The sequence below is a fragment of the Halorussus salinus genome (assembly GCF_004765815.2).
Taxonomy (GTDB): Archaea; Halobacteriota; Halobacteria; order Halobacteriales; family Haladaptataceae; genus Halorussus; species Halorussus salinus.
In genome coordinates, this window is the sequence record NZ_SBIS02000007.1 from 386,955 (window position 1) to 607,496 (window position 220,542).

A 220,542-nucleotide genomic window follows, 5' to 3' on the forward strand; every position below is an offset into this window, starting at 1 on the left:
AATTTGGAGTACGACGACTACGAGACGCTGGCCGACGACCTCGAAAGCGGCGAACTCCACCCCGCCGACGCCAAGGGCGCGCTGGCGAAGTACTTGGACGAGTTGGTCGCGCCGGGCCGCGAGAAGTTGCGGGAGTTAGCGGAGTAAGCGTCGGTCGTCGTGAGAAACGTCGTCCGCACCCGGTCGGAACCGCCGCGTCGGACGTTGCGGTCGGTCGGCACCGGGCGGACTGGCCAGTCGAGGAGTCGGCCGGTCGAGGGAGCTGACCGGTCAGGGTGACACCGTATCGCGATGCCAACCGGGGTCGCGGCCGGTGCGCTCGATGATGTCGGCTCGACACGCCGGGCAGTAGTCTGGAACGTCGGAGTCGGTTTTGGGGACGTACACCGCGCCGTCGCACTTCACGCACGCATCCGCAACGATGGTCACACAGTCCGCACAGACGTTGAAGTCGTCTACTGTGAGGTCGCGCAGGGGTTCGAGTTGTTTGTCCAAGATGTACTCGTCGATGACCGCCTGACAGCGTTGGCACGGTTTCATAGCGATGCGTGTTGGTCCATGAGACCACCCCACAAATAGTTACCGCCGAGAGCGTGACGGACGGAGTACATTTCTGTCCGCTGTCGGTGATTTTCATCCGTCCAAAGAGCGTCGAAAGAACGGTCCAGTTCGATTCCGCTTCGAGTCTACTGGAAGCCGCCGCCACCGCCGCCGCCCATCATCCCGCCGAGACCGAAACTCGCCATGAGGCCGGAGACGAGACCCCACGCCGTCAGGACGAACCCGAGGACGACGAGACCGATTCCGGCCGCGATGACGAGATTCTGGAGGGCGATGACCGCGATACCCCCGAGGAGAAGCAACACCCCGACGATGCCTTTCGCTCCGAGTTTGTCGAGCATACGACGGGGTGAGTCCGGGCGGGACTTAAACACCCTTGCTCCGGCGACGGACGAGCGACGACGGCGGATTTAAACCTCCCCGCCTCCAAATCGAAAATATGAGCGATAACGACGGCGGACGGCGGAAGAACCTCCGCATGCCCGACGACGACGAGGTCTTCGCCACCGTCACGAACATGCTCGGAGCGAACCGCGTGAAAGTACGATGCGCCGACGGGACCGAGCGCACCGCTCGGATTCCGGGCAAGATGCAGAAACGCATCTGGATTCGAGAGGACGACGTGGTGCTGGTCGAGCCGTGGGACTGGCAGGACGAGAAGGCCGACATCAAGTGGCGCTACGACAAGCAGGAAGCCGACCAGCTCCGCGAAGAAGGCCACATCCAGTAGCGACGACCGTTTTCAGAGTCGTCGCGCGCGAGTTGAGGATTCGGGCGGCTCCTCGCTTGCAGACTCTCGGCTAAAACACTTCGTCACTCCCTCCCGTCGTTCACCCGCGGTAGATAGCTATCACGGGGTAGCTCCGACTGGCGTCTTCGACCGCGTCACTCTACGACAGAAAAAGTTGTATTTTTTGACCACCAAGTAACACGGACTTCGGGTGGTTACGTCTGCACAAGCACACCAGACCCCAATAGGCAAGAACGCGGGCTTGCGAGTGTGCAATAAATACGTATCCCGTATCGTTCGACGTGTCCTCTCAGCAAGCAACCGACGAACTAGAGGTAGCGCACGACGAGGAGCTTCCGGCCGCCATCGAGGCCATCCGGTCCCGGCGGTCGGGTCACAACTTCGACGCCGACGAGCAACTGGACGACGAGACGCTCGAAGCGGTGATTCGAGACGCCGCGCTCGCGCCCTCGTCGTACAACCTCCAGCCGTGGGAGTTCGTCGCCGTGCAGGACGACGAGACGCTGGACGAGATAGTCGAACTGGCCTACGGGCAGGAACACATCAAGGAGGCCGGGACCGCGATTCTGGTCCTCGGCCACACCGAACCCGAGACGGCCGACGAGGTGTTCCAGCAGTGGGCCGACGCCGGTCGGATGGACGAGGAGGCCGCCGACGAGACCAAGGCGACGGCCGTGGGCATGTACGACGACGAGCGCATGGGCCGGGACTACGGCATCCGGAACGCCAGTCTGGCCGCGGAGAACATTCTCCTCTCCGCGCACGCGCGGGGGCTGACCGCGACGCCGATGATCGGCTTCGACCACGCGGGAGTAAGCGACCTCCTCGACGCGCCCGAGGACAAGGTGCCCGTGATGCTGATCGCTATCGGACCGAGCGGCGGCGACGAACCCGAGCGACTCCCGCGACGAGACGTAGACGAGATTCTCCACCGCGAGAGCTACTGAAGCCGCCGACGAGGGGCGAACCCGGAGACTCCCCGAAAACCCACCCTTTTACCGCTGGACGCGCTAGGACGGTGTAGATGTCCGAGGAGTACAGCCTGCTCGAACCCGACAACGTGGAAGGCGTCGGCGACGAGTGGGAAGAGATAGACGTATCCGACACCGAAGCCGACGAAATCGCTCGCCGACGTGACCGGGAGTTCAACGAGTTCCGCGAGCGATTGAAGAACACCGAGCAGTTCAAAGTCGAGCAGTCGGTGTTCGACGATGCCACGCTGGCCGCCCTCTACAAGCTGGTCCAAGACGGCTACGTGCAGGCGTTCGGCGGTCCCATCTCGTCGGGAAAGGAGGCGAACGTCTACTCGGCGCTCGGCGGCGAGAAGGCCGACGGAAAGGAAGTCGCGGTGAAGGTTTACCGCATCAACGCCTCGGACTTCCGGGACATGCGCGACTACCTCGTGGGCGACCCGCGGTTCGAGGAGCTATCGGGTAACAAAAAGCGGGTCGTCCTCGCGTGGACGCGCAAGGAGTTCGCCAACCTCAAGCGCGCCCAGAAGGCGGGGGTTCGCGTCCCCGACCCCATCGCGGTCCAGCGCAACGTCCTCGTCATGGAGTTTCTGGGGAGCGACGGCGAGCGCGCGCCGACGCTCGACGACGCCCACCTCGAAAACCCCGAGACAGCCTTCGAGGTCGTCCGCGAGTACATGCGACGGCTCTACGACGTGGGACTCGTCCACGGCGATTTGAGCGAGTACAACATCATCGTCCACGACGGCGAACTCGTCATCATCGACCTCGGGCAAGCAGTCACGATTCACCACCCCAACAGCGGCGAGTTCCTGACGCGGGACTGCGCCAACGTCGCCTCGTTCTTCCAGCGACAGGGGATGGACGTTCGCGGCGACGAGTTGGAAGACTGGATTCACGAGAATTCGGACCCCGACAAGTGACGGCGAAACGCTAATACGACGGGCCTCGCTACGTGGACGTGATGAGGTCCGCTCTCTCGACTTGGCGCTGGCAGTCGCCCGGAGAGCGGACAGTGTCGTAACCGAGGACGCACCGGCCTTCACCGGGCGTCGGAGGTGGCGGCGCTCACTCGCTTTTTCGCGCATCGACTTCCGAGCGCCAGCCACCGATTCAGACACATGCCAACAGATTCGACAGATCAGCAGTCCGACTTCACCGTCACGCCCGATTCAGTCGAGGGCGACATCGACTACCGAGAACTCTGCGACCGCTTCGGCGCGGACGAACTGACCGACGAGCAAATCGACCGGTTCCCCGACCCGCACCCGATGGTCCGCCGGAAGGTGTTCTACGCGGGCCGGGACGTAGACCGGTTCCTCACGGCGGCCGAGTCGGGCGAGACCGTCTCGCTCGTGACCGGCGTCGGTCCCTCGGGACCGATGCACATCGGCCACGCGATGCACTTCTACCACGCCAAACACCTCCAAGAGCAGACGGGTGCGCACGTCTATATTCCGCTGTCGGACGACGAGAAGTACTTCGGGAAGGACCTCTCGCTGGCCGAAATCGGCGAGTACGCCCGCGAGAACCTGCGGGACCTACTGGCGGTCGGGTTCGACCCCGAGCGCACTCGCATCGTCGTGGACACCGCGGACGCGGACGTGGTCTATCCGCTCGCGGTTCAGTTCGGCAAGCACCTCACCCAGTCCACGATGGAGGCGACCTACGGCCGACCCGACAACGTGGGCCAGTCGTTCTACCCCACGGTCCAGATTGCGCACTTGCTCTTGCCCCAACTGGTCCACGGGCGACACGCCAGCCTCGTCCCCATCGCGGCCGACCAAGACCCGCACGTCCGCCTCGCGCGAGACGTTGCCGGGAAAGCGGAGTTCGACGTGGACAAGCCCGCGGCCCTCCTGAGCAAGTTCCTACCGACGCTCGACGGGCCGGGCAAGATGAGCAGTTCGGACGACGCCCCGGCCATCTACCTCACCGACGACCGCGAGACGGTCGCGGAGAAGGTCCGGACTCACGCCTACTCGGGCGGGCGGTCGAGCCTCGACGCCCACCGCGAACACGGCGGCGACCCCGACGAGGACGTTGCCTACCAACTACTAGCGTTCTTTTTCGAGGAGGACGACGCCACCCTCGACCGACTCGCTCGGGACTATCGGGCGGGCGACCTCCTCAGCGGCGACCTCAAGAGCTACGCCGCCGAGAAAATCGCGGCCCTCCTCGACGCACATCGAGAGCGCCGCGAGCGAATCGGGGACCTCGACGCCGAGTTGACGAAGTACCGACTGACCGACGACGAGCGCGAGCGCGCACTACCGGCGGGCGTCGGGCAGTTCGGCTGACCGCCGACTCGTCTCGCGGCGACCGAGGGCTTTCGGGGACGGCATCGGAATCGTCGCTACGGCGGTGCATCCATCCCGACCGGAATCGCGGAATCGCAGAATCGCGGAATCGCTGACACAGGGACGAAGACTTAAAACACCCGGAGCGAGTACGTATTCGCATGCAACACGTGAAGATTCCGCAGGACCGAATCGGTGTTCTCATCGGCGAAGGAGGTGAGACGATGCGCGAAATCGAGAGTCGCGCGGAGGTGCGACTCGACATCGACTCCGAGAACGGGAAGGTCGAAGTCGAGAAGACCGGCGACCCGATTCGCGGTCTCAAAGGCCCGGAAATCGTGAAGGCCATCGGTCGCGGCTTCGCGCCCGAGGAGGCGCTCACCCTGCTCGACGACGACATGATGATGTTCGACATCATCGACATCGACGCCGCCGCCCGGAACAAGAACGACCTCGAACGCCAGAAGGGTCGGCTCATCGGCGAGAACGGCCGGACTCGCGAACTCATGGAGGAGTTGACCGGCGCGAGCGTCGTCATCTACGGCACCACGATGGGCGTCATCGGCAGTCCCAAACAGGTCGACGTGGTTCGGAGCGCCGCCGAGATGATTCTCGACGGTGCGCCCCACGGGTCGGTTTACTCGTTCCTCGAACGCAAGCGCAACGAGATGAAGCGCGAGGGGATGGAGTTCCACCAGTTCCCCGGCTAATTAATCTCAACATCTTAAAAATCCGAATTCACGTTCGATGTTGGCTCTGGTGTCGGGCTAAAAACATAAAGGAAATCAAAAAGAAAATTATCGAAGTGTAGAATCCTATTTGGACTATCGATTTCAACGCTTTTGAAGTTGGATACCCTAAGAATGTGTGAGGGACTGAATCCCCCATCAAGACAGTAAACATTGCGGTAGTAAACATCCCGACCCCTAATTTCATCCAATTTCTCCAGTCTTTTATATAGTTAGATGTTAGGTCCATAGTAACAACTAAATGTATTCTTTATTAACACTTTCGATTCTAATTCTAATTAATTTTATATAAATAGAAAAATTTAATGCTTCTAAGAATATATCTATATGTGTAGATGACAGGAAATTCAGATAGCACCGAGAAACTCGCACAGTCATCACCAAAGCGTCGAAGTGTCCTACAAAGCGTAGGAGTTGGACTCAGCACTGCAGTTGGCTTCGGGGGCATAGCATCGGCAGAAGATGCTACAAAAAACGAACGGAGTACTACTACGGTCGAGACTATGGACGTTGACGTTGATGACGCTCTTCAAAAACTAGACGACGTAATTGGTTCCCCACTGTTTAAGAAGCTGGTTTCCAAAGGACATCTCAGTGAGCAATCAATCGATGAGTTTCCTGCTCAGCGGTTAGCGGACGATTCTAGTCGAGGTGGAGTCACCAAGCTACGAGTAAACGGAGAACTTGAACAGTTGAACTTTCACAAGGAAGTTAACGGCGATAGACTAGAAATCAACCTTCCCCTCTCCGATTACGAACCCAAAGCTACTCTTTACCAGCAGGATGGCAGTACTAAGACGTTCCATTACGGAAATCAATTCGAGGGCGAAGAGATCAAGAACGTCAGCACTAACAGTGCAGTAAATCCGACCGAAGAGTGTTCAGGATTCCGTTGGTGTACGACTTGCGTAGCCTGTTGTGGATACGACAATTGGTCCAGAGACGAAGAGAAAGTGGACTGTCCAAACTGTTGGGTGAGTGACTGTCAGTGGGTCAAACTCGGCTGTTGTTAATTTATTCTATTCTACGGTAGTTTATTATATTTTAGTAGTTTGCGAGCTAACGAATTATGGACCAATCCTAACGGGTTCTTCCTCAAGTGGTATAAAAATGCCCATGGCAAAGGCACACAATGTCATATCAAACGCCACAATACCCCCATCTCACACGCTTCAGGGAAAGCTTTATGTAGAATGGCAATCAATCATTGCAACGAACATGGCACAACGAATGGGTAACCAGCCGATGATCGTACTTTCCGAGGACAGCCAGCGCACCTCCGGAAAGGACGCGCAGTCGATGAACATCACCGCCGGGACCGCCGTCGCCGAGGCCGTACGTACGACACTCGGTCCCAAAGGGATGGACAAGATGCTCGTGGACTCCACGGGCGAGGTCGTCGTCACGAACGACGGCGTCACCATCCTCAAGGAGATGGACATCGAGCATCCCGCGGCCAACATGGTCGTGGAAGTCTCCGAGACTCAGGAGAACGAAGTCGGCGACGGGACGACGACCGCCGTCGTCGTCGCCGGTGAGCTTCTGGAGAAGGCCGAGGACCTCCTCGAACAGGACATCCACGCGACCACGCTCGCGCAGGGGTACCGACAGGCCGCCGAGAAAGCCAAGGACCTCCTCGAGGAGAAGGCCATCGACGTGGACGCCGACGACACCGAGTACCTCGAGAAGATCGCCTCGACGGCGATGACCGGCAAGGGCGCGGAGAACTCCAAGGAGTACCTCGCCGAACTCGTCGTCCGCGCGGTCCAGAACGTCGCCGACGACGAGGGTGTCGACACGGACAACGTCAAAGTCGAGACCGTCGTCGGCGGTTCCATCGACCAGTCCGAACTCGTCGAAGGCGTCATCGTGGACAAGGAGCGCGTCCACGAGAACATGCCCTACTTCGCAGAGGACGCCAACGTCGCCCTGCTCAACGACGCCCTCGAAATTCAGGAGACCGAAATCGACGCCGAAGTCAACGTCACCGACCCCGACCAGCTCCAGAACTTCCTCGACCAAGAGGAGGAACAACTGCGCGAGATGGTCGATACGCTCGAAGAAGTCGGCGCTGATGTCGTCTTCGTGGACGGCGGCATCGACGACATGGCCCAGCACTTCCTCGCGGAAGCGGGCATCATCGCGGTCCGCCGCGCCAAGTCCGACGACCTGAGCAAGCTCGCCCGCTCGACCGGCGCGAACATCGTCGGTAACGTCAAGGACATCGAGGAGGACGACCTCGGCTTCGCTGGCTCCGTTGCCCAGAAGGACGTTGGCGGCGACCAGCGCATCTTCGTCGAGGATGTCGAGGAGGCCAAGTCCGTCAGCCTCATCCTCCGCGGTGGCACCGAACACGTCGTGGACGAAGTCGAGCGCGCCATCGAGGACAGCCTCGGCGTCGTGCGCGTCACGCTGGAAGACGGCAAGGTCGTGCCCGGCGGCGGCGCGCCCGAGACGGAACTCGCGCTCGAACTGCGCGACTACGCCGACTCCGTGGGCGGCCGCGAACAGCTCGCGGTCGAGGCGTTCGCCGACACCCTCGAAGTCATCCCGCGAACCCTCGCAGAGAACGCCGGTCTCGACCCCATCGACTCGCTCGTGGACCTCCGCAGCAAGCACGACGGCGGCGCGTTCGAGTCGGGTCTCGACGCCTACACCGGTGAAGTCGTGAACATGGAGGAGGACGGCGTGGTCGAACCCCTCCGAGTCAAGACCCAAGCCATCGAGTCCGCCACCGAGGCGGCCGTCATGCTCCTGCGCATCGACGATGTCATCGCCGCGGGCGACCTGAAAGGCGGTCAGGTCGACGGCGACGACGGCGGCGACGGCGGCCCCGGCGGCCCCGGCGGCGCTGGCGGTATGGGCGGCGGCATGGGCGGCATGGGCGGCATGGGCGGTATGGGCGGCGCGATGTAAGACAACCTTTTGCCGCGCTCGGCTCGCGCGAACGCCGCTGGCGTTCGCACGGCCTCGCTGGCAAAAGGTTGATCAAAAACACGGCGTCACCCTCTCCGTCGGAGTCGAAGCGGCGGAACCGCTTCGTTCCTCCGTCGAGGGTTCCTTGGTCCGCTCGCTCACTCCGTTCGCTCGCGGTGAGCGTCCGAGTGGGCGACCGCACCGCCACCGCACCGGCCGACCGACCATCCGATTCGAGTTGCGCTGTCGTCTGACACCGCGTCTCGACTCCCGTTTTTTCTTTCGCGTCCGACCGCGTAGCCCGACGTTCGCGGCGGAGAGACATCTCTCCTGTGCGTAGACTATGCAGCGTGTTCGTTTCGAGGAGAATCCCTCTCAGAAGTCGCTGAGGAGCGTGTTCGAGACGAGTTTCGAGACGCCCCGGCGGATGCGCTCGGAGGCTGACTGGCCGCTGATTCCTAGCTCCTCGCCCAGTTCTTCGAGCGGGACCGCTCGCGGCACGTCGAAGTAGCCCACGCGCTCGGCGGTCGTCAGCGCGTCGCGCTGTTCGGCGCTCAGGCCGAACTCGTCTTCTAACTCCGAGTCGCCCGGCGTGTAGAGGCGTCGGAGTCGAAACGACACGTCCCGGTCGGCACAGCGCCGTCGCATCTCGACCACCGCGTCGCGGTCCGGGAAGCGGACGCGTCGTTCCCACCCGTCTGCCGAACCGGTGGCGGCCATCGGCGACGCGCCGAGTTGCTGGTAGAGCGGATAGATACCACAGACGTTCTCGGTCGCGAGACGCGTCCGGTAGAGTCTCCGCTCGCCCAGTTCCTCGATGACGGCGTGTTCGCGCACCGACTCGTCGGCGTCGAGTTCGGCTTCGAATCGGTCGAGGTCGCCGCCGAACGCCCAGAGGAGCATCACGGGTGCGCCGAACTCGGTGGCCATCTGTTGTTCGAGTTCGACTGTCACGTCGGGGACCTCGCGGAGGGCGGCCGAGAGCACGAGTTCCGACGAGCGAAGCGAGAACTCGGCGATAAGGCTCATTAGGGACCACTACTCTCGGTTGCTTGAAAGCCTGTCGGTACTAATTCAACTGCGAGGAGAACCGTGGCGAATCTACTCGTCGTCGATGTCGAGTTCGAACTGCTGGTGTTCGCTGGCCGCGTTCAGGACGACGCTGGTGTTGCTCTCCTTGATATCGGGGTCGTTGAGCAGCGTCTTGATGCCGCGGTTCATCCCGTCGGTGTCGGCGAACTTGCCGACAGCGATGATGTCGTAGTCGCCCGTGACCTCGTAGACGCTTATCATCTGGTCGTGGCTCCGGAGGTTGTCGGTCACGTCGGCCAAGGCGTTGCCCTCGACTTTGAGTTGGATGATGGCGGTCACGTCGTAGCCGAGCGCGTCGTAGTCCACCTTCGGCGTGTAGCCGTCGATGATACCCTGTTCCTCGAGGTCGTTGAGGTGGTTCGAGACGGTCGTGACCGACACGTCGAGGTCTTCGGCGAGGCTTCGGAGACTCGCTCGGCCGTCGCCCAATAGCGCATTCACCAACTTCGCGTCGAGGTTTTCGTACGTCATTACGTCCAACGACGGTAGCCACCCTTTAGAATTTTACGAATATCCAATTCTTCGGGGTGAAACTCAGACTTGCGCGGACCAATAACGTTTTAGTAATCCACGTAGTGGTAGATAACGACGACAAAGATGACGGATGGACAAATCGCCACCAGTAAGGAATCCGAGTTGACCGAGGCCGAGCAGGACGTACTCGACAAGATAGACGAGGAGAACGTCGATTTCGTTCGCCTCCAGTTTACCGACATCACCGGAACCGTCAAGAACGTCAGCGTGCCCGCCTCGCAGGTCGAGAAGGCCTTCGACGAGGGTATCTGGTTCGACGGTTCTTCTATCGAGGGCTTCGTACGCATCCAAGAGAGCGACATGCGTCTCGAACCCGACCCCGAGACGTTCGCCGTCCTCCCGTGGCGCTCGGACGGCGACACGGCGAGCGCGCGCCTCATCTGTGACGTGGTGAACACCGACGGCACGCCGTTCGAGGGCGGCCCCCGCCAAGTCCTCAAGAGTGTCCTCGCCGACGCCGAGGAGATGGGCTACACGGTCAGCATCGGACCCGAACCCGAGTTCTTCCTCTTCGAGAAAGACGAGAAGGGGAAGGCGACGACCATCCCCCACGACTCGGGCGGCTACTTCGACCTCGCGCCCAAGGACCTCGCCTCCGACGTGCGCCGTGAGATCATCTTCACGCTCGAACAGATGGGCTTCGAAATAGAGGCCAGCCACCACGAGGTCGCCGACGGCCAGCACGAGATCAACTTCAAGTACGACGACGCGCTCTCGGCCGCGGACAACATCTCCACCTTCCGCGCCGTGGTCCGGGCGGTCGCCGAGCAGAACGACATGCACGCGACGTTCATGCCCAAGCCCATCAGCGAAATCAACGGCTCGGGCATGCACAGCCACATCAGCCTCTTCGACGAGGACGGCAACGCCTTCGCCGACGAGGACGACGAGTTCAACCTGAGCGAGACCGCCTACAAGTTCATGGGCGGCGTTCTGAACCACGCACAGGCGTTCACCGCGGTCACGAACCCGACGGTCAACTCCTACAAGCGGCTGGTCCCCGGCTACGAGGCCCCCGTCTACGTCGCGTGGTCCGACGTGAACCGCTCGGCGCTCATCCGCGTGCCCGACGCCGCGGGCGCGAGTTCCCGGTTCGAGATTCGCAGTCCCGACCCGTCGTGTAACCCCTACCTCGCGCTCGCCTCCGTCATCGCGGCCGGTCTCGACGGCATCGAGAACGACGCCGACCCCGGCGACCCCGTCCGCGAGGACATCTACGAGTTCGACGACGAGAAGCGCGAGGAGTACGGCATCACCACGCTCCCGCCGAACCTCGGTGCGGCCGTCGATGCCCTCGAAGAGGACGAGGTGATTCAGGAGGCCCTCGGCGAACACGTCAGCGACAAGTTCGCCGAAGCCAAGCGCGCCGACTACGCCGACTACAAGACCCACGTCTCGTCGTGGGAAGAGGAGAAGTACCTCGAAAAGTTCTGAGGTCCGAGCGGGACACGCGGTTCGGGTCCGCGACGCGGCATTCCTTCTCAGGTCGGCGACGCCGACCGAGCTTCTTTCGCGCGCTCGACCGCCAGCGGGAGGAGCAAGATTCCCGCGGGGATTACCAGATTCAGCGCGAACACCATCGGGAGTGCCAGCGAGAGCCGGTGGCCCGCGTAGCCGACCGCGCCGAAGACCGCCAGTCCGACGAGGGCGGCGGGCAGGTGAACCGACCCGTTCGGCCGCGCGTCCAGCATCGACCACGTGACGCCAGCCCCGGTGACGCCCGCGACCGCGGCGACCGAATCGGGAGTGAGTCCGTTCGTGGCGACCGCCGCCAGCGCGAGTCCGGCGGCGGCGACGAACCCGCGGGTCGGACTCCACCGAGTCACGTACAACAGCACCGCGAGGTACGCCAGCCCAATACCGATACCGATTGCTACGTCGGCGACGTAGTGGACGCCGATGACGAGCCGTGAGGTCGCGACGACGGCGACGACTGCCCCGGCGCCGACGGCGCGCCAGCGGTGCGAGCCGCGTTCGAGGACGAGCGCCAGCAGTCCCCACAGGACCGTCGCGCCGATGGCGTGACCGCTCGGGAAGCCGTAGCCGCTGGCGTGGCCGACCTGTAACTCGACCGGCGGGCGCGGGAGCGCGAACAGTCCCTTGAGTGCGAGCGTCAGCGCCAGCGCGCCGAGAATCGCCGACAACGCGAACGCCCCGCGCCGCCGGTCGCCGAACCAGTAGACGAACGCGACGGCCGCGAAGAGGAACCACGCGTCTCCGAGTTGCGTAATCAGCGTGAACAGCTCGCGCATCCACGGCGTGAGCAGTCGTTCGAGTGCCTCCGTGACGCCGACTCCTCGTCCGGGCATGGCCCGGTGATAGACGCGGGAGAAAGATATACGCTACGCCCGATGAATCGGAACGACCGGACGACCGAGACGACCGAACGGCCGGGACGACCGGACCGCCGAGACGACCGAACCGACGACAGGGCGACCCCGCGCTACGACCGGAAGTTACCGATGCGGTCGCTGATGCGGCCGGGGAGACTCAGCACGCCGACGCCGAACCCGAGCATCACCATCAGGGCGTACAGGCCGAGCGTCGAGAGCCAGATGACGGTCATGGCGAAGATGGCCCATCCGCCGCGGAGCCAGAAGAACGCCGCGACGGTCATGGCGGTCCCGTACAGCAACACGAGGTACGGACCCCAACCGCGGGCGTGGCCGCGACGCATCCGCTTGCGGACGTACTGCTTGAGTTCCGACTCGACCTCGGGTTTCTCGACGGTCCGGGTCTCGATGTCCTCTTCGAACGATTCGACATCTGCTCGCAGCTCCCGCAACTCGTCGCGGAGTTCCACGATGTCGGGAGCGGATTCGTCGTCGGTCATGTATCGGGAGAGTAGTTGTCGTTTCCGTTCGATACGTTCGGTCTCGGACTCTTTTGTTCGTTCCGCATAACTTCCGCGATTGGCGAGGACGACGTTCACGACGCCGCCGAGCAGGACGAGGATGCTGGCGAAGTACAGCCACGTCACCAACAGAAGCGCAGTGCCGAGAAACTGCGTGGGACTGGTCGAGGAGACCCCCGCGTAGACGCGAAACAGCACTTGGAGGACCGTCCAGCCGACGGTCACGACCACGGCACCGGGAAGCGCCTCCCGGAGCGAGACGCCAGCGTCGGGGAAGACGACGTACAGCGGAAGGAAGACCGGGACGAGCGCGACCAACTGAACCAGCGTCGTGAGGAGGCCGACGAACGGGAACTGGGGGAAGAGCGCGGTCGCCGCACCGGTCAGCACGACGACGACGACGCCCGCGCCGATGGCGGCCAACACGAGCAGCGCGTCTTTCACTTGGTCGGCGAGTCCGGTCTTGGCGTCGGTCGCGTAGATGGCCGAGAAGGCCTCGTCGAACCCTCGGAACACCTTTATCGCGCTCCACGCCAACACGACCAGTCCGATGACCGTCGTTCCGCCGGTCCCCTGCGGGTTCGTGATGAACTCGAACAACTGCTCTTGGCCGGTCGCCGTCAACAGCCCCGAGGCCTGTTCGACCACGTCCCGCGCGAACTGTTCGCCAGCCACGAACGAGACGACGACGAAGGCCAGCAGGAGCAGCGGGATGAGCGAGACGAACGCGTAGTAGGCCGTACTCGCCGCGAGAAACGTAATCTCCTGTTCTCGGGCCTCGTCGGCGACCGAGCGGGCGACGTTCACGGCGGTTCCGAGACTGGGCACGCGACTTGTTTCGCCAACGAGATACAAATATTCACTGGCACGAGCCGGGGTATCCGGTTTTGAACGCCGGAGTTAGGAGTCTCGTGTCGCTTCGCGGATAGCTTCGACGGTCGCTCGCGTCTTGAAGGTCGTGCCGCCGTAGTGGGTACGAGACGCCTCGTAGCCAGCGTCTCGGAGGTTCTCGAGGAACTCGTCCATCCCCGAGGCCGCCCGGCCCCACTCCTTGCAGAGGCGGTGCTGGTCGTAGTGGGTCGGCAGGTGGAGTTCGCCTTCGAGGGTGTCGAGCAGTCGCTCGATTTTGCTCGCGGTGCCCATCTCGTCGTCTATCTCGTCGCGGACCGCCGCCACGAACTCGGCGTCGTGGGCCGGGCCGAGCCAGAGCGGTCCGGCGGTCAGCATCCGCTCGCTTTCGCACTCGGGGCAGGTGTCGAGAGGGTCGGCGATGAGGCCCTCGTCGTGTTCGCGATGGAGACAGTCCTCGCAGTGGTAGACGTGGCCCAACTGGTCGATGGCGGCGTTGGCGTCGCTCGCGCTATGGTCGAGTTCGAGGTAAGTCCGGACGTAGTGGTTCGTCGCGTGGGTCAGAATCGGCGTCACGCCAGCGTCGTAGCGCGCCGCCGTGCGGGCCATCGCCGACAGCAGGACGCGGACGCCCATCTCGGCGTGGTAGTCGGTGTTGCGCGGCACCGCGCCGTACTTCCGAACGCCGCTGTGGAAGTGCGCGCCACAGAGGGGTGCGGTGTCGGTCGCGGTGACACAGACCAAATCGCGGGTGTTGGCGAATGCGGCGTCCGCGAACGGAATCGGCGTCCCGAAGGGGTCGATGTCCACCACGTCGAAGACCTCCTCGTGCATGAGGGCGTTGGCGTCGCGCTGGACGACCTCGCCGTCGAGGTCGTTGTGAGCGAGGTTCTCCCGGCAGAGTTCGACGGCCTGCTCGTCGATGTCCGCGAGCGTCGCGTTCCAGCCCTCGGCCGCGGCGCGGACTCCTCGGACGCCGCTGGCGGCCATCGCGTCGAGGTAGTACTCCGCGCGCGGCTCTCGGTCCCGGTAGGCCCGGAGCGTCGCCACGGTCAGGTCGCGGTTCAACTCCTGTACCGGGTTGAAAAACACCTCGTCGCCGATGCCCTCCTCGGCCTGTTCGGGGACTTCGACCTCGACCCCGCCTTCGCTGACGCGCATACCCGTAGTCGTCGCTCACCGGCGAAAAGCGAACCGATGCGCGCCCGATTCGTAGCTCGGCCGTTTCCAGTTAGTGTGGTTCGACCGTTTCCGGTCGTGGGTGGCTCAGCCGTTTCCGGTTAGTCGGACTGGGAGTCACGAGGTGGGCAGTGCCACCGCGGCGGGGCGGCACCGCAGCGCGACAGTGCTGACCGACTCGCCAGCTATCTGCTCGCAACTCCGCGAAGCGTCCGGGCAGGACTGGTTCCGTCTTCCGATATAAACGTCAGGTCGGGGTTACAGGTCGTGCGAACGCCGGACACCGGAACCTGTTTAGGTCCACCGTCCGAACGCGTCTGTCGTGTTCCCGGCCGACGCTACAGTGCCCGACAGTCTCCAGCGCGCGCTCCGGAGGAGGTCCCCGTGAACGCTGTCGAGGAGTGGCAGGCCGACCTCGACGCGGCGGGCGAACTCACCCCGACGGTCACGAACGCCATCCTGTCGGTCCACGACGACCGCGGCGCGCAGGCAATCGAGGCCGTCTCGGAGGGGCGAGTCAAGGAGTATCGGGACTTCACGGTCGTCGTGGGCCACGACGACGAGTACGTCGTGGAGGGACGGGGCTGTGGCTGTCGGGACAGCGAGTACAACTTGGACCCCGAGGACCCGACCGACCTCTGTTGGCACGTCATCGCCGTCGCCATCGCGCGCCGGGTGGGCGCGGTGGACGACCACGACATGTGGTACTCGGACGTACGCGACTTTCTGTGAGAGGGATGCCATCGACCGAGCGGTCGTGCGTGAGAAGCGAGTCCGGAACGGGGCCGGACCTCGGATTTCGTTTCGAGAGTCGATTCAGGACCGAAGCGGAGTCCCTACCTCGCGTCGGCGCGGAGGTCGGACAGCCGGTTCAGCGACGGCTTGAACCGCCACTCACAGCAACAACAACCCGTAAACGCGGTCGTCTCCAGCGATTCGGTAGGCTTCGGTTCCGCGTCGGTTCGGAGACTCGACAGTCGGTCCAGCGACGGCTTGAACCGCCACTCACAACAGCAACATCCCGCGAGCGGGGCGGCTTCTAGCGAGTTCGTCGGCGTCGCGGTCGGTTCCGAGAGCGTGGTGGGGGCGTCGGTCGCCGAGACGGCGTCGCCGAGAACTGCGGTGTTCTGAGTCGAGTCCTGTGTAGCGGCCGCACCGCCAGTGAACGCGATTCCGAGTACGACGAGTCCGAGCAAGAGTCCAAGTGTGTTCGTGTTCATGATTGGTCTTGTGGAACGGTACCACATAACTCCCAACCGAATCCCCCTACTAAATATTTTTGATATTATATCTAAATTAGTTCTATAAATAATGAAATTTGTGTATGAGTCGGTAGACGCGAGCGTCGAGGCACGGTCGGTACTCGCAGTCCGAGCGGCGACTGGTCGCGCAACCTCTCGAAAAATCGACTTCGGCCGAAAGTTACCGCGTAATCGGGGCGCTCGCGGTGGTGGGCGACTCCGTAATCGGCCCGGTGATCGGCGACTGGGTTATCGGCTGAGTCGCCGTAATCGGGGCGTCGGCCGTGATGGGCGACTCTGTGATGGGACCCGTGATCGGCGACTGAGTTATCGGTACGTCCTGCGTAATCGGCGCGTCCGCTGTAATCGGCGATTGGGTAATCGGCGACTGAGTTATCGGCTGAGTCGCCGTAATCGGCCCATCGGCCGTAATCGGCGCGGCGGCCGCACTACCGGTGAGCGCGATTCCGAGCATGGTGAATCCGACGAGGATTCCGAGTGTGCGTGTATTCATAGTAATCTTGGCGCAGTGCCAACTTCTATTAAACTCTTCACGCCCTAAAACTTTTTCTCTATATTGCGTGGGGACATAAGAAATTCATTCTGTTCGGGCGATTTTACAAAATCTGGTAATTACTCTATATTGATACGGGGGAATACCGCTAGCAGGTGGTCGGCGAAATACCTCTCGTCGAATCGACGGAACAGTTCCGGAGAGTGGAAGTCCGACCGCTCGTCGGCGTCGAGTGAGCGAAGGCCGACGAAGACGAAACTCGAAAGACGGGACCCCGGTTTCCGAAATGCGGGTAGGGGTATCGAAAGCCAGAGTCGCGAACTCTCACGGGTATCTTCCGTGTATGCCAAGAGATACCACATCATAAAAGGGGCCCTTCTCGCTTAATATTTCCTTTTAAAGCTAGAAATCGCCGGGGTCGGTCACGCCGTGCAGATATCTACGAAGTTCCGGAGGAGTCGGAGGCCGGTCTCGCCGCTCTTCTCGGGGTGGAACTGCGTTCCGAAGACGGTTCCCTCGTCGTTGGCGACGACCGCCGGGAACGCCGTTCCGTAGTCGCTCGTGGCGACGACGGCCTCCGGGTCGTCGGGGACCGCGTAGTAGGAGTGGACGAAGTAGGCGTACTCGCCATCGACGCCGTCCACGAGAGGGTGGTCGCGCTTCACGTCGAGTTCGTTCCACCCCATGTGCGGGACTTTCTGGCCGTCCGCGAATCGGACGTTAGTTCCCGGAATCAGGTCGAGTCCGCGCACGTCGCCCGCGTGCCCACCGGCACGTTCGCCTGCGTGTCCGCCAGCACCGTCACTCGCGCTCTCGCTCGCGTCGGCGTCACTCGCGTGCCCGTCCGAGGAGTCCGCCGTGCGCTCGGCCTCCTCGCTGGTCGTCAGAAGCATCTGCATCCCGAGACAGATGCCGAAGACGGGCGTCCCACGGTCGGCGGCGTCGAGGAGCGCCGCCCGGTAGGGACCCGCGTTCTCGACGCCCTCGCGGAACGCGCCGACGCCCGGCAGGACGACCCCGTCGGCCGACGCGAACGTCTCGGGGTCGTCGCTGACCGTGACGGTCGCACCCGCCCGTTCCAACCCTCGCGTGACGCTCCGGAGGTTTCCCAGTCCGTAATCGACCACGACGACCGACGCTCCGGTCTCCTCGGGGTCGCGCGCTTCGGTGGCGTTCATGCCCGAGAGTACCTGTGGCACGGCAAAGTCCCTTTCCTTCCCGGCGTCGAGTCGCCGAAAGACCTGACTGATTTCGAAAGTATTCGTGGACGCATTTCGGGAAGAAGGGTCCAACGAGTAGTTCGTTTACACTCGCCGCGTCCGCCGGGGGAGGGCCGCAGTCGGAGGCACGGGCATCGAGTCTTCGACACCGCGCGTGTGGCAGTCGCGCCAGTGGGCGGAGTCCGTTCGGTCCGGCTTCAGTCAGTATTCTAATAATTTTTCTCCGGGGTCGCGCTCGACTGCGACCGGTGGTCGGCACCTTTTGCGTGTTAACTTTTCACGCGCTATTCGGCCGCGAAGACGAGTATTACGGTCTGAGTGCCGTGATATTATATAGGAAAAATAGGAAGACTTAACCGGCGCGTGTCTGACCGTTAAGATGATTCGGTCATGGCAAACCGGCGAAAATTCCTCAAAACGACTGGCGTAATCGGCACGGTCGGACTCGCAGGCTGCATGGGTGGCGGCAGTTCCGACGACGAGACGACCACGACCTCCTCGGACACCACGTCCGGGATGGACGACAGCGAAACGACTACCGAAGCGACGGAAGCGACCACGACGGAAGAGACGATGGACTTCCAGAACGGCGAGATCAACTTCAACGTCTCGCCGTCCGTCGCACAGGAGAAGCTTCAGGCGCAGTACCAGCCCATCAAGGAGTACTTGCAGAACGAATTCGACACGTCCGCCAGCCTCAAGCTGGCGAACAACTACAGCGCCGTCATTCAGGCGCTCGGCGCTGGTACGTCCGACATGGCGGAGACCGGTCCGTTCGCTGCTGCACTGGGTTCCGAAGCTGGGAAGTCCGAAATCGCCCTCCAGCGGAAGGGATACGGTAGCTGGGAGTACAAGAGCATCATCGTCGCGGCCGACGAGGTTGATGTCTCGAACTTCGACGAGATGAAGACGTACGTCCAGAACAACGACACCACCATCGCGTTCGCCGACCGACTCTCGGCGAGTGGATGTCTATTCCCACTGTACGACCTCAAGCAGGCCGGTATCGGGGTCGGCAGCCTTCCCGAGGGCGGCGGCGGCGACGCGTCGTTCACACCGAACTTCTCCAGTCACACGGGCGCGTACGAGACGCTCAAGAACGGACAGGCCGACTTCGCTGGCTTCGGCGGCTTCGTCCCCGGTCTACAGGACGACTTCGACAAGCACGCGACCATAATCAACGAACACACGGGCCTGCCCCGCGCACCAATCGTGGTCAGCCCGCAGCTCACGGAAGAGGAGAAAGAAGCACTCACGCAGGCGTTCATCGACGCCCCGAACAAGATCTACCTCGGCAAGAACGGCGAGGAGGGCGGCGGCGACGACCTCTGGTTCAACGACGTTCGCAAAGTCGATGTCGAGAAGTACCAGCCCGTCATCGACGCCGCAAAAGATCTTGGCGTCGGCACGGACTACTTCAAGTAACGCGGCAGAATAAGTAGATAAATAAACCGTTACAATTGTCTTTTTACCGATGCCAGCAGTCTCACTCGAAAACGTAACCAAGATCTACGGGGGAGACACGGTCGCCCTAGACGACGTGAGCTTCGAGATTCCCGAGGGCGAGTTCGTGGTTCTCCTCGGGCCGTCCGGCGCGGGAAAATCGACCATGCTCCGCGTCCTCAACGGGTTGACACAGCCCACCGAAGGCGAGGTTATCATCAACGAGAGGCCCGTGCGCGGCGAGCGCAGCGAGGTCGGGATGGTCTTCCAGATGCACTACCTCATCGAGAGCATGAGCGCGTTCAAGAACGCGCTCACCGGTGGCCTCTCTCGGTCGAACTTCGCCGAGAGCGCGCTCACCATGAACGACGAGGAGGACAAGCACGCGGCGCTGGACGCCCTCGATACGGTCGGTCTCTTGGACGAGGCGGGCCAGCGTGCCGGGTCGATGAGCGGCGGTCAGAAACAGCGCGTCGGCATCGCTCGCGCGCTCGTCCAGCAACCCGACCTGTTGCTGGCCGACGAACCGGTGTCGAGTCTCGACCCGAAGGCCGCCAAGGACGTGATGGGCTACATGAAGGACGCCGCAAAAGAGCGCAACCTAACGACGATTGCGAGCCTCCATCAGGTGAACATCGCCCGCGAGTTCGGCGACCGGTTCCTCGGTGTCAGGGACGGCGAACTCATCTTCGACGGCGACCGCGAGGACCTCACGATGGACGTAGTGGACCAAATATACTACGGCGAAGACGCGGAAGGCAGAGAACAGGCGGAGAATCTCGCGACCACGACGCCCGAGCGAGGTGACGACGATGAGTAACTCCCGAATCGACGAGACGCTGCGCGCGCTGGAGCGCCGTCGTCGGATTCGCCAACTGTTCGGCGTCGGACTCGTGGCGCTCGTCCTCGCGGCGACGTACTTCGGGCTGAACTTCATCGGCTTCGAGCCGAAGGAACTCTGGGCGCAGGTGCCCCAAGAGATAGAGTTCGTCAAGAGCTTCGTGCCGCCGAACTTCGTGGACTTCACCATCTACACCTCGCAAAACGAGATTACGGGTCTACAGGCGATTCCGGCGAGCTTCCGGAACTTCGGCCAGCCCATCATCGAGAGCCTGACCAGCGACAGCGCATCGCTGGTGCGACTCAGCATGGTGACCATCATCCTCGGGTTCACCGGCACAGTCCTCGGATTCCCGCTCGCGCTGTTCTTCGGCGTGATGGGCTCCGAGCAGGTCACGCCGTTCCCGTTCAACTTCATCTTCCGCGGCGCGATGAGCGCGATTCGGGCCATCCCGGCGCTGGTCTGGATTCTCATCTACGTGCCGCTGGCGGGCATCAACGAGGTCAGCGCGGTGCTGGCCATCGCCACCGACACCATCGGGAACCTCGGCCGCCTGTTCACCGACGAACTCGAGGAGATCGAAGACGGTCCCATCGAGGCCATCCGCTCGACCGGTGCCTCCCGGCCGCAGGTCATCGGCTTCGGGATGCTGAGTCAGGTCTCGACCTCCTACGTCGCGTGGACGCTCTACATCCTCGAAATCAACACCCGCATCGCTATCAGCCTCGGTGTCGTCGGCGCGGGCGGTATCGGTCGGTACATCCGCCTGCGACAGGACCTGTTCAAGTACCAGAAGGCCGCGGCGGGCATCATCATGGTGTTCGTCATCGTCATCTCGGTCGAACTGCTCTCGTCGCGCATCCGCGCGCGACTCCGCCCGGACGAACACGAGAGCAAGTCGCTCTTGGACGCCATCAAGGACCTCACCGACGGCAGTAAGTGGCTCGGTACCGGTAGCAACCGCTGACCGGTCCGACCGTTCCGGGGTTTCTCGTCGGTCGAATACGAGTCGGTCGCTCTTCAGACAAAGCTTTGGAATCTTTTGGTATATATCTGTGATTGTTAGAGACAACTATAGTCAGGTTACCGCCGCGAGTCGGCAAACACCGACTCGCGGCGGCATCGAGACCGCATCGAAGCGAACCCGAACGGGCCGTCTCGGCCTTCCGTCGCCGAACAGGTCAGCCCCCAAACCTTTACCCGAAAGCGTCGAAGCAGGGGTATGCGCCGCTCGATAGTCCTCGCGGTCGGTCTCCTTGTCCTCCTCTCGGGGTGTAACGCCGTCCCCGGCGGCGACGCGGGGCCGACGACGCAGGCCACGACGAACGACGGGACGACGGACGACCCGACGGAGGAAACCGCCGACGACCGGTCCGGTACCGGAACCGACACGACCGGAGACGATTCGACCGGGACCGGAGGGAACGCCGACGCCGCACTCCCGCCCGGCCTCTCGACTGACGGGGTGGCCGACGCCGCCGCGCTCGCGGCCGCCCACGAGCGACTGCTCGAAGGCCAGACCTACACCTACGACCGCGAGGTCAGCCTCGTCGCCGCGAACGGCACCGACCTCGGCCGCTGGAGCCAGCACACGCAGGTCGGGGCCGACCGACTGCGGTTCAACCACACCCAGACCGGCGAGGGCGTCAGCGTCGCGGGCATCACCATCGAGGACAGTCGCGTCTACACGAACGGGTCGGTCACGTACACGAACGCCAGCGCCTACCGCGACGGCTACAGCGTGGCGTCCGGTAGAGGGTTCGCCGCGACCACGTTCAGCAGCGAGCAGTTGCTCGCCGACGCGCTGAACGCCTCGAAAACGAGCGTCGCGGCGGTCGCTCCGCCCGACGACGCCGGGGGCGTCTCCGCCGACGGGCAGTGGTACCGCGTCCGGGCGGACGCCGAGAACCGGACGTTCACCTACCGGACGCTGAACGATACGAGCGTCGAGGTCCGCGCGAGCAACGTCACCGCCACCGCGCTTGTCGCACCCTCCGGGTTCGTCCGGAACCTGACCTACGAGTACGACTTCGAGCGCGGGACCGTCTCGGGTCGCCGGACGATGACGGTTGGGTACTCCGGGGTCGGCGAGACGACCGTCGAGGTCCCTGCGTGGGTCGCCGAGGCGAAGGCGGTCCACGCCAACCGGACGAGCGACACCACCGAGCAGGCGCTCGCGGACGAACTCGCGCCCGGTCTGAACGAGTCGGGCGTAACCGACGCGTGGACACTCGCCGAAGCCCACGCCGACGCGCTCCGGAACCGGTCGTACACCGTCGTCTCGAACTTGACCGCCAGCGGCCTCGGTGACGACCGCGAGGCGACCGCCGACGCGACGACGAAAGTCACTCGCGACCCCACGCGACTCGTCCGCCGGTCGAACGTCAGCGGCGACGCCCGGTCCATCGGGCTGTTCGGGCAAGACGTGGACATCTGGGCCACCGAGAACGGGACGTGGTACGCCGTCGAGCGCGCGAACGGGACCAACTACCGGAGGGTCGCCGAGGTGGTCCGGCCCGTCCACGGCTCGCGGACCGACCGCGACAGCCTGTTCGTCCTGTTCAGCGCACTGGACACCGAACTCGCTGGTACCGAGACGGCGAACGGCACGACGCTCTATCGCGTGAACGCGACGGGCGTTCGCAACTCCGAGACACTGGCGAGCCAACTCAACGCCGACTCGGTGCGGAACGTCTCGCTGACCGCGCTGGTGGACGAGCGCGGAGTGGTCCACGAGTACCGAGTCGCGTACACGGCCACGCACGGCAACCGGACGACGCGAATCGAACGGGCCGTCCGGTTCACCGCGCTCGGCGGGACCTCCGTCGAGCGCCCGGCGTGGGTCGCCGAGGAGACCAACGCGACGGCGGCGTAGGCTCATAGGGATTATCGTAGCAAGTCATAGATTCTCGTTACGGATTTCAGCGTAATCGAGAGACAACACCTGCATTCTGGCCGATAAACTCCGCAGTTCTACGATAATCCCTATCAGTTCGGCTCCTCGACGACGGTCGGCGCGGGCGCGACCCTCGCGCTCACCAGCGCGCGGTGGGTCGCCAACAGGACGCAGATGGCGACGCCGACGAGGAGGGCGTCGGCGAGCGACGACAGCAAGCCGAGCGAGACGATGAGCGTCGTCGCGCAGGCGGGGGCGTGGCGGAGGTCGGCCACGACCATCCCCGCGGTCGTCAGCACGACCGAGACGACGCCGCTGGCCGCGAGCGCGACGCTGGACGCGGTGAGCGCGGGCGGCGGCGCGACCAGCGTCGGTGCTGGCGCAGTGAGCGCCGGTGCTGACGCGGCGAGTAGCGGACCCGACGCGATACCGTGGTAGGCCGCCAACCCCGCCAGAATCCCGACCGCGTGGCCGCCAGCGACTCGTCGCGGACTGCTCGCGGGGGCTGCGGGCCGAGTCGCCAGCAGGAACGCCGAAGGCCCGAGGCTCGGAAACAGGAAACTCCGACCGGTCAGCACCGCGAGCGCCGCGACGACGACTAACAGCGCACCCGCCGTCGCGCTCTCGCGTATCGACTCGGCGACCTCCTCGCGCATATGCAGTTCGGTCGGTGAGCGAGTCGGAAAAGTCCTGCCGAACGGTCGCGTCGCGGGAGTCGGCAAATCAGTCGTCGGATGGAGAACCGAACCGGCGGCCCGGCGGCGCGAAGTCGCTGCTCTCGGTTGGTTTCCCTCCCCGAACCCTGATAAACACCATTACCTGTGAACCAGTAGAGCCACCCCGGTTCGGTGTCTATCATAGGAAAATGAGAGACGACCTAGCCGAGGGTAACGAAACTCCCGCGTCGCCGACACCCTCCCCGCGCGAGCCGAGCTTCGAGGCACCGCCGCTCTCGCAGGACAACATCTTCGACGCGTTGGCCTCCAAGCGGAGCCGGTACGTCCTCGTCGCGCTCCGGGAAGCCGACGACTCCCTCGACCTGCGCGAACTGGTCGATACGGTCGCCGCGTGGGAGACGAACAAGCCCATCGACCTCGTCTCCGAGGAGCACTGCAATCGGGTGTTCACCTCGCTTCGCCACTCCCAACTACCGAAGCTATCGATGATGGGACTGGTCGAGTACGACGAGGAGGACGGCGTGGTCGAGCGCGGCCCCTACGCCGAGCAGGCCGACGCCTACCTCGACATCGCGGCGAGTCGGGACGAGAACGTCGAACTCTGAGCCGAGAGTAGTCTGCGAGCCGACACGACTTCGCGGTCTCGGCCCCGCCTCGTTTTCGGCAACACTTGCGAGCGAGTAGGAGCGTTTTTCACGGTTCCCCACTCAGTAGTCGTCATGCTCGATTACGTCTCGCTAGAAGACGACCTCACCGAAGAAGAGCAGATGATTCGGGACACCGCCCGTCAGTTCGTCGAGGAGAACGTGAAACCCGACATCGGCGACCACTTCGAGGAGGGCACCTTCCCCACCGAACTCATCCCCGAGATGGGCGAACTCGGCTTCTACGCCCCGAACTTGGAGGGCTACGGCTCGCCGAACGTCAGCGAGACGGCCTACGGACTCCTCATGCAGGAACTGGAGGCCTGCGACTCGGGCCTGCGCTCGATGGCCAGCGTGCAGGGCGCGCTCGTGATGTACCCCATCCACGCCTTCGGGTCCGACGAGCAGAAAGACGAGTGGCTCCCCGACCTCGGCATGGGCGAGGCGGTCGGCTGTTTCGGCCTGACCGAACCCCAGCACGGCTCGAACCCCTCCGGAATGGAGACCCGCGCGGAAGCCGCCGACGGCGGCTACGTCCTCAACGGCTCGAAGACGTGGATTACGAACTCGCCCATCGCCGACGTGGCGGTCGTCTGGGCGCGGGACAAGACCAGCGACGGCAACCCCGTCCGCGGATTCCTCGTGGAGACCGAGCGCGACGGCGTGACGACCAACAAGATTACCGAGAAGCTCTCGCTGCGCGCGTCCATCACGGGCGAAATCGGGCTGAACGACGCGTTCGTCCCCGAGGAGAACGTCCTGCCCGGCGTCTCGGGCATGAAGGGACCGCTGTCGTGTCTCACGCAGGCGCGGTTCGGCATCGCGTGGGGCGCGGTCGGCGCGGCCCGCGACTGCTTCGAGACGGCCCGCGACTACGCCACCGAGCGCGACCAGTTCGGCGGCCCCATCGCGCGCTTCCAGATGCAACAGCAGAAGCTCGCGGAGATGGCGACCCAGATTACGACGAGTCAACTCCTCGCGCACCGCCTCGCGGAGTTGAAGGAGCGCGGCGACCTTCGCCCCCAGCACGTCTCGATGGCCAAGCGCAACAACGTCCGGATGGCCCGCGACCAGTCGCGGGTGGCTCGGGAGATACTGGGCGGCAACGGTATCACGACCGACTACTCGCCGATGCGCCACATGGCGAACATGGAGACGGTCTACACCTACGAGGGCACCCACGACATCCACACCCTGATTCTGGGAGAGGATTTGACGGGGATTGCCGCCTACGAGTGACTTGACGAAGCTGTCGGTTCGGCGTTTTCAGGTCTGTCACTGAAGGTACCGAAGTGAACGGTGTCGAGGAGCGGACTACTGCCGACGAAAAGGAGTCTTCCGCACAGCACCGCGACAGGACAGCATCTCGACCGCACAGCACCGCAACCGCACAGCAATCTATCGCCGATACAAAGGAGTCTCCCGCACAGCACCGCGACAGCGACCGCGGACCTCATACCTCCCCAACCGACTGCGGTCCTCGGCTTCGCCTGCGGTCCTCATCCGTCGCGCGGAGATGGCGCGGCGCACCTGCGCCGCGCCAGCGCGCGCCGGGTAGAACAGTCAACCGAGCGATGGCGGACTGACCGAACCACCGAGCGAACGCTGACCGACCAGACCACCGTCGGGTGGGGTAAAGGGGCCGGTCGCTCGCGTTTACGTGGTCGTCTCCGCGGGCAACTATTCGGCGCGCGGTTTGCGCCGAATATCCCGTGGAGCGACCGCGAGCGACCGGGGGCTTTCTGAGACATTTCGTCGATTGTCGCTGTTCCCTCTCGCCGCAGTCTCGACTCTCCGAGTGACTTTTCACTACCTCTTTCCTACCTCTATTCGGTGAACCTTCACGTCCGCTACGAGGGCGACGACGACCCGAAGAAGTGTACAGCGCGGAAGCTCGCGCGCTTCGACCTCGCCGAGCTTCACCGGAGCGCGTCGGCGACGCCCTACGGCATCGTGCTGAATCCCCACGCCGAGCAGGCACTGTCCCCGGCCGACCGCGCCGAGACCGACCGACTTGTCGCGCTCGACTGCTCGTGGGAGACCGCCGAGCAGGCGCTGTTCGAGATGCCCGGCGTCCACCGCGCGCTCCCGTTCCTCGTGGCGGCCAACCCCGTCAGTTACGGCAAGCCCTTCCGACTGAACACCGTCGAGGCGTTCGCCGCCGCGCTCACGATTCTGGGCGAGCGCGAGGAGGCCGAACGAATCCTGAGCAAGTTCACGTGGGGCGAGACGTTCCTCGAACTCAACGCCGAACCCCTCCGCCGGTACGCCGACTGCGAGGACTCGACCGAAGTGGTCGCGGTCCAACAGGAGTACCTCGACGCCGGAGAGGCGCGAGCGGACGCCGAATCGAACTGATTACCTCGCGACCCTCTACTTTTGACTACCCCGCGAGCGTCCGATTTCGGGCTTCTGCGGTCCGTTCTCCCCGTTCTGCCAGTCCCTCGCCGACGAGCGCGACGACCGTCCCGTTCCGGCTCGGGTTGCGGAACTCCGCCGACGCGACGTTTCGCGCTGGCGCGAGCGTCGTCTCGACCCTGCTCCACCCCTCGCCAGCGTCGAAGCGCCACAGCGACAGGAACTCCTCTGTGGTCCGGGCGCGCTCGACCGCGGCGTCGTCGTAGCCGACCGACAGCGAGAGCCGCGAGTCGGTGGCCTCCGCTCCGGTCGGGAGCGCGAACAGCGCCTCCCCGACGACCTGTCGGTCCGTTATCGGCAGGGGCGGCACGTCGGCGCTCGCGTCGAGCGCCACATCGCTGGCCGTCAAGGAGTCGAGGAGGGTCACCCCGAGGCGGACCTCCTCGCCGACCGCGGTCGAGTTCCGGGCGGCGTAGACCTCCCACCCGGACGAGTTCGCTACCGAGACCGAGACGAGTCGGGCGGCCGACGAGCGCGCGAGCGCGATTTCGGCGAAGCCGTCGTCCCGGAACGTCGAGTTCGCCACGATTGCGCCCGTCGACCGGACGAGCGCGACGCCGAACTGCGAGTGGTCCGCGACCGAGAGGTTCCGGAGCGTCGCCTCGTCCGAGCGCCGGACCGAGACGCCAGCGAGGTTGTTCGCGACGGCGAGGCCCGCGAGCGTGGCGTTTGGCGAGCGCCGGAGGAAGACACCCGTGTTGCTCCCGCGGATTTCCCCGCCGCGGACGCGCAGGTCGGGCGCGTTCTCCACGAAGAAGCCGTCGCCGAGGTTGTTCACCGCCGAGACGTTCCGTAGCGCCACCCCGGTCGCGCCCCGGACCGCCACGCCAGCGCCCCACCGCGTCGTCGTGAGGTCGCGGACCGTGACGTTCGAGCGCGGGTCGGCCCCGCCGACGAGTACGCCGGGGAACGAAGCTCCCCGAGCCCTCGTTCGGGGGCTCACGAGGACGCCGACGACGCCGGGACTTCCGCCGGGTCCGGCCGCGACGGTGTGGTTCCCACCCCTCAATGTCACGTCGTCGGTCCGAATCTCGATACAGGCTCCGAGCCCGGTCCGCGGCCGGGTCGGGGACGCGTTCTCCACGTCGGCGGCGAGGACGTACTCGCCGGGTTGGGTGATGGTAGTGCAACTCGAAATTCGGGTCGGGGCGGTCGCGCTTGGGGTGGTCTCGGCTCCGGTGGTCTCGACGGCCGAGGAGGTCGCCACCGCACCGGCTGGCGCGACCGCGAGGAGACCCGCCAGCGCGACGAGCGCCATCGTGCGTCGGTTTAGCACGACGAAGGAATCGGTGGACGGACAGTTAGTCGTTGTCGCCGTCCGCGAGGAGGGACCGGCGCGCTCGACTCTGTAACCTTTAAATGCCGTGACGGCCAACCGGTCGGTATGGCCAGCTTCGACAAAGCGGAAGCGCGAATCCTCGACAAGATGATTTGCATGCGGTGCAACGCTCGCAACCCCCACGAGGCCGACAACTGCCGCAAGTGCGGCTACGGCAAGCTCCGACCCAAGAGCAAGGAACCGCGCAACGCCTGACGCGGCCTCGCGGCTCCAATTCTGCTTCGGTCCTCGCCGCCGGACAGCGACTGCTCTCTCGTTCTCTTACTTTCTTCTCTCGTTCTCTCTGACGTGCTACTCGCCCGAGCCGGGATCGCCGGTCTCCTCGATTCGTGCTTCGTACTTGACCAGCGCCTCGTTCAGGGCCTCCTCGGCGTCCACGTCCAGCGACTCGGCGACCGAGAGGAGGGCGAACAGCGCGTCGCCGAGTTCGTCCGGGTTCACGTCCAGTCGCTCGGGATTGGCTCCGTAGTCGGTCGAGTCGTTGGCGTCCTTGGCCAGTTCGCCGACTTCCGAGGCGAGGTCTAAGATTCGGTAGGCCGGGTCGGCGTCCATGTCGTGTTCCGCGAGGAACTCCGCGACGTTCTGTTGGGCCTTCATGTTCGGAGTCGAGAGAGGAAGCGCGAGCGAGAAAAGCGTTGTCGATTACTCGTCGGGATACTTCGGCTCGCGGCGCTCGGCGCGTTCGAGCGCGCGCTCGACGACTTCGCGCACGTCGCCGTGGAACTCGTCGCCGTGTCCGGCGTACATCGACTCGACGCCCTCGGGCATCCGGTCTAAAATCTCGCGGATGCTCTCGATTTCTCGCTCGCGGGACTGGCCCGCCATGTCGGTCCGGCCGAAACTGCCGTCCTCGAACGCGCCGTCGTTGTACACCACCACGTCGCCGCTGAAGATGGTCGTCTCGGAGACGAACGCGAGGTGGTCGTCGGCGTGACCCGGCGAGTAAACCGCCTCGAACTCCTCGTCGCCGATTCGGAGGCTGTCGCCGTCGGAAATCCGGCGCGTCCGGCGGGGGTGGTCGTCGTAACAGAGGAGTTCCGGGTCGTAGGCGTCCAGCACGGTGTCGAGTTCCGCGACGTGGTCGCCGTGCTGGTGGGTCAGGACCACGGCGTCTACCTCCTCGGCGTGGTCGGCGATTGCGTCCACGACGCCGGGCATGCTCCCGGCGTCTACCAGCACCGTCCTGTCGCCCTCGGCGAGATAGGCGTTACAGGTGAACGTCTCCGCGTCGGCGGTGACGTTGTGTACTTGCATGCCGGGCTGTTCGACCGCACCCCTCAAAACCTTGACGGGCGGCAGGAGACTTTAGTGGTCCAAGCACCTACATTCATTTACACATGGGATTTGGGAGCTACGACGAGTCCGAACAGGAGAATCAGGACTACGATACCGACCTCGACGACGATAACGGCGTGAACACCGAGGAGAACTCCCACGAAGGCAGTGTCGACTTCGAAATCGGAGCCTCGAACGACGAACTCCTCGACCGGCTAGAGGACATCAAGGACGACGACCAGAGCGAGACGTAACCCCCGAGGAGAGGCCCGTGAGACTCGACGGCTCGCGACCCGAGGGCGTGCGACACGACGGGGCGGGATTCCACCCGTGAAGTCCGGCGTCCGCGCGCTGGGTATCGCCGAGTCCTACCGACAGCGTCGGAGTACGCTCGCGGGCGTCGTCACCCGAGCGAGTCGCGTCGCCGACGGATTCGCCTACCGGACCTGTACGGTCGGCGGCAGCGACGCGACGGACGCCATCATCGACGTATTTTCCGCACTGGACCGCGAGGACGTGAGATACGTCTTCGTCGCGGGCATCGCGCTGGCGTGGTACAACGTCGTGGACCTGCGCCGAGTCGGCGACGCCATCGACCGCCCCGTCATCTCGGTCACGTTCGAGGAGAGTCCCGGTCTCGTCGCGGCCCTCGAAGCCGAGTTCGACGGCGACGCGCTCGAAGAACGCAAGGAAGTCTTCGAGCGTCAGCCACCCAGAGAGCGACTGAGCGTCAACGACCAGACGGTCTTCGTGCGCTCGGTCGGTGTCGGGGCGAACGAGGCCCGCGACGCGGTGCGGGCGTTCACGCCGGAGGGCGGTCGGCCCGAACCGCTCCGCGTCGCCCGACTGGCCGCGCGCGCTGGCGACGACCTGCGCCGGAAGACCGAGCAAGAGTGACGACCGTACGAGAGCGGACCGAGCCTCGACGCGCTCGTTGACACGTTCAACACAGCGAGCGCTCGGTGAAACGGACTCTCGTTTGGGTGGACTGAAAGGGGTCGCCCGGTCGCGGGTCGGAGACCCGTGGTCGCCTGACCGTCCCCCATCCGGAGCGAGCGGTTGCGCGGCGCTTCGCGCCGCGAGCAAGCGAGCGGAGGATATGTCGGTCAGCGACCGCGACCGGACGAGGGCTTTCTGAACGTTCCTCGGGATGGCTTTCTCTGCGACTAGTCGTCCAAACCCCGAAACGGCGACTTCAGCAGTATCTCGAAAACAGGCTCCGATTCCGATGCCACCGACTCTTAGTACCCGACCCCCGAACGCATCGCTATGGGAGAAATGGACGGCCTCGACGTGACCGACTGCACGCGCTGTCCCGAACTCGTGGACTGCCGGAGTCGAATCGTCAACGGCACCGGACCCGCGGACGCGGACCTGCTGTTCGTCGGCGAGGGACCCGGCGAGCAGGAAGACCAGCAGGGCGAACCGTTCGTCGGGCGGAGCGGCACGATTCTTGACGACAAACTGCGCGACCGGGGACTCGCCCGCGAGGACGTGCGCATCACCAACTGCGTCCGGTGCCGACCGCCGGAGAACCGCGACCCGACCGCCGACGAGTTGGACAACTGCTGGCCCTACCTCGAAAGCGAAATCGAGCAGATAGACCCCGAGGTGATAATCACGCTCGGGAAGGTGCCGAGCGAACACCTGCTCGGTGACGACGTGGCGGTCACGAAGGAGGCCGGGTCGGTCCGGACCGCCGAACTCGGCGGTGCAGTCCGAGACGTGTTGATTTGCGTCCATCCCGCGGCGACGCTGTACGACCGGAGCCAAGACGAGACTTTGGACGCCGCACTCGACAAGGCGGCCGCGATGGCTGGCGAGGAGTCGGGCGGCCAGTCGCAACTCGGCGACTTCTGACCCGCGAGGAACGGCCGACGGCCGACCGCGGACGGCAGACTGAGGAGCGAAACCCGGACTGCGGACCGAAGGCCCAAACCGTGGACGAAGGCCCCGGACCGCGGACGCCGGTTTCGGCCGGAGTAACGAGTGAATAACAATGGGGTCGCCGTCGGAAGAAAGCGGTCCATGCCCCTACCCCATCCCTCGCTCTCGCTCGAAATCGAGACGCTCGCGTTCGCCGCCGCGGCCGTCCTCGTCCCGCTCGTCGTCGCGGCGCTGGTGTACGCCGACGCGCGACGCCGACGAGCGGACGCGCGACGGGCCGACGCGCGTTCGCGGGGCGCGTCGCTGGCACCCCTCGCGTGGGGCGCGGCGACGTTCTTCTCGGGCGTCGGTTGCGCCGTCGTCGCGGCGTGTTATCTCGTCGTGCGGAGCCGGTGAGGAGCCAGCACACGGTCGCGTAGCGACACCTCGCCCCGCCGCTACCTATCCAGCGCGGCCCACCGGAACGCGTCGTCGAACGCCAGCGCCGACTCGTAGCGGTCCGCGGGGTCGGCCGCGAGCGCCCGGTCGAGGACCGCACCGAGTCGCCCCGAGAGCGAGTCCGTCGCCGTCGAGCCGAGCGGCGGCTCTCCGGCGGTTCGAGTCGGGGGGCCGCCACCGAGGAGGTCGCTCGCCAGCGCGCCGACGCGGTACACGTCGGCGGCCACGTCACTCGAATTCTCTGGCGGCGCGTAGGGGTCCGGCTCTCGGACCGGATTAGAGGGGTCCGTGTCGTCGCGGACCGGGGCGAGCGCGTCGGCGAGGAACCACCCGCCGACCGCGACCTCCGGGGCGGAAGCGGGGTCGTCGGAGTCGGGGGCGACTCGCCCGCGGAGGACGTGCCGGGGCGCGAGGCGGCCGTGGACGACCTCCCGTCGGTGGGCGGCGTGGAGCGCGCGCGCCGCCCCAGAGACGACCTCGACGCGCTCGCGCCGGGCGAGGGGCCACGAGTCGGCCAGCGACCCGCCAGCGAGATACGGCGTCTCGAACCACGGCATCGCGTCGCCCTCGCGGGCGTCCCCCGCGCCGTACTCCCGAATCGGGAGGACGCCCTCGGCGTCCACGTCGCTCCAGCGTTCGACCGCTCGCGCGAACTCCTCGCGGTGGCGCGCGTCGGTCAGGCGCGTCTCGGCGACCAGCGTCGGGCCGTCGGGCGTCCGGACGCGCTTGAGGTGCGTCTCGGTGACGGGACCGCCGCCGAGTCGGGCGAGACGACCCAACTCCGCGTCGGCGTCGGGGTGCGGAGCGGTCGCCGTGGAGTCGCGGGTCGCTCGCCGGTAGCCCGCGGCCAGCAACCCCGCGCCGACGAGTCCGAGGAGGCCGACTCCGGGCGCGGAGGTGGCGAACTCCGCGGCGGTGGCGAGCGGGGCCGAGAGCGGTCTGGCGGGCGGGTCGATGGCGTAGAAGCGACCGCTCCGGGTGCCGACGACCACGAGGTCGCCAGCCGACCGAATCCAGAGCGTGCGCTCGGCGTCGGCGTCGAGCGACCACTCCTCGCGGCCGGTGTCGGCCGCGAGCGCCCGGACGGTCCGGTCGTCCGCGACGTAGACGTGGCCGTGGGCGACCCGGCCCCAGTAGCCGAAGTAGCGCGACCGCACCTCGTACTGCCAGCGTTCGCGGCCAGTGTCGGCGTCCAGCGCGACGACGGCGTCCTGCGTGGACGTGTACACCCGACCGCCCGAGACGACGGGCATGAACCCGCCGATGTCGGGGTTTTCGACGGTCTCAGCGTCGCTCTCGTCGGGGTCGTAGACCCAGCGTCGCTTTCCGGTCCGAAAGTCCACCGCGACGAGTCGGTCGGTCCAGACGTAGGCAGAATCGTCGTCTACCGCGCCGCCGATGGTGTGGGGACGGACCGGGCCGACGCGGGTCCGGAACCGACGCGCGCCGTCCGCGAGCGCGACCCCGTAGACCGCCGACTCCGACCACCCGACGAGGAGGTCCCCACGAATCGCGGCGGGCCACGCCGCGCCCTCTTCCACCGGTTCGTGCCAGCGTCGTCGCCCGTCCGAGCGCCGGAGGGCGGCGAAGCCGTCTCTGCCGCCGAAGATCACGCTGTCGTCGGTGAGGAGCAGACCGCGGACCAACTCGGCCGACGCGGCGGTTCGCCAGCGCAACCTCCCGTCGGCCGCGTCGAGCGCCAACAGGTCGCCGTCGGCGACCGCGAAGACGCTCCCGTCGTCTACCTTGAGTTGGCGCGTCCGGGTCGCCTCCTCGCGGTGGGTCCACGTGACGCTCCCGTCGGCCGCGTCGAGCGCGGCGACGCCACCGTCGTCGCCGACGTAGACGCGCTCGTTCGGCCCGGACGCGACCGCGGGGAGACTCTCGGCCTCGTGTGACCAGCGAACGTCGCCGGTCCGGCGGTCGAACGCGCGGACCTCGCTCAGCGGGTCGCCCTCCTCGCGCTCGGCGTAGACGAACGCGAACGCCGCGCCGTGACCAGCGCCGAGGGGGTAGCAGACCGTCTCGTCACCATCGGCCTCGTACTGCCAGCGGAGTTCATGGCTGGTCTGGACGCCCGGAATCCCGGCCGCCGACCCACCGGCGGCCGGGGCGACTCCGGCGGTGGACTGGGCGAATCCAGTGTGGGCCTCGGCGACGCTCGCGCCGACGCCGCCCGCGCCGACGAGGAGCGCGCGGCGACTCGTCTCTCTGGGGGCCATATCGGGTGGGGACGCGCGGCGCTCTTGAGCGTTGGGGTCGGGGCGATTCCGGGAGTCCGCCTCGTCGCCGTCCCGTGCGGTAGCGTTAAGTGCGCGCTGTCGGAGAGTCCGCGTATGCCTACGTGTCCCTCCTGCGGGCGCGACGCCGACGACCCGAGCTACAGCCAGAAGCGAATCGAGCCGAAGGCCGACCGCGACGGCGTGACCGTCACCGCGACGACGAGCCAACGCTACTGGATGGTGCTGTGTCCCCACTGCGACGCGGTGCTGGGGACCGTCGAGGACCGGCGGTAGGGAACGTCGGGGACCGTCGATGACCGGCGGTAGAAAAGCGTCGCGCGCGCCGGGACCCAAAGCGTTATTTCGTATCCGTCGCTTCCGTGGAGTATGGACGACGACACGAGACAGAAGATAATCTCGGTGTTCTTCGTGCTGCTGATGCTCAGTTCGGGCATCGCATACACGATTTCGCTTATCTGAGCCGAGCAGTGCAACTCGACCGGACGACGCTCAGTACGAGAGTAGCTGGTCGAGGACCATCGCTCGAATCGCGTACCGGGCGTCCTCGGTGCGGAAGTAGACCGTCGTGAGGTCCGCCTCCGAGCGGCGTTGCTGTCGGTCTCGGTGGTCTCCAATCCTCCCGAGGAGCGACTCGAAGCCCTCGGACTCGGGCGAACACTCGGCGTACGACCCCGAGTCGATGGCTTCGCGGGCGACCTCTCGCTCGGCGGACGGCAGGTCCGCGACCCGAATCGGCGCGAGCGCGTCGCGGGCCTCCTCGGGCGGGGTCTCGCGCTCGACCTCGATTCTGCTCTCGTGCATCGCGTCGCACCCGACCAACGGGAGCGACGAACAGCCCGCGAGGCCGCCGCCGACGAGCGCCGCCCCGCCAGCCAGCAGTTCGCGTCGCGTCGCGTTCACGTCGCGCAATCGACCGGACGCCGGAATGAGTTTTGTGGTCCGGCGACTGCGACGCCCCTCGGGTCGGTGGCGCGGTACGGTGGCGCAGTGCGGTGAGTCAACACGGCGGGAAGCCCCGAATCTGGACGAACAACTGCTTGCTCTCGGGCGCGAGGTCGTCCCACGACACCCGACGCTCGTCCACGATGGTCTCGGGGTCGAGCGCGGGGTCAGTGAGGACGGTGTAGGCCGTAACTCGCGGCGGGTCGAGTTCCGGTTCACCGCCCTCTTGGCCGCCTTCGGTACCGTCCCCGCCGCCGGTCTCGGTCGCCGTCGTCGTCTCTCCACCCATTCCCGTCGTCTCCGCTCCACCGGCACAGAGGTCCGGCAGTGGGTCGGCGGCCGGACCGCTCGGCGACCCGACGACGACGCGCATCGCGTGGCCGAATATCTCGTGGGGCGCGCAGTGGAGGTCGTAGACGCCCGACTGCTCGAACGTGTAGAGCCAGTAGCCGCCCTGCGGGAGCGCCGGGGCCGAGAACGGCGGCACCTCGTCGGGCACGCGCTGGAGGTAGCCGAACGCCGGGTGGTACGCCGTCACGGTGTGATGCGGAGACGCGTAGCTGAACCGCACCGTGTCGCCCGGTTCGACGTAGAGGCCGGTCGGTTCGAAGACGAACTCCGGAATCGGCGCGTCGCGGGGCCGAATCTGAACCTCAACCTCGTGGTCGGCGCTGGTCGGCGGGTCGGTCTCGTCGGACAGCGCCGGGAAGCCCCACACCGGGTCTATTTCGTCGTCCTGTCGCGCTCGCTCGCGGGCTTCCGCGGGACTGCGCGCGTCCGTCGCCTCCTCGGCGGACGCGACGGACGCCGCGCGCTCGCTGGCCGCGCTCGTTCCTGCGAACGCCGTCAGCGCGCCAGCACCGCCGAGCGCGCGCAGGACGCTCCGGCGGTTCGCGCTCGGGTCCGAAGTCGTTCGGTCGGTCGATTCGTCGGTCGTCGGTGTCTCGCGTCCGGAATCCCCCATGATTCGACTGGGGTTCACCACGAGTTTGGATAAAGTTACCCTACGATAGTCAACAGTTTCGGAGCGTCGGCCGTTCGGTCGAGTCTCCGTCGGGAGTCCGAGTCGCCGACCGGGGCTACACGCTGTCGTCCCACACGTCCGCCATCGGACTCTTGCGGCCGGTCGAGGAGTCCGACTTCCTCCCCGACGAGTCCCCGCTCGCGGACCGGCCGGGAGACGACGAGTCGCCCGACGAGCGCCCGCCCGACGCCGACCCGCCGCCGGACCCCGAGCGACCGCGGGAGCGCGAGCGGTCCCGAGTTCTGCTGGCCGCGCCCGCCCCGGCCGCCGACTGGCTGGCGCTCCGGGGGTCGAACTCCGGCAGGTCCGGCGTCGTCATGCGCTCGACCTGTTCGCGGAACCAGTCGGGCGTGTCGGTCTCCGCGCGGTCGAAGACTTGCAGGAGGCTCTGGTCGGCGAGGTAGGTCGCGCCGTAGTCGTCGGGTGCCCGGACCACCCGGCCGCAGGCCTGAATCACGGTCCGGAGCGCGGCCCGGTAGTACCACGCCCACTGGCCCTCTTGGAGGCGGTGGGCGACTCTGGAGTCGTTGGTGTTGAGGAACGGCGCTTTGCAGACGACCTGCCAGCGCGCGAGGTCGCCTTTGAGGTCGAGGGCCTCCTCCATCTTCACCGAGAGGAAGACCTCCTCGCCGTCGGTGGCCTTCCACGATTCGAGTTGGGCGTCCCGACTCTCCTTGTCGTGGGTCCGGACGCGGTCGCCGACGCCGAAGTCGTCGAGGAGGTCCGCGAGGCGCTCCTGAATCGCGTAGGAGTGGGCGTGAATGATGCCCTTCTCTCCTCGGTGTTCCTGCATGACCCGGACCACCGTACGGGCGATTTTCGGGAGAGTCTCGTCGCGGTGTTCGTAGGTCATCTTCCCTCGGGTCACGTCGTAGAGCGGCCGGTTCTCGACGGGGAAGGTGTGGCCCACGTCCACCAGCGCGACGTTCGCGGGGTCGAGACCGACCTGCCGACAGAACGCCTGCTTGTTCAGGATGGTCGCCGAGAGGAGCGCGAACTTGTTGCCCCGCTCCCAGACCGTGTGGCTCAGGTACCGCTCGGGGTTCATCGGCTTTATCGTAATCCCGCTTCCCCCGCCGTCCGGTTGGTCCACGACCCACGTCGTTGCGCTCTCCGAATCGCGGTAGTCCTCCACGAACCAGTCCAGTTCGCCGATGAGTTCCTGTAGTCGGTCGCGCTCGGCGGCCTCGTGGGGGTCGAGTTCCTGCCGCGCGAGCAGTTCGTCTTTCTCCCTGCGACACCGATTCCCGAGTCGGTCGGCGTACTCGACGGCGCGGTCCACGCCGGCGCTCTCTAGGTCGGGCACGTTCAGGTCGTCCCAGATGGGCACCGTCCGGGGGTTCAGGTCGATGGCGGCGTACATCTCGGCCCACTCCGCGAGGCCGTGGGCCTCGTCTATCACCACGCAGTCGCGCTTGCGGAACACCTCCGACCCGGCGGTCCGCATGAAGTACGCCAGCGTCATCGCCGCTATCTCTCGGTTGCTGGCGATAGCTCGATCCGAGAAGTATGGACAGCGGTGCTTGACCGAGCAGTCGTACCCCTTCTCGCGGGCGCAGGGTGCCCTATCGACAGGCGTGTCGGTCTCGCCCGGCAGGATACAGGAGTAGTTGCGCTTGCCCCGAATTATCTTGAGGTCGTCCAGCAAGTCGTCCTCGGCCACGTCGTCCAGTTGGGAGACCTGCGGCGTGGTGTAGTAGGCCCCGGTCGCGTCGCTCGGCGCGGCGTCGTCGGGCGTCCGGGCGCATCCAGCGATGGCCCGCGCCAGCAGGGACTTGCCGCTCCCGGTCGGCGCGCGCACCAGCACCACGTCGTTGCCGTCGGCGAAGGCGTCCCGGATGTCGGTCAGGGCCTCGCGCTGAGTGCCCCGATAGGAGGGCGCGGGGAACGCGTCGAAAATCCGGTCGGGGTTCACTGTTCGAAGTCACGGCGGTATCGGAAATAAAGGCTGTCGGTCGCGCCGGTTCGATTGTCGCTCGGAAGACGAACAACTAAAGTTGACGTGTCGGCTCAGTGTGTGGTATCCGGAATGTCATCTCCGCTTCGTCCGGTTTGCGTTACGAACGCAGACCATCACGTCCGGGCAAAGCATCTCGTGGGCGTAGACGAGTCCGGGAACGAAGTTTCGGCCGACGGTCGCTGCGTCACCGTGGCAGTTAGAACGCGCCGAGCTAACGACGCAGAATTGGTTCGTGCGATGGTAGATAGCGGTCTCGAACCGTTCAGACACAAATCCTCGACCGTGGTCCGGCACGGTTCGTTGAATCAGACCGAACGACAGCAGAGAGTGGAAGAGTTCATCGAATCCCTTTCTTCGACGCCCATCACGTGGACCGCAATCGTCTGTGAGGACGGGTTCGACCAACGTGACCGTGCAGCGGCGGTGAGCGTCGCAACCAAGAAAGCCATCACGGGCGCTCTCGACCAAGAAATATTCGACGGTGAAGACGACCCGGCAGTGCTGCTTCACGACGGCAAGCGAGACGGATACAGCGACTACAGCGAGTACCTGCGGAAACAGCTCGCAATGAAGTTCGACACGAGTTTCCAGCGGAATATCTGCCCGGTCCATCTCACGTTCCTTCAGGACGCCGACCGGACGTATCCACAGTCGAACGCGGCAGATTACATCGCGGGCTATCTCCGAAACGCGATGGCCGATCGAACGACGGTCGAAGATTTCGAGACGCTTCACGTTCTAGATTCGTCTTGGCTCCAGAGCGGCGGGACACCTGCACCGGTTTACGAACTCGAAGCACTCCGCCCGGTCGAGGAGAAAGAGATGCGGTCCAGAATCCTCTGTTGGTTGATGGGGCGAGGTATTCCCCCGGAGCCGAATCCGAGCGGTTACGATCCGTTTCGAGAACAAGTCGAACAGCTCTCGAACCCTGTCGTACGTGAGTATCTCCTCGGCGAGTTCTGAAAACCGGATGTCATCGGGCCGTGAGCTACTACCTCACTGCCCTCACCGACGCGGCGGCGCGTTACGCTAACCGCCAACGTCGCATCCTCAGTGTAGAGTAAGTGTTCAGGTAACAAAAATGTTTTCAAACTTTTAGTTTTCCATACAATTGCTGGCGCTACACTATCGTCTACTAGAGCGCCGCCACGTCCTCGGCGCGAGGGTCGTCGGGGAGTCGGTCGATGCAGTCGAAACAGAGGAAGTGTTCGGTCCCGTCGGAGTCGAACTCCAAGGTCATCCCGCCGGTCGCGTCGTGTTCCAGCGTCCAGAGGTTGGCGATGCCGCCCGCGATTTTGACCTGCTCGCCGCATCCGTCGCAGGTTTGCTTGGCCATGTCGGAGACAGCGGCCCCACCGACAAAGCCCTGCCGACGGAATCGAATCGTATATAACCGAGTTCGTCGTGAGAGTGAGTATCAAAGTCGGCTTCGGCCGACGTGGGTGGACACATGCACGAACCAGATTCCTTCACAGCGACTGCCGTAGACCCCGGCGATCACTCCCAGACCGTTCACAGCGCGTTCAACGACCCGGAGGACGACGAACCGTTTGTTCAGACGGTTCTCGACGCACTGGCCGAAGCGTCGGACCGTCCGGTGGACGAACTGAGCGTTCGCCTCTACGACGTGGTGGACCCGGACGCGCTGAACGACCTCTTCCGACCGACTCGGCGGGGTTCGGTCCGCGACGGCGGCCGGGTCGCGTTCGCCCTCGGCGAGTTCGCCGTGGAACTTCACGCCAGCGGCCACGTCTTCGTTCGGAAGACCCACTGACTTCCCCCGGCGGACGCTACACCTCGTCGTCGGGGTCGCGCCTGTCGGCCATCCGGGCGGCCTCGTCGGCGTATCGCTTCCGGCGCTCGGTCTTCTCGACCGCTTCGAGGCGGTCGGGAGCCACGTCGAGCGCGGCGGTCACCGGGTCGAGGAGAACCCGTTTGTTCCGGTGTTCGCGGACGAACCGCTCGCCGTCGGGCGTGGCGTACGTGACGACGATGGTGTGTTCGTCCTGCGCGTAGGTTCGTTCGACCATCCAGACGCGAACCGGCTCGTCTTCGAGCGTCTCGGTCGGCATGTTCCGTGTCGGTGGTTCTCGGTCGGCGAGGTTAGGTTCGGTCCCGAACCTGTGCGGGCGGGCGATTCGGGTCCGCTCTCGCGACGCCCGACGAAACTGCCCGACGCCTTATGCTACTGCGTCACGTAGTCCGCCGAGACCGATGGACGTGAACTGCGAGGAGTGCGCCGGGTGTTGCATCGACTGGCGAGCAATCGCGCCCGTCGCGAGCGACCACGAGCGACGCGGCCCGCGCGAACCGCTGGACGACGCTTACAACCTCGTCCCGCTGACCCGCGACGATACGCGGGCACTCCTCGACGCCGGACTCGCCGACGCGCTGACGCCGCGGCTCTGGCGCGACGAGTCGGGCGTCGAAATCGACGGCGTGTCCGTCTCGGCCATCGACGGCAGGCCCGCCTTCTTCCTCGGGTTGCGCAAGCCGCCGAAACCGGTCGGGCCGTTCGGAACCGACCCGACGTGGCTCCCGACCTGCGTCTTCCTCGACCCGACGACGCTCCAGTGTCGGATTCACGGCGACGAGACCTACCCCGAGGAGTGCGCCGACTACCCCGGCCACAACCTGCAACTGGACCGCGAGACCGAGTGCGAGCGCGTCGAGGAGGCCTTCGGCGGCGACCGACTGGTGGACGACGACCCGCCCGAGGACTTACCGGGGTTCCTGTTGGGACCCCAAGCCGTCGGCCAGAAGGTGTTCGTCTTCCCCGACCCGGAGCGGCTCTCGGGCGTCGTTGGGCGAATCACCGACGACGAGTTGACCGACGACGACCGCGCGCTGTTCGTCGCGGCCGCAGTCGCGTCCGCGCCCGGCACGACCGCGGTCAACCGCGAGCGATTCGAGAGCGCGCTCGCGACGGCCCGCGAAGCCGACTCGTGGGCGGGACGGGCTATCGCCGACTGGGAACGCCGCGCCGGAGGCGACGAGTCGGCGGCCGAAGACCGGGCGACGGGAGACAGCACTCCGGCCGCCGACCCGCGAGTCGCCGAGGAGGTCGAACTCGCGCGCGGCGCTCCCGAGACGCCGGGTTGGAACGAGTGAGACGAAGCGTTAGGAAGATAGGCCGACCGTGACGGCCACGGTCGGTGCTACGCGACGCGAATACCGCGATACAGGAATACTCACGAACCGCTACGTACCGGACTTTATCTCCTCGAACTTGTCGAGGAGGGCCTCCGCGGAGTCACCCGAATCGTATTCTACCGAACCGTGATAGGTCGTTCTGTCGTCGTCTTCGCTCACATCGACGGTGTTGTTCTTGCGTTCACGGCGCTCGTGTTCGTCTTCGTCATAGGCACCCATTGACATGACAACCACACTCATGGGTAAGCCTCGGCCGGTAATGAATGTAACGGATAATCACATTCTTTTCGCTCCTTGGAAGCAGGTCGAAATATATCGAGCGAGGGACGCGGAACGCCAGTCGTGACACAAAACGTAAATCCCTCGCCGGGCTAGGACCGCTCGTGGCAAGTCCGCTCCGCTTTCGCCGCTCTACGGAGCGGTGGACCGACGAGAAGGTCGAACGCGACCTGTACGCTCCCCTAGACGAGAAGTTCGGTGCCGAGATGCCGACACCCCATTACCGTGGACCGTCGGGCTACGAGACCCGGCGCATCGAGATGGACAACGGCGACCTCGCGCTGTTCTGCTGGAACGACGACGAGGCGTTCTGGCTCGGCAACACCGAGACGCCCTCCGCCCTCTGGCGCACCGAGAAGTACACCTTCGAGGAGATACCCTATTCGGTCGCGCGGTGGGCCCAGCGCGAACTGCTGGGCGACCTCCGAACCGAGGCCCCGTGGCTGGCCGACTACGACCACCTCGCGTGGTTCTTCCTCCCGGTGCTGTTCTCGAAGGACGGCCGCGAGTCGTCCCGGACCTTCTTCCGGGACCACGCCGCAGGGTTCCCCGACGCGACCCGCGACGACGCGCTGGCGTTCTACGACGAGTTTCTGACCACCGGCGCGTTGGACGACCACCGCTACGAGATGGCGTCGAAACTCGGCACGAGTCCGCAGGTAGACCCCGTGCGGATGGCCTCGGCGATGAGCGAGTTCACCGCCGCGAAGCTGTTGACCGATGCCGGGTACGACGTGACGCCCGAGATAGAGGTCACGACCGGCCACTCGCTGGACTTCCGGGCCGAATCGCCCGGAAACGGCCACGAGTCGCCGCTGGTCGAGGTCACGCGTCCCCGACCGCCGACGCGCCGCCACGCCGACACGCCCGTCGCCGCGGTGCGCGAGACGGCCGAGACCAAGACCTCCGGGCAACTCCAGAAGCACGGCGGCGGCGCGGTGCTGTTCGTGGACTGCTCGGGGTTCCGCGACGACGAGTGGAACGCCGTCCGCGGCGAGCGACCCGCAGTGCGCCACCGCCCCGCGGTGGTCTTCCGGGCGCGACCCTCCGGTGAGGTCGAAGCCTATCGGAAGGGGTCGGTGCCGCTGGACCTCGGCGATGCCGTCGAGTGGGTGTAGCGAATCCCCAAAAACCTCGAAGCGGTTGCGGTCGCCGACGCGCCGCGGTTGCGGTCGCCGTGCCGTTACGGTGCGTCACGGTGCTGTGCGGTTGCGGTGCGGAAGTCCGCCAGCAATTCTACCGCGAGCGAGGGAACGACGTGACCGAGCGAGCGGACCAAGGAATCCCTCGAAGCCTCGCCGAGCGAAGCGAGGCGTGGCTGAGGGGGTGACGCCGTGTTTTTCATGAAAGTTTTGCAAGGGAGAAATCGCGGCGAAGCCGCGATTTCGACCGCAGGAAAAGTTTCAGAAGGAGACCTGCTCGGGACCGGTCGTGCCGAGCGTGGTCGGGTCGCGGTCGCTGTACCCCTTCCGGCCGATAGCCTTCGCGCTGACCGCCGAGTAGAGAAGCTCCTCGGCCTCGCTGGACGTGCCGAACGTCTCGGACTCGACGCGGCCGAACACGTCTGCCAGCGTCTCGGAGCCGTTCGGGAAGTCGAGTTCGTAGTCGCCGTAGGAGTCGGCGAGTTGGTCGGTCGTCGCGGGGTAGTCGTGGTCGCGGAGCAGTTCGGTCGCCTGTTGCAGTGGCATCGGCACATTCTACATCAAAGTTAATGATAAAGCTTCCTGCGGAATGGCATTGAGGAATTTAAGGTGTCTAAGGACGTTGGGAGAGCGCGGGGCTCCTCGGCGGGGCGTAGCGAAGCGCTTTCGGGCACCCCGCTCGTTCTGCGGGGTATGAGCGTCTTCGCGGACCTACACGTCCACACGACCAACTCCGACGGCGAGATGCGCCTGTCGGAGGTGCCCGAGGCCGCCCGCGACGCGGGCGTCTCGGTCGTGGCGATTACCGACCACGACCGCCTCCACCCCGAACTGCCGACGCCGGTCACGGCCTTCGAGGGCGTCACCGTCGTCCACGGCATCGAGTTGCGCGTCGAACCCCGAGGAGACGAGTACGGCGGCGTCGGCGAGCGCGTGGACTTGCTGGGCTACGGCGTCACGCAGACCGACGCCCTCACCGACGAACTCGACCGCATTCAGGCCGACCGGAAGGAACGCGGCCGGAAACTCATCGAGAACGTCGAGGAGTCCCTCGACATCGACCTCGACCTCGAACCCCGTGAGGGACTGGGGCGGCCCCACGTCGCCCGCGCCGTCGTGGACCACCCCGACAGCGGCTACGACGAGCCGAGCGCGGTGTTCGACGACCTCATCGGCAACGACGGCCCCTGCTTCGTCGCGCGCGATGTGACCTCGTTCGAGCGCGGCGTCGAACTGCTGGACGACGCCTGCGGACTCGTCGGCCTCGCACACCCGTATCGCTACGACGACCCCGAGGCGGCGCTCGAACTGACCCGCGAGTTGGACGCCGTGGAACGGTACTACCCCTACGACGAGGAGGTAGACCCGCGACCGGTCGAGCGCGCCATCGCCGAACACGACCTGATTCCGACCGGCGGGACCGACGCCCACGGCCGCGAACTCGGAACGGCCGGGTTGTCGAAACCCGAGTACCGTCACTTTCGCTCCTCGGTCAACCTGTAGACGGGGCTCGAAACGGGAGAAGCACTTCTAAGCCGTGTTTTTGTTGCTTTGAGTTATTTACGTCCGTGTCTGTGCCCGCGTCCGTGTCTTCGCCGAACGAGCGTCGTCCCGGACGAGAGGGCGGACTTCGGGCTGGAGCGGCGGAGTTACCGCGACCGGACGGCACTGCGACGACGACCGCACCGCGACGGCGATCGCACCGCGACAAACTGCACCGCGACGGCGACCGCACCGCGCCCCGAACCTCCCCGCTTGCGCGCTCGGCCGCGCAGAACCGCGAGCGCGGCCGAGCGCACGGCGCATCCTATCGTCGGTCGAGAGGCGCGAACTCCGGTGGCTGGTGCGGTTCTCGAACACGGGACGGGACCGCTGGCGCGGCGCGAAGAACCGCGGACGCTCTCGCCGATTCGACAGGTTCGATGGCCCGAACGCAGACGTTAAATTCCGTCAGCGACTACACCGTGATATGCGGTGTCACTACTGCGACCGGGACGCGGCGTTCGCGCCCGAGTTGAACGGCGTCCAAGTCGGCCTCTGCGACGCGCACTTCCGCGAGCAGTTCGAGTACCTCGCGGAGACCGACGCGCTGGCCTACCTGCGACAGGAGTTAGACGTAGACCGGCCGGAGTAGCGACTCGCGGTCGTCGGGCGTCGGAAAGATTTTGAATTAGGCGCGACCGGCGTCCACGTCGATGGCGTCCACGGGACACACGTCCACACAGAGCATGCAGTCGATGCACTGGGCCTCGTTGGCGGGGTCGGCTTTCTTCTCGCTCTCGGGGTGGTCGGGGGTGTCTACCCACTCGAACACGTCTACCGGGCAGTCCTCCAGACACGCGCCGTCGGCGATGCAGAGGTCGAAGTCCACGGCGACGTGCGTGCCGTGGATGCCCAATTTCTCCGGTTCGTCGACGGGACCCCACACGTCGTGGCCCTCGTGGTCGTCTACTTTCTCGCGGTTTTCGTGGAATTGCGGGTCGATAGCCATTCGAAGTTCACCTATCGAGAGACACGGCCCACGGGTACTTAAAATGACCCCCTGAACGGCCGTCTCAGGCTTTTAGGCCGGGCTAAAACCGAGGTACGAGGAGGGGATGGTCTGATACGAAAAGTTTGCCGACACGATACTTTAAATACTACCGGCCAGCGATAGCCAGCCATGGAGAAGGTTCGAGTCGAAGATGTCGAGTCGCGCATCGGTCCCGCCGACGTGAAACGACCGCTGACGCGCGCGCTCGGCGCGACCGGCCTCGCGGTGAACTACTACGAACTCGCGCCGGGCGACAGTTTCGCGTTCGGCTACCACGCCCACGGCGGCCAAGAGGAGGTCTTCTACGTCGAGTCGGGCACCGTCACCTTCGAGACCGAGGAGGGACCGGTCGCGGTCGGTCCCGGCGAACTCGTCCGGTTCGCGCCCGGCGAGTTCCAGCGCGGCGTCAACGAGGGCGACGAGCGGGTCGTCGCGCTCGCGCTGGGCGCGCCCAAGGAGAGCGGCGACCTCGACCTGCGCCGGGAGTGTCCCGACTGCGGCGAACGGACGCCCAACCGTATCGAGCGCGCCGACGACGAGGAGGGCGCGCTCGTCACGGTCTGCGAGGAGTGTGGCGCGGAGACCGGACGGTTCTCGTAGGTGTCGCTCTCGCCGAAAACAGCTACTCGCGCTCGCACTTCGGGTCGGGACCGAACTGCGTCCACGCCAGTCCCAGCAGTCCGACCGTCAGCACCGTCACTAGCACCTGCGCGACGTTCGCCCCGAGTCCGCCCGCGACCGCACCGGTCGCCAGCGCGGCCCCGCCGACAGCCGACGTGCCGACACAGCAGAGGCTCGCCAGTCCGCCGATTCCGAGGAGTCGCCACGGAACGTCGCCGTCGGTCATGCCCGAGCCTTCGCGGGCGACCCCTTTCGCTCTTTTGCCGACGCGCGTAGCTTTTTCCGCCCGGCCGGACACGGAACGACCGTGACGACTATCCCCAGTCCCGGTCTCGGAACCTCGGGCAACGACGACCCCGAACAGTGCGCCGAGACGGTCCGGCAGGCCCTCGACGTGGGCTACCGGCACGTCGATACGGCCCAGATGTACGACAACGAGGAGGCCGTCGGCGACGGCATCGCCGACAGCGACCTCCCGCGCGAGGAGGTCTTCCTCGCCACGAAGGTCCTGCCCGCGAACCTCGCGCCCGAAGACGTCCGCGAGACGACCGACGCGAGCCTCGACAGGCTCGGCACCGACTACGTGGACCTGCTGTACGTCCACTGGCCGATGAAGGCGTACGACGCCGACGAGACCCTGCCGGTGTTCGACGAGTTGTACGACGAGGGCAAAGCCGAGAACGTCGCGGTCAGCAACTTCACGCCCGACCTGCTGGACGAGGCCCGCGAGATTCTGGACGCTCCCGTCGTGGCGAATCAGGTCGAGATGCACCCCCTGCTCCCCCAAGACGACCTGCTGGCGCACTGCCGGGAACGAGATGTCACCGTCGTCGCGTACTGCCCGCTGATGCAGGGCGAGGCGGGCGACGTGGACGTGTTGGCCGACATCGCGGACGAGCGCGACACGACGCCCGAGGCCGTCAGCCTCGCGTGGCTGAACCAGCGCGACGGCGTGGTCCCGATTCCGAAGGCGACCGGCGTCGAACACCTCCGGGCGAACTTCGACCCGCCCGAACTCTCCGAGGACGAGGTGGCGCGTATCGACGCGATAGAGGAGCGCGAGCGACTCGTGGACCCCGACGACGCGGCGTGGAACTGACCCCGCGAGCAGAGCCAGCCGACGACGTTCTCCAGCCGTTCTGCCGTCCGACTTAATCGGTTCCGTCCCCATCACTGTCCTATGACCGGTGGGGAGCCAGAGTCACAGGACGAGGTGGCCGAGACGTTACCGATGATAACCGAAGGGGCGGAGGTGGTGCTGGCCGAACCGATGGACGAGGACCGGAGCGACGAGATAGCGACGGAGGTTCGACAAACGCTCCGGAACCTCGGCGAGGAGGAACTGCTCGCCGAGGCGGGCGGGGACGGGAGTATCCAGTGGGACCGACTCCGGGAGGCGTGGGACGGCCACGACCCCTCCGACGCGCTGACGAACAAGCTCTCGACGCTCCGCCAGCGCGGCCAGCGCACCCACCCGTCGCTGATGCAGGTCCGGTTTCGGGAGGACGAGACCGACATCGACTTCGCGCCCGGCCAGTACGTCACGTTGCGCTACGACGACACGCCCCGGCCCTACTCGGTCGCCTGCTCGCCCAACGAGAGCTACCTCGAAATGGCCATCCGGCGGGTCCCCGGCGGGACGCTGACCGGCGACCTCTGCGACGACGTGGATGCCGGGAAGGACGTGACTTTGCGCGGACCGAACGGCGACTTCACGCTACAGGAACCCTCCGAGCGCGACATGGTGTTTCTCTGCACGGGCACGGGGGTCGCGCCGTTCCGGAGCATGATAGACTACACCTTCGAGGAGGGCCGCGACGAACACGCGGGCACCGAGCGGGACCTCTGGCTCTTCCTCGGCACGGGGTGGAGAGACGACGTGGCCTACCGCGACCACCTCCAGCGACTGGACGACGAGCGCGACAACTTCCACTTCGTGCCGACCCTCTCGCGCGAGGAGTACCTCAGCGACTGGGACGGCGAGACTGCCTACGTCCAACAGACGCTCCTGAAGTACGTCGAGAGCGAGGCCGTCGAGGACGCCGACCTCCCGCCCGCGATGGCCCGAGTCGCCGACGAATCGCCCAACTACGACATCGACGCGCGCATCGACCCCGAGAACGCCGAGGTGTACGCCTGCGGGACCAACGTCATGGTCGAGGGACTGCTCGACGCGGTCCGGAGCATCGGCGTGCCCGAAGAGTGGGTCGAGAGCGAAGGCTACGGATAGGGAAATCGGAGAGGGACGGGACCACCGGTTCAGAGCGGTTCTACCTCGTCGCCGACCGAAATCTCGCCAGACTCGATTACGTCGGCTTCGAGACCGCCGCGGTGTAGTAGCGCGGAGACCGCGCCCTCCTCGGTCAGCGATTCGAGGTGGCCGCAGGGTTCACAGAGGTCGGTCCCCTCGCACACCACCTCGCCGACGCGGAATCGCTCGCCGACGAGGTGGTTCAGCGCGGCGTCGCTCGTGGTGACGTTGCGCCGATGCTCGCCGTCGTCCAAGTCGATGCCCTCCTCGGCGGCGGCGGCGAGTGCTTCGCGCTCGATGAGCGTGATGTCGGCCTTGTCTTTCCCGAAGTGGCGGTCCCCGCGCACGCCCTCGCCCGCGACGGCCTCGACCTCGTCGGTCGGTTCGGTCTCCTCGCCCGACTCGGGCGCGAGGTGGATGGCCTCGACGCGTCCAGTTCCGTCCATACTCGGGACTCTGGCCGGAGCCACTTAACTCTCGCTCGTCGCTCGCAACTCCTCGACGGTCTCGCGGACCGACTCGCAAACGCGCACCGCGAACCGCGCTTTCGCCTGCCCGGTTCGCTGGCGCTGGAGGTGGAGCGACTTCAGGTACGAGACCGCGTTTACGAGTCGGAAGCACTCGCTCCGACGGTCGGAGCCGGTGGGGAGCGGTCGGACCGACTCGTAGCCTGCGTTGAAGGCGGCGAATTCGTCGCCCTCTCGGGTGACACCGGACCTGCCGAGGAGTGGCATCGCGGTCCGCCAGTAGTCGTACTCGGCGGGCGCGACCAATGCGTGTTCCCAGTCTACGACGCAGGTTGGGTCGCTGTCGGCGACCGCGACGTGCGCCGGGAGGTAGTTGCCGTGGGCCAGCACGGGGTCGTCGGACCCCGCCAGCAGGTCGGGGCGTGCTTCGAGGAAGGTTCGGGCCTCCTCGGCCACCTCGGCGTACCCGAAGTCGGCGAGGTAGTCGCGCAGGTCCGCGAGGAAGTCGAGCGTCGTCTCGGTCCACGAGTCTCGGGTCTCGACTGCGAGCGGTCCGGTCTCACCGCCCGTGGCGCGCGGGAAGCCGGTCTCCTCGAACGCGCCAGCGGTCTGGTCGTGGAGCGTCGCCAGTCCCGCCCCGAGCGTCCGCGCCCGAGAGGCGTCGAGCGTCGGCTCCTCGTCGGGCAGTCCGTCGCACCACTCGGCGACGAACCAGTCGTCGCCCGCGCCGAGTATCTCGGGGACGGGGACCCCGGTCTCCCGGCCGACGAACTCCATCACGCGAGCCTCGGTCGCGGGGTCGGCGCGCGCTCCTCGGGCCACTTTGCAGACCGCGCGGGTGCCTTCGACCGAGACCTCGTAGACCGCGTGGGGCGGTACGGCGTGGAGTTCGCCCCGAATCCGGTAGTCGTTCGACAGCGTTGCGAGTGCGTCGCGTACGTCAGTTGGGTCGTCTGTCATAGTTCACGTCGCGTGACGTGCGACGGCCGGTCGCATCGCAGGGCCAGTCCTGCGGCTACGACCGAGGAGAAGACATTCTCGAATTGTCCGTGGTGTGACTTGAACGTTCGGATACTCCACGTACGAACTCACGTTCCCGTCGGCGGTGTCCGACGCTTCGCAAAGACTCCTCGAAAGCGAATCAGACCAATTTTGTACTCGGAAAGTCACACTCCGAGTCGTGCCGCGGTTCGACTACCCCTGTCCCGACTGCCGGACGACGAGCAACCTCCACGGCCCCGACTGCGAGTTCGAGGGCGCGTCGTGGGCCGACATCGAGAAGGCCTACACCGACCTCGTGGCGGTCCTCTCGGCCAACTCGCTCCCCGAGGAGGCGGTCCGGAACGCGGTCCACGGTCGGTGGAGCAACCTCCACAACTCCGCGCTGGACCGGCTGGTCCACGAACAGCGCGTGATGGAGGACGAGCAGGGACACCTCGAACTGCTGACCGCCGAGGAGTACAAGGAACACGTCACGGACCCCAACGTCGAACCCATCAAGACCGTCGCTCGGAAGGGGTCGGTGCCCGGTGCCCACGACAACGCCGTCTTCGCCATGATAGCGTGGTACGAGATGGTCGGCCTCTCGTGGACCGAGACCCGCGAGCGCGTCGTGGACTGGCTCCGAGACACCGGGACGTGGACCCGCGGCGGGTTCGAGGAGGCCTCGCCCCAAGAACTCGTCAACAAGAAGCGCCACGTCTACGAGGCGGGCTACGGCTGGAAGGAGAAGGCCGAGGCCGCGAAGGCGGTCATCGACCGAAGTCTGTAGCGCCACGCGTCGTCGGTCTACCCCACCGTTCTACGCTTTTCCGACTGGTCGCTAGTCGCTTCGAGAACTGTAGGAGAAATCGAGGTGGCGGACGCCGAATCAGTCGCTCTGGATGCGCGGCGCGAGCATGAAGGTGACGTTGCCCTGCCCCTCCGCGATGTCGAAGTGAAGCTTGACGGGGAACTCCTCGCCGAGTTCGATGGTGACCTCGGCGTCCTTCGGGATGGCCTTGTTCATGTCCTTGAGGTAGTCGAGGCTAAAGAGCGAGCGGGCCGGACCGGCCTGCAGGTCCACGAGGTCCTCGCGGTCCAGTTCGAGGCGCACGTCGTCGGTGTCGCCCTCCGCCTCCACGACGAAGGTCTCCTCGTCGGCGTCCACCGCGAGCGCGATGTGGTCGCTGACCATGTCGGCGGCCGTGACCGAGCGGTCGATGTCCTTGCCCTCCACGACGATCTCCGCGGAGAGGTCGAGGTCCGGAATGTCGGGTTCCTGTCGGATGGAGTCGGGGTCGATGAGCGCGAGGGTGTACTCCAGCCCGTCGATCTGGATGTGGAGCTTGCGGGTCTCCTCGTCGAGTTCGAGGTGGACCGGCTGGTCGCCGCTGGCCATGCCAGCGATGTCTTCGAGTCGGTCGAGATTCACGCCGATGATGCCGCCGTCCGCCTCGTAGGATTCGAAAGCCGCCGCGTCGAGTTCGAGGTCCACCATCCCCACGTTGGCGGGGTCTACGGCACGAATAGCGAGACCGTCCTCTTCGAGGTGGATCTTACACTCGTCCACCAGCACGCCCACGGAGTCGATAGTATCCTTGAGCGTGTCGGCGCTCACGATAGCCTTAAACATCTTGGCAAGTGGTACGAACCCCCGGCATAAAAAGTCACCCGTTCGGGCGCGTGCGCGTGAGAGCCTGACGAATTCGAGAAGTGACGTTTCCCGGCAAACGAAGCGCGTAAACCCGTCGCGCGACTATCCACTTCCAATCGAATGAGCCACAAAGACCACTACTACAACAAATCCAAGCAGGAGGGCTACCGGTCTCGGGCCGCCTACAAACTCAAGCAACTCGACCGCGAGGAGGACCTCCTCCACGAAGGAAAGAGCGTCGTGGACCTCGGCGCGGCCCCCGGCGGGTGGCTACAGGTCGCCAGCGAGGAGGTCGGCGAGACCGGCACCGTCGTCGGCGTGGACCTCCAGCGAATCAAGGACGTAGACGGCGTGGAGACGGTTCGGGGCGACATGACCGACGAGGCCACCAAGGAGAAGGTCCGGGCGATTGCGGGCGACGCGGTAGACGTGGTGGTCTCGGACATGGCACCCAACATGACCGGCGAGTACAGCGTGGACCACGCCCGGTCGGTCCACCTCGCCCGGCAGGCGTTCGAGACCGCACTCGACGTGCTGGACACCGGCGGCGACTTCGCGGTGAAGGTCTTCGAGGGGCAGGACTTGGACGACTTCCGCGAGGAGGTCGGAGACGAGTTCCAGTACGTCCGGACGCTCCGACCCGACGCCTCGCGGGACTCCTCGTCGGAAATCTACCTCGTCGGCAAGGGCCGGATGACCGCCCCGGTCGCGGAGGGCGACGTAATCGAGGTCGAAATCGTGGACGAAGGTTCGGAGGGCGACGGCGTGGCCAAAGTCGAGACCTACACGCTGTTCGTCCCCGGCACCAGCGAAGGCGAGACGGTCGAAGTCGAGGTCACGGAGGTCAAGCCGCGGTTCGGCTTCGCGGAGCGAACCGACGAGTAGCGAACGACCGCCAAGCAGTCAGAAGTCGGGGTCGTACCCTTCGACTCGCGCTTTTTCGACGACCGACTCGATGAAGTCCGATTTCTCGCGGGTGTACTTCGGCACGTCCTCGGGATGCTTCTCGGCGGCGGCGCGCTTGATTCGGGCGTACTCGTCGCGGGCCGCGGGATGGTCGCGCAGGTACTCCCGAAGTAGAAGATACCGCGACACGGCGTCGGAGTTCCGCGGCCGGACGTGGACGTTGAACTCTTGGCCGTCGTCGGCGGTTCGACCGAGTTCGATCCAGTCGTCGCCCCGGTCTTTCTCGCTCCGATAGTAGCCGTTCTGCTGGAGGAGGTCGGCACACCGCTCGCCGTCGTCCATGTCGGTGACGACCGGACAGATGTCCACGATTGGCTTGGCCGCGAGGCCCGGCACGGCGGTGCTACCAACGTGTTCGACGCTGACGACGGTCTCACCGAGAACGTTCCGCATCCGAGTCGCTTCGCGCTCGAACCGGACCGGCCACTCGGGGTCGTACTCGGCGATTTCGATTCGGTACGCTCCCATACTCGTCGATTCTCTCGCTAGTCGCCCTTAGTTCTACGCGCTGTCAGATTCGCGCGCCGACGCCCGCCCACCTGACCACGCCGCGGAAGAAGATGACGACGCCGACCAGAAACGCAGTCAGCGCCGCGAGCATCGCCGTTGCGTCGAGCGTGGGACCGCCGAGGAAGGGGCCGCGAACGAGCATCCAGCCACCGAGGAGCGCGACGCCGAGACCGAACAGCGCCGTCGTGGCACCGAGTAGTTTTCGCATGTCCGTCTTGCTCACTCTATCCCAGCGAAGAAACGTTTATGGCCAAAACACCGGAAAAAGTGTCGTATCGTCGCGGTCGTCAGTCGCAGACTACGAGTCCGTCGAGTTGCGGGCCTCGTCGAGCCACGCCGGTTCCGCGACGGTCGTCTCGCCCACGTCCGAGACGTTCATCGAGAACTCGGTCCGGGCCTGCTGGCCCTGTCGGGCGGCCGAGACCTCGACCGACACCGAGTGGACGACGCCCTGCTGGTCCACCAGCATCGTCGCGTTGTAGTCGGTGACGTTCATCTGCTGGCTCTGAGTCGCGTTGCTCCCGTCGGCTTCGAGGACGACGAGCGTCGTGCCCTCGACGGTGCGGACGCCGGTCGGCGTGAAGTTACCCGACCCGGCGAACCGGTCGAGGTAGCTCCGGCCGGTGTACGACGACGGGACGATTTGGCTCGACTCGGGCGTGCGGTCGGCGACCTGATACCGCGCCTCGCCGTCGGCGACGTTCAAGCGCGTGAATCGCTTCTCCTCGGTCACGTAGACCGACACGTCCTGCCCGAGCGCGGAACCGTTCACGCGAATCTCCTCGCGGTCGGCCCCGACGGCGGCGTCGAGCGCGACCGACTGGTTGCCCATCGAGGAGTTGACGGTGGACGCGACTTCGAGGGTGAAGCTCTGGTTCTGGAGGGTGTTCTCGTGGGCGTCGGCGAGGGCCGTCAGATTGGTCCCGTTCTCCGAGACGCCCGCGGGGTACGTTACGTCGTCTAGCGTCTGTGCGCCGTCGCCGCCCGAGAGCGCGCCGGAGCAACCGGCGAGGGCCACGAGGGAGGCGACGACGAGCAACTGGAGGGCTTTGCGTCGCATGTGACTCGTCGGTGGCAGGGCGACCGCAAAGAACTGTCGGTGTCGGGTTTCGGTGTCCGGAATCCGACTCGTTTAGTCGGCGGTCCGCGGCGCGGGCGCGGCCGACCCGCGCGACCGGAGGTAGCCGACGACCGCGTAGACGAACGGCGTGTCCGCGACCGCGATGCCGAGTTTGAGGACGTACTGGCCGACGACGAGACCGAGGAGGGCGTTCGTCCCCATCGGGTCGCCGCCCCGGAGCGCGGGCATCGCGGCGAAGCCGACGAACACGAAGATGAGCGTGTCGAGCAGTTGGCTACTCGCCGTCGAGCCGACGTTCCGAATCCACAGCGAGTCGCCGTCGGTCGCCTCCCGAATCGCGTGGAAGACCCGCACGTCCCAGTGCTGGCTGACGACGTACGCCAGCAGGCTGGCGACCACGATGTTCAGGCTCGCACCGAGGACCGCCTCGAACGTCGCGGGGTCCACCGCGCTGAACGGCGCGGCGGGCGCGGCGATGGTCGAGTACACCAGCGCCAGCAGGACGAAGTTCATGGCGAAGCCGACGTTGACCATCTTGTGGGCCTCGTCGGGACCGTAGAGTTCCGAGTAGCAGTCCGACGCGAAGAACGTCACGGCGTAGGCCAGCGCCGCGCCGGGCATGACCAGCAGGTTCCCCGAGAAGGGGAGCGAGAACGGAATCGAGAACCCGAGGAGTTTCGAGGCCGTCAACTGCGCGGTCACCAGCGCGGTGACGAACAGCGCGACGAGCGCGATGCGACCGGTCGGGAGCGGCGTCGTGTCGCGGTAGTGGTCGGTCATCGTCGAGTCCTCGCTCAGTCGTCTTCGAGTCGGCCGTGGCGCTCGTCTATCTCGTCCAGTACGTCCAGCATCTTCCGGACCGACGCGCGGATGGCCTCGCTCCGGTTGACGAACTTGCCCTCCTCGCCGACGTGGCCGTCGAGGTCTTCGAGGAGTTCGTCGGGCACTTCGACGCTTATCTTGCTCATACTGGGATATTATCCTTCGGTGGTTTAAACTGTTCGAGATTTCGAGACGCGCGTGAATTGAGGTTGGAGTGGAATGGTCTCGTGTTGCATCACGACTGCACAGCGGACTATCGCCGACTCCTATCGTACCGCCAGCCGCACAGCACCGCTACCACGGGCCTCACACCTCCCCAACCTCCTCGCTCACTGCGTTCGCTCGTCCCTCGCGCGGACGGGTGCGCCACGGAGGGCGCACTCCCACGCGCCGGGAGTCAGTCCAGACGCTCGAAGCAATCTGGTCAAGTCGGTCGAACTCCAGTCACTCGAACGGGCGAATCGAGAAACGTGTCTGGCAAACGAGGAGACCGGGAAAACGGCCGAGAAATCGAGCGTCGTCGCTACCGTCGTCCGCCAGCCGTCACGACGAACAGGCCGCCCAGTCCGATGAGGTAGGCGACCGAGAGCGGGATGGCGACGAGGAACATCGTGTAGATGCTGTCGGGCGTCGCCAGCCCCGCGACCGCGAAGATGGCGATGACGACCTCGCGCCAGCGGTCTTTCATCGCGTCGAACGAGACGATGCCGCCGCGCTCGAACAGCCACATCGTCAGGGGCACGTCCGCAAGCAGGCCGATGCCCGCGGTGGTGAAGAACACGAGCCAGAAGAAGTTGCTGACCCGGTAGGAGATTATCATCTCGGCGCGGAGCGCGTCGGCGACCAGCCACGAGATGACGCTCGGCGCGACGATGGTGTACCCCAGCGCGCTCCCGGCGACGAGTCCGGCCGCGATGGTCACCGACCAGAGACCGAACACGCGCCGGTCACCGGCGGCGAGACCGCGTTCTTTCATCGCAGGCCACGAGTAGTACAGGACCAGCGGGACGACGGCCACCGCGCCAAGTAGCGTCGCTATCTTGACCTCGAAGACGAGCGCCTCGACGGGGTGGAGCGTCACGATGTTCAGCACCGTCTCGCCGGACCCCATCTCGGGGCGGACCTCTCGGGGCAGTCGCTCCAAGAAGTCCCGGCGAATGACGCCGATGCCGCCCCGGTAGAGGAACGTGAACACGCCCGCGAGGACTATCATGAACAGGCCGACGATGCGGAACATCTTCGACGTGAGACTCTCGAAGATGAACCGCAGGTCGTAGAACCACCCGCCGATGTCGTCCTCGGTGGTCTCGTCCTCGGTGAAGGCGTCGGCCATGCCCGCGGCCGTACTCTCGAAGACGTTGCCCGAGTCGTCGGGTTCGTCGGACTCGCGGGGGAACGTCGCCTCCTCGACCTCCTCGTCGGCGGCTTCGGCGTCGGTCGCCTCCGCGCCCGCCGCGGCCCCTGCGGCCGCCTCGGCGGCTTCGTCCTCCTCGTCGTCCTCGGGGTTGAGTTCGTCGTAGCGGTCGAGGATGGCTTGGGCCTTCTCGGCGTTGTCGGCGTCCATCGCCTCGCGGGCGTGGCCGACTGCGTCCTCCTCGGACATGTCGGCGAAGACCTCCGGCGGGGCCGCGCGGACCGCGCCCGCGTCGAGATTTTCGAGGTCGATGTCGCCCGGCGCTCCGGCGGCCGGTGCCGAGACGTTCGCGGCGACCTCGTTGAGTTCTTGGGTCAGGAAGTAGAGGAACGTGACGACGAACGCGACCAGCGCGACCGCGCCGGACGCGACGAGGACGGACTCCTGTCGGGGAAGCCCTACGACCGACTCGACGGCCGGGAGCGCGTACTTCGCGGGGAGTTCGGCGTTGATGGTCTCGACGCCCGCGCGAGTGAAGAAGAATCTGACCAGCAGGAACGCCAGCGCGGGGACTCCGAGCATCCGAATCGCGTTGTTCCGGACGACGCCGAAGAAACTCAGTCGCTCGCTTCCGCGCTTGAGCGTCACGACGATCTTCGTGAGATAGAGGCTGAACCCGTACAGCAGGATGAGCGGCGTCGCCCACATGATCTGGGTGAACGGGTCCGGCGGCGACGCGACGGCACCGAACAGGAAGATGCCCATGACGGCGTAGCGCCACTTGTCGCGGAACGTCTCGTACTTGACGATGCCGGTGTAGGCCAGTCCGCTCATCGCCAGCGGGAGTTCCGCGGCGAGACCGAACGACAGCGAGAGGAACGCGATGAACTCGGTCCACTTCACGATGGAGTAGCGCGTCTCGAAGCCAGCGTTCGTGGCGTTGTCCGCGAGGAACTGGAACATCAGCGGGAAGAAGACGCCGTAGCCGTACAGCATGCCGCCGGTGAACAGCGCCAGCGCGAGCAAGACGAGTATCGCTATCTTCCAGCGAGCGATGGGTGCGCCGGGGTACCACGAGCGTTGGCGGAGCGAGTCGCGCGAGTAGTACAGCAAGACCGGGAGCGCGACGACGCCGCCCGCGATAGCTCCTATCTTCGCCTGTAGGAGAATCACGTCGAACGGCGTCACCGCGATGACGGTGACTTGCTCGGCCAGCGAGGGCGGCATCTGGGATTTGGTAACTTCTTTGAGGAATGGCCACCCGGCGGAACGAAGCGCGTAGAAAGACGCGACGAAGCCGACGAGGAAGACGATGAATACCTTCTGTAGATGCTCCTGCGCCGTCGAGAGCATCGCTCCGATGGTCTCTCGGCCGCTGTTGACGGCGCGGGCGGTGTCCTCGTCGACGACGCTACTTCCAGTCCCGGACATTCTTTGGAAAGGGTAGCCGTGTCGTAGTTATCAATCTTCTCGTACAGACGGTCACAGAAGACCTATAAGAACGGCAGGACGTAGAGCCACTGAATGGCTGACGAATCGGAGGCGACGGCCAGCAATCTCACGCCCGCGGACGACACGGCCGCTCCGCCGCGGGAGACGGAGACGCTGAACGACCCGGCCGCAAGACCGGAGGAGCCGCTGGAAGACGAGGAGATGCCGCTGGCCGACCACATCGAGGAGATGGTGAAGCGGCTCGCGGTCGTCATCGTCGTCGCAGGGACGATTACTGCAATCGCGCTTCCGTTCTCCGAGCAGGTTATCAACTTCCTGTGGTACAACATCATCCCGTTCGACCAGCTCGGCGAGCAGGCGCGGCCGCGGCTCTACCACCCGCTCGCGTTGGTGCTGACCAAACTGAAGGTCGGTAGCCTCGCGGGCATCGTCGTCGCGCTCCCAGTGTTCGTCTATCAGACGTACCTCTTCATGCGGCCCGGCCTGTATCCCCACGAACGTCGCTACTACCTCGCGGCGGTGCCGACGAGTCTGATACTGGCGGTCGTCGGCGTCAGTTTCGCCTTCTTCCTCGTGTTGCCCGCGGTGTTCACGTACTTCATCTCCTACACCGAAGGGGCCGCGCAGTTGGCGTTCGGCCTGACGAAGACGTTCAACCTCATTCTAATGTTGATGGGGTATCTGGCGGTCGTGTTCCAGATTCCGCTGTTCATCATGCTCGCCATCATGATGGGGCTGACGACCCGCCAGTGGCTCGCGGACCGTCGCCTGCTGTTCTGGGGCGCGTTCCTCGGCATCTCGTTCCTGTTCACGCCCGACCCGACCGGGATGGCTCCCATCCTCGTCACGCTGACGATGATCACCCTGTTCGAGGGAACGCTCGCGCTCCTCAAGTGGACCGGGAACTGACCGCCGTACGACGGTTTCGCCTCTTTCACGATTCGTCTTCCCGCCGCCAACGACGCGTTTCCGCTCGCGTAATCGGCCTATAACTAAGGGGTAGCAGTACCTACAGTTTCGTAGCGTTCGCGCCTGCCACATAGCTCGCGTGCCAGCAGCTACGTACCGCAGTTCGCGTGCCAGCAAACTGCCACCCTAGGTGCGAACGCCCATGCCACTTTCTCGAACCCGACTGACGAGTGACGACCACTCGGTATCGTTGCCGTCGCGAGTCGCTACTCCGCGGTGGGATACTCCGAGGAGAACACATCTTCGACCAGCGGTTCGTCGCCGTCGTCTCCGCCCTCGGCCGTCGCCTCGCCGGTGTCGGCCTCGCTCTCGTCGCCCTCGGGGCTGACGCTCCCGGTCCGGTAGCCGTGGAGGTCCAGCGTCACGTGGTCGAACCCGATATCGGTCAATCGCTCGCGGGCGGCCGCCACGAAGTCCTCGTTCAGCGCCGCGTCGAGTTCGTCGCGGCCGACCTCGATGCGGGCGAGACCGTCGTGGTCCCGCACCCGGAACTGCGAGAACCCCCACTGGCGGACCAACTCCTCGGCCTGCTCGACGCGAGAGAGTTTCTCCTCGGTGACTTCGAGTCCGGTCGGAATCCGCGACGAGAGACACGCCATCGAGGGCTTGTCGGCGACCGAGAGGTCGTAGTCGTCGGCCAGTTCCCGGACCTCGTCCTTGTCGATGTCGTGGGCCAGCAGCGGCGAGTAGGCGTCGAGTTCTTCGACCGCCTGTAGTCCGGGACGGTGGCCGCCGTCGGCGTCGCTGGCGTTCGTGCCGTCACAGACCACCGGAATCCCCAACTCGTCGGCCGTCTCGAACATCTTGCCGAGACGCATCGTCCGGCAGTGATAACATCGGTCGTCGCCGTTGACCACGAAGTCGGGGTCGTCCAACTCCGAGAACGACACTATCTCGTGGCGAACGCCGATTTCGTCCGCGACGCGCTTGGCGTCGGCGAGTTCCGCCTCGGGCAGGGTCTCGCTCTTGGCGGTACACGCCACCGCGTCGTCGCCGAGCGCGTCGTGTGCCAGCGCCGCGACGACCGACGAATCCACCCCACCGGAGAACGCGACGAGTACGCCCTCGCGGTCCGCGAGGTCCTCCCGGACCGCACGGGCCTTCTCCTCGATAGTAGCCATGTCCCGGCAGTTGGAGTCTGTGAGCAAAAAGGGCATTGAACGCGGCGACCGCGAGTCAGTCAGCCGACTGTTCGCTAAACCTCTTAAATTCTAGTTGTTTAGGTATAGAATTTAATCCGGTGGCGAATGAGTGTGTTATTGTATGCCACGAAACGACGCGAACCGAGGTAGCACCGGACCCGACCGACGCTCGGTCCTGAAAGCCGTCGGCGCGAGTGCGGTCGCTGGCGTCGCGGCCGCCGGAAACGCGAGCGCAGAGGGTGCGGTCGCCGACCTCGACCGCTTCGAGCGGTCGTTCGCCAGTCCGACCCGCGCGAGGAGGGCCGTCGCGGAACACGCCGACGCCGTGCTGGCGGAACTCACCGACCGCGGCTACCTCGACGCCGCCGACGCGTCGGCGTTCGACCTGTCGCCGGTCGGCACCGACCTCGAGGGCGCGTCGGTGATGGGCGTCTGGCTCGACGGCGATGCGACCGCTCAAATCGAGGTCGCCCGCGAGACGGCGACCCACGAGGTGCGCCTCGTCGTCCGACCCCACCGCGACGAGAGCTACGCCACTGCGAGACCGCTCGACGGCGGCGACCCCATCACCGTCCGGGACCGAGACGGAGACGTATCCACGTCGGGCTGTTGGACCGAATCGCGATGCACGTGCGACCCCTGCGACCTCAACTCGTGCGTCTACGAGGAGCGCACCTGCTGTGACGGTCTCAGCGACGGGGTGGACTGCGGGTCGTGGTCCGACGAGGGCTGTTGTGGCGCGTGCTGTAGCTGAACGCGGCGAGTTTCGAGAAACGGCTCGGGAAAGCGAGCGGACCCGCCTACTCCTCGGGGATGCAGTCCAAGAGGTCCCACTCCAACTGTGCGAGGTCCTCGGCGGCGGGGTTATCGCGGTTTATTTGGTACATCTGGCTGTTACCGACGGTCCGGGTCTCCTCGACGATATCGTAGGCAACGAGGTCGTCGATATGTTCGTAGAACGTGCTTCGGTCGATACCGGCTAGTCGGGCGATGTCGGTCGGGTTGAGGTCGCGGTCGTTCTCGCCGAGCAGAGCGACGAGAATCTTTACCTTCGCGTGCGGGCCGAGAATGTCCGTAAGAACGGTGTTCTCGGCGTCAGCTTCGACTGCGGACTCGGCCGAGCTTTCGTCGGTCCGCGGTGTACTCATGTTGGTCGGAGTTATACTCCAAGGCGTATTAAAAGCATTGGTTACGGACCCGAAAGAAGACGATAGCTACCAATACTATTGCTGGATAAAAAGAACAGGTATAAATATAAAAGTCGAATACCCGACGTTTGAATGGCAGGCGATGAACAGTTGTGCGTGAAGATAATAAAAAAGATGACCCGAAAACGAGTCGTCGGCGGACATAAAAAGCAGGTCGGAACTGTCAAGAACTGGGTAGCAACGAGCGACCAAGGCCGTGCCGAAGACCTGATTCGTGAAATGATTCGAGACCCAGAGGCACCGCTCGAAGGATACGGCGGCAGTCGGGACAACGTTCGACTGACGAGCATCGAAGACGCGAAGAGGTACATCCGGGACCACGGTGGCGACCTCCCGTGGGGACTCCGCGAGTAGCGGACGGGTCGAAATCGACGCTCTCGAACGATGGAGACACACATTTATTTTATAATTCTTATATTTATATGCCGTAATTTGTGCAGTTTTATTTCTTTGCAGTTAGAACGGGAATTTTGCATGTCGCGAGATGATTCACGAGAGAGCGAAATCAGTCGGCGCTCGGTGCTGAAAGCGGTCGGCGCGGGAGCAGGGGCGGCCGTCATCCCGTCGCTCGGGGTCGAAACCGCGAGCGCGAGCGACGTGACGCAGGCCGAGATGGAGCGGGCCGCCGCGGCCCACGACGACGCCGTGCGGGCGCGCTGGACCGTCGCCGAGGAGGCCCGCTCGGTGCTGGACGAACTCGCCGCCGAGGAGGTCCTCTCCTCGGACGACCTCGGTGCGCTCGACTTCGAGGGTACAGAAACCCTCGGGATGCAGAAAGACGGCGTGGCCGCGGGCCAGATTACGGTGCCCGTCGAGACCGACGACTACACCGGCGAGGTCGTCGTCAGGCCGGAACTGGACGAGGCGCTCGCGTCGGTGACGCCGCGCGACGGCGGCGACCCCCTCACGGTGGACGCCCGCGGCGACGCGGTGGAGACGAAGGACGTGCGGACCGAACTCGACTGCTCGACCACGAAGTGTTTCGCCGGTTGCTACCAGTTCAGCCAGTCGTGCAGCGACGGCACCTGTGAGACGGTCACCGACGGGTGCTGTGCGTGTCCGGGCGACCCCATCTGACGACGAGCGTCCGGCCGTTCCGCGAACGTTTTTTATCCTCGACGCGAGAAGTCGCGCCCGATGGAGTTGGAGGCGATACCGGGCGTCGGGTCGAAGACGGCGGCGGCGCTCTCTGAGTTGGACGACCCCGAGCGCGCGCTGGAGACCGGCGACGTGGCCGAACTCGCCAGCGCGCCCGGCATCACCGAGGGCCGAGCGGCGGCCATCGCTCGGGGTGCCGTCCGGCGGCGTCACGACGACCCCGGCGGCTTTCTGGCGACCGACCGCGCGAAGGAGATACACCGGGACGCGCTCGGCCTGCTCAAAGACCGGACGGTCACGAGCTACGGCGAGAAGCGCCTCGAAACGCTCTACCCGAGCGGGGTCTCCTCGCGCGTCGAGGAGGCCCGCGAGTTCGCTGAGTCGGCGCTCGAACGAACGCCCGACCCCGAGGTGCTGGAGGCGCTGACCGACGTGGAACCGCTCGCCGACCCCCGGAGCGTCACGGTCCGCGACCGGTGTCTGGCGACGACCGACGCCGAGCGATACAGCGAGGCCCAGCACGAGATGCCGGAGTTGAGCGTCGAAGTGGTCGAAGACGCTCGGGACCTCGCGGACCTCGCGCGGGGCTACTCGACGGTCATCGCGCTGGACGAGGAGTTCGCGGGCGTGGCCGTCGAGGGCGACGTGCGCGTCGAACCCGACGCCTTGGACCGGCCCGCCGAGGTGGTGCCCGAGCGCGTGCTGGCGTTCTACGCCGCGAACCGCGACTGCTTGCGGGCGGCCGCGCGGGTCCACCGCGCGGCGGGCATCGACCCGCCGCTGGACGTGGACGCGCTCGAAGACGCGCTCTCCCGCGTCGATTCGGACGGCACCGTCGTCGGCGACGACGAGTTGGACCGCCTCGCGCGGGCCGTGGATGACCTCGACGCGGCGGTCTCGACCGCCGAGAGCGTCGCCAACGACGCGCTCCGGGACGCTATCGAGGAGCAGGACGTGACCGTCGAAGGCTCGGACCTGCTGTCGCTGGTCGAACAGGGCGCGGGCGTCGATTCGTTGCTCTCGCGGGAGTTGAGCGACGAGTACGCCGCCGCGGTCGAGCAGGCCCGCGAGGAGCTAATCGACTCGCTGGACTTGGACACCGGCGAGGCGGAGGTCGCGCGCCGAGCGTTTCCCGAAGAACCCAGCTTCCCGGTCGAGCGCGACGACGAGGTCGTCTCGCGCCTTCGCGACGACTTGCAGGCCGCGAAGGACCGCCGGGCCGCCAGTCGGAAGCGCGAACTCGCCGCCGACCTCGCGGACCGGCGCGGGGACGCCGAGGAGTTGGTCCGGACCGCGCTGGAACTCGACGTGGAGTTGGCCGTCGCGCGCTTCGCCGAGGACTTCGACTGCGTGATGCCCGAGTTCGTCGGGGACGGCGCGGCGGAATCGGGGGACGAGGCGACCAACTCGGGCTTCGAAATCGTCGGCGGGCGCTCGCCCCTGCTGGACGTGGAGTTCGCGGCGGTCGAACCGGTGGACTACGACGTGTCGGGCGTGGCGCTCCTCTCGGGCGTCAACAGCGGCGGGAAGACCTCGACGCTCGATTTGGTCGCGCTCGTGGCGATTCTGGCTCACATGGGCCTGCCGGTGCCCGCCGAGGAGGTTCGCATCGAACGCTTCCGCGAACTCCACTACCACGCCAAGACGCAGGGGACGCTTGACGCCGGGGCCTTCGAATCGACGCTCCGGGAGTTCGCCGGACTGGCGACGGGCGGCGAACCGTCCGCCGGGCGCTCCTCGGGCGGGCGAGCATCCGGCGGGCGGTCGGCGAGTCGCGCGGACGGGTCGGGCGGTGCGGGCGGCGAGGACGAAGCGGGCGGCGGGGACGTATCGGGCGGCGCGGACCGACTCGTCCTCGTGGACGAACTGGAGAGCATCACCGAACCCGGCGCGAGCGCCAAGATAATCGCCGGAATCCTCGAAGAACTGCGCGACGGCGACGTGACCGGCGTGTTCGTCTCGCACCTCGCCGCCGAGATTCGGGAGATGGCCGACTACGACGTGCCCGTAGACGGCATCGAGGCGAAGGGACTGGAGGACGGCGAGTTGGTCGTGAACCGCTCGCCGGTGAAAGACCACCTCGCGCGCTCGACGCCCGAGCTAATCGTCGAGAAACTGGCCGGGGACTCCGACGGCGAGTTCTACGATAGACTGCTAGAGAAGTTCTAAGAATAGGCAGAGGATTGTTTTGCGATTATTTGTGTTGCTTTTCCGTGGGGCCGTGAGTGACTGTCGTTTTCTGAGGGTCGCACTACTCGTCCAGAACGAGCGTCGAGGACGGGCAGAGCGAAGCGAGCCATCACCGACGCCGAGTCGTGACCGCACAGCGGACCGCGACCACACAGCGGACCACGACCGCACGGCAATCTAACGCCGACTCCTATCGTACCGCTAGCCACACAGCACCGCCGCCGCTCCTCGTCCTCCCCAACCGCGGCGGCCGCGTCTGCGGCCGCCGCCCTCGCGCGATGGGGCGACCCACGATGGGTCGCCCCGCACGCGCCGGAAGTGCGTCACGTTTTCCACCGGAAACGAAGGGCCGGGTTCGGGACGCCGAATGCGAGGAGCTAGCCCCGAGGAGCCAGCGGCGAACCACCTCACGGCCGGAGAGGTCCGAGGAGTGACACCGACTCGGCCCAAGCACTCGCCGCCCGGCCGAGACGCGCTGAACCGCCGCGTTGGACACCTCTTAGCTCCAATATTTTTACCTGCCGAAAGGTTAAGTAGCTGGGACATCGAGGTGAAAGTGATGGCAGACGACCCCGAGGAGGGGATGCTCTCGTGGGACGAATCCGTGTTCCGGGACGAACACGTCTTCGAGATAGATTACGTCCCCGAGACGTTCGCCCACCGCGAGAGCGAGATGCGGAGCCTGAAATACGCGCTCCGGCCCGCCGCTCGCGGCTCGCGTCCCCTCAACGTCATCGCTCGCGGCCCGCCGGGAACTGGCAAGACCACGGCGGTCCAGAAGGTGTTCGGCGAACTCGGGGCCCAGACCGACGTGCGGACCGTCCGCGTGAACTGTCAGGTCGATTCGACGCGCTACTCGGTGTTCTCGCGTATCTTCGAGGGCATCTTCGAGTACGAACCGCCCTCGTCGGGCATCTCGTTCAAGAAGCTGTTCCGCCAGATTACCGAGAAACTGGTCGAGGAGGACGAGGTACTCGTCGTCGCGCTGGACGACGTGAACTACCTCTTCTACGAGGGCGAGGCATCCGACACGCTCTACTCCTTGCTCCGGGCGCACGAGGCCCACAGCGGGGCCAAAATCGGCGTCATCGTCGTCTCCTCGGACCTGAACTTGGACGTAATCGAGGACTTGGACGGTCGCGTCCAGAGCGTCTTCCGCCCCGAGGAGGTCTACTTCCCGGTGTACGACAACGAGGAGATAGTGGACATCCTGCGCCACCGCGTCGAGCGGGGCTTCCACGAGGGGGTCGTCTCGGCCGACGTGTTGGACGAGGTGGCCGAACTCACCGCCGAGAGCGGCGACCTGCGGGTCGGCATCGACTTACTGCGGCGCGCGGGCCTGAACGCCGAGATGCGCGCGAGTCGGAGCGTCAACCTCCAAGACGTGGAAGAGGCCTACGAGAAGTCCAAGTACGTCCACCTGAGCCACAGCCTACAGGCCCTCTCGGAGAGCGAAATCGAACTGCTGGAAGTCATCGCCCAGCACGACGGCGAGCGCGCCGGCGACGTGTACGACGCGTTCCACGACCAGACCGGACTGGGCTACACCCGCTACTCCGAGATTATCAACAAACTCGACCAACTCGACATCATCGACGCGACCTACACCAACGTCGAGGGTCGCGGGCGCTCGCGGCAACTCTCCCTGCGCTACGAACCCGAGGCCGTGCTGAATCGGCTCGAAGGGAACTGAGAGAGGAATCGGGAAACAGAACCCCGAACTTTTAGGTGAGTTAGACTATATCGTACACAGAGACGATGCCAAACGTGAGATCCGCGCAGGAACTCGCCGAGATGGCCGAAGTGGATATCGAAGTTATCGAATCCGGCGACGAAGCCGCGGCGTACTTCACCGATATCGAATCGAGCCATAATTGACTATTTCGTCTCTATTTCAGTAATTTTACGTTGGTGGACTCGATAATCGATTCCGTCGTGAACGAAGTCGAAGCGCTGCTCGGGGCGGAAACCGGCGGGCCGACCGAGAACACCCCTGTCACGAGAGACGAGTTCGCTCGCGTCGAGATATCGCGTACCATCGTCTTGGGGAACTTCGCCGACCTCAAATCGTTCGTCGACGGCCGGATAGCGGACGATGCATGGATAGTCATCCACGATTCACAGGAGCCGCGAGCAGTCGCCCGCACGCTCTTTCAGCACCTTCACAACTACCTCGCGTCGCTGTACTCGTTCAACGAGCAGATTCGAGAGATAGTGAACGCCAAGACGGCAGGAATGGCAATCGAGAAGCGAGATTTCTCGCCGCGAAAAGGGGAATCGCCGACGTGTGAGTACGTCGAGAAACTTACGTTCCTCCGCGGACTCCGCCACAGCATGCAACACGGTGACTATCGGGCGCTCGACTTTCGGCCGGTGGAAGCGACGAACGGGTTCGAGTTCTGGGAAGTCACGTTCGACCGACAGAAGTTCGAGAGCGGAGCGGTGAACTACCCGAGGAGTTTCGTCCAGTACGGCGACGCCGTTCGGATGGCGAGACCGCTCCAGTACGTCGCCGACTTCCACCAAAATCACTTCGTCGGATTCACCGAAGACTGTATCGACTGGTTGAACGGAGACCCGTAGTACGAGTATCGAAAACGAAAACCGCGAGTGCGAGCGGCCGACCTATCGCTCGGAAATCTCTATCTGCACAGCGTCGGGCACGTCCACCTCGACGAGGTCCCCGGAGAAGGCGAACCGGTCGTCGCCCGTGCCGACGGTCCCCTCGACGCGGACCCGACCGTCGGTCTCAGAGATGAGATCGACCGCCGCGCCGCCGTCCTCGTCCGGTTCGAGGTTTTCGAGGTCGCCCGTCACCTCGAAGACGTAGTTCATCTGTTCGTCGGTGCCCGGACTGGAGACGACGGCCACCTTCGGCAACGGCCCGTCTTGGGCTTGGTCGTCCTCCTCGTCGTCCTGCTGGTCGTCGGCCTGCTTCTCCATCCCGGCCTCCTTGCGCACCGCCTGCATCAGTTCGGCGACCGTGCCGCTGGTCTGGAAGTCCGAGACGACCGCTTTCCCGTTCTCCGTGACCTTGCCGAACGACAGCTCGAACATCGCGCTCTTGAGCGCCTTCAGCGTGTTCGCGACCGTGACCCCGGAGTCGGCCGCGGCCGACTTGATGGCCGAGAGGGTGAGATGGCCCTCCGCACCCAACTGCCGCACCTTCGAGGCGAACTGAACGTGCGGCGCGGGAATCGTCGCGGGCGGCATGATGTCCAACGCCATGTCGCTGAACTCGAACGTCCGACCCGAGACCTCCGCGGTCCCGCCGGGCGACGCGATGGCGAACCTCGTGCCGTCGAGTTGCATCGTCACGTCGTTCGCGAGGAAGGTGGCGTCTCGGCGCGTGATCCGGAGCGAACTCCATTCGGCGGCACCGAGCGACGCGAGCGCGGACAGCGACCCGCCGCCCGAGAGGAGGTCCCGCGTCCCGTCGGGGACGACACTTCCGACCGTGCCCTCGGCGACTATCTCGTCGGCGAGGAGCGTCCCCTGACTCTCGACCGGCCCGAGCGACACGGTGAGACCGCTCTCGGGGTTCGCATCGGCGTCCGCGAGCGCGGAGAGCAACGGCGACAGCGACTGCCCGTCGTACGCCTCGACCATGCCCGCCCGGACCGTCGCGTACGTCTCGGGGGTCACGTCGCTCACGTCGATGCGCGTGCGGCCGACCGACACGGGCTTGCCCGCCGCCTGCATCGCCCAGTCGTCCAACTGCAACCGCATCGTGCCGCCCTCGTACTGGAACGTGGCGCGACCGACCATCGCGGTCGCGTCGCCGAGTTCCACCGATACGTCTTCTATCTCCAACGGTTCCGTCTCCTGTGCCGATGCGTCGGCCGCCGCGCTCGATACCCCACCGAGCGAGAACGTTGCGGTTGCGAGCATCGCGCCGAACTGACGCCGTTTCATGCTTCTCACGCCGCAGTTCTAATCCGGTCACTGGAATAAATCGGAGATACCGTTCGGACCGTTCACGCAGATAAGCCGGGTTTTCCGCCGTCGCAATGGGAAACACCCGGTATCGGGAGCGTTCGAAACTGTCCGGGTCGGGACGGTTGTATTCGGTCGATAACAGCTTGTTACAGTAAGCGGTCTGTCGTTAGGGGAACCGTTAGATTGCCCGCGAGGCGACCCAATTCGGGGTTCTCTCGGGTTTTCGGACAGTTCAATCGTCGGTCACGGACCGACCGGCGGTCGGGTCGTCGCGGCGCTCGCCGGTCTGGAGGACGAACGTCCGTTCGGGTGGCGGTGCAGCCCGCAACTCGACGGTCTTCGCGAGGTAGTAGTATTTCCGGTTACCCCGCTCGTAGTAGGCGACGAGTCCGGCCTCCTCCAGTTTCGAGAGGTGGTGGACCGCGGTCTTGCCGTCCATCCCGACCGTCTCGGCGAGTTGGGAGACGTACTGCGGTTCCCGCGAGAGTTCCCGGATGATTTCGATTCGGGCCTTGCTCCCGATGAGGTCGATGAGAGACACGCCACTCCATTCGGCGTCGGTCGGCAAAAGTGACCGGGCAGGAGACCCCCGAGCGGCCGGACAGCATTAGGCGCGCCGGAGCGAAGCCGACGGCATGGGAGACCGGGTAGACCTGCCCGACGACAGGGACCGACAGCGAACCACCGTGACCGACGGCTTCTTCGAGCGGGAGATTCACCTCTCGCGGGCCGCGACCGCCGAGTTTCTGCGGGACTTGGCCGACCAGATAGAGGCCGACACCAGTCTGACGCTCTCGTCGCAGGAGTGGGAGATACCCTTCGAGTACCGCGAACCGGTCGAGGTCGAAGTCGAGTTCTCCGGCGGGCGCGAATCCGAGTTGGAAGTCGAGTTGGAGTTCACCGAACCCCGCGGCGGCGAGGAGTTGAGCGTGGAGTGAGACGGTATGAGAAATACTTATCAAAATCGGTGCCGTAGGTAAATCCGTCTGCGGGGAGGCCCCGGTGGCGTCGGTAGACGACGAGTGTCATCGGCCCCTCCCCGTGTTCTACAGTCTCAAGTCGTTGAGGTCTCGGCTCGCTCGTCCGGGAGCCCCGGCCGTGAGTTGCTGACGGCGGACGAAAGCCGCGATATCGGCCAACTGTATTCCGGGTGTGCTGTGGCTCTTTGCGGTTGCGAACTGTACGTGGGGCATCCAGTCGATGTTCTCGACCATCCGGCTGACGGTGAGCCGCGGGCGTTCCCACGTCGTGTCATCTAAGACGACGTGATACGACCGAATCGGCGCGTTCACTCGCTCTCCGAGTCGAAAGAGTGGAGCGATTACCGAAGCCAAGGCTATCACCTGCGGTGTCGTTCCAGTTCCGGACTCGCCGAGGTGTCGTTCGGCAATCGACCGTCCGAGGTCGCTCTCGGAATCGTAGAGCGTGTACGCGACCGGTGAGCGAACGTCCCACGGGTGGTCGTACTGGTCGATACTCTCGTCGTCGGTAATCGCCTTTCGGAGCGTCGAGAAGACGTGTGCGAGCGTCTCGTCGTCGAATCGTTCGCCCTTCAACTCGCCGTCGCCGTCGCTCGACAACCAACTGGCTAACTTTCGTTTCGTCGGCTTGAGAACTGCCGACGATTTCGTCACGTCCGTCAGGCACCAACACCCGGCGACGACGTAGCAATCGCGTCGAGAATGATTGCCGCTCTCGTCTACGAACACGTATAGCCGTCTTCCCATTCGTCCGTCGAAACTTGAGAGGAACGCCGTATGAAAGTTACCACATCTCCCACGAGACGTGGGCCGGTCTTCTTACTCGTACCGGAGCGCGTCGATGGGGTCGGTCTTCGCGGCGCTCCACGCCGGGTAGAGACCCGCGACGACGCCCACGCCGACGCCGACCGCGACTGCGATGGCGAACCACTCGTAGGGCAGGACGAGGCTCAGGCCGATGTACTCGGCGGCGGCGTACGCCCCGCCGACACCGGTCGGAATGCCCAGAAGCGCGCCGAAGAGTCCGAGCATCACGGCCTCCAGCAGGAACAGTTGGAGGATGTCGCGGTTCTGCGCGCCGACCGACTTCATGATGCCGATCTCCTTGGTGCGCTCGGTGACCGAGACGAGCATGATGTTGGCGATGCCGATGGAGCCGACCACGAGCGAGATGACCGCGATGCCCGTGATGAAGTTCGTGAGCGTGGTCAGTAGCTCCTCTATCTGGTCCACGAGGTCTTGGTCGGTCTCGACGGAGAAGGCGTAGTTGCCGGGGACGAGCCGGGCCGCGGCCGAGTCGTTGTCGAGGTACGACTGCACGCCGGTCTTCACCTCGGGGACTCGCCCGAAGTCCTCGGCGACGACCGTGAGCGTGGGGTAGACGCGCTCGCTCTCGCCGGTCGTGGGACTCTCGATGGTCGTCCGGTAGAACGGGTCGGTCGGCACGAACACGAGCGGTTGCGAGCCGCCCAGTCCCTCGAAGGCCCCGCCGCCCGACGAGCCGTTGAGGAGACCGACGACCTCTGCCTCGACGGAGTTCCCGGAGGCCAGTCGCAACGTGACGTTCTGACCGACGCCGACCGAGGGGTCGAACAGGTCGGCGGCCTGCTCGTTCAACACGACTTCGCGCGACCCCTCGCGGAAGCTCCGGCCCTCGGCGAACGCGCCCCCGTCGAAGTAGCTCGGCGAGGTGGCGATCACCTGCCGCTGGGCGACCGTCTCGCCGCCCGCCGAGAGCGCCGCGGTGGGTACCACGCCCCTCGGAATCACGGATTCGACGCCCGAGACGTTCCGGAGCGCGTCCACGTCGCCGCTCGTGAACACCGGTTGCGCGCCAGCGCCCGGCTCGCCCTCTTGGCCCTCGGGTCCGGCCCAGACGTAGACGTTGGGCGTGCGGTCCGCGCCGACCTGCCCGAGAACGTCGGCCCGGAGGCTGGTGCCGAGCGTGACGAAGGTGATGACCGCCGCGACGCCGATGACGACCCCGAGCGTCGTCAGCGTCGAGCGGAGCTTGTGGCTCTTGATGGACCGCCAACTTAGTCGGAGGCTCTGTGTGAACTCCATCAGGGCGGGTCCGTCTCGACGCGTCGGGGCGACTCTATCTCCTCGATTCGTTCGACGGTCCCGTCCAAGACGTGAATCACGCGCTCGGAGTGTTCGGCGATGGGGCGCTCGTGAGTCACCATCAGGATGGTGTTGCCCTCGTCGTGAAGCCGCTGGAACAGGCCCATGATCTGTCGGCCCGTCTCTTGGTCGAGGTTGCCGGTCGGCTCGTCGGCGAGGATGATGGCCGGGTCGGCCGCCAGCGCGCGGGCGATGGCGACCCGCTGGCGCTGGCCGCCCGACAGTTCGTTGGGCCGGTGGTCGCCCCGGTCGCCGAGACCCACGTCGTCGAGTAACTCCTCGGCGCGGTCGATGCGCTCGCTCTTCGAGACGCCCTGAAACACCAGCGGGAGCGCGACGTTCTCCGCGGCGGTGAGCTTCGGCATCAGGTTGAACGTCTGGAAGACGAAGCCTATCTCCTCGCCCCGGACCGTGGTGCGCTCGCGCTGGGTGAGTTCGGAGGTCTCCCGGCCGTTGACCCACACTTCGCCCTCGGTGGGCGTGTCGAGACAGCCGATGAGGTTGAGGAGCGTACTCTTGCCCGACCCGCTCGGTCCCATGACCGAGGTGTACGACCCGCGGGGAATCGAGAGGTCTACCCCGTCAAGCGCGTGGACCGGTTCGCCGAGGAAGTACGTCTTGCGCACGTCCCGGAGTTCCACCGCCGCCTCGGGCCGCTCGCGACGTTCGGCGCTCGGTGTCTCCCCCTCGCCCGGCTCTAGCTCCTCGTCTGCGTCGGACTCGGCGTCCGAGTCGCTGGCAGCCATTGTCGAATCTAGTACGGTCGGGCGTGTCAAAACATTAGCGCCCGTTGGGACGGGAAACGTTCCGTTGCCGAGTCCGGGTGGGTCGCCGGTCGGAACGGAGTCGCCTTCGACCAGACTTTTCACTCGCGGCGACCGAGGAGCGAGCATGAAATCGACGGGCGGAAGCGACGCACAGAAGCGCGCCGCGGGCGAGAGCGCGGCCGAGGCGGTCGAAGACGGCGCGGTCGTCGGACTCGGCACGGGTTCGACCGCGGCCCACGCGATTCGAGCCATCGGTCGGAAGGTCGATAGCGGCCTCGACGCGCGTGGAATCCCGACCTCGTTCCAGTCGCGAGAGTTGGCCAAGCGGGCCGGGGTGCCGCTCACGACGCTGGACGAGGAGTCCGCCGTGGACCTCGCCATCGACGGTGCCGACCAGTTCTCCGGCCCGCACCTCGTGAAGGGCGGCGGCGCGGCCCACGCCCGCGAGAAGATCGTGGACGCGGCCGCCGACCGCCTGCTGGTGGTCGCGGACCCGAGTAAGGCCGCCGACCGACTCGACCACTCGGTCCCCGTCGAGGTCCTGCCGGACGCGAGGACGACCGTCGCGGCGGAACTCCGCTCGCTCGGCGGGTCGCCGACGCTCCGGAGCGCCGAGCGCAAGGACGGCCCGGTCGTGACCGACAACGGGAACCTCGTGCTGGACTGCGATTTCGGCGAAATTCCGGCTCCGGCGGAACTCGCGGCCGACCTCGCACGACTCCCCGGCGCGGTCGAACACGGCCTGTTCGTCGGGATGGCCGACGAGATTCACGTCGGCCGCGAGGACGGCGTGGACGTAGAGGAGTTCTGAGCGTATCCGCCCGACCCCGCGGACGCGCTCGGCGAACCAACCGCCGCGGCCGTACTCGGCGAATCGGCCGCCGTGGGTGGATGAAGGGGCCGTCCGGTCGCGTGCAGTTTAGTCGCTGGCCAGCCCCTATCCGACGCAACTACGTCCGTCGGATATGCTGGTCAGCGACCGCGAGCGGGCGGGGGCTTCGGAAGGCGACAACACGTCAATTTCGTAGTTAATACTCGGAGTTACATCGAGTACGAATCGAAGCGAGTCAGAAGCCACGACCGACGTATCGGAAGCTACGAGCTACGGAGTATCTGGCGCAATAAAAGAAACGTAGCGGGTCCCCGGTTTACAGGTCGCGGGGCTGGACGGTCTTTCGGTCGTTGGCCTCGGCGCGGCGGGCAGCCTCGTCGAGGAGTTCGTCGACGCGGTCGTCGAGGGCGTCGTAGAAGTCCGACGCCACGTTCTTGTCGTCCAGTGCGTCCTTGACAGCTGCTTTGACGATGAGGTCTGCCATACGGACGTTCCTTTCCTGCCACTCCTAATAAAGCTTCTCAAATCTGCGGGCGAACGGGCCGCTGTCGTTCAATTCCCGGTCATCTATCACAAAGGCCAAAAGCTATAAATACTATCGGGTTGTGTGCCACCGATTCCGCGGGTCGGAGGATAGGAGTACGTAGAGTGCCCAGAGTTGGACATGCGCGAATTACTCGACGCAGTTGCGGCGGGCGAGGTGAGTCCGGCCGACGCCGAGGCGCGACTCTCCGGTTACGCGACCGACGAGGCGGGGCGGTTCGACGCCGCCCGAGAGACCCGACGAGGAGTCCCCGAAGCGATTCTGGGCGACGGCAAGACGCCCGACGAAACCGCGTCGCTGGCCGAGACCGCGGTCGAGACGACGGGACGGGCAATCGTGACGCGAACCGACGCCGACCAACAGCGGGCGGTCCGACGGCGGCTCGCCGACGACTACCCCGCGGCCGAGGTGACGGTCCACGAGCGGTCGGGCGTCGTGGTCGCCCACGCCGCGGACTTCGAGCCGCCGGACGTGGCCGCGACCGTCGGCGTCGTCACCGCGGGCACGAGCGACGCGATTCCCGCGGGCGAGGCCGCCCTCCTCGCCGAGGAGATGGGCGCGACCGTCGAGCGCGTCGAGGACGTGGGCGTCGCGGCGCTGACTCGTATCGTGGACCAACTCGACCGCCTGCGCCGGGCCGACGTGTTGGTCGTCGCGGCGGGCCGGGAGGGCGCGCTCCCGACCGTCGTCGCGGGACTGGTCGATACGCCCGTCATCGGCCTACCGGTCTCGACGGGCTACGGCTTCGGCGGCGAGGGCGAGGCCGCGCTGTCCGGGATGCTCCAGTCGTGTTCGGTCCTCTCGGTCGTCAACGTGGACGCCGGGTTCGTCGCGGGCGCGCAGGCCGGACTAATCGCCAGAGCGGTCGGCAGTGGCGGAGACGAATCGACCGGCGACTCGCGCGACGAGACCGCGAACGAATAATCTCGCTCGACACGTCGTCTTACCTCGATACAACGCGTTATTACAATCCGGATATTTGAATTGTGGCCTCGAAATTGAAGCACAATTATCGAAAACGTTCTTTGCGTTTCCCAAAAAGAGATTTGGACTTGGGAAGGATTTTTAGTAGTGGGGCGCGAAGGGTGAAGTACTGGCAGCGACCCTGCCAGATGAAACCCAATGCCAAAGTGTGACCACTGTGGCGCGCACATCTCCGAGCGATTCGTCCGCGTGTTTGCCGACGAGGACGGCCACGTGCGAGCGTGCGTCTCGTGTTCGGCGAACGCTGGAATCGCAGAAGTCGCGCGCCAACGCGCCAGAGAGGCGAGAGCATAGCCCGTCAACCGGGCGGGAATCGAAACAATAAGAACCACCACGCGAAGCCTGTAAGGCGTGCCGGTCCACTACTGGGTCTACGTGATCGAGTGTGCCGACGACAGTTTTTACACGGGGTATACCACCGACGTAGAGCGACGCGTCCGCGAACACGACCGCGGCGAGGGCGCGAAGTACACGCGCGGACGAACTCCAGTCGAGTTGGTCCACACCGAGGAGTTCGACTCGAAATCGGCGGCGATGTCCCGCGAGTACGAAATCAAACAGCTCTCGCGTCGCCGGAAAGAGGAGCTAATCGAGGCGGACGCCGACGCCGAGTAGCTCTCAGTCGTCCAGCGGGTCGCCCTCGGGCACCGACTCGGGAAGTCCGACCAGTTCGGCGCTTCGCTCCCACAGTCGCCGTCGGAGGTCGGCGTCGTCGGCCGCGCTGGCCGCCGCCGACCGCTCTTTCCGGTCGAAGTACGCGCCCGACACGTCGGCCACTTCGTCACTCGTGACGAGGTAGACCAGTGCCTCGGCCGCACCCTCGACGCTCTCGAAGGGGCCGACCGGCGCGACGCTGGCGACGAGGGCGGCCGCGCTCGTGAACAGCTTCGAGAACCCGGTCGCGTTCCGCACGAGGTCGGTGTTCGGAATCCACCCCGGATGGACGCAGTTGGCGGTGACGCCGGTCCCGTCGAGTCGGGCGGCCAACTCGCGGGTGAACAGCACGTTCGCCAGCTTCGAGTCGGCGTAGGCGTCGAGACCGTCGAACTCGTCGCCGCGGACGACCGCTTCGAGGTCCGCGAGCGAGCCGTCCTCGTGGAGCGCGCTACTGGTGGTAACGACTCGTGCGGGCGCGCTCTCGCGCAGGCGCGAGGAGAGCAGGTTCGTCAGCAGGAACGGCGCGAGGTGGTTGACCGCGAACGTGAACTCGACGCCCTCCGCGGTCCGGCGCTCGCTCTGGGAGGTCCCGGCGTTGTTCACCAGCGCGTCGAGGCGGTCGTAGTCTGCTCGGACCTCGCGGGCCAGTCGGCGGACCTCCTCGAAGTCCGCGAAGTCCGCGCGGTAGAACTCGCCGTCGCCGTCGGGGTGGGCGTCCCGAACCGCCGAGCGGACTTCCGCTCCGGCCTCGCGGTCCCGGCCGGTGAACAGGACGGTACAGCCACGGTCGGCGAGGCGGAGGGCGGCCTCGCGGCCGATGCCGCTCGTTCCACCGGTCAGGAGGACGACGTGAGTCACGGCGAATCAGTCGTCGGCGTCGGCCTCGGTCTGTCCGGCGTCCGCGTCGGTCTGTCCGCCGTCGGCCTCCGCGCTCGCGGTCTCGTCGATTCCGGCGTCCGGCGCGGTCACGTCCGGGTGGATGAAGGCGTACTCGACGGCCTGCTGGCCGAGCTTTCGGACGCGCTCTTCGATGTCCTCGTCGGTTATCTCGCCGTCTTCTATCTTGTTCCGGGCGCTCCGGATGCCGACCTGATGGGGCAGGACCCACGCGTGGACCCCGCGGGCGGTCACGCGCATGTGGTCGAGCGTGCTGGCGAACGACCCGCCTCCGGCCGACGCCAGCAGGCCGACCGTGGTGTCCTCGTACTCGTCGAAGCTACAGTAGTCGTGGACGTTCCGGAACGCCGAGGAGTACGACCCGTGGTAGACGGGGCTCCCCCACAGAACCGTGTCGGCCTCTCGAATCTTGCGCTTGAGTTCGGTCGCGGCCTCGGGTTCCTCCTCGTCGGGGTCGAAGACGGGTAGGTCGTACTCGCGCACGTCCAGCAGTTCGGTGTCGGCACCGCGCTCGGCCGCCGCGTCAAGGGCGTGTTGCAGGGCGACGCGGGTGTAGCTTCCGTCGCGCATGCTCCCGGCGAGCGCCACGACGACAGGGGTTCCGTTCATCTTGACCGATTCTAGGGGGCTGAGTAGGAAAACAGTTTCCGGAACGGCATTTTTGTAACTAAAACTACACGGTGATGAGGTCACCGACGCCGGGTCGTCACCGGCACGTCGCCCTTCGGTTGGAGCGTGACCGCCGCCGAGAGTTCGAGGTCGCCGTAGTCCCTGTCGAGCGTCCACTCGGACGCCATCGTCGCCAGCACGAGTTGGGCCTCGGTCATGGCGAACTGCTGGCCGATGCACCGGCGCGGTCCGCCGCCGAAGGGGAAGAAGGCGTACTCGGGGCGGTCCGCGCTCGCTTCGCCGTCGAGGAACCGCTCCGGGCGGAACTCCTCGGGGTCGTCCCAGAACCGGTCGTCGCGGTGGAGGACCCACGTGGGCAGGACGACCAGCGACCCCTCCGGGACCTCGTAGTCGCCGAAGGTCACGTCTTCGGTCGGTTCGCGGCGAATCTCGTGGGCGGGCGGGTAGAGGCGCATCGCCTCCTCGACCACCGCCTCGGCGTACTCGAACTCGAACACGTCCTCGATGGTCGGGCGCTCGTCCACGACTTCGGCGAGTTCCTCGTGGAGTCGCGCCTCGGCCTCGGGGTTGCGCGACAGCAGGTCCCAGACGTACGTCAGGGTGAGCGCGGTCGTCTCGTGGCCCGCGAACAGGAACGTCAGCATCTCGTCGCGTATCTGCTCGTCGGCCATCTCGGCGTCGGAGTCCAGCAACATCGCCAGCAGGTCCTCGCGGTCGGTGTCGGCGCGTCGGCGCTCTTCGAGGAGGTCGTACACCTGCGCGTCGAGGTGGTCGAGCGCCCGGTCGGCCCGCCGGAGGAACGGCACGGGTGCCCAGTCTGGTGCGAGGAAGGTGACGGGCTGGTTCTGCGGTTTCAGCGGTTCCTGCATCGCTTCCACGGCGTCGTAGATACCGCGGGCCGCCAAGTCGATGTCCTCGCCGAACATCGCCTCAACCAGAATTTCGAGCGTCGTGCGCATCATCTCCTCGCGGAGGTCCACGGTCGCGCCGTCGCGCCAGCCCTCGATGGTGTCTTCGGTCCGCGAGACCATGATTTCGGCGTAGTTCTTGATGTGGCTCATGAAGAACGCCGGTTGGATTGCCTCGCGCTGGCGCTCCCAGCGGTCGCCGCCGCTGGTGAGCAGGCCGTCACCGACTATCTCCCGAAGTTTGTCCGTACTGCTATCGTGTTTCGGAAACGTGTCGGTGTCCTCCAGCACGCGCTTCACGTCGGCGGGGTCGGTCAGCATGTAGGCGTCCCAGCCGATTATCTCGAAGTTGACGACCCGGCCGTACTCGTCGGCGCACTCCTCGCGGAACTCGCAGGGGTCGCGCGCCCACTGGTGAGTGTTTCCGAGTACTGGAAGGCCGCGCGGTCCCGGTGGTGATTGCGTCGTCATGTTCGAAGAGAGGAGCCAGTCGGCCCTGACTCTACTGCCGTGAATCCACGGTCTCTTTATCAGGGTCGGCGTAGACGGACACGGTAATGCGGTACGCGCGAGTCCGAGTCACGCCGACCGAGGGAGCGGGCGACCACCCGCTGGGTGCGCGCCTCGCGGAGGTCGAGGGCGTCGAACGAAAGCGAGTCCACCGCATCGAACTGCTGGACGACGGCACCGGCCTGTTGCTCGCGGAGGCCAGCGGCGACCGGGAGCGATACGAGGAGCTTCTCGCCGACAGCGAGTTCGTCCACGACTACGCCGTCACCGGGGCCGAGGGCGACTGGTACGCCTACGTCCACTTCGAGCCGAACGAGCGCGTCGAGGGGACCCTCGCCGAGTTCCGCGACTCGGAGCTGATGATAGAGATGCCCATCGAGGCGTTGCCCGACGGCGTGCGCGAGATTACGTTCGTCGGCGACGAGGCGGCCTTCGCCGACGCGGTGCCGACCGACACGGACTACTACGAGGTCGAACTGCTGGAGACCGGCGAGCGCCCGCCGCGGGCCGACGACCTGTTCGCCTGCCTCACCGAGCGCCAGCGGGAGGTGCTTTCCGCCGCGCTCGAACTGGGTTACTACGAGGACCCACGACAGGCGACCCACGGCGAGGTGGCCGCCGAACTCGGCGTCTCGCCGAGTACCGCGGGCGAACACCTCCGGAAGATAGAGTCGCGGGTGTTCGCGCAGTTCGCCCGCGAGCGGTGAGGAGGGCGACGAGGGCGGTGTGGCCGACGAGGGCGATGTGGCCGACGAGGGCAATGTGGCCGACGAGTCAGTCCGCTGGCTCCTCGCTCCTCGCGGGTCGGTCGGCGAACGGCGACGCGCCCGCGAGGAGGGCCGCCGACCCGACCACCAGAATCGCCCCGAAGAGACCGATGGTCGGGACGATGCCGAGCGCGTCGGCGAGTCGGCCCGCGCCGAGTTCGAAGGGGATGGTGACGACGTTGTAGACCATCCCCGCCGCGCTCAGGACAGTCGCGCGTCCGACCGACTCCACGTGGTCGTTGATGTACTGGTTAGCCAGCGGCATCGTCACGCCGCGGGCGGCCCGCATGACGAGGAAGACCGGAATCGCCGTCGCCGGAACGAGGGCGACGCCGACGAACAGCGCGCCGAGGAGGACCGGCGCGAGCGCGAACCACCGGCGGATGCCGACGACCGACCGAATCAGGTCGGTCCGGTAGCTGACCGCCGCGGCGACCGCGGTGAATCCGCCGTAGAGCCACCCGAGCGCGCCGACCGACAGGCCGAGCGTCTCGACGCCGAACGGTTGGACGAAGAAGTTGACGCCCCAGTAGACGCCGACGAACAGGCCGAGGTAGGGCACGAACGACCGGAGCGGCGGCTTCGAGAACTCCTCGCGGACGATAGGGAGCGCATCTACCACGGTGAACTGGTCGTCACCGTCGTCGATGTCTCCGTCGTCAGTGTCCGCCGAAGTATTTCGTCCGGGCGTCGATTCGGGAAACGACAGCAGGACGGGGACGCTCAGGGCAGTCACGCACGCCGAGGAGAGGTAGGCCGCGGGCATCCACGCGTCGGCGATGTAGCCGCCGAGGATGCCGGTCGCGCCGGTCACGACGTACATCACGGCGTTGCCCCGGCCCCTGACCGCCGCGAAGTCGTCTTCGTCCATCCGTGCTTTCAGCGTGTCGTAGAGCCACGCGTCGGCGGTGCCCGACCGGAACGTCGAGGCGAACGCCCAGAACCCCATCACGACCGCGAAGTGGACGAACTCGCTGGAGGCGGCCATCGCCACCTGCGCGACGGTGATGAGTACGCTGGCGAGGAGCAGGCTGTTCCGACGACCGATGCGGTCGCCGACGATGCCGGTCGGAATCTCGAACAGGAGGAGTCCGGCCCACCAAATCGCGTCCACGGCACCCACGAGCGCGTAGGACTCGACGTTGACCTCGATGTAGTAGTACCAGATGGGCGTCGTGAATCCGGCGGCCATCGCCGCCCGATAGAGGTAGTACTTCGCGACGTGGCCGGTCGGGAGTCTCCTCGCGGGCCTCACGCTCGGCCCTACAGAGTCAGCGTACAAAACTGTCAGCGGAAGCTCGTTTTTGTAGAAAAATCTACTATTTCGTGAGAGGGCACCACGCGGTGGTTTTTTCGGCGGGCGTAGCGACCCTTGGAGTATGGAGACGCCGATTTCGTTCGGAACCGACGGCTGGCGAGCGACGCTCGACGAGTTCACCGCACCGCGCGTCCGGATGGTCGGGCAGGCGGTCGCCGACTACCTGCGGGAGGTCGAGGAGCGCGACGGCGGCACGGTCGCGGTCGGCTACGACGCCCGCGAGACCTCGCGCGGGTTCGCCGAGGAGCTATGCCGCGTGCTGGCGGCCAACGGGTTCGACGCGCTGATTCCACCGCGGGACTGCCCGACGCCGCTGGCGGTGTGGACCATCGCCGACCGCGAGTTGGCTGGCGCGCTGGTCGTCTCGGCGAGTCACAACCCGCCGAACTACAACGGTGTGAAGTTCTTCCCCCACGACGCCGCGCCCGCCCTGCCCGAGGTGACCGACGAAATCATGGCCCGTATCGCCGAACCGCGCGCGCTCCCCGAGGAGGAACAGGGAAGCGTCCGCGAGGAGGACCTGCTGGAACCCTACGCGGACCACGCCTTCGACGTGGTGGGCGTCGGTCCCGACGAGGAGTCGGACCTCGACGGCCTGACCGTGGTCTACGACGCGATGCACGGGTCGGGCCGCGGGTTCACCGACGAACTGCTCGAACGTGCCGGGGCGACCGTCCACCGGCGGCGATGCGAGCAGGACGCCGAGTTCGGCGGCACGAACCCCGAACCGAGCGCCGAGAACCTACAGGGCCTCGTGGAGGCGGTTCGCGAGAAGGACGCGGACCTCGGCATCGCCAACGACGGCGACTCCGACCGCATCGCTGTCGTGACGCCCGACCGCGGCTTCTTGGACGAGAACCTCTTTTTCGCCGCGACGTACGACTACCTCCTCGAAGACGACTCCGGCCCCGCGGTCCGGACCGTCTCGACCACCTTCCTCGTGGACCGCGTGGCCGAAGCCCACGGCGAGGAGATAGTCGAGACCGCGGTCGGCTACAAGTGGGTCGCCGAAGCGATGGGCGAACACGACGCGCTCATCGGGGGCGAGGAGTCCGGCGGCTTCTCGATTCGGGGCCACGTCCGCGAGAAGGACGGCGTGCTGATGGCGCTGCTAGCCGGAGCGGTCGAGAGCGAACGCTCCTACGACGACCGGGTGGACGAACTCCTCTCGGAGTTCGGCAAGATTCACCAATCGAAGGTCAGCGTGGACTGCCCGGACGACCGCAAGCAGGACGTGCTGTCGGCGCTGGAATCCGAACTGCCCGACGAGGTGGCGGGCGAGCGCGTCGAGGAGGTCAACGACACCGACGGGTTCAAGATTCTGTTGGAGGACGGGTCGTGGTTGCTGGTCCGTCCGAGCGGGACCGAACCGAAGATGCGCGTCTACGCCGAGGCCGCGAGCGAGGAGCGCGTGGAGGCGCTACTGGACGCGGGGCGTGAACTGGTCGAGCCGCTGGTATAGCACCTCGGCAACGGTTACTCGTCGTCACCTACCGCGACGGTCGTTCGAGCGTGAGCGAATCGCCGCACTCGATTTCTTCGCCGTAAATGTCGCCGTCGAACTCCGGCACGTCGCCGGTCCAGTCGATACAGTTCAACACGACCGGCAAGTGATTCAATCGCGTTTCGAGGACGTTGAGCGGATGCGAGTCCACGAATCCGGCGGCCTGTACGTCGGCCACGTCACCACCGGAGTCGAGTTGGAGGTGACACTCACCGAGTTGGTTTCGATGGTCGTCGCGATGCCAGCCGACGGAGGCGTCACGGTCGGGTTCGACCCACTGAATCCGATAGTACTCGTGGGACTCGTTCTGTGGAAACTCGAACTGCACTTCGAGCCGCACGGTCGAAGCGTCGTAGTCGGTTTGCAGCATTACGCCGGGGTCTACGTCGGCGTGAACCGCCTCTCGGCGAATACTAGACGGTTCGTAGCGGACAGTTTCGAATCCGGCGTGTCCCGAGAGCCAGTCGTGAACCGCTTCGTGGACGGTGGTCTGAGTGAGTCGCGCTCGATTAGCGAGCAAGAGCGGAAACGGCGACATGGCTCAGGCGGGCGAAGTCGTCCGGGAACTATTTTCGAGGTCGGCGAGGTCGTCGTACAGTTCGAGACCGTGGCGGAGTATCGTCTTGGTCTCCTCGTTGCGCTTCCACCGCCGAAGAACGCGATTTCGGCGGCGAACCTCGTCGCCCGAGAGGTCCTGCTCGGTCAGCGAGGCTTCGAGTTCGGCACGGCTCTCGACGCCGAACTCGTCTCGCCAGCCGTGAATCTCGTCCTGAATCGCGGCGACCTCCTCGCGTAACTCCTCGCGGGTGTGTTCGTCGGTCAGGTCCCGGATGTGGGAGAGATACTGCGTTTTGTAGTCGGGGCGGTAGCGTGGGTTCTCACCGTTCTCCCGACTGTCGTCGGCGAAGACGCGCTTGAGTTGATTGTGAGCGACGAGTCGGTCGAGTTCGTCTTTCGCCGTCTGCCACGACACGTCGGCCTCGTCTCGAATCCAGTTCACTGACCGCGGACGTGAGAGAGTAGTTGCGACCTCTCGAACCCGCTCACGAGCGCTGAGTTCGTCTTTCCACGAATTCACTGTGAATCTCTCCGGACGAAGATACGTCCGTGGTTCTCAAATAAGTTAGGCCGTTCTGGATTTATTGAGAGAAAGGAGCTACTCGCCTTCACCGAAGTCCAGCATTCCGTTCGGATTCACGTAGTAGACGTAGGCCAGTCCGAGACCCATCAGCACCGCGACCAGTCCGAGGAGGTCGCCCGCGTCGGTCGTGAACCCGTCGGCGAACGTGACGTAGGCCATCACGAACGCGAAGACGGTCCAGATGACGGAGACTCGTCGGCGTCGTTGCTCGTCCATACCGGGTCAGGGGCGTCGGGGAAGTTGGGTCTTTGGAGTTCGTCCGGCGGGATTCGCGTCTCTCGAATCGTTTTCGATTCTCTTTAGCAATCTCTTTCGTTGTCTTGTAATGGTAGAGGTTGTTCCCGTCCCGTGAGCGGACAGCGGCGTAGGACGTGTTGCTGGCGACGCTATAGCGTCACTGCACAGCGCCGTATCCGGATGGCGGGCCGCCACCGCACGGCAGACCGCGACTGCCACCGTACGGCGGACTTTCGCCGACAACGAGGAGTCACCGCACGGCACCGCAACCGCCCCGCGCCTCCCCAACCGCTTGCGTTGTCTGCGAACCGCGTTCGCAGACTACTCGCCCCTCGCGCGGATGGGGCGTCGCCCACGGCGACGCACCCGCACGCGCCGAGGAGGTCCATTCGAACCGTCGTGTCACCCCTCGCCGCCGTAGCGCCCGCGAAGCCGGTCCGAATCGCCCTCGACCGGCGCAATCGAAAAGTCGAGGGCGTCGTAGAACGGCCGGACGCCGGGGTCGAACTCCGCGGTCAGGCGGGCGTGGCGCTCGGCCGCGGCGCGGACCAGCGCGGACCCGATGCCCTGCCCGCGGCGCGCGCGTCGAACCGCCACGGCGTCGATGTGCGCGTCGTGGACGTGCGCGGTGTCGTCGTGCGTGGCGTCGGCGTGTATGGCGTCGTCGCCGTGTGTGGCGTCGTCACCGGCGGCGTCCTCCTCGGCGTCGTTCCGCCGGACGAGTACCAGCGCGCCGAGAATCGGCGTCTCCCGGTCGGCGGTCTCCACGCAGTCGGCGGTCTCCTCGCGGGTCGGTTCGCGAGCCACCAACACGTCCCCGACCGCGATGCGCTCGCGGAGGTCCGCGCGCACGTCGAGCATCGCGGCGTCGAGGACGCGCCGGACCCCCATCCGGTCGTCGTCGGTGGCCTCGCGAACCACGACGCCCGCCCCGTGGTTCAGAGCGTCGGGACTCGTAGCGTCGTTACTCACCGGTCTCGCTCCCGGTCGTCGCCGAGGAGCCTCTCGACCATCGCCAGCACGTCGTCCACCGGCGGCCGGTCGTCGGTGCCCTCGCCGCGGTGGACCGCGAACAGTTCCACGTCCCCGCCGCGGCCGTCCAGAATCGCGGTCTGAGGCAGTCGCCCGAGGAGGTCGTGAAGCCCGCCCAACTTCCCCAGTCGCGTCGGCTGACCGTACTGCTCGGCGACGGTCGTCTCGGCGTCGGCGACGACCGGGAACGGCAGATGAGTCTTCTGCTGCCACTTCGTGGCCTTCGCCTTCGATTCGGGCAGGACCGCGACGACCGCCGCGTCGCGGTCGCGGAACTCGCCGTAGCGGTCGGCCACCGCCCGGACCTGCTCGCGGCACGACCGACTGTAGTAGTCGCGCAGAAAGAGGAGGACGAGCGCGTCGTTGTCCTCGGGCGGCGTCCGCGTGCGGTTCGGTCGCCGCGCCGCGAGGTCGGGGTCGGCCGCGAGGGCCGAGAGGAGTACCGGGTCGGGTCCCGCGCCCGCGTTGGGCAACTCGAAGTCGAGTTCCGAGACGCCGAGGGCGTCGGTTCGGGGGCCAGCGACGGCGGTCGGGACCGGGGAGTCGGCCGTCGCCGAACCGCCGCTCCCGCCCTTGATGAGCCGCAGTACCTTCACGTGGTCGGTCTCGACGGGTTGGTCCTCGGGGACCGGGCGACCGTCCACCATCACCGAGACCTCGTGTGGACTCAAATCCACCTTCGCCAGCAGGTCGGCGTAGGTCGCGTCCTCGATTTCGAAGTCGCGGGTCTCCTCGCCGACGACTTCGACGGTCACGTTCATAGCGTTGGATTTCGCGGCGCGCGTGGTAAGCGTGTCGGGCTACGAGAGTGCGTCGAGTTTCGGGAGGGGTTCGGAGGTCTCTCGGACCGAGAAACGCCAGTCGAACGCGAAGAGAAGCTAGCTACTGCCGACAACGAGGAGTTACCGCTCCGCACAGCACCGCGACGGCCACGTCCTCCCCAACCGCTTGCGTTGCTCGGTCTCCGACCTGCGCTACTCAGCCCTCGCGCGAACGGGCGCGGCCACGAGAGGCCGCGCCCGCACGCGCCGGTGGTCTGACGTGAAACTCGTCGGCGAGGAGAATCCGAAATCGTCGCCCTCTCCGTCTACAGCGTCGAGTCGGTCGTCGTCGCCGTCTCGTCGCCGCGGCCGCCGTATCGCGCTCGGCCGCCGAGCGCGAGCGCGCCGAGACCGAGGAGCAACACGACGAACTGAATCAAGCCCCCGAGAATCGGGACGAAGCCGACCAGCGAGACCAGTACGAGGCCGACCGCGAGCGCGACCCACTTGCTGTCGCTGTCGGCGAATCCGGCCAGCCACGCGCCGAGCGCGAACGCGCCGTAGACGTACCCGAGCCACAACACGAAGGCGTAGAGAATCGACCCGAGGATGCCGAGCGGAATCCCGACGAGCGAGACGAAGAGTAAGACGAGCAGTATCGGAATCCCGACGAACAACAGGAGACCGACCCCGGCCGACCGGAGCGGGTCGGCGATAGCCCTGTCGGCGACGCCGCCGGAGAACCGCGAGAAGACCAGCAGGACGACCGCTCCGAGCAGGAAGTTCACGACGAAGCCGTACACCGCGCCGACCCAACTCGGGAACAGGGGACCGCCGACGCCCACGCCGAGGTCCACGTTCGGCTCCTCGCGGACCTCGCCGTCGATTCGGGCACCCTGCGCCCTGTCGAGGTCGCCGTCGTACACGAAGTCGCCGCCGACGACCGCACTCGGTCCGAGCGTGATGGTGCCCGCGCCAACTCGCGCGTCCCGCCCGACCTCGCCCTCGACCACGACGTTGCCCGCCGCGGCCTCCAACTCCCCGCCGATTCGACCGCCGTCGGCGAGGAGGAAGTTCCCGCCCGCGGCGCTGGCGTCGCCGGTCACGGTGCCGTTGACCCGGACGTTGCCCGCGAACGCTTCGAGGTCGCCGTTCACTCGCCCGTCCACGAACACGTTGCCCGCGAACGCGGTCAGGTCGCCCTCGACGGTCCCGCGGACGATGACCGTCCCCCCGAACGCGGTCAGGTCGTCGGTTATCGTCTCGCCCTCCTCGACCACGACGGTCCCGCCGCTCCGGGTCTCGTCGGCCGCGACCGGCGCGGGCACCGCGGCGAGGAGGACCAGCGCCGCGAGCAGGACCGCGAATCGCTTCTTCATAGCGAACCCGTCGATAGCCTCCGAATTAGTAGTTTCCCGGTTATCGTCAAAACCAGAGGTTAAGCACGTCTTACGACCGGACGAGTGAATCGGAGCGTCCCCCGGAGTCGCCGAGTCACTGGCAGGCGTAGACCGGGTCGCGGGTAGGCGTGGACCGGGTCGCGGGCGAGCGAAGGCCGAGTCGGCGACCGGACTCTCGGCCGTGTGACCTACCTCGGGGAGTTTAAGACCGGGAAGCCCCTCGTGTCCCTCATGACCGAGGTCGAGAGCGAGGCCGACAGCGAGGCCGACGAGGCGGCCGAATCGGACGAGGGAGTCGCGCCGGACGACGAGGCCGCGCCCGAGACGACCGCCGACTCCTCCGAGGCGGCCCGCGGGGAGATTTGGATAGAGAAGTACCGCCCTCAGCGGTTGGACGAGGTGGCGGGCCACGAGGACATCACCGAGCGCCTGAGTCGCTACGTCGAGCGCGACGACCTGCCGAACCTTCTATTTTCAGGCCCTGCAGGCGTGGGCAAAACCACTTCTGCGGTCGCCATCGCCAAGGAACTCTACGGCGACGACTGGGAGAGCAACTTCCTCGAACTCAACGCCTCCGACCAGCGCGGCATCGACGTGGTCCGGGACCGCATCAAGAACTTCGCCCGGTCGTCGTTCGGCGGGGCCAACTACCGCATCATCTTCTTGGACGAGGCCGACAGTCTCACGTCCGACGCCCAGTCAGCCCTGCGCCGGACGATGGAGCAGTTCTCGAACAACACGCGGTTCATCCTCTCGTGTAACTACTCCAGCAAGATTATCGACCCCATCCAGTCGCGGTGCGCGACGTTCCGGTTCGGTCCCATCTCCGAGGAGGGCGTCACCGAGCAGATTCTGAAAGTCGCCGAGCAGGAGGGTATCGAGACGACCGAAGACGGCATCGAGGCGCTGGTCTACGCCGCCGACGGCGACATGCGCAAGGCCATCAACGCGCTCCAAGCCGCGGCCGTGATGGGCGAGGTCGTGGACGAGGAGGCCGTGTTCACCATCACCAGCACGGCCCGCCCGGAGGAAATCGAGGAGATGGTCACCTACGCCATCGAGGGCGATTTCAGCAAGGCGCGCTCGATTCTGGACGACCTGCTGACGAACAAGGGGATGGCGGGGGGCGACATCATCGACCAACTCCACCGGTCGGTCTGGGAGTTCGAGTTGAGCGACGAGGCCACCGTGCGGCTGATGGACCGCGTGGGCGAGGTCGATTACCGCATCACCGAGGGCGCGAACGAGCGCGTCCAGCTAGAGGCACTACTGGCGTCGCTGTCGCTCGAAGACCAGTAGCGTCGGCGTAGCCTCGACGCGGCGTCGGAGGAGCGTTAGCGCGAGGCTGACCGCGACGCAATCGGCCGTTTCGACGCTCGCCGCCGTCGGCGCGCTCGCTCGCCGCGAGAAAGCCCGCGTTGCGTCGGAAAACGGTCCGAAACGGCCACCCCTCTTATGCATCGGACCGCCGTACCGATGTGGGAGTACACATGGGACGCTATCCGAGAACAGCACGGGACGCGCGCTTGAAGTGCATCGAGTGCAACGCACCCGTCGTCGAGACGGTCGAAGGAAACTACGCCTGCGTGGACTGCGGCACCGCGCCGATTGCCACTCGGTCGGACGCGACGGCGTCCACCGCCGACGACGCGCGGTCCCCGGCGGACGACTGACGCCGTTCGGGGGCGACGACACGAACCACACTTTTGTCACTGGTCGGCGAAGACGAGACCATGAGCCACGCACGTCTCGAACCGACGGACGCCCTCCGCACCGTCCGAACCGCGAACGCCCACCGAACCGCGGACGCCCACCGAACCGTCCGACGGTCCCGCGCATGACCGCGAACGCTCCCATCCGCACCGAGTCGCTGACCAAGCGGTACGGCGACGCGACCGCGGTCCGGGACCTCACCTTCGAGGTCGAGCGCGGCGAGGTGTTCGGCTTCCTCGGTCCCAACGGCGCGGGCAAGACCACGACGATGCAGATGCTGACGACGCTGACCCGGCCCAGTTCCGGCGAGGCGTGGGTCGCCGGAGCGCCCGTCACCGACCGCGACGCGGTGGTCGAAGAACTGGGCTACATGCCCGAGGAGCCACCCATCTACGACGAACTCACCGGGCGCGAACAGTTGGGGTACGTCGCGGGCCTCCGGGACCTGCCCGAGAGCGAGGCCGACCGCAAAATCGGCGACCTCCTCGAGCGGTTCGACCTCGCGGGGGACGCCGACGACCGTATCTCGACGTACTCGAAGGGGATGAAACAGAAGACCGCGCTGATTCAGGCGCTCGTCCACGACCCGCAAGTCGTGTTTCTGGACGAACCGACCTCGGGGCTGGACCCGCGGGCGGCGCGAACCGTCAGGAATCTGGTCTCGGAACTCCGCGACGAGGGGATGACCGTCTTCCTCTCGACGCACATCCTCCCGGTCGTCGAGGAGTTGGCCGACCGGGTGGGCGTCCTCCACGACGGTCGCCTCGTCGCCGAGGGGTCGCCGGAGTCGCTGACTCACCGGGCCGAGTCGGGCGAGGAGTCCACGCTCGAAGAGGTGTTCCTCGAAGTGACGAGCGAACACCCCGAGGGCGAGGTCGGCCGGGACGCCGAGCAGTCGGAGTTCGCGCGATGAAGGTGCCCGACCTCTCGCACGCGACTCGCATCGCCCGCGTGGAAGTCCGGCGGAGCGTCCGGGCGATGCGGTCGAGCGGCACCCGGACCATCGCGTTCGGCTTCGCGCTCCTGTTCTGGGTCGCCGCGCCGACGCTGGTCGGCGGGTTTCTGGCCTACCGACTCGGGCAGGCGCTCCCGACCGTCCCCTTCGAGTTCCCGGTGCTGGACCTCGCTCGCGGCGGGACCGCGGTCGGGTGGGTCGGTCTCGCGGCGCTCGCGGCGGCCCGGTCGGCGGGCGGCAAGAGCGAGGTCGATTCGCCGGAGGGAATCCTGACGACCGTGCCAGCGCGGGACGCCGCGCTCGGCCTCCTGCTCGCCGAGTACGTCCGGATGGCGCTGGTCGCGGCGATTCCGGTCCTCACCATCGCCGGGGCGCTCGCGGTCGGCGCGGGCGTCGGCGTCCCGCTACTCGCGGTGCCAGCGACCGCCGCCCTCGTCCTCGCCGTCGGACTGACGGTCGGCTTCCCGGTCGGTATCGCCGTCAACTGGCTCACGATGCGAGTGCCGTGGGTCGCCCGCCACAAGACGGCGCTCCTCGTCGTCGCGGGCGGCCTCTACTTCTTCGCGTTCGTCTCGGACACGTTCAACGAGGTAGTCACGTTCCTCCAGCGCGCGCTCCGGGACACGCCGCTGGCGTGGTTCGGCGACGCCGCCCTGCTTGGCCTGCCGGGCATCGACGCCGTGGCGGTCCACGCGCTCGGCGCGGCGGCGGTCGCGGCGGTCCTCCTCCCGACGCTCGCGGGCGTCGGGATTCGCGCCGCCACGACGGTCTGGTACACCGACCGAGCGCAGACGACCGAGGAGACCGACGAAACGCGAGCCGACGCGGGCGTTCGCGGCCGGGACGGCACGCCCGCGGGCGGAACCGCACGCGAGAGCGGACCCGCGAGCGAGGGCGCAGGAGCGACGAGCCTCGGCGAGCGCGCGCTCGCGCCCCTCTCGGGACTCCTCGCCCGACCGACGCGGACCCTGACGCTTGCGGTCTGGCGGCGGACCAAGCGCGCGCCGATTCGCGTCCTCTACGTCGCCTACCCCCTCTTTTTCCTCTACGCGCCGCTCCGGACAGCCGTCGAAAGTGGCGTCTCGACGCTCCTGCCGGTGATGGTCGCGCTCTACGGGACGTGGGCGACGGGCGCGCTGGTGTTGAACCCGCTCGGCGACGAGGGATCGGTCCTGCCCGCGACCCTCCTGTCGGGCATCGGCGGCCGCCAGTTCGTCGTCGCCCACGTCCTCTCGGCGGCGCTCGTCGGGGTGCCGGTCGTGGCGCTGGCGACCGCGGTGACTGGCGCGCTGAGTCCGCTCGCTCCCGCGCAGTGGGTGGCGCTGACCGCCGCGAGCGCCCTCCTCGTCGTCGCCGGGACGGTGCTGGCCGTCGCTACCGGGACGCTCCTCCCGCGGTTCGGCACGGTCGAGGTGTTCCGGAGCCGCGAGGTCACGATGCCGAGCAAGGGCGCGTTCGCAGCCTACTCGCTGGCACTCCTCGGTGGTGCTGTCGGGGCCGTCGTCGCGCTCCTCCCGGCGCTCGCGGGGTTCGTCGGCGGGGTGGTCGGCGTGCCGGGCGTCGGGGTTCGCGTCGTCGGCGGACTGGTGGCAGTGCTGGTCGCCGTCGTCGGTCCGGTCGCGGGGTTCCGGTGGGCCGCCCGAACGTTCGAGGAGTTCGTCGTGGACTGAGGTCGGCGGTCAGTGTGGGACCAGTTGCACACGTTGCGGAACTGTTTTACGCGCTCGTTGGCGAAATACGGATAATATGAGCGAACTCGAAGAGGAGTACCGCCTCGATTATTTCGAGGAAGAGGGCTTCGTCAGGAAGGAGTGTACCGACTGCGGTGACTTCTTCTGGACCCGCGACCCCGACCGAGAGACCTGCGGCGAACCGCCGTGCGAGAACTACCAGTTCATCGACGACCCCGGATTCCCGGAGGCCCACACGCTCGAAGAGATGCGGGAGGCGTTCCTCTCGTTCTTCGAGGAGAACGACCACGAGCGAATCGAGCCGTACCCGGTGGCCGCGAACCGCTGGCGCGACGACGTGTTGCTGACCCAAGCGTCTATCTACGACTTCCAGCCGCTCGTCACTTCGGGCGAGACTCCTCCGCCAGCCAACCCCCTCACGATTAGCCAGCCCTGCATCCGGATGCAGGACATCGACAACGTGGGCAAGACGGGGCGACACACGATGGCCTTCGAGATGATGGCCCACCACGCGTTCAACGCCCGCAAGGAGGTCGGCGACGAGTACGCCTACTCCGGAGAGGTCTACTGGAAGGACGAGACCGTCGAGTACTGCGACCGCTTCTTCGAGTCGATGGGGGCCGACTTGGACGAGATTACCTACATCGAGGACCCGTGGGTCGGCGGGGGCAACGCCGGGCCAGCCATCGAAGTCATCTACAAGGGCGCGGAACTGGCGACGCTGGTCTTCATGTCGATGGAGCAGGACCCCGACGGCGACTACGAGATGAAAGACGGCAACCGGTACTCCAAGATGGACACCTACATCGTGGACACCGGCTACGGCCTCGAACGCTGGACGTGGGTCTCGCAGGGCACCCCGACCGTCTACGAGGCGGTCTACCCCGAGATGATTTCGTTCCTGAAGGACAACGCTGGCATCGACCACTCCGACGAGGAGGAGAAACTCGTCCATCGCTCCTCGAAACTGGCGGGGCACATGGACATCGACGAGGCCGAGGACATGGAGGCCGCCCGCGACAACATCGCCCGCGAGTTGGACGTGTCCAAGACGCGCCTCGAAGACCTGCTGGAACCCCTCGAAGACATCTACGCCATCGCGGACCACTGCCGGACGCTCGCCTACATGCTCGGCGACGGCATCGTCCCGAGCAACGTCGGCACGGGGTATCTCACCCGGATGGTCCTGCGGCGGACCAAACGGCTCTGTGACAACGTAGGCGTGGACGCGCCACTGGACGAACTCGTGGACATGCAGGCCGAACGCCTCGAATACGAGAACCGCGACACGATTCGGGACATCGTGCGCACCGAGGTCGAAAAGTACCGCGAGACGCTCGAACAGGGCGGCCGCCGGGTCGAACGACTCGCCAAGGAGTACGCCGAGAAGGGCCAACCCATCCCGACCGACGAACTGGTCGAGTTGTACGACTCCCACGGCATCCAGCCCGACATGGTGGAAGAAATCGCCGCGGACTTCGGGACCGAGGTCGAGGTCCCCGACGACTTCTACAGCGTCGTCGCCTCCCGCCACGACTCCGGGCAGGCCTTCGAGGAGGAAGCGGACGAAGACGACCGGCTGGCCGACCTGCCGAAGACCGACCGGCAGTTCTACGAGGACCAGTACGGCACCGACTTCGAGGCCGTGGTCCTCGACGTGTTCGAGCGCGAGGGCGAGGGAACGGACGGCGAGACCGCCTACGACGTGGTGCTGGACCAGACGATGTTCTACCCGGAGGGCGGTGGCCAACCCGCCGACCACGGGACGCTGACCACCGACGAGACGAGCGTACGGGTCGGCGACGTGCAGGTCCGGGACGGCGTCATCCTCCACCGGACCGACGACGAGGTCGGCAAGGGCGACATCGTGCGCGGGAAGATAGACCGCGACCGCCGCCGTCGGCTGATGCGCCACCACACCGCGACCCACCTCGTCGTCCACGCGGCCCGCGAGGTGCTGGGCGACCACGTCCGGCAGGCCGGTGCCCAGAAGGGCACCGATAGCTCGCGCATCGACGTGCGCCACTACGAGCGCATCGACCGCGAGACCAAAGACGAGATCGAGATGGTCGCCAACGAACTCGTGATGGAGAACACGTCGGTCCAGCAGGAGTGGCCCAACCGCCACGAGGCCGAAGAGGAGTACGGCTTCGACCTGTATCAGGGCGGCATCCCGGCCGGACAGAACATCCGGCTCATCCACGTCTCCGAGGACGTGCAGGCCTGCGGTGGCACCCACGTCCGGCGTACAGGCGACGTGGGCACCATCAAGATTCTGAACACCGAGCGCGTGCAGGACGGCGTGGAACGGCTCACCTTCGCCGCGGGCGAGGCCGCCGTCGAGGCGACCCAGCGAACCGAGACCGCGCTCGCCGACGCCGCCGACATCTTGGACGTGGCTCCCGACGAGGTCCCCGAGACCGCCCAGCGGTTCTTCGACGAGTGGAAGGACCGGGGCAAGCAGATAGAGGACCTGAAAGAACAGCTCGCCGAGGCCCGCGCGTCGGGCGGTGGCGGCGGCGAGGAGGTCGAGGTCGGCGACACCACGGCCGTCGTCCAGCGCCTCGACGCCGACATGGACGAACTCCGGGCGACCGCGAACGCCCTCGTGGAGGAGGGCAAAATCGCGGTCATCGGAAGCGGTGCCGACGGCGCGACGTTCGTCGTCGCGGTGCCCGACGGCGTCGGCGTCAACGCTGGCGAAGTCGTCGGGCAACTCGCCCAGAAGGTCGGCGGGGGCGGCGGCGGTCCGCCGGACTTCGCGCAGGGCGGCGGCCCCGACGCCGAGAAGTTGGACGACGCGCTGGACGAGGCTCCAGACGTGCTGAAGCAGGTCCAGAACGCCTGAGCGACGACCGTCGGAACGGCCGACCGACCTCCGATAGCTCTTTTCCCGCGGCGACCGATTTCGACCGAACGATGACTGACCCGACAGAGGCGACCGACTCGCCTCCCTCTCGTCCCGTCACCGTGACCGTCGCCGAGTGGGAGTTCACCCTCCGCGTGAACGACTGACCCGAGCGGTGTCGTTGCGAGTGGCGTCGGCGCGAACGGTCGGTGATTGTTACTCGGCGGCGTGTCACTAATTCCACGACACGCTGAAGTGAGACGAGTCGAAAGAACGCTACCGGAGTCAAACAGTGACGAGCGACGAGCCTCCGCTACGCGAGCCTAACGACTCGGTGGCCGACGCCACCGACGAATCCCGCCCGTCCCAGAGCGACGACTCCGACGCGGCGAACGCGACGAACGCGACGAGCGCGGCGGACGACGCTTCCCTCACGTCGGACGCCGACGGCCTGCTGGCGAGGGCCGACGACGCCGACGCGACCGCCGCCGACCTCGACGCGACCGACCCCGACGCGACCGACGACGAGCGCTCTCCCGAGGACGCCGACCTCGAACGCGCGCTGGACGACTTCTACGCGGACTGACTGGGCCGGACGCGTCGACCGGGACCCGAACCGACGCCAAGCCGCGGCGTCCCGGCTCGGGTCGCACACTCGGCGGGCTACCGGTCGAACAGCCACTGCTTCGCTCGCCGGACGACCGACCGGCGGCGGGCGAGTCGCCGGTTCAACGCGTCGTTCACCCGGCGGAGTCGCGCGTTGTCGGCTTCGAGTCGGCGTAGCTCCTCGCGGAGTCGGTCGGCGTCGGCTTCCGGTCGCCCGTCGGCCCGGCGTCGGTCGGCGTCGGAGCGAGGTCGTTCCATCGTCCGCACGCGGTCGGCGGGTGACGGGCGCTCCGGGGCCGGAGTGCGGTCGCCAGTCGAGACGGACTCGCTCGGCGGGCGACGACCGGACGCGCCGCCGTTGACCTGCGCCGCCCCGCGGTCGGTTCGACCGTCGCCGACGCTGCCTCGCTCGGTCGCGTCCCCGGCGCTCGACCCGAGCGCCGCCAGCGCGCGCTCGTCGCGGATGCGACCCGCGAGGACCGCGTTGACGACCGCGCCGACCAGCAGGACGAGACTGCTGAAGTAGAGCCAGATGAGCAGGATGAACGCGCTCCCGAGGGTGCCGTACACCGCCTCGTAGCGCCCCGCGAGGAGGACGTAGGCCTGAAACGCCGCCTCCATCGCGGTCCACCCGACCGCGGCGAAGACGACGCCGGGCAGGACCTCGCGGGGCGTCACGTCCGCATCGGGGAAGACGTAGTAGATGGGGAAGAACGCGACCGCGAGACCGACAGCGAGGAGAAGTGGGTTGGACAGCGCCGGATACGGTAGGTCGGGGACTCGGGCGGCCACCGCGCCCGCGACGAGGAACGCGACGACGGCCAATCCGAGCGCGACGACCACGACGAGGGCGTTCTCGATTTGAGCGCGAACGGACTTGTTCGAGGCCGTACCGTAAATTTGGGAGAACGCCACGTCGAGACCGCGGAATATCTTCGAGACGCCCCACAGGAGCGTCACCGCACCGACGACCGACACGCCGGTCCGGGCGGTGGCCACGTCGAGCGACTCGACCAGCAGGTCGCGGGCGTAGGCGGTCAGGAACGGTTCCGTGACCGCCGCGACCGACGCCGTGAACTCCTCGTTGCCGACCGTCGTGAGGACGACGAGGACGAACAGCAACAGCGGGAGCATCGAGACGAACGCGTGGTACGCGATGCTCCCGGCCATGAACGTGATATTCTGGTCGTGTACCTCGCGCCACGACGCCCGGACGACACGCTCGGTCGCCCGCCAGAGTTCCCTTCCCCGGCCCCCCATGCAAAGCTATCACGGGTGCTGTCGGTAAAACGTCGTTGCCCGTTCGGGGGTAGTTATTCCCGTGTCTTAGATGGCTATAATTGTGTGAACTACCCCACCCTACCGCGCTCGGGGCTACTCGCCCCTCGCTTGTTGAGGGTGGGGCTTCCTGTTTCTGCGTCGGCACTTGTATCCGACGTGGACACAGCGGTTCCAGACTCCGCAGGCGACTTCCCTTTACAGGCGGTTTGGAGTGTCCCACTCCTACCAGATGGACACTCGGCCACAATCGACGGTGCGCGCTTGTTGTCGCGCTTGAACACCGTCGGAGACGTGGCGAGCATCGTACTACCTCGTTTGACCGCAGGGGTAGTAAGCGTGGCGGAGAACGTGTATGCGAACCATGTGGGCGCTGTATCCCCTCCCTGCTCGCTTTGCTCGCTGAGGAACGGGGCTTAGCGCCCTCGATTAAAGCTAACGACCGTCCGTATATATCCGAGAGGTGGTCGAAGCGATGCTATCACGGCCCGAGGAGACCGCGGCTTTCGCGTCGGGACTCCTCGGCATCGGACTCGCGGTCGGAGGGTGGGCGGTCGGTCCCGGCGATCGCACTCGGCCGCTGTCGGAATCGCTGACAGACGCCAGAATACTCTTGCCGACCGCCGTCGTCCCGTTACCGGGGGAGAGCGAATGGCACAACGACAGTCACGACGACAGTTTCGACGGAACGAACGGCGGACGAGTCAGCAATCACAGACCGGTCAGCAGTCTCAGACCGACCAGCCGTTCCAGACCGGCCAACAGTCCCGGAGCGACCAGCAGTCTCGGAGCGGCCAGCGGCCTGCCCGGACGTACCGGAGTGCGGTGGGGCTTCCCGACGAGACGCGACGGTCGATGGTCGGGTTGCTCAACCAGAGTCTCGCGGACACGACCGACCTGATGACCCAGTGTAAGTTCGCTCACTGGAACGTCAAGGGGATGAACTTCTATCAGTTACACCTCCTGTTCGACGAGATAGCCGAGGAGTTCGAGGAACACGCCGACATCATCGCCGAGCGCGCGACCGCGCTCGGCGGCGAGGCGACCGGAACCGTCCGAATCGCGGCGCAGAACAGCCGGATTCCCGAGATGCCGCCGGAGGCGACGACCGGGCCAGAGTACGTGCAGGCGCTGGTCGAGCGCGTGGGCATCCACGCCAACCACCTCCGACGGGAGATAGAAATCGCGGTCGAACACGACGACGAGGACACCGCCGACATGTTCACCGAACTCTCTCGGGAGGTGGACAAGCAACTGTACTTCCTCGAAGCCCACCTGCAAGCGGTCAATCCCGAAGCGATTCCCGAGAGTCCCGGCGGGATGGTTCGGGGCGACCAATCGTCGCAGTACCGCGAGCAGTCCGGGACGGGTCAACAGACGCAGGCGAGCCAAGGGATTCCAATCACGGGGCAATCGCAGTCCGGCCAGCAACCGCAGTCGAGTCAGCAACCGCAGTCCGGCCAGCAACCGCAGTCCGGCCAACAACCACAGTCCGGCCAACAACCACAGTCCGGCCAGCAACCGCAGGCCGGTCAGCCACCGCACCAGCGCCGGTACGGCGGGAGCGGACGGTAGCGACGTAGACAGTCCGAGCGAGCGCCGACTACCCGCTTTTCTCACGTCGCCAGTCCTAACACGCGCTCGGCCGCCGCTTCGACCTCGGGGAGCGACTCCTCGGGGGCGTAGACGCCGAGTCGCCACTGGGCGCGGCCCGCCGCTCGTAGACCCTCGACCAGCGGCGACTCGTCGGCGAGTCGCCGAACCTCGCCGTCCACGACCACGCGCGTCGAGGTTTCGGGCATGCTCGGTTCGCCGGGGGTGTCGAGGAGAACCGCCTCGGGGGCCACGTCGGCGACCGACGCGATGTCGCGCTCGAACGCCCGGACCGCCTCGCGGTCGGCGGTCACGACCTCCGGGGGCACGGCGTCGAGTTTGGCCCAGACCGCCCGCTTGTAGAGGTCCCGGTGTTCGAGTCGCCGGGCGGCGTCGGCGGTCTCCTCGCAGTCGCGCAGCGCCCCGAGGAGTCGGCCGTCGGTCATCCGGGCGAACTCCTCGACGCCGAGGTCGGTCGAGTCGAGGAGGCGCTCGCCCGCGCGTTCGAGCATCGCGCCCGCGATGCGCGAGACGTGGTGGCGGTAGACCGTGGCGTTCATCAGCGCCCGCGCGACGAGCGTCCCCTCGGCGGTCTGGACGTTGCCCTCCGAGAGGACCAACTCGTCGTCGCGGAACTGGAGCGCCGCGAGCAACCGCGAGTGGTCGATGGTGCCGTACGGAACCCCGGTGTGGTGGGCGTCGCGGACGAGGTAGTCCATCCGGTCCACGTCGAGTTCTCCGGCGACCAGTTGGCCGAGTCGGCCCGTGCCCTCGACCAGCGCGGCGACCTCGGCGGGGTCGAGACCGTGGCGTTCCAACACCGCCGCGAGTCGCCCCGCCCCGAGGAGGTCGGCCACCTCGTCGTGGTGTCGCCCGAGTCGGCGCTCGATGATGCCCTCGGTCTGGTGGCCGTAGGGACCGTGACCAACGTCGTGGAGGAGGGCGGCCGCCCGGACCGCGAGCGCCCGGTCCTCCTCGACCCCGAGGAGCGAGCAGGCCTTCCGCGCGAGGTGGTAGACCCCGAGGCTATGTTCGAATCGGGTGTGGTTCGCGGAGGGGTAGACGAGTCGGACCGTGCTGAGTTGCTTGATGTGGCGCAACCGCTGGAGTTCGGGCGTGTCGAGCAGGTCGGCCGCGAGGTCACAGATAGGAACGTGGTCGTGGACACTGTCCTTGATGGCTTTCATGGAGTTGGGATTGACAGACCGGTGGCAAAAGTGGCCCGTCTCCGGGTCGCTCCTCGGAACCCGGTTTGCGAGGGGAGACCGGGAAACCCCGACCGAGAAGTTTTTGCTTTGATAGGTCGTACCCCGGACAACTCCGTGTCCTCGCGCGACTCCTCCACGTCCGAACTCGCCGCCGGTCTCCTGCTGTTGGGGGCCGCCGCGGTCGTCGCCGTCGTCTCGGTGACCGATATCTATCCACTTCCCGAGTGGTGGCTTACGATCGCCTACGTGTGGGCCGGGCTGGGACTCTTCCGGACGCTGAAGGCCGGGTCGGCGCGATTCCGGCGGGTCTGGTTCGACCCGCGCGTCCGGAGCCTCCTCGCGCTCGTCGCGTTCGCGGCCGCCGGAGGTCTCTACGCGACTGCAACCGAGGAGACCGCCGCCTTCGCGGCGTTCCTCGGCGTCCTCCTCGGTGTTAGCTCGGCCGTCGAGTCGCACAAGCGCGGGTCGCTCCTGACGAATCCCGCCTTTCTCCTCGTCGTGGCGCTGGCCGGTCTCGGCTTCGTCGCGCTCGGATGGTATCTCCGGACGACCTACCCGTACTTCGGCGTCACCGTCATGGCGGCGACCAGCGCCGTCACCGGCCTCGCGTGTCTCGCGTGGACGGTTCGGATGGCGAGACGACCCCGAGTCCGGGAGTGACGGGACGCCACCGAGCCGGGAGCGAACCACTGAAACGCCCCGGCTTCCAACCTCCGGCCATGCCTTACGCGGACAACGACGGCGTTTCTATCCACTACACGGTCGGCGGCAACGGCGCGGTCGAACCGGACGCACCGGTCGTCTTGCTGGCCGACGCGGGGTACGGCCCGTGGCAGTGGGGCTGGCAGTTCTCGGCGCTCGCGGGCCCCTTCGAGGTCGTGGTCCCCGCCACGCGCGGGACCGGCGACTCCGACGCTCCGGCCCCGGACGAGTCCCGTCCCGGACACGACTCGTACAGCATCGAGGAGATGGCCGCGGACCTCGAAGCGGTCCTCGCCGACCACGGCGCGCGCACGGCCCACCTCGTCGGCGCGGGGCTGGGCGCGATGGTCGCGTTGCAGTACGCGCTCGACTTCTCGCGCGCTCGGTCGCTGAGTCTCCTCGGTTCGTCGCCCGGCGGCCCGCGCACGACTCCCGTCGCCGACGGCGTGCGCGAGCGATTGGAAGCGAGTCCCGACGACTCCTCGTCGCTCCGGAACTCGCTCGAACCGGTCGCCAGCGAGGAGCTACTGGAGACCGACGACCTCGTGGAGCGCATCGTCGCGTGGCGGCGCGACGAGGACGCCAACCCCGCGGTCCAGCGCGCGCACTTCGACGCGATGGCCGAGTTCGACGCCAGCGACCGACTCTACGAGATTACGATTCCGGCGCTGGTCTGTCACGGCGCGGACGACCGCGTGATTCCGGCCGACGACGGCGAACTCCTCGCCGACGGTCTCCCGAAAGGCGAGTTCGAGGAGTTCCCCGGCGAACACCTGTTCTACGTCGAACGCTCGCGGGAGGTCAACGACGCGCTCGTCGGATTCCTGACCGAGCGCGCCGAGGAGTGAGCGACGGACCGACCCCACTCGGTAGCCGTGGGTAATAGTGGGTAATATTTATTCGACGGCGGGGCATCTATACGCGTGATATGAAAGTAGACGCCAACGACTTCCAGACTAGTGAGACTGACGATAGAGGACGAATCTATCTCGGAACCGAATACGCCAACAAGCGTGTAACCGTCGCCGTAGTCGAAGTCGAGTCGAATCGCCCCGACGAAGACGAGTTGGCCGCCGCATACCGCGACGCGTCCGAGAGCGCCGAAACACTGGTCGAAGCGTGGGACGACGCATCGGGTGAAGCGTGGGACGATTTAGAGTGATGACCAGCGATACCGAAGTTCGTCGCGGCGATGTCGTAGTCGTTCGACTGGACCCCGCCGAAGGAAGTGAGATAAAGAAGACGCGACCGGGAGTCGTCGTGCAGAACGATGTCGGCAATCGAAACGCCAATACCACGATTATCGCACCCGCAACAAGGACTCACCGGGGGTATCCCTTCGAGGTACTAGTCGAAGCGGACGATTCGCCGTTCGAATCGGACTCATCAGTTCGTCTAGATCAGATTCGGGCGGTCTCCATTGAATCGCGAATTCACTCTATCGTCGGTCGTCTCGACGACCAATACGTGAGCGAGATAGACGAGGCACTGAAACTAAGTCTCGATCTCGACTGACGAGTCATAGCTACTCGAACACCGCACCGCAACAACGCCTACCTACGCCGACGCCGAACCTCCCGACATGACGCTCTCGCTCGAACGCCGGGCCGCGCTGTGGGGGGACCGACTCGCGGTGGTGGACGCGAGCGCCGACCGGCGGGTCAGCTACGCCGACCTCGAATCGGAGGCCGACGCGATGGCTCGACGGCTCTCGGCGCTCGGCGTCGGGCCGGGCGACCCGGTGGCGGTCGTCTCGCGCAACCGAATCGAGACGCTGGCGCTGTTGTTCGCGGTCCGGCGACTCGGCGGGATTTTCGCGCCGGTCTCCTACCGGCTCACGCCCGCGACCGTCGAGGAGCCGCTGGAGACAATCGACCCCGAGGTCGTCGTCCACGAACCCGCCCAGCGCGACCTCGTTCGGGAGTTGCCCGACGAGCGAACCCACTCCTTCGAGGAGTTAGGACGCCACGAGGGCGAGGAGTACGAGCGCGCCGACGGGGCTTCCGAAGGTTCCGACCGGGACTCCGGACGCACCGACCGCGACGCCGAGGAGTCGCTCCTGTACCTGCACACCGACCCGAGCGACGACCGAGAAGACGGCGTGCGAGTCGTGGACTACCCCGCGCGAGCGGTCGAGTGGAACTGCGTCACCGCCGCGGCTGGGTGGGGACTGGGCCGCGACGACTGCGCGCCCGCCCTGTTGCCCTTCTCGGATGCCGACGGTCTCCTCCGGTTCGTCCTGCCACTGCTCTACGTCGGCGGGCGCGTGGCGCTCCTCCGGGCGTTCAGTCCGGACGACGCGCTGGCCACCGTCGCCGAGGAGGGCGCGACCGCGCTGTTCGCTGGCGCGACCGAGTACCGCGAACTCGTCGCCGACGAGACGTTCGGAGCGACCGACTTCGCGGGCGTCGAGTGGGTCGCCGCACGCTCGCCCCTCCCCGCCGACGCCCGCGAGGAGTTGGCCCGGCGCGCGCCGGTCGTCCGGACCTACGGCCGCGTCGAGACCGGGCCGAACGCCCTCCTCGTGCCGCCCGAGCGCGGCGCGTCGGCGGGCGGCCCCGGCGCGAGCGAACGAGGAGGCCCGGACGACGCCGACCGCGTAGGTCGCCCGTTCCCCGACTGCGAGGTCCGAATCGCCAACGACGAGGGGATGCCGGTCGCCGAGGGGGAGGCCGGGGAACTCCGGTTCCGCGGAGCCGTGACGCCGCGCGGGTATCTGGGACGCGACGGCGAGGGCGCGACCGAGGAGTTCCCCGAGTGGGTCCCGACCGGCGACCTCGGCTACCGGGAGGGCGGCGACTGCTACCTCCTCGGACCGGCGGACGAGCGCGGTGCCGACGGCGAGCGGGGTTCCGACGACGGGTGAGCCTCGGTACCGACTCGGGGGCCGTCGGCTCAGGTCATCTCGGACCCGGACCCGCCAGAACCGGTCGATTCGACCGACTCGTCGGCGAGGTTGAGTCCCGAGACGAGGCGGTTGGTCACGACGCGCGCCACGATACCGACCAGTTCCGCGTCGGTGCCGTCGGCGGTCAGGTCGGCGAAGACGCCGAGCGGAATCTGGCCACCGGCCATCTCGCGGTGGCCGCCCGCGCTCCCCACGTCCGCGAAGATGTCGTGGAGGGCGTTGCCGACGTGGACCCGCGAGTCGGTCGAGCGCGCGCTGAGTTCTATCTCGTCGCCGACGATGCCGAAGACGATGGCGGTCTCGACCCCCTCCAGCGTGGCGAGGTAGTCGGCGGCCTGCGGGAGCGCGTCGCGCTCGTTGGTCCGACCGACGTGCGAGACCAGCACCGACCCGCGGACCACGCGGTTGTCCACCGCGTCGGCGATGGCGTCCACCGTCGCGCCGCTGACCGCGGGCGTCGAGAGTCGCCGGAGCATGTCGGGGTCGGCGAACTCGTGGAGGACGGCCGCGGCCCGGTACTCGTCGGCGGTCACGCCCCGGAGAAAGCCCAGCGTCTCCCGACGAATTGCGAAGAGGAGGCCGGTCGCCAGCGTCTGGTCGAAGGTCACGCCGAGTTCGTCCACGTACTCGGTCAGGATGGTCGCGGTCGCGCCGACCTCCTCGCGGTGGTCCACGAACCGGGCTTCGATTCCCTCGGCCGTGTGGTGGTCGATGACGATATCTATCGGTACGTCCTCGGGCACCTCGTTGTTGACGCCGGGGAGCGAGTGGTCCACGAACGCGACCAGCGAATTCTCGGCGCGCTCCCGGACCGTCTCGGGGTCGAACTGCTTCAGGTCGAGTTCGAGCAGATTGACGAACGCGCGGCTCTGCTGGTGGGAGATGTCGCCGCTGTAGAGGATGCGACGCTCGTCGATTCCGGCGTCGGCCGCGATGCGCCCCAGCGCGAGCGCGCTGGCCAGACAGTCCGGGTCGGGGTTGTTGTGACAGACGATGGTTAGCTCCTCACTGTCGGCCAACAGGTCGTGGAGTTCCGCGGCTTTGCTCATCGGTTGCGGCCTTCGTGGCATAGCGCCAAGAGGTTGTGGTCGGGAAGGCGTACGAAGTCACTCGTCGCGTTTCCGGGGTTCGTACGGTCACGAACGGTCTGCGTTCGAGAACTGCCCCGAGTCACGAGTACCGGCAGTACTCCCCACGGGGGAACGCCTTTTGTCCCCGAAACGAGTTGTATGCGGTAATGAGTCGATTGCGAATCGCGTTCGTCAACGCCGCCCACGAGGGCGCGGACACCCGGCGGAACTTCCGGCGGGAGTTGGACGCCGACCTCGTGGAGTTCGACGCGACCGGCGGCGAGTTACCCGAGACCACCGACTTCGACGGCGTGGTCGTCTCGGGTTCGCGGTCGTCGGTGTACTGGGACGAGGAGTGGATAGAACCGACCAAGGAGTGGGTCGGCGAGGCCATCGACGCCGGACTCCCGTGTCTCGGGGTCTGTTGGGGCCACCAACTCCTCGCGGACGTGCTGGGCGGCGAGGTCGCCGACATGGGCGAGTACGAAATCGGCTACCGCGAGGTCGGACATACCGGCGACTCGCGGCTGTTCGACGGCGTTGACGACGAGTTCACCGTCTTCACGACCCACTCCGACGCCGTGATGGAACTCCCGCCGGGCGCGGAAGAAATCGCCGCGAACGACTACTCGAACCACGGCTTCCGGAAGGGCCGCGTGTTCGGCGTACAGTTCCACCCCGAGTACGACGCCGAGACCGCCGAGTCGGTGACGAAGGGCAAGGACCTCGCCGACGAGCGCATCGAGTCGGTCCTCGCGGGCATCACCGACGAGAACTACCGGGCGGCCTGCGAGGCGAAACTCGTCTTCGAGAACTTCTGTGACTTCGCCCGCGAGGTCCGCGAGCGCGACGCCGAGAGCGACGGCGAGACCGTCTCGGCGTAGCGAACGGTTTATATTTCTAACCGGACGTGGAGTAGTCGATGGGTCCTCCTTGGCGGTCCGACACGGTGTTGGAGTACAAGGCCTTCGAGTTGAAACTCACGTCCGCCCTCGCCGCAGTGTTCGGCGTCGCCGTGGTCCTTTCGGAGTTTCTCGGGTACCTCTCTTCGAACGATACCGAGTTCGCTTTGCACCTCGTCGCGCTCTGTTTCGGTGTAATCGTCGTCATACTCTGGCTGGCCGGGAAGTACGCCTGAGCGCGGGGCGGTCTCCACCTCGGCGCAGGGGGCCGACCGTCACTCGACTCGCGCGTCCACGACGACGTGCCAGACGCCCTCGCTGTGGCTCTTGACCGTCCGGCGGTCCAGCACCTCGATTTCTCTCCCGGCGTCCGCGGCCGCATCGCGCAGGCGCGAGACCGGCCGGTCCCACAGGAGGTCGTCGGGGGTCGCTTCGTGCATGTGGACGACGCCGCCGGGGGCCAGCGCCGCGAGCGCCGAATCGAGGTAGTCGTGGGCGTCGTAGTAACCCATCACCACGCGGTCGGCGCGGGGGTCAACGTCTACGTCGCGGCAGTCCGCCCGGAACGCCGAGACGCGCTCGGACACGTCGTTGAGCATCGCGTTCTCTATCAGGTAGCGGAACGCCGCGGGGTTGCGCTCGACGGCGGTCACGTTCGCTCCGGCGCGGGCCATCGGCAGGGTGAAGTAGCCGATGCCCGCGAACATGTCGAAGACGCGCTCGCCGGGTTCGACCGCCTCGCCCATCCGGGCGCGCTCGGCCTTGTTGCCCGGCGAGAACATGACCTCCGCGAGGTCGAGGGCGTACCGGGTGCCGTGTTCGGTGTGGACCGTCTCGGTGTCGCCCGCGCCCGCCACGACCGAGACGGAGGGTTCGCGGTGGTCGCCCGAGACGCCCTCGTTGGCCAGCACGGTGTCGGCCTCGCCGTGGAGCGCGAGGAGGGCTTCACCGACCTCCTCGCGCTCGATGCCCCGCCCGTCCTCGTCGTCGCCGGAGGAATCGTCCGCGCCGCCCTCCTCGTCGCCGAAGGTGACGAGGAGGACGCTCCCGACGACCGCCCACGAACTCGGCGCGCGGGCTATCTCGTCGTCGGTCCACCCCATCTCGCGGAGGTGTGCTTCGAGGTCCGGCAGGCGTCGCTCCGGTTCGACCTGTTCGACCACGTCCAGCACGTCGGTCTCGCTCGGCGGGTCGGTGACGGGGAGTTCGACCAGTCGGTCGTCGCGTTCCCGGACCTTCCGGGTCTCGTCGTAGACGCCTTCCTCCTGCAGGGCCGCGATGGTCGTCTCGCTGTCGGGCTTGCGGACGACCGCGGCGAGATGCGGTCCGGTATCGCTGTCGCCGTCCATCTCTCTCGTCGGGTTACTCTCCATCGTCCTCGTCCGGCACGACGTGAAGCCCCGCGCGACTCTTCAGCACCGGCACCGTCTCGGCGTCGGTGTCCATGAACTCGGGCCGCGCGATGGTCTTGGTCCGGTAGGTCTCGGGGTCCAACACCTGCACCGCGCGCTCGTCTTCGACCGCGACGAGGGTGGTCTCCTCGGCGTCTTCGAGGCGGCCGAGTCGCCGAGCTTCGGGCGCGTCGCCGACCTCGTACCCGGCCTCGTAGTCCTCGCCGGTGGTGAGTCTGGTCCCCTTCAAATTCCCGCGAACGCTCCGAACGAGGACCGGCCCGCCGTCGTCGTCTTTCAGGTCGATTATCTCGCCGGGCGAGTACGGCGGCAGGTGGACGGCGTAGGTCACGCGGTACACCTCCTCGCCGTCCTCGTCCTCGGTCACGAGCGTCTCGGAATCGGAGTACTCGCCGCCGAACTCCTCTATCATCTTGGCGGCAATCTTTTTCCCGATGTTCGTGGTCGAGACCTTGATGTTCACGCCGTCGTCGGTCTCGCTGACCTCGGTGACGAAGGCGTTGCGGTCGCCGGTCTCCTCCATCTTCTCGACGATTTCGTGGGCGATCTCCTCGGCGCGCTCGACCTCCTCGGTCGTCGGGTCGCGGTCGCGTGCCCGGACTTGGACCGTGCTGGCGTAGTAGTCGCCCGCGATGCGCCCACAGCGCGTGCAGGTCTGCCGGGAGATTTTGACCGGGACGACGACCTCCTCCTCCACGAACGTCTCGCGCACGATGCCCGAGAAGTGACAGTGCATCCGGATGGTGTTCTGGTCCACCTGCTCGGGGTCCACCTGCCACGACACGTCGTAGGCATCGAGGTGGACGCCGAGGGCTTCGCTTACCTCCTCGATGGCAACGTCCGTGTAGTCGCGGGCGTCCACGTCCACCCAGCGGTTGCCGCGGTGGACCGCCCCGCACCGCGCACAGACCAGCACCTCGATGCGGTCGGGCGCGTCCACGAGGTCGAATCGGTCGAAGTAACACGAGTCGCAGAGCTTCTGCTCCTTGCCGCGCTTCCCGGCGGCGTCGGGCAGGGGCGTCCGCTCGGCGGGGTCCACTTCCATGGGGTCCCCGCAGTTCGGACAGAACTCGCGGGCGTCGGTAGTCATGTGGTCGGGTAGGAGTTTGGCGGGTTTAAGCTTGAAGAACCGCAGAGGTCTCCGAACGTCCCGGCGAGGTCAGCGTTTCAGGACGAGGATTCCCAGTCCGAGAACCAACAGACTCGCGCCGACCCAGTGAGGATTGAACGCTTGAGTCCCGTGAACCACATCGTGCATCCCCAGCAGATAGTGGTCCACGATGCCGTCGAAGAGGTTGAACAGTCCGACCCCGACCAAAATTCCACCGACCACCCGAATCCCGGAGCGCGGTTCCGAGGAGCGATTCACCGACTGCCACAGCAGGCCCGCGCCGACGAGCATGACGCCGGTCATCGTCAGCGCGAACACGCCGTCCCAGTAGATGTTCGCCTGCAAGCCGTGGAGGCTGTGCGTCGAGATGCGGTCCGAGAGGAGGTGGTGCCACTGGAGAATCAGGTGGAACACCACCACGTCGAGGAGCGCGCCGAAGCCGAACCCGAGCGTCCCGCTCCCGACGAGCAGGCGACGGCCGCGAGCGAGTCGAGAACTCACATGCGAGATTCGGACGCGAGGTGCAAAATCTCGGGGGCCGCCGGTCAGTCCTCCCGAACCAACTCCGGTCCCGCGACTGCCTCGTCGGCGGCCTCGCGCCACGAGTAGTCGGGTTGCCAGTCCAGCACCTCGTCGGCCTTCTCGACGGAGAGGGCCGACTCGTCGCCCGCCACGTTGCAGTCGTCGGGCAACTCGCCGAAGTACTCTTCCAGCGCCTCCTCGATGGGTCGCTCTAGATAGGTGTCCGCGGCCGCGGCGTGGAACGCCTCGTGGCCCGAAAAGTCGGCCTCTACGGCGGCGGACACGATGCTCGCAACGTCCCGAACGTCCACGTACGACCAGAAGTTGCCCGCGCCCGCGGCGAGGTCGTCGCGGCCCTCGACACACGCGTACTCGCCGGGGTACTGAATCCACGACGAGCGAACCGACGCGACCGGGACCCCGAACCGACGGGTCACCATCTCGGCGACCTCCTCGCCGACGACCTTCGAGGTGCCGTAGGGGTCCTCGGGGCGCAGGGCGTCGGCCTCCCGAATCGGCAATCGGTCGGGGAGGCGGTCCTCCTCGGCGAAGGCGTAGCCGTACGCGCTCTCGCTGGAGGCCCACGCGACCCGCGCGCCCGCCCGACCTGCGCCCACGAGGACGTTGTACGCCGCCAGCACGTTCGTCTCGAAGACCCGGCCCCCGGCGTGGCGCGTCGGCGAGGGCAGGGCCGCCCAGTGGACCACGGCGTCGGGGTCGAGGTCCGCCAGCAAGTCCAGTGCTTCGCCACGGTCGGTGAGGTCGGCCGCCCGGAAATCGAGGTTCTCGCGCGCGTCGATTTCCCAACCGGGGTGGGTCTGGTCCACGCAGACGACCCGCCACTCCTCGTCGGCGAGGAGGTCGGCTATCCAGCGCCCGGAGCGGCCGAGACCGCCGGTCACGACGACAGTTCGCTGTGGCATGGGTCGGAGTACGGCGAAGGGCAGGTAAACGGTTGGGGGTGGAGAGTTGTCATTTAAGTTGACGCGATTCACCGCCGTCTGTTTCGGTCTTTTGTTGTGGTTCAGTACTCTCTTTACTGCGTTGTTTTTCCGTACTGCTCGTACCTGTCCCTTGCTCTCTTTGAAGTCGAAGAACGGACCAAATTCGTTTCCGACCGAAGAAAGCGATGAGAAGGCCGAGGAGGGCGATGAGGATTTCCGGCTCGGTAAGCGTCTGCCAGATTTGAGTCAGATGACATCCGATCGGACAGACCACTCGGATAGTGAACCTCTCGGTGTCTGTATGCGGCGGGTTTTTGAACCTCGTTTCGATGTCGATACGATTTTCCCCGACTGGAAAAGACTCTCCCGAAGGAAGAGAAACTGCCAACGGAACAGACTCAACTCTGTCTACCTCTCGCGCTGGAATGTACCCGCCGTTGTCGGACCCCGGACAGACGAGTCCGAGACCGGGGAGAAGATTGAGCGGTATAACATCGTTGCTATGGAACTCTATGTTAGCGGGGCGATTGAACTGGCCGTTTACGCATATCGTAATCCCATCTCCTTCGTCAGCGTCTTCGATACGGACGACGAACGTCGTAGACTGGTCTCGGAGAATCAAAGTTTCTCTCGGAATTACCTGTGCGTCTGGCGAATCTACCGGTCCGATTGGTACCGCGACTTGCTCCGACCCGTCTACCGCGTCCCGAGACCGCTCTGCAGGCGCGAACGCGACCGAGCCACCGACCAGTACGAAAAGTAGGCAAACCGCGGCGAGCGTCTTGGAATTGGCCATGTGTCTCTGTCGGGAGTGGCTTCCCGACTAGCTAGCATCCGACGTGACAGGGCATCAACGCTCTGTAAGCTGAGAGACAGAATTGTTACTTATTCTTCCGCAGACCGACTATCCGAACACTTCACCAGTCGCGTCGTCCAGCACGCCGACCGCCTCCCGAACGTCCTCCTCGTCGGCGCACAGCGGCGGCGCGACGACGAGTTGGAAGCCCGGTCGCCCGCCGCCGACCAGCACGCCCGCGTCCGTCGCGGCTTCTTTCACCGTCATCACGGGGTTGTCTCCACCCTCGTCCTCCTCGCCCGCCCACGGGTCCACGAACGGGTCGCCGGTCGCGGGGTCGGCGAACTCGACCGCCCAGAGGAGTCCCCGGCCGCGCACGTCGCAGACCTCCTCGTGGGTGTCGCCGAGCGCGCGGAGTTCCGATTCGAGCGTCGGGGCGACCGCTCGGGCGTTGTCGAGGAGTCGGTCGTCGTAGGCGTCCATCGCGGCGACCCCGGCGGCGCAGGCGACCGGGTGGCCAGCGAACGTCTGACCCACGTCGATGCCCTCCTCGCGGAGCGAGTCGCCGAGCGAGTCGCGGACGAGGACGCCCGCCAGCGGAGCGTACGCGCTGGTGACGCCCTTAGCGAACGTTATCATGTCGGGCTGGACCTCCTCGGCTTCGATGCCGAACCAGTCGCCACAGCGTCCGAAACCGGTGATGACCTCGTCGGAGATGAGGAGGATGTCGTACTCGTCGCAGAGGTCGCGGACGCGCTCGAAGTAGCCCGGCGGTGCCGGGAACGCCCCGCTGGTACCCCCGACCGGTTCCATCAGGACGGCGGCGACGGAGTCGGGGCCTTCGTTGCGAATCACGAATTCGAGGTGGTCGGCCGCCTTCTCGGCGAGGTCTTCGGGACTCTCGGCGTCGAACGCCGCCGGAATCGGCGGGAGGAACTTCCCGGAGCCGGAGGTCGCGGCGTAGCGTTCGACCGTGGCGCGGGTCTCGGGGTCGCCCGTGAGCGCCGCCGCGCCGTAGGTCGCGCCGTGGTACGACCGCCAGCGCGTCAGCACCTTCGGTGCGTCCTGTTCGGCGCGGGCGAACTGGACCGCCGCCTCGTTGGCCTCGCTCCCGGAGATGGCGAAGTACACCTCCGAGAGGTCGCCCGGCGCGATTTCGGCGAGTCGTCGGGCGAGTTCGGTGCGCGCGTCGTTGTGCTTCGAAGACGAGACGTAGGGAATCTTGCGGGCCTGTTCGGTCATCGCCTCGACGATGGTCTCCTCGCTGTGGCCAGCGTTGACGCAGTACAGTTGCGAGGCGAAATCGAGGTACTCCGTTCCCTCGTCGTCGTAGACGCGAACGCCGTCGCCGCGAACGAGGGTCGGTATCTCGCCGTCGCTATCGGACCAGTGAGGGAGACTTCTCCCTCTCGGGGTCTCCTCGACCGGCGTCGTCGGTCGGTCGCTTTCGGTCATATCACCCTGTCAGTCCCACCCGTGATAAACGTTCCCGACCGAACAGGTCCCGTCGGGAAGCTGTCAGGCCGGGAGGACGGCGGACGCGACAGCGGCGGCGTCGGGAATCAGGTCCGACGAGAGGACGACGTAGGCGAGTGCGAACAGCAAAGCGTCGTAGAAGCCGTGAACCAGAACCGGGACGACCAGATTGTCGGTCCAGACGTAGAGATAGCCGAGGAGAATCGAGAGACCGAACAGGACGACGAGCGTCACCGAGACGGCGAGGGGGTCGGGAGTCGCTATCCACGTCGTCGGCAGGTGGACCAGCGCGAACAGGACGCTGGTGAGGACGACCGCGGGACCGCGCGAGAACGCGCCGTCGAGGTAGGGCTGGATGACCCCGCGAAAGAGGAACTCCTCGGCCGGGCCGACCACCAGAACCGAGAGCGGGACGAGAACGAGGAGCGTCGCGAGGACGCCCTCCTCGGCGAGTTGCGTGACCGAGTTACCAGCGAGCGGAAGCCCGAGGGCCTGCACGGCCGCGATGGCGGCGAGTCGGTAAGCGAACAGCGCGACGGTCCCCGCGACGACGACCCCGAGCGCCCTGAGGTCCGGGATCCGAATCCGGAAGAAGTCGAGACTGTTGCCGGTCGCTCGGAGGAAGACGAGTCCGGCCGCGACGAATCCCAGTTCCGAGAGGACGAGCGCGACGACGAACTGCGCGACGGTGCCCAGCGAGACGACGAGGACGGGGACCGACAGCAGAACGCTGAAGACGACGCCGAGGAGCGTGAGCGCAGTCGCGACCCCGACGCGCCGGGCAGGGTTGACGGACTGGTGAGACATCACGAGTACTGACAACGCCCGATGGCAAGTAGCTTTTCGGGGGAAATCGCCCGCCGATGTCGGCGTGGTCGCCGGGCGGCGAGCCGACGAACGTTTAAACGGTCTCGAACCCTACAGGCGGATATGAAGTGGAAAACAGATTGGGGACTCCGGGGGCGCATGGCCCTGACGATGTTCCTGCTGTTCGCGCTGTACGTCGTCTTCATCGGTATTCTGAGTACGCAGTTTACGAACATCTTCTTCGCGGTCGCGCTACTGGGCAGTTTCTCCATCGCTCAGTTCTTCTTCAGCGACAAACTGGCGCTGTGGAGCATGGGCGCGAAGGAGGTGACCGAGGACGAGTATCCGGAACTCCACCGGACGCTCGGCCGCCTCTCCCAGCAGGCCGACCTGCCGAAACCGAAGGTCGCGGTCGTGGACAGTCGCGTCCCGAACGCGTTCGCCACGGGGCGCTCCCAGAAGAACGCCGCCGTCGCGGTCACGACCGGTCTCATGAACACGCTGGACGACGACGAGTTGGAGGGCGTGCTGGCCCACGAACTCGCGCACGTCAAGAACCGCGACGTGATGGTGATGACCATCGCGTCGTTCCTCTCGACCATCGCGTTTCTCGTGGTCCGGTGGGGCTGGTGGTTCGGCGGTGGCGGCGACAACCGCAATCAGGCTCCGGTCTGGGTCGCCATCGCCGCTTCGCTGGTGGTCTGGATAGTGAGCTTCGTCCTCATCCGGGCGCTCAGCCGCTACCGCGAGTTCGCCGCCGACCGCGGCGGAGCGACCATCACCGGCAAACCCTCGGCGCTGGCTTCCGCACTGATGACGATCGACGGGAGCATGAGCAAGGTCCCGAAGGAGGACTTCCGCGAGCAGTCCGAGATGAACGCCTTCTTCATCATCCCGCTGAAGAACGACTTCATCGGCAAGGTGTTCAGCACCCACCCCAGCACCGAGAAGCGCGTCGAGCGGTTGCGGGACCTCGAACGCCAGCTGTAGGCCGACGAGCCGGTGTGCCCGAACACTCTCGCGGTTCGGATTCGAGGTCCATCGTCCAAAGGTTTTTGCCACCCGATAAGTTATGTTTGGGTATGGCTACGGAGCAAGACGTCGATTCCTCCGAAGACCCCACGCTCGGCAACGGCGACGATCTGAGCGAACGAGTGGAGAAAATCGACGTCGAATCCGAAGAGACGTGCGACACGGACGAGATGCGCGAACTCCTCGACCTCTAATTTTTTCGATTTATTTATCAGGCAGTCGCATCATATGTGCGATGTCTGATGAGTAACGGTATCGGTGACGTCGTTCTCGTCAAGAAGTGGGTGTTCGAAGACCTCTCGTCGTCGTCGTTCGGCAAGGAGGAGAAGGAGGCGATTCTGGACGGCGTTGACGATATTCGAGAAGACCTCGTAACGTGGAATCGGCCGATTACGAAGTGTCTGAAGATTCTCGAAAATACCGGCTCCGAGACGATTTACCGCAGTCGAGACGGGGACCTTCGGTCCTACTACGTTCGCCGTGGCGGAACTATGTACTGCATCGGGGCTGGAAAACGCAGGAACACGTACGAACGTGACCTTCCACGGATGGTCGAACGCTCGAAAGACTACTGAATCGTTTACTGGTCGTCTATCGATGGCTGGCCTGTGCCGTCCCCTCGATTAACTCGTTGACTGACGAGGTAGCCGACCTTTTTATCCGAGAACCCGAAGGGAGAGCCATGGGACTGTTCGACGGACTGCGGGAAGTGCTGGGCATCCGGGCCGAGACCGACGCGACTCGGAAGGCCGACCCCGAGGACCTGTTCGGGATGAGTACGGCCTACGTCACGATGGAGGCCGAACTGGGCTACGAGGCGGTCGGCGAGGCGGCGCTCTGTTTCTCGGAAGTGGACAGCGCCGACTTCTCGGACGCCGTCGAGGAGGTCCACGAGATTCTGGAGGTCGGCGCGGAGGAGACCGGTACCGAGACCGAGGCCCACACCGACGACTACGGCTACTCGTGGGTGATTCTGCGCGACGACGACTTCGAGGACCTCGTGACCAGCCTCAACTTCGCCGCCGACACGCTGATGGAGCGGGGGTACGGCTCGCGGCTCCTCGCGGCCCTCTTTGCCTTCCGGGACACGTCGGGGCGACAGAAGGGCGGCGAGTACGCCTACTGGGCGTACTCGTTCCGCCGCGGGGCGTACTACCCGCTCGTGCCGAAGGGGACTAGCGACCGCGATTCGAGCGCGGAGTTCAAACTAGAGAGCAAACTCGACGGCGAACTCGACTTGGAGGAGAACAAGGAGTACTGGTACGCGCTCCTGCCGAGTACGCCCAACAGCCACCCGTGGGAGTAACGACCCGCTGACTCGACCGGGACCGCTCCCTCGAATCTCCTCGTTTTAAACTGCGTCAGACGAGCGTCGTTACCCCGCCGCCCGCATCCAATTTCACTTTCACTGCACTGTTAACGGGGGTTTATATGACGAGGCGCACAAGGCAGGCATACGATGGCAGCAGACGTAGACCTCGAAGAACTGCCGGGCGTCGGTCCGGCGACCGCAGAAAAGCTCCGAGACGCAGGCTTCGACTCCTACGAGGGTCTCGCAGTAGCAAGCCCCAGCGAACTGTCGAACACCGCCGACGTGGGCGACTCGACGGCCTCCGACATCGTGCAGGCGGCCCGCGAGGCCGCCGACGTGGGCGGGTTCGAGACCGGCGCGGCCGTGCTGGAGCGCCGCGAGAAGATTGGCAAACTCAAGTGGAAGATAGACGAGGTGGACGACCTGCTGGGCGGCGGCGTCGAGACCCAGTCGATTACGGAAGTCTACGGCGAGTTCGGTGCCGGGAAGTCCCAAGTCACCCACCAGCTCGCGGTCAACGTCCAACTGCCGCGCGAACACGGCGGCCTCGGCGGGAGCGCCATGTTCGTGGACAGCGAGGACACGTTCCGCCCCGAGCGTATCGACGACATGGTGAAAGGCCTGCCCGACGAGGCGATTCAGGCCGCGATGGACGAGCGGGAAATCGAGGGCACGCCCGACGACGACGAGGCGATGGAGGCGCTGGTCGAGGACTTCCTCGACAAGATTCACGTCGCCAAGGCGTTCAACTCCAACCACCAGATGCTCCTCGCGGAGAAGGCCCAAGAACTCGCCAACGAGACCCAAGACGACGAGTACCCCGTGCGGCTCCTCTGCGTGGACTCGCTGACCGCCCACTTCCGCGCGGAGTACGTCGGCCGAGGAGAACTCGCCGAGCGCCAGCAGAAGCTCAACAAGCACCTCCACGACCTCGACAAGGTGGGCAACCTCCACAACACCGCGGTCGTCGTGACGAATCAGGTCGCGTCGAACCCCGACTCGTTCTTCGGCGACCCGACCCAGCCCATCGGTGGCAACATCCTCGGTCACAAGTCCACGTTCCGCATCTACCTCCGCAAGTCGAAGGGCGACAAGCGTATCGTCCGACTGGTGGACGCGCCGAACCTCGCCGACGGCGAGGCCGTGATGCGCGTCGAGGACGCTGGCCTGAAACCCGAGTGAGCGCCTCGGCGTAGCGATTCGGTTTTCAGTTCTCGGCGGTTCTCCTCTCTTCTTTCTCTCGCTCGTCTCTCCTCTCGGTCGCTCCCGAGGCGCAGGTCAGGGTGCCGATAGAAATACGCAACGATGTTTGAAACAGCAAAAGGATGCTTTTGGAAATGCAGAGGAGGTGTGCTGTTTCGTCGGAAGCGACCCGCGCCGAACGAGGAGTCCGGCGGTCGGAACGGACCGCGACCCCAATCGGTGAGGGACGACCGGGCCACGAATCGGAGCGTGACCCGCCGAGTCGGCCACTTCCCCTTTACCCGCTGATATACTCTGTACGAGCGTATGAAGGCGCGGACCGCGTTCGCGACCGTTCTGGTTGGCGTTCTCGCCGTGTTGTCCCTCCTCGTCGTCAGGCCCTTCCTCGATTACGTCCTCGGCGCGATGCTGTTGGCGTTCGTCCTGACGCCGCTCCAGCGCCGCCTCGCGCCCGAGGTCGGTTCACGGCTCTCGGCGTTCTCGCTCGTCTCGCTGACCGTCCTGCTGTTCGTCGGGCCGATCGGTCTCTTCTTGCAGGTCGCGTTGAGTGACGTTGGCGAGTTACCGACCGAGGTCAGCGACCTGCCGACCTACCAGTCCGTCGAGCGAGTGGTCGAGCGCGTCGTCGGCGTCCAAATCGGCACGCGCTTCGACCAGCTCTTGGGGAGTTTCTCCTCGGCGCTCGCCGAGCGGAGTTCCGGGCTGGCCAGTGCCGGAGTCCACTTCACGCTCGGTGTCCTCCTACTGCTGTTTCTGCTGTACTACCTGCTCAAGGACGGCGACACGCTGGTCAACTGGGCCAAGCACGTCACGCCGCTCCCCCGAAGAGTCCAGAACGACCTCTACGCCGAGGCCGAAGAGGCCACGTGGGCGGTCCTGAAGGGGCACGTCTTCGTCGCTACCGTGCAGGGGTTCGTCTCCGGGCTCGGTCTCATCGCGCTCGGGATTCCGAACGCGGCGTTCTGGACCGTCGTGATGATGTTTCTGGCGATGGTCCCCATCGTCGGCGTCTCGCCGGTGTTGGGCGGCGCGACCATCTACCTCGTCGTGAACGGTCGAGTCCTCGAAGCCGCGCTGTTGGTCGTCTACGGCATGACCGTCGTCGCCGTGACCGACGACTACCTCCGGGCGCTGGTCATCGACAAGGAGTCGTCGCTCCACTCGGGGGTCATCCTGCTGGGCGTGTTCGGCGCGGCGTACTTCCTCGGAGCCGTCGGCATCTTCGTCGGTCCCATCGTCCTCGCGCTGTTCAAGGAGACCGTCGAAGTGTTCACCGACTACTACGACCTCGCGTAGGCGAGAATCCCCGGACTGCGAGCCGATAGCTATCGGCGTCGGAAAAAGCGAAAACGGGTCCGCTCACTCGTCGTCTTCTTCGGTCGTCGTCTTGTCCAGTTCCTTCTCGCCCTCGTAGATGTCCGCGCCGTCCTGTACCACCTTCTCGGCGAGGACCGCGCACTTGACCCGCATCGGGCTGATGTCCACCCCGAGCATGTCGATCACGTCGTCGCGGTCTAGCTCCTGCATCTCCTCGACGGTCATGCCCTGCAACTCGCCGGTCAGCATGCTCGCGCTGGCCTGACTGATGGCACAGCCGTCGCCCCGGAAGGCGACGGCGTTGATGACCTCCTCGTCGTCGTCGAGTTGCACGTCTATCCGTATCTCGTCGCCGCACATCGGGTTCTCGCCAGCGTGAGTGAACGTCTTCTCGTCCAGTTCCCCGTAGTTGCGGGGACTCTTGTAGTGGTCGAGAATCTGCTGGCGGTACATGTCCGAGCCCATGCCCATTGTTACTGCACGATAGGCGAGTCGGGCGTAAAAGCGTTCCGCAGGCGCAATCGGCCGTCTCAGCCCATGTGTCGTCAGACCACGCGCCGTCTCAGACCACGTATCCGATGAGTGCGGCGTCCAGCACCAGCAGGATTGCGACCAGCGAGTTCGTCCGGAACGACATCTTGAGTCGGGTCGGGAGTTCCCGGACGTTCTCCTCGCGGGCGCTCTTGGTCTCGTACCACGACCAGACGCTCGTCAGCGCGAAGATGCCGTACAGCGTCATCATGGCGATGAGCGCGGTCCCGCGCTGGCCGCCGGGCAGTTCGTTGTTGTAGAGGAGCCAAAGCGCGCCGCCACCCGAGGCACCCATCACGACGATGCCGCCGAGCGCGAACCACTTCAGCGAGTCCAGCACGTCGAGGGCGAACTCCGGCGAATCGTTGCGCCGGGCCGCGGGCAGGACCAACATTCCGGTCACGAGGTAGCCGCCGGTCCAGAGAACCGCCATCAGTACGTGAATCCCCATCACGGCCGCAATCGTCCAGTCTACCATGTCGGAAGGGTGTGACGGAACCGCCAAAAAGCGGCCGATTCTGGGCAGACCTCTCGAACGGACCTACAGTTCGCCCGCGGCCTCGCGCTCGAACCGGTCGGCGAACGCCGCGACGTACGCGGCGCGGTCGTCGGCCAGTTCCCAGCCAGCGTCGGTGTACATCCGGTCGGGGAGGTCGAGAATCTTCTCGTGAATGTGGTTGAACTGGGTCTCCCCGGCGGCCGAGTCGTCGGCTTCCGGCGGCAGGTCGGGGTCGTACAGCGGTTGGCCGAGTTCCCCGCCGTAGGCGAAGACGCGCGCGATTCCGACCGCGCCGAGGGCGTCGAGGTTGTCGGCGTCGGAGAGAATCTTCGCCTCGCGGGTCTCGGGGGCCACGTCGTTGGAGTAGCGATGCGCCCGGATGCAGTGTCGGACCTCCTCGATGGTCTCGGCGTCCGCGTCGAGTTCACGAAGAACGTCGTCGGCCTCGTCGGCACCCCACTCGGCGTGGTCCTCGATTTCGCCGCAGTCCTCCTTCGAACGACCGATATCGTGGAGCCAGACCGCCGCGAAGAGTACGTCTTCGTCTATCTGTTTCCCGTCCGCCTCGACCAGCGTCTCGGCGAGTCTGGCGACGCGCCGGACGTGATGCCAGTCGTGGGCTGGCGAGGCTCCGTCGAAGTAGGTCCGTGCGCGTTCGCGTACGTCGTCTCGCATGGCTGGCCGGACGCAGGGCGGTCGCAAAAACGGTTGGAAATCAGGCGAACAGTTCGCGGGCGCTGTCGAGGGCGTCGATCAGCGCGTCTATCTCGTCGGTCGTGTTGTAGAGGTAGAACGACGCGCGCGCCGAGGCCGCCACGCCCAACTTGTCGTGGAGCGGTTGCGTGCAGTGGTCGCCCGCCCGGATGGCGACGGCGTGGTCGTTCATGATGGACGCGAGGTCGTGGGCGTGGACCGAATCGAGGTTGAACGAGACCAGTCCGCCGCGGTCAGTCGGGTTCGTCGGGCCGTAGAGTTCGATGTCGTCGAACTCGGCCATCCGGTCGAGGGCGTATTCGGCCAGCGACTCCTCGTGGCGCTGAATCGCGGTCATGCCGATGTCGTCCAGATACTCGACCGCCTCGGCGAAGCCGACGCCTTGGGCGATGAGCGGCGTGCCGGGTTCGAACTTCCACGGCAGGTCGTGCCACGTCGAGTCCTCGAACTCGACTTTCCGAATCATGCCGCCGCCGTACTGGAACGGCTCCATCTCGTCCAGAATCTCCTGTTTGCCGTAGAGGCCGCCGATGCCGGTCGGTCCGGCCATCTTGTGCGCCGAGAAGGCGTAGAAGTCGGCGTCGATGTCCTTCACGTCCACCGGGCGGTTCGGAACCGCTTGGGCACCGTCCACGAAGATGTACGAATCGTGGTCGTGGGCGAGGTCCGCGAGTTCGGCGACGGGGTTGACGGTCCCGAGCGTGTTCGAGACGTGGACGACGCTGACCATCTCGGTGTCGTCGGTGATGAGGTCCGCGGCGGCGTCCATGTCGAGATACCCCTCGTCGGTGACGGGGATGTACTTCACGTCCGCGCCGGTTCGCTTGCCGATCTGTTGCCACGTCACCAGCGAAGCGTGGTGTTCCATCTCGGTCAGGACGATTTCGTCGCCCGGCCCGAGTTCGTTCAGCCCCCACGCGTAGGCCACCAAGTTCTCGGCCTCGGTGGTGTTCTTCGTGAATATCATCTCCTCGCGGCCGTCGGCACCGACGAACTCCGCCACCGTGTCGTGGGCCTCCTCGTAGGCCTCGGAGGCCTCTTGGCTCAGTTGGTGGATGCCCCGGTGGACGTTCGCGTTGTAGTGGCGGTAGTAGTCGGCGATGGCGTCGATGACCCGATTCGGCGTCTGACTCGTCGCGCCGTTGTCGAGGTAGACGAGTTGCTCGCCGTCGAACTCCCGCTGGAGAATCGGGAAGTCCTCCCGAATCCGCGCCACGTCGAGCGCGTCCGATTGTTGCAGTCCCATTGTCGGTAAGTAGGGTTTCGAGCAAGAACATTCCTTCGGTCCCGACGGCAGTGCGTAACCGGAACCGGTTTCGTCCGCGCGTCTCCCGCCGGGAACGGCCGATGCCGTCCGCGCGTCTCCCGTCGGGGACGGGGTTAATAGCCTGCGCCCCTACCTCACGATATGGTCTCGAAACGACGACTCGGCGCGAGTCTCCTCCTGCTGGGGTTGGCGTTCGTCGGCGCGTTCCACGCCGTCGCCGCCATCGCATTCGACACCGGATTGGCCTCGGTGGGCGCGGGACTGGCGGGCATCTCGGTGCTGTCGCTGATGGTCGTCAATCTCCCGATGCTCGGCGAGGGAAGCGGAGACGAAACCGAGGAGGACGACGCGGACGCCGACGCCGCGGACGACTGAGATAGACGCGGACGACCGAGACGGACTGTCCACGAAGACGGACGTTCTAGGGGAACTACGTCCCGAGCGTCCGAAATCCCAGTATGGTCTCGACTCCTCGACTCGGCGCGACCGCACTGCTCGGCGGCGGCGCACTGGTCGGCACGCTCTCGCTGACGACGCCGCTGTTCGGCGACGGACTGGGCGACGCTGGCCTGACTCTCCTCGGACTCCTCGTGTTGGCGTCGCTCGGCGTGCCCCTCCTCTTCTGGAACGACGGAGAGAGCGGCGACGACGTAGATAGCGACGAGAACGACGAGGATAGTGACGAAGACGACGAGGAGGACAACGACGACGAAAATAGCGACGCAGACAGCGATGATGAAGACAGGGACAGCGACGACGAAGACGATGACGACGACGTAGACAGCGACGGGAACGAGGCGGGCGACGACGATTGAATCGGTTCGGAAATCCCGCTACACCCCCTTCGAGCCTACATCCGGAGGAGTTGCGCGTGGCGCGTCGTCTCGACGTTCAAGACGTTCTCCTCGTCCACGAACCCCTCCCGAATCGCCAACTCGACCGCCTCGGTTCCCACGAGGTTCGCCACCGAGGCGCGAGCGAGACTGTCCACGACGGTCTGCTCGTCTACTTCGTCGCCGCCGTAGAACTCCTCGGTGACGGTCAGCGAGACGCCGTCCTCCTCGAAAGTCTCGCCCAGCACGTCGTCGTCGCAGACGGCCACGAGGAGTCCCTCGTCGGTCTCGCGCTCGTTGAGTATCATCGCTCCTGTCGCTGTTCCTCTTGGTCGATGAGTTCCTGCTCGGCCTGCTCGCGGAGGTCTTCGGCTTCTTCGGCTATCTCCTCGGCCTCGTCGTACTGGCCGAGTTCTTCGAGCGCGCGGGCCTTCTCGTCTAACACCTGCGAGTTGCGGAGACCGAGGCGAATGGCGTTTTCGAGGCTGTTCAGCGCGTCCTCGGCGAGACCGCGTTCCAGTAGGAAGAACCCGCGGTTGAACCACGCTTCGGCGAATCGCTCGTCAATCTCGACGGCCTTCTCGGCGTGTTCGAGCGCCTGCTCGCTCCGGCCCGACTCCCAGAGCGCGTAGGCCAGATTCGTCTCGGCGGTCGCGGCGTGTTCGCTCTCGGCGTCGATGTTGATGGCTTCGCGGTAGTCACCGATGGCGGCGTCCCACTCGTCGAGTTCGGCGTGGGCCGCGCCCTTGTTCGTCCACGCTTCCTGTTCGAGTTTGCTGTCCTCAGGGGCGTACTGGGCCGCGCGCTCGAAGGTGTCGGCGGCCTGCTCGAACCGGTTTATCTGCATGTAGTTCAGGCCCACGTCGATGAGTTGCGCGACATCTATCTCGTCGTCGTTGACGTTCTGGTCGTCCAGCAGGTCGGCGACGACGCGCGAGTCCACCGGGTCCACCTTGTCGGGGTCCACGTCCAGTTCGGGCGGGTCGAGGTCGAACCCCTCGTAGGGGTCGTCGAACCGCTCGTCCTCGGAGAAGTCGTGGTCCTCGGGGTCAGTCATGTCTCGGTGTTTGGCGTTCGGCGGGGTTAAGAACTACGCTATCGAGATTCCGGACGTGCATGTTCGAAGCCCTCTCGGGAGCGTTTCACCGTCTCGCTTATTTTCTCGGCTTCGTCCGTGGACCACGCGCCGACATTGATAGGGGCTTCCTCGTCGGCCAGTCGGCGCAGAAGTTCGTCCCACGTCTCGTCTTCTTCTTTCATCCGAGAGAGCCTATCCTTCGTGCCCTCGGTGATTGGGATGGTCGCACTCATTTACTCACGCCGTGTACGTGAAGACACAGAATCGTTTCGCTGTCGAGAATCGTTCGTACCGGACAGCGGCCCGTTACTCGCTTCGCGTCCGGACCGCGGTGCCCGAGAGGTTGACCCACAGCATCCCCTCGGCCATCTCCTCGTAGTCGAACGACGCGCCCACCACGGCGTCGGCACCGAGGTCTTCCGCTTCCGCGCGGAGGTCGGCGACGGCCTCCTCGCGGCCCGTCTCTATCTTCTTCTCGTAAGACCCGCTCCGGCCGCCGACCACGTCGCGGATGCCCGCCGCGATGTCGCTGACGACGTTCGCGCCGATGACCGCCTCGCCCGAGACGACGCCGAGGTACTCCGAGACTTCGCGGCCGTCGAGACCGTCCGTGGTCGTGATAGTGACTTCTGTCATACAGTTCTAATTTCGAGGAGTGCGGAGATAAAGACGCCGTGAAGCTTGCAGACACGACGCACGGAACTGGGCGGTGAGACCGCTCCTCGACACCTAGGTTCAAGCCCGCGGACGACCAGTAGCCGACCATGCGACTGTTCGTCAGCATCGACCTCCCCGAGGAGTTCGCCGCGGAAGTCGAGGCGGTCCAAGACGAGTTCGCCGACGCCTCGGGGCTGAGCTTCACCGACCCCGAGCAGGCCCACGTCACCGTCAAGTTCCTCGGCGACGTGACCCGCGGAGAACTCCCGCGGGTGAAAAACGCCCTCCGGCGGGCAATCGAGGAGTCCGGGGTCGAACCGTTCGAGGCCACCTACGAGGGACTGGGCGTGTTTCCCGGTCTCGGCTACATCCAAGTCCTCTGGCTCGGCGTCGGCGCGGGGAGCGACGAGATGACCAGCCTCCACGAGGCCGTCGAGCGCGAGGTGACGCGTCTGGGCTTCGACCCCGAGGACCACGACTTCACGCCCCACGTCACCCTCGCGCGGATGGAACACGCCGGGGGCAAGGAGCTGGTACAGGAGAACGTCGAGGAACTGGCCCCGACCGTGGGCACGACCGACGTGACCGAGATTCGACTGACCGAGAGCGTCCTGACCGACGACGGCCCGGAGTACTCGACGGTCGAGTCGTTCGCGCTCGGCGACGGCGAGTGACGAGTCGGGGGAGCGCGACGAACCGGCGGACGCGCCGGAGCGCGACCGGCCGCAAAGCAACACGATTTTAAGCTACGGCGGGAAAGAGCATGGTACCATGAGTAAGAAATCGAAGGCGAAGAAAAAGCGCCTGTCTAAGCTCGACCGGCAGAACAGCCGCGTTCCCGCGTGGGTCATCATGAAGACCGACCGCGAGACGCAGCGCAACCCCAAGCGCCGAAACTGGCGGCGTAACGACACCGACGAATAATGAGCGCCAACGACTTCGAGGAGCGCGTCATCACGGTGCCGCTCCGCGACGCCAAGGCCGCGGCGAAACACGAGCGCGCCGACAAGGCGATGACGCTCGTCCGCGACCATCTCGCACAGCACTTCAAAGTAGACGACGACGAAGTCCGCCTCGACCCCTCGATAAACGAGGCCGTCTGGTCGCGCGGTCGCAAGAAGCCCCCGAGCAAGCTTCGCGTCCGCGCCGCCCGGTTCGAGGAGGAAGGCGAGACGGTCGTCGAAGCGGAACACGCCGAGTAGAGCTTTGCTCCGCGCCGCTTTCGTCGGGTCGTCGTACGTCGGTGTCTTCGCACGCGCTACCGACGAGTATCTGCTGGTTCGCCCCGACTTGGACGACGATATCGTCGCCGACGTGAGCGACGAACTGGAGGTGGACGCCATCGAGACGACGGTCGGAGGCTCCTCGACCGTCGGCGCGCTGGCGGTCGGCAACGAGAACGGCCTGCTGGTCAGCAGTCGCGTCACCGACCGCGAGCGCGACCGCATCGCCGAGGCCGCAGACGCCGAAGTAGTCGAACTGCCGGGCAAAATCAACGCCGCGGGCAACGTCGTCCTCGCCAACGACGAGGGTGCCTACGTCCACCCGGACCTGCCCCGCGAGGCGATGCAGGCAGTCGAGGAGGCCCTCGAAGTGGACGTGGAGCGCGGCGAACTCGCCGACGTGCGGACGGTCGGCACCGCCGCGGTCGCCACGAACCACGGCGTCCTCTGTCACCCGAAGGCGACCGACGCCCAACTCGACCGACTGGAGGAGGTGCTGGGCGTGCCCGCCGACATCGGCACCATCAACTACGGCGCGCCGCTGGTCGGGTCGGGCCTGCTGGCCAACGAACACGGCTACGTCGTCGGACAGGAGACGACCGGGCCGGAGTTAGGCCGCATCGAGCAGTCGCTCGGTTACATCGAGTAGCGCCTTCGTCAGGCTGTCGGGACAGCGTATCGTCTGATTTCTCTTCCAAATCGCTCCTCGGTGGTGTCTTCACGACAAGAATTATGATTAAGGAGACGATAGTCAAGTATATATGAAACAGTCGAAAGACATCCCGACTGCCGAGGAGGTCGCATCGGCGGCGGGTGGAGACGTGGACACCGCCGAGGATGCACTGCGTGCAGTCCAGTTCAAAGACGAATAGAGATATTCGAGGCTAGTTCTAGTTGCCGAATTTATATATGAGTTCGTACGAGTACGAGATACAGGCACTCTACGAAGCAAACGTTCTGCCAGCGAACACGCTTTCTCAGTCGGCCGCAACGCGACTTACGGCCGCGAAGCGCGTACTCGACCAGAACTACTACGAAGTCAAACAGTACATCAACGGTGACCTCGAAACCAATCCGGTGTACATCTGTCCGGAAGACTCACGCGAAGATGCGGGATTCGAGGTACTCCGTCTACTCCACAACTATCTCTCGTCTCTCTACTCGTTCAACGAGACGATACGGGTCGTTTTCAACCAGAACACGGCGGATGGAGTCGAACTTACGAGCGGTTCGTTTACCCCTGCTACCGGTGGCACCGAAGAGTCGTACTACGCTCGGAAGCTAAGTTTCCTGAGAGGACTGCGAACTGATTTTCAGCACGGGGGATTCTCCAGTCTTTCGTTCGAAAAAGTGGGTGACCTAGGCAACTTCGCAGGGTATCACGTCGAATTTGACAGCGAGACGTTCGTCGAGGACAGTGGTCTCCGCGACCCCAAACGATTTTTGCGGCACACGAACGGCAACGAACAGCGATACCCACTGTGCTTCATCGAACAGTTCCAGACCGGTCAGTTGCAATCGTTTTACCACGATGTCGAAGAGTGGTTCGACTGAACTCTCGAAGAGAAACCCTTGTTTCCCAGCAACTTCGTCATTCTCGTTGACTCGTCCTCGAAGTGGTCGAACCGAAGTTGGGCGGTATCGAGCAGTCGCTCGGCTACATCGAGTAGTCAATCGGCGTGCCAGACGAGACTGTTTCCGATTTTCTCGCTTCTAACGACACCGTCCTCTTCGAGTTTGTTCAGGTAGTAGTAGGCAGAATCGTATCCACAGCCTACTCTCTCGGCGACGGTCGTCGTCGCGGTGTCGAGGTATTCGACCGCGCTCGCAAAGTCCTCTTCAGAGGGCTGTTCGTCTCGATTCGAGGGGTGCGGGTCGAGGTTTACCACGCTTCGATGTCGTAGCGGCCGAGAGATAAGTATCAGCTAAATATATATTGAAGGGACGGGGATTCCGTGCCTCGTCACGAAACAACCACTCACTCCTCGTCGTCCCCGTCCTCGCGGCGCTCGCTGAGGTGTTCCCAAATCTCCGTACACCCCGCCCCGTCCTCCACGTCCGAGAGGTGGCTCCGTTCCCGGTCGGCGTCGCTGTCCTCGGACTCGTCGGCGGCGGCCTGCTCGTCGAGTGTCTCCTCGGCGGTCATTACCGGTCGATAAGCGGACGACGCGGTTAAACCCGCGCTCAGGCGTAATCGCTACCGATGCTCCCTTTCGGAGGCGGTTCTTTCCGGTAGTCGTGACGCGGATGAATCGTCGCTGGCGGGCCGGAGACGGCCGGAGAGCTTCGTCTGGCGGCGTTCGAACGTCTCGGCGGCGAGTCGGAGCGTCAACGAATCCGACGACACTCGGCAACAGTCGCGGGCGACGACAGTCTTACTCGCTGGCTGGGCGTCCGTGTGAGCATGGTCGTCTCCATCCACCAGTTAGACGACGGCGCGTGGCTCAGCGTCAACGACTCGCGGTCGGTCCCCGTGAGCGAACTCTGGCTCCTCGCGCGCCACGACTTCTGTGACTGCGAACCCGCCGACTTCCTCGCGGAGGGGTTCGTGGAGGTCGGCGTCGATTGGCCCGACGTGGAGGGCCGCATCGCCGGGCAGTGCGTACAGTGCGGCGCGAGCGGTGTCACCGACTGGCTGGCGCTGGGTCGCGTCGAGCGCGGGACCGAGGAGTTCCGCCGAGTGGACCCGTCGGGCGTCCACGTCCCCGAGCGTCGGCGGCGACTGGCCACCGCCTCGGAGTAGGCCCTCCTCGGAGGAGGCCGACGAGGGCGTCTCCGACCCCGGCAATCCCCGCCGGTTGGCGGGAGCCTCGGGGAAGTTTGACGGGGGAATCGCGCCTTTAGGGTCTCCTCGCGTTGGAACGCTCATGCCGAGCAAAGTCGAAAGCTGGAAGGACGAACTCTACGGGGTGGAGATTCGGGACCACCTCGAACGCTTCGCCGACGAGGGGTGGGACGCCATCCCGGAGGACGAACACGACGCGTGGTTCGAGCGGTTCAAGTGGTGGGGCCTGTACCACCAGCGGAAGGGCCAAGAGTCGTACTTCATGATGCGCGTCGGCGTGCCGATGGGTCGCCTGACGCCCGAGCAGTTGCGCGTCGTCGGCGAGGTGGCCCGCGAGTACGCCACCGGCCCGGTGGACAATCCGGAGTTCGGCGACGCCTACGCCGACTTCACGACGCGCCAGTCGATTCAGCTCCACTGGATAAAGGTCGAGGACGTGCCCGACATCTTCGAGAAGTTGGAGTCGGTGGGTCTCGGCACGATTCAGGCCTGCGGCGACTCGTGGCGCAACATCGTCGGTTCCCCCGTCGCAGGTCGGGACGCCGACGAACTGCTGGACGTGTGGCCCGTCGTGCAGGAACTCCACGACGAGTTCAAGGGCAACGACCTCTACGAGAACCTGCCCCGCAAGTGGAAGGTCGCGGTCACGGGCGACACCCGCGGCGCGGGACAGGGCGACATCAACGACCTCGCCTTCGAGCCAGCGCTCAAGGAAGTCGAGAGCGAGGAGGGAGACAGCGAGAACGGAGACGGCGAGGGAACCACCGAAGAAATCGCCGGGTTCAACGTCCGGGTCGGCGGCGGTCTCGCCCGGAAGGAACCCCGGTTCGCCCGCGACATCGACGTGTTCTGCCGCCCGGAGAACGCCAGCGAGGTCGCCGCGGGCCTCTCGGGGCTGTTCCGGGACTACGGCGACCGCGACGACCGGTTCAGCGCCCGCATGAAGTTCCTCGTGGACGAGTGGGGCACCGAGAAGGTCCGCGAGACCTTGCAGGACGAGTACGTCGAGTACGACCTCCCGACCGCGGGCGAGAATCTGCGCGAGCAGTACGACTACAACGCCGGACGCGCCGACTCGCCCGGCGACTACGTGGGCGTCCACGACCAGCACGACGGCGACAACTTCGTCGGTCTCTCGGTGCTGGTCGGCCGGATGGCCGCCGAGGACGTAATCGCACTCGCCGACCTCGCGGAATCCTACGGCTCGGAGATGATAGGCGTCACCCAGCGCCAGAACCTCATCGTCGGCGACATCGCCGACGACGACTTGGACGACTTTCTCGACGAATCGCTCCTCGACGAGTACTCGCCGGACCCCCATCCCTTCCTCCGCGGGTCCATCGCCTGCACCGGGACCGAGTACTGCTCGCTGTCCATCGTGGAGACGAAAAACCGGATGGTCCGCTACGGCCGCTGGCTCAAGGAGAACGTCTCGGTTCCCGAGGGCGTCGAGGACTTCCACATCCACCTCTCGGGCTGTACGGCCTCCTGCGCGCAACCGCAAATCGCGGACATCTCGCTCCGCGGGATGAAGGCGCGCAAGGACGGCGAACCGGTCGAGGCCTTCGACGTTGGTCTGGGCGGCGGACTCGGCGAGAATCCGGAGTTCGCCGACTGGGTCGAGATGCGCGTCCCCGCCGACGAGATTCCGGGGTACGTTCGCAACCTCCTCTCGACGTTCGAGGAGCAACGCGACGAGGGCGAGAGCTTCCGGGACTTCGTTCGGGACCGCGACGAGGAGGAGATGCAGGCCCTCGCCGACCCCGAGGAGACCGACTACGAGGACCCCTACATGCACAACACGAAGATGACGTGGTATCCCTACGCCGACGAGGACGAGATGGCCGACTCGCCCGCGCCGACCGACGGGCAGGGAGCGCCGCTTTCGGGGGACGACTGAGATGGCCGACCGCGTGCTGAAGGTCAACGCGTACACGACGCTGGACCTCGTGGACGCCACCGCCGAGGGCCACGACTTCGAGGAGTCGGCCTACGCCACGCTGAACGCGACCGCGGCCCGAAACGACCCCGACAGCGTGGCCCTCCAGTTGGAACTCGACAACACGGAACTGGACGCGCTCCCGACCCACGCCGACAAGGTAGACCTCTCGCCCGAGCAGGCCCGCACCCTCGCCGCCGACTTGAAGAAACACGCCGAGCGAGTCGAGCAGGCCCAGAACCGCACCGACGCCGACGAGACCGAACCCCGAGCCACCGCCGACGATGACTGAGCAGGCGACGACCGAGCGGGCGCTGATAATCGCGGGCCACGGCTCCCACCGGAATCCCGATTCCGCCGCGCCGGTCCACCGCGCGGTCGATGCGGCCCGCGAAGACGGCTCCTTCGCCGAGGTCCGCCCGGCGTTCTGGAAGGAAGCCCCGTCGTTTCGGGACGTACTTCACACCGTGGATGCCGACGAGGCAATCGTCGTCCCGTTGTTCGTCAGCGAGGGCTACTTCGTCCAGCAGGTCCTGCCCCGCGAGTTCGGACTGGGTGTCGAGGACCGCGGCGACGACGCGCCGACGCTCAGATACGCCGACCCCATCGGCACTCACCCCGAGATGACCGACGTTATCGCGGCCCGCGCCCGCCGGATGCTGGCGGGCGAGTCCGCCGACGGCACGTCGGCGGACGCTGGGGGGGCTGTTCTCCCGGAAGAAACCGCGCTCGCGGTAATCGGTCACGGCACCGAGCGCAACCCCAACAGCGCAGAAGCCATCTACGACCACGTCGCGGCGCTCCGCGAAGAGTACGACTTCGCCGAGGTCGGCGCGCTGTTCATGGACGAAGCGCCCTACGTCGAGGACGTTCTGGACGAGTTTTCGGCCGACGAAATCGCGGTCGTCCCGCTGTTCACCGCCGACGGGTTCCACACCCGAGACGAGATTCCGGAACTCCTCGGCCTGACCGACGACCCGACGACGGGCTACCCCGTTCCGGGGACGGTGGAGGGACGGCGCGTCTGGTACTCCTCGGCGGTCGGCACGGACCCGCTCGTCGTGGACGTGGTGTTAGAGCGCGCCGCGGAGGCTGGCGCGGACCTCGACGCCGACGCGGAGAACGGGAACTCCGGATTCGTCCGCCAGCGGGCGGCAGACACCTTCGTCTCGTGGGTCGAGCAGGCCGGAGCCGAGTCGAGCCACGCGGCCCGCGAATCCCGGAAGTGCCGCAACTCCCGCGTCTGGGGCGAACTCGCCGTCGGCGCGACCGACGGCGAGACCGAGAGCGACCGGCCCGGAAACCGGAGCTATCACCTGCGCCACCGTAGCGACCGCGGCGTGCCCGCGTCGGACCTCGAATCGCTGGCGGTCGGCGACCTGCGCGAGGAGGTCCGGTACGCCGACGACGGCCGCTACCGACCGTTCTCCGGCGAGGAGACCCTGCCGACTGGCTGGGTCTGTGCGGGCCTCGACCGCGAGGAGTTCCTGCACGCGGTTTCGACCGTCTACCCCGCGGGCGTCGAACACTGGGCCGCCGAGCGAGCGGGCGACCTCGACCCGGTTCCGTTCCGGGCGGTCGCCGACCGCCAGACCGGCATCTACGACTGCGTGAGCGACTGCTCGCCCGCGGAGGTGTCCGGAACCATCGACGCGGCCTGCGGCAACTGCGCGAAGCGCCGGGCGTGGGACGCCGAGGGCGTCTCGCCGGAATCCGCTAGCGCGGATTCGGCCGGGACCGGAGGAGACTCCCTTCCCTGCCGAGAGCCGTGTTCGTTCCTCGTCGCGGCGGCACGCGAGTTCCACCAGCACGAGGACCCAGAAGCATCGACTTCCGACCGACCCACCGAGAGCGACCCGTCCGTGCCCCGCGGCGACGCGACCGACCCGGCGAACGTCTACCGGGTGCGGTACCGCCGGGCGCGAGACGACCTCCGACAGCGACCAGACCCATGAGCTATCCGAACCAGAACGCGACCACCGGCACCGCCTACCTCGTCGGCGCGGGACCGGGCGACCCCGAACTGCTGACCGTGAAAGCCCGGCGTCTCCTCGACGAGGCTGACACCGTCTTCCACGACAACCTCGTGGGCGACGACCTCGTGGAGACGATTCCCGAGTGTACGACCGTCGAAAACGTCGGCAAGCGACCCGGCGGGGAGCGGACGCCGCAGGCCGAAATCAACGACCTGCTGGTCCGCGAGGCCAAGGCGGGCCGCGACGTGGTGCGCCTGAAGGGCGGCGACCCGACCACCTTCGGCCGCGGCGGCGAGGAGGCCGAGTACCTCGCGCGCCACGGCGTCCCCTTCGAGTTCGTGCCCGGCGTCTCCAGCGCCATCGCCGGGCCGAGCGCCGCCGGAATTCCGGCGACTCACCGCGACCACGCCTCGGCGCTCGCGGTCGTCACGGGTCACGAGGACCCGACGAAGGAGGACAGCGCCATCGACTGGGACGCGCTCGCGGACATCGTCTCGGCGGGCGGGACGCTCGTCGTCCTGATGGGCGTCGGGCGACTTCCGGACAACGTGGCCGCGCTCAGGCAGAACGGCGTCGATTCGGACACGCCGGTCGCCATGGTCGAGCGCGCGACGCTCCCGACCGAGCGCACCGTCACCGGGACGCTCGATTCCATCGTGGAGCGCGCCCGAGCGGTCGATATCGAACCCCCGGCGGTCACCGTCGTCGGCGACGTGGTGAACGTCCGCGAGACGGTCGCCGACTGCCTCGGCGGTGCCGCGGGCGAGTTGGGTCCGGCGGTCGTCGGCGGCCGAGCGGACGAGGAGGTCGAGGTGAACCAGCGATGAGCGGCGAGCAGTTGCGCGACGACGCGACCGAAATCGACGGCGAGTGGCCGCTGAAGCGCCTCCTGACCGAAGGGGGAGTCGGCTCCGGGCCGAAGACCGCCGACGACATGAGCTACGAGCAATCGCGCGAGGCGTTCGACCGCGTGCTGGTCGGGGACCCCGACCCCGCCACGCTCGGCGCGTTCCTGCTGGCGAACCGCTGGAAGGAGAGTACGCCCGACGAGTTGGCCGGATTCGCCGATTCGATGCGCGAGCGGTCGGTCGTGGCGGCGACGCCCGACGCCGACCCGGTAGACTGCGGCGGCAACTACGACGGCAAACAGAAGACGGCGGTGCTGGGCGTCGCCGCCGGACTGGTCGCCGCGGCCGCGGGGACGCCCGTGGTCGCCCACAGCGGGCCGTCGCTCCCCGCGAAGCACGGCACGACCTACGGCGACGTGCTGGCGGAGCTGGGCGTCCCGACGGAATTGGACCCCGCGGACAGCGCGGCGATGACGGACGAGGTCGGCTTCGGCTTCTACGCCCAGTCGCGGTTCAACCCGGTCGTCCACGACCTGCGGGCGACCCGCGAGGAGGTCGGCGTCCGGACCTCGGTCAACACCGTCGAGACGCTGGCGAACCCCGCGAACGCGAGCGTCCACTTCGGGAGCTTCTACCACCTCTCGTACGCCGAGCGCATCGCGGGCACCGTCCGCGAGAGCCGGGAACTCCCCTTCGAGCGCGTCGTGATGGCTCAGGGCATGGAGGGCTACGACGACGTGCGCCCCGGCACGACCCGCGTCGCCGAGTGGGACGCCGAGGAGGGCACCGAGGGCGGCCGAATCGAGGACGGCGAGGTCGAGACGGCCGACTCCGGCGCGGACTTCGAGCGCGAGGAGTTGCAGGTCGAGGACCTGCCCGCCGACTCCGCGCGCGTCACCGAGGAGGTACTGACCGGGGAACGAGACGGCCCCTTCGCCGACGCGGTGGCGCTCAACGCCGGGTTCCGAATCTACGCGGGCGGCGACGCAGATTCGGTCGGCGAGGGAGTCGAGCGAGCGCGCGACGCGCTCGCCGACGGGCGTGCGGCAGAGCGATTCGACGCGCTCCTCGGGTTCGAGCCGTGAAGAACGTCGCTTCGGAGTCCGTCGAGTACGACGACAACGCTTATTTGAACGCTAATTCAATTGGCTCTCGATGGCCGAATCCGCCGACCGCGAGGGTGACGCACTAGACGGGAGAACGAACGGCGAAACGGCGACGCGAGGAGACCGATGACGACGGTCGCGTTCGTCTGCGTCCAGAACGCCGGGCGGAGTCAGATGGCGACCGCGTTTGCAGAGCGCGAGGTCCGCGAGCGACGCGAAGCGTCCGAGCCGACCTCGGTACGGCGAGCGGGGAGGACAGCGAGCGGCGAAGCCGGGAGCGACGACCCGCGAGCAGACGAGCGCGAAGCGTCCGAGGAGGGAGCCGAGTCGGTCGAAATTCTCACCGGCGGCACCGACCCCGCCGACCACGTCCACGACGAGGTGGTCGAGGTGATGGCCGAGCGCGGGTTCGACCTCTCGGAGCGGACTCCTCGGGAGATTACCCACGACGAGTTGCAGGACTGCGACTACGTCATCACGATGGGATGTTCTGCCAAGGACGTGTGTCCGGCGACGTGGGCGGGCGAGAACCGCGACTGGGGGCTGGACGACCCCGACGGCGAGGAGTTGGACGCGGTGCGGGCGATTCGTGACGAAATCGAGGAGCGCGTGGCCGACCTGTTCGCGGAACTCGCCGCCTGAGTTCGGTCCGTCGTTCCCGAGTAGGAAGATTCTTCCCTGCGCGTGTCCCAGATTGCCCCATGAGTTCGTTTACTGTACGCGGTAAGTTCCAGTCCCGAGACGGCTGGCAGGAGTTCGAGACGAGTATCGAGGCCGACAACGAGGAGGTCGCCGAGGAGCGGACCTACACCAACTTCGGCAGTTACCACGGCGTGAAGCGCACGCAGCTCGAAGTCGAGGAGGTCGAAGCACAATGATGGGTGGCGGCGGCAACCCCGAGCTTCAGGAGCTGTCCCAGCAGCTACAGGAACTCGAAGAGCAGCAGGACGAACTCGAAAGCGAAATCGAGGAGCTGAAAGACGAGAAGGGAGACATCGACGAGGCCATCGAGGCCATCGACGCCCTCGAAACCGGGTCCATCGTGCAGGTCCCGCTCGGCGGCGGCGCACACGTCCGCGCGGAGGTTCAGGACCTCGACGAAATCGTCGTGGAGTTGGGCGGCGGCTACGCCGCCGAGCGCGAGGAGGACGACGCGGTCGAGACCCTCGAAAACAAGCAGGACACCCTCGACGACCGCATCTCGGACCTCGAAGACGAGGTTAGCGAGGTCGAAGACGAGAGCCAGCAGTTGGAGCAGAAGGCCCAGCAACTCCAGCAACAGCAGATGCAACAGCAGATGCAGCAGATGCAGGGCGAGCAGAGCGACGAGGAGTAACCGGCGATGTTCGACAGCCTGAAGGACAAACTCGGGAGTTTCCGGAAGGACGTAGAGGAGACGACCGAAGAGAAGGCCGAAGAAGCCGAGGCGGAAGCGGAAGCCGACGCCGAAGCGACCGCCGACACGGAAGCGGACGCGACTGCCGAAGCGGAAGCAGGGGCGACCGCCGAGGCGACGGCGGACGCCGGGGCGGAGGCGGCGGCCGAACCTGAAACGGCGGAGTCCGACGAAGGCGACGAGGACGACTCGTCCGGTCGGAGCTTCGCGCAGAAGGCCAAGTCGTTCGCCAAAGGCGAAATCGTCATCGAAGAGCAGGACGTAGAAGACCCCCTCTGGGAGTTGGAGATGGCCCTGCTGGAGAGCGACGTGGAGATGAACGTCGCCAAGGAGATTCTGGAGAGCATCCGCGAGGACCTCGTGGGCGCGACTCGCTCGTTCAACAGCGAGACCGCCGACGTGGTCGAGGAGGCGCTCGCCGACTCGCTCCTGAAGGTCATCTCGGTCGGTCAGTTCGACTTCGACCAGCGCATCGCGCAGGCCGACAAGCCCGTCACCATCATCTTCACGGGCGTCAACGGCGTCGGCAAGACGACGACCATCGCCAAGCTCTCGAAGTACTTCGAGAAGCAGGGTCTCTCGACGGTGCTGGCCAACGGCGACACCTACCGCGCCGGTGCCAACGAGCAGATTCAGGAACACGCCGACAACCTCGGCAAGAAGCTCATCTCCCACGAACAGGGCGGCGACCCCGCGGCGGTCATTTACGACGCCGTGGAGTACGCCGACTCGAACGACATCGACGTGGTACTGGGCGACACCGCGGGTCGGCTCCACACCGACGAGGGGCTGATGGACCAGTTGGAGAAGATCGGTCGCGTCGTTGACCCGGACATGACGCTGTTCGTGGACGAGGCCGTGGCCGGACAGGACGCGGTCCAGCGCGCCAAGCAGTTCAACGAGGCCGCGGAGATCGACGGTGCGGTGCTGACGAAGGCCGACGCCGACTCGCAGGGCGGCGCGGCCATCTCCATCGCGCACGTCACGGGCAAGCCCATCCTCTTCCTCGGCGTCGGGCAGGGCTACGACGACGTAGAGAAGTTCGAACCCGAGGAGCTAGTCGAGAGTCTCCTCGGCGACGAGTAGTCCGACGCGCTTTTTCGCCGCCGGTTCGGCGACGGACCGATTCAGTACCGACGTTTCACCGCGACGACGACGTTCACCGCGATGAGCGCCGTCGTCACCAACCCGAGCGTGAACAGTTCGACCGGGAGATTTCGGAAGATGAGCCAGTACGCCGTCAGCAGGAGGCCGAGCGCGGCGACGATGTTGTACGCGTCGGCCGCCAGTTCGCCCGCCAGTCCGGTGTCGCCGCTCGCGTCGCCTGCCGCGTCGGTGCGTTCGCGCGTCGTTCCCACCGAGTTATCGCGTGTCTTGTTTAAATCGCGTGCCATGCATTGAACTTACGCGGTCGGGGATTTCTACCGGCTTCTAATAAGCGTATCGGCCGATTCGAGCGTCGTACCGTTCTCCTCGGCGGAACGTTTCGCAGACGGAACTGTGGAACTCCTCGTTCGGGAAAAAGGACGCGACGCTAGGACGCCGCGCAACCGTGACGTGGATAGTCCTCTGGTCGCGACGACCGAGACGCTCTCGGCCTTCGACTACAACAATCGCTACCCCTCCCATTCGTATATGGTTTTTGGTTTTTACCTATTTCAGGATATTTAAGTATATAGTCGAAAATCCACAGGTGCGCGGCGCTAGGACGCCGCGCGTGAGAAATAGCATGTCGTGGATAGTTCTCTCGTTGGTAGCGATGGCCGTAGTCGGCGTTCTCGCCCTTCGACTCGTGCCGAGGCGTTGGGACAGCATCGACCTGAAGGTTAGACCGTGGGGTCTGGCCGTGTCGGCGGACAGCGACACCGACGAAGCCGAGTAGGGAGCGACGTTCCCTCCTCGGTCGCACTCTCGGTCGAATCGGAGTTTCGCGCTCGGTAGCTCGCGCATCTCTGTGAAGGTAGAAAAAGGCTTTAACGGCCACGCGGTCTATCCCACGGTAACAATGGTACTCGACGACTTGGGAAGTTCCCTCCGCGACTCCCTCGGCAAACTCAGCGGGCAGTCCCGCGTGACCGAGGAGGACGTAGAGGAGATCGTCAAGGAGATTCAGCGGTCGCTCCTGCAGGCCGACGTGGAAGTCAGCCTCGTGATGGACCTCTCGGACTCCATCAAGGAGCGCGCGCTGGAAGAGGAGTCCCCGGCGGGCACCTCCGCGCGGGACCACGTCCTGAGCATCGTCTACGAGGAGATGGTAGACCTCGTGGGCGACAGCACGGAGATTCCCCTCGAAAATCAGACCATCCTGCTGGCTGGCTTGCAGGGGTCCGGGAAGACCACCACGTCCGCGAAGATGGCGTGGTGGTTCGCCAAGAAGGGCCTGCGACCGGCAATCGTCCAGACCGACACCTTCCGGCCCGGCGCGTACGACCAAGCCAAGGAGATGGCGAGTCGCGCCGAGGTGGACTTCTACGGCGACCCCGACGAGGAGGACCCCGTGGAAATCGCCCGGAAGGGTCTCGAAGAGACGAGCGAGGCCGACGTTCACATCGTGGACACCGCGGGTCGCCACGCGCTCGAAGACGACCTCATCGCCGAAATCGAGGAGATAGAGCGCGCGGTCGAACCCGACCGGAACCTGCTGGTCCTCGACGCCGCCATCGGGCAGGGCGCGAAAGACCAAGCCCGCCAGTTCGACGACTCCATCGGCATCGACGGCGTGGCCATCACGAAACTCGACGGGACCGCGAAGGGTGGCGGGGCGCTGACCGCGGTCAACGAGACGGATTCGTCTATCGCCTTCCTCGGGACCGGCGAGGAGGTCCGCGACATCGAGCGATTCGAGCCGTCGGGGTTCATCTCGCGGCTCCTCGGGATGGGCGACCTGAAGCAACTCACCGAGCGCGTCGAGCGCGCGATGGAGGAGACCCAGCAGGAAGAGGAGGACTGGGACCCCGAGGACATGCTCAAGGGCGAGTTCACGCTCAAGGACATGCGCCGCCAGATGCAGGCGATGAACAACATGGGACCGCTCGACCAAGTGATGGACATGATTCCCGGTATGGGCGGCGGCCTGATGGACGAACTCCCCGACGACGCGATGGACGTGACCCAAGACCGGATGCGGGACTTCGAGGTCGTCATGGACTCGATGACCGAGTTGGAACTGGAGAACCCCCGCGCCATCGGCGCGAATCAGGTCGAGCGCATCGCCCGCGGGAGCGGGAAAGACGAGGAGCGCGTCCGGGAACTCCTCGAACAGCACAAGATGATGTCCCAGACGCTCAAGCAGTTCCAAGGCATGGGCCAAGGCAACATGGAGCGCATGATGAAGAAGATGCAGGGCGGCGGTGGAGGCGGCGGTGGCGGCATGGGTGGGATGGGTCCGTTCGGCGACTAATCCGACCGTCAGCGTCGCCGTAATCGACGTTCGGTTCAGTTTCTTTACTTTTCCGTGAAGCCATCTGTAAATACCGAATAATTAACTTCCGCGACTTGTAAGCCGATTCGCATGAGCAAACACGGCGACCCGGACGCCCAAGTAGACGAGTTCCTCGAACTCGAACAGGAACTCAGCTCCGGGCACAAGACCCGCCGAACCTACGAGCAGGGGAACGTCGCCGAGGCCGCGAAGATTCCCGCCTCGGAGGTCCCCGACGACTACCCGGTCCCCATCGAGACCCGACGCGCCCTCCAGTTGAACGTCGAGACGCCCGACGGCGAGACGGTGGCGACGTATCTGGAGTGGCCCGAGGAGGGCGAGGAGAGCGACCACATCGACCAACTCCTCGACGCGCTCGGGCGGAGCCATGACGAGTTCGCCAACGTCTACGGCGACCGCGTGGCGCTCGCCGCCGAAGACGGCTGGCACGGCATCGACGCCGAGAAGACCGCGGCGATGCGCGGCGCGGAGCGAGCCAGCGGCGACGACTCGCTCGACACGTCGCGGAATCTCGTCGCGGGTGCGGTCGCGCTCGGCGCGCTCGGGTTCGTCCTCACGCAACCGCTCGCGACCGTGGGTGCGTGGCTAGCGATACTATCGTGGGCCGCCGTCCCGGCGACCATCTACTACGACGCCAACCGCGTGGAGGACGCGACCGGCTGGTCCCCGGAGACGACGCGATGGGTGGTCGGCGGATTCGTGCCTATCTTCAACGTCTCGGTCGGACTCGCGTACCTCGTGGACCGCCACGTCAGGCTCTCCGGGACCGCGCCCGGCGAGGTGTCCGAGACGTGGTTCAAAGGCGTCCTCGTCGGTCTCCTCGCACCCCTCGTCGGGACGGGACTGGTCCTCGTCTCGACGGCGGTCGGCGCGCTCGTGTTCTTCTACGGGGCGCTGTTCCTCCCGTTCGCGGTCTACTTCGACGCCGAGTACGTCGAGGACGCGACCGACTGGGACCCCAACGAGGAGTTGTGGGCCGTCGCCTCGCTGTTCCTCGGCCCGCTGGCCGGAGGCGCGTACCTCCTGCGGCGCAGTCAGGCGCTCGACTGACGACGACCGACCCACCCGCTTTTTTGCCTCGGGACCGCCTGTTCACGATAGATGTCCGTCCGCGAAGTCGCCGCCCGAGCGTACCGAGAGGCGCTCCCCGCGCTAGCCGCGAGCGTGGTCGGCGGCCTGTTCGCCGGGGTCGTCCTCGGCGGGATGCGCGCGGAGTTGCGCGCCGTGCCGGGCCTCCTCGTCCTCGTGCCCGCGCTACTCGCTACTCGCGGGAACGTCTACGGCTCGCTCGGCGCGCGCCTCTCGACCGGACTCCATCAGGGACTGGTCGAACCCGCGTTCGACTACGACGAGCGACTCGCGGCGGCCGTGGCCGCGGCGCTGGCCAACGGCATCGCGGCCAGCCTCTTCGCGGCGACCGTCGCGGTGCTGGTCCTCACCCTCCTCGGCGAACCGGTCGCGCCGCTGGCGACGCTGGTGGCCATCGCGCTCGTCGCGGGCCTGCTGTCGGGCGTCGCGCTGACCGTCGCGGTCGTCTCGGTCGTCGTCGTCGGCTTCCGGCGCGGGTACAACCCCGACACGCTGGTCGGTCCGCTGGTGACGACGACCGGCGACGTGTTCGGTATCGCCTTCCTCCTGCTGGCGGTCCGGTTCGTCTTGGCGCTCGGGGGGATGTGAGTGCAGACCGAGTGGAGCGTCCGGGCCATCACGCGGGCGACCCTGCCGGTACTCCTCGGACTCACGGTGGTCGAAATCGGGAGCGGCCTCGTCTTGGGGAGTTTCGAGAACGCGCTGTTGACCTACCCCTCGTTGCTGACGCTCGTGCCCGTGACCATCGGGACCGCCGGGAACCTCGGAAGCGTGCTGGCCGCGCGCCTCTCGACGGCGTTCCACCTCGGGACCCTCTCCTTCGACCCGACCGACGACCAGCTCGCGGGCAACGCGGTGGCGACGGTCGCGCTCGCGCTGACCATCTTCCCGGTCGTGGGCGCGGGCGCGTGGGCGCTGTCGCTCGCGCTCGGGAACGCGCGACTGCCGCTCCGGACCGTCGTCGCGGTGGCGCTGGCCAGCGGCGCGGCGCTCGCGGTCGTCGCCGTCGCCGTGACGCTGGTGGCGACCTACGCGGCGTACCGCTTCGAGTTGGACCCCGACGACGTGGTGATTCCGATCGTCACGAACGTCTGTGACGTGCTGGGCGTCGTGGTGCTGTTCGTCGTGGTGCAGGTGCTGGTCTGAGTTCGCAGTCGCGTCGTCCGTTGGCGGACGAGCCGCCGTCGTGTCGCCGACACAAGAGGTTTATAGAATCGGAAAGCAGTCACCGCTATGCGCCGCCGAACCGTCCTGACGCTCCTCGCCAGCGCGCCGGTCGGCCTCTCGACGGCTGGCTGTCTCGGAACCGAGGAGACCGGCTCCGACCGGACGCTCACGACCACCCGCGGCTGTCCGTCCGCTGACGCCTCCGCCCCGGACTGCGGCGAGGAGTTCGAGCGCGTGAACGCGTACACCGACGGCGACGTGCGACTCGGGAGCGGCGCGGGGTTCGAGCTGACGGTCACGCCGACGACGCTCTCGCTCGGCGACTGCGTGACGGTCCGGCTCACGAATCGGACCGACGAGAAGCAGATGACCGGAATCGAGGAGAAGTACGATATCCACAGACGGACGGACGACGGCTGGCAGTCGGTGCTGTTCACGAAGTGGCGGGGTACGAGGACCTCGGCGTCTCCCAGCAACCGGGCGAGGGGTTCGTCTGGCGGCGACGGCTCTCGCGGGGCGGCCTCTCAGTCGAGGGCGACAAACACGTCGCCTGCGAACCGCTCGAATCGGGAACCTACCGATTCGTCTACTGGGGCGTCGGCGACGGTTTCGACGCGTTGGGCGTCGAGTTCGAGGTCGCGAAGTGAAACGACCGAGACGAGCGCGTCGGTTCCCCGCTACGTCACGCCGCCGCCCCGCGTCTCGAAGGTCGCGTACTCCTCGTTGTCCACGACCCGTCGCAACTGCTCGACGACCTCCCACACGTCCTCGAAACTCGTGTACAGCGGTGAGGGACAGAGACGGACGACGTTCGGCGGGCGGAAGTCCACGACGACGCCGCGGTCTTTCAGCGCCTCGCTGACCCGGTAGGCCTCGGGATGCTCGATTGCGACGTGGCCGCCGCGACGCTCGGGGTCCCGAGGAGTCCCGACTGCACACTCGGGCAGGCGCTCGTCCGCGAGGAACGTGAGGTAGTCGGTGAGTCGGAGGGACTTCGCGCGGACCGCCTCGATGCCAGCGGTCGCGGCGTCGGCCGAGTCGGTCGGCGTCGCGTCGGCGATATCGGTCGCCGCGGCGAGACCCGCCGCACCGGCCTCCTCGAAAATCTCCAGCGACCCGGCGAGCGGCGCGGACGAGAGAATCGGAATCGTGCCGATCTGGTAGGCTCCGGCGTCGTCGGCGGGGGTGTACGTCTGGTTCATCTCGAACTGGGTCTCCTTGTCGTGGCCCCACCAGCCAGCGAGCGCCGGGGTCTCGCCGAAATGCTTCTCGTTGACGTAGAGGCCAGCGATAGCTCCCGGTCCGGCGTTGAGGTACTTGTAGCTACACCAGACCGCGAAATCGACGCCGATTCGCGAGAGGTCGTGGGGCACGACGCCGACCGAATGGGCGAGGTCGAACCCCGCGAGAATCGCCCGGTCGTGGGCGGCCTCCGTGATTCGCTCGATGTCGAGCAACTGCCCGCTCCGGTAGAGGACCGACGGGAGGAACACCAGCGCGGTCTCGTCGTCCAGCGCGTCGATAACGTCCTCGGTCTCGATGGTCCGGCCGTCGCGGCTCTCGACCACGGTGAGGGCCTCATCGGGGTCCACGCCGCGCTGGCGCAACTGGGCACGGACCGCGTAGTGGTCGGTCGGGAAGTCGAGGTCGTCCACGACGATTTTCGTCCGCTCGGGATGCTCGTCCCGAACGCGGTCGTAGAAGGTGCCCACCAGCGTGTGGATGTTGACCGTCGTGGAGTTGGCGACGACGACCTCGGACTTCTCGGCACCGACGAGCGGCGCGAGTCGGTCGCCCAACCGCTCGCCGTAGTAGAACCACGGCGGGTCGGCGTCGGTCCACCCGCGGATGGCGAGGTCCTTCCACTCGGCGACCGCTCGGTCTACGGCCTCCTCGGCCTCCTCGGAGCAGAGACCCAGCGAGTTGCCGTCCATGTACCACTCGTCGTCGGGGTCGTGGAACCGGTCGGCGAGGTGGGCCAGCGGGTCGGCCGCGTCCAGTTCGGCGGCGTAGTCGGCCCCGAGTTCGAACTCGTGGTCTGCGTTCATGTGGTGAGCGAGCGGTGGAATCGAGTTAGTCGTTTGGACTTCGAGAGGTGGACTTCCGGCGTCACGCCGACCACCGCCTACTTTCCCGCCCGCCTTCCAAGTCGCGTGCATGACCGAACCCCTGCGAACCGAGTTGGACCCCGAGACCGAGGAGGTAATCGCGGACATCGAATCCGCGGGCGTGCCCGAGTGGTCGGCCATGTCGGTCGCGTCGGCCCGGCGCGTCGAGGACGAGGTGTTCTCGGGCGGCGACCCGCCGGAGGTCGGCTTCGTCCGGGACCTGTCGATTCCCGGCCCCGACTCGGCGGGCGCTCCGGACGCCCCGGCGGGCGACCCCGACGGAGAAATTCCGATTCGAGTCTACCGGCACGCGGAACCCGGCGAAGACGATGACTCCGGCGGAGACACCGACCCCGCGCCGGTACTCGTCTACTACCACGGCGGCGGGTGGGTGCTGGGCACGCTCGACTCCATCGACGGGGTGTGCCGCCGTCTCGCCCGGCGCGGGGAGTGCGTCGTCGTCTCGGTCGATTACCGACTCGCGCCCGAACACCCCTTCCCCGCCGCGGTGGACGACGCCGACGCCGCGCTCCGGTGGGTCGCCGACCACGCCCCGTCGTTCGGCGGCGACTCCGAGCGAATCGCTGTCGGCGGCACCAGCGCGGGCGGGAATCTGGCCGCCGTGACCGCCCTGCGAGCGAGGGACGCGCGACGGGACCCCGAGCGCGACGACCCGCCGGACCTCGCGCGCCAGTTCCTCCTGTACCCCATCACCGACTACGCCTTCGACACCGACTCGTACGCCGAGAACGGCGACGGCCCGCTCCTGACCGAGGAGGACATGCGCTGGTTCTGGGACCGCTACCTCCGGAGCGAGGTGGACGGCGCGAACCCCTACGCTTCGCCGGTTCGCGCGCCCGACCTCGCCGACCTCCCGCCCGCGACGGTCGTGACCTGCGGGTTCGACCCGCTCCGCGACGAGGGCGTGGCCTACGCCGACCGACTCGCGGGCGCTGGCGTCGAAGTTCGCCACGACCACCACCCCGACCAGCCCCACGGTTTCCTGAGTACGTCCGAGTCGGTGGCCGCGGCGGACGCCGCGCTGGACGACATCGCCGACGAGTTGCGGTCGCTGTAGGTCGTCGTCGGGGACGGTCGTTGGTTCCACGAAGGTAACTGCTCGCAAGTCCGCGGAATCGGCGGCACCCTGAACTGTTACGGACCGCGACGGCACCGAACTGTTACGGACCGCGACAGCACCGCGAACTGCGACTGCACCACGAACCGTACTGAAGCCGACACCGATTATACCGCACAGCACCGCCCCGCACCGCGCCGAGTCCTCCGCAGAACGAGACCAAAAACCGTCGGCGTGACCGGCCGAGCGTTACGCGAGTCGGCGAGCGGCGACCAGACCGGCCACGAGCGCCGCGAGCGCGGTCGAGACGCCGAAGCCGGGGATACCGCCGCTCCCGCCCTCGTCGGCGGTCGTTTCTGTCCCGGCGGTCTCCTCGGCCGAGTCGCCGTCGCCGTCCGACCCGCCGGAGTCGTCACCGGCGATCGACACCGACCCGGCCGAAGCGCCGTTCACCGCGAGGTCGTACTCGCCCGGCGACTCGAACGAGACCTCGAAGGCGAGCGTCCTCGACTCGCCGCCCGCGAGTTCGACGGATTTCTGCGCGAGGGCGTCGCCGCCGACCGAGACCGTCACGGTCTCGCTGGCGGTGCCCGACCCGTCGTTTTCGACCGTCGCGGTGACTTCGACCGGTTCGCCCGGTTCGACGCTCGTCGCGCCGACCGCGGCGTCGGTCACTGCGAGCGCACCGCTCCGGACGCCGACCGCGAAAGTGCCGGTGTCCGCGGCCGCGCCGCGCAGGACGTACTGCCCGCCGCCGGTCTCGACGACAGTCGTCTCGACCGCCTGCCACGACCCGCCGTCGAGTCGGTAGAGCGCGACGTTCTCGGGCGCGGCGGCCGCACTCGCGGGCACCGCGAACTCGATTCCGACTTCCGAGAGCGTCGCCGACGAGATGTAGGTCGTGGTGACCTCGGCGTAGCCGAGCGTCCGCACGTCGGGCGCGCTCGCGCCGCTCGGTGCGTCGGTCGCCACGCTGGCGTCCGCGTAGAACCGCGCTTGCGCGTCCGCGGTGTTGGGGCGGAGCGTCAGGCGCTGGAGCGTCACGTCGCCCGCGGCGATGCCGCCCTCGGGGGCGACGCGACCGGGCGAGTCCGCGCGGGCGCTCGTTACCTTGGCCCGGAAGCTACTCGGCGTCAGTTCCACGACCTCCTCTTGGACCGACGGCGGCGGAATGTTGGCACCGCCACCGCCGCCTCCGCCACCACCGCCGCCGCCGTTACCGCCACCACTGCCGCCGCTCCCGCCAGCGGAGGCGTTGACGACCGTGAACGAGACCGTCTTCGCCTGCGTCAGCGAGTTGCCCGCGTCGTCGGTCACGTCGAGCGTCGCGTTGTAGGTCCCCGCCGAGAGGTTCCGCGTGAAGGTGACGTTGCCGTCGGCTATCGTCGCGTCGCCGGTCACCTCCTCGACGCCGCGCTCGCTCTCGAACGTGAGCGTCACGTTCGCCGGGTCCACGCCGGAGTAGCCGTCACTGTACGACCCGGTCAGCGTCACGTCGCCGGGCGTCAACGTCTCGGTCGCCACGGCGAGCGAGGCGTTCGGGGCTCTCGACTCCTGCGTGCCGGTGACGGCGTACGTCGAGAAGTGCGGGGCCTCGATTTCGTAGGTGTAAGTCCCGTCGGAGGAGTCGGTGGCGATTCGCGTCGCGTCCACTTTCTCCCAGCCGGTCGATCTGTTCTCCTCTTCGACCCAGAACTTCACCGTGCCGGGTTCGATGTACTTCTGGCGGACGCGGGACTGCTCGACGGTCACCGTGACCGTCGCGTCCGCGATGTCGTCGTTCGAGACCGAGGTGTCTATCTGCGGGAAATAGAGCGAGGTGTTCGCGGGGGTCCCTCGGTCGGGTTCCGGGTTCGTCGTCGCGGTCCCGACCGTCACGTTCGCCTCGGCGGTCTCGTCGTCCGTCTCGATTTCGACTCCGTTCACGTTGGTATCGTCGGTCTCGGCCGAGAGCGTGTCGTTTTCGACCGTCATCTCGACCTGCTGGCCGACGCTGTAGGCGGTCGATTCGTTGCTGACCCGGCGTTCGTTGCCCGCCGCGTCGCGGACGACCACCTCGAAGGAGTGGTTGCCGAGCGCGGGTGCAGGTGCGACCGGACCGCGCCCGTCAGCGCCGATGGCCTGCCCATCGACCAGAATCTCGCTGACCCTGCTGTGGTCGTCGGTCGCGTTCACGAAGAGTCGAATCGCCTGCCGGGGCAACACCTCGTCGGTCCGGTTGAGTCCCGGCGGGGAAGTCACGACCGGCTTCGTCGTGTCGATGCGAATCGTCTCGCTGTGGTGGGTCTCGTCGTTGCCCGCAGCGTCCGCGCTGTAGAACTCGATGGTGTGGTTGCCGTCGCCGGAGACCGAGATGCTTCCGGTGTAGTCCTGCCACGCGGTCTCGTCGCCGCGTCGGTATTTCGTGACGGACACGCCGCTGTGTTCGTCCGCGGCGTCGAGCGAGACGGTCACGTCCGAAGTGTACCAGCCGTTCTCGCCCTCGTCGCCGGAGACGCTCGCCGTCGTGTTCGAGGCGCTCGCGTCGATTTTGAACGAAGTGGCCCCCTCCTCGACGTTACCCGCACGGTCGGCGGTTCGGTAGTAGACCGTGTGCTGGCCGTCTGCGGAGACGGTGACGTTCCCGGCGTAGGACTGCCAATCGCCGCTACCGACGCGATACTCGATTTCGGCGACGCCGGACCCGCCGTCGGACGCCGAGAGGTTCACCGTGACTGCGCCGGTGTGCCATCCGTTCGTCGTGCCCTCCGAATCCGTCAGGACCGTCGTGTTCGGCGCGTGGGTGTCGATAGCGACCTCGCGGAGACGCTTCGACTCGCGGTTGCCCGCCGCGTCCGTGCTGTAGAACTCGACGGTGCGGTTACCGTCGGCGGTGAGCGTGACGTTCCCGCCCTCGTAGACGTGCCACGTCGCCTCGTCGTCAACGCGGTACTCCGTGGCGGACACGCCGCTTCCGTCGGTCGCGTCGCTGGCGTCGAAGGTGACGTTCACGTCGGAGTCGTACCAGCCGTACTCGTTCGCGGACGCGTTGGCCGCGAGGTCGGTCTCGGGAGCGGTCCGGTCGATTTCGAACGAGGAGGACTCGTTCTCGACGTTCCCGGCCGCGTCGGTCGTCCGGTACCGGACGGTGTGGCTCCCGCCGGTCGAGACGGTGACGTTCCCGTCGTAGACTTGCCAGTCGCCGCCGTCCACGCGGTACTCGATTTCGGCGACGCCGGACCCGCCGTCGGACGCCGAGAGGTTCACCGTGACCGCCGAGTCGTACCAGTCACCGTTCCGGGTCCCGGACAGCGTGACAGTCGCGTTCGGCGCGCGCGTGTCGAGCGTGAGGGTGGCCGCCTCGCGGACGACCTCGTTCGCGCCGCCGTCGGCGACGGTGACGTTCAGGGGGTGGTCGCCGTCGGCCAGTGCGCGCGAGGAGTTCGCCTCGAACTGTCCGCGGTACACGCCGTCGTCGTCGGTGTCGTTCAGCGCGACCGTGCCAGCGCCGAACGCGGAGGCGTTCGCCGTGACCGTCTCGATTCCGGTCGCGGCGTCGGCGGCTTCGACCGCGACCGCGACCTCCTCGTTCGGGCCGACGAGTCCGTCGCTCGGGTCGGTCACACGGGCGTCGGTCACGCTCGGGTCGTCGGTGTCCGCGAACACGGTCCGGGTCGTTTGGGTCGTCCTGTATCCCGCCGAGTCGTCGGCTATCCTGCTGAGTTCCACGATATACTCGCCGTCGTCGTCGTTGCCGTCGAGCGAGTACGTCGCTTCGTACGTCGTGCCCGCGACGTGCGAGAGACCGATTTCCGAGTAAAGCAGTTTCCCGCCGTCACCGAGGACCGTGAGGTACGACTCGTCCGTCGAGAGTCGTTCGTCGGTCGTGATCGTCGCCGTGATGGTTCCGTCGGCGTACGTCGCGTCGAACTCCTCGACGGTCGGCGGAATCGTATCGACGTGTAGCGTGACGTTCTGACCGACTTCCGCGTCGTTGTTGCTTTCGTCGGCGGCGTAGTCCAGTTCCACGGTCCACGTCTCGTTGACTCCGTCGGACAGTTCGTGGACGCCCCGATACTCGTTCGGGCCGACTTCGTAGAAGTCGAAATAGGCGGCGACAGGGTCGCCGCTTCCGTTCTCGACATCGAGCAGGATGGTGTCGGTGTCGAGCGACTCGTTGGCTTCGAGGGTGACGACGACGCGGTCGGGTTCGGTGAACACCGAGAAGTTCGAAATCGTCGGCGCGTGCGTGTCGATTTCGACCGAGTCGGTCTGGTCGGACGCGCCGTCGTTGCCGTACGAATCGGTGGCGCTGTGGAGCGTCGCCTCGAAGGTGCCGTCGGTGCCGTTCGAGACGTTGGCGCGATAGGTGTACTGCTGGCCGTACCGGTCGTCTCTCTCGAAGTCGGCGAACGAGAGCGTCCCGGTCGCATCGCCACCGACCGAGACGTTCAGTCCGTCGAGCCTCTCGTCGCTTTCGACGACGACATCGGCGTTCTGGCCGTCAACGTCGACCTCGAAGTTCGTCACCACCGGCGCGCGCGTATCGACGTACTCGTTGGCCGAATCGGGGTACGCGCGATTCCCGGCCGCGTCCGCTACGTTCGTCAGTTCGGCGACGTACCGCTCTTCGACGCCGGACGGCACCTCGTAGGTCGCGGTGTACGCGTCCGACCCGGACTCCTCGAACGAGTCGAGCGTCGTCACCACGTCGCCGTCCGCTTGGATTTCTACCGTCATCGCGCTCCGGTCCAGTGTCTCGTCGGAGTCGAACGTGACGGTGAACGTCCCCTCCTCGAAGGTCGCGTTCAGGTTCGAGACCGTCGGCGAAACCGTATCGACCGGCGTCGTGTCGTTCTGCCCAGTCGCGCCGTCGAGACCGTGGTCGTCTTCGGCCCGCGTCAGGTTCGCGGACCACGTCTCCTCCACGTCCGCCGATACGTCGTAGGTAGCGGCGTACTCGCCCGCCGTGGCGGTCTCGGAGAACGACGTGAGGGTCGTCACGGTCCGATTCGAGGAGTCCCGCAGTTCGACGGCCACCGAATCGGTGGGTAGCTCCTCGCTGGCGTCGAACACGACCGTCACCGTCCCGGAGTCGGTCGTCGCCTCGAAGTCCGAAATCGTCGGCGGGGTGGTATCGACCAGCGTCGTGTCCGTCGTCGCTCCGGTGAACTCCTCGTTGCCCGTGGCATCGGTGGCTTCCTTCAGCGTCGCTCGATACTCACCGTCTGCGGGCACGCTAAAGCTTGCACGATACTCGTAAGGCGCAGTCGCTAGAAGCTCGAATTTCGTTGCGTCGGTCACTACATTTCCATCGCTGTCGGTGACGACGACGCGAGCGTTCTCCAACTTCTCGTCTGCTTCGAACGCGACTACTAATTCCCGCTCGGAATTGACGAACGACCGAAGGTTGAAAGAGGAGATTGTAGGCGCGTCGTTGTCCACGACGATGGAACCGGCCCCGGAGTTCTCGTTTCCGCTACCGTCGGTCGCCGCCACCGTGACGCTCCGAGAGCCGTTGGCCGCGCCATCGACCGTGACGGTCGTCTCGTAGGTACCGTCGCTCACGCGGTCGAGCGAGACCGTTCCAGCGCCGAGAGCCGTCGCGTCCGCGGTCACCGACTCGACGCCGGTTCCGTTCTCGGTGACTGTCGCCGCGATGCGGACTCGGTCGCCGTCGTTGACCACGCCGTCGGCGTCGGTGGCGTCGGTCAGCGTCGCGTCCACCGACGGAGCGTCGAGGTCCACGGCGAGCGAGTCGGTCTGCCCGCTCGACCCGTCGTTACCGCTGGCGTCGCTGGCGTTCAGGAGCGTCGCCGCGAAGGTGCCGTCCGAGTCGTCCGAGACGTTCGCGCGGTAGACGTAGGTTTCCGATTCGACGGTCTCGGTGAAGTTCGCGGACGAGAGCGTCCCAGAGACCTCCTCGCCGAGGCCGACCGTGAGGTTCCGGACCTGCGCGGAGGTGTTTACCACCACGTCGACGTTCTGGCCGTCCGCGGTCACGTCGAAGTCGGTGACGGTCGGGGGGAGAGTGTCCACCGCGAGCGTGGTGTTGTAGTGGGTGTCGTTCCCGTTGCCCCGCGTGTCGGTGATGCTCGTGAGTTCGATTCGGAAGGTCTCCTCGACCTGTCCGGGCGGGGCCGACGCCTCGTATCCGTCGCCGCGGCGGTTCCATCGGTCGAGGTAGTCCGCTCTGGTGCCGTCCTCCCAGACGATAGCGGTGATGTCGTCCTCGTCGGTGCCGAGGAGTTCGTCGGCCTCGACCCGGACGGTGATGCGACCGTCGTCGAGCGTCGCGTCGAAGTCCGTGACCGCCGGGTCGTCCGCGTCGACGAACAGATTCGCCGTCTGTCCGGTCGCGCCGTCGTTGCCGTACTCGTCTTCGGCGCGTTCGAGGGTGACGGTCCACGTCTCGTTAGTTCCCGGCGGAATCGTGGCGGTCGCGTCGTACGTCTCGCCTCCGGCCTTTTCGGGCGCGAACGAGGAGACCGTCGTCACCGTCCGGCCGGATTCGTTGGTCACGACCGCGTTCACCGACGTGGCGTCTAACTCCTCGTCGGTGTCGAACGACACCCTGAGTTGGTCTTCGTAGGAGAGTCGTTCGACGCTCGCCGAGAACTCCGTCAGCGTCGGCGCGGTCGTATCGACCGCCACCGAGTCGGTCTCGCCCGCCGACCCGTCGTTGCCGAACTCGTCGGTGGCGTTGCGGAGCGTGACCTCGAAGGTACCGTCGAGTCCGTCCGAGACGTTCGCGCGGTAGCTATAGGTGCCGTCCGACAGGGAGCGTCCGGTGAAACTCTCGTTGCCTACCGTGGCGGTCGCGGCACCGCCGACGCCGACCGTGACGTTCGACAGCGGTTCGCTGGCGTTCACGGTCACGTCCACGTCCTGTCCGTCGGCGGTGACGTTCAGGTCGTGAATTTCGGGGGCGACGGTGTCCCACTCGTGGTAGTCGTACTGACCGGACGCGCCGTCGAAGCCGTGGCCGTCCACCGCCTCGGTCAACGTCACCTCGACCCACGACTCGTCGATACTGTCGTGGAGGTCGGCGACGTACCGATAGCTCCCGTTGTCCTGCTCGTACGCCGTGAAGTCCTCTAGATAGTAGGGGGTGGGCGGCCCGCCCCCATCGAACGTGACGGTGGCGTTGCTCAAGCCCTCGGAGACGAACAGCACCACGTCCACGTCCGTCCCGTCGTTCGTCGCCCGGAAGTCCAAGACGGTCGGCGGCGTGGTGTCCACGTCCACCCAGTCGGTGGTCCGACCGGTGAACTCGTCGTTGCCGTGGGAGTCGCTGGCGTTCACGAGCGTCACGTCGTACTCGCCGTCCGCGGCGGTGTAGTACGCGCTGTACTCGTAGAAGTTCTCGGAGTCGTTGTAGGTCTCCGTTAGGTCGCTCTTCGTGAGGTTGGCGACCGTGGTCCCGCTCGCGTCGGTCAGTTCGACGCGCAGCGACGCGAGTTGCTCGTGGGCGCGGAACGAGATGGAGACGTTGCGTTCGTCGCTCGGCGTCGAGGAGGCCTCGAACGCGCTAATCTCGGGGGACTTGGGGTCGGTGAGTATCGGAACTCCTCGGACCTTCCAGTTCCCGCGTTCGTCGGTGGCTTTGACCGGGACGTTCTCCTCGAAGTTCTCCCTGTCGAGTTGCGAGACCTCGAAGGTTCTGGCGTAGGTGTCGTCGCCGACGGCGTAGAGTTCGTGGTTGTACTCGTCCGTGATGTCGCTAATCAACGCCTCTACGTCCGCCACGCCGGACCCCTCGTCCACCACGGTCGCGGTCACGTTCACTCGGTCGCCGTTCGTCACCACGCCGTCGCCGTCGGTGATGTCGGTGACACTCACCGAGAGCGTCGGCGCAGTCGTGTCCACGAGGACCTCGTCGGTTTGGTCGGTCGCACCGTCGTTGCCGTCGGCGTCTTCGGCGTCACGGAGCGTGGCCGTGAAGGTGCCGTCCGAGTCGTCCGAGACGTTCGCACGGTAGACGTAGGCCTCCCCATCGGTCGTCTCCGTAAATTCCGCGAGCGTCAGAGTCCCCGAGGAGTCCCCGCCGAGTCGGACCGTGACGTTCGCCAACTCCTCGTCGGACGCCAAGCGCACGTCCACGTCCTGTCCGTCGGCGGTCACGTCGAACGCCGAGACGGTCGGCGCGGCGGTCTCCAACGTGACCGTGACGTTCCGGTCGGCGTCGTCCATCGTGAGCGACCGGCGGTGGGCCTGCGACGAGAAGCGCGTGCTGTTGGCGGGCGGCCTGACTTCCAGCGAGACGTTACCGACGAACTCCATCCCGCGGCGACCGGACGCCTGCGGGACCATGTAGCCCTCGGCGTCCGTCGGCGTGAAGACGAAGTCGGCGGTCGCGCTCCCGTGCGAGTGCGTAAGATTCACGCTCGCGTCCTCGACCGGATTGCCCGCCTCGTCCACGACTCTGACGTTCAACAGCGACGCGTTCGGCAGGTCGAACTGCCCGAGGTCGGCGTCGCTGGTCGCGTTCACGCGGTCCAGCGCGTACACGTCGGGCACGCCGTCGCGGGGGTACGACTCGCCCTCGGGCGGAGTCTGGTAGAATTTGACGTTGTAGGGCTGTTTCGCGTAGAGATCCTCCGCGGTGAAGTTCCCCGTTGCGTTGGTGTAGCTGTAGGACCAATGGTCGGCCGACTGGTTGATGACGGAGACGAAGCCGTCGGTCACGGAATTCCCGTCGGCGTCGCGTATCTGCCCGGAGGCGTCGACCACCCGATGTAGCGTGACCGTGACGTTGGTGTCGCTCGTCACCGTGAGGTTGCGCACGGCGGTTTCGCCCGCGAACTCGTCGCCGTCCGGCGGACTGACCTTCACCGACACGTCGCCGGTGACCTCGACGCCACGGGCCGCGCTGGTCGGCCTGAGATAGCCCTCGGGGTCGGTCGTCATCCTGCTGAACGTCGCGTTCTCGCCGAGTCGGTGGTGGGTGACGTTGACCGTCGCGTTCTCCACCGGGTCGCCGTACTGGTCGACGACGGCCACGTTCAGGACCGACGCGCTCGGCACGGAGAGGTCGCCGAGCGAGGAGTCCCCGCTGACGTTCAGCGCGTCGAGGACGTAGATGTCCGCGGTCCCGTCTCGGGGGAACGTCGTAACGTTGTCCCTGAAGTTCTGGTAGTATCTGACCGCGTAGGAGTCGCCCTCCTCGACGCCGGTCGCCGAGAAGTTCCCCGTCGCGTTCGTGTAGACGAACTCGAAGTCTCCGGTCAGGTCGCTGGCGAGGGCGACGGCGTCGTCTGCGGAGGGGTCGCCGTCGGCGTCGGTGACGTGTCCGGAGACGGAAACGCCTTCGTTCTGTAGCGTGACGGTGACGTTCCTGTCGTCCTGCACGTCGATGATGCGAGTGTACTCCACCCCTGCAAATCGGGAACTCCCGTCGGGCGGGGCCGCCATGACTCGCACCTGACCGACGACTTCGATACCCGCCTCGGAACCGACGACGAGTCGTCCGTCGCCGTCCGCTTCGGTAGTGTACCTGACGTAGCCGTGATCGTCGTTCTCGTGGACGAAGTCGGCAACTTCGACCCCCGCGTTCGGCACTGGGTCGCCGCTCTCGTCCACGACAGTCACGTTCAGAACGTGTGCCTGCGGAAGCGTGGTCGTCCCGATATCCGACGAACTGGTACCGTTCACTATTTCGAGCGCCTGCACGTCTGGGGAGCCGTCTTCGAGAGCCGACCCGGAATCACCCTGATAGTAGCCGACGACGTAACTTTCGTTGGCGCTGGGAGCCACGACGGAGAAGTCCCCCGCGTCGTCGGTGACAGTAGCATTGTGCGTCTGGCCGTATTGGGTCTCGTAGACCACCACCTCGTCGCCGACCGCCGGGTCGCCGTCGGCCTCGACGATTCGCCCCGAGTACGCCACGCGGTCGGGGTACTCCTCGGCGACCGACGGTATCGCGCCGTCGGCGTCCACGAGCCCGTACCCGGTTTCGGAGTTGGGTTCGGTGCCACGCAGGGGGACCGCTGAGGATTCCAGCTTCGAGCGAATCTCCTCGGGCGTAAGAGTACCGTCGTCTGAGAGCATCAGCGCCGCGACGCCAGCGGTGTACGGTGACGAAGCCGACGTTCCGGAGAACCCATCCGGATAAACCGAAGTCGTCACACCGGCAGGTGCGACTACGTCGGGTTTGATTCGACCGTCGACCGTCGGTCCACGGGACGAGTAGTCGGCGAGGTCGTTGCTCCAGTAATCGACCGCGCCGACGGAGACAATGTTTCGTCCGGTGGCAGGAACCGTGATGGTCCGTGACCGAGTACCATATTCGGGGTCCGAGTCGCCGCGGAAGAACACGTTGAACCTCGCGGTACCGTTGGCGCTGTGGTTACGGATGGCGAGATGGACGGGTCCGGTCGCGTAGTAGTCGATATGTTCGACCGGTCGTTGCGAACCGCTCTGGACCGTCTTCGAATCGGCGACGATATCGCCATCGGAGTTGTAGAGGTACGCGTTGTAGTCCTCGTTTCTTGCGTCCCAGTCGCTCCAACTAACGTCGATATCGACGTATCCCTCCCCACCGGGAGGCGTGACCTCCACGAACTCGTCGTTACCGCTAAAGTTCAGCCAGCGATTGGAGTCGGGGTCCGACCACGTTCCACCCCAGTATTCGTCTTCACCGTCGTTCCCGGCCGAGGTGAACCACGTCGTACCGCTCCGGACCGACTCGTTGATGTCGCGATTTATTTGGTCGGTGCCGTCGAGAGGACCGACACCGTACCAACCCAGCGACATAGTCACTACGTCGGTCGAAGTGCTGGACTCCAGCCAGTCGGTCGCCTCGTAGAACTCGGTGAGGGTTCCGACCTTCACGGCGATAATCGAGGCGTTCGGCGCGGTGTCGGCGACGAGTTCGGCGGTCGCGGTGCCGTGTTCGCCCGACTGGTTGCTCATCGACCGCGGGTCGGAGGCGCTGAAGTTTCGCCAATCGACGAGTTGCTCCTCGATTTCCGGGTTCGTCACGTCGAAGCCCGTGTCGATGACCGCGACGGTGACGCCGTCGCCGGTCACGCCCGCATCGTGGACGTTGCCCACGTCCATGTTCGAGATGCCTTCACTGACGATTTCGTCGGTCTCGGGGCGTCGGGGGAGACGGGCGAACTCGACGGCCGAGGAGTCCGCGAGCGCCTGCACGGCTGGCGCGGGCACGCGGGCTTGGACGAGCGTTTCGTGACGGACCTGTACCTCGCCGCCGACGTTGCCGACCAGTCCGGCGACGGCGTCGCTCCGGCCGACGGTCGAGCGGACGACGACCTGCACGAACTCGGTGTCTCCCGTGCTGTCGGTCGACGGTCCGCTCGCGGCCGATTCGACTCTATCGAGGAGCGACGAGGAGATTTTGGGGTTCGACTTCGCCGCCGAAGGCGTGGCCCGCGTCGTCTCGTTCGTCGCCCCGCCCGTCGTCTCGTTTGCCGTCTGGTTGGTAGCCGTCTCGTTCGTCGTCTGGTTGGCTGTCGTCGTAGCCGTCGCGTTCGTCGTCGTGGTCTCGCCGCCGACCGTCGTCGCGGTCGTTTCGGCCGCCGTCGTCTCGGCGACAGTGGTGTCGTCGTCCACGCTCGTCGCCGTAATCGTTATCGGCGTCTCGCTCGCCGTCGTGGTCGTCGCCGCGTCCGTGGTCGCGGTACGTGTCGTGGCGTCGCCGACGGTCGTCGTCTCCGCGAGCGTCGTGGTCGCGTTCCCCGCCGTATTCCCGGCGGTGTTCCCGGCCGTGAGTGGGCCGACGGACGTGACGGCCGAGGCCGGGACCGCGGCGGTCGTTGCCGAGACGACCAACAGGACGGAGAGGAAGACCGCAGAGACGCGGTCCCCCGTCATGTTAGCCCTCCGGGGAGAGAAGCCGCCGGAATTTTAGTAAATATCCTAATATGTATGTCTGAATTCATTATAGTAGAATTATATCAGGAACTGATAAATTTTTGTAATTGGAGGTTTGAGTCTATAGAGACTACATAGACTATCGCCGCGACCGAATCGAGCCGGTCGTCTCACCGTGAAGACGGCCGGTTCAGTTCGAGGAGGGCCGGAGATTCGCGGCCGTCCGGCGAAGCGATGGTGACTCGACTCTCGAAAAACAGGGTATCTGACTGCGCTACTCGAAGTCGTCCTGCGTGACAGGTTGGCCCTCCTCGGTCGGCGGGGCGACGTGGTCCACGAACTCCTCGACGGTCGGTTGCTCGACGCGGACGCGGACGTGGATGTCGCCGAGTTCGTCGGGGTTGCCGACCGCGAAGTTGACGACGCCCTCGAAGGCGGCCTGCTTCTTCAGGTCGAACGAGAAGGTGTCGCCCCGGCGCGACCCGAAGAACTCCCCGCGGGCGGTGTCGAGAATCTCCTGCCGGTGGAGGAGTTCCGAGAAGTGGTCGAGCGAGTGAGCCTCGGCGACGACTTCGCCGTGCTGTTGGGCCGGGTCCGCGTCGGGGAAGAGGTTGGCGACGGCCGTGGCGACGCGGTCGGCGATTTCGGTGTCTTGGACTGGTGCCGTAATCTGCACGTCGATGCTGTATATCATGGTAGTGGTCGAAGGTCGTAGTCGGTCGAAATCAGGCTTCTCGGGCGCGTTCGCGTTCGAGTCCTGCGACGCCCTCGGTTAGCAGGGCGCGAATCTTCTCGTGGAACGCCTCCAAGCTGTCGGTGTTGTCGATGGAGGCGTCGGCGCGGGCGATGGCCTCGTCCATGCCGAACCCGCGCTCGCGCTCGTCGCGTTCGCGCAGGGTCTCGGCGTCGGTGGCGTCCCGACCGCGCGACTGGACGCGCTCGGCCCGGACCTCGAAGGGGGCTTCGATGCTGACCAGCGTGAAGTCGTCGCCGAACGCCTCCACGAACCGCTCGACTTCGACGCCCGCCCGGATGCCGTCCACGAGGACGGTATCGCTCTCTTCGAGGGCTTCCTCGATTATCGGGAGCGACCGCTGGGCGATGGCGTCCGGGCCGTTTTCGTCGCGGAGCGCGCCCGCGATTTCGCCGTGGTGTTCCGCCGGGTCCAGCCCCCGGTCGCGACACTCCGCGCGAATCACGTCGCCCATGGTCACGACGGGAATGTCTAGCTCCTCGGCGACCGAGGCGGCCTCGCCCTTGCCGCTCCCCGGCAACCCCACGGTTCCGATTACTCTCATTGGATTCAGGTAGTGGTGATTGGTGCTTAAGCACTGTGTTCCATCGAGAACGCACCGAAAACGATGTTTGAGCGGTGCATAGCCGAGGTGAATCCTAAGACCTTTTGGGAAGGCCACTCCAAGGAATCGGCAAGGGCACGTAGCTCAGTCTGGAAAGAGCGTCGGACTTCTAATCCGACGGTCGTGGGTTCAAATCCCATCGTGCCCGTACAGCGACGAGTGCGAGGCGCGTCGCGCCTCGAACGCGAACGGCGACGCCGTGAGCGAAATGAGGAGCGAACCGGCGCGAAAGGCGATTTGAACCCCGCGAGTCGCAGGCCCGCGCAACGCAGTGAGCAGGAACGTCTCGCTCCGGTTCAAATCCCATCGTGCCCGCACAGCGACGAACGTTTGTACTTCACGTTCTTCGGTCGCGGTGTATCGGTAGCGACGAGACGGAAAATCCAGACGTACTCGCTCAGAAGAGGTCGCCGACATCGTTGATGTCGGACCGACAGAAGGGGCACCGATAGTTCGTCTGGAAGTCGTTGCGTTGGGCAACGGTTCGAGTTTCGAGTTCGTGCATTGCGATACTGCGACCACAGTCGGGACACGCTACCTTCGTCACGGGCATGGGTCTATGGCCCAAACACTTAAATTGCATTGTAAGGTCAGTAGAGAAATCTTACGGCCGAGACGTACGAAACGTCCGAGCTGACTCACCTCGCGCGCAAAGGAGATTGAAATAAACTCCCGAACTCCGAATCGACTTTCGAATTGAAGGTTGTTAGCTCGTCTCGTACGTGGATTGTGACCCGCAGTGCCGTGGTACGGTCTCGACTAGAAACGCTACAGGGAGACGTGGACGCTACTTATCGAAGCGGAACGTCGGTTAAAAAGTCGGTCGCTCACCGTCTCCGCTCGCGGTCAAACCGACCTCTACTCCTCGAACCCGTCCTCGAATCGGAACGTCCCAGTTCGACCTTTTTCTTCGTCGGGTGCCCTGCGGGCACCCTTCTTCGAAAAACGTCGATGAAAAAGCCGCTCGCTCACTTCGTTCGCTCGCGGTCGAGTCCTACCCCTCGAAGCCGTCCTCGAACCGGAACGTCCCGTTTCGCTGGACGACCTCGCCGTCGATTTCGATGTAGGAGTCGTCGGCCATGTCCACGATCATGTCCACGTGGACCGCGCTCTCGTTGCCGGTCTCACCCTCGGGCAGACACTCGTCGTACGCGCGGCCGACCGCGAGGTGGATGGTGTCGCCCATCTTCTCGTCGAACAGCATGTTGTAGGTGAACTGGTCGATGTCGCGGTTCATCCCGATGCCGAGTTCCCCGAGTCGCTTCGCGCCCTCGTCGGTGTCCAGAATCTGGCCGAGGACCTCCTCGTTCTTGCTGGCACCGTACTCCACGACTTCGCCCTCCTCGAACCGGAGGTAGCCATCGTTGACCTCGTGGCCCTCGTGGACGAGCGGCTTGTCGAAGAGGACTTCGCCCTCCACCGAGTCGGCGACCGGCGCGGTGAACACCTCGCCACCGGGCAGGTTGTTCTTCGCATGGTCGTTGATGGTGGTCATCCCCTCGATGCTCATCCGGAGGTCCGTGGTGTCGCCCGAGACGATGCGGACCTCCTCGCCCGCGTCCAGAATCTCGACCATCTGCTGTTGGTGGGCCTTCTGTTCCTCCCAGTCCTTGCCGATGGCCGACCAGACGAACTCCTCGTACTCCTCGGTGGACATCTCGGCGTTCTGGGCGTCGGCGGGCGCGGGGTACTGGGTCAACACCCACGTCGTGTCGAGTATCTCCTCGCGGACGGGAAGCTGGGCCTTCCGGAAGGCCGACATGGTGTCGCTATCGACCGCGCTCATCTCGGCGACGTTGTCGTGGGCGCGAACGTGAATCCACACGTCGGCGGCCTCCGCCAGCGCGAGTTCGTGGTCGGGCGTGTCGAGGTCGTCGGGGGCGACCGCTTCGAGGAACGCCGCGCGCGTCCGGTCCTTGCGGAACGAGACGTGGAACGGGAACGCGCCGCGCTCGCCGACGGCCTCACAGAGCGCGAGCGTCAGGTCCTCGGCGGCCGACGAGGCACTGACGACGACGTTGTCGCCCTCCTCGATTTCGGTAGAGTGGTCAACGACGATCTCGGCGTGTTCCGTGACTCGGGGGTCCATACCGGAAGATGACGGGGAAAGCCGCAAACCGCTTTCGGTCCGGGACAGCGAGGCGGTCGCCGCCGCGACTTCGATTCGTCGAGAAGACGTATCGCCGCCACCGCGGGGTATTTGATGCGCCGCGAGCAAGAGGTTCCTATGATAGACCTCCGGAGCGACACGGTGACGACGCCCGACGAGGAGATGCGCGATGCCGCCCACGATGCCGAGGTTGGTGACGACGTGTACGGCGAGGACCCGACCGTCAACCGATTGGAAGACGAGGCCGCCGACCTCGTGGGGATGGAAGACGCCCTCTACGTGCCGACCGGGACGATGGGCAATCAGGTCGCGGTCCGGACCCACACCGAACGCGGCCAAGAGGTGCTGACCGAGCGCGAGAGCCACGTCGTCAAGTGGGAACTGGGCGGGATGGCACAGCTCTCGACCCTACAGGTCCGGACGCTCGACGGCGGCGAGCGCGGGGTGCCGACCCCCGAGCAGGTCCGCGAGGAGTACGTCGAGGAGGACCTCCACCGGCCCGGAACCGGGCTACTGACGCTCGAAAACACGCACAACAGCAAGGGCGGCGTCGCCGTCGCTCCGGCGAAGATAGACGCCGCGGCCGAGGCCGCCCGCGAGTTGGGGATTCCAGTTCACTTGGACGGCGCGCGAGTGATGAACGCCGCCGTGGCCCACGACGTGCCCCCGGAACGGATGACCGAGGCGGTCGATTCGGTGATGTTCTGTCTCTCGAAGGGACTCGGCGCGCCGGTCGGGTCGATACTGGCCGGAAGCGAGGAGTTTATCGCTCGCGCCCGACGCAACCGCAAGCTGTTCGGCGGCGGGATGCGACAGGTCGGCGTCATCGCGGGACCGGGGCGACTCGCGCTGGAGAACGTCGAGCGACTCGCCGAGGACCACGAGAACGCCCGCGTGCTGGCCGAGCGAGTGGCGGGCGTGGAGGGGTTGTCGGTTCAGGAGCCGGAGACGAACATTCTCCTCGTGGACACGGAGGGGACGGGACACGAAGCCGACGAGTTCCTCGACGCGTGCGCCGACGAAGGAGTGCAGGGAACACAATTCGACGCGCACGTCGCGCGGTTCTGCACGCACTGGGACGTGAACCGAGAAGACGTAGAGGAGGCGGCCGAGCGCGTCGGCGAAGCGGTCAGTAAGCTGGACTGAGTACAGTAGTCCGGGTCGAGCGCGCGGTCGTCCCGATATCTACGCGACGGCGACTACCGGCGACCGTTCTGGACGCCCTCTTGGAACCCGGTGATAGTCCGCCGGACGAACAGGTACATGAAGAGGACGAACCCGAGCAGGATGGCGACGAAGCCGACCACGAGCGGGTTGTTGAAGACGAAGCTGAGATCCATATCCTACACATTCGCTCGCTGCCTCAAATTCGTTTCGACGTACCCGACCCGCGCAGGGAACAACCTTCTTGAGACGGGGGCGTCAACTGCGACCCATGGCTGACCTGCTGCCCTCCACCTCGGACGCGACCGGCCCCCAGTCCGCCGACCCGCGGGTCATCGGCGTCGACAGCGACGACGCCGAGGAGTTGCTCGGGGCGCTCTCGTCGTCGACCGCGCGCGAACTGCTGGCCGCCCTCCACGAGGACCCCGCGACCCCCTCGGACCTCGCGGACGCCGTCGATACCTCGCTCCAGAACGCCCAGTACCACCTCAAGAAACTGGCGGACGCGGACGTGATTCAGGTCGTGGACACCGTCTACTCCGAGAAGGGCCGCGAGATGAAGGTGTACGCGCCCGCCGACCAACCGCTGGTCGTCTTCGCGGGCAACGAAGAGAAGACGACCGGGCTGAAGTCCGCGCTCTCCCGGCTGTTGGGCGCGTTCGGCGCGCTCGGTCTCCTCAGCGTCGCGGTACAGGAGTTCTACGGCGACGGCGTGGGCACGCTGTTGGGCGGTTCGGGCGGCGACGCCGCCGAGACGGGCGGCGGCGGGATGACGGTCCAGTCCACCGACACCGCCGGGCAGGCCGCCGACGCCGCGGCCAACGCCCTCCCGCCGGGGCTGGTCTTCTTCGCCGGGGGCGCGCTCGTCCTCGCGCTCGGGTTCGCGTGGTGGTACTACTCGAACAGCGGCGAGTGAGTCGGTCTCGGGCGCGATTCGCTCGGCCATGCGGATAACTAAAATGGCTGTTTGAGCTTACGGGAAGTATTTGATACGCCAGAGTGTAGGGGGTAGTGTACCGCCCCGCTTCGGCCCTCCACCACCGCGGGAGTCCGCCGCCGCCCAGTGCGTTCCCGCCCGCCGACCGCGCTCCACCGACTCCGTCACGGTCCCGGTACGCCGTACGGTCTGTGCCCCGTACGGTTCCGACGCCCTGAACGGTCTTCGTCCGGTCCCCGCCGCGGTCCCGGTGGCTTCCACGGTCCCGGTTTGCCTCCGCCGAATCGCGGCTCATCGGTTCGCGGTGCCCTCCACCGCACCGTCCGCCGCACCCTCCACTGCCCACCCACCCTCTCACCGCCGACCGCCACCGAACTGCCACCGGGGACGAAGCGGGGCGGTCGTCCGATATTTCGACTCACTCGACTTCGAGCGTCTCCACGACGGAGCCGTCGCGCCGACGAATCTCGCCGACGAGTCTCGCGTCGGTCGTCTCGTTCTCGCCGTCTTCGGCTACCCGAAGCTCCGCGTGCGTCGGAATCCCGCCGCGCGGGTCGGCGTGACTGCCGGGATTGAGCAGTAGCACGTCTTCGGCGTCGGTGGCGGCGTGGCGGTGGGAGTGGCCGAACACCACCACGTCGGCGGCCTGTTGGCGACCCAACAGCGAGAGGCCGGTCGCGCCGCGGTCGTCGCCGTGGGTCAGGACGAAGCGCACGCCCTCGATTTCGAAGGTGCGCTCGGGCGGGAGTCGGTCGCGGACCCCCGGCGTCGCGTTGTTGCCGTAGACGGCGTAGAGTCTGTCCGCGACCTCCTCGAAGGCGTCGAGGACGCTCTCGGTCGTGAAGTCGCCAGCGTGGACGACCGCGCGGCTCTCCTCGACGGCCTCCTTCGCGCGACCGGCGAGTTCGTGGCCTGACCGACTGTGCGTGTCCGAGAGGACGGTAATCATGGTCGAAGGTAGGGACGGCGGGGTCCTGAGCGTTTCCGTCCGGATTTCGGCCGAGCGACCTCCTTCGGGCTTCCGAGGAACGGTCCCGTCCGGATTGCAACCAGTTTCTTATCCGGTGGCCGAGAAGGTACGACAAATGGCCGAAAGTAAGTCCGTCGTCATCGCCGCGTTGATCGCTAACGGCGCGATAGCGATACTGAAGTTCTTCGGATTCCTACTGACCGGGAGCGCCGCGATGCTCTCGGAGACGTACCACTCGGTGTCCGACACCGGCAATCAGGTGTTCCTGCTCATCGGCATTCGATACGGCGGGAAAGACGCGAGTCGCGGCCACCCCTTCGGCTACGGGAAAGCCGAGTTCTTCTACAGCTTTCTGGTGAGCGTCCTGCTGTTCGGCATCGCCGGGTGGGAGAGCGCCAAGCACGGGTACAACGCCATCATGCACCCACACCCCGTCGAACAGGGGTCGGCGACCCTGCTGGGTGCGACGTTCCCGGCGGTCTGGGTCAACTACAGCGTGCTACTCGGAGCTATCGTCTTCGAAGCCTACGCGCTGAAGAAGGCCTACGCCGGGATGCAGAAGGACATCCAAGAACACGAGTGGAGCGGACTGGTCGAGGCGTTCAAGAAGACCAGCAACGTGACCACGCTGACCGCGTTCACCGAGGACACCATCGCGATGGCCGGGGCCGGATTCGCGCTCGTAGGCGTCTACCTCTCGCGATTCACCGGCAACCCCATCTACGACGCGGTGGCGGCACTACTCATCGGCCTCATGCTCATGGGCTTCGCGGTGGCGTTGGCGTGGGAGAACAAGCGCCTCCTCATCGGCGAGAGCCTGCCGAAGAGCGAGGAGCAGGAACTCCGTCGCATCATCGAGGAGTTCGACGGCGTACGTCGCATCGTGGACTTCCGGACAGTCATCTTCGGTCCCGACGACGTGCTGGTCACGGCGGACGTGGCCTTCGAGAAGGGCATCGCGACTGCCGAGATGGACCAGAAGATAACGGAACTGGAAGACGCGCTCATCGAGGCGAACGCGAGCGTGTTCAAAGTGTACGTCGAACCCGAGAAGGGGCGGCAGAGTCGGCGAGAAGCCGCGGAGTAGGAAGTTAGCGGTAGACGGTGTCTCTGGTGTCGAGTTCCAAGACTCTGAGTTCGTCACCCTGCCGAACCCAGTCGATGATAGCACGACGTTTCCCGATACGGAGCGAGTAGTCGTCTCTGCCCTTCAACGGTTTCAGATGACGCTGGGGGTCGTTCGCGGCGTCTTCGAGCTTCGAACGAACGCGCGATTCTACGTCGTTCGGAAGCGACTGAAGTTTCGACTCGACGCGAGGGTGAAGTAGAACAGTCGCCATCGAGTCCGTTAGAGTTCTGTCCAGTCGCCGGACTCGCGCCGGGACTCGACGGTCTCTGCGGTATCCGGGTCGAGTTCGGGCGCGACCGTCGCCCACCAGCCGACCGCTCGCGCACCGAACTGCTTGCGTTCTACCAGTCCCTCGTCGTGCATCCGACCGAGACGATTCCGGACGCCTTCGTTCGTCATCTGCTTGCCGAACTGTCTGAGCCCGTCGGCGACCTCCTGTACCGTCAGAACCGGGTCGTCGTAGTAGTCGAACACCTTGAGAACGTCTTGGTCGGAGACGGTCTCGGTGAATCGACCGGCGTCGTCTCGGCCTTGGCTCATGGGTCGAAATACGGGGAAGTGGCATAAATCCGCTTTGCTCGTGCAAACCGGTGTCGAGTTAGGAATCCGTTGTAGTCAATTTAGACTACAAATAAATGCTTTTCTATCGAATATTGCAGCTACTCCTCGCTCATCTCGAACAACCGATTCAGCGTCACGCCCTCCAATCGAACTAACTCCTCTGCAATCTCGCTCCCCTCGTTCAGTTGGTACATCGGGCTTCCGCCCACGTCGCGGGTGTGTTCGATTACGCCGAGGACCTGCAAGTCGTCCAGATGGTCGTAGACAGTACTTCTGGCGACCCCCACGAGTTCGGCGACGTAGCTCACGTTCAAGTCGCGGCCGCGTTCGCTCACGAACGCGGCCAGAATCTTGGTTCGCGCTGGCTGGCCGAAGAGTGGCACGAAGGGGCTATCTTCGGCGTACGCATCCGAAGTCACGAACGACTCGACTTTCGGGGACGGCAAGTGTCTTCTGCTAATCCGACACTTTCGCTCGCAAGCGAGAATTTAAACCCGAAGCCGAGCAAACGACTCCCGTGGCAGAGACGAACGGGTACATGCGCTTTTTCCCCTACGAGGAGCCGTACGACAACCAGCGGGAGGCGATGGACCGCATCTACAACGCCTTCTCGCGCGGGCAGGACGTGCTGTTCGAGGGGGCCTGCGGGACGGGCAAGACCCTGTCGTCGCTCGTGCCTGCGCTGGAGTACGCCCGCGAGGAGGACAAGACGGTCGTCATCACGACCAACGTCCACCAGCAGATGCGCCAGTTCGTGGCCGACGCGCGGGCGATTACCCAAGAGGAGTCTATCCGCGCGGTCGTGTTCCGGGGGAAGGGGTCGATGTGCCACATCGACGTGGGCTACGAGGAGTGCCAAGTCCTGCGGGACAACACCTACGAGGTCGTGGATGCCGAGAGCGACCTCGCGGAGCTAGAGGAGAGACAGGAGGAACTCCTCGAAGCGAGCCAAGAGGGCGACGACCGGGCGACCGAGGCCCGGAGCGCGGTCATGGACGAGTTAGAGCAGGTCCAAGAGCGCGTCGAGAGTCTCGAAGAGCAGAACACCTGCGAGTACTACTACAACAACCTCGTCGGCGACAACGACGAGTTCTACTCGTGGCTGTACGACGACGTGCGCACGCCCGACGACATCTACGAGTTCGCCGAGGAGCAGACGCTCTGTGGCTACGAGTTGCTGAAAGACGGGATGGAGGGCGTGGACTTGGTGGTCTGTAACTACCACCACCTGCTGGACCCGATGATACGCGAGCAGTTCTTCCGGTGGCTCGACCGGGACCCCGAAGACGTGATTACCATCTTCGACGAGGCGCACAACGTCGAGGACACCGCCCGCGAACACGCGACCCGGACGCTGACCGAGAACACCCTCGACTCGGCGTTGGACGAGCTACAGGACTCCGACGACGCCCGGAGCGAACCCGCGTACAACGTGATTTCGGCGTTCCGGTCGGCGCTCGAAGAGACCTACGAGGACAACTTCGGCTTCGGCGACCGCGAGAAAGTCGGCGGCGACTGGGAGGACGTGTCCATCGCCAACGACGACAAGCGCGACGACCTGACGCTCAACTTTCTCCAGCAGTACACGGGGAAGGGCATCGACACGGAGTTGGAACTCGCGGTCCACCTCGGCCGGGAGTTGGACGACGAGTACGAAGACGCCTACAAGAACGGCGAGTCCACGACCCGCGAGGAGTGCCAGACGCTCCAAGCGGCAACGTTCATCCAGTCGTTCATGGACGAGAGCGCGGAGTTGGGCCAGTACCCGGTAGTCTCGGTCCGGCGCGACGAGGCGACCGAGGAGGTCTACGGTCGCGCGGAGTTGTACACCTGCATCCCGCGGGAGGTCACGGAAGACCTCTTCGGCGAGGTGTACGCCACGGTGCTGATGAGCGCGACCTTGCGGCCCTTCGACGTGAGCGCGGCCGTGCTGGGGCTGGACGACCCCGTGGAAATCGCCTACGGGTTGCAGTTCCCCGAGGAGAACCGCCGGACGTTCGCGGTCGAGACCCCCGCGCTGTTCTCCAGCGAGCGCGACGACCCCGACACGCAGGACGCCATCGCGGGCGTTCTCCGCGATTCCGTGGAGTTCACCGCGGGGAACAGCTTGCTGTTCTTCCCGAGTTACGCCGAGGCCGAACGCTACTACGACCGCCTGAACAGCGACCTCGGCGGCGAGAACTCGGAGACGACGCTCTACATGGACGAACCCGGCACCTCCGTCGAGGAGCTACGCCAGCGGTTCGTCGCCGACGACGACGCCGCGATGTTCACCTCGCTGTGGGGCACACTCGCGGAGGGCGTGAGCTTCGACGGCGACGAGGCCCGGAGCGTGGTCGTCGTCGGCGTGCCCTATCCGCACCTCGACGACCGGATGGAAGCGGTCCAAGAGGCCTACGACCGCACCTTCGCCGACCGCTCGGGCCGCGATTCCGGTTGGGAGTACGCCGTCGAGATTCCGACGATTCGCAAGACCCGGCAGGCGCTCGGCCGGGTGATTCGCTCGCCCGACGACTTCGGCGTCCGCGTGCTGGTGGACAAACGCTACACCGAGACCGGCGAGCGCGAGATGGGCAAGTACAGCGTCCGCGGGACGTTCCCACCCGAGGAGCGCGCCGAGATGCTGGACCTCCAACCCCAGAAGCTGAAGTTCGCGATGTTGAACTTCTACTCGGACAAGGACGCGTGGAACGGCGCGCCGCCGACGCCGTGAGAACCGAGCGTAGCTGAATTTTCGAGTCAGGAAGCCGCGGACAGCACCGTGACCGCACAGCGGTCTCTCGCCGACAAAAAGGAGTCTGCCGCACCACAACGCCCCGCACAGCACCGCGACCGCCTCACGCCTCCCCAACCTCGCAGTCGCTTCGCTCCTGCGTCCCTCGCGCGCATCGGCGCGGCGCACGAGCGCCGCGCCCCACGCGCCACGATGGAAGACTTGCAGGGCGATGCTTTAAGGTCATAAATGTTTCTTAGAGGCAGAAAATTATATCTTTGATCGTCCGCGGCTCGACGCCGAGACCTACCCCGGAAGCGAGAAGGTGGCGACTTCCTCGTCGTAGGTCGCGTCCCAGAGCGCGAGGCGGTTCACGGTCCACGTCACCGGCTCGATTTCCCGGTCGGCGAGACGGCGGGCCGTCCTCTCAGCCGCAACGCCGCCGCCCCGCGCGAGCGTGACGTGGGGCACGTAGTCGTCACCCTCGAACTCCTCGACCGCGGAGAAGTCGCCGACCAATCGCTCGTGAACCCGCTTGAGGCCCGGACTCTCGACGGCGAGGTAGACCACCGGCCCCTCCCCGAGCGGCGGATGCTCGAAGCAGTCGATGCCGGTGACGCGGGCCTCGAAGGCTGGCGCGCCCGCGAGTCGGGTTCGGACCTGCTCGCGCAGGCGGGCGATCCCGCCCGGCGGTTCGTCGCCGAGGCGCTTGCAGAGGAGACCGTGACGCTCCCGGATGGTGTCGAAGTCGAGGAGTTGGGGCCGTAGCTCCTCGGCCAGTCGCTCGACTTCGCCGGGAACCGGGACGTTCAGGCTGTACACTGCCTGACGGTCGGGCGCGGCGATACAAGAGGATAGCGGTCGGTCGGTCGGTTTGAGCGACGTTACAGGCCACCCGAGCCGGGATCGTTTCCGACCACGATGTCGTGGGTGAGAGTCGAGCTTAGGCCGTACCCGTCGATACCGGTTTCGAGGTGGAGCGTACCGGTTTCCAGATCGGTCGGAATGCCGAGACGAATATCCGTGAGATAGATAGTCGCAGCGTACGTTTGGTCTGTTTCATCGTACTCGGGTTCGTTGGGGTCCAGATGGGAGACCGTCGGGACCGTGTAGTCCCACCGGTACGTTTTCCCATCGTCTTCCGTGCCGAGGTCAAGGATGCTGTACGCGAGACTTGCGAGACTTATAAGGGCACCGCCGTAGACCGTCGTCTTACCGAGTGCAAATTCACTGAGTCCGAGAAGCGTATCGCCGTAGTCGCTTGAATCCGTAATCTGTTCGGCGGTTTCGTCGATCTGGCTCTCGTCGCGCGCCGGGCCACTTAGTACTGTATCTGTATTGCCGTCTTGCCACGCTTGTAGGTCGGCACCGCCCTCTCCCGAGAGGGTAACACTTACTTCGGATATTTGTTGCGCCTGTTTGTCCTGCCAGAGTTGGTACGAGGACGTGAGCAGAATTTCGATGTCGAATTCATGAATTCGAATGTCGTCGCCAGGAGTCTCTTCAAAGTCGTTGTCGGTTTTCTCTGCAACAACTTGAATGCTAGAATCCACCGGCGCGTTCGCGGTGATATCTGGCGGATACGGGCAATTATCGGCATGGTAGGTGTCACCCTTCTCCCACCGTTCGCCGATGCTGGAGTAGTACGCGGAACCGAGACCAGTGGCCGACCGGAGACCGGCAATCGTGGTCGCACCGACGCCAAAAGACTTGAGCACAGTTCGACGGTTACTACGGGATGGGTCTTCCATGAAATGTAGACTCTGTACGAAGGGAATAAATTATTCTATCACAATATAGTAAATATTATTATTTGATATGTTATAATGATTTTGTGTTATTTACCTGAGTCCGAAATATTGCCACCCCGAAAGAGTTTAAAACCCTCGGCGTTCTACGAAAGTGTGATGACCGAAACTCGCGGACTGGGAGTGCGCGCCATTCCCCAGAGCCGCGAGTCTACCCTCGTTCTCGCGCCGCGACGACGACCGGGGTCTCTCTAGACCCCACTCTATCCTCATTCCACGACTTCACCGCGTTTGCCGCTGACGACGACACTCGTGTCGTCCGTCTATCCTGACACGCGCTCGCCGGTGCATCGTAATCCGAACACGCTACCCGACAACACACCACACCCAACATGACAGAACAAACGAAAGTCGCGCTCGCCTTCTCGGGCGGACTCGACACCACAGTATGCGTCCCGCTGCTCGAAGAGGAGTACGAACACGACGAAGTAATCGGTGTCACCGTGGACGTGGGCCAACCGGCCGAGGAGTTCGACGAGGCCGAGGAGACCGCCGAAGCGTTGGACCTCGACCACTACGTCGTGGACGCCAAGGACGCCTTCGCCGAGCAGTGCCTCGACGCGGTGAAGGCCAACGCGACGTATCAGGGCTACCCACTCGGAACCGCACTCGCGCGTCCCGTCATCGCCGAGGCCATCCTCGACGTGGCCCAAGAGAACGACTGCGACGCCATCGCTCACGGCTGTACCGGCAAAGGCAACGACCAACTGCGCTTCGAGGCGGTCTGGCGCGAGTCCGACTTGGAGGTCATCGCGCCCGTCCGCGAACTCGGCCTGACCCGCGAGTGGGAGATGGAGTACGCCGAGAAGAAAGACCTCCCCGTCGAGGGCGGCAACGAGGGCGACTGGTCCATCGACACGAACCTCTGGAGTCGCTCGGTCGAGGGCGACGACCTCGAAGACCCCGGCTACGTCCCGCCGGAGGACATCTACGAGTGGACCGACGCGCCCGGCCAGAAGGAGACCGAAGACGGCGAGTTCGAGACCATCGAAATCGCCTTCGAGGAGGGCACGCCGGTCGCAATCGACGGTGAGGAGCTACCCGCGGTCCAACTCATCGAGTACCTCAACGACCTCGCGGGGAGTTACGGCGTCGGCCGCACTGACATGATGGAAGACCGCATGCTCGGCCTGAAGGTCCGCGAGAACTACGAGCATCCCGCCGCGACGACGCTCCTGAACGCCCACGAAGCCCTCGAAGGACTCGTCCTGACCGAGGAGGAACGCGCCTTCAAGAAGCAGGTGGACCAGCAGTGGGCCGAGAAGGCTTACGAAGGACTCCTGTCGGCACCGCTCGTGGACGCCCTCGACGGCTTCGTGGACACGACCCAACAGAAGGTCACGGGCACCGTCACCGTCAAGTTCGAGGGCGGGCAGGCCCGCCCGGTCGGCCGCGAGAGCGAGTACGCGGTCTACTCGGAGTCGGCCGCCTCGTTCAACACCGAGTCGGTGGACGGCATCGCCCAGTCCGACGCGACCGGCGTGGCGAAGTACCACGGCTTCCAGTCCAGACTCGCCAACGAGGTCACCGCGAACGTCGAGGCGAAGAAGGCGGAACTCCTCGCCGACGGCGGCGACGACGCGGAGACGGAGGAGCAGTAGAATGGCCGAGGAGGAACCCACCAGCGACGTGGTGCGCCGCGACCGCTTCAGCGGCGGCCCCGCCCGCGGGTTCCTCTCCTCGATGGCCGACGACGAGCGCATCTTCGCGGCCGACCTCGCTACCGACCGCGCCCACGTCGTGATGCTGGCCGAGCAGGGCATCGTGGACGACGAGGAAGCGACCGCCATCCTCTCGGCGCTCGACGGCGTGGAGCGGGCCGGATTCGACGCGCTCCCCGACGGCGAGGACGTTCACGCCGCCATCGAGACCGCGGTCATCGACCGCGTGGGCGACGTGGGCGGGAAGATGCACACCGCCCGCTCGCGCAACGACGAGGTGGCGACCTGCATCCGCTACCGCCTGCGCGAGGACGTGCTGGACGCGATAGAAGCGACCCTCGGGCTTCGCAAATCGCTCGCGGAGGTCGCCGCCGAGCATACGGAGACCGTGATGCCCGGCTACACGCACCTCCAGCCCGCACAGCCGACCACCGTGGGCCACTACCTGCTCTCCTACGAGCAGGCGGTCGCCCGCGACACCGGCAGACTCTTCGACGCCTACGCTCGCGTCAACCGCTCGCCCCTCGGCGCGGCCGCGTTCGCGGGCACGCCCTTCGACGTAGATAGGGAGCGCACCGCGGAACTACTCGGTTTCGACGGACTGGTCGCCAACTCGATGGACGCGGTTTCGACCCGCGACTTCCTCGTGGAGGTCGTCGCCGCGCTTGCCAACCTCGCCACGACGGTTTCGGGACTGGCGGAAGACCTCGTGGTGTTCTCGAACAAGGGGCTGGTGGAACTGTCGGACGACTACTCGTCCACGTCGTCCATCATGCCCCAGAAGAAGAACCCCGACACGCTCGAACTCGTCCGCGCGACCGCGGGCGACGCCGCGGCGGGACTGAACGGTCTCCTCACGACGCTGAAGGGCCTGCCCCGCGCGTACAACCGCGACTTGCAGAACGCCACTCCTCACGCGTGGGAGACCGTCGATGCCGTGAGCGAAGCGGTCGCGGTCGCGGCCGGAGCGGTCGGGACCGCGACGTGGGACGACGACGCGCTCGCCGAGGAGGCGGGCGAGGGATTCTCGACCGCGACCGGCGTGGCCGACCTGTTGGCGATGGCCGGGGTTCCCTTCCGGAAAGCGCACGAACTGGTCGCCGAAGCTTCCGAGAAGGGGACCGACTACGACGCCCTCGACGCGGCCGCCGAGGAGGTACTGGACTCGCCGCTGTCGGCCTACGTCGAGCGCGAGGCGGTCGAGGACGCGCTCGACCCCGCCGCGAGCGCGGCGTCGCGCGACTCCGCGGGCGGTCCCGCGCCCGAGTCGGTCGCCGCGGGCCTGACTGCGGTCGAGGAGACCGCCGCGGCCGACGAGGCGGCGCTGGCCGACGCCCGCGAGTCGCTGGCGGAAGCCGCCGACCTCCTCTCGACGGAGGTGAGTAGTCGTGCCTGACCCGCGACCGGTCCCCTCCGGGACCATATTTATAAACTACCGAAGTCCGAAGCCGGATTTCGTTTGACGCGGATTTTGCCTTTTTGCGCCCTTAGAGCCGACTTTGCGCGATGAAAATATATTGACACGTTCGATGGTTTTAAGTGGTACTGCGGAATACAATGGATTGCTATGACCGAATGCGTCGAGTGCGGGGCGGACGTGACCCTGCACGAGAATGCGGAAGTAGGAGAGATACTCGACTGCACGACCTGCGGCGCGGAACTGGAACTCGTCGAGCGGAACCCGCCAGTCCTCCAGCGAGCCCCGGAGCTCGAAGAGGACTGGGGGGAGTAAGTTGCAGGTCGGACTCCTCTACTCCCGGATTCGGAAAGACGAGAAGCTCCTGCTCTCCGAACTCCGCGAGCGCGGCCACGACGTAGTGAAAATCGACGTGCGGGATCTGCAGTTCGGGCTGACCGAAGCCCCCGAAATCTTCGCGGACCTCGACGTGGTGGTGGACCGTTGTCTCGCCACGAGCCGGAGCCTCTACGCCACGAAGTTCTGCGAGGCGTACGGCGTTCCCGTGGTCAACTCCGCGGAGACCGCCCAAATCTGCGCCGACAAGGTGCAAAACTCCCTCGCGCTCGCCGGGGCTGGCGTGCCCACGCCCGCGACCGACGTGGCGTTCACCAAGGAAGCCGCGATGGAGAGCATCGAAAAGTTCGGTTACCCCTGCGTCCTCAAGCCCGTCGTCGGGTCGTGGGGTCGCCTGATGGCGAAAATCGACTCCAAGAGCGCCGCCGAAGCGATTCTCGAACACAAGGCCACGCTCGGCCACTACGAACACAAAGTGTTCTACGTCCAACAGTTCGTGGACAAGCCCGGCCGCGATATTCGCGTGCTGGCCGCCGACGGCGAACCGGTCGCCGCGATGGTGCGCTCGTCGGACCACTGGCTCACGAACGCCGCGAAAGGTGCCGAGACCGAGCAGTTCGAGTTGGACGACGAGGCGAAAGACCTCGTCCAGCGGGCCAGCGACGCCGTGGGCGGTGGTCTTCTGGGCGTCGACCTGATGGAGACCAGCGGTGAGAGCGAGGAGAACTACACCGTCCACGAGGTCAACCACACCGTCGAGTTCAAGGCGCTGAACGACGCCACCGACGCGGACGTGCCCGCGACGGTGGTCGATTGGCTCGAAGCGACGGCCGCGGCGGCGACGAAACAGGAGGTGGTCGCCTGATGGCCGCCGAAGTGGAACCGAAAAACGCGACGAGCGAAACCCTCACCGCCACCGTCGTCGGCGGGAGCGGCTTCGCTGGCGGCGAACTCCTGCGCCTGCTGGCGGGCCACCCCAACTTCGACCTCGCGGGCGCGACCAGCCGCGAGTACGCGGGCAAGTCGGTCGGCTCGGTCCACCCGAACCTGCGCGGGACCGATCTGCGCTTCTCGGACCCCGCGGACCTCGACTCGGTGGACGTGCTGTTCGCGGCGACGCCCCACGGCGTCTCGATGGCACAGATAGACGACTTCTACGAGGCGGCCGACACCGTTGTGGACCTGAGCGCGGACTTCCGGCTGAACACGCAAGCCCAGTACGACGAGTGGTACGACGGCCACGACGCGTCCGAGTATCTGGACGAAGCGGTCTACGCCCTGCCGGAACTCCACCGCGAGGAGCTTCCCGGTTCCAGCCTCGTCGCGGCTGGCGGCTGTAACGCCACTGCCACGATTCTGGGACTGTATCCCCTGTTCGACGGCGGCCTCCTCTCGGGCGACGAGCAAATCGTCGCCGACGTAAAAGTCGGTTCTTCGGAGGGTGGCGCGACCGCCAGCAAGGCCGGAAGCCACGCCGAGCGTTCGGGCGTCGTCAGACCCTACGCGCCGACCGGCCACCGCCACGAGGCCGAAATCGAGCAGGAACTGGGCGCGTCGGTCTCGTTCTCGGCCCACGCGGTGGACATGGTTCGGGGCGCGGCCGCGACCTGCCACGTTTTTCCGGACGGCCCGGTCTCGAAGGGCGACCTCTGGTCGGCCTTCCGCGGGGCCTACGACGACGAACCGTTCGTCCGCCTCCAGTCGGGCGGGTCGGGCGTGTATCGCTACCCCGAACCGAAGGCCGTGGCGGGCACGAACTACGCCGAGGTCGGGTTCGAGTTGGACCCGAGCAACGAGCGCATCGTGGTCTTCAGCGCCATCGACAATCTGGTGAAGGGCACGGCCGGACAGGCGGTCCACGCCGCCAACCTCGCGCTCGGCTTCGAGGAGACCGCGGGACTCGACTTTCAGGGACTGCACCCGGTGGGAAGCCCATGACCGAGAACGGAGACGCGTACACCACGGCGGAACTCGAAGCGGCCCACGAACAGCTCATCGACAACGACCTCGGCGACGACGGCCTCCGGACCGACGGGGGAATCGCCGGGGAAGAAGACCAGAGCGCGCCCATCGTCGTCAAAATCGGCGGCGCGCGCGCCGTCGAACCCGAGGGTGCGCTCGCGGACATCGCGCACCTCGTCGCCAATGGCGAGGAGGTCGTGGTCGTCCACGGCGGTTCGACCGCGGTGGACGAGACGCTCGAACAACTGGGCGAGGAGCCCGAGTACGTCGAGACGCCCGGCGGCGTCGTCGGGCGCTTCACCGACGAGACGACGATGGAGGTCTTCGAGATGGTCCTGCCCGGCAAGCTCAACACCGACCTCGTAGCGGGGTTGCAGAATCAGGGCGTGAACGCGGTCGGACTCTCGGGAACCGACGGCAAGCTTCTGACCGGCCCGCGCAAGTCGGCGGTCAAGGTCCTCGAAGACGGTCGCAAGAAGATAAAGCGCGGCGACCACTCGGGCAAAATCGAGGCGGTCAACGACGACCTCCTCGGGACCCTGCTCGCTGGGAGCTACGTCCCGGTCGTCACGGTGCCGATGCTCGCGGAAGAGAGCAACGAGGGGACTGGGACCGAGTACACTCCCGTCAACGCCGACGCCGACCGCGCGGCCGCCGCGATTGCGGGCGCGTTGGGCGGCGAGTTGGTCGTCCTGACCGACGTGACGGGCGTCTACGAGGACCCCGAGGATTCGGACTCGCTCATCGAATCGGTCGGGACCCCCGAGGAGTTAGACGCCGCCGAGGAGGCCGCGGAGGGGTTCATGACCAAGAAGGTCATGGCGGCGGTCGAGGCGCTGGAGGGCGGCGCGGCCTCGGTGACGGTCGCGGACGCGAACAACCGCGACCCCATCACCGCGGCCCGGACCGGCCACGGGACGACCTTCGAACCGGAGGCGGTGAGGTAATGTCGGGGTTCGTCTACTCCGAGAAACCCATCCAAATAGAGTCGGGCGAGGACGTGTATCTCTACGACGACTCGGGCGACGAGTATCTGGACTTCGGCGCGAGCTACGGCGTCGCCGCGGTCGGCCACTGCCACCCCGAGGTCGTCTCGGCAGTCCAGTCGCAGGTCGAGAAACTGACCTTCGTGCAGGCCAGCTACCCCAACTCGGCCCGCGACGCGCTCTACGAGAAGTTAGCCGCGGTCGCGCCCGGCGACGTGGAGAACGTCTGGCTCTGCAACTCCGGGACCGAGGCCAACGAGGCGGCGCTCAAGTTCGCCCGGAGTGCAACCGGCAACTCCAAAATCGTCGCGGCCCAGCGCGGCTTCCACGGCCGGACGATGGGGTCGCTCTCGGCGACGTGGAAACCGAAGTACAAGAAGCCCTTCGAGCCGCTTGCGGGCGATTTCGAGTTCGTCCCCTACGGCGACGACGAGGCCTTGAGCGAAGCGGTGGACGACGAGACGGCCGCGGTCCTGCTGGAACCGATTCAGGGCGAGGGCGGCGTCAATCCCGCGCCCGAGGGCTACCTCCAAACCGCCCGCGAGGTGACCGAGGAGACCGGTTCGGCCCTGATTCTGGACGAGATTCAGACCGGCTTGGGTAGAACAGGCGCGCTCTGGGCCTGCGAGAAGCGCGGCGTCGTGCCCGACGTACTCACGTCGGCGAAGGGGTTGGGCGGCGGCCTCCCCGTCGGCGCGACGCTCTGTGCCGACTGGGTAGCCGAGGAGTCCGGGCCTCACGGCTCGACGTTCTCTGGCGGCCCGGTCGTCAGCGCGGCCGCCGACGCGACGCTCTCGGTCGTCGCCGACGAGAATCTGGCCGAAAACGCCGCGCAGGTCGGCGACTATCTCCAGTCGAAACTGAGGGGTTCCGAGCTGCCGATTCGCACGGTCCGCGGCGAGGGCCTCATGCTCGGCGCGGAGGTCGGCCGCGGCGCGAACCGCGCCCTGAAGCAACTGGCGATGAACCACGGAATTCTGGCGCTCCCCGCCGGTCGGACCGTGGTGCGCCTGCTCCCGCCGCTGACGGTCACGGAGTCGCACGCCGACGAGGTGGTCGCCGCGCTCGAAACGATTCTCGCGGGGGCCGAGACGTGAGCCAGAGCGCCGACGTGAGCGTCGGCGAGGAGGCCGCCCGCGACCTCCTCGTGAGCCTCGTGGACACTCCCTCACCGACCGGCGACGAGGAGGAATGTGCGGACCTCCTCGCGGCGTTCTTCGAGGAGCGCGGCCGCGAGGTCTGGCGGGACGAGGCGGGCAACGTCCGCGCGCCCGCCGACGACTCGGTGCTGTTGACCTCGCACATCGACACCGTGCCGGGCGACATTCCCGTCCGCGTCGAAGACGACGGGGACGGCGAGTCCGCGACGCTCTGGGGTCGCGGAAGCGTGGACGCCAAAGGCCCGCTCGCGGCGATGGCCGCGGCCGCCGTCGAGACCGGCGTCAGCTTCGTCGGCGTCGTCGGCGAGGAGACCGACTCCCGCGGTGCCCGCTTTCTCGTGGACGACCGCGAGGCCCCCGACGCGGTGGTCAACGGCGAACCCTCCGGCTGGGACGGCGTGACGCTGGGCTATCGGGGCTTTCTGGCCGGAGAGTACAGCGTCAACACCGAGTCGGCCCACACCTCCCGTCCCGACGCGAACGCGATTCAGGAGGCGATGGCGTGGTGGCGGGCGGTCGAGGAGTCGCTCTCGTCGGCAGGAGCCGACGGCGGCGGGGACGACGCGAAGGGCGCGGACGACGCGGAGGACGAACCCGCCGTCTTCGAGCGAGTGACGGCCAAGCCCGTCGCGTTCTCGGGCGGCGTCGCGGACGACGGCCTCTCGGTGGCGGCGACCGTCGAGGTGCAGTTCAGGATTCCGCCCGGCGAGACCGCGGCGGGGATTCGCGGGACGGTCGAGGACGAGTTGGAGTCGGGCGCAATCGAGTGGAACGAGCCGATTCCGCCCGTGATGGAGACGCCCCGAAGCGAGGTGGCCCGCGCGTTCCGAACCGCGATACGACGAGTCGGGGGCGACCCTCGACTCACCCGCAAAACCGGAACCAGCGACATGAACCTCTACGCCGCGGCGTGGGACTGCCCGATGGCGACCTACGGCCCCGGCGACTCCGAGTTGGACCACGCGCCGAACGAACACCTCGACCTCGGAGCGTTCGACCGCGCCGTCGCGGTCCTCGAACGCGTCTCCGAGACCCTGCAATCATGACCGACTACGCGACCCACTCATCGACAGACCCGACCGACGACGAGAACGATTCCCTCCCGGCCGACGACGGGAACGATTCCGCCTCGACCGACGCCAGCACCGCGTCGCCAGCCGACCACTTCCTGCAAATCGACGACCTGTCCGGCGACGAACTCGCCGAGCTGATTTCGACGGCGGCGGAGTTGAAGGTGGCCCACCGAACCGGGAAGTCCCACGCGGTCCTGCCGAACCACAGCCTCGCGATGCTGTTCGAGAAGCCCAGCACCCGGACGCGGGTCTCCTTCGAGACGGGGATGACCCAACTGGGCGGTCACGCGGTCTACCTCGGGCCGGACACGACCCACTTGGACCACGGCGAACCGGTCGCCGACACCGCCCGCGCGCTCTCCCGGTACGTGGACGCGGTGATGGCCCGCGTGTTCGACCACGACGCAATCGAAACGATGGCGGAGTACGCGACGGTGCCCGTCGTCAACGGACTCTCTGACGCGGCCCATCCGTGCCAGACGCTCGCGGACCTGTTCACCATCTACGAGGAGTTCGGCGGCTTCGAGGACGTATCGGTCGCGTGGGTCGGCGACGGGAACAACGTCGGCCAGTCGTTCGCGGTCGGGGCCGCGATGGCCGGACTCGACCTGACGATGGCGACGCCCGAGGAGTACGGTCCCGCCGACGACGTGCTGGCCCGCGCCGACGACTTCGGGGCGGCCCCCGAAGTCGTCCACGACCCCGAGGAGGCCGTGGCGGGCGCGGACGTGGTGTACACCGACGTGTGGGTCAGCATGGGCCAAGAGGACGAGCGCAACGAGAAGTTAGCCGACTTCGAGGGCTTTCAGGTGAACGACGACCTGCTCGCGGCCGCGCCGGAGGCCAGCGTGATGCACTGTCTGCCCGCCCACCGCGGCGAGGAGATCACCGGCGACGTGCTGGAGGGCGACCGGTCGATGGTCTGGGAGCAGGCCGAGAACCGGATGCACACCCAGAAGGCGCTTCTGGTGGGTCTCCTCGGAGAAAAGTAAAGACTCATCCAGAATTTGGAGCGAAGATTTTTGTTTTACTGGATAGTAGTGTAAGACAAGATGAGCAGTAAAACGGACGGTGGGCGAGTCGTCCGCGTCTCGAAGAAGGGACAGACGACGATACCCAAGTCCCTCCGGGAGAAATTCGACATCGACGCCCCCGGACGCGTCCGATTTCGTGAGACGGAAAGCGGGGAAATCGTCGTCGAACCCGTCCCACACCCCTCCGACCTGCGCGGTTCGCTCGCCAGCGAGAAGCGCGAATCCGGCGAGGTGTGGGAGGAGTTAGACGAGATGCGGCGAGAAGACGAGGAGCGCGAGAGCGACGACCTCGACCGACTCGTCGAGCGCAAGGAGTCATGAGCGGTCCGTTCGTATTCGACGCGGAACCGCTCATCGCGTATCTCTACGACGAACCGGGGTCCGGAAGAGTCGAGGACGTACTCGGGGACGTGTACGACGAGGACGCGGAAGCCGTACTGAGCGAAGTGACCGCGACCGAAATCGCGTACAAGACCGCGTGGATACACGCCGAAGACAGACCGACCGACTCGGACCTCGAACTCGGCCGTCGGCAAGTCCGAAACTTCGTGGACGGCGGCGTCGAACTCGTCGCGCCGACCGAGTCGTGGGAAACTGCGGCGGCAGTGAAGATGCACGGCGGAGTCGCACTCGGTGATGCGTTTGCCGTCGCTCTGGCCGCGGAACGTGAGGCGACGCTTCTCGTCGGAGCGGACGACGACTTCGAAGACGTAGGAGTTGCTGTGAAGATAGAGCGTATCCGAACCGAGCCAGCACAGTAATCGAATCGGGACGGGCGGACCTCCTCGTTCGTTTTCAACTAGTCCGAAACAAATGTCAACTGCCAAAAACGATTACGGGCTTCTCGCCGTGTCTTCGTTCGGAGAGACACGATGTTCTACCACGACAACGAACTCCAGTACGAAGTGGAAGTCGAAGAACCCGACCCCTATTTCGCCAAGATGCTCCAGCAGGCCATCGGGGGCGTCGAGGGCGAGATGCGCGTCGCGCTCCAGTACATGTTCCAAGCGTTCGGACAGCCGAAGGAGCGCCAAGAGTACCGCAACCTCCTGATGGAGACCGCGGCCGAGGAGCTAGGCCACATCGAGATGCTGGCCACCGCGGTCTCGAAGAACTTGCAGGGCGCGCCCGACGAGATGCGCCGGGAGGCCCGCGAGAACGACGCGGTCATCGACGCGATGATGAGCGGCGGCCAGCCCCGACAAGCCCTATCGGCCGGACTCCACGCCATGCCGGTGGACGCCAACGGCAACGCCTTCAGCGGGAACTTCATCGTCGCTAGCGGGAACCTCGCGGCGGATATGTACGCCAACATCATGGCCGAATCGACCGGCCGACTGCTGGCGACCCGGCTGTACGAGATGACCGACGACGAGGGGATGAAGGACATGCTGGCGTACCTCATTGCCCGCGACACGATGCACCAGAACCAGTGGCACGCCGCGCTCGAAGAGATGGGCGAGACGGTCCCCGTGCCCGCGAGCTTCGACCAAGAGAAGGAGAATCAGGACTACAACTACGAGTTCATGTCCACGTTCCGGGAGGACCGCGAGGACCCCCACGAGCGCTGGACCGAGGGCGTCTCCATCGACGGGAACGGCGAGTTCTCCTTCGGCACCCAACCCGGCGGCGGCAACCCGCAACTGGAGAAGGCCATCGAGGAGATGTACAACGAGGCCAACGAGCAGAACTGAGAGTCGGGACGAGACCGAGGGAGTCGAATCAACCGCGCAGGGCGGCGTACAGCCCGCCCAACACGACGCCGTAGAGGACGTGCCCGACCAAACTGGCGACGCTCAGGTCGGGAATCGGGAGCGCCCAGACGGTGTTCGCCAGCGCCCAGAACGCAACGGCGACCCCGGTCGCGACCGCCCAGAGCGCGACGCCGAACGCCGCCCCGAGGACGACTCCGGTCGCGGGCCGGTCGGCGAACCGGGCGACGCGGGGGAAACTCACGACGCCGACGTAGACCAGCGCGAACACGAGGCTGTGAGACAGGTGGACGGTCCAACTGTACGCCAGCGTCTCGGGACCGACGACCTCCTCGCGCGGCGGGAGGACCCCGACGACGAACTGGAGGTAGAGTCCGAAGGCGAGTCCCGCCGCGAGTCCGGCGATAGCGCCGCCGACCCAGCGACTCCTCTCGGGGCGGTCGCGCCGAACCGCGGTCTCCGTTTCGGCCATAACGTGTGAAATATGCTACCACGTCTGAAAAGCAGGTGCGTTCGTTCGGACCGTTCACGGCGCGCCGACGCCGCGCTCGGGTCCCGAGTGTGGCGTTACGCTCGATTATCCGCGGAAAGTGAAGGTTATGATACTTGTTCCGTGGCGAAGTCCTCAGGCAGTCTCGCGCGAGAGCGTCGGCTCTGCGAAACGAGTCGAAGTAATCACGAAAAGTGCGAATTAGCGCCGCCGCACGAACGCGAACACTGCGCCGAGGAGCGCCCCGTAGAGGACGTGCCCGACGAGGCTGTTCACGTCGAGGTTCGGGATGGCGGGCGCGGCGAGTCCGACGGCGCTCATCCAGAGCGGCATCACGACGGCCGCCGCGACGAGCCAAAGGACGACGCCGTAACCGGCCCCGAGCGCCGCAACTCGTGCGGGTTCCGCGTCGCGGTAGTCGGTCCGGACCACCGCGGCCGCGAAGACGAGCGCGAACACGACGCTGTGGAACAGGTGGGCGACCCACCCGACCGCGACGCTCTCCATGCCGTACAGCGACCCGATGACGGGCATCATGCCCAGCGATTGGAGCAGGAGACCGAAGACGAGGCCGCCCGCGAGACCGCCGAGGGCCGCGCCGGTCCACGTCCGCTCGCTCGTCTCGATTTCGCGTACGGTTTCTTCACCAGCGATACGCTCCGCTTCGGTTTGGATTTTGGAAGCCATACCCTCGCAGACGCTCGCCGAGAAGATATACCTATCCGACGAAAACGGACACGACAGGCACTGAGAGCGACGGTATCGCCGTCAGAGCGAGCGACGCGAGCGAGCGGCGTCGGCGACTGAGCGCGAGTGTGGCAGTTCCCGGAGACGAATCGAGGAGGTCGGCGGTCTCCAATCGAAACGGAGGGGTGGAAACGCCTACCACGACTCGGTTTCGCGGAGACCGATGCTACAGGTTCCGAACGTACGGGAAGACGGCTCCGAGAACCACGCCGTAGACGACGTGACCGACGAGGCTCTGGACGTTGACGTTCGGGAACGGTGGATTCGCTGGCGACCCGACCGCGCCGAGCCAGACCGGCATGACGAGGACGGCCAGAAGCGCCCAGAGGAGAACGCCGTAGCCGACGCCGAGCGCCGCACTTCGTCCGAGCGAGTCGCCCGCGTCGAGCGCGTCGGCGACGCCAGCGAAGGCGACCCCGAGGACGACCGAGTGAAAGAGGTGTGCGACCCATCCGGCCGCCAGCCCCTCCAAGCCGTACATCGAGGGGATAGCGACTCGGATGACGGGACCCATCTGCGTGGTGAGCATCGCGCCCATGGCGATACCGGCGACGAGACCGGCGAGCGCGCCGCCCGTCCACGCGACGCGACGAGTTTGCGATTCGACTGCCGTGGTGGTTTCTGATGCCATCGCGTCGGCCACTACGCCGACCGGTGAGAAACTGGTTCGGCGGCCGTGCAACCGGACGCCCGCCGGACGAAGAGTTAAATGGGGGTAGCCGGTGGGCACACCGCCAGCGTCGGCGCGCGCCAGCGAAACACCCGTTCGAGAGCCACCATAATAGTTCAGACATGTCCGAATTCTGTTTTCAGCCGAGGTATCGTTTATCAACACCGTGTTACAAATATTTTTGTTCAAATTTCGTTTACAGCCGAGGTACCGTTTATCATTGACATCCTCTAAATCGGCCCTCCAGCCCATAATTCCCCCAATTTAGATTTAAAAACAAATAGTCAGGTTTTTGTAAGGGGTGTTCTTGCGATGGAATATGTCAGAGGCTCACCCCGACATCAAAGCGGTCGTCTCCGAAGTACCACCCCTTCACCAGTTCTCCGTCGAGCAAGCGCGCGAAGGGTACGCCGACTACCTCTCGGTCGAGCAGGACCTCGCCTCGCTGGCGGACGTTCGGGACAGCGTCGTCCCCGGTCCGGACGGCAACACCGTCCCGATTCGGGTCTACACCCCCGAGGGCGAGGGGCCGTTCCCGGTCATGGTCTGGCTACACGGCGGCGGCTTCCTGTTGGGCGGCATCGAGTCCTACGACCCGGTGTGTCGGGTACTCGCCGACGAACTCGACTGCATCGTCGTCTCGCCCGAGTACCGACTCGCGCCCGAACACAAGTTCCCGGCGGGCCTCCGGGACTGCTACGCCGTCACGGAGTGGGCGGCCGACCGGACGGACGTGTTGGGCACCGACTCGGACGAACTGTTCGTCGGCGGCGACAGCGCCGGTGGCAACCTCGCGGCCGCAGTCTCGCTCATGGCCCGCGACAAGGGCGGCCCTGATATCGACTACCAAGTGCTTGTCTACCCGACGACGACCTTCTCCTACGAGTTCGCCGACGAGGCCTCCGGCGGCGAGAGCTACTTCATCACCGAACCCGACTTGGAGTGGTCGTGGGAGCATTACCTCGAAAACGACATCGACGGGATGAGTCCCTACGCCTCGCCGCTCCGGGCCAGCGACCTGAGCGACCTGCCGCCCGCGACCGTCCTCACCGCCGAACTCGACCCGCTCCGCGAGGAGGGCGTCGCCTACGCTGACCGCCTCGAAGACGCCGGGGTCCCCGTCGAACACACCCACTACGACGAGATGGTCCACTCGTTCTTCACGAACGTCGCCGAACCCCGCGTCGAGCGGGCGTGGGACGCGATGGCCGAAATCGACGCCCACCTCGACGCCGCCTTCGCCGACGACAAGGAGCAAGAGGACCTCCTCGTGGCCTGACGACCCGGCCGGGTCGAACGCCACCACGTCGCGTCTCCCGAGCGTAGAACTACCTCGAACCGACCGCTTTTACCCGTCGCTTCCCTCGGACAGAACATGACTCTGCGTCTGTCCGAAGCGCGACCCGACCCGCCGGAGACGGCGAGCGAGGGCGTCTGGCTGTCCTGCATCGCGTGCGACGCGACCTTCGCCCCGTTCGAGGCCGTCCGATACACCTGCGACGACTGCGACGGCCTGCTCGAAGTCCGGTACGCCGACCTGCCGACCTTCGAGGAGTTCGAGGGCCGGACCCCCGGCGTCTGGCGGTACGCCGACGCGCTCCCCTTCGACGAGGGCGTGAGCATCGACGAGGGCAACACGCCCCTCTACGAGGTGCCGACCATCGAGGCCGAAACCGGCGTCGCCGACCTCCGGGTCAAACACGAGGGGATGAACCCGACCGGGAGTTTCAAGGACCGCGGCATGACCGTCGGCGTCCGCGTCGCCGAGAAACTGGGCGTGGACCGCCTCGCATGTGCGTCCACGGGCAACACGAGCGCGGCGCTGGCGTGCTACGGCGCGCGAGCGAACACCGAGACGCTCGTCCTCCTCCCGGCCGGAAAAGTCGCCGCGGGCAAGGTCGCGCAGGCTAGCCTCCACGGTGCCCGAATTCTCGAAGTGGACGGCAACTTCGACGCCTGTCTGGACATCGTGTCGGACCTTGCCGACCGCGGCGAGGCCTACCTGCTGAACTCGCTCAACCCCTTCCGACTGGAGGGCCAGAAGACCATCGGCCTCGAAATTCTGGAGCAGTTCCGGGACCAAACCGGCGACCTGCCCGACCGCATCGTCCTGCCGGTCGGCAACGCGGGCAACACCGCGGCGCTCTACAAGGCGTTCCGCGAGTTGGTCCAGAGCGGCGCGCTCGACGCCGACGAGGTCCCGACCCTGACCGGCGTGCAGGCCGCGGGTGCGGCCCCGATGGTCGAAGCAATCGAGGAGAACGCCGACGAAGTGCGCCGCTGGGAGGAAGTCGAGACCCGCGCGACGGCCATCCGCATCGGCAACCCCGTCAACGCGCCCAAGGCCCTGCCCGGCATCCGAGAGACCGGCGGGACCGCGGTCGCGGTCTCGGACGAGGAGATAACCGACGCCCAGCGCGCGCTCGCCCGCGACGGCGTTGGCGTCGAACCCGCGAGCGCCGCCTCCGTGGCGGGCCTCCGCAAACTGCGCGAGTCGGGCGACATCGCGGCCGACGAGCAGGTCGTCTGCCTGACGACGGGCCACCTCCTGAAGGACCCCGACGCCGCGGCGACCGCCGGGGCCGACCCCGAACCGGTCCCTGCCGACACCGACGGCGTGTTGGACCACCTCGGCGAGTGAGGTCCCCGTCGGCGAGTCGGACCTCCTCGTTCGTCTCCAGTCGAAACGGTGTCGTGCGTGCGTCTGACGCCGTCTTTCCCCCGTCCGACGCCGTCTTCCGTCCGTCTGACGCGCCTTTTTGACGTTCGATACCGTGTATCACTCCGTGAGCATCGACACCCCCGACGGCGCTCACGACCCCGAGAGGCTACCCGAGGGAGAGCGAGCAGACGGGTCCGACGAACGGCCCGACGACGAGGAGTTGGTGGTGGTCGTCTGTGAGCGACGCGTCTACGAGCGACTGCGACCGGAACTGGACGAACGGAGCGAGCGTCGGTACGGCGAGTACGAACGAGAGTACGAGGAGTTGCTTGCCGAGCGCGCGCGGCTGGCCGACGAGGCGAATCGACTCGAACGACGACTGGAGGACAAGAAGTCCCAACTCGACGCGGTGGTTGAGCGAAACGAGGAGGTGCTGGAGGCGCGCACCGAGTCGTACCGCGAGCGAATCGGAGACGCCGAGAGCGACGAGACGGGCGACGACGGCTTCGCGTGGACTGGCCGGAGACAGGCGGCCGGAATCCTGTCGAAGCTACAGCACTGGCTTCGGTAGTCCGACGGTGACGTTCGTTCGCGCTCGGCGGTTCACCCGTTTCGCGCCAAGCCGACCACGACGAGCGCACTGACGAGGAGACACCCCAACAACCCGGCGAACGCCGCGGCGTAGGAGACCCGGCCTGCGACGAACCCGACGTAACTCGGCCCGAGGCTCCCGAGACCGAGGTAGACGGTCCGGGTCGCGCCGAGGTCCCCGCCCATGCTCCCGTCCGGGAACGTATCCATCAGAAGCGCCTGCATCACCGGCGGGTAGGCCATCAGTCCGCCAGCGAAGACGACGACCGCGGCACCGACCGCGAGCGTTCCGGAGGCGGCGAGCAACCCGGCCAGCGCGCAGGCCGCGACGACCAAGGCTCCGGCCGCGACCCCGGCCCGCGGGAACCGGTCGCCCAGCGACCCCGAGAGGGGCTTGACCGCCGCGCCGACGACGAAGAGCGCGGCGAATCCGCCGCTGGCGAGACCCGGCGGGAACCCCTTCGACACCCGGAGGAACGTCGGCAGGAACCCGGCCGCGCTCTGCCACGTGAACGCGTAGAGCGCGTAGGCCAGCAGGAGCCACCGCATCCGGGGGTTCTTCCGGAGCCGTCTTCCTGTCGCCGCGGCGTCCGAGAGACCAGCGGCGAGGGAGTCGCGATCCACCGCCGGGAACGCGTACTCCTCGCGCCCCCAGACGTGGAGCGCGACGGCGACGCCCGCGAGGACGAGGACGATTGGTGCGTACGCCGACCGCCAGCCAGCGAGCGCGAGCGCCGCGACCGCGAGTCCCGCCGCGGCCGCGCCGCCTACGTCGCCCGAGGCGGTGTGGAGACCGAACGCCTGTCCCCGCCGCTTCACGAATAGGTCCGAGACGAGCGCCCGCGCCGGGGTCGGGTAGAGTCCCGCGCCGGTCCCGACGACGACCGCACCGACGAGGAACACGGGGTAGGTCGGCGCGCTGGCGAGGACCGCGAACCCCGCGACGACCAGCGAGAGACCGGTGACGAGCAAGGTCTTGCGCGTCAGCCCGTCAGAGAGCCGACCGCTGGGGTACTGACAGAGCGCGTACAGCCCCCAGAGCGTCGTGAACGCGAGACCGGACTGGAAGTCGGTGATGGCGAGGTCGGCCATCACGGCCGAAAGCATCGGCGAGAGGACGAGTCGCCCGGTCTGGATGGCGGCCCAACCGAGCGAGACCGCGAGCAAGAGCCGCCCGGAGTAACCGGTCAGCAGTCGCTCGTCGGACGCGTCGGTCTCAGGGATACTCGATGCGGAGTCGTCGGAGACTGTTTCGTCGGCACGACCGCGTGACACGCTCGGAGCAAAGAGGCGCGAGTATTTGAGTTCGGGCTTTGCGGCAGGGGCGTGAGTACGTCGGCTGTATTGATTGTCCACGCGTAACGGACGTATTTTCGCGGGGGCTTACCACGGGTGATACAGCTGATACGGTAGATACAGCTAAGTACATAGAATACGAAATACGATCGAGATGCCTGTCCACTTCGACGAATACGAGTCTTCGAACGCCGACATCGAGAGCGGGTCGAACGCTGGCCAAATTCTTCGGTTCTTGGCAAAGTCGCCCGAAACTGGCTACCGTCCGATGGAAATCTACGAAGCGCTCGGCCTCGCGCGGGGGAGCGTCGGCCCGACGCTCAAGCGACTGAAAGAGCGCGGACTGGTCCGACACAAGGAACCGTACTGGGCTATCGCCGTGAGTCCCAAAGAGGTCGCGCAATTGCTCCACGTAGACGACGCCTACGAGATGCTGAACGCGCGGTACGGCGAGGAGGACTTCGAGTCGGCGATGGAGAACGCCGTAGACCCCCGCGAAATGAGGGAGTGACGAAGATGGCTGTAGTCGGTGAGACGCCCTTCCAGCGAGGAGACGTAGTCTGGCACGAAGCCCCGTTCAAGGAAGCAACAGGCGACCCTTCGTCGTCGTCAGTGACGATTCGAGACCGTTCCACGGCGAGGAGTACACCGTAGTCGCGCTCACGACATCGCCGAAAGACGAGACGATACCGCTCGACTCCTCGGACTGGCTCTTCGGAGAGATGGACGAACAGTCCCACGCATCGCCGTGGTTCGCGTTTACCGTCAAGCACTCACGCATCGTCGCTCCGCAAGGAAGTCTCACGGAAGACGCGACGGACAGAATTGCGAGAGCCGCGGCCCGAAACTTCGGACTGCAAGCAGAGGGATAAGACCGGACTCCTCGCGCGGGCGTCTGTCTGTCAGAACGCCCCCGTCCCGAAGTACAGTCCGACCGCGACGAGCGCGACGCCGACCACCTGCACCAGTCGCCGCCACTTCCCCGCGACCGCGTCGTCGCCGTACTCGCCGCCCCGGCCGGGCGGCCGCCGACCTGCGGCGTGCATCCGGACGACCGTCTCCGGGGCCGCGAGGAAGAACAGTCCGAGGCCGACGCCCAGAACCGCCGCGAGGAGGGTTCGGAAATCCATCTCCGGGCTCCGGGGTTAGCTCCGCAGGCGCTCGATTCGCTTCTCGACCGGCGGGTGACTGGCGAACAGTCGCGCGAGGCCGGACCCCTCGCCGAAGATGCACAGGGCGCTGACCTCCGAGTCGATTTCGGACTCGCGGGCGCGCTCGCTCCCCGAGCTAATCTTTTCGAGGGCGCGAGCGAGCGGTTCGCCACTGCCGATTTCGGCGGCGGCGTCGCGGTCCGCGACGTACTCCCGGTAGCGCGAGATGGCGAAGACGAACACCATCACGAGCATCTGGGTGATCTGGCCGACGACCATCGCGAGGAAGAAGTCCGCGAGGTCGTTGTCGCCGGTCAGCAGGACGGCCCACTGCGCGACGATGGCGACGATGGAGGCGACGCCCTGCCCGAGGACCATCATCACCACGTCGCGATTCCGGATGTGGGCGAGTTCGTGGGCGAGGACGCCCTCTATCTCGTCGTCGTCGAGCATCTGGAGCAACTCCTCGGAGACGACGACGGTGCCCGCGCCCTTTCGCCCGACCGCGAAGGCGTTGGGCACGCCCATCCGGGCGACCATCAGTCGGGGCTTGTCGATACCCATGTCCTTCGACAGCGACTCGACGCGGCGGTGGATGGTGGGGAACCGGTCTTCGGGCATGTCTTCAGCGCCGACGCTCCGGAGCGCGGCCCACTTGCCGATTTTGTACTGGACGCCGACGAAGGCGAGGCTCCCGAGCGCGACGAGCCAAATCGGGACGCCGAACGCCCCCATCGCGACGACCGACGCGAGCGCGTAGAACGCGAACAACAGCGACCCGACGACCGCCATGCGCGCTTTCAGTCCGAGATGTCTCATGTGCGAATCGTGGACGGAGAAGACACTAATAAGCGATGGATACCCGAATATATAAACTATATTGAACCGCGGGAAAGAAGACGGCTTCGACCAGTCTTCGGTCCGGCCGTCGGTTCCCCCGAGGAGTCAGGGAGCAGGGTTACCCTACTGTGACTCCGTGTGGGTCAACCGTCGGTAGGTGTGATACAGCCCAACGAGGGCCGTCACCAATCCAACGAGTGCGGTCGCCAGTTCGACGACGACCGTCGCTCGCTGGAGGTTGACGATAGCACCGACGATGACAACCGGCCAAGGTTCGGTCATCGCATACCACTGCTTTAGACAGTGGTAAGAGTCAATTTCGACTAAATAACTAAAAGAGTTTATATTCTGGTGTGGAGTGGTGGGACTACCGTTACTCTCTACCCGCTACTGCAAACGACACTCGTCGCTCTCAACGGCAGTATCTCCGTCGAAAATATCCGCGGGTCACCGCATGCGGTGGCATACGATGACCGAACCTTGGCCACCTATCACTACTTTGGCGTTCGACAAAAACGTTTCCCAAACGAGAGGGTGTATTCGAACACGTTATAACTTCTCCTGAACGAATTACGAGTGAAGGCTGGACTCCCAGTCAGCGAGCTAGGAGCGTTTTCCAGACCACGGTTGCGCGCGGTGCTGCAACACCGCTCTTGATTTCTCTCTTTAGAAAACTTAGATAGTAGCCCTTGGAGCGGACGATGGAGTACCGAGAATAAGTCTGCGGAAATAGAAGACGGCTTCCCCCTACTCCGCGCCGTTCAGTTCGATATACCGCGCTTCGATGATGCGCTCGTCGGCCTCCAGCGCCTCCTTCGCCTCGTCGGGGACCTGCGCGTCGAGCGTGTAGACGGTCAGCGCCTCGTCGCCGTGGGCCTCGCGGGCGTTGAACATCCCTGCGATGTTGACCTCGTGGTCGCCCAAGACGGTTCCGATGAACCCGATGACGCCGGGCACGTCCTCGTTACGGGCGACCAGCATGTGGCCGTGCGGGATGGCGTCGATGCGGTAGTCGTCCACGCGGACGATGCGCGGGTCCTCGTCGGCGAACAGGGTCCCCTCGACGCTGATGGACTCGTCGTCGCCCGAGACCGTGACGCGAACGAGGCTCTGGAAGTCGTCGGTCTGGCGGGTCTTGGACTCGGTGACTTCGACGCCGCGCTCCTCGGCGATTTGGGGCGCGTTGACCGCGTTGACCTGCCATTCGAGCGGTTGGAACACGCCCTTCTGGGCGCTGGCGGTGACGAGTTCCACGTCCTCCTCGGCGATGTCGCCCTCGTAGTGGACCTCGATAGAGGAGATGCGTTCGTCCAGCAGTTGGGTCGCTATCTTGCCCGCGGTCTCGGCGAGACCGATGTACGGCTCGACGCGCGGGAACGCGCTCTCGTCGATGGACGGCGCGTTCAGGGCGTTGACGACCGGCTCCTCGGCGAAGGCCGCGACCACTTGGTCGGCCGTGCTGGTGGCGACGTTCTCTTGGGCGGCTTCGGTACTCGCACCGAGGTGGGGCGTGACGATGGCGTCCTCCACGTCGAGCAGGGGGTTGTCCGGCGAGACGGGTTCGTCGGCGAACACGTCCACCGCGGCACCCGATAGGACGCCCTCCTCGACCGCTTCGGCGAGGGCCTCCTCGTCCACGACGCCGCCGCGGGCGCAGTTGACGAGGTAGCCGCCTTCGAGTTGGGCGAGTTCCTCCTCGGCGATGAGGTTCTCGGTCTCGGGGGTCAGGGGCGTGTGGACCGTCAGGAAGTCCCCGCGTTCGAGACACTCGTCTAAGTCCACCAGCTCCGCGCCGAGTTGCTTGGCGCGGTCCTCGCTGATGTAGGGGTCGTAGGCCACGAGGTCCATCCCGAGCGAGTGGAGCTTCTTGGCGACCTCTTGGCCGACCCGGCCCAGTCCGACGATACCGAGGGTCTTGCCGTTGAGTTCGGTGCCGAGGTAGTCGCCCTTGGCCCACTCGCCGTCCTTGAGTCGGGCGTGGGCCTGCGGAATCGAGCGCGCGCTGGCGAACGCCATGGCGACGGTGTGTTCCGCGGCGGCCCGGACGTTGCCCTCCGGCGCGTTGGCGACGATGACGCCGTGTTCGGTCGCCGATTCGATGTCGATGTTGTCTACGCCGATACCCGCACGGCCGACGATGACGAGGTCGGACGCGGCCTCGAAGACCTCCTCGGTCACCTCGGTTCCCGACCGAACGATGAGACCGTTGGCGTCCGAGACAGCAGACAGAAGCGCGTCCCCTTCCACGTCGTAGGCAGTTTCGACTTCGTGACCCGCGTCTCGAAGCCGCTCTAAGCCTGCGTCGGCGATGGGGTCCGTTACGAGGACCTTCATGAATGTCCCCACTCGTGCCGCCGGGATAACCCTTTCCTCGCCCGTGTCTTTTGCCAGAAGTCGGCTTCGGAGGTTCGACGAACTACTTCCTGTCCGGCAGAGCGTGGTTGCTTCGGTATATCTTCGCCCAGTGTTCGGCGTTTCGCCCGGCGATTATCTCCGCCTCACGGAGGCTGAGCGTCCCGTCGAACCAGACGAGTTTGTTGCCACGAGGAATCGAATCGTCCGGCAAGAACTGATAGTCGATGTGACCCTCGCCGCCCTCGGTGTTGTCTATCGTCGCAATTTCGGCGTTCTCTTCGTCGGGTCGGTTTCCGGGGACTTGAAGGACGACGACCCACGTCTCGGCATCCTCGTGTCGGTCGAACTTTGGTACATCTCGTGGTCCCGGTTCAGTAAAGACGAGTCGTTTGACAGGGCGCTCAGCGTCAGAAACGCGAACGTGGCCGACGACGAGAGTTTGGACCCTCTGCATCTGAACTCACCAGCACGCGAATCGTCACTGCCGCAACTGCGCTTAGTCGATATAGTCACTTAATTCGTTCCATTTCAGCCGACAGACTTCTCTCTGAACGTTTCCCGAATCCATTTATGTTTGTAGATTCTAACAAAGGTTAGGGGAATACGATGTCCGAGACCAGAAAGTCACCGGAAGAATCCGCACCGAGACGCCCGACCGAGGAGGACGTACCACGCGAAGTCGAACGACGCGAGATGCTGGCAGACGCGCTGACGAGCGCGGGCCACGAAGACGTGTACGTCCTCGCCCGCGAGGACGCCCGCGAAGTGCTGGACGACCACCGCGAGGAGATACTCGACTACCTCCGAGACCACGACGTGGCGTCGGTGAGCGAACTCGCCGACGCGCTCGACAGAGATACCGGAAACGTCTCGCGCGACCTGACACTGCTCGCGGACTACGGTATCGTGAACGTGACGAGGGAGGGCCGGTCGAAGGTGCCCGAACTCGTCCACGAGTTCGTCGTGGTCGAACCGCTGTACTGACCGACACCATTTAACCCCCTCTCACCCGATATACGTTACGTGACCAGTCTCCTCCTCTATCTCGGCGTGGCGGTCGCCATCTTCGTCGGCTTCAACATCGGCGGGTCGAACACGGGCGTCGCGTTCGGCCCGGCGGTCGGGAGCGGAACCGTCTCGAAACTCGGTGCGGGCGTGTTGATGAGCTTCTTCTTTCTGTTGGGCGGGTGGACGCTCGGCCGCCGGGTCGTGGACACGCTCGGCAAGGACCTCGTGTCCGGGGACCCCTTCACGATGCGCGTGGCGGTCGTCGTCCTACTGTTCATCGGACTGGCACTGTTCGCCGGGAACGTCCTCGGCGTCCCGGCCTCCACGTCGATGACCGCGGTCGGGGCCATCGTCGGGTTAGGTCTCGCCATCGGCCAACTGAAGACGAACGCGGTCCTCGAAATCGTCGGCTGGTGGCTCGTCGCGCCCATCGTCGGCTTCTGGGTCAGCGCGATGGTCGGCCGGTACTGGTACGACGACTTGGACGACTACATCGACATCGACCAGAGCGAGGGACCGCTGGTGACGCTCGACCGGTCGGGCGGGCTTCCCGAACCGGAACTCGGGCCGGGGACCACGCGCCGCGAGTTCGGCGGCACGCTTCTGGTCGTCGGCATCGGCTGTTACATGGCGTTCTCGGCGGGCACGAGCAACGTGGCCAACGCGGTCGCGCCGCTGGTCGGCAACGGCGCGATTACGATGACGCAGGGCGTCCTGCTGGCGGCCGGGGCGACCGCAATCGGCGCGCTCACCATCGCGCGCCGGACCCTCGACACGGTGGGCAACGACCTCACCGACCTCCCGCTGGTCGCGGCGGTGGTCGTCGCGGTCGTGAGTTCCTCCATCGTGACGGTGCTGTCGGCGCTCTCCATCCCCGCGAGTTTCGTCGTCATCGCCACGATGAGCGTCGTCGGTCTCGGGTGGGGTCGCGCCACGGTCGCCGACCCGGTTCCCGACGCCCCGGAGGTCCCCGGCGCGAGCGTCGGCGTCCCCGGCGAGAGCGCCAGCATGCCCGGCGAGAGCGCCGGTCTGCCCGGCGAGGGCGCGACGCTCCCCGGCGGAAAAGCCGGTCCCACCCGCGAGACGACGGACGAAGACCGCGAAACCGGGGACGCAGACCTCGACCCCGACGCGGGCGCGGCCGCCGACGGCGACCCCTCCGCGGCCGAACTCTACCAGCCAGCGACGACCGCGAGAGTCGTCCTCTTGCAGAATCTCGTGCCGGGAATCGCGACGGTCGTCGCGTACGTCGTCTTCCGGTACGTGCCGATTCTGTGACCCGCCGCGCTCGCCGCCGAGGAGGGACCCGTCGCTCCGGGGGGTCGAAAATCGGTACGATTTAACGGCCGACGCGTCTTCGTATAGATGTGATTAGCGTACTTCTCCTCGTCGGTCTCGCGGTCGCGGTCTTCGTCGGCTTCAACATCGGTGGCTCGTCTACCGGCGTCGCGTTCGGTCCCGCGGTCGGGAGCGGCGTCCTGTCGAAACTCGGTGCCGCCGCGTTGATGGCGAGTTTCGCACTGCTCGGCGGGTGGACCGTCGGCCGGAACGTCGTCGAGACGATGGGCGGCCAAATCGTCCCCTCGGCGCTGTTCACGCTTCCCGCGAGCGTGGGCGTCCTGTTCTTCGTCGGACTGGCGTTGCTGGTCTCGAACCTGTTCGGCGTCCCCGCCTCCACCTCGATGACCGCCGTGGGTGCCATCGCCGGACTGGGCGTCGCGGCCGGGGACATCGACTGGGGCGTGATGGGCCAAATCGTCTCGTGGTGGCTCGTCGCCCCCATCGTCGCGTTCTGGGTCTGCGCGGTCATCGGACGGTATCTCTACCCGTATCTCGACGTGTGGTTCCGCATCGACCGGTCGGACGGCCCGCTCTTGGAGTACAACCGCGTCGGGTCGGTCCCCTACCCTGTTCCGAGCGCGACGACGAATCGCCGCGAGTTGGTCAGCAGCGTCCTCGTGGTCGTCATCGGCTGTTACATGGCCTTCTCCGCGGGCGCGAGCAACGTGGCGAACGCGGTCGCTCCTCTCGTGGGGAGCGGCGAGTTGCAAATCAATCAAGGCATCCTGCTCGCGGCGGGTGCCATCGCACTCGGCGCGTTCACCATCGCGCGCCGGACTCTCGATACCGTGGGCAACGACCTCACCGACCTACCCCTGCTGGCCGCGCTCATCGTCGAAGTCGTCTCGGCGTCGCTCATCACGTTCCTCTCGTATCTCGGCATTCCGGCGAGCCTCGCCGTGAGCGCGACGATGTGCATCATCGGTCTCGGGTGGGGCCGGGCGACCCGCGCCGTCAGAGTTCGGGACGCCGCGGCCGCGGCGGTCAAAGGAGACGGCGAGGAGCGCGCCGAGTCGGGCGAGGGCGAGTCGAAGATGTCGGTGGACGCGCTGACCGCCGAACCCGAGGACGAAGTGCAGAAGATCGGCGAGGAGGACCCCGACGAACTCCAGACCAAGGACCTGTTCGACCCGGCCTCGACCGGCCGCGTCATCATGCTCTGGATTCTGACGCCGAGCATCTCGGCGGTGGCGTCGTTCCTCCTGTTCGAGTTCTTCCCGATTTATCGCTAACGTCGGGGCTCCTCGGGGGAAAACAATAACTACTAACCATGTCGCGGCCGAACCTTCGTCTTGATGCCAACCGTAGAATACCTCAACTACGAAGTGCTGGACGACCAGGGCTGGGACATGGACGACGACGACCTCTTCGAGCAGGCCGCCGACGCGGACCTCGGCGACGAGGACTACGGCAGCCTCGACGTGGCCGAAGGGGAGTACATCCTCGAAGCCGCCGAGGCGCAGGGCTACGACTGGCCCTTCTCGTGCCGCGCCGGTGCCTGTGCGAACTGCGCCGCCATCGTCAAAGAGGGCGAAATCGACATGGACATGCAGCAGATTCTCTCCGACGAGGAGGTCGAAGACAAGAACGTCCGTCTGACCTGCATCGGTAGCGCGGCTACCGACGAGGTCAAGATCGTCTACAACGCCAAGCACCTCGACTACCTCCAGAACCGCGTCATATAGACCGTTCCGGATTTTCCGGGTTCGATTTTTTCGCGTCCCGACGCCACGTAGCGGTAGCTCTACGGACGGCACTTTTACCCGCGTCGCTGACCTCACTGTAGCCGATGACCGCCGACTCCGACCCCGACGGTTCGGCTCGTCGGATGCGAGACAGTTTTCGCGTCTGGAACGTCGATACGGTCGAACGCGAGGTCGTCCTCCGAAGTTCCGACGACCAGTACGTCTCGGTCCCACTTCCCGAGGAGAACGCGGCCGCGTTCGGGCGACTGGCGGACTCGTCGGGGACCGTGGACGCGACGTTGGTGGAAAGCCGAGGAGCAGGTGGGTCGTGGCGGGTCGAGGAGATTCACGGAATCGACGATAACGAATGACTGAAAGAAACGAAATCAACGGGCTGGATGCTTCGAGCGACGGTCGAAGTGAAGAACGAATCAGTCGAGTAGCCGCTTTACGAACCGGTAGAGCGAAGGTGCCTTCCACTCGGTGACGCCGTTCGATTGCACGTGAGCGTCTTCCGTGTCAGGCGCGGGTTGTTCTGTAGCGGCCATTCCTATCGGAACGTTTCTACTCCCGACGTTATAAAATAGGTCGTTTGAAAACGGTATCCCCCGCGCTCTACCCCTCCTACATTTATATACGATGACGAAACAAACCTCGCTCACGGAGAACTACTCGCCGTGCCAGTACTCGACGCTTCGATACCCGACCTGCTGCGACTCGTCGTCGTCCCCGTCTTCGGGTGGGCGGCGTGGCGAGACGTGAAGACCCGCCGGATTCCCAACCGAACGTGGTACCCCCTCGCCGCGCTCGCGGTCGTCCTGCTGGCAGTGGAGGGCTGGCAGGCGTGGACCGGCACCGCCTACGAGACCCGCGCGTTCGCGCTTCGGGCCGCCATCAGCCTCGGCTTCGTCGCGCCCCTCGTGATTGCCTTCTGGTGGTTCCGAGCGTTCGGCGGCGCGGACGCGAAGGCCTTCCTCGTCGTCGCCGCGCTGTTCCCGACGTTCCCGACCTACGAGGCGTTCGGGTGGGTCCTTCCCCACCAGCAGACGACCGTCGGCGTGTTCTCGCTGACGATTCTGACGAACACCGTCCTGCTCGGCGCACTCTACCCCCTCGCGGTCTTCGCTCGGAACGCGGTCGCGGGGCGGTTCTCCTCGGTGATGGTCGTCGGCAAGCCGGTGTCGTGGGATGCGGTGCCCGACGAACACGGCCGCCTGCTGGAGACGCCCGAGGGCGTGACTCGCAACGGCGCGGACTTGGACGCGGTGCGGATGTACCTCCGCTGGCGCGGCCTGACGCTGGCGGAGTTGCGTGAGCGCGCCGACCACTTCCGGGACCCCGCGACCTTGCCCGCCGAACCGAATCAGCCGGGCGACGGCTCGACCGTCGTCGCTCAAACCGACGGCGGTGCGGTCGCGGAGGCAGTTCCAGAGGCGGACGCGCCCGACGACGACCCGTGGGGCGCGGCCGCGTTCTTGGACGACATCGACCACGGCGCGTACGGCACGACGCCAGCGGGCCTGCGCGACGGTCTCGACGTGCTGACCGCCGAAGACGAGGTGTGGGTCTCGCCGGGCATTCCGTTCGTCGTCCCGCTATTCGTCGGAACCGTGGTGGCGATGACCTACGGCGACCTGCTGTTCGGGGCGCTGTCGGCGGTCGGACTGGCGTAGCGTCCTCGTTCGGGTTCGGAGTCGAAGTTCGGCCGCGACCGGGGAGTACGCTGGGCGTCGAGAGCGAGGTCCGATTCGAGGAGTACCGTCCGGTCGCTAGGAAACGCCACCTTCGAAACGACGTGAGAGTCCGAAAGAACGGTACGTATTCGTTTCGAGTGACTATAGCATCGTTTCGGGTCTCGAAGAACCGTCGAGTCGGCGTCCGCGAGCGAAAGACGGGCGAGGAGGTTACTCGTCGCCCTGCGTTCCGGCGACGTAGCCGGTGACGTTACCGACGTTCATCGCCACCGCCAGCACGATTGCGATGACGAAGACGATGAACGACGAGATGGCGTTCATCTTCGGTGCCGTCCCGTACTTTATCATCGAGTACATCGAGGTCGTCAGCACGTCCATCGTCCCCTTCACGAAGTACGCGCGGATGAAGTCCTCGAACGACCGAATCCACGCGAACAGGAACCCCGCGCCGATGGCCGGGGCCACGATGGGGAGCGTGATGTCCCAGAAGGTGGTGAGCGGGTCGGCCCCGAGGTCGCGGGCGGCCTCCTCCAGCGACTCGTCGAACGTGTAGAGTCTCGCGGTGACCATCAACAGCACGAACGGGAAGCCGTAGACGCTGTGGGTCAGCACGACTGTCAGGAAACCGGGCGTGATGCCCAGTAGCGTCCGGAAGTAGATGAGCAGCGCGATGCCCAACACGACTCCCGGAATCACCATCGGCAGGATGCCGAACGTCCGGTAGAGTTCCTTGAACGGGAAGTCGTACCGAGCGAGCGCGAAACTCGCCAACACGCCCAGCACCGTGGCGATGGACGCCGACAGCGTCGCGATTTGAATACTGTTGAACAGCGAGGACATGAGCGCCTCGTCGGCGAACGTCGCGGCGTAGTGGGCCAGCGTGAACCCCCGGAACGGGAAGAACGTGCTGGCGTTGACCGCGAACGAGAGGAACATCATGACGAGGAGCGGAATCCAGAGGAACACCAACAGCGCGCCCGCGACGGTCCACAGGCCGCGACTCAGGAGCCACTCCTTGGCGTCGTAGTCGAGTCGGAGCGACCGCCCCGTCGTCTCCGTCGGGTCGTCGGTCGAGGTACCGGTCTCGGTCGCCATCTCAGGCACCTCCCAAGTCCTCGATGCTGACGTAGCGGAACGCGACCGCGAACGCGATTACGATGCTCATCACGATGAACATCGACGCGGCGCTCCCGTACCCGATGGCGTACAGCGAGTTGATTCGCTCCTCGATGAGTTGGCCTATCATCAGCACTTTCCCCTGCCCGAGGAACCGCGGCGTGATGAACGCCCCCAACGCGGGCACGAACACGAACAGACTCCCGCTTATCATGCCCGGAAGCACGAGCGGAACGATGATGTCGCGGAGCGACTCGGAGCGACTCGCACCGAGGTCGCGGGCCGCCTCGACCAGCGAGAAGTCCAACCCGTCGAGGCTGGCGTACAGCGACAACAGCATGTACGGGAAGTACGCGTGAGTCAGCCCCACGATGATAGCCGGGACGCCGTAGTTGAACAGCCCGACCGGCCCGCTGACGATGCCGATCTTCACGAGCGCGCTGTTGATGACCCCGCTCGGGCCGAACATCAGATACCACGAGTACGCCCGCACGAGGTACATCGTGAAGAACGGCAACAACACGAGGAAGATGACGACCTTGAACGTGGTGCCGCCGCGCCGCGCCAGCAGGTACGCGAGCGGAAACGCCAGCGTCAGGCACAGCACCGTCGTCACCGCCGCGATGAAGTACGACAGCAACAGCGAGTCGAAGAACGCGGTCTTCCAGAACGGACCGTCGCCAGCCAGCAACTGGCCGTAGTTCTCCATCGTCGGTTGCCAGACGATCTGGTAGGCGTCGTTGACGTTCAGGAAGCTGACCGTGACCATGAACGTCAGCGGTGCGAGCAACAGCAAGAGGAGCCATATCAGGCCGGGCGTCGTGGTGAGCGCGAGCTGGCTCTGCCGGGAGACGAACCGCCCGACCAGCCGCTCTCGGAGCGATTCCGACCGACTGGGTGTATCGACAGACATAGCGTGGCGATCAGGCCGTCTTTATCTCTTCCCACGCCTTGATCCACGCGTCCTCCTTCTCGACCGCCTTGAACGGAATCATGTTTTCGAGCCGGGAGGGGTCGATGGAGCCGAACATCTCGTTTTGCTCGTCCGAGAGGTGGTCTTGGGTCTTCGGGTTGACGCTCGGCGAGTAGCCGACCTTCGCCAACTTCGCGCCGAGTTTCGGGGCGATGAACTCGTTGACGACCTGCCACGCCTTCTCCTTGTTGCTGGAGGCCTTCGAGACCACCGCGGACTCGAACCACGCCAGCGACCCTTCCTTCGGGGCGGCCATCTCGGGCCAGTCGTCGCCGTTGGTCCACATCTCGACGATCTCGTTCCGTCCGGACTGGCCGATGACGAAGTTGCCCTGCCGGAGCGACTTGATGTAGGTCGGGTCCGCCGCGATGTACCCCTGCAACATCGGCTTCTGGTCGATCATCGTCTGCTTGACCTCCTCGATTTGCTTCTCGGAGAGGGTGACCTTCCCGCCCTCGAAGGCGTCCCGGTAGCCCAGATAGAGCGCCGCCGCGCTCATCGCCTTGAAGTGGTTGTCGTACATGATGATCTGCCCGCTGTACTCGTCGTCGAACAACTTCGCGTAGGTGGGTTCGTGGTCGTCGACCTTCCGGGAGTCGTACGAGTAGCCGTACCAGCCGAACCGAATCGGGACGCCGTACATCTCTCCGCCGCTGGTGAACTGGTTGTCGGCGAACCCTTTGAACACGTCGTAGGTGGAACTGTAGTTCGACACCACGTCCTTCGGAACCGAATCGACCAGTCCCGCCTCCATCATCTTCGGGACGTAGTTGTTGTTCGGCACCGCGATGTCGTACTGTTCGTTCTGGCCCGAGTTCCACGACGAGAACATCTTCGAGGAGGACGTGGACTTGGTGAACTTCACGTTCACGTCGAGTCGGCTCTCGATGTCCGACTTGAGGTCGGCGTACTCCTCCCACGTCAGGATGTTGATGGTCGGGGTGCCGCTCCCGCCGCCGAAGCTTCCGATACAGCCAGCGGTCAGTCCGACGGTACCCGCCGCACCGGTCGCCTTGAGGAACGTCCGGCGGTCGTTGCGATGCTCGTTCGTCGTCTCCGATTTCTCGGCCTGCTCGGTTCGGCTACTTGGCATGTCATATCACCACATAGAGCTACGACTTAATTCTTACGTCGAAAATCTATAGGGGTATTCGGTATTTCGCACAGAATTAGGGTTCGTAAGTAAAATTTAGTATTAATATATTGGACAAATTACTGGATTACTGTCTTGACCGAAACTGTTTATGTGGAGCAGTTTGCAAGCCACTGGTATGGCAACCGGTAACGAGTCGCTGATACGATTGGACGGGGTGCGCAAGGAGTTCGGCGACGTGACCGCGGTCGAGTCGGTGGATCTGACGGTGAGGCGCGGCGAGTTCTTCTCGCTGGTCGGGCCGTCCGGGTGCGGGAAGACGACTACTCTCCGGATGATAAGCGGGTTCGAGACCCCCACGGAGGGACGGGTCGTCCTCGACGGACACGACATGCAGGGCGTGCCGCCGGACGCCCGCGACAGCAACCTCGTCTTCCAGCATCACTCGCTGTTTCCCCACATGAGCGTTGGCGAGAACGTCGCGTACGGACTCGAAAAGTCCGGCGTCGATACCGGCGAGCGCGAGGAGTACGTCGAGGAGTACCTCGAACTCGTGGACCTCGACGGCTACGAGGAGCGCAATCCGGGCGACCTCTCGGGGGGCCAGCAACAGCGCGTCGCGCTGGCCCGCGCGCTCGTCAACGAACCGAGCGTCCTGCTGTTCGACGAGCCACTGGCCTCGCTCGACCGCAAACTCCGCAAGCAGATGCAGGTCGAGTTACGCAAGATTCACGAGAAAACGCAGGGCGCGTTCTTCTACGTCACCCACGACCAAGAGGTCGCGATGACCCTCAGCGACCGCCTCGCGGTGATGAACGAGGGCCAAATCGAGCAGGTCGGCCCGCCCGAGGAGATCTACCGGAATCCGGCGAGTCCGTTCGTCGCGGACTTCATCGGCGACACCAACCTCTTCGACGGTCGCGCGCGCACCGAGGACGGCCGCACGGCCGTCGAAGTCGGTAACGGCGACGGGTTCTCGTTCACCTCCTCGAAGGAGGTGCGCGAGGGGGACGTGACGGTCTCCATCCGGCCGGAGGACTTCTCGCTCGTGGAAAACGGCGGCGCTACCTTCGAGGGCGAAATCGTCGAGCGGTACTTCCAAGGCGACCAGACCAACTACATCGTGGACACCGGCGCGGAGGACCTCTCTGAGGTGCAGGTGGTCATGCAGGGCCGGGACACGCCCGTCTCGCGCGGTGAGCGCGCGTCGTTCGCCGTCGAGGAGGACGCACCGGTCGTCTTCGAGGCGTAGCGGCGAAAAAGCAGCGGCGGGACCCTACTCGTCGTCGCCGTCGGTCCCCGCGACCATCCCCGTCACGTTACCGACGTTCATCGCCACCGCCAGCACGATTGCGATGATGAAGACGATGAACGAGGAAATCGCGTTCATCTTCGGTGCCGTCCCGTACTTTATCATCGAGAACATCGAGGTCGTCAGCACGTCCATCGTCCCGCGGACGAAGAACGCCCGGATGAAGTCCTCGAACGACCGAATCCACGCGAACAGGAACCCCGCGCCGATTGCTGGCGCGACGATGGGCAACGTCACGTCTCTGAACACCGTCAGCGGGTCCGCGCCCAAGTCGCGGGCGGCCTCCTCCAGCGACTCGTCGAACGTGTAGAGCCGCGAGGTCACGATGAGGAGGACGAACGGGAGTCCGTACACGCTGTGGGTCAACACGACCGTCCAGAACCCCGGAACGATGGTGATGCCGAACAGTTGCGGCAGCAGCGTCCGGAAGTAGATGAGCAGCGCGATGCCCAACACGACCCCCGGAATCACCATCGGCAGGATGCCGAAGGTTCGATACGTCTCCTTCAGCGGGAAGGAGTACCGCGCCAGCGCGAAACTGGCGAGGACGCCGAACACCGTGGCGATGGAGGCCGCGATGGTGGCGACCTGCACGCTGTGCCACAGCGAAGTCATCAGCGCGCCGTCGGCGAACGTCGCGGCGTAGTGGGCCAGCGTGAACCCCCGGAACGGGAAGAACGTGCTGGCGTTGACCGCGAACGAGAGGAGTATCATCACCGCGAGCGGAATCCAGAGGAACACGAGGAGCGCGCCCGCGATGACGTACAGGCCCCGCCCGAGGAGCCACTCCTTGCGCTCGTGGTCGAGGAGTCGCGTGCCGGTGTCCTGCTGGCTCACCGTCCCGCGGTCCGTCTCGGTGCCCGAATCGGTCTCGGTCGCCATCTCAGACACCCCCCAAGTCCTCGATGCTGACGTAGCGGAACGCGAGCGCGAACGCGACCACGATGCTCAGGACGATGAACATCGACGCGGCGCTCCCGTACCCGATGGCGTACAGCGAGTTGATTCGCTCCTCGATGAGTTGGCCTATCATCAGCACTTTCCCCTGCCCGAGGAACCGCGGCGTGATGAACGCCCCCAGCGCGGGCACGAACACGAACAGGCTCCCGCTGATGATGCCCGGCAACACCAGCGGGAGAATCACGTCTTTCAGCGTCTCGACCCGACTCGCGCCGAGGTCCCGCGCGGCCTCGGTCAGCGAGAAGTCCAGCCCGTCGAGGCTGGCGTACAGCGACAACAGCATGTACGGGAAGTACGCGTGAGTCAGCCCCACGATGATGGCTGGCACCCCGTAGTTGAAGATGCCGAGCGGCCCGTTCGTGACGCCGAGTCGCATCAGCGTGCTGTTGATGACGCCGCTCGGGCCGAACATCAGGTACCACGAGTAGGCCCGCACGAGGTACATTGTGAAGAACGGCAACAACACGAGGAAGATGACCACTTTGAACGTGGTGCCTCCTCGGCGCGCCAGCAGGTACGCGAGCGGAAACGCTAACATCAGACACAGCACCGTCGTCACCGCCGCGATGAAGTACGACAGCGCGAGCGACTGGAAGAACGCGGTCTGCCAGAACGGCCCTTCGCCCGCGAACAGCTGATTGTAGTTCTCCATCGTCGGCTCCCAGATAATCTGGTAGGTGAACGTATCGACGCTCGTGAAGCTGACCGCCACCATGAACGTCAGCGGCGTCAACAACAGGAGGAACAACCAGACCAGCGCCGGTCCGGTCGTTATCCCGAGCTTGCTGGCCCGCGAGGTGAACGCGCCGACGAACTGCTCGCGCGCGGACTGGCCGCGCTCGGACGTTTCGGTGGACACGTCAGGCGACCTTAATTTCTTCCCACGCCTGAATCCACTGCCGTTCGTTCTCGACCGCCTTGAACGGGATGAAGCTCTCCAGTTTCGCGGGGTCCACCGCTCCGTAGAGGTCGTTCTGTTGCTGGGTCAGGTACTGCTGGGTCGCCGGGTTGACGCTGGGCGAGTAGCCCACCTTCGCCAGCGTCGCCCCGAGCTTCGGCGAGATGTACTCGTTGACGACCTCCCACGCCTTCTGTTTGTTGCTGGACGCCTTCGAGACGACCGCCGACTCGAACCACGCGAGCGCGCCCTCTTGGGGCACCGCCATCTCGGGCCAGTCGTCGCCGCTGGCCCACATCTCGACGATCTCGTTGCGACCGGACTGGCCGACAAGGAAGTTGCCCTGCCGGAACGACTTGATGTAGGTCGGGTCCGCCGCGATGTACCCCTGCAACAGGGGTTTCTGGTCGATCATCGTCTGCTTGACCTCCTGAATCTGGTCCTCCGAGAGGGTCACCCGCTGGCCCTCGAAGGCGTCGCGCATCCCGAGGTGGAGCGCGGCCCCGCTCATCGCCTTGAAGTGGTTGTCGTACATGATGATGTCGCCACTCAAGTTCGTCCCCTCGAACTCCTCGCTGAACAGAATCTCGTAGGTCGGTTCGTGGTCCGGTATCTCCCGCGAGTCGTACGAGTAGCCGTACCAGCCGAACCGAACCGGGACGCCGTACCGCTGGCCGTTGGCCGTGAACTGCGTGTCGGCGAACCCTTTGAACGTGTCGTAGATGTTGCTCTGGTTGTTGACCACGTCCTCTGGCACCGGTGCCAGCAGGTCCGCGTTCATCATCTTCGGCACGTAGTTGTTGTTCGGAATGGCGATGTCGTACTGGCGGTACTGCCCGGCGTTCCACGACGAGAACATCTTTGCCGACGACGTGGACTTGGTTATCTGGATGTCCACCCCGACCTGCTCTTGAATCGGCCCGAGGAGTTGCTGGTCACCGTACTCCTCCCACGTCAGAACGTTGAGCGTCGGTCGCTGTGCGGAGACCGACCCGACGTAGTTCGGCAGTCCAACCAGTCCGGCCGCTCCGGCCGCGCCGCTGGCCTTCAGAAACCGCCGACGGGAGTTGTTGCTCTGTTCGGTACGACCGCTGTCACCGTCTCGTGTCATTTGGTATCCCCCACCACGTCGAGAGTCGAGAGAATAAGTCATAAAAGTTTATGCTTTTTGTGTGGCCCGGCGGACTAATTTCGATGACTCGGGCCGCAGACGCTTGTCCGCCGAAAATTTCAATCGAACTGAACTTCCGCGCCGAGCTATTCCGAATCACCCCGAGGCGTTTTATATTGTGATGCAGTACCATGCGTCATGGGAGTGGATGGGGAGCTAATACGATTGACCGACGTGCGAAAGGAGTTCGGAGACGTGACGGCCGTGGACGGCATCGACTTCGACATCGAGCGCGGCGAGTTCTTCTCGCTGGTCGGGCCATCCGGGTGCGGGAAGACCACCACCCTCCGGATGATAAGCGGGTTCGAGACGCCGACCGACGGCGATGTCGTCATCGACGGCCGGGATATGCAGGGCGTACCGCCCGACGCGCGAGACACCAATCTCGTCTTCCAACACCTCTCGCTGTTCCCGCACATGTCCGTCGCGGAGAACGTCGGCTACGGTCTGAAGAAGTCCGGCGTCGGGAAGAGCGAGCGCGAGGAGCGCGCCTCTCGATACCTCGAACTCGTGGACCTCGGCGGGTACGAGGAGCGCAATCCGACCGAACTCTCGGGCGGCCAGCAACAGCGCGTTGCACTTGCCCGTGCGCTCGTCAACGAGCCGAGCGTCCTGCTCTTGGACGAACCGCTGTCGAGTCTCGACCGCAAACTCCGCAAGCAGATGCAGGTCGAGTTGCGCAAGATTCACGAGAAAACGCAGGGCGCGTTCTTCTACGTGACTCACGACCAAGAGGTCGCGATGACGCTCAGCGACCGCCTCGCGGTGATGAACGAGGGGGAAATCGAGCAGGTCGGCCCGCCCGAGGAGATCTACCGAAACCCGGCGAGTCCGTTCGTCGCGGACTTCATCGGCGACACGAACCTGCTGGACGGGGAGGCCCACGCCGAGGAGGGCCGGACCGTCGTGGCGGTCGGCGGTCGGGACGGCATCGAGTTCGTCCCCGACGAGTCGGTCGGCGAGGGGCCGGTCAGCGTCTCGATTCGCCCCGAGGACATCTCGCTGGCCGACGCGGGCGGCCCGAGCGCGAAGTCCGACGGCGGCCGCGCGTCGGGGGGCGGCACCTTCGAGGGTGAGATAGTCGAGCGGTACTTCCAAGGCGACCAGACCAACTACGTCGTGGATGTCGGTGAGAACGTCGAACTCTCGGTGGTGATGCAGGGCCGGAGTACCCCGGTCGAGCGCGGCGAGCGCGCGACCTTCTGGTTCGCCGACGACGCGCCCGTGGTGTTCGACTGAGTTCCGGGAGTCTCGGCGGTGCTATGTTTTCGAATCGAAATAATATTGAGCGTCCGTTCGTAGTCGGACTGTATGGAGACGGTTCGTGCGAGCGATTATCACGACATCGTGCAGGCCGAGGAGCCCCGAATCTCGCCGGACGGCGACGAGGTCGCCTTCGTCAGGAAAGTCCCCGAGTCCGACGACGAGTACGAGGCGACGATACACGTCGTCCCGGTCGGGGGCGACGAGCCGCGGCAGTTCACCGTCTCGGAGGGCGTCGATAGCCAGCCGCGGTGGAGTCCGAGCGGCGACCGCCTCGCGTTCGTCAGCACGCGGGGCGCGGACGACGACCGCCCGCAGTTGTGGGTGATGCCGACCGGCGGCGGCGAGGCCCGACGGGTGACCGACGTGGTGGGCGGCGTCGCCGAAATCGCGTGGTCGCCCGACGGGAGCCGAATCGCGTTCACCCAGCAGGTCACCGACGAGGACCGCGACGAGGACCGCGACACCGGTCTCGACGGCGACGAGTTCGAGCCCGACGAACCGGACCCGCGCGTCATCGACCGGAAGGTCTACCGAGCGGGCCAGCGGTACTTCGACGGGAAGCGTGCCCACGTCTACGTCGTGGACCTCGAAAGCGACGACGAAATCCGGCGGCTCACCGACGGCGACTACGACCACGTGAACCCCGAGTGGGCCGACGCCGGGAGGCTCCTCTACGGCGCGCGCCGGACCGGCGACCCCGACGACAACATCGTCATCGACGTGGTGGAGTACGACTTGGACGCTGACGAGGAGACCGAGACAGTCACCCAGACCACGGGGTGGACGCCGATGCTGGCGGCCACGAGCGACGGGCGACTCGCGTACGCCTACACGCCCGAGGAGAACGCGACGCTCCGTCAGACCGAAATCGAGGTGCTGGACCGCGAGACCGGCGAGGTGACGACGCCGACCGAGTCGCTGGACCGGACACTCTCGATGGCGGTGTCGCCCCAGTGGGGACCGAACGAGGAGCGAATCTACTTCTCGACGCCCGACGAGGGCGAGTACGCCGTCTGGCGCGCGCCCGGCGACGCCGGTTCGGACCCCGAGCGCGTCGTCGGCGACGGCGAGGTCGAGGCCGCCACGGTCGGCGCGGACAAGATAGCGTTCGTCCGGTCGGAGTGGGACCACCCCGGCGACGTGTTCGTCTCGACGCTGGGCGGTGCCGAGTCGCGGCGACTCACGCGGGTCAACAGCGACTACCTCGACGACCGCGCCGTCTGCCAGCCCGAGGAGGTCCGCTTCGAGAACGAGTCGGGCGACGAGATTCAGGGGTGGATGCTCACGCCGCCCAACTTCGAGGAGGACGAGGAGTACCCCCTCGCGGTCGAAATCCACGGCGGCCCCCACTCGATGTGGTCCACCAGCGGGACGATGTGGCACGAGTTCCAACTGCTGGCGGCGCGGGGCTACGTCGTCTTCTGGTCGAACCCCCGCGGTTCGACGGGGTACGGCGAGGAGTTCATGGCCGCGCTCGAAGGCGGCGGGTGGGGCGAGGTCGCCTACGAGGACGTGATGGCTGGCGTGGACGAGGTAGCGAGCCGCGACTACGTGGACGACGGGGACATGTACGTCACCGGCGGGAGCTACGGCGGCTACATGACGACGTGGATAGTCGGCCAGACCGACCGGTTCGCGGGCGCGGTCAGCCAGCGCGGCGTCTACGAACTCAACAGCTTCTACGGTTCGACGGACGCGTTCAAGCTCATCGAGTGGGACTTCGACGCGAACCCGTGGGACGACTACGAGTTCCTGTGGGAGCGGTCCCCGACCGCCTACGCCGACGAGGTGGACACCCCCACACTGCTCATTCACAGCGACGACGACTACCGCGTCCCGGTGAACAACGCCGAAATGCTGTATCTCATGTACAAGAAAAACGACGTGGAGACCCGACTGGTCCGCTACCCCCGCGAGGGCCACGAACTCTCCCGGAGCGGCGAACCCGCCCACGTCGTGGACCGACTCGAACGCATCGTGCGCTGGTTCGACGGCTACTCGGACCACCACGACGCGCCGAAGGCCCTCGACCGCGGCGACGACGGCCTCTCCGCGGCTGAGGACGACGAAGACGGAGAGAGCGACGACGGCGACGAGTAGTCAGACGACGCAGAAACCCGACTCGACTACCGACGTTTGCGCTCGACAGACCGAGTACCCGGCGCGTGCTGGCGAACCCTCGTGGGTCGCCGAGCGCGCGAGGGACGAGGACCGCAGGTCGGAGCGAAGCGGAGACCGAGGACCGCAGGCGGTTGGGGAGGACGAGGAGCGGTGTCTGTTCTCGCTTCGTTCGAACAGGCGCGTCAGTGCTTGCTCCGACGGTGCCGTGCAGGGCGGTCGCGGGAGCCTCCTGTTTGTCGGCGAGAGTCCGTCGAGCGGTCGTACTGCTGTCGCGGTGCGGGGCGATTGGCGGTACGACTGGTGTCGGTATCCGGCCAGTTCGCCGTGCTGTCGTAGTGTCGCAGGGATTTCCGAGGGGAACGACTTCGGCAAAACGGCACTCCTCTCGACCTACGTCTCAGTTCCGTTCACACCCCTCCATTGGCAATTTTTCGCACAGGAAGGACCGCTTCGGTAGTGGCTCCCGCGGGGAAAATCCCGCCGCCGTCTTGCGGTCGTTCACCCGAAACGGAGGGGTTCGACAGCGGTGACTATCCACCGACAGGAACGCCTCCGGAGAACTACGTTCGGGAACGGGGGTCGCCTTCGTCAGGAGAAATACGCGCGAGAACTGCCCGTAGTCCTGCGTTTTTCCAGTGGACACGGAGGGGTTCGCCGACGAGGGAGTCGGCGGCGGTTCGCCGTCGGCGAGACGAAAGTCGGCCGACGATTCGCGGTCGCGGAGAGTTCAGTCCACGATGATGTCGGTGTCGCCGTCGTCGATGACCGGGCGCTCGTCCGGTTGCATCTCGGTCTCGTAGCGGTCTATCCAGTCGGCGAAACACTCGGGGCAGAGCCGCTGGCTGTCTATCTGCGAGCGGTCCACCGTGAGTCGGACGGTGCGCGCCAGCGCGTCCGAGACGGGGTCCCGGCAGTCGTCGCAGGGGTCGGACTCCTCGTCGGTCATGACTTGGCGTGAGTAGCGGAGACACAAAGGTCTTAGCTGTTGGTTCGTCCCTCAGTAGGGGTTAGGCCCGGTGTTAAACGAGTACTAAGAGTAGGGAGTCGAATATCAGATATCTCAGTATTTAGACGCGAGAGGTATGCGGACGAGTTGTCGCGGTATGGGTGAAATTGAACGTCTTACCCGTCTCGACCGCAGTTGCTACGATGTGGTTCGAGCGAGACGAAAATTTGCGGAACTCGCTGGGACGAAGCGGAATCAGGTCGAGTGTCGGATACTCGTCGTAGTTCCAATCCCAGTCCCAGTGGTAGCGCCGGGCGTGTACGTCGTCTTCCTCAAAATCCGGGCTTACGACGACTACGTCCACATCGCTAGACGGCGTCGGGTCGCCACGAGCATACGACCCAAATACGACTACGGTGGTCGGATTGATTCCGTTTTGATGACCGATGCGGACAACCTCCTGAGCAACTTCTTCGGCAGAGGGAAGAGTCTCCCGCGGATTATCTGGACCGCGGTCCACATCGGTACTCATTTGAAATACTGTTGGTCAGCCCAATTCTTTAGCTCTTCGGTCGCTCGAATCGCATCTTTCGGAGACGTGTTCCGAGCGTAATCCAAGTCATCCGGGTATCGACGGTCATAAACTGAATATAAATATGAAAGGAGCTGACGTTTTTCTTTGGGAAATCGAGGAACATCTTGAGCGAGTTGGATAGTGTTATGTATCTCGTCTGGAACGCCACCACGCTTGACTATAATTGCTTTCAGTAGCGATTCGACAGCCAGATGGCACTCCTTCAATTTTTTCTGTGGTTGTGTGTTATCTCGTGCCGCTCGAAGGTCGCGCTCGTGTTTATCGAGCCACTCTTGGACCGAAGCCATCGAGTTGACTTTATTTTAGCTATTATTACTACTTTCGACTAACTCGTCTTTTCGGAGCGACGAGACCGCGTAGAGTAACGACGCGAACACTTTTGCTCGCCGACGCCGTGAATTAGCCAATGAGCGACGACGACTACTGCATCGCCGTCGCGGTGGGCAACCCCGACAACGCCGAGCAGTTGGTCCGGACCGCGCGGGACGTGGCCCGCGAGCGCGGCGGCGAGGTGTTCGTCCTCGGCGTCGTCGTCACACCCCGCGAGTCGCCGTTCGCGCTGTTCACCGACGAGGTCATCACCCGCGAGTTCGGCGACGAGCGACAGGCCGTCCTCGACCGCGCGGTGTCGGTCGCCGCCGAGAGCGACGTGCCGGTGAGCGGCAAGCTCTTCGTCGCCTCGTCGGTCGCTCGGGGCGTCCTCCACGGCGTGCGCGAGCGCGACTGCGACGCGCTTCTCCTCGGGTGGGAACAGCGGACTCGACAGGACGCGGTCCTCGGGACCAACGTGGACCGCATCGTGCGCCGCGCCGACTGCGACGTGCTGGTCGAGAAAATCGGCGCGCTGGCTGGCACCGTCGAACGCGTCCTCCTCCCGGTCGCCGAGAGCCGACACGCCGCCCTCGCGGCGTCGGTCGCGCGCGCCATCGCGGTGACCAACGACGCCACCGTGACGCTCCTCCGGGTCGTCGGGTCGCGAAGCGAGGAGGCCGCCGCCCAAGACCTGCTGGCGGCGAAGGCCGACTCCCTATCCAGCGTCGATTCGCGGTCCGGGGTCGCGGTCGAGACCGCGATTCGGGAGGGCGACGTGCCGGACGTAATCGTCACCGAGTCCGAGCGCCACGACGTGACGGTCCTCGGCGCGACGCGGACCGGTGCGATTCGGCGGCGAGTCGTCGGCTCGACGCCCCAAGCGGTCGGGCGGCGCGCGGAAGGGACGATTATTCTGGCCAAGCGCGGCGACGGGTCGCTGGTCTCGCGGGTGCTTCGGTTGTAGGGACGGAGAGAAGCAGAAATAGCGGGTCAGAGAACGACTACGTCGTCCGGAACGCCCGGTCGCCAGCATCGCCCAGTCCGGGGACGATGAAGCCCTCGTTGTTGAGTTCGTCGTCGATGGCGACCGTCAGGAGGTCGCACTCGTTGAACTCGTCGTCGACGCGGAGCAGGCCCTCGGGCGCACTGACCGCCGAGAGGACGAACAGGTCCTCTGGGTTCGACTGCTCGTTCAGGACCTCTTCGAGGACGGCGCACATCGTCGAACCGGTGGCGAGCATCGGGTCGGCGACGATGACGGTGTCTTTCTCCTGAATCTCGGGCAACTTCACGTAGTCGATGGTGATGGGGAAGGTGCCGTCCTCGCCGCGACCGGCCTCTTCGTCGCGGCCCGCGCTGATGACGCCCTGCTTGGCGCGGGGGAACGCTTTGAGAAGCCCCTCGACGAAGGGCGTGGCGGCCCGGAGGACGTTGATGATGACCACGTCGTCCAGCCCTTTGACTCGCTGGCCGGTCGTCTCGGTCAGGGGCGTGTCGATGGAGACGTACTCGGTCTCCATCGCGCCGTCGATTATCTCGTAGCCACAGATGCGGCCGAGTTTGACCAGCCCTTTCCGGAACCCGACCTGTTCGGTCTCTACGTCCCGGAGTTTCGAGAGCGTGTCCTGTGCCAAGGCGTGGGTGACGAGTTTGGCGTCTCCTCGGTCTTCGATGGTCATGTCTAGTCCGTATGCGGGAGACGCGGGGGTTTAGCTTTTGATATGAGCGACGGGTCCGCGCGTGAGTCTCACGGGCCAGCGTGCCAGTCCGACGACGAGGCCAGCGAACGGGAGCGGTGGTCGGGTCCGATGGGTCGGTGAGGGCGACGACGGAGAACGTGTCCTCACGACGAACGACGACCGCCGAAACCTTAATAATCCGGACACACAATCACCGTGCAAGACCAACCCGTGGACGGCAAACGAACCGAAGCGCGGTCGGTGTTCGACGACCGTCGGTCGTCCCCGGTGTACGGTAGCGTCAGACGCGCGTCGGCGTCGCCCGACAAGCGTATAACAGAGCCACCCTAGGAGGATTCAAATGGAAGAGAGCGTTTCGGGATTCAAACTGCGCGGCACGTGGGGTGACATCGTCGAACACGGCGAGCGAATCACCGAAGCCCTCCGCGAAGCCGGAGCCTCCGGCGACGCCTACGACGAGTGGGAGGAGTGGCGACCCAAACACCACGAACGACTCGGCGAGGACGTGTCCGAGAAGACCGCCGAGCAGGCCTCCGTCGGCGAGGGCGAGGGCGAGAAGAAGGGCAAAGCGCCCGACGACGACCTGAAGACCGCGGGCGAGAAGATAAGCGAGTCCTACGAGAAGTTAGAAGACGAGGAGACCGACGAGGCCGTCAGCAAGTGGCAGGACTCGGTGAGCTACGTCGCGCGCGCCGCCGACTCCGCGAGTCGGAAGGCGCTCCGGAAGGTCGAGGACACGGTGTACCAGAAGGTGATGACCCGACTCGCGCCCTACTACTTCGACAACGACCTCATCAGCGCCAACGTCCAGCAGGTCGGCCGCGGCGACGACGAGGAGCTGTTCGTCTTCGAGGTCAACGTCAACGACGACGAGTTGAAGGAGGCGGTCAGCGAGACGTTGGCGGACTACGAGGACGAGATTTCGCGCTGGCACGTCGATACCGAGAAGCGTACCGACACCGCCGAGGCCGCCGAGGGCGTCGAAGCGCCCGACGAGCCCGAGGAACCCCACTCGAAGACGACGTAGCGCGGGCCGAAATCGACCGGCAGAACGACCCTGCGAGAGGCGCAAGCCGGTAGACTATTTTATCGTCGGCGAAAGGGTCCGGTATGGTCGGGACTGGGGTCGTGACGTTGGTAATCGCAGCTATCGCCAGTCTGTTCATGGCGTGGGCCATCGGCGCGGGGTCGTCCGGCTCGACTCCCTTCGCGCCCGCGGTCGGCGCGAACGCAATCTCGGTGATGCGGGCCGGGTTCTTCGTCGGTCTCCTCGGCTTCGGAGGAGCCGTCTTACAGGGCGCGAACGTCTCGGAAGCGGTCGGCACGGAACTCATCGGCGGCGTCCAGTTGACCGCCATCGCGGCGACGACCGGCTTGTTGGTCGCCGCGGTGCTAGTCGCCATCGGCGTGTTCACCGGCTACCCAATCGCCACCGCCTTCACCGTCACGGGAGCCATCGTCGGCGTCGGTCTGGCGATGGGCGGCGACCCGGCGTGGGCGAAGTACCGCCAGATTTCGGCGCTGTGGGTGCTGACGCCCTTCGTCGGGAGTTCCATCGCCTACACCACTGCGAAGCTCCTGCGCTCGGAGCGCACGTCGGAGGAGGTCGTCATTCCCCTCCTCGGGGCGCTCGTCGGTCTCATCGTCGCCAACGTGAAGTTCGTCGTCCTCGGCCCGTCGGACGTGAGCCAGTCCATCGCCGAGACCGCGGGCGACGCACTGGCGCTTCCGGCGACGGCGGGCGTCGAGACGGGCACGGTCGTCGTCTCGCTGGCGATAGCTGGCTTCGTCGCCGGACTGCTAGCGTGGGACGTACGCCGGAATCTGGCGGCCGGACAGCGCCACTTCCTGCTCGCGCTCGGGAGCCTCGTCGCCTTCTCGGCGGGCGGGTCGCAGGTCGGCCTCGCCATCGGCCCGCTGGTGCCCCTGCTTGACCCATTCGAGATTCCGCTCGTGCCGGTGCTGGTCGGTGGCGGCCTCGGCCTGCTGGCCGGGTCGTGGACCGGCGCTCCTCGGATGATAAAGGCGCTGGCGCAGGACTACTCGGCACTCGGCCCCCGCAGGTCCATCGCGGCGCTCATCCCCTCGTTCGCCATCGCCCAAATCGCGGTGTTCTTCGGCATCCCGGTCTCGTTCAACGAAATCATCGTCAGCGCCATCGTCGGGAGCGGGTACGCGGCCGCCGACGGCGACGGCGGTGGCGTGAGCAAGGAGAAGATGGGCTACACCGTGCTGGCGTGGCTGGCGTCGCTCGTCCTCGCTATCGGGGTCGGGTACGGCGCGTTCGCGGCGATAGAGATATTCTTCTAGTATATAATTGATTCAAGATTGTCTTCTCATTAGCCAGTATTATTTTCAATTAGTATGACAGTAGTAGAGTTTTTTGGCTTTGAAACAATACTATTTTTATACTATATGAATTTATTAGTAATTCATATATAGAAACATTTTTATTATTTCCTCGCGTATCAATATACGCAATGGAAAACGATAAAATGAATAGAAGAAGTTTCGTGGAATACGCAGGAATCGCTACCACCGGCCTATCGGCGATCTCAGGACTTGGTTCAGCGAAAGGTAATAATCAAAGTAATATATATGAACAATCGCTGTTTCTACGTAAGAAAAATAACTGGTCGGTCCATACTTGGCGAAAATACCTTTTGAAAAGGGGTGTTAATGTCAAACTGAAGGATAGAACGGTGGATTTACCAGCACCAGCAAAGAAAGAAGATGAAGTCTCGTCTGAGTGGTTAACGCGGGATAAACTTACCATAGCCGTATCGCACAGTTACGGTACAGGTATGGACTATCCACGTTTTGATGTTGACTGGGAATTCAAAGTCTGTGATGGGCACTGGGCAGAGAAACCGTTCGACCTCATTGACATCAAGTGGGAAGGCCCAGAGTATGACCGGCAAAAATCGCCATACTACGGGAAGTACGCAAGCGAAGTTTCTAACGAGGAGTCTGAAGGCCTAAACGGATGTGTCTGTGAATACAACGACGCTCAACATAGCCTAGATCATTATTACGACAACGGAGACTGCTACTCCTTCGGTAGTTTCTTCGGTACTCCACTTTCGGCCGAAAAGAACAGTGTTTGTGATCGGCAAATTGAGGCTAACTACTACCACACGTGGCCTAGCCAAAGTTATAGCATCGGTTGGACAGTTGGGGCCCCAGTAATTTCATTCTCCAGTTCCAAAAATAAGTACGTCGCTGAGACTCTTACCAAGGAGTGCGAGATGGATGAGGGCGAAAAGGTATATACGTTCAGCAAGGCGTAACAACTAGAATAAACGCAACATTTTTATTTAGAGAGTCTAAAGACGAAGTACTCCGTTGTATGAATCGTAGAAGTTTGATGGATAAACTTGCGGCAGGAGCGACGACAATTTTGCTCTCGGGTTGTAATAGATCAATAAGAGTGTCAGCTACTAACGTAAGAGAATTACGAGCCGATACTAATCACTCAATAATAGATAATGAATCAGAGTTACAGAACAACTGGGATACGAACTCTTTACTCATAACTAAAGAAGAAGATATGAATAGGTTCAAACAAAATATCTCTCAAGCGGTAAGTGACTGGCGACCAGTAGAATTTTCAAGACAATTCGTCTCTCTTATTTCTGTCGTAGTCCCTGCCAAGAATACGCTAGTACCGAAAAAAATTGAACTTCAAGAAGATAGATGCTATTACAAGCTCCACATAGACGAAAATAAATCAACTGACCCTGACTTGCCTGACCCATATGTATTTAATATAGTCAATTTGTGGAATTTAAACGGGCATAGAACGCCAACAAGAATATCGGTCAACATCAACGAGAAACACAGTCAATAAAAAATATATTTCTGGATGTATTCTCAAACTATGCTTCATCATAGGTAATCTGAAATCGACCTGTTCAGTTACTTCCCGTCTCGACGCCCTCTTCCAGTTCTTCCGCGCCGTCCTCACTCTCGGCGCGCTCCTCGCGGTCGAGTTTCGTCACCCGCGCCTTCATGATGCGGGTGTTCTCGACCTGTTCGACGTGGAGGCGCACGCCGTCGTAGGTGATGTCCTCGCCCTCCTCGACCAGTCGGCCCGCGCGGTTGAAGATGAACCCGGCGATGGTCTCGAACTCCTCGCCCTCGGGGAGGTCGATGTCCAGCGCCTCGTTGACCTCGTCGATGTTGAGTTCGCCCCGGACGATGATGGTCTCGTCGTCCACGTACTCGATGGGTTCCTCCTCTTCGCCTTCGAGGATGTCGCCGACGATCTCCTCGACCATGTCCTCCATCGTGACGAGTCCCTCGGTAGTCCCGAACTCGTCGATGACGATGACCATCTGCATCCGGTTCTCGCGCATCTCGGTCAGGAGTTCGTCCACGTTCTTGCTCTCGGGGACGTGGAGGGTCGGCTGAATCACGTCCTCCAGTTCGAGTTCGTCGTGTTCGCCGTAGGTATCCTCTCGGACCAGATCGCGGATGTGGATGACGCCGATGACGTTGTCGAGGCTCCCCTCGTAGACCGGGACGCGCTCGTGGCCGCTCTGGACCAGCGTCTCGATGGCCTCCTCGACGCTCGCGGTCTTGGGTACCGCGGTCATGTCGAGCCGAGGAGTCATCACTTCCTTCGCGATGGTGTTGTTGAACCGGAAGATGCGCTGGAGCATCTCGCGCTCGTCCTCCTCGATGACGCCCTCGCGCTCGCCGGTCTCGATCATGTCCTGAATCTCGTCGCGGGTAACGTAGGAGGTCTCGATGGCCGAGCGACCGCCCGTAACCTTGTTGACGAGACGGGTCAGGTAGTCGAACAGGACGACCAGCGGGAGGAGAACGTACTCCGAAATCTTCAGCGGGCGGGCGATGCGGAGTGCCCACGATTCGGTGTTCTCGACGGCGTAGGACTTCGGTGCGCTCTCGCCGAACAGCAGGACCAGCGAGGTGATTCCGAACGTCGAGATGAGGACGGCCGCACCCGCGCTCTCGACGTAGATGCCGACGAGCGCGGTCGCTATCGAGGACATCGCGATGTTGACGAGGTTGTTACCGACCAGAATCGTCACCAGCAGGCGATGGGGGTCGGATTTGAGTTGGGCGACCGCCTCCGCGCCGGGGACGCCGTCTTCCATGAGCGCGTCGACGCGGTGCTTGGCGAGCGAGAACATAGCGATTTCCGAAGAGGAGAAAAAGCCCGAGAGGGCGATGAGGACCACGATAGCCAAGGCTCCAAGAACCGTAATCTGCCCTTCGTTGAGGCCGACACCGAGGACGTTTGCCAGCGGAACGGCACCGACAGACGAGGCAGTGAGTATCGGAAGTGACACCATTCAACAACTCACCTTGAGAGTCGGAAGGATTAACTCTTTATTCTTTTCCCCGGAGATGACGCCGGACTGCCGCGAGCGAAGACCTTACCACCGATTCAGACGAACGGTGGGACATGAGCCAGTCAGCGTCCGGCAGTTCGGGGATTACGCTGTATCGCTTGGAGGCGTGTCCGTTCTGCGAGCGCGTGGTCCGAAAGCTACAGGAGTACGACCTCGACTACCGCTCGCGCTTCGTAGAGCCGATGCACAGCGACCGCAACGTCGTCAAGCGAATCTCGGGCAAGCGGACCGTCCCGGCAATCGTGGACGAGAACACGGGCGTCACGATGAGCGAGAGCGCCAACATCGTGGAGTACTTGGAGAAGACCTACGGCGAGGAGGCCCGAGCGGACGGCGGCGAGGCGCACGCAGACGCCGAAGGGGGTGACGCCTGATGGTGGATTTCGAGGTCGTGAGCCTTCCCGACACCGACCACGTAGACGTGGGCGACACCGCGCCCGACTTCACCCGGCCGCTGGTCAACGACGAGTTCTGGGAGGACGCCGCCCTCTCGGAGTTGACCGCCGAGGGACCGGTCCTGCTGGTCTTTTTCACGATGGACGGGGCGTTCCCCGCGACGTACATGTGGAACGAGATTCGGGACAGAGCGTGGGAAGCCGACGGCGACCTCACCATCGTCGGCCTCTCCATCTCGGACCCCTACGCTCACAAGCAACTCATCGAGGAGCGCGGGATGGACTACCGACTCTTCTCGGACCCGCAGAACGGCGTCGCCGAGGAGTACGGAATCGGCCACGACTTAGACGGAATGGCTGGCGTGAGCGAACCCCGGCCCGCCGTGTTCCTGCTGGACGACGAGCGCACCGTCGAGTACGCGTGGGTGGCCGACGAGTGGCCCGACTTCCCGGACTACGACGAAGTCGAGGACGCCATCGACGGACTGTAGACGAGCGCACCCGCCTCTCGCTGTCGGACCCGTACGGAGGGGACTCCTCGCGTTGGAACTTCGAGTGGAAATACGTGTTTTGACGCCTCGAAGCGTAGCCTGTATCCCGGCAGCGTTCTAGTATATCTTTCCATAGCTCCAATTTAGAATATTAGTATCGGACCATCTAGAATTAATTTTTAGTTGCTACAATAACTGTTGTAAAGTGCATGAACTTCGACAGGCGGAGCTTCCTGAAAGCGAGTAGTGCGGCAATCGTCGGCGGCGCGGCCCTCAGCGGGTCGGCCTCGGCGAGTCACGTCGGGGTCAGCGACCCGGTCATCTCGACGACCGACCTGAACATCCGCGAACAACCCAGTACCAGCGCGTCGGTCAAGGCCAGCGCGGACCAGTGGACCGGCGGTCACGTCGTGGACGGTCCCCGGAGCGCGGACGGCTACACGTGGTGGAAGGTCTCGTTCAACCAAGACAGCGACAACGGCCGCATCACCGGTTGGGTCGCGGAGGGCGACGCGTGGCTCGACGGCCCGACCGACTTCTCGTACCCCTGCTGGGGCTTCATCACCCAGACTTCCGCTCAAGACGGCGGTGCCATCGACATCGGCAACGACTACGGGACGCCGCTGGTCGCCGCGCGCGGGGGGACCGCTACCACCGGCTACGGCGACCGGTGTGGCTACTACGTCTCCATCGACCACGGCGGCGGCTGGACCAGCATCTACTGCCACATGCAGGAACGGTACGTCTCGAACGGCCAGACGGTCTCGGAAGGCCAGCAAATCGGCGAGATGGGTAGCACCGGCAACTCGACCGGGCCGCACGTTCACTTCGCCATCCGATACAACGGTGCGAACCAGAACATCCCCGGCTTCGACGGACAGGACCTCATCGCCGGGTCGGGCATCCCGAAGAGCTATCTGTAGGCCAGAGTTCATATTCCAGCTATTTTTGAAGTATTTCCAAATAACAATTAATTTGCTTTATAGTTAATTTTATTATTTGGTGCCGCATCTAGTGGAAAGAAGTCATGAAAGACGACAAAACCAGCAGACGCAGCTTCCTGAAAGCGAGCGGCGCAACGATTGCGGGCGCGGCGGCCCTCTCGGGGTCCGCGGCCGCGGCGAAAGACTACAGTTACCTGACGCCGGTGTTCACGACTTCGGACCTCAGCGTCCGGGAGAATCCGACGACGAGCGCGGCACGAAAGGCCGTCGCCAGCAATCGAACCGGCGGACGCGTGTTCGAGGGTCCCGAGACGGCGGACGGCTACAACTGGTGGAAGGTCCAGTTCTCCGGCGACGCGAACAACGGCTCGGTCACGGGTTGGGTCGCCGAAAACTGGCTCTCGTCGGCCAACTTCGCCTGTCCGATGACCGGTACCGTCACCTCGACGTACTGGGACACCCGCGACGGCGGCAGTCGCTACCACCGCGCGGTGGACTTCGCGGACGGCGGCGGCACGCCCATCCACGCGGCCGCGGGCGGCACCACCGAACACCGCTACGACGAAGGCGGCTACGGCAACTGGCTCCTCATCTACCACGGCAACGGCTGGAAGACCGGCTACGGACACCTCAGTTCGTTCAACGTCGGCGACGGCGTGTCGGTCAACCGCGGCGACGTGGTGGCCTACGAGGGCGACACCGGTGCTGGCACCGGCCCGCACCTCGACTTCCAAGTGTGGGACCCGAACTGGGAGAAGAAGCGTTCGTACTACGACGACGGCGACGCGGCCGTGCAGGGCACCGGCGTCCCGCGCGCATTCTTCTGACCGGTCACAGACGCTACGCTTTTTTCGACGGGTTCCCGAGGTAGCGCCATGACAGACGAGTCGATAGCGGCGGCGGCCGATGCGATTGGCAGGGGCGAACTCGTCGTTTACCCGACCGAGACGGTGTACGGCCTCGGCGCGGACGCGCTGGACGAGGAGGCAATCGAACGCGTCTTCGAGGCGAAACGCCGGGCGCGGGACAAGCCGGTCTCGCTCGCGGTGCCGGACGTGGACGCGGCGCTGGAGTACGTCCGCGCGACCGACCGCGAGGAGCGGTTCATGTGCGAGTTCCTCCCCGGTCCCGTCACCGTCCTGTGCGAGAAGCGCGAGGAGGTCCCGGACGCGTTGACCGGCGGGCGCTCGCGCGTGGGGATTCGAGTCCCCGACCACGAGGTCGCGCTCGCGCTCTTGGGCGAGACCGCGCCCGTCACGGCCACGAGCGCGAACGTGAGCGGGCGGCCGAGCGCGACCCGCGTCGCCGACCTCGACGACGAGATTCGAGACGCCGCGGCGGTCGTCGTGGACGGCGGCGAGACCGGCGGGACCGGGAGTACGGTCGTGAACGTCGCGGACGGGAGCATCGTGCGCGAGGGACCGAACGCCGACGACGTGCGGGCGTGGCTCGGCTCGGAGTAGTTCACCGAAATCAGTCACACCCGTAATACTTTTTTGGTATTACGACGGAGTATTACTTATGAGTCGAGTGACGAAGAAGGGCCAAGTAACGATCCCGAAGGAAGTGAGAGAGAACCTCGGGATTCGGCCCGGCGACGAAGTGGAGTTCGTCGAAACCGAGAGTGGCTATCAAATCAGGAAGGAAGCCGAAGAGAATCCCTTCGAGAAGTGGCGTGGAGTCGCCGACACCGAAAAAAGCGTCACGGAGCGGATGACCGAGTTACGGGGCGAACGGTGAAAACCGTCGTAGACACGAGTGCAGTAATTGCACTCATGAACTCCGACGAAAAGCACAACGAACGAGCGGCGGATTTACTCATGCAGGCGTACTCTGAGGGTGCGCTAATCGTTGCACCCGTGACGTACACCGAATTGAGTGCAGACTCGTACTTCCAGACCGCATCCGACCTCGACGCTTTTCTCGAAGACACCGGAATTCGTGTCGAAGAGCCAAACACGGATGCATTGTTCAGGGCAGGTGACGCGTTCCAAACGTATCTCGACCGGCGAGGTGAAGAACTCCAGTGTAGCGAGTGTGGTACAGAACGCGTCTTCGACTGTCCGAACTGCAATGCAAACGTCACCGCACGTCAGCACGTCCCTGCCGACTTTCTAATCGGCGCACAAGCAGAGACGCAAGCCGACCAGTTGCTGACGTTTGACGGTGGATTCTTCGAGACGTACTTTACCCTCGACATCCGCTCGTTCTGAATTAAAACCCCAGTAACGACTTCAGCGACCGCGTTTTCACGCCGCACTCCGCCCGAAAATCGCAGGCACCACACTTGGCGTCGTTCGTCAGCCGCGGCGGCGGGCCGTCGAGCGTCCGGGCGGCCTCGACCGCGGTCCGGTAGGCCGCCTTCCGACGCGTGCCGATGGAAATCTCGCGGACGATACCGTGGGTCGGGTACTCCACGAACGCGCGCTCGACGGACTCCTCGTTCTCCCACGAGAGCGCCTTCGCCGCGGCGACGAGTCGGACCGACTGGGGTTCCCAGACGCCCTGTTCCGGCGGGTCGCCGGTGAAGACCATGGCGGGCGTGGGCACGTCGAGCGACAGGACCTTGTGGACGATGCCCCGGCACTCCCTGCCCTCGGTCAACTGCTCGCGCTCGCTCGGGTCCCGAATCTCCGGCCACGCACCGTCGAACCGGTGGCGAGCGTGGTCCAGATTCGACCGGAACTCGTCGGGTTCGACCGCGAGCGGGAGAGTCGCTAACTCCTCGCGGTCGGCCGCCAGCAGGTCGCCGTAGCGAAAGGCCAGTTCCCGGCGCTCGGTAACTTCGTCGGGGACCGTTATCTCGTCCTCGCGCCGTCGGTAGTACAACTTCCGCGGGCAGTACGCCGCGGTTTCGAGATCGCTGAACGGAATCTTCGACACGCGAATGGTTCGTCCCGGCTTCGGAGATAAATCTTGACCAACTATAGACACGTTAAAGAAAGGAAGATATGTTTCTGACCGACGAAGTTATCGAGCGCCCGGCCGAACCCCTGACGGCAGAAACTCGACTAAGCCACCGATACGGAACTAGCATCCGTGCGAGCGAAGCGAGCGCGGTTCACCGCGAGCAACGCGAGCGGACCAAGGAACCGTCGAAGGAGCGTCCGAACGAAGTGAGGACCGACCGAGGCGGTGACGCCGTGTTTTTGATCGAGCTTTTGCAAGGGCGGCGCTCTCGTGCGCCGCCCGCAGGAAAAGGTCGTCTCAGAAGGAAACGTTCGTCTCCATCCCCTCGGTCGCGTCGTCCAAGCCGTCCTCTTGAACGCTCTCGGTCATTCGGTCCGAGAGTTCGCGGTCCTGAAGGATGTTCTCGAACTCGTTGCGGAACTGGTCGTTGACGGTGCGGCGCTGTCGTTTGGCCTCGACGACCCGGCGGTAGCGCCGGACCGTCGATTCGCTCACGTCGAGTTCGGCGGCGCACTCGCTGGTCGAGGAGTCCGCTTCGAGGAGGTCCCGAAGTGCGTCCAACTCGAAAGGCGCGTCTTCGTCGGCGTCGCGCAAGAGGTGGAGGTCGATGCGGGCGCGAGCCACCGTCTTGCCCAGCGAGGCGTCGCCCAACTCGCGGGCGATGTCGGCGTCGGAATCGCCCGCGTAGAAGCCGCGGACGACGGTTACGAGGTCCGTGTCCGAGAGCGTCGTGGCGAAGTCGTAGCGGTCGCGCATCTGTCCGACGACCTCCGCCAACCGGTCGTCGATAGCCGCCTCCGAATCCAGTGACCCGTGGGTCTCGACCTGCTGTTCGGTGACGGTGGATTCGTCGGTGACATCCATGAAGATGTCCCGGAGTTCCTCTGTCTTCTCGTCCATTATTTTACGATGTGGGGTGGGTCGTGATGGGTGTATAAAAACCTGTCGGCGGATGGGAACCACGCGAGCGTCGTCAACCGAAGCCCTCTTTCCGGTTGACAGTCCACGGGCGAGTATGAGTACCGACACGGCTTCAGTCGAGTTGGTCGGCGAGGAAACCGCCGAAAACGTCGCCCGCGCGGCCCTGCTGGCCGCGCTCACGGGAGCGTTCGCCTACGTCTCGTTCCCGAATCCGGTTTCACCCGCACCGGTGAGTCTGCAAGTACTGGGCGTCTTCCTCGCCGGACTCCTGCTCGGTCCGGTCTGGGGCGGCGTCTCGATGGCGCTGTACCTCGCCGCCGGAGCGGTCGGCGCGCCCGTCTTCGCTGGCGGGTCCGCCGGAGTCGCGGTGCTGTGGATTCAACCGACCAGTGGCTATCTCTGGTCGTACCCCGTCGCGGCGCTCCTCGTCGGTGCAATCGCACACGGCGGTCTCCAGTTGCGCGAGTCGGTTCCCCGCTCCATCCCGCGACTCGTCGGCGCGATGGTCGTCGGCACCGCCGTCATCTACGCCTTCGGCGTGGGCGTGATGTCGTTCGTCCTCGACATGACCCTCCAGAAGGCGTTCCTCGCCGGAGCGGCCGCCTTCATCCCCGCCGAAGCGTTCAAAATCGCGGCCGCCATCGGCGTCGTCCGGAGCGACCAAATCGTCGCCGAGTAGCGAGACGAAGACGAGACAGGGACCACAAAGAGATTCGAGGACACACGAGGACAGTTCATGATAGAGACCCGAAATCTGGTCCACCGGTACGGCGGCGCTGGCGACGCCAGCGGAGGAGACGACGAGGAGAGCGTCGAGAGCGACGGCAGTGGCGGTGACGCCAGTGACGGCGACGACCACAGACCCGCCGCAGTAGACGGCATCTCGCTCCGTATCCCGGACGGCGAGTTCGTCCTGCTGGCTGGCCCGAACGGGTCGGGCAAGTCCACGCTCGTCCGGCACTTCAACGGCCTGCTGGACCCCGACGAGGGCGAGGTGCTGGTGGACGGTACGCCCGTCGCCGACGACCTCGTGGCGGCCCGGACCAGCGTCGGGATGGTGTTCCAGCAACCCCGCGACGGGTTCGTCGCGGCCACGGTCGGCGCGGACGTGGCGTTCGGCCCGGAGAATCTGGGCCTCTCTCACGACGAGATAGACCGGCGAGTCTCCGACGCGCTCGCGGCGGTGAACATGGCGGGCCGCCGCGACGAGCGCATCGACGAACTCTCGGGCGGCGAGCGCGAGCGCGTCGCCATCGCGGGTGCGCTGGCGATGGACCCCGACCACCTCGTGCTGGACGAACCGTTCACCGGACTGGACGCGCCGGCGCGCGAGTCGGTGGTCGAGCAGTTGCGGAGTCTGAAAGCGTCGGGCACCGGCGTCCTCCTCGTGACTCACGACCTCCGGGACGCCTTCGACCTCGCGGACCGAATCGTCGCGCTCGCGGACGGGCAGGTGGCCGTGGACGAGGTGCCCGCTGACGCCCGCGAGCGGCTTCCGGACCTCGGGATTCGCGTGCCGCCGCGGGAGGTTTCCGGAAAACGGTGACGCTCAGTTACCGCCCCGGCGACTCGCTCGCCCACCGACTCGACCCCCGGAGCAAGCTGGCCTTTCAGGTCGCGTTCGCGCTCGCGGCGTTCGCGCACACGACTCCTCGGGGACTCGCCGCGCTGACCGCGCTCGTCCTCGGGGTCCTCGTCGCGTCGGGGCTGTCGGTCCGGCGGGCGCTCGCGGAGTACCGGTTCGTCTTCCCGTTCCTCGTCGCCGGACCGCTGTTCTCGGCGGCGACGCTCGGCCCGCCGTGGATTCGCTGGCAGGCCGGGTTCGACACCCTGCTCGCGAGCTATCGCGTCGTGTTGGTCCTGCTGGTGAGCGCGGCGTACCTCCGGACGACGCCGG

Annotated in this window: 240 protein-coding genes, 1 tRNA gene and 3 pseudogenes (2 of these 244 running past the window's edge); 139 read left to right on the top strand and 105 right to left on the bottom strand. The window is 65.6% G+C overall.

All coding sequences use genetic code 11. The features are described 5' to 3' along the window. A protein-coding gene (locus tag EPL00_RS15480) for a tyrosine--tRNA ligase (RefSeq protein ID WP_135853527.1) crosses the window boundary here: on the top strand, positions 1-147 show its 3' portion. The gene continues 834 nt to the left of window position 1, outside the view; 147 of the gene's 981 nt are visible here — the last part of the coding sequence; its start codon lies off the left edge, out of view; the stop codon is at positions 145-147. Between the two features lie 123 nt (positions 148-270). Here the strand turns inward: EPL00_RS15480 and EPL00_RS15485 are convergent, their stop codons facing one another. Both EPL00_RS15485 and EPL00_RS15490 read right to left on the bottom strand, forming a co-directional pair. Further along, positions 271-540, bottom strand: coding sequence for a DUF7571 family protein (locus EPL00_RS15485; protein ID WP_135853526.1), 270 nt, complete (start codon positions 538-540; stop codon positions 271-273). Between the two features lie 146 nt (positions 541-686). Further along, positions 687-902: a DUF7470 family protein gene (locus tag EPL00_RS15490; RefSeq protein WP_135853525.1), complete on the bottom strand. Its 216-nt coding sequence runs from the start codon at positions 900-902 to the stop codon at positions 687-689. 98 nt (positions 903-1,000) lie between these two features. Here EPL00_RS15490 and eif1A point away from each other — a divergent pair, with 98 nt between their 5' ends. The 7 genes from eif1A (at position 1,001) to thsA (ending at position 8,248) form a co-directional block, all read left to right on the top strand. After that, positions 1,001-1,291 carry a translation initiation factor eIF-1A gene (gene eif1A / locus EPL00_RS15495; protein ID WP_135824748.1) on the top strand — a complete coding sequence of 97 codons (291 nt, stop codon included), beginning with the start codon at positions 1,001-1,003 and terminating at the stop codon, positions 1,289-1,291. 302 nt (positions 1,292-1,593) lie between these two features. Next, positions 1,594-2,259 carry a nitroreductase family protein gene (locus tag EPL00_RS15500; protein ID WP_135853524.1) on the top strand — a complete coding sequence of 222 codons (666 nt, stop codon included), beginning with the start codon at positions 1,594-1,596 and terminating at the stop codon, positions 2,257-2,259. Positions 2,260-2,336: 77 nt separating this feature from the next. Continuing rightward, a complete protein-coding gene (rio1, locus tag EPL00_RS15505; RefSeq protein WP_135853523.1) occupies positions 2,337-3,206 on the top strand; it encodes a serine/threonine-protein kinase Rio1 in 870 nt (289 codons plus the stop codon). A 198-nt stretch (positions 3,207-3,404) separates the two neighbouring features. Continuing rightward, positions 3,405-4,583 carry a tryptophan--tRNA ligase gene (locus EPL00_RS15510; RefSeq protein ID WP_135853522.1) on the top strand — a complete coding sequence of 393 codons (1,179 nt, stop codon included), beginning with the start codon at positions 3,405-3,407 and terminating at the stop codon, positions 4,581-4,583. A 161-nt stretch (positions 4,584-4,744) separates the two neighbouring features. Then, positions 4,745-5,293 carry a KH domain-containing protein gene (locus tag EPL00_RS15515; RefSeq protein ID WP_135853521.1) on the top strand — a complete coding sequence of 183 codons (549 nt, stop codon included), beginning with the start codon at positions 4,745-4,747 and terminating at the stop codon, positions 5,291-5,293. A gap of 374 nt (positions 5,294-5,667) precedes the next feature. Then, the gene (locus EPL00_RS15520) at positions 5,668-6,345 is read left to right on the top strand and encodes a hypothetical protein (protein ID WP_135853520.1); all 678 of its coding nucleotides are present in this window, start codon (positions 5,668-5,670) and stop codon (positions 6,343-6,345) included. A 217-nt stretch (positions 6,346-6,562) separates the two neighbouring features. Beyond that, the gene (gene thsA, locus EPL00_RS15525; protein WP_135853851.1) at positions 6,563-8,248 is read left to right on the top strand and encodes a thermosome subunit alpha; all 1,686 of its coding nucleotides are present in this window, start codon (positions 6,563-6,565) and stop codon (positions 8,246-8,248) included. 375 nt (positions 8,249-8,623) lie between these two features. On the opposite strand, the gene EPL00_RS15530 is transcribed toward thsA, so the two are convergent. Together EPL00_RS15530 and lrp are read right to left on the bottom strand one after the other, a co-directional pair. After that, positions 8,624-9,277: a helix-turn-helix domain-containing protein gene (locus EPL00_RS15530; protein ID WP_135853519.1), complete on the bottom strand. Its 654-nt coding sequence runs from the start codon at positions 9,275-9,277 to the stop codon at positions 8,624-8,626. Between the two features lie 72 nt (positions 9,278-9,349). Continuing rightward, the gene (gene lrp / locus EPL00_RS15535; protein WP_135853518.1) at positions 9,350-9,811 is read right to left on the bottom strand and encodes an HTH-type transcriptional regulator Lrp; all 462 of its coding nucleotides are present in this window, start codon (positions 9,809-9,811) and stop codon (positions 9,350-9,352) included. Between the two features lie 126 nt (positions 9,812-9,937). Between lrp and glnA the strand changes: the two genes are divergently transcribed. Then, the gene (gene glnA / locus EPL00_RS15540; protein ID WP_135853517.1) at positions 9,938-11,308 is read left to right on the top strand and encodes a type I glutamate--ammonia ligase; all 1,371 of its coding nucleotides are present in this window, start codon (positions 9,938-9,940) and stop codon (positions 11,306-11,308) included. Positions 11,309-11,355: 47 nt separating this feature from the next. Here glnA and EPL00_RS15545 read toward each other — a convergent pair whose 3' ends face one another. From EPL00_RS15545 to EPL00_RS15555, 3 genes are all read right to left on the bottom strand, one after another. Continuing rightward, positions 11,356-12,183: a phosphatase PAP2 family protein gene (locus EPL00_RS15545; protein ID WP_135853516.1), complete on the bottom strand. Its 828-nt coding sequence runs from the start codon at positions 12,181-12,183 to the stop codon at positions 11,356-11,358. 134 nt (positions 12,184-12,317) lie between these two features. After that, a complete protein-coding gene (locus EPL00_RS15550) occupies positions 12,318-13,556 on the bottom strand; it encodes a YihY/virulence factor BrkB family protein (protein WP_135853515.1) in 1,239 nt (412 codons plus the stop codon). Between the two features lie 72 nt (positions 13,557-13,628). Further along, positions 13,629-14,738 carry a tRNA (guanine(26)-N(2))-dimethyltransferase gene (locus EPL00_RS15555; protein ID WP_135853514.1) on the bottom strand — a complete coding sequence of 370 codons (1,110 nt, stop codon included), beginning with the start codon at positions 14,736-14,738 and terminating at the stop codon, positions 13,629-13,631. Positions 14,739-15,140: 402 nt separating this feature from the next. Between EPL00_RS15555 and EPL00_RS15560 the strand changes: the two genes are divergently transcribed. Next, complete coding sequence (locus EPL00_RS15560) at positions 15,141-15,488, top strand: hypothetical protein (RefSeq protein ID WP_135853513.1); 348 nt, start codon at positions 15,141-15,143, stop codon at positions 15,486-15,488. A gap of 104 nt (positions 15,489-15,592) precedes the next feature. Here the strand turns inward: EPL00_RS15560 and EPL00_RS15565 are convergent, their stop codons facing one another. The 3 genes from EPL00_RS15565 to hisH all read right to left on the bottom strand — a co-directional run bounded on the left by EPL00_RS15565 (position 15,593) and on the right by hisH (position 17,689). Beyond that, entirely contained in the window at positions 15,593-15,976 is a 384-nt protein-coding gene (locus EPL00_RS15565) for a hypothetical protein (protein WP_135853512.1), read from the bottom strand. 202 nt (positions 15,977-16,178) lie between these two features. After that, positions 16,179-16,511 carry a hypothetical protein gene (locus tag EPL00_RS15570; protein ID WP_135853511.1) on the bottom strand — a complete coding sequence of 111 codons (333 nt, stop codon included), beginning with the start codon at positions 16,509-16,511 and terminating at the stop codon, positions 16,179-16,181. A 422-nt stretch (positions 16,512-16,933) separates the two neighbouring features. Continuing rightward, positions 16,934-17,689 carry an imidazole glycerol phosphate synthase subunit HisH gene (gene hisH, locus EPL00_RS15575; protein ID WP_135853850.1) on the bottom strand — a complete coding sequence of 252 codons (756 nt, stop codon included), beginning with the start codon at positions 17,687-17,689 and terminating at the stop codon, positions 16,934-16,936. Positions 17,690-18,187: 498 nt separating this feature from the next. Between hisH and EPL00_RS15580 the strand changes: the two genes are divergently transcribed. The 4 genes from EPL00_RS15580 (at position 18,188) to EPL00_RS15595 (ending at position 22,890) form a co-directional block, all read left to right on the top strand. Next, positions 18,188-19,156 carry a PhnD/SsuA/transferrin family substrate-binding protein gene (locus tag EPL00_RS15580; RefSeq protein WP_202932660.1) on the top strand — a complete coding sequence of 323 codons (969 nt, stop codon included), beginning with the start codon at positions 18,188-18,190 and terminating at the stop codon, positions 19,154-19,156. A 49-nt stretch (positions 19,157-19,205) separates the two neighbouring features. After that, the gene (locus tag EPL00_RS15585; protein ID WP_135853509.1) at positions 19,206-19,994 is read left to right on the top strand and encodes a phosphonate ABC transporter ATP-binding protein; all 789 of its coding nucleotides are present in this window, start codon (positions 19,206-19,208) and stop codon (positions 19,992-19,994) included. Then, complete coding sequence (gene phnE / locus EPL00_RS15590) at positions 19,987-20,982, top strand: phosphonate ABC transporter, permease protein PhnE (protein ID WP_135853508.1); 996 nt, start codon at positions 19,987-19,989, stop codon at positions 20,980-20,982. Before EPL00_RS15585 ends, phnE begins: the two co-directional genes overlap by 8 nt. 255 nt (positions 20,983-21,237) lie before the next feature. Beyond that, positions 21,238-22,890 carry a DUF7537 family lipoprotein gene (locus tag EPL00_RS15595; RefSeq protein ID WP_135853507.1) on the top strand — a complete coding sequence of 551 codons (1,653 nt, stop codon included), beginning with the start codon at positions 21,238-21,240 and terminating at the stop codon, positions 22,888-22,890. A gap of 113 nt (positions 22,891-23,003) precedes the next feature. Here EPL00_RS15595 and EPL00_RS15600 read toward each other — a convergent pair whose 3' ends face one another. After that, positions 23,004-23,567 (bottom strand): HPP family protein, encoded by a 564-nt coding sequence (locus EPL00_RS15600; RefSeq protein WP_135853506.1) that lies wholly within the window; start codon positions 23,565-23,567, stop codon positions 23,004-23,006. 209 nt (positions 23,568-23,776) lie between these two features. Between EPL00_RS15600 and EPL00_RS15605 the strand changes: the two genes are divergently transcribed. The 3 genes from EPL00_RS15605 (at position 23,777) to EPL00_RS15615 (ending at position 26,590) form a co-directional block, all read left to right on the top strand. Further along, positions 23,777-24,193, top strand: coding sequence for a DUF7344 domain-containing protein (locus EPL00_RS15605; protein WP_135853505.1), 417 nt, complete (start codon positions 23,777-23,779; stop codon positions 24,191-24,193). Positions 24,194-24,307: 114 nt separating this feature from the next. Next, positions 24,308-25,471 (top strand): acyl-CoA dehydrogenase family protein, encoded by a 1,164-nt coding sequence (locus EPL00_RS15610; RefSeq protein WP_135853504.1) that lies wholly within the window; start codon positions 24,308-24,310, stop codon positions 25,469-25,471. A gap of 594 nt (positions 25,472-26,065) precedes the next feature. Further along, positions 26,066-26,590 carry a DUF367 family protein gene (locus tag EPL00_RS15615; protein ID WP_135853503.1) on the top strand — a complete coding sequence of 175 codons (525 nt, stop codon included), beginning with the start codon at positions 26,066-26,068 and terminating at the stop codon, positions 26,588-26,590. Between the two features lie 25 nt (positions 26,591-26,615). Here the strand turns inward: EPL00_RS15615 and EPL00_RS15620 are convergent, their stop codons facing one another. Continuing rightward, the gene (locus tag EPL00_RS15620; protein ID WP_135853502.1) at positions 26,616-27,926 is read right to left on the bottom strand and encodes a right-handed parallel beta-helix repeat-containing protein; all 1,311 of its coding nucleotides are present in this window, start codon (positions 27,924-27,926) and stop codon (positions 26,616-26,618) included. A gap of 108 nt (positions 27,927-28,034) precedes the next feature. Between EPL00_RS15620 and EPL00_RS15625 the strand changes: the two genes are divergently transcribed. Beyond that, complete coding sequence (locus tag EPL00_RS15625; RefSeq protein ID WP_135853501.1) at positions 28,035-28,184, top strand: 50S ribosomal protein L40e; 150 nt, start codon at positions 28,035-28,037, stop codon at positions 28,182-28,184. Positions 28,185-28,280: 96 nt separating this feature from the next. On the opposite strand, the gene EPL00_RS15630 is transcribed toward EPL00_RS15625, so the two are convergent. Then, a complete protein-coding gene (locus EPL00_RS15630; protein ID WP_135853500.1) occupies positions 28,281-28,586 on the bottom strand; it encodes a MazG nucleotide pyrophosphohydrolase domain-containing protein in 306 nt (101 codons plus the stop codon). A 45-nt stretch (positions 28,587-28,631) separates the two neighbouring features. Further along, positions 28,632-29,243 (bottom strand): MBL fold metallo-hydrolase, encoded by a 612-nt coding sequence (locus tag EPL00_RS15635; protein ID WP_135853499.1) that lies wholly within the window; start codon positions 29,241-29,243, stop codon positions 28,632-28,634. Between the two features lie 83 nt (positions 29,244-29,326). Between EPL00_RS15635 and EPL00_RS15640 the strand changes: the two genes are divergently transcribed. The 4 genes from EPL00_RS15640 (at position 29,327) to EPL00_RS15655 (ending at position 31,547) form a co-directional block, all read left to right on the top strand. After that, positions 29,327-29,518 carry a DUF5786 family protein gene (locus EPL00_RS15640; RefSeq protein WP_135853498.1) on the top strand — a complete coding sequence of 64 codons (192 nt, stop codon included), beginning with the start codon at positions 29,327-29,329 and terminating at the stop codon, positions 29,516-29,518. Positions 29,519-29,594: 76 nt separating this feature from the next. Further along, the gene (locus EPL00_RS15645) at positions 29,595-30,161 is read left to right on the top strand and encodes an endonuclease dU (RefSeq protein WP_135853497.1); all 567 of its coding nucleotides are present in this window, start codon (positions 29,595-29,597) and stop codon (positions 30,159-30,161) included. 372 nt (positions 30,162-30,533) lie between these two features. Continuing rightward, complete coding sequence (locus EPL00_RS15650; protein WP_135853496.1) at positions 30,534-31,124, top strand: uracil-DNA glycosylase; 591 nt, start codon at positions 30,534-30,536, stop codon at positions 31,122-31,124. A 168-nt stretch (positions 31,125-31,292) separates the two neighbouring features. Beyond that, positions 31,293-31,547: a hypothetical protein gene (locus tag EPL00_RS15655; protein WP_135853495.1), complete on the top strand. Its 255-nt coding sequence runs from the start codon at positions 31,293-31,295 to the stop codon at positions 31,545-31,547. 41 nt (positions 31,548-31,588) lie between these two features. On the opposite strand, the gene EPL00_RS15660 is transcribed toward EPL00_RS15655, so the two are convergent. Next, positions 31,589-33,811, bottom strand: a complete 2,223-nt coding sequence (locus EPL00_RS15660; protein WP_135853494.1) for an outer membrane protein assembly factor BamB family protein — start codon at positions 33,809-33,811, stop codon at positions 31,589-31,591. A gap of 114 nt (positions 33,812-33,925) precedes the next feature. On the opposite strand from EPL00_RS15660, the gene EPL00_RS15665 reads away from it, so the two are divergent. Further along, the gene (locus tag EPL00_RS15665; RefSeq protein WP_135853493.1) at positions 33,926-34,105 is read left to right on the top strand and encodes a hypothetical protein; all 180 of its coding nucleotides are present in this window, start codon (positions 33,926-33,928) and stop codon (positions 34,103-34,105) included. 216 nt (positions 34,106-34,321) lie between these two features. Here EPL00_RS15665 and EPL00_RS15670 read toward each other — a convergent pair whose 3' ends face one another. From EPL00_RS15670 to EPL00_RS15680, 3 genes are all read right to left on the bottom strand, one after another. Further along, positions 34,322-34,732: a hypothetical protein gene (locus EPL00_RS15670; protein WP_135853492.1), complete on the bottom strand. Its 411-nt coding sequence runs from the start codon at positions 34,730-34,732 to the stop codon at positions 34,322-34,324. A 97-nt stretch (positions 34,733-34,829) separates the two neighbouring features. Beyond that, on the bottom strand, positions 34,830-35,738 hold the full coding sequence (locus EPL00_RS15675) for a cupredoxin domain-containing protein (protein ID WP_202932661.1): 909 nt from the start codon (positions 35,736-35,738) through the stop codon (positions 34,830-34,832). 115 nt (positions 35,739-35,853) lie between these two features. Beyond that, positions 35,854-37,713 (bottom strand): helicase C-terminal domain-containing protein, encoded by a 1,860-nt coding sequence (locus tag EPL00_RS15680; RefSeq protein ID WP_135853491.1) that lies wholly within the window; start codon positions 37,711-37,713, stop codon positions 35,854-35,856. Positions 37,714-37,815: 102 nt separating this feature from the next. On the opposite strand from EPL00_RS15680, the gene EPL00_RS15685 reads away from it, so the two are divergent. After that, positions 37,816-38,721 (top strand): hypothetical protein, encoded by a 906-nt coding sequence (locus EPL00_RS15685; RefSeq protein ID WP_162224244.1) that lies wholly within the window; start codon positions 37,816-37,818, stop codon positions 38,719-38,721. 172 nt (positions 38,722-38,893) lie between these two features. Here EPL00_RS15685 and EPL00_RS15690 read toward each other — a convergent pair whose 3' ends face one another. After that, positions 38,894-39,094 carry a DUF7561 family protein gene (locus EPL00_RS15690; RefSeq protein WP_135853489.1) on the bottom strand — a complete coding sequence of 67 codons (201 nt, stop codon included), beginning with the start codon at positions 39,092-39,094 and terminating at the stop codon, positions 38,894-38,896. 114 nt (positions 39,095-39,208) lie between these two features. Between EPL00_RS15690 and EPL00_RS15695 the strand changes: the two genes are divergently transcribed. After that, positions 39,209-39,532: a HalOD1 output domain-containing protein gene (locus tag EPL00_RS15695; protein ID WP_135853488.1), complete on the top strand. Its 324-nt coding sequence runs from the start codon at positions 39,209-39,211 to the stop codon at positions 39,530-39,532. 16 nt (positions 39,533-39,548) lie between these two features. Here the strand turns inward: EPL00_RS15695 and EPL00_RS15700 are convergent, their stop codons facing one another. Further along, on the bottom strand, positions 39,549-39,830 hold the full coding sequence (locus tag EPL00_RS15700; protein WP_135853487.1) for a hypothetical protein: 282 nt from the start codon (positions 39,828-39,830) through the stop codon (positions 39,549-39,551). A 142-nt stretch (positions 39,831-39,972) separates the two neighbouring features. On the opposite strand from EPL00_RS15700, the gene EPL00_RS15705 reads away from it, so the two are divergent. Further along, positions 39,973-40,869: a YkgJ family cysteine cluster protein gene (locus tag EPL00_RS15705; protein WP_135853486.1), complete on the top strand. Its 897-nt coding sequence runs from the start codon at positions 39,973-39,975 to the stop codon at positions 40,867-40,869. A 90-nt stretch (positions 40,870-40,959) separates the two neighbouring features. On the opposite strand, the gene EPL00_RS15710 is transcribed toward EPL00_RS15705, so the two are convergent. Continuing rightward, complete coding sequence (locus EPL00_RS15710) at positions 40,960-41,136, bottom strand: DUF5786 family protein (protein ID WP_238398230.1); 177 nt, start codon at positions 41,134-41,136, stop codon at positions 40,960-40,962. Positions 41,137-41,294: 158 nt separating this feature from the next. Here EPL00_RS15710 and EPL00_RS15715 point away from each other — a divergent pair, with 158 nt between their 5' ends. After that, a complete protein-coding gene (locus EPL00_RS15715) occupies positions 41,295-42,308 on the top strand; it encodes a DUF5784 family protein (RefSeq protein WP_135853484.1) in 1,014 nt (337 codons plus the stop codon). 285 nt (positions 42,309-42,593) lie between these two features. Here the strand turns inward: EPL00_RS15715 and EPL00_RS15720 are convergent, their stop codons facing one another. Then, a complete protein-coding gene (locus EPL00_RS15720; RefSeq protein ID WP_135853483.1) occupies positions 42,594-42,878 on the bottom strand; it encodes a DUF5789 family protein in 285 nt (94 codons plus the stop codon). A 147-nt stretch (positions 42,879-43,025) separates the two neighbouring features. On the opposite strand from EPL00_RS15720, the gene EPL00_RS15725 reads away from it, so the two are divergent. Both EPL00_RS15725 and EPL00_RS23605 read left to right on the top strand, forming a co-directional pair. Further along, entirely contained in the window at positions 43,026-43,835 is an 810-nt protein-coding gene (locus EPL00_RS15725) for a PHP domain-containing protein (RefSeq protein ID WP_135853482.1), read from the top strand. A gap of 466 nt (positions 43,836-44,301) precedes the next feature. Then, a complete protein-coding gene (locus tag EPL00_RS23605) occupies positions 44,302-44,466 on the top strand; it encodes a DUF6757 family protein (RefSeq protein ID WP_202932662.1) in 165 nt (54 codons plus the stop codon). 36 nt (positions 44,467-44,502) lie between these two features. Here EPL00_RS23605 and EPL00_RS15730 read toward each other — a convergent pair whose 3' ends face one another. Next, positions 44,503-44,823, bottom strand: a complete 321-nt coding sequence (locus tag EPL00_RS15730) for a 4Fe-4S dicluster domain-containing protein (protein ID WP_135853481.1) — start codon at positions 44,821-44,823, stop codon at positions 44,503-44,505. A 171-nt stretch (positions 44,824-44,994) separates the two neighbouring features. Between EPL00_RS15730 and EPL00_RS15735 the strand changes: the two genes are divergently transcribed. Next, positions 44,995-45,465, top strand: coding sequence for a cupin domain-containing protein (locus tag EPL00_RS15735; RefSeq protein ID WP_135853480.1), 471 nt, complete (start codon positions 44,995-44,997; stop codon positions 45,463-45,465). A 22-nt stretch (positions 45,466-45,487) separates the two neighbouring features. Here the strand turns inward: EPL00_RS15735 and EPL00_RS15740 are convergent, their stop codons facing one another. Next, a complete protein-coding gene (locus EPL00_RS15740; protein WP_135853479.1) occupies positions 45,488-45,712 on the bottom strand; it encodes a hypothetical protein in 225 nt (74 codons plus the stop codon). Positions 45,713-45,793: 81 nt separating this feature from the next. Between EPL00_RS15740 and EPL00_RS15745 the strand changes: the two genes are divergently transcribed. Then, the gene (locus EPL00_RS15745; RefSeq protein ID WP_135853478.1) at positions 45,794-46,585 is read left to right on the top strand and encodes an aldo/keto reductase; all 792 of its coding nucleotides are present in this window, start codon (positions 45,794-45,796) and stop codon (positions 46,583-46,585) included. Positions 46,586-46,666: 81 nt separating this feature from the next. Continuing rightward, positions 46,667-47,716, top strand: coding sequence for a ferredoxin--NADP reductase (locus EPL00_RS15750; protein ID WP_202932663.1), 1,050 nt, complete (start codon positions 46,667-46,669; stop codon positions 47,714-47,716). A 29-nt stretch (positions 47,717-47,745) separates the two neighbouring features. Here EPL00_RS15750 and EPL00_RS15755 read toward each other — a convergent pair whose 3' ends face one another. After that, positions 47,746-48,183 (bottom strand): MOSC domain-containing protein, encoded by a 438-nt coding sequence (locus EPL00_RS15755; RefSeq protein WP_135853477.1) that lies wholly within the window; start codon positions 48,181-48,183, stop codon positions 47,746-47,748. 24 nt (positions 48,184-48,207) lie between these two features. After that, on the bottom strand, positions 48,208-49,164 hold the full coding sequence (locus EPL00_RS15760) for a phosphotransferase family protein (RefSeq protein WP_135853476.1): 957 nt from the start codon (positions 49,162-49,164) through the stop codon (positions 48,208-48,210). 220 nt (positions 49,165-49,384) lie between these two features. On the opposite strand from EPL00_RS15760, the gene EPL00_RS15765 reads away from it, so the two are divergent. Continuing rightward, complete coding sequence (locus EPL00_RS15765) at positions 49,385-49,975, top strand: DUF7474 family protein (RefSeq protein WP_135853475.1); 591 nt, start codon at positions 49,385-49,387, stop codon at positions 49,973-49,975. Positions 49,976-50,074: 99 nt separating this feature from the next. On the opposite strand, the gene EPL00_RS15770 is transcribed toward EPL00_RS15765, so the two are convergent. Next, positions 50,075-50,818 carry a DNA polymerase sliding clamp gene (locus tag EPL00_RS15770; protein WP_135853474.1) on the bottom strand — a complete coding sequence of 248 codons (744 nt, stop codon included), beginning with the start codon at positions 50,816-50,818 and terminating at the stop codon, positions 50,075-50,077. A gap of 141 nt (positions 50,819-50,959) precedes the next feature. On the opposite strand from EPL00_RS15770, the gene EPL00_RS15775 reads away from it, so the two are divergent. Beyond that, positions 50,960-51,724, top strand: coding sequence for a 23S rRNA (uridine(2552)-2'-O)-methyltransferase (locus EPL00_RS15775; protein WP_135853473.1), 765 nt, complete (start codon positions 50,960-50,962; stop codon positions 51,722-51,724). Between the two features lie 18 nt (positions 51,725-51,742). Here the strand turns inward: EPL00_RS15775 and EPL00_RS15780 are convergent, their stop codons facing one another. From EPL00_RS15780 to tatC (EPL00_RS15805), 6 genes are all read right to left on the bottom strand, one after another. Further along, the gene (locus EPL00_RS15780) at positions 51,743-52,273 is read right to left on the bottom strand and encodes a GrpB family protein (protein ID WP_135853472.1); all 531 of its coding nucleotides are present in this window, start codon (positions 52,271-52,273) and stop codon (positions 51,743-51,745) included. A gap of 43 nt (positions 52,274-52,316) precedes the next feature. Then, complete coding sequence (locus EPL00_RS15785) at positions 52,317-52,523, bottom strand: hypothetical protein (protein ID WP_135853471.1); 207 nt, start codon at positions 52,521-52,523, stop codon at positions 52,317-52,319. A 90-nt stretch (positions 52,524-52,613) separates the two neighbouring features. Next, positions 52,614-53,375 carry a DUF7537 family lipoprotein gene (locus EPL00_RS15790; protein ID WP_135853470.1) on the bottom strand — a complete coding sequence of 254 codons (762 nt, stop codon included), beginning with the start codon at positions 53,373-53,375 and terminating at the stop codon, positions 52,614-52,616. Positions 53,376-53,447: 72 nt separating this feature from the next. Next, positions 53,448-54,176: a queuosine precursor transporter gene (locus EPL00_RS15795; protein WP_135853469.1), complete on the bottom strand. Its 729-nt coding sequence runs from the start codon at positions 54,174-54,176 to the stop codon at positions 53,448-53,450. 14 nt (positions 54,177-54,190) lie between these two features. After that, complete coding sequence (locus EPL00_RS15800) at positions 54,191-54,364, bottom strand: ribbon-helix-helix domain-containing protein (protein ID WP_135853468.1); 174 nt, start codon at positions 54,362-54,364, stop codon at positions 54,191-54,193. 377 nt (positions 54,365-54,741) lie between these two features. Then, entirely contained in the window at positions 54,742-57,003 is a 2,262-nt protein-coding gene (gene tatC / locus EPL00_RS15805) for a twin-arginine translocase subunit TatC (RefSeq protein ID WP_135853467.1), read from the bottom strand. Between the two features lie 93 nt (positions 57,004-57,096). Here tatC (EPL00_RS15805) and tatC (EPL00_RS15810) point away from each other — a divergent pair, with 93 nt between their 5' ends. Continuing rightward, positions 57,097-57,933 (top strand): twin-arginine translocase subunit TatC, encoded by an 837-nt coding sequence (tatC, locus tag EPL00_RS15810; RefSeq protein WP_135853466.1) that lies wholly within the window; start codon positions 57,097-57,099, stop codon positions 57,931-57,933. 266 nt (positions 57,934-58,199) lie between these two features. On the opposite strand, the gene larE is transcribed toward tatC (EPL00_RS15810), so the two are convergent. Then, on the bottom strand, positions 58,200-59,114 hold the full coding sequence (larE, locus tag EPL00_RS15815; RefSeq protein ID WP_135853465.1) for an ATP-dependent sacrificial sulfur transferase LarE: 915 nt from the start codon (positions 59,112-59,114) through the stop codon (positions 58,200-58,202). Between the two features lie 142 nt (positions 59,115-59,256). On the opposite strand from larE, the gene EPL00_RS15820 reads away from it, so the two are divergent. Beyond that, positions 59,257-59,889 carry a hypothetical protein gene (locus tag EPL00_RS15820; protein ID WP_135853464.1) on the top strand — a complete coding sequence of 211 codons (633 nt, stop codon included), beginning with the start codon at positions 59,257-59,259 and terminating at the stop codon, positions 59,887-59,889. Positions 59,890-59,935: 46 nt separating this feature from the next. Here EPL00_RS15820 and EPL00_RS23610 read toward each other — a convergent pair whose 3' ends face one another. Then, positions 59,936-60,283 carry a winged helix-turn-helix domain-containing protein gene (locus EPL00_RS23610; protein WP_202932664.1) on the bottom strand — a complete coding sequence of 116 codons (348 nt, stop codon included), beginning with the start codon at positions 60,281-60,283 and terminating at the stop codon, positions 59,936-59,938. A 174-nt stretch (positions 60,284-60,457) separates the two neighbouring features. Between EPL00_RS23610 and EPL00_RS15830 the strand changes: the two genes are divergently transcribed. From EPL00_RS15830 to EPL00_RS15850, 5 genes are all read left to right on the top strand, one after another. Further along, positions 60,458-60,697 (top strand): hypothetical protein, encoded by a 240-nt coding sequence (locus EPL00_RS15830; protein WP_238398217.1) that lies wholly within the window; start codon positions 60,458-60,460, stop codon positions 60,695-60,697. 120 nt (positions 60,698-60,817) lie between these two features. Further along, positions 60,818-61,420: a twin-arginine translocation signal domain-containing protein gene (locus EPL00_RS15835; protein WP_162224245.1), complete on the top strand. Its 603-nt coding sequence runs from the start codon at positions 60,818-60,820 to the stop codon at positions 61,418-61,420. Between the two features lie 60 nt (positions 61,421-61,480). Continuing rightward, complete coding sequence (locus tag EPL00_RS15840; protein ID WP_135853461.1) at positions 61,481-63,610, top strand: helix-hairpin-helix domain-containing protein; 2,130 nt, start codon at positions 61,481-61,483, stop codon at positions 63,608-63,610. A gap of 580 nt (positions 63,611-64,190) precedes the next feature. After that, entirely contained in the window at positions 64,191-65,324 is a 1,134-nt protein-coding gene (locus EPL00_RS15845; RefSeq protein ID WP_135853460.1) for an ORC1-type DNA replication protein, read from the top strand. Positions 65,325-65,566: 242 nt separating this feature from the next. Continuing rightward, positions 65,567-66,214 (top strand): hypothetical protein, encoded by a 648-nt coding sequence (locus EPL00_RS15850; RefSeq protein ID WP_135853459.1) that lies wholly within the window; start codon positions 65,567-65,569, stop codon positions 66,212-66,214. A gap of 42 nt (positions 66,215-66,256) precedes the next feature. On the opposite strand, the gene EPL00_RS15855 is transcribed toward EPL00_RS15850, so the two are convergent. Then, positions 66,257-67,546: a hypothetical protein gene (locus EPL00_RS15855; RefSeq protein ID WP_135853458.1), complete on the bottom strand. Its 1,290-nt coding sequence runs from the start codon at positions 67,544-67,546 to the stop codon at positions 66,257-66,259. Positions 67,547-67,802: 256 nt separating this feature from the next. After that, positions 67,803-68,111 (bottom strand): ArsR/SmtB family transcription factor, encoded by a 309-nt coding sequence (locus tag EPL00_RS15860; protein WP_135853457.1) that lies wholly within the window; start codon positions 68,109-68,111, stop codon positions 67,803-67,805. 94 nt (positions 68,112-68,205) lie between these two features. Between EPL00_RS15860 and EPL00_RS15865 the strand changes: the two genes are divergently transcribed. Further along, positions 68,206-68,508 (top strand): amphi-Trp domain-containing protein, encoded by a 303-nt coding sequence (locus EPL00_RS15865; RefSeq protein ID WP_135853456.1) that lies wholly within the window; start codon positions 68,206-68,208, stop codon positions 68,506-68,508. A 108-nt stretch (positions 68,509-68,616) separates the two neighbouring features. Here the strand turns inward: EPL00_RS15865 and EPL00_RS15870 are convergent, their stop codons facing one another. The 3 genes from EPL00_RS15870 to EPL00_RS15880 form a co-directional block, all read right to left on the bottom strand. Next, complete coding sequence (locus EPL00_RS15870) at positions 68,617-69,297, bottom strand: DUF3800 domain-containing protein (protein ID WP_135853455.1); 681 nt, start codon at positions 69,295-69,297, stop codon at positions 68,617-68,619. 72 nt (positions 69,298-69,369) lie between these two features. Next, positions 69,370-70,614 (bottom strand): ABC transporter permease, encoded by a 1,245-nt coding sequence (locus EPL00_RS15875; RefSeq protein WP_135853454.1) that lies wholly within the window; start codon positions 70,612-70,614, stop codon positions 69,370-69,372. Then, entirely contained in the window at positions 70,614-71,420 is an 807-nt protein-coding gene (locus tag EPL00_RS15880) for an ABC transporter ATP-binding protein (RefSeq protein ID WP_135853453.1), read from the bottom strand. The genes EPL00_RS15875 and EPL00_RS15880 overlap by 1 nt, the downstream gene beginning before the upstream one ends. A gap of 145 nt (positions 71,421-71,565) precedes the next feature. On the opposite strand from EPL00_RS15880, the gene rpiA reads away from it, so the two are divergent. Continuing rightward, entirely contained in the window at positions 71,566-72,252 is a 687-nt protein-coding gene (gene rpiA, locus EPL00_RS15885) for a ribose-5-phosphate isomerase RpiA (protein ID WP_135853452.1), read from the top strand. Between the two features lie 337 nt (positions 72,253-72,589). Here rpiA and EPL00_RS15890 read toward each other — a convergent pair whose 3' ends face one another. Beyond that, complete coding sequence (locus EPL00_RS15890; RefSeq protein ID WP_135827695.1) at positions 72,590-72,757, bottom strand: DUF1931 family protein; 168 nt, start codon at positions 72,755-72,757, stop codon at positions 72,590-72,592. A gap of 180 nt (positions 72,758-72,937) precedes the next feature. On the opposite strand from EPL00_RS15890, the gene larB reads away from it, so the two are divergent. From larB to EPL00_RS15900, 3 genes are all read left to right on the top strand, one after another. Beyond that, the gene (gene larB / locus EPL00_RS15895) at positions 72,938-73,741 is read left to right on the top strand and encodes a nickel pincer cofactor biosynthesis protein LarB (protein ID WP_135853451.1); all 804 of its coding nucleotides are present in this window, start codon (positions 72,938-72,940) and stop codon (positions 73,739-73,741) included. A gap of 198 nt (positions 73,742-73,939) precedes the next feature. Beyond that, a complete protein-coding gene (locus EPL00_RS24315) occupies positions 73,940-74,095 on the top strand; it encodes a DUF7563 family protein (RefSeq protein ID WP_449405130.1) in 156 nt (51 codons plus the stop codon). A gap of 57 nt (positions 74,096-74,152) precedes the next feature. Then, a complete protein-coding gene (locus tag EPL00_RS15900; RefSeq protein ID WP_135853450.1) occupies positions 74,153-74,416 on the top strand; it encodes a GIY-YIG nuclease family protein in 264 nt (87 codons plus the stop codon). 3 nt (positions 74,417-74,419) lie between these two features. On the opposite strand, the gene EPL00_RS15905 is transcribed toward EPL00_RS15900, so the two are convergent. From EPL00_RS15905 to EPL00_RS15915, 3 genes are all read right to left on the bottom strand, one after another. Then, a complete protein-coding gene (locus tag EPL00_RS15905; RefSeq protein ID WP_135853449.1) occupies positions 74,420-75,316 on the bottom strand; it encodes an SDR family oxidoreductase in 897 nt (298 codons plus the stop codon). A gap of 6 nt (positions 75,317-75,322) precedes the next feature. After that, positions 75,323-75,964 (bottom strand): NADPH-dependent FMN reductase, encoded by a 642-nt coding sequence (locus EPL00_RS15910; RefSeq protein ID WP_135853448.1) that lies wholly within the window; start codon positions 75,962-75,964, stop codon positions 75,323-75,325. Between the two features lie 80 nt (positions 75,965-76,044). Next, positions 76,045-77,364 carry a cytochrome P450 gene (locus EPL00_RS15915; RefSeq protein ID WP_135853447.1) on the bottom strand — a complete coding sequence of 440 codons (1,320 nt, stop codon included), beginning with the start codon at positions 77,362-77,364 and terminating at the stop codon, positions 76,045-76,047. 86 nt (positions 77,365-77,450) lie between these two features. Between EPL00_RS15915 and EPL00_RS15920 the strand changes: the two genes are divergently transcribed. Then, complete coding sequence (locus tag EPL00_RS15920; protein WP_135853446.1) at positions 77,451-78,110, top strand: helix-turn-helix domain-containing protein; 660 nt, start codon at positions 77,451-77,453, stop codon at positions 78,108-78,110. Positions 78,111-78,177: 67 nt separating this feature from the next. Here the strand turns inward: EPL00_RS15920 and EPL00_RS15925 are convergent, their stop codons facing one another. Further along, positions 78,178-79,425 carry an MFS transporter gene (locus tag EPL00_RS15925; protein ID WP_135853445.1) on the bottom strand — a complete coding sequence of 416 codons (1,248 nt, stop codon included), beginning with the start codon at positions 79,423-79,425 and terminating at the stop codon, positions 78,178-78,180. Positions 79,426-79,549: 124 nt separating this feature from the next. On the opposite strand from EPL00_RS15925, the gene EPL00_RS15930 reads away from it, so the two are divergent. Continuing rightward, on the top strand, positions 79,550-80,950 hold the full coding sequence (locus EPL00_RS15930) for a phosphoglucomutase/phosphomannomutase family protein (RefSeq protein ID WP_135853444.1): 1,401 nt from the start codon (positions 79,550-79,552) through the stop codon (positions 80,948-80,950). A 28-nt stretch (positions 80,951-80,978) separates the two neighbouring features. Here the strand turns inward: EPL00_RS15930 and EPL00_RS15935 are convergent, their stop codons facing one another. The 7 genes and pseudogenes from EPL00_RS15935 to EPL00_RS15960 all read right to left on the bottom strand — a co-directional run bounded on the left by EPL00_RS15935 (position 80,979) and on the right by EPL00_RS15960 (position 85,542). Beyond that, positions 80,979-81,530, bottom strand: a complete 552-nt coding sequence (locus EPL00_RS15935; protein WP_135853443.1) for a hypothetical protein — start codon at positions 81,528-81,530, stop codon at positions 80,979-80,981. 3 nt (positions 81,531-81,533) lie between these two features. Continuing rightward, positions 81,534-82,070, bottom strand: coding sequence for a DUF7342 family protein (locus tag EPL00_RS15940; protein WP_135853442.1), 537 nt, complete (start codon positions 82,068-82,070; stop codon positions 81,534-81,536). A gap of 78 nt (positions 82,071-82,148) precedes the next feature. Continuing rightward, complete coding sequence (locus EPL00_RS15945; RefSeq protein WP_135853441.1) at positions 82,149-82,349, bottom strand: hypothetical protein; 201 nt, start codon at positions 82,347-82,349, stop codon at positions 82,149-82,151. A 423-nt stretch (positions 82,350-82,772) separates the two neighbouring features. Next, positions 82,773-83,342 (bottom strand): GNAT family N-acetyltransferase, encoded by a 570-nt coding sequence (locus EPL00_RS24100; RefSeq protein ID WP_368407951.1) that lies wholly within the window; start codon positions 83,340-83,342, stop codon positions 82,773-82,775. Continuing rightward, positions 83,339-83,875, bottom strand: coding sequence for a peroxiredoxin family protein (locus tag EPL00_RS15955; protein WP_238398231.1), 537 nt, complete (start codon positions 83,873-83,875; stop codon positions 83,339-83,341). The genes EPL00_RS24100 and EPL00_RS15955 overlap by 4 nt, the downstream gene beginning before the upstream one ends. Before the next feature lie 93 nt (positions 83,876-83,968). Further along, positions 83,969-84,163: pseudogene (gene samp2 / locus EPL00_RS23850) on the bottom strand (ubiquitin-like small modifier protein SAMP2); the annotation flags it as partial. A gap of 326 nt (positions 84,164-84,489) precedes the next feature. Further along, positions 84,490-85,542, bottom strand: a complete 1,053-nt coding sequence (locus EPL00_RS15960; protein ID WP_135853440.1) for a bactofilin family protein — start codon at positions 85,540-85,542, stop codon at positions 84,490-84,492. Between the two features lie 252 nt (positions 85,543-85,794). Between EPL00_RS15960 and EPL00_RS15965 the strand changes: the two genes are divergently transcribed. From EPL00_RS15965 to EPL00_RS15990, 6 genes are all read left to right on the top strand, one after another. Then, complete coding sequence (locus tag EPL00_RS15965) at positions 85,795-86,862, top strand: replication factor C small subunit (RefSeq protein WP_135853439.1); 1,068 nt, start codon at positions 85,795-85,797, stop codon at positions 86,860-86,862. Between the two features lie 191 nt (positions 86,863-87,053). Further along, positions 87,054-87,236, top strand: a complete 183-nt coding sequence (locus EPL00_RS15970) for a hypothetical protein (RefSeq protein WP_135853438.1) — start codon at positions 87,054-87,056, stop codon at positions 87,234-87,236. Between the two features lie 164 nt (positions 87,237-87,400). Beyond that, a complete protein-coding gene (locus EPL00_RS15975) occupies positions 87,401-88,189 on the top strand; it encodes an ABC transporter ATP-binding protein (protein WP_135853437.1) in 789 nt (262 codons plus the stop codon). After that, a complete protein-coding gene (locus tag EPL00_RS15980; RefSeq protein ID WP_135853436.1) occupies positions 88,186-89,901 on the top strand; it encodes a hypothetical protein in 1,716 nt (571 codons plus the stop codon). Before EPL00_RS15975 ends, EPL00_RS15980 begins: the two co-directional genes overlap by 4 nt. A 76-nt stretch (positions 89,902-89,977) precedes the next feature. Continuing rightward, on the top strand, positions 89,978-92,770 hold the full coding sequence (gene alaS, locus EPL00_RS15985; protein ID WP_135853435.1) for an alanine--tRNA ligase: 2,793 nt from the start codon (positions 89,978-89,980) through the stop codon (positions 92,768-92,770). Between the two features lie 292 nt (positions 92,771-93,062). After that, positions 93,063-93,356, top strand: a complete 294-nt coding sequence (locus tag EPL00_RS15990; protein WP_135853434.1) for a hypothetical protein — start codon at positions 93,063-93,065, stop codon at positions 93,354-93,356. Between the two features lie 77 nt (positions 93,357-93,433). On the opposite strand, the gene EPL00_RS15995 is transcribed toward EPL00_RS15990, so the two are convergent. Further along, positions 93,434-94,636 (bottom strand): YihY/virulence factor BrkB family protein, encoded by a 1,203-nt coding sequence (locus tag EPL00_RS15995; protein WP_135853433.1) that lies wholly within the window; start codon positions 94,634-94,636, stop codon positions 93,434-93,436. A gap of 669 nt (positions 94,637-95,305) precedes the next feature. Between EPL00_RS15995 and dps the strand changes: the two genes are divergently transcribed. After that, positions 95,306-96,229 carry a DNA starvation/stationary phase protection protein Dps gene (gene dps / locus EPL00_RS16000; protein ID WP_202932666.1) on the top strand — a complete coding sequence of 308 codons (924 nt, stop codon included), beginning with the start codon at positions 95,306-95,308 and terminating at the stop codon, positions 96,227-96,229. A gap of 41 nt (positions 96,230-96,270) precedes the next feature. On the opposite strand, the gene EPL00_RS16005 is transcribed toward dps, so the two are convergent. Further along, positions 96,271-97,434: an HD domain-containing protein gene (locus EPL00_RS16005; RefSeq protein WP_135853432.1), complete on the bottom strand. Its 1,164-nt coding sequence runs from the start codon at positions 97,432-97,434 to the stop codon at positions 96,271-96,273. Between the two features lie 135 nt (positions 97,435-97,569). On the opposite strand from EPL00_RS16005, the gene EPL00_RS16010 reads away from it, so the two are divergent. The 5 genes from EPL00_RS16010 to EPL00_RS16030 all read left to right on the top strand — a co-directional run bounded on the left by EPL00_RS16010 (position 97,570) and on the right by EPL00_RS16030 (position 101,023). Then, positions 97,570-98,115 carry a hypothetical protein gene (locus tag EPL00_RS16010; RefSeq protein ID WP_135853431.1) on the top strand — a complete coding sequence of 182 codons (546 nt, stop codon included), beginning with the start codon at positions 97,570-97,572 and terminating at the stop codon, positions 98,113-98,115. Positions 98,116-98,174: 59 nt separating this feature from the next. Further along, a complete protein-coding gene (locus EPL00_RS16015; protein WP_135853430.1) occupies positions 98,175-99,005 on the top strand; it encodes an alpha/beta fold hydrolase in 831 nt (276 codons plus the stop codon). Between the two features lie 80 nt (positions 99,006-99,085). Next, positions 99,086-99,319 carry a hypothetical protein gene (locus EPL00_RS16020; RefSeq protein ID WP_135853429.1) on the top strand — a complete coding sequence of 78 codons (234 nt, stop codon included), beginning with the start codon at positions 99,086-99,088 and terminating at the stop codon, positions 99,317-99,319. Further along, complete coding sequence (locus tag EPL00_RS16025; protein ID WP_135853428.1) at positions 99,319-99,672, top strand: type II toxin-antitoxin system PemK/MazF family toxin; 354 nt, start codon at positions 99,319-99,321, stop codon at positions 99,670-99,672. The genes EPL00_RS16020 and EPL00_RS16025 overlap by 1 nt, the downstream gene beginning before the upstream one ends. Positions 99,673-99,739: 67 nt before the next feature. Continuing rightward, positions 99,740-101,023, top strand: coding sequence for a class I adenylate-forming enzyme family protein (locus tag EPL00_RS16030; protein WP_135853427.1), 1,284 nt, complete (start codon positions 99,740-99,742; stop codon positions 101,021-101,023). Positions 101,024-101,052: 29 nt separating this feature from the next. Here EPL00_RS16030 and EPL00_RS16035 read toward each other — a convergent pair whose 3' ends face one another. Further along, positions 101,053-102,114, bottom strand: coding sequence for a DHH family phosphoesterase (locus tag EPL00_RS16035; protein ID WP_135853426.1), 1,062 nt, complete (start codon positions 102,112-102,114; stop codon positions 101,053-101,055). Positions 102,115-102,302: 188 nt separating this feature from the next. Here EPL00_RS16035 and EPL00_RS16040 point away from each other — a divergent pair, with 188 nt between their 5' ends. Both EPL00_RS16040 and EPL00_RS16045 read left to right on the top strand, forming a co-directional pair. Continuing rightward, complete coding sequence (locus EPL00_RS16040) at positions 102,303-103,019, top strand: type 1 glutamine amidotransferase (RefSeq protein ID WP_135853425.1); 717 nt, start codon at positions 102,303-102,305, stop codon at positions 103,017-103,019. Between the two features lie 68 nt (positions 103,020-103,087). Next, on the top strand, positions 103,088-103,273 hold the full coding sequence (locus tag EPL00_RS16045; protein ID WP_135853424.1) for a hypothetical protein: 186 nt from the start codon (positions 103,088-103,090) through the stop codon (positions 103,271-103,273). A 39-nt stretch (positions 103,274-103,312) separates the two neighbouring features. On the opposite strand, the gene EPL00_RS16050 is transcribed toward EPL00_RS16045, so the two are convergent. From EPL00_RS16050 to EPL00_RS16080, 7 genes are all read right to left on the bottom strand, one after another. Further along, positions 103,313-104,410, bottom strand: a complete 1,098-nt coding sequence (locus EPL00_RS16050) for a class I SAM-dependent methyltransferase (RefSeq protein WP_238398219.1) — start codon at positions 104,408-104,410, stop codon at positions 103,313-103,315. Further along, the gene (locus EPL00_RS16055) at positions 104,400-105,539 is read right to left on the bottom strand and encodes a 60S ribosomal export protein NMD3 (RefSeq protein WP_135853423.1); all 1,140 of its coding nucleotides are present in this window, start codon (positions 105,537-105,539) and stop codon (positions 104,400-104,402) included. The genes EPL00_RS16050 and EPL00_RS16055 overlap by 11 nt, the downstream gene beginning before the upstream one ends. A gap of 69 nt (positions 105,540-105,608) precedes the next feature. Beyond that, the gene (locus EPL00_RS16060; RefSeq protein WP_135853422.1) at positions 105,609-106,061 is read right to left on the bottom strand and encodes a DUF2243 domain-containing protein; all 453 of its coding nucleotides are present in this window, start codon (positions 106,059-106,061) and stop codon (positions 105,609-105,611) included. 44 nt (positions 106,062-106,105) lie between these two features. Further along, entirely contained in the window at positions 106,106-107,005 is a 900-nt protein-coding gene (locus tag EPL00_RS16065; RefSeq protein ID WP_135853421.1) for an NAD-dependent epimerase/dehydratase family protein, read from the bottom strand. Between the two features lie 49 nt (positions 107,006-107,054). After that, the gene (locus EPL00_RS16070) at positions 107,055-107,822 is read right to left on the bottom strand and encodes a hypothetical protein (RefSeq protein WP_135853420.1); all 768 of its coding nucleotides are present in this window, start codon (positions 107,820-107,822) and stop codon (positions 107,055-107,057) included. A 108-nt stretch (positions 107,823-107,930) separates the two neighbouring features. Then, positions 107,931-109,277 (bottom strand): aminotransferase family protein, encoded by a 1,347-nt coding sequence (locus EPL00_RS16075; RefSeq protein ID WP_135853419.1) that lies wholly within the window; start codon positions 109,275-109,277, stop codon positions 107,931-107,933. Positions 109,278-109,340: 63 nt separating this feature from the next. Then, on the bottom strand, positions 109,341-110,105 hold the full coding sequence (locus EPL00_RS16080; RefSeq protein ID WP_135853418.1) for a CPBP family intramembrane glutamic endopeptidase: 765 nt from the start codon (positions 110,103-110,105) through the stop codon (positions 109,341-109,343). Positions 110,106-110,228: 123 nt separating this feature from the next. Between EPL00_RS16080 and htpX the strand changes: the two genes are divergently transcribed. From htpX to EPL00_RS16110, 6 genes are all read left to right on the top strand, one after another. Beyond that, entirely contained in the window at positions 110,229-111,095 is an 867-nt protein-coding gene (gene htpX / locus EPL00_RS16085; RefSeq protein WP_135853417.1) for a zinc metalloprotease HtpX, read from the top strand. Between the two features lie 92 nt (positions 111,096-111,187). Beyond that, complete coding sequence (locus EPL00_RS16090) at positions 111,188-111,331, top strand: hypothetical protein (RefSeq protein ID WP_162224246.1); 144 nt, start codon at positions 111,188-111,190, stop codon at positions 111,329-111,331. Positions 111,332-111,379: 48 nt separating this feature from the next. After that, the gene (locus EPL00_RS16095) at positions 111,380-111,712 is read left to right on the top strand and encodes a hypothetical protein (RefSeq protein ID WP_135853416.1); all 333 of its coding nucleotides are present in this window, start codon (positions 111,380-111,382) and stop codon (positions 111,710-111,712) included. Positions 111,713-111,819: 107 nt separating this feature from the next. Beyond that, entirely contained in the window at positions 111,820-112,443 is a 624-nt protein-coding gene (gene pspAB / locus EPL00_RS16100; protein ID WP_135853415.1) for a PspA-associated protein PspAB, read from the top strand. Positions 112,444-112,596: 153 nt separating this feature from the next. After that, entirely contained in the window at positions 112,597-113,631 is a 1,035-nt protein-coding gene (gene radA / locus EPL00_RS16105) for a DNA repair and recombination protein RadA (protein ID WP_135853414.1), read from the top strand. A gap of 327 nt (positions 113,632-113,958) precedes the next feature. Beyond that, positions 113,959-114,948, top strand: a complete 990-nt coding sequence (locus EPL00_RS16110; protein ID WP_135853413.1) for an AI-2E family transporter — start codon at positions 113,959-113,961, stop codon at positions 114,946-114,948. Positions 114,949-115,011: 63 nt separating this feature from the next. On the opposite strand, the gene sufU is transcribed toward EPL00_RS16110, so the two are convergent. The 4 genes from sufU to EPL00_RS16130 form a co-directional block, all read right to left on the bottom strand. Next, on the bottom strand, positions 115,012-115,440 hold the full coding sequence (gene sufU / locus EPL00_RS16115) for a Fe-S cluster assembly sulfur transfer protein SufU (protein WP_135853412.1): 429 nt from the start codon (positions 115,438-115,440) through the stop codon (positions 115,012-115,014). Positions 115,441-115,531: 91 nt separating this feature from the next. Beyond that, positions 115,532-115,978: a hypothetical protein gene (locus EPL00_RS16120; RefSeq protein ID WP_135853411.1), complete on the bottom strand. Its 447-nt coding sequence runs from the start codon at positions 115,976-115,978 to the stop codon at positions 115,532-115,534. A 63-nt stretch (positions 115,979-116,041) separates the two neighbouring features. Beyond that, on the bottom strand, positions 116,042-116,674 hold the full coding sequence (locus EPL00_RS16125; RefSeq protein WP_135853410.1) for an HD domain-containing protein: 633 nt from the start codon (positions 116,672-116,674) through the stop codon (positions 116,042-116,044). A gap of 40 nt (positions 116,675-116,714) precedes the next feature. After that, positions 116,715-117,959 (bottom strand): aminotransferase class V-fold PLP-dependent enzyme, encoded by a 1,245-nt coding sequence (locus tag EPL00_RS16130; protein WP_135853409.1) that lies wholly within the window; start codon positions 117,957-117,959, stop codon positions 116,715-116,717. Positions 117,960-118,121: 162 nt separating this feature from the next. Between EPL00_RS16130 and EPL00_RS16135 the strand changes: the two genes are divergently transcribed. Together EPL00_RS16135 and EPL00_RS16140 are read left to right on the top strand one after the other, a co-directional pair. Then, positions 118,122-118,355, top strand: coding sequence for a hypothetical protein (locus EPL00_RS16135; protein WP_135853408.1), 234 nt, complete (start codon positions 118,122-118,124; stop codon positions 118,353-118,355). Between the two features lie 83 nt (positions 118,356-118,438). Next, positions 118,439-118,795: a hypothetical protein gene (locus tag EPL00_RS16140; protein ID WP_135853407.1), complete on the top strand. Its 357-nt coding sequence runs from the start codon at positions 118,439-118,441 to the stop codon at positions 118,793-118,795. Between the two features lie 35 nt (positions 118,796-118,830). Here the strand turns inward: EPL00_RS16140 and EPL00_RS16145 are convergent, their stop codons facing one another. The 4 genes from EPL00_RS16145 to EPL00_RS16160 all read right to left on the bottom strand — a co-directional run bounded on the left by EPL00_RS16145 (position 118,831) and on the right by EPL00_RS16160 (position 120,527). Next, positions 118,831-119,121 carry a DUF424 domain-containing protein gene (locus EPL00_RS16145; protein WP_135853406.1) on the bottom strand — a complete coding sequence of 97 codons (291 nt, stop codon included), beginning with the start codon at positions 119,119-119,121 and terminating at the stop codon, positions 118,831-118,833. Then, positions 119,118-119,870 carry a tetratricopeptide repeat protein gene (locus tag EPL00_RS16150; protein ID WP_135853405.1) on the bottom strand — a complete coding sequence of 251 codons (753 nt, stop codon included), beginning with the start codon at positions 119,868-119,870 and terminating at the stop codon, positions 119,118-119,120. The genes EPL00_RS16145 and EPL00_RS16150 overlap by 4 nt, the downstream gene beginning before the upstream one ends. A gap of 38 nt (positions 119,871-119,908) precedes the next feature. Beyond that, positions 119,909-120,124 (bottom strand): DUF7557 family protein, encoded by a 216-nt coding sequence (locus EPL00_RS16155; RefSeq protein ID WP_135853404.1) that lies wholly within the window; start codon positions 120,122-120,124, stop codon positions 119,909-119,911. Between the two features lie 73 nt (positions 120,125-120,197). Then, positions 120,198-120,527 (bottom strand): YbjQ family protein, encoded by a 330-nt coding sequence (locus EPL00_RS16160; RefSeq protein WP_135853403.1) that lies wholly within the window; start codon positions 120,525-120,527, stop codon positions 120,198-120,200. Positions 120,528-120,655: 128 nt separating this feature from the next. Between EPL00_RS16160 and thpR the strand changes: the two genes are divergently transcribed. The 5 genes from thpR (at position 120,656) to EPL00_RS16185 (ending at position 123,325) form a co-directional block, all read left to right on the top strand. Further along, complete coding sequence (thpR, locus tag EPL00_RS16165) at positions 120,656-121,222, top strand: RNA 2',3'-cyclic phosphodiesterase (protein ID WP_135853402.1); 567 nt, start codon at positions 120,656-120,658, stop codon at positions 121,220-121,222. Between the two features lie 97 nt (positions 121,223-121,319). Then, positions 121,320-121,472 carry a 50S ribosomal protein L39e gene (locus EPL00_RS16170; RefSeq protein ID WP_128476843.1) on the top strand — a complete coding sequence of 51 codons (153 nt, stop codon included), beginning with the start codon at positions 121,320-121,322 and terminating at the stop codon, positions 121,470-121,472. Further along, complete coding sequence (locus tag EPL00_RS16175; protein WP_135853401.1) at positions 121,472-121,750, top strand: 50S ribosomal protein L31e; 279 nt, start codon at positions 121,472-121,474, stop codon at positions 121,748-121,750. Before EPL00_RS16170 ends, EPL00_RS16175 begins: the two co-directional genes overlap by 1 nt. A 4-nt stretch (positions 121,751-121,754) precedes the next feature. Further along, positions 121,755-122,420 carry a translation initiation factor IF-6 gene (locus EPL00_RS16180; RefSeq protein ID WP_135853400.1) on the top strand — a complete coding sequence of 222 codons (666 nt, stop codon included), beginning with the start codon at positions 121,755-121,757 and terminating at the stop codon, positions 122,418-122,420. A gap of 260 nt (positions 122,421-122,680) precedes the next feature. Beyond that, positions 122,681-123,325, top strand: coding sequence for a hypothetical protein (locus EPL00_RS16185; protein ID WP_135853399.1), 645 nt, complete (start codon positions 122,681-122,683; stop codon positions 123,323-123,325). A gap of 116 nt (positions 123,326-123,441) precedes the next feature. Here the strand turns inward: EPL00_RS16185 and EPL00_RS16190 are convergent, their stop codons facing one another. Together EPL00_RS16190 and EPL00_RS23615 are read right to left on the bottom strand one after the other, a co-directional pair. After that, the gene (locus EPL00_RS16190) at positions 123,442-123,660 is read right to left on the bottom strand and encodes a transcriptional regulator (RefSeq protein ID WP_135853398.1); all 219 of its coding nucleotides are present in this window, start codon (positions 123,658-123,660) and stop codon (positions 123,442-123,444) included. Between the two features lie 89 nt (positions 123,661-123,749). Then, positions 123,750-123,917, bottom strand: coding sequence for a hypothetical protein (locus tag EPL00_RS23615; RefSeq protein ID WP_202932667.1), 168 nt, complete (start codon positions 123,915-123,917; stop codon positions 123,750-123,752). A 258-nt stretch (positions 123,918-124,175) separates the two neighbouring features. Between EPL00_RS23615 and EPL00_RS16195 the strand changes: the two genes are divergently transcribed. The 11 genes and pseudogenes from EPL00_RS16195 (at position 124,176) to ftsY (ending at position 132,907) form a co-directional block, all read left to right on the top strand. Beyond that, entirely contained in the window at positions 124,176-124,514 is a 339-nt protein-coding gene (locus EPL00_RS16195; RefSeq protein ID WP_135853397.1) for a hypothetical protein, read from the top strand. Between the two features lie 124 nt (positions 124,515-124,638). After that, on the top strand, positions 124,639-126,456 hold the full coding sequence (locus EPL00_RS16200) for a nitrite/sulfite reductase (protein WP_135853396.1): 1,818 nt from the start codon (positions 124,639-124,641) through the stop codon (positions 126,454-126,456). Position 126,457: 1 nt separating this feature from the next. Then, entirely contained in the window at positions 126,458-126,787 is a 330-nt protein-coding gene (locus EPL00_RS16205; protein WP_135853395.1) for a DUF6360 family protein, read from the top strand. Next, positions 126,780-127,655 (top strand): annotated as a pseudogene (locus EPL00_RS24280) (CbiX/SirB N-terminal domain-containing protein); the annotation flags it as partial. The gene EPL00_RS16205 and the pseudogene EPL00_RS24280, both read left to right, overlap by 8 nt. 84 nt (positions 127,656-127,739) lie before the next feature. Further along, positions 127,740-128,450 (top strand): annotated as a pseudogene (locus EPL00_RS24285) (DR2241 family protein); the annotation flags it as partial. Then, on the top strand, positions 128,447-129,298 hold the full coding sequence (cobA, locus tag EPL00_RS16215) for a uroporphyrinogen-III C-methyltransferase (RefSeq protein ID WP_135853393.1): 852 nt from the start codon (positions 128,447-128,449) through the stop codon (positions 129,296-129,298). The pseudogene EPL00_RS24285 and the gene cobA, both read left to right, overlap by 4 nt. Then, a complete protein-coding gene (locus tag EPL00_RS16220) occupies positions 129,295-130,404 on the top strand; it encodes an anthranilate phosphoribosyltransferase (protein ID WP_135853392.1) in 1,110 nt (369 codons plus the stop codon). Before cobA ends, EPL00_RS16220 begins: the two co-directional genes overlap by 4 nt. A 147-nt stretch (positions 130,405-130,551) precedes the next feature. Further along, positions 130,552-131,067 (top strand): arsenate reductase/protein-tyrosine-phosphatase family protein, encoded by a 516-nt coding sequence (locus EPL00_RS16225; protein ID WP_135853391.1) that lies wholly within the window; start codon positions 130,552-130,554, stop codon positions 131,065-131,067. Between the two features lie 59 nt (positions 131,068-131,126). Next, positions 131,127-131,303, top strand: coding sequence for a 50S ribosomal protein L18Ae (rpl18a, locus tag EPL00_RS16230; protein ID WP_135853390.1), 177 nt, complete (start codon positions 131,127-131,129; stop codon positions 131,301-131,303). Next, positions 131,303-131,761 carry a prefoldin subunit alpha gene (gene pfdA / locus EPL00_RS16235; protein ID WP_135853844.1) on the top strand — a complete coding sequence of 153 codons (459 nt, stop codon included), beginning with the start codon at positions 131,303-131,305 and terminating at the stop codon, positions 131,759-131,761. Before rpl18a ends, pfdA begins: the two co-directional genes overlap by 1 nt. 6 nt (positions 131,762-131,767) lie before the next feature. Beyond that, positions 131,768-132,907 (top strand): signal recognition particle-docking protein FtsY, encoded by a 1,140-nt coding sequence (gene ftsY / locus EPL00_RS16240; RefSeq protein ID WP_135853389.1) that lies wholly within the window; start codon positions 131,768-131,770, stop codon positions 132,905-132,907. Between the two features lie 41 nt (positions 132,908-132,948). On the opposite strand, the gene EPL00_RS16245 is transcribed toward ftsY, so the two are convergent. Next, the gene (locus EPL00_RS16245) at positions 132,949-133,179 is read right to left on the bottom strand and encodes a hypothetical protein (RefSeq protein WP_135853388.1); all 231 of its coding nucleotides are present in this window, start codon (positions 133,177-133,179) and stop codon (positions 132,949-132,951) included. A gap of 647 nt (positions 133,180-133,826) precedes the next feature. On the opposite strand from EPL00_RS16245, the gene EPL00_RS16250 reads away from it, so the two are divergent. The 5 genes from EPL00_RS16250 to EPL00_RS16270 all read left to right on the top strand — a co-directional run bounded on the left by EPL00_RS16250 (position 133,827) and on the right by EPL00_RS16270 (position 138,166). Then, a complete protein-coding gene (locus EPL00_RS16250) occupies positions 133,827-135,221 on the top strand; it encodes a signal recognition particle protein Srp54 (RefSeq protein ID WP_135853387.1) in 1,395 nt (464 codons plus the stop codon). Between the two features lie 111 nt (positions 135,222-135,332). Then, positions 135,333-136,313: a hypothetical protein gene (locus tag EPL00_RS16255; protein ID WP_135853386.1), complete on the top strand. Its 981-nt coding sequence runs from the start codon at positions 135,333-135,335 to the stop codon at positions 136,311-136,313. 51 nt (positions 136,314-136,364) lie between these two features. Further along, complete coding sequence (locus EPL00_RS16260) at positions 136,365-136,940, top strand: magnesium transporter (RefSeq protein ID WP_135853385.1); 576 nt, start codon at positions 136,365-136,367, stop codon at positions 136,938-136,940. Further along, on the top strand, positions 136,941-137,498 hold the full coding sequence (locus EPL00_RS16265; RefSeq protein WP_135853384.1) for a magnesium transporter: 558 nt from the start codon (positions 136,941-136,943) through the stop codon (positions 137,496-137,498). It begins immediately after the preceding gene. A 461-nt stretch (positions 137,499-137,959) separates the two neighbouring features. Continuing rightward, positions 137,960-138,166 carry a hypothetical protein gene (locus tag EPL00_RS16270; protein WP_135853383.1) on the top strand — a complete coding sequence of 69 codons (207 nt, stop codon included), beginning with the start codon at positions 137,960-137,962 and terminating at the stop codon, positions 138,164-138,166. 30 nt (positions 138,167-138,196) lie between these two features. Here the strand turns inward: EPL00_RS16270 and kynU are convergent, their stop codons facing one another. Further along, on the bottom strand, positions 138,197-139,567 hold the full coding sequence (kynU, locus tag EPL00_RS16275) for a kynureninase (protein WP_135853382.1): 1,371 nt from the start codon (positions 139,565-139,567) through the stop codon (positions 138,197-138,199). 109 nt (positions 139,568-139,676) lie between these two features. Here kynU and EPL00_RS16280 point away from each other — a divergent pair, with 109 nt between their 5' ends. Next, entirely contained in the window at positions 139,677-140,705 is a 1,029-nt protein-coding gene (locus tag EPL00_RS16280) for an alpha/beta hydrolase (RefSeq protein WP_135853381.1), read from the top strand. A 249-nt stretch (positions 140,706-140,954) separates the two neighbouring features. On the opposite strand, the gene EPL00_RS16285 is transcribed toward EPL00_RS16280, so the two are convergent. The 3 genes from EPL00_RS16285 to EPL00_RS16295 all read right to left on the bottom strand — a co-directional run bounded on the left by EPL00_RS16285 (position 140,955) and on the right by EPL00_RS16295 (position 153,817). Then, positions 140,955-152,519, bottom strand: a complete 11,565-nt coding sequence (locus tag EPL00_RS16285) for an OmpL47-type beta-barrel domain-containing protein (RefSeq protein WP_135853380.1) — start codon at positions 152,517-152,519, stop codon at positions 140,955-140,957. 274 nt (positions 152,520-152,793) lie between these two features. Beyond that, complete coding sequence (locus EPL00_RS16290; protein ID WP_135853379.1) at positions 152,794-153,213, bottom strand: RNA-binding domain-containing protein; 420 nt, start codon at positions 153,211-153,213, stop codon at positions 152,794-152,796. 31 nt (positions 153,214-153,244) lie between these two features. Next, a complete protein-coding gene (locus EPL00_RS16295) occupies positions 153,245-153,817 on the bottom strand; it encodes an AAA family ATPase (RefSeq protein ID WP_135853378.1) in 573 nt (190 codons plus the stop codon). Between the two features lie 133 nt (positions 153,818-153,950). On the opposite strand from EPL00_RS16295, the gene EPL00_RS16300 reads away from it, so the two are divergent. Then, positions 153,951-154,025: transfer RNA gene (locus EPL00_RS16300), tRNA-Arg, on the top strand. Between the two features lie 846 nt (positions 154,026-154,871). Here the strand turns inward: EPL00_RS16300 and EPL00_RS16305 are convergent. After that, positions 154,872-155,966, bottom strand: a complete 1,095-nt coding sequence (locus EPL00_RS16305) for an aminopeptidase (protein WP_135853377.1) — start codon at positions 155,964-155,966, stop codon at positions 154,872-154,874. A 138-nt stretch (positions 155,967-156,104) separates the two neighbouring features. Here EPL00_RS16305 and EPL00_RS16310 point away from each other — a divergent pair, with 138 nt between their 5' ends. Next, the gene (locus EPL00_RS16310; protein WP_135853376.1) at positions 156,105-157,133 is read left to right on the top strand and encodes a threonine aldolase family protein; all 1,029 of its coding nucleotides are present in this window, start codon (positions 156,105-156,107) and stop codon (positions 157,131-157,133) included. Positions 157,134-157,186: 53 nt separating this feature from the next. On the opposite strand, the gene EPL00_RS23620 is transcribed toward EPL00_RS16310, so the two are convergent. Further along, entirely contained in the window at positions 157,187-157,327 is a 141-nt protein-coding gene (locus EPL00_RS23620) for a DUF7859 family protein (protein WP_202932668.1), read from the bottom strand. 95 nt (positions 157,328-157,422) lie between these two features. Between EPL00_RS23620 and EPL00_RS16315 the strand changes: the two genes are divergently transcribed. Then, the gene (locus EPL00_RS16315; RefSeq protein WP_135853375.1) at positions 157,423-158,067 is read left to right on the top strand and encodes an ArsR/SmtB family transcription factor; all 645 of its coding nucleotides are present in this window, start codon (positions 157,423-157,425) and stop codon (positions 158,065-158,067) included. A gap of 439 nt (positions 158,068-158,506) precedes the next feature. On the opposite strand, the gene EPL00_RS16320 is transcribed toward EPL00_RS16315, so the two are convergent. Further along, the gene (locus EPL00_RS16320) at positions 158,507-159,037 is read right to left on the bottom strand and encodes a metallophosphoesterase (RefSeq protein ID WP_135853374.1); all 531 of its coding nucleotides are present in this window, start codon (positions 159,035-159,037) and stop codon (positions 158,507-158,509) included. Between the two features lie 136 nt (positions 159,038-159,173). Between EPL00_RS16320 and EPL00_RS16325 the strand changes: the two genes are divergently transcribed. Further along, positions 159,174-160,145: a cation diffusion facilitator family transporter gene (locus EPL00_RS16325; RefSeq protein ID WP_135853373.1), complete on the top strand. Its 972-nt coding sequence runs from the start codon at positions 159,174-159,176 to the stop codon at positions 160,143-160,145. 261 nt (positions 160,146-160,406) lie between these two features. Here the strand turns inward: EPL00_RS16325 and EPL00_RS16330 are convergent, their stop codons facing one another. Both EPL00_RS16330 and EPL00_RS16335 read right to left on the bottom strand, forming a co-directional pair. Beyond that, on the bottom strand, positions 160,407-160,727 hold the full coding sequence (locus tag EPL00_RS16330; RefSeq protein WP_135853372.1) for a winged-helix domain-containing protein: 321 nt from the start codon (positions 160,725-160,727) through the stop codon (positions 160,407-160,409). 119 nt (positions 160,728-160,846) lie between these two features. Next, positions 160,847-161,167 carry a winged helix-turn-helix domain-containing protein gene (locus EPL00_RS16335; RefSeq protein WP_238398221.1) on the bottom strand — a complete coding sequence of 107 codons (321 nt, stop codon included), beginning with the start codon at positions 161,165-161,167 and terminating at the stop codon, positions 160,847-160,849. Between the two features lie 98 nt (positions 161,168-161,265). Between EPL00_RS16335 and EPL00_RS16340 the strand changes: the two genes are divergently transcribed. Further along, positions 161,266-163,461 carry an ATP-dependent DNA helicase gene (locus EPL00_RS16340; protein WP_202932669.1) on the top strand — a complete coding sequence of 732 codons (2,196 nt, stop codon included), beginning with the start codon at positions 161,266-161,268 and terminating at the stop codon, positions 163,459-163,461. 306 nt (positions 163,462-163,767) lie between these two features. Here the strand turns inward: EPL00_RS16340 and EPL00_RS16345 are convergent, their stop codons facing one another. Continuing rightward, positions 163,768-164,283: a 2'-5' RNA ligase family protein gene (locus tag EPL00_RS16345; protein ID WP_135853371.1), complete on the bottom strand. Its 516-nt coding sequence runs from the start codon at positions 164,281-164,283 to the stop codon at positions 163,768-163,770. A 62-nt stretch (positions 164,284-164,345) separates the two neighbouring features. Beyond that, positions 164,346-165,212 (bottom strand): hypothetical protein, encoded by an 867-nt coding sequence (locus tag EPL00_RS16350; protein ID WP_135853370.1) that lies wholly within the window; start codon positions 165,210-165,212, stop codon positions 164,346-164,348. A gap of 389 nt (positions 165,213-165,601) precedes the next feature. On the opposite strand from EPL00_RS16350, the gene EPL00_RS16355 reads away from it, so the two are divergent. The 12 genes from EPL00_RS16355 to EPL00_RS16410 all read left to right on the top strand — a co-directional run bounded on the left by EPL00_RS16355 (position 165,602) and on the right by EPL00_RS16410 (position 176,592). After that, complete coding sequence (locus EPL00_RS16355) at positions 165,602-166,870, top strand: argininosuccinate synthase (protein WP_135853369.1); 1,269 nt, start codon at positions 165,602-165,604, stop codon at positions 166,868-166,870. A 1-nt stretch (position 166,871) separates the two neighbouring features. Then, positions 166,872-168,326, top strand: coding sequence for an argininosuccinate lyase (argH, locus tag EPL00_RS16360; RefSeq protein WP_135853368.1), 1,455 nt, complete (start codon positions 166,872-166,874; stop codon positions 168,324-168,326). A 171-nt stretch (positions 168,327-168,497) separates the two neighbouring features. Further along, a complete protein-coding gene (lysW, locus tag EPL00_RS16365) occupies positions 168,498-168,662 on the top strand; it encodes a lysine biosynthesis protein LysW (RefSeq protein ID WP_135853367.1) in 165 nt (54 codons plus the stop codon). Position 168,663: 1 nt separating this feature from the next. Further along, positions 168,664-169,548 (top strand): lysine biosynthesis protein LysX, encoded by an 885-nt coding sequence (gene lysX, locus EPL00_RS16370; RefSeq protein ID WP_135853366.1) that lies wholly within the window; start codon positions 168,664-168,666, stop codon positions 169,546-169,548. Further along, positions 169,548-170,621 (top strand): N-acetyl-gamma-glutamyl-phosphate reductase, encoded by a 1,074-nt coding sequence (gene argC / locus EPL00_RS16375; protein WP_135853365.1) that lies wholly within the window; start codon positions 169,548-169,550, stop codon positions 170,619-170,621. Before lysX ends, argC begins: the two co-directional genes overlap by 1 nt. Further along, entirely contained in the window at positions 170,618-171,592 is a 975-nt protein-coding gene (locus EPL00_RS16380) for an acetylglutamate/acetylaminoadipate kinase (protein ID WP_135853364.1), read from the top strand. Before argC ends, EPL00_RS16380 begins: the two co-directional genes overlap by 4 nt. Further along, a complete protein-coding gene (locus EPL00_RS16385; RefSeq protein ID WP_135853363.1) occupies positions 171,592-172,728 on the top strand; it encodes an aspartate aminotransferase family protein in 1,137 nt (378 codons plus the stop codon). Before EPL00_RS16380 ends, EPL00_RS16385 begins: the two co-directional genes overlap by 1 nt. Beyond that, the gene (locus tag EPL00_RS16390; RefSeq protein ID WP_135853362.1) at positions 172,725-173,837 is read left to right on the top strand and encodes a [LysW]-lysine hydrolase; all 1,113 of its coding nucleotides are present in this window, start codon (positions 172,725-172,727) and stop codon (positions 173,835-173,837) included. Before EPL00_RS16385 ends, EPL00_RS16390 begins: the two co-directional genes overlap by 4 nt. Next, positions 173,834-174,856 (top strand): ornithine carbamoyltransferase, encoded by a 1,023-nt coding sequence (gene argF, locus EPL00_RS16395; protein ID WP_135853361.1) that lies wholly within the window; start codon positions 173,834-173,836, stop codon positions 174,854-174,856. Before EPL00_RS16390 ends, argF begins: the two co-directional genes overlap by 4 nt. Before the next feature lie 60 nt (positions 174,857-174,916). Further along, the gene (locus EPL00_RS16400) at positions 174,917-175,219 is read left to right on the top strand and encodes an AbrB/MazE/SpoVT family DNA-binding domain-containing protein (protein WP_135853360.1); all 303 of its coding nucleotides are present in this window, start codon (positions 174,917-174,919) and stop codon (positions 175,217-175,219) included. After that, entirely contained in the window at positions 175,216-175,659 is a 444-nt protein-coding gene (locus EPL00_RS16405) for a PIN domain-containing protein (RefSeq protein ID WP_135853359.1), read from the top strand. Before EPL00_RS16400 ends, EPL00_RS16405 begins: the two co-directional genes overlap by 4 nt. 111 nt (positions 175,660-175,770) lie before the next feature. Next, positions 175,771-176,592, top strand: coding sequence for a manganese catalase family protein (locus EPL00_RS16410; protein ID WP_135853358.1), 822 nt, complete (start codon positions 175,771-175,773; stop codon positions 176,590-176,592). A 28-nt stretch (positions 176,593-176,620) separates the two neighbouring features. On the opposite strand, the gene EPL00_RS16415 is transcribed toward EPL00_RS16410, so the two are convergent. From EPL00_RS16415 to EPL00_RS16425, 3 genes are all read right to left on the bottom strand, one after another. Then, on the bottom strand, positions 176,621-177,082 hold the full coding sequence (locus EPL00_RS16415; protein ID WP_135853357.1) for a hypothetical protein: 462 nt from the start codon (positions 177,080-177,082) through the stop codon (positions 176,621-176,623). A gap of 219 nt (positions 177,083-177,301) precedes the next feature. Further along, positions 177,302-177,787, bottom strand: a complete 486-nt coding sequence (locus EPL00_RS16420; protein ID WP_238398222.1) for a hypothetical protein — start codon at positions 177,785-177,787, stop codon at positions 177,302-177,304. A 226-nt stretch (positions 177,788-178,013) separates the two neighbouring features. After that, complete coding sequence (locus EPL00_RS16425; protein ID WP_135853356.1) at positions 178,014-178,478, bottom strand: DUF6789 family protein; 465 nt, start codon at positions 178,476-178,478, stop codon at positions 178,014-178,016. Positions 178,479-178,836: 358 nt separating this feature from the next. Here EPL00_RS16425 and EPL00_RS16430 point away from each other — a divergent pair, with 358 nt between their 5' ends. The 3 genes from EPL00_RS16430 (at position 178,837) to EPL00_RS16440 (ending at position 181,750) form a co-directional block, all read left to right on the top strand. Continuing rightward, a complete protein-coding gene (locus EPL00_RS16430; RefSeq protein ID WP_135853355.1) occupies positions 178,837-179,796 on the top strand; it encodes an alpha/beta hydrolase in 960 nt (319 codons plus the stop codon). Positions 179,797-179,892: 96 nt separating this feature from the next. Continuing rightward, complete coding sequence (thrC, locus tag EPL00_RS16435) at positions 179,893-181,158, top strand: threonine synthase (protein ID WP_135853354.1); 1,266 nt, start codon at positions 179,893-179,895, stop codon at positions 181,156-181,158. Positions 181,159-181,303: 145 nt separating this feature from the next. Further along, complete coding sequence (locus EPL00_RS16440) at positions 181,304-181,750, top strand: hypothetical protein (RefSeq protein ID WP_135853353.1); 447 nt, start codon at positions 181,304-181,306, stop codon at positions 181,748-181,750. Positions 181,751-181,782: 32 nt separating this feature from the next. Here EPL00_RS16440 and EPL00_RS16445 read toward each other — a convergent pair whose 3' ends face one another. Then, on the bottom strand, positions 181,783-183,045 hold the full coding sequence (locus EPL00_RS16445; protein WP_238398223.1) for an MFS transporter: 1,263 nt from the start codon (positions 183,043-183,045) through the stop codon (positions 181,783-181,785). Between the two features lie 175 nt (positions 183,046-183,220). Between EPL00_RS16445 and EPL00_RS16450 the strand changes: the two genes are divergently transcribed. Together EPL00_RS16450 and EPL00_RS24185 are read left to right on the top strand one after the other, a co-directional pair. Then, positions 183,221-183,577 carry a MarR family transcriptional regulator gene (locus EPL00_RS16450; RefSeq protein WP_135853352.1) on the top strand — a complete coding sequence of 119 codons (357 nt, stop codon included), beginning with the start codon at positions 183,221-183,223 and terminating at the stop codon, positions 183,575-183,577. A gap of 49 nt (positions 183,578-183,626) precedes the next feature. Continuing rightward, positions 183,627-183,938, top strand: coding sequence for a type II toxin-antitoxin system PemK/MazF family toxin (locus tag EPL00_RS24185; RefSeq protein ID WP_135853839.1), 312 nt, complete (start codon positions 183,627-183,629; stop codon positions 183,936-183,938). Positions 183,939-183,968: 30 nt separating this feature from the next. Here the strand turns inward: EPL00_RS24185 and EPL00_RS16460 are convergent, their stop codons facing one another. From EPL00_RS16460 to serA, 4 genes are all read right to left on the bottom strand, one after another. Beyond that, positions 183,969-184,196: a hypothetical protein gene (locus EPL00_RS16460; RefSeq protein ID WP_135853351.1), complete on the bottom strand. Its 228-nt coding sequence runs from the start codon at positions 184,194-184,196 to the stop codon at positions 183,969-183,971. Positions 184,197-184,211: 15 nt separating this feature from the next. Further along, a complete protein-coding gene (locus tag EPL00_RS16465) occupies positions 184,212-185,036 on the bottom strand; it encodes a M48 family metallopeptidase (RefSeq protein ID WP_135853350.1) in 825 nt (274 codons plus the stop codon). A 144-nt stretch (positions 185,037-185,180) separates the two neighbouring features. After that, positions 185,181-185,339, bottom strand: a complete 159-nt coding sequence (locus EPL00_RS16470; RefSeq protein ID WP_162224247.1) for a hypothetical protein — start codon at positions 185,337-185,339, stop codon at positions 185,181-185,183. Positions 185,340-185,804: 465 nt separating this feature from the next. Next, positions 185,805-187,391 carry a phosphoglycerate dehydrogenase gene (gene serA / locus EPL00_RS16475; protein ID WP_135853349.1) on the bottom strand — a complete coding sequence of 529 codons (1,587 nt, stop codon included), beginning with the start codon at positions 187,389-187,391 and terminating at the stop codon, positions 185,805-185,807. Here serA and EPL00_RS16480 point away from each other — a divergent pair. The 7 genes from EPL00_RS16480 to EPL00_RS16510 all read left to right on the top strand — a co-directional run bounded on the left by EPL00_RS16480 (position 187,390) and on the right by EPL00_RS16510 (position 193,119). Beyond that, complete coding sequence (locus EPL00_RS16480) at positions 187,390-187,929, top strand: hypothetical protein (RefSeq protein ID WP_135853348.1); 540 nt, start codon at positions 187,390-187,392, stop codon at positions 187,927-187,929. The genes serA and EPL00_RS16480 overlap by 2 nt on opposite strands. 89 nt (positions 187,930-188,018) lie before the next feature. Then, complete coding sequence (locus EPL00_RS16485; protein ID WP_202932670.1) at positions 188,019-188,396, top strand: HVO_A0114 family putative DNA-binding protein; 378 nt, start codon at positions 188,019-188,021, stop codon at positions 188,394-188,396. A 39-nt stretch (positions 188,397-188,435) separates the two neighbouring features. Next, complete coding sequence (locus EPL00_RS16490; protein ID WP_135853347.1) at positions 188,436-189,698, top strand: inorganic phosphate transporter; 1,263 nt, start codon at positions 188,436-188,438, stop codon at positions 189,696-189,698. An 89-nt stretch (positions 189,699-189,787) separates the two neighbouring features. Next, positions 189,788-190,993 (top strand): inorganic phosphate transporter, encoded by a 1,206-nt coding sequence (locus tag EPL00_RS16495; RefSeq protein WP_135853346.1) that lies wholly within the window; start codon positions 189,788-189,790, stop codon positions 190,991-190,993. Positions 190,994-191,056: 63 nt separating this feature from the next. Beyond that, positions 191,057-191,446, top strand: a complete 390-nt coding sequence (gene fer / locus EPL00_RS16500; RefSeq protein WP_135823514.1) for a ferredoxin Fer — start codon at positions 191,057-191,059, stop codon at positions 191,444-191,446. A 104-nt stretch (positions 191,447-191,550) separates the two neighbouring features. Next, positions 191,551-191,817, top strand: coding sequence for a hypothetical protein (locus EPL00_RS16505; protein ID WP_135853345.1), 267 nt, complete (start codon positions 191,551-191,553; stop codon positions 191,815-191,817). Between the two features lie 306 nt (positions 191,818-192,123). Continuing rightward, positions 192,124-193,119, top strand: a complete 996-nt coding sequence (locus tag EPL00_RS16510) for an A24 family peptidase (protein WP_135853344.1) — start codon at positions 192,124-192,126, stop codon at positions 193,117-193,119. A 231-nt stretch (positions 193,120-193,350) separates the two neighbouring features. Here EPL00_RS16510 and EPL00_RS16515 read toward each other — a convergent pair whose 3' ends face one another. Genes EPL00_RS16515 through EPL00_RS16525 form a run of 3 tightly spaced genes read right to left on the bottom strand, consistent with a single transcriptional unit; the run spans position 193,351 to position 196,322 of the window. After that, the gene (locus tag EPL00_RS16515; RefSeq protein ID WP_135853343.1) at positions 193,351-194,235 is read right to left on the bottom strand and encodes an ABC transporter permease; all 885 of its coding nucleotides are present in this window, start codon (positions 194,233-194,235) and stop codon (positions 193,351-193,353) included. Between the two features lies 1 nt (position 194,236). After that, on the bottom strand, positions 194,237-195,169 hold the full coding sequence (locus EPL00_RS16520) for an ABC transporter permease (RefSeq protein ID WP_135853342.1): 933 nt from the start codon (positions 195,167-195,169) through the stop codon (positions 194,237-194,239). A 10-nt stretch (positions 195,170-195,179) separates the two neighbouring features. Continuing rightward, positions 195,180-196,322 (bottom strand): ABC transporter substrate-binding protein, encoded by a 1,143-nt coding sequence (locus EPL00_RS16525; RefSeq protein WP_135853341.1) that lies wholly within the window; start codon positions 196,320-196,322, stop codon positions 195,180-195,182. A 178-nt stretch (positions 196,323-196,500) separates the two neighbouring features. Between EPL00_RS16525 and EPL00_RS16530 the strand changes: the two genes are divergently transcribed. Further along, entirely contained in the window at positions 196,501-197,574 is a 1,074-nt protein-coding gene (locus EPL00_RS16530; RefSeq protein WP_135853340.1) for an ABC transporter ATP-binding protein, read from the top strand. Positions 197,575-197,598: 24 nt separating this feature from the next. Here EPL00_RS16530 and EPL00_RS16535 read toward each other — a convergent pair whose 3' ends face one another. Genes EPL00_RS16535 through EPL00_RS16545 form a run of 3 tightly spaced genes read right to left on the bottom strand, consistent with a single transcriptional unit; the run spans position 197,599 to position 200,603 of the window. Further along, the gene (locus EPL00_RS16535) at positions 197,599-198,516 is read right to left on the bottom strand and encodes an ABC transporter permease (RefSeq protein ID WP_135853339.1); all 918 of its coding nucleotides are present in this window, start codon (positions 198,514-198,516) and stop codon (positions 197,599-197,601) included. Between the two features lies 1 nt (position 198,517). Continuing rightward, positions 198,518-199,453, bottom strand: coding sequence for an ABC transporter permease (locus tag EPL00_RS16540; RefSeq protein ID WP_135853338.1), 936 nt, complete (start codon positions 199,451-199,453; stop codon positions 198,518-198,520). A 1-nt stretch (position 199,454) separates the two neighbouring features. Continuing rightward, the gene (locus EPL00_RS16545) at positions 199,455-200,603 is read right to left on the bottom strand and encodes an ABC transporter substrate-binding protein (RefSeq protein WP_135853337.1); all 1,149 of its coding nucleotides are present in this window, start codon (positions 200,601-200,603) and stop codon (positions 199,455-199,457) included. Between the two features lie 198 nt (positions 200,604-200,801). Here EPL00_RS16545 and EPL00_RS16550 point away from each other — a divergent pair, with 198 nt between their 5' ends. Both EPL00_RS16550 and EPL00_RS16555 read left to right on the top strand, forming a co-directional pair. Next, on the top strand, positions 200,802-201,902 hold the full coding sequence (locus EPL00_RS16550; protein ID WP_135853336.1) for an ABC transporter ATP-binding protein: 1,101 nt from the start codon (positions 200,802-200,804) through the stop codon (positions 201,900-201,902). 72 nt (positions 201,903-201,974) lie between these two features. Next, positions 201,975-204,029, top strand: coding sequence for a S9 family peptidase (locus EPL00_RS16555; protein WP_135853335.1), 2,055 nt, complete (start codon positions 201,975-201,977; stop codon positions 204,027-204,029). Positions 204,030-204,777: 748 nt separating this feature from the next. On the opposite strand, the gene EPL00_RS16560 is transcribed toward EPL00_RS16555, so the two are convergent. From EPL00_RS16560 to EPL00_RS24190, 3 genes are all read right to left on the bottom strand, one after another. Next, positions 204,778-204,996, bottom strand: coding sequence for a DUF7569 family protein (locus tag EPL00_RS16560; protein ID WP_135853334.1), 219 nt, complete (start codon positions 204,994-204,996; stop codon positions 204,778-204,780). A 121-nt stretch (positions 204,997-205,117) separates the two neighbouring features. Further along, on the bottom strand, positions 205,118-205,528 hold the full coding sequence (locus EPL00_RS16565) for a nucleotidyltransferase domain-containing protein (protein WP_135853333.1): 411 nt from the start codon (positions 205,526-205,528) through the stop codon (positions 205,118-205,120). Beyond that, the gene (locus EPL00_RS24190; RefSeq protein ID WP_135853332.1) at positions 205,525-205,878 is read right to left on the bottom strand and encodes a HEPN domain-containing protein; all 354 of its coding nucleotides are present in this window, start codon (positions 205,876-205,878) and stop codon (positions 205,525-205,527) included. The genes EPL00_RS16565 and EPL00_RS24190 overlap by 4 nt, the downstream gene beginning before the upstream one ends. A 119-nt stretch (positions 205,879-205,997) precedes the next feature. On the opposite strand from EPL00_RS24190, the gene EPL00_RS16575 reads away from it, so the two are divergent. Further along, positions 205,998-206,867: a universal stress protein gene (locus EPL00_RS16575; RefSeq protein ID WP_135853331.1), complete on the top strand. Its 870-nt coding sequence runs from the start codon at positions 205,998-206,000 to the stop codon at positions 206,865-206,867. Between the two features lie 37 nt (positions 206,868-206,904). On the opposite strand, the gene upp is transcribed toward EPL00_RS16575, so the two are convergent. Further along, the gene (gene upp, locus EPL00_RS16580; RefSeq protein WP_135853330.1) at positions 206,905-207,582 is read right to left on the bottom strand and encodes a uracil phosphoribosyltransferase; all 678 of its coding nucleotides are present in this window, start codon (positions 207,580-207,582) and stop codon (positions 206,905-206,907) included. Between the two features lie 361 nt (positions 207,583-207,943). Between upp and EPL00_RS16585 the strand changes: the two genes are divergently transcribed. The 4 genes from EPL00_RS16585 (at position 207,944) to EPL00_RS16600 (ending at position 211,453) form a co-directional block, all read left to right on the top strand. After that, complete coding sequence (locus EPL00_RS16585) at positions 207,944-208,630, top strand: DUF5828 family protein (RefSeq protein ID WP_135853329.1); 687 nt, start codon at positions 207,944-207,946, stop codon at positions 208,628-208,630. Positions 208,631-208,713: 83 nt separating this feature from the next. After that, on the top strand, positions 208,714-209,913 hold the full coding sequence (locus tag EPL00_RS16590) for an inorganic phosphate transporter (RefSeq protein WP_135853328.1): 1,200 nt from the start codon (positions 208,714-208,716) through the stop codon (positions 209,911-209,913). Positions 209,914-210,083: 170 nt separating this feature from the next. Next, positions 210,084-210,893 (top strand): hypothetical protein, encoded by an 810-nt coding sequence (locus EPL00_RS16595; protein WP_135853327.1) that lies wholly within the window; start codon positions 210,084-210,086, stop codon positions 210,891-210,893. A gap of 140 nt (positions 210,894-211,033) precedes the next feature. Continuing rightward, positions 211,034-211,453 (top strand): hypothetical protein, encoded by a 420-nt coding sequence (locus EPL00_RS16600; protein ID WP_135853326.1) that lies wholly within the window; start codon positions 211,034-211,036, stop codon positions 211,451-211,453. Between the two features lie 64 nt (positions 211,454-211,517). On the opposite strand, the gene EPL00_RS16605 is transcribed toward EPL00_RS16600, so the two are convergent. Further along, a complete protein-coding gene (locus EPL00_RS16605; RefSeq protein WP_135853325.1) occupies positions 211,518-212,924 on the bottom strand; it encodes a hemolysin family protein in 1,407 nt (468 codons plus the stop codon). 113 nt (positions 212,925-213,037) lie between these two features. On the opposite strand from EPL00_RS16605, the gene EPL00_RS16610 reads away from it, so the two are divergent. The 7 genes from EPL00_RS16610 (at position 213,038) to EPL00_RS16640 (ending at position 217,027) form a co-directional block, all read left to right on the top strand. Next, positions 213,038-213,358: a glutathione S-transferase N-terminal domain-containing protein gene (locus EPL00_RS16610; RefSeq protein ID WP_135853324.1), complete on the top strand. Its 321-nt coding sequence runs from the start codon at positions 213,038-213,040 to the stop codon at positions 213,356-213,358. Beyond that, positions 213,358-213,870, top strand: a complete 513-nt coding sequence (locus EPL00_RS16615) for a redoxin domain-containing protein (protein ID WP_135853323.1) — start codon at positions 213,358-213,360, stop codon at positions 213,868-213,870. Before EPL00_RS16610 ends, EPL00_RS16615 begins: the two co-directional genes overlap by 1 nt. Positions 213,871-214,079: 209 nt before the next feature. Beyond that, a complete protein-coding gene (locus EPL00_RS16620) occupies positions 214,080-214,793 on the top strand; it encodes a M23 family metallopeptidase (RefSeq protein WP_135853322.1) in 714 nt (237 codons plus the stop codon). A 104-nt stretch (positions 214,794-214,897) separates the two neighbouring features. Then, positions 214,898-215,641 (top strand): peptidoglycan DD-metalloendopeptidase family protein, encoded by a 744-nt coding sequence (locus tag EPL00_RS16625; RefSeq protein ID WP_135853321.1) that lies wholly within the window; start codon positions 214,898-214,900, stop codon positions 215,639-215,641. Positions 215,642-215,689: 48 nt separating this feature from the next. Beyond that, positions 215,690-216,277: an L-threonylcarbamoyladenylate synthase gene (locus EPL00_RS16630; RefSeq protein ID WP_135853320.1), complete on the top strand. Its 588-nt coding sequence runs from the start codon at positions 215,690-215,692 to the stop codon at positions 216,275-216,277. 58 nt (positions 216,278-216,335) lie between these two features. Then, complete coding sequence (locus EPL00_RS16635) at positions 216,336-216,554, top strand: AbrB/MazE/SpoVT family DNA-binding domain-containing protein (protein WP_135853319.1); 219 nt, start codon at positions 216,336-216,338, stop codon at positions 216,552-216,554. Beyond that, the gene (locus EPL00_RS16640) at positions 216,551-217,027 is read left to right on the top strand and encodes a type II toxin-antitoxin system VapC family toxin (RefSeq protein WP_368407952.1); all 477 of its coding nucleotides are present in this window, start codon (positions 216,551-216,553) and stop codon (positions 217,025-217,027) included. Before EPL00_RS16635 ends, EPL00_RS16640 begins: the two co-directional genes overlap by 4 nt. Position 217,028: 1 nt before the next feature. On the opposite strand, the gene EPL00_RS16645 is transcribed toward EPL00_RS16640, so the two are convergent. Then, a complete protein-coding gene (locus tag EPL00_RS16645; RefSeq protein ID WP_135853317.1) occupies positions 217,029-217,697 on the bottom strand; it encodes a CRISPR-associated protein Cas4 in 669 nt (222 codons plus the stop codon). Between the two features lie 324 nt (positions 217,698-218,021). Then, positions 218,022-218,624, bottom strand: a complete 603-nt coding sequence (locus tag EPL00_RS16650; RefSeq protein ID WP_135853316.1) for a conditioned medium-induced protein 4 — start codon at positions 218,622-218,624, stop codon at positions 218,022-218,024. 115 nt (positions 218,625-218,739) lie between these two features. On the opposite strand from EPL00_RS16650, the gene EPL00_RS16655 reads away from it, so the two are divergent. The 3 genes in view from EPL00_RS16655 to EPL00_RS16665 are tightly spaced (at most 57 nt apart) and all read left to right on the top strand, a layout consistent with a single transcriptional unit that may run on beyond the window. Next, on the top strand, positions 218,740-219,324 hold the full coding sequence (locus tag EPL00_RS16655; RefSeq protein WP_135853315.1) for a biotin transporter BioY: 585 nt from the start codon (positions 218,740-218,742) through the stop codon (positions 219,322-219,324). 57 nt (positions 219,325-219,381) lie between these two features. Further along, entirely contained in the window at positions 219,382-220,191 is an 810-nt protein-coding gene (locus EPL00_RS16660; RefSeq protein WP_135853314.1) for an energy-coupling factor ABC transporter ATP-binding protein, read from the top strand. Further along, positions 220,188-220,542 carry the 5' portion of an energy-coupling factor transporter transmembrane component T family protein gene (locus tag EPL00_RS16665; protein ID WP_135853313.1) on the top strand. The gene runs 353 nt beyond the window's last position, so 355 of the gene's 708 nt are visible here — the first part of the coding sequence; its start codon is at positions 220,188-220,190; the stop codon falls past the right edge of the window. The genes EPL00_RS16660 and EPL00_RS16665 overlap by 4 nt, the downstream gene beginning before the upstream one ends.

Coding starts and splice junctions, on each gene's coding strand:
- rio1 (WP_135853523.1), top strand. CDS start 2,337: ATGTCCGAGGAGTACAGCCTGCTCGAACCCGACAACGTGGAAGGCGTC.
- EPL00_RS16525 (WP_135853341.1), bottom strand. CDS start 196,322: ATGCCAAGTAGCCGAACCGAGCAGGCCGAGAAATCGGAGACGACGAAC.
- EPL00_RS15980 (WP_135853436.1), top strand. CDS start 88,186: ATGAAGGTGCCCGACCTCTCGCACGCGACTCGCATCGCCCGCGTGGAA.
- EPL00_RS15910 (WP_135853448.1), bottom strand. CDS start 75,964: ATGAACGGAACCCCTGTCGTCGTGGCGCTCGCCGGGAGCATGCGCGAC.
- EPL00_RS15665 (WP_135853493.1), top strand. CDS start 33,926: ATGCCTACGTGTCCCTCCTGCGGGCGCGACGCCGACGACCCGAGCTAC.
- EPL00_RS16145 (WP_135853406.1), bottom strand. CDS start 119,121: ATGATACTCAACGAGCGCGAGACCGACGAGGGACTCCTCGTGGCCGTC.
- EPL00_RS15705 (WP_135853486.1), top strand. CDS start 39,973: ATGGACGTGAACTGCGAGGAGTGCGCCGGGTGTTGCATCGACTGGCGA.
- lrp (WP_135853518.1), bottom strand. CDS start 9,811: ATGACGTACGAAAACCTCGACGCGAAGTTGGTGAATGCGCTATTGGGC.
- EPL00_RS16035 (WP_135853426.1), bottom strand. CDS start 102,114: ATGAGCAAAGCCGCGGAACTCCACGACCTGTTGGCCGACAGTGAGGAG.
- EPL00_RS15865 (WP_135853456.1), top strand. CDS start 68,206: ATGGGAGACCGGGTAGACCTGCCCGACGACAGGGACCGACAGCGAACC.
- EPL00_RS16185 (WP_135853399.1), top strand. CDS start 122,681: ATGAGTTCGTACGAGTACGAGATACAGGCACTCTACGAAGCAAACGTT.
- EPL00_RS16610 (WP_135853324.1), top strand. CDS start 213,038: ATGAGCCAGTCAGCGTCCGGCAGTTCGGGGATTACGCTGTATCGCTTG.
- EPL00_RS16055 (WP_135853423.1), bottom strand. CDS start 105,539: ATGACTACCGACGCCCGCGAGTTCTGTCCGAACTGCGGGGACCCCATG.
- phnE (WP_135853508.1), top strand. CDS start 19,987: ATGAGTAACTCCCGAATCGACGAGACGCTGCGCGCGCTGGAGCGCCGT.
- thsA (WP_135853851.1), top strand. CDS start 6,563: ATGGGTAACCAGCCGATGATCGTACTTTCCGAGGACAGCCAGCGCACC.
- EPL00_RS23615 (WP_202932667.1), bottom strand. CDS start 123,917: ATGACCGCCGAGGAGACACTCGACGAGCAGGCCGCCGCCGACGAGTCC.
- tatC (WP_135853467.1), bottom strand. CDS start 57,003: ATGTCCGGGACTGGAAGTAGCGTCGTCGACGAGGACACCGCCCGCGCC.
- eif1A (WP_135824748.1), top strand. CDS start 1,001: ATGAGCGATAACGACGGCGGACGGCGGAAGAACCTCCGCATGCCCGAC.
- EPL00_RS16280 (WP_135853381.1), top strand. CDS start 139,677: ATGACCGAACCCCTGCGAACCGAGTTGGACCCCGAGACCGAGGAGGTA.
- EPL00_RS16585 (WP_135853329.1), top strand. CDS start 207,944: ATGGAAGAGAGCGTTTCGGGATTCAAACTGCGCGGCACGTGGGGTGAC.
- EPL00_RS15700 (WP_135853487.1), bottom strand. CDS start 39,830: ATGCCGACCGAGACGCTCGAAGACGAGCCGGTTCGCGTCTGGATGGTC.
- EPL00_RS15840 (WP_135853461.1), top strand. CDS start 61,481: ATGGAGTTGGAGGCGATACCGGGCGTCGGGTCGAAGACGGCGGCGGCG.
- EPL00_RS15610 (WP_135853504.1), top strand. CDS start 24,308: ATGCTCGATTACGTCTCGCTAGAAGACGACCTCACCGAAGAAGAGCAG.
- EPL00_RS16625 (WP_135853321.1), top strand. CDS start 214,898: ATGAAAGACGACAAAACCAGCAGACGCAGCTTCCTGAAAGCGAGCGGC.
- thrC (WP_135853354.1), top strand. CDS start 179,893: ATGACTCTGCGTCTGTCCGAAGCGCGACCCGACCCGCCGGAGACGGCG.
- fer (WP_135823514.1), top strand. CDS start 191,057: ATGCCAACCGTAGAATACCTCAACTACGAAGTGCTGGACGACCAGGGC.
- EPL00_RS15660 (WP_135853494.1), bottom strand. CDS start 33,811: ATGGCCCCCAGAGAGACGAGTCGCCGCGCGCTCCTCGTCGGCGCGGGC.
- EPL00_RS15630 (WP_135853500.1), bottom strand. CDS start 28,586: ATGAAGGCCCAACAGAACGTCGCGGAGTTCCTCGCGGAACACGACATG.
- EPL00_RS16255 (WP_135853386.1), top strand. CDS start 135,333: ATGAGCAAACACGGCGACCCGGACGCCCAAGTAGACGAGTTCCTCGAA.
- EPL00_RS16515 (WP_135853343.1), bottom strand. CDS start 194,235: ATGGCGACCGAGACCGGTACCTCGACCGACGACCCGACGGAGACGACG.
- rpiA (WP_135853452.1), top strand. CDS start 71,566: ATGAAATCGACGGGCGGAAGCGACGCACAGAAGCGCGCCGCGGGCGAG.
- EPL00_RS16290 (WP_135853379.1), bottom strand. CDS start 153,213: ATGATATACAGCATCGACGTGCAGATTACGGCACCAGTCCAAGACACC.
- EPL00_RS16125 (WP_135853410.1), bottom strand. CDS start 116,674: ATGCGAGACGACGTACGCGAACGCGCACGGACCTACTTCGACGGAGCC.
- EPL00_RS15780 (WP_135853472.1), bottom strand. CDS start 52,273: ATGGGAGCGTACCGAATCGAAATCGCCGAGTACGACCCCGAGTGGCCG.
- EPL00_RS16565 (WP_135853333.1), bottom strand. CDS start 205,528: ATGAGTACCGATGTGGACCGCGGTCCAGATAATCCGCGGGAGACTCTT.
- EPL00_RS16555 (WP_135853335.1), top strand. CDS start 201,975: ATGGAGACGGTTCGTGCGAGCGATTATCACGACATCGTGCAGGCCGAG.
- EPL00_RS16590 (WP_135853328.1), top strand. CDS start 208,714: ATGGTCGGGACTGGGGTCGTGACGTTGGTAATCGCAGCTATCGCCAGT.
- EPL00_RS16050 (WP_238398219.1), bottom strand. CDS start 104,410: ATGGAGAGTAACCCGACGAGAGAGATGGACGGCGACAGCGATACCGGA.
- EPL00_RS16220 (WP_135853392.1), top strand. CDS start 129,295: ATGAGCGGCGAGCAGTTGCGCGACGACGCGACCGAAATCGACGGCGAG.
- EPL00_RS16285 (WP_135853380.1), bottom strand. CDS start 152,519: ATGACGGGGGACCGCGTCTCTGCGGTCTTCCTCTCCGTCCTGTTGGTC.
- EPL00_RS16260 (WP_135853385.1), top strand. CDS start 136,365: ATGTCCGTCCGCGAAGTCGCCGCCCGAGCGTACCGAGAGGCGCTCCCC.
- EPL00_RS15485 (WP_135853526.1), bottom strand. CDS start 540: ATGAAACCGTGCCAACGCTGTCAGGCGGTCATCGACGAGTACATCTTG.
- EPL00_RS16090 (WP_162224246.1), top strand. CDS start 111,188: ATGGCTACGGAGCAAGACGTCGATTCCTCCGAAGACCCCACGCTCGGC.
- dps (WP_202932666.1), top strand. CDS start 95,306: ATGGCACAACGACAGTCACGACGACAGTTTCGACGGAACGAACGGCGG.
- EPL00_RS16080 (WP_135853418.1), bottom strand. CDS start 110,105: ATGTCTCACCAGTCCGTCAACCCTGCCCGGCGCGTCGGGGTCGCGACT.
- ftsY (WP_135853389.1), top strand. CDS start 131,768: ATGTTCGACAGCCTGAAGGACAAACTCGGGAGTTTCCGGAAGGACGTA.
- EPL00_RS15890 (WP_135827695.1), bottom strand. CDS start 72,757: ATGGCAGACCTCATCGTCAAAGCAGCTGTCAAGGACGCACTGGACGAC.
- EPL00_RS15580 (WP_202932660.1), top strand. CDS start 18,188: ATGGGTGGCGGCAGTTCCGACGACGAGACGACCACGACCTCCTCGGAC.
- EPL00_RS16660 (WP_135853314.1), top strand. CDS start 219,382: ATGATAGAGACCCGAAATCTGGTCCACCGGTACGGCGGCGCTGGCGAC.
- EPL00_RS15750 (WP_202932663.1), top strand. CDS start 46,667: ATGACCGGTGGGGAGCCAGAGTCACAGGACGAGGTGGCCGAGACGTTA.
- EPL00_RS15740 (WP_135853479.1), bottom strand. CDS start 45,712: ATGACCGACGGCGACGTTCCGTGGCGACTCCTCGGAATCGGCGGACTG.
- EPL00_RS16620 (WP_135853322.1), top strand. CDS start 214,080: ATGAACTTCGACAGGCGGAGCTTCCTGAAAGCGAGTAGTGCGGCAATC.
- EPL00_RS15565 (WP_135853512.1), bottom strand. CDS start 15,976: ATGAACACGAACACACTTGGACTCTTGCTCGGACTCGTCGTACTCGGA.
- EPL00_RS16075 (WP_135853419.1), bottom strand. CDS start 109,277: ATGACCGAAAGCGACCGACCGACGACGCCGGTCGAGGAGACCCCGAGA.
- EPL00_RS15785 (WP_135853471.1), bottom strand. CDS start 52,523: ATGCGAAAACTACTCGGTGCCACGACGGCGCTGTTCGGTCTCGGCGTC.
- EPL00_RS16480 (WP_135853348.1), top strand. CDS start 187,390: ATGAATGTCCCCACTCGTGCCGCCGGGATAACCCTTTCCTCGCCCGTG.
- EPL00_RS15605 (WP_135853505.1), top strand. CDS start 23,777: ATGAGAGACGACCTAGCCGAGGGTAACGAAACTCCCGCGTCGCCGACA.
- EPL00_RS16065 (WP_135853421.1), bottom strand. CDS start 107,005: ATGCCACAGCGAACTGTCGTCGTGACCGGCGGTCTCGGCCGCTCCGGG.
- EPL00_RS16465 (WP_135853350.1), bottom strand. CDS start 185,036: ATGAGACATCTCGGACTGAAAGCGCGCATGGCGGTCGTCGGGTCGCTG.
- EPL00_RS16350 (WP_135853370.1), bottom strand. CDS start 165,212: ATGGAAGACCCATCCCGTAGTAACCGTCGAACTGTGCTCAAGTCTTTT.
- thpR (WP_135853402.1), top strand. CDS start 120,656: ATGCGACTGTTCGTCAGCATCGACCTCCCCGAGGAGTTCGCCGCGGAA.
- hisH (WP_135853850.1), bottom strand. CDS start 17,689: ATGAACGCCACCGAAGCGCGCGACCCCGAGGAGACCGGAGCGTCGGTC.
- EPL00_RS15845 (WP_135853460.1), top strand. CDS start 64,191: ATGGCAGACGACCCCGAGGAGGGGATGCTCTCGTGGGACGAATCCGTG.
- lysW (WP_135853367.1), top strand. CDS start 168,498: ATGACCGAATGCGTCGAGTGCGGGGCGGACGTGACCCTGCACGAGAAT.
- EPL00_RS15930 (WP_135853444.1), top strand. CDS start 79,550: ATGGAGACGCCGATTTCGTTCGGAACCGACGGCTGGCGAGCGACGCTC.
- EPL00_RS16250 (WP_135853387.1), top strand. CDS start 133,827: ATGGTACTCGACGACTTGGGAAGTTCCCTCCGCGACTCCCTCGGCAAA.
- EPL00_RS15820 (WP_135853464.1), top strand. CDS start 59,257: ATGCCACGAAACGACGCGAACCGAGGTAGCACCGGACCCGACCGACGC.
- EPL00_RS16040 (WP_135853425.1), top strand. CDS start 102,303: ATGAGTCGATTGCGAATCGCGTTCGTCAACGCCGCCCACGAGGGCGCG.
- EPL00_RS15875 (WP_135853454.1), bottom strand. CDS start 70,614: ATGGAGTTCACACAGAGCCTCCGACTAAGTTGGCGGTCCATCAAGAGC.
- EPL00_RS15995 (WP_135853433.1), bottom strand. CDS start 94,636: ATGGGGGGCCGGGGAAGGGAACTCTGGCGGGCGACCGAGCGTGTCGTC.
- EPL00_RS16470 (WP_162224247.1), bottom strand. CDS start 185,339: ATGACCGAACCTTGGCCGGTTGTCATCGTCGGTGCTATCGTCAACCTC.
- EPL00_RS16110 (WP_135853413.1), top strand. CDS start 113,959: ATGAAGGCGCGGACCGCGTTCGCGACCGTTCTGGTTGGCGTTCTCGCC.
- EPL00_RS15730 (WP_135853481.1), bottom strand. CDS start 44,823: ATGGCTATCGACCCGCAATTCCACGAAAACCGCGAGAAAGTAGACGAC.
- EPL00_RS16015 (WP_135853430.1), top strand. CDS start 98,175: ATGCCTTACGCGGACAACGACGGCGTTTCTATCCACTACACGGTCGGC.
- EPL00_RS15795 (WP_135853469.1), bottom strand. CDS start 54,176: ATGACCGACCACTACCGCGACACGACGCCGCTCCCGACCGGTCGCATC.
- EPL00_RS16425 (WP_135853356.1), bottom strand. CDS start 178,478: ATGGCATCAGAAACCACCACGGCAGTCGAATCGCAAACTCGTCGCGTC.
- EPL00_RS16305 (WP_135853377.1), bottom strand. CDS start 155,966: ATGGACCCCCGAGTCACGGAACACGCCGAGATCGTCGTTGACCACTCT.
- larB (WP_135853451.1), top strand. CDS start 72,938: ATGCGCGAATTACTCGACGCAGTTGCGGCGGGCGAGGTGAGTCCGGCC.
- EPL00_RS16355 (WP_135853369.1), top strand. CDS start 165,602: ATGACAGAACAAACGAAAGTCGCGCTCGCCTTCTCGGGCGGACTCGAC.
- argH (WP_135853368.1), top strand. CDS start 166,872: ATGGCCGAGGAGGAACCCACCAGCGACGTGGTGCGCCGCGACCGCTTC.
- EPL00_RS16605 (WP_135853325.1), bottom strand. CDS start 212,924: ATGGTGTCACTTCCGATACTCACTGCCTCGTCTGTCGGTGCCGTTCCG.
- EPL00_RS16155 (WP_135853404.1), bottom strand. CDS start 120,124: ATGAGTGCGACCATCCCAATCACCGAGGGCACGAAGGATAGGCTCTCT.
- EPL00_RS16195 (WP_135853397.1), top strand. CDS start 124,176: ATGGTCGTCTCCATCCACCAGTTAGACGACGGCGCGTGGCTCAGCGTC.
- EPL00_RS24315 (WP_449405130.1), top strand. CDS start 73,940: ATGCCAAAGTGTGACCACTGTGGCGCGCACATCTCCGAGCGATTCGTC.
- EPL00_RS16150 (WP_135853405.1), bottom strand. CDS start 119,870: ATGACTGACCCCGAGGACCACGACTTCTCCGAGGACGAGCGGTTCGAC.
- EPL00_RS16560 (WP_135853334.1), bottom strand. CDS start 204,996: ATGACCGACGAGGAGTCCGACCCCTGCGACGACTGCCGGGACCCCGTC.
- EPL00_RS15595 (WP_135853507.1), top strand. CDS start 21,238: ATGCGCCGCTCGATAGTCCTCGCGGTCGGTCTCCTTGTCCTCCTCTCG.
- EPL00_RS15870 (WP_135853455.1), bottom strand. CDS start 69,297: ATGGGAAGACGGCTATACGTGTTCGTAGACGAGAGCGGCAATCATTCT.
- EPL00_RS15975 (WP_135853437.1), top strand. CDS start 87,401: ATGACCGCGAACGCTCCCATCCGCACCGAGTCGCTGACCAAGCGGTAC.
- EPL00_RS16420 (WP_238398222.1), bottom strand. CDS start 177,787: ATGGCTTCCAAAATCCAAACCGAAGCGGAGCGTATCGCTGGTGAAGAA.
- EPL00_RS24190 (WP_135853332.1), bottom strand. CDS start 205,878: ATGGCTTCGGTCCAAGAGTGGCTCGATAAACACGAGCGCGACCTTCGA.
- EPL00_RS15675 (WP_202932661.1), bottom strand. CDS start 35,738: ATGGGGGATTCCGGACGCGAGACACCGACGACCGACGAATCGACCGAC.
- EPL00_RS15585 (WP_135853509.1), top strand. CDS start 19,206: ATGCCAGCAGTCTCACTCGAAAACGTAACCAAGATCTACGGGGGAGAC.
- radA (WP_135853414.1), top strand. CDS start 112,597: ATGGCAGCAGACGTAGACCTCGAAGAACTGCCGGGCGTCGGTCCGGCG.
- EPL00_RS15545 (WP_135853516.1), bottom strand. CDS start 12,183: ATGCCCGGACGAGGAGTCGGCGTCACGGAGGCACTCGAACGACTGCTC.
- EPL00_RS15915 (WP_135853447.1), bottom strand. CDS start 77,364: ATGACGACGCAATCACCACCGGGACCGCGCGGCCTTCCAGTACTCGGA.
- upp (WP_135853330.1), bottom strand. CDS start 207,582: ATGACCATCGAAGACCGAGGAGACGCCAAACTCGTCACCCACGCCTTG.
- EPL00_RS15570 (WP_135853511.1), bottom strand. CDS start 16,511: ATGAATACACGCACACTCGGAATCCTCGTCGGATTCACCATGCTCGGA.
- cobA (WP_135853393.1), top strand. CDS start 128,447: ATGAGCTATCCGAACCAGAACGCGACCACCGGCACCGCCTACCTCGTC.
- alaS (WP_135853435.1), top strand. CDS start 89,978: ATGAGCGAACTCGAAGAGGAGTACCGCCTCGATTATTTCGAGGAAGAG.
- htpX (WP_135853417.1), top strand. CDS start 110,229: ATGAAGTGGAAAACAGATTGGGGACTCCGGGGGCGCATGGCCCTGACG.
- EPL00_RS15490 (WP_135853525.1), bottom strand. CDS start 902: ATGCTCGACAAACTCGGAGCGAAAGGCATCGTCGGGGTGTTGCTTCTC.
- EPL00_RS15800 (WP_135853468.1), bottom strand. CDS start 54,364: ATGAGCAAGATAAGCGTCGAAGTGCCCGACGAACTCCTCGAAGACCTC.
- EPL00_RS15830 (WP_238398217.1), top strand. CDS start 60,458: ATGACCCGAAAACGAGTCGTCGGCGGACATAAAAAGCAGGTCGGAACT.
- EPL00_RS16550 (WP_135853336.1), top strand. CDS start 200,802: ATGGGAGTGGATGGGGAGCTAATACGATTGACCGACGTGCGAAAGGAG.
- EPL00_RS16175 (WP_135853401.1), top strand. CDS start 121,472: ATGAGCGCCAACGACTTCGAGGAGCGCGTCATCACGGTGCCGCTCCGC.
- EPL00_RS16005 (WP_135853432.1), bottom strand. CDS start 97,434: ATGAAAGCCATCAAGGACAGTGTCCACGACCACGTTCCTATCTGTGAC.
- EPL00_RS15760 (WP_135853476.1), bottom strand. CDS start 49,164: ATGACAGACGACCCAACTGACGTACGCGACGCACTCGCAACGCTGTCG.
- argC (WP_135853365.1), top strand. CDS start 169,548: ATGGCCGCCGAAGTGGAACCGAAAAACGCGACGAGCGAAACCCTCACC.
- EPL00_RS16320 (WP_135853374.1), bottom strand. CDS start 159,037: ATGATTACCGTCCTCTCGGACACGCACAGTCGGTCAGGCCACGAACTC.
- EPL00_RS16520 (WP_135853342.1), bottom strand. CDS start 195,169: ATGTCTGTCGATACACCCAGTCGGTCGGAATCGCTCCGAGAGCGGCTG.
- EPL00_RS16595 (WP_135853327.1), top strand. CDS start 210,084: ATGGAAAACGATAAAATGAATAGAAGAAGTTTCGTGGAATACGCAGGA.
- larE (WP_135853465.1), bottom strand. CDS start 59,114: ATGGCTACTATCGAGGAGAAGGCCCGTGCGGTCCGGGAGGACCTCGCG.
- serA (WP_135853349.1), bottom strand. CDS start 187,391: ATGAAGGTCCTCGTAACGGACCCCATCGCCGACGCAGGCTTAGAGCGG.
- EPL00_RS16325 (WP_135853373.1), top strand. CDS start 159,174: ATGGCCGAAAGTAAGTCCGTCGTCATCGCCGCGTTGATCGCTAACGGC.
- EPL00_RS16415 (WP_135853357.1), bottom strand. CDS start 177,082: ATGGCCGAAACGGAGACCGCGGTTCGGCGCGACCGCCCCGAGAGGAGT.
- pspAB (WP_135853415.1), top strand. CDS start 111,820: ATGGGACTGTTCGACGGACTGCGGGAAGTGCTGGGCATCCGGGCCGAG.
- EPL00_RS16535 (WP_135853339.1), bottom strand. CDS start 198,516: ATGGCGACCGAGACCGATTCGGGCACCGAGACGGACCGCGGGACGGTG.
- EPL00_RS15695 (WP_135853488.1), top strand. CDS start 39,209: ATGCACGAACCAGATTCCTTCACAGCGACTGCCGTAGACCCCGGCGAT.
- EPL00_RS15520 (WP_135853520.1), top strand. CDS start 5,668: ATGACAGGAAATTCAGATAGCACCGAGAAACTCGCACAGTCATCACCA.
- EPL00_RS16405 (WP_135853359.1), top strand. CDS start 175,216: ATGAGCGGTCCGTTCGTATTCGACGCGGAACCGCTCATCGCGTATCTC.
- EPL00_RS15790 (WP_135853470.1), bottom strand. CDS start 53,375: ATGCGACGCAAAGCCCTCCAGTTGCTCGTCGTCGCCTCCCTCGTGGCC.
- EPL00_RS15635 (WP_135853499.1), bottom strand. CDS start 29,243: ATGCAAGTACACAACGTCACCGCCGACGCGGAGACGTTCACCTGTAAC.
- EPL00_RS16140 (WP_135853407.1), top strand. CDS start 118,439: ATGGTCTCGACTCCTCGACTCGGCGCGACCGCACTGCTCGGCGGCGGC.
- EPL00_RS15725 (WP_135853482.1), top strand. CDS start 43,026: ATGAGCGTCTTCGCGGACCTACACGTCCACACGACCAACTCCGACGGC.
- EPL00_RS15735 (WP_135853480.1), top strand. CDS start 44,995: ATGGAGAAGGTTCGAGTCGAAGATGTCGAGTCGCGCATCGGTCCCGCC.
- EPL00_RS15555 (WP_135853514.1), bottom strand. CDS start 14,738: ATGCGCGTCAGCGAAGGCGGGGTCGAGGTCGAAGTCCCCGAACAGGCC.
- EPL00_RS16410 (WP_135853358.1), top strand. CDS start 175,771: ATGTTCTACCACGACAACGAACTCCAGTACGAAGTGGAAGTCGAAGAA.
- EPL00_RS16025 (WP_135853428.1), top strand. CDS start 99,319: ATGACCAGCGATACCGAAGTTCGTCGCGGCGATGTCGTAGTCGTTCGA.
- EPL00_RS23620 (WP_202932668.1), bottom strand. CDS start 157,327: ATGGATCTCAGCTTCGTCTTCAACAACCCGCTCGTGGTCGGCTTCGTC.
- EPL00_RS15965 (WP_135853439.1), top strand. CDS start 85,795: ATGACCGAGGTCGAGAGCGAGGCCGACAGCGAGGCCGACGAGGCGGCC.
- EPL00_RS16460 (WP_135853351.1), bottom strand. CDS start 184,196: ATGGATTTCCGAACCCTCCTCGCGGCGGTTCTGGGCGTCGGCCTCGGA.
- EPL00_RS15515 (WP_135853521.1), top strand. CDS start 4,745: ATGCAACACGTGAAGATTCCGCAGGACCGAATCGGTGTTCTCATCGGC.
- EPL00_RS16400 (WP_135853360.1), top strand. CDS start 174,917: ATGAGCAGTAAAACGGACGGTGGGCGAGTCGTCCGCGTCTCGAAGAAG.
- EPL00_RS23605 (WP_202932662.1), top strand. CDS start 44,302: ATGCGGTGTCACTACTGCGACCGGGACGCGGCGTTCGCGCCCGAGTTG.
- pfdA (WP_135853844.1), top strand. CDS start 131,303: ATGGGTGGCGGCGGCAACCCCGAGCTTCAGGAGCTGTCCCAGCAGCTA.
- EPL00_RS15835 (WP_162224245.1), top strand. CDS start 60,818: ATGTCGCGAGATGATTCACGAGAGAGCGAAATCAGTCGGCGCTCGGTG.
- EPL00_RS16170 (WP_128476843.1), top strand. CDS start 121,320: ATGAGTAAGAAATCGAAGGCGAAGAAAAAGCGCCTGTCTAAGCTCGAC.
- EPL00_RS16315 (WP_135853375.1), top strand. CDS start 157,423: ATGGCTGACCTGCTGCCCTCCACCTCGGACGCGACCGGCCCCCAGTCC.
- EPL00_RS15650 (WP_135853496.1), top strand. CDS start 30,534: ATGGGAGAAATGGACGGCCTCGACGTGACCGACTGCACGCGCTGTCCC.
- EPL00_RS15755 (WP_135853477.1), bottom strand. CDS start 48,183: ATGGACGGAACTGGACGCGTCGAGGCCATCCACCTCGCGCCCGAGTCG.
- EPL00_RS16655 (WP_135853315.1), top strand. CDS start 218,740: ATGAGTACCGACACGGCTTCAGTCGAGTTGGTCGGCGAGGAAACCGCC.
- EPL00_RS16310 (WP_135853376.1), top strand. CDS start 156,105: ATGATAGACCTCCGGAGCGACACGGTGACGACGCCCGACGAGGAGATG.
- EPL00_RS15690 (WP_135853489.1), bottom strand. CDS start 39,094: ATGGCCAAGCAAACCTGCGACGGATGCGGCGAGCAGGTCAAAATCGCG.
- EPL00_RS15855 (WP_135853458.1), bottom strand. CDS start 67,546: ATGAAACGGCGTCAGTTCGGCGCGATGCTCGCAACCGCAACGTTCTCG.
- EPL00_RS15720 (WP_135853483.1), bottom strand. CDS start 42,878: ATGCCACTGCAACAGGCGACCGAACTGCTCCGCGACCACGACTACCCC.
- EPL00_RS15530 (WP_135853519.1), bottom strand. CDS start 9,277: ATGAGCCTTATCGCCGAGTTCTCGCTTCGCTCGTCGGAACTCGTGCTC.
- EPL00_RS16530 (WP_135853340.1), top strand. CDS start 196,501: ATGGCAACCGGTAACGAGTCGCTGATACGATTGGACGGGGTGCGCAAG.
- EPL00_RS16160 (WP_135853403.1), bottom strand. CDS start 120,527: ATGACAGAAGTCACTATCACGACCACGGACGGTCTCGACGGCCGCGAA.
- EPL00_RS15960 (WP_135853440.1), bottom strand. CDS start 85,542: ATGAAGAAGCGATTCGCGGTCCTGCTCGCGGCGCTGGTCCTCCTCGCC.
- EPL00_RS16095 (WP_135853416.1), top strand. CDS start 111,380: ATGAGTAACGGTATCGGTGACGTCGTTCTCGTCAAGAAGTGGGTGTTC.
- EPL00_RS16130 (WP_135853409.1), bottom strand. CDS start 117,959: ATGGGACTGCAACAATCGGACGCGCTCGACGTGGCGCGGATTCGGGAG.
- EPL00_RS16630 (WP_135853320.1), top strand. CDS start 215,690: ATGACAGACGAGTCGATAGCGGCGGCGGCCGATGCGATTGGCAGGGGC.
- EPL00_RS16380 (WP_135853364.1), top strand. CDS start 170,618: ATGACCGAGAACGGAGACGCGTACACCACGGCGGAACTCGAAGCGGCC.
- EPL00_RS16430 (WP_135853355.1), top strand. CDS start 178,837: ATGTCAGAGGCTCACCCCGACATCAAAGCGGTCGTCTCCGAAGTACCA.
- EPL00_RS16385 (WP_135853363.1), top strand. CDS start 171,592: ATGTCGGGGTTCGTCTACTCCGAGAAACCCATCCAAATAGAGTCGGGC.
- EPL00_RS15880 (WP_135853453.1), bottom strand. CDS start 71,420: ATGGCTGCCAGCGACTCGGACGCCGAGTCCGACGCAGACGAGGAGCTA.
- EPL00_RS15510 (WP_135853522.1), top strand. CDS start 3,405: ATGCCAACAGATTCGACAGATCAGCAGTCCGACTTCACCGTCACGCCC.
- EPL00_RS16505 (WP_135853345.1), top strand. CDS start 191,551: ATGACCGCCGACTCCGACCCCGACGGTTCGGCTCGTCGGATGCGAGAC.
- EPL00_RS16225 (WP_135853391.1), top strand. CDS start 130,552: ATGACGACGGTCGCGTTCGTCTGCGTCCAGAACGCCGGGCGGAGTCAG.
- EPL00_RS15600 (WP_135853506.1), bottom strand. CDS start 23,567: ATGCGCGAGGAGGTCGCCGAGTCGATACGCGAGAGCGCGACGGCGGGT.
- EPL00_RS16205 (WP_135853395.1), top strand. CDS start 126,458: ATGGCCGACCGCGTGCTGAAGGTCAACGCGTACACGACGCTGGACCTC.
- EPL00_RS16330 (WP_135853372.1), bottom strand. CDS start 160,727: ATGAGCCAAGGCCGAGACGACGCCGGTCGATTCACCGAGACCGTCTCC.
- EPL00_RS15625 (WP_135853501.1), top strand. CDS start 28,035: ATGGCCAGCTTCGACAAAGCGGAAGCGCGAATCCTCGACAAGATGATT.
- EPL00_RS16135 (WP_135853408.1), top strand. CDS start 118,122: ATGGTCTCGAAACGACGACTCGGCGCGAGTCTCCTCCTGCTGGGGTTG.
- EPL00_RS15945 (WP_135853441.1), bottom strand. CDS start 82,349: ATGGACGAGCAACGACGCCGACGAGTCTCCGTCATCTGGACCGTCTTC.
- EPL00_RS16545 (WP_135853337.1), bottom strand. CDS start 200,603: ATGACACGAGACGGTGACAGCGGTCGTACCGAACAGAGCAACAACTCC.
- EPL00_RS16200 (WP_135853396.1), top strand. CDS start 124,639: ATGCCGAGCAAAGTCGAAAGCTGGAAGGACGAACTCTACGGGGTGGAG.
- EPL00_RS16650 (WP_135853316.1), bottom strand. CDS start 218,624: ATGGACGAGAAGACAGAGGAACTCCGGGACATCTTCATGGATGTCACC.
- EPL00_RS15920 (WP_135853446.1), top strand. CDS start 77,451: ATGCGGTACGCGCGAGTCCGAGTCACGCCGACCGAGGGAGCGGGCGAC.
- EPL00_RS16635 (WP_135853319.1), top strand. CDS start 216,336: ATGAGTCGAGTGACGAAGAAGGGCCAAGTAACGATCCCGAAGGAAGTG.
- EPL00_RS16295 (WP_135853378.1), bottom strand. CDS start 153,817: ATGAGAGTAATCGGAACCGTGGGGTTGCCGGGGAGCGGCAAGGGCGAG.
- EPL00_RS16070 (WP_135853420.1), bottom strand. CDS start 107,822: ATGGCCAATTCCAAGACGCTCGCCGCGGTTTGCCTACTTTTCGTACTG.
- EPL00_RS15775 (WP_135853473.1), top strand. CDS start 50,960: ATGAGCCACAAAGACCACTACTACAACAAATCCAAGCAGGAGGGCTAC.
- EPL00_RS16615 (WP_135853323.1), top strand. CDS start 213,358: ATGGTGGATTTCGAGGTCGTGAGCCTTCCCGACACCGACCACGTAGAC.
- EPL00_RS15640 (WP_135853498.1), top strand. CDS start 29,327: ATGGGATTTGGGAGCTACGACGAGTCCGAACAGGAGAATCAGGACTAC.
- EPL00_RS16120 (WP_135853411.1), bottom strand. CDS start 115,978: ATGGTAGACTGGACGATTGCGGCCGTGATGGGGATTCACGTACTGATG.
- argF (WP_135853361.1), top strand. CDS start 173,834: ATGACCGACTACGCGACCCACTCATCGACAGACCCGACCGACGACGAG.
- EPL00_RS15935 (WP_135853443.1), bottom strand. CDS start 81,530: ATGTCGCCGTTTCCGCTCTTGCTCGCTAATCGAGCGCGACTCACTCAG.
- EPL00_RS15710 (WP_238398230.1), bottom strand. CDS start 41,136: ATGTCAATGGGTGCCTATGACGAAGACGAACACGAGCGCCGTGAACGC.
- EPL00_RS23610 (WP_202932664.1), bottom strand. CDS start 60,283: ATGAGTACACCGCGGACCGACGAAAGCTCGGCCGAGTCCGCAGTCGAA.
- EPL00_RS16485 (WP_202932670.1), top strand. CDS start 188,019: ATGTCCGAGACCAGAAAGTCACCGGAAGAATCCGCACCGAGACGCCCG.
- EPL00_RS16030 (WP_135853427.1), top strand. CDS start 99,740: ATGACGCTCTCGCTCGAACGCCGGGCCGCGCTGTGGGGGGACCGACTC.
- rpl18a (WP_135853390.1), top strand. CDS start 131,127: ATGAGTTCGTTTACTGTACGCGGTAAGTTCCAGTCCCGAGACGGCTGG.
- EPL00_RS16575 (WP_135853331.1), top strand. CDS start 205,998: ATGAGCGACGACGACTACTGCATCGCCGTCGCGGTGGGCAACCCCGAC.
- kynU (WP_135853382.1), bottom strand. CDS start 139,567: ATGAACGCAGACCACGAGTTCGAACTCGGGGCCGACTACGCCGCCGAA.
- EPL00_RS16450 (WP_135853352.1), top strand. CDS start 183,221: ATGCCTGTCCACTTCGACGAATACGAGTCTTCGAACGCCGACATCGAG.
- EPL00_RS15770 (WP_135853474.1), bottom strand. CDS start 50,818: ATGTTTAAGGCTATCGTGAGCGCCGACACGCTCAAGGATACTATCGAC.
- sufU (WP_135853412.1), bottom strand. CDS start 115,440: ATGGGCATGGGCTCGGACATGTACCGCCAGCAGATTCTCGACCACTAC.
- EPL00_RS16020 (WP_135853429.1), top strand. CDS start 99,086: ATGAAAGTAGACGCCAACGACTTCCAGACTAGTGAGACTGACGATAGA.
- EPL00_RS15970 (WP_135853438.1), top strand. CDS start 87,054: ATGGGACGCTATCCGAGAACAGCACGGGACGCGCGCTTGAAGTGCATC.
- EPL00_RS15655 (WP_135853495.1), top strand. CDS start 31,293: ATGCCCCTACCCCATCCCTCGCTCTCGCTCGAAATCGAGACGCTCGCG.
- glnA (WP_135853517.1), top strand. CDS start 9,938: ATGACGGATGGACAAATCGCCACCAGTAAGGAATCCGAGTTGACCGAG.
- tatC (WP_135853466.1), top strand. CDS start 57,097: ATGGCTGACGAATCGGAGGCGACGGCCAGCAATCTCACGCCCGCGGAC.